General features: G+C 64.5%; 181 protein-coding genes, 2 tRNA genes, 1 rRNA gene, 2 pseudogenes and 1 riboswitch (2 of these 187 only partly in view). Of the genes and pseudogenes, 88 read left to right on the top strand and 98 right to left on the bottom strand.

Going from position 1 to position 230,686, the window contains the following annotated elements; genetic code table 11:
- The 7 genes from J1M87_RS06420 to J1M87_RS06390 form a co-directional block, all read left to right on the top strand.
- Nucleotides 1–184: the 3' portion of an acetylornithine transaminase gene (locus tag J1M87_RS06420; RefSeq protein ID WP_206488661.1), read on the top strand. Its footprint begins 1,022 nt before the window's first position; 184 of the gene's 1,206 nt are visible here — the last part of the coding sequence; the start codon falls outside the window, past its left edge; it ends in the stop codon at nt 182–184.
- Nucleotides 181–1,116, top strand: coding sequence for an ornithine carbamoyltransferase (gene argF / locus J1M87_RS06415; RefSeq protein WP_206488660.1), 936 nt, complete (start codon nt 181–183; stop codon nt 1,114–1,116). The genes J1M87_RS06420 and argF overlap by 4 nt, the downstream gene beginning before the upstream one ends.
- Nucleotides 1,113–1,628, top strand: coding sequence for an arginine repressor (locus tag J1M87_RS06410; protein ID WP_374222356.1), 516 nt, complete (start codon nt 1,113–1,115; stop codon nt 1,626–1,628). The genes argF and J1M87_RS06410 overlap by 4 nt, the downstream gene beginning before the upstream one ends.
- A gap of 50 nt (nt 1,629–1,678) precedes the next feature.
- Nucleotides 1,679–2,878 carry an argininosuccinate synthase gene (locus J1M87_RS06405; RefSeq protein WP_206488659.1) on the top strand — a complete coding sequence of 400 codons (1,200 nt, stop codon included), beginning with the start codon at nt 1,679–1,681 and terminating at the stop codon, nt 2,876–2,878.
- Nucleotides 2,875–4,323, top strand: a complete 1,449-nt coding sequence (gene argH, locus J1M87_RS06400) for an argininosuccinate lyase (protein WP_206488658.1) — start codon at nt 2,875–2,877, stop codon at nt 4,321–4,323. Before J1M87_RS06405 ends, argH begins: the two co-directional genes overlap by 4 nt.
- 111 nt (nt 4,324–4,434) lie before the next feature.
- Nucleotides 4,435–7,452: an AMP-binding protein gene (locus tag J1M87_RS06395; protein WP_206488657.1), complete on the top strand. Its 3,018-nt coding sequence runs from the start codon at nt 4,435–4,437 to the stop codon at nt 7,450–7,452.
- 87 nt (nt 7,453–7,539) lie between these two features.
- Entirely contained in the window at nt 7,540–7,746 is a 207-nt protein-coding gene (locus J1M87_RS06390) for a Trm112 family protein (protein WP_206488656.1), read from the top strand.
- Between the two features lie 38 nt (nt 7,747–7,784).
- Here J1M87_RS06390 and J1M87_RS06385 read toward each other — a convergent pair whose 3' ends face one another.
- From J1M87_RS06385 to J1M87_RS06375, 3 genes are all read right to left on the bottom strand, one after another.
- The gene (locus J1M87_RS06385; RefSeq protein ID WP_241256342.1) at nt 7,785–8,411 is read right to left on the bottom strand and encodes a TetR family transcriptional regulator; all 627 of its coding nucleotides are present in this window, start codon (nt 8,409–8,411) and stop codon (nt 7,785–7,787) included.
- Nucleotides 8,412–8,485: 74 nt separating this feature from the next.
- A complete protein-coding gene (locus J1M87_RS06380; RefSeq protein WP_206488655.1) occupies nt 8,486–9,241 on the bottom strand; it encodes an ABC transporter permease in 756 nt (251 codons plus the stop codon).
- Complete coding sequence (locus J1M87_RS06375) at nt 9,241–9,978, bottom strand: ABC transporter ATP-binding protein (RefSeq protein WP_206488654.1); 738 nt, start codon at nt 9,976–9,978, stop codon at nt 9,241–9,243. The genes J1M87_RS06380 and J1M87_RS06375 overlap by 1 nt, the downstream gene beginning before the upstream one ends.
- 59 nt (nt 9,979–10,037) lie before the next feature.
- Between J1M87_RS06375 and J1M87_RS06370 the strand changes: the two genes are divergently transcribed.
- The 23 genes and pseudogenes from J1M87_RS06370 to J1M87_RS29240 all read left to right on the top strand — a co-directional run bounded on the left by J1M87_RS06370 (nt 10,038) and on the right by J1M87_RS29240 (nt 31,762).
- Nucleotides 10,038–10,706 (top strand): DNA-3-methyladenine glycosylase, encoded by a 669-nt coding sequence (locus tag J1M87_RS06370; RefSeq protein WP_206488653.1) that lies wholly within the window; start codon nt 10,038–10,040, stop codon nt 10,704–10,706.
- Nucleotides 10,707–10,735: 29 nt separating this feature from the next.
- The gene (gene tyrS / locus J1M87_RS06365; RefSeq protein WP_206488652.1) at nt 10,736–12,010 is read left to right on the top strand and encodes a tyrosine--tRNA ligase; all 1,275 of its coding nucleotides are present in this window, start codon (nt 10,736–10,738) and stop codon (nt 12,008–12,010) included.
- Nucleotides 12,011–12,594: 584 nt separating this feature from the next.
- Nucleotides 12,595–12,711 (top strand): 5S ribosomal RNA (gene rrf / locus J1M87_RS06360).
- Between the two features lie 72 nt (nt 12,712–12,783).
- The gene (locus tag J1M87_RS06355; protein WP_206488651.1) at nt 12,784–13,665 is read left to right on the top strand and encodes a M48 family metallopeptidase; all 882 of its coding nucleotides are present in this window, start codon (nt 12,784–12,786) and stop codon (nt 13,663–13,665) included.
- Nucleotides 13,662–14,651, top strand: coding sequence for an HAD-IIA family hydrolase (locus tag J1M87_RS06350; RefSeq protein ID WP_206488650.1), 990 nt, complete (start codon nt 13,662–13,664; stop codon nt 14,649–14,651). Before J1M87_RS06355 ends, J1M87_RS06350 begins: the two co-directional genes overlap by 4 nt.
- Nucleotides 14,652–14,715: 64 nt before the next feature.
- Nucleotides 14,716–14,958, top strand: coding sequence for a hypothetical protein (locus J1M87_RS06345; RefSeq protein ID WP_206488649.1), 243 nt, complete (start codon nt 14,716–14,718; stop codon nt 14,956–14,958).
- A 1-nt stretch (nt 14,959) separates the two neighbouring features.
- Complete coding sequence (locus J1M87_RS06340; protein ID WP_206488648.1) at nt 14,960–15,781, top strand: TlyA family RNA methyltransferase; 822 nt, start codon at nt 14,960–14,962, stop codon at nt 15,779–15,781.
- Nucleotides 15,778–16,743: an NAD kinase gene (locus tag J1M87_RS06335; protein ID WP_206488647.1), complete on the top strand. Its 966-nt coding sequence runs from the start codon at nt 15,778–15,780 to the stop codon at nt 16,741–16,743. Before J1M87_RS06340 ends, J1M87_RS06335 begins: the two co-directional genes overlap by 4 nt.
- A gap of 2 nt (nt 16,744–16,745) precedes the next feature.
- Nucleotides 16,746–18,515: a DNA repair protein RecN gene (gene recN / locus J1M87_RS06330; RefSeq protein WP_206488646.1), complete on the top strand. Its 1,770-nt coding sequence runs from the start codon at nt 16,746–16,748 to the stop codon at nt 18,513–18,515.
- Nucleotides 18,516–18,599: 84 nt separating this feature from the next.
- Nucleotides 18,600–19,784: a putative cytokinetic ring protein SteA gene (gene steA / locus J1M87_RS06325; protein WP_206488645.1), complete on the top strand. Its 1,185-nt coding sequence runs from the start codon at nt 18,600–18,602 to the stop codon at nt 19,782–19,784.
- A complete protein-coding gene (locus J1M87_RS06320; RefSeq protein ID WP_206488644.1) occupies nt 19,781–20,728 on the top strand; it encodes a copper transporter in 948 nt (315 codons plus the stop codon). Before steA ends, J1M87_RS06320 begins: the two co-directional genes overlap by 4 nt.
- Before the next feature lie 150 nt (nt 20,729–20,878).
- On the top strand, nt 20,879–22,612 hold the full coding sequence (locus J1M87_RS06315; protein ID WP_206488643.1) for a CTP synthase: 1,734 nt from the start codon (nt 20,879–20,881) through the stop codon (nt 22,610–22,612).
- Entirely contained in the window at nt 22,609–23,241 is a 633-nt protein-coding gene (locus tag J1M87_RS06310; RefSeq protein WP_206488642.1) for an NUDIX hydrolase, read from the top strand. The genes J1M87_RS06315 and J1M87_RS06310 overlap by 4 nt, the downstream gene beginning before the upstream one ends.
- Before the next feature lie 5 nt (nt 23,242–23,246).
- Nucleotides 23,247–24,161 carry a site-specific tyrosine recombinase XerD gene (gene xerD / locus J1M87_RS06305; RefSeq protein WP_206488641.1) on the top strand — a complete coding sequence of 305 codons (915 nt, stop codon included), beginning with the start codon at nt 23,247–23,249 and terminating at the stop codon, nt 24,159–24,161.
- A 110-nt stretch (nt 24,162–24,271) separates the two neighbouring features.
- Nucleotides 24,272–25,234, top strand: a complete 963-nt coding sequence (locus J1M87_RS06300; RefSeq protein ID WP_206488640.1) for a ParA family protein — start codon at nt 24,272–24,274, stop codon at nt 25,232–25,234.
- A 26-nt stretch (nt 25,235–25,260) separates the two neighbouring features.
- Complete coding sequence (locus J1M87_RS06295; protein ID WP_307830747.1) at nt 25,261–26,067, top strand: segregation/condensation protein A; 807 nt, start codon at nt 25,261–25,263, stop codon at nt 26,065–26,067.
- Entirely contained in the window at nt 26,064–26,762 is a 699-nt protein-coding gene (gene scpB / locus J1M87_RS06290) for an SMC-Scp complex subunit ScpB (RefSeq protein WP_241256340.1), read from the top strand. The genes J1M87_RS06295 and scpB overlap by 4 nt, the downstream gene beginning before the upstream one ends.
- Nucleotides 26,763–26,774: 12 nt before the next feature.
- Entirely contained in the window at nt 26,775–27,956 is a 1,182-nt protein-coding gene (locus J1M87_RS06285; RefSeq protein ID WP_206488638.1) for a pseudouridine synthase, read from the top strand.
- Nucleotides 27,956–28,639: a (d)CMP kinase gene (cmk, locus tag J1M87_RS06280; RefSeq protein ID WP_206488637.1), complete on the top strand. Its 684-nt coding sequence runs from the start codon at nt 27,956–27,958 to the stop codon at nt 28,637–28,639. Before J1M87_RS06285 ends, cmk begins: the two co-directional genes overlap by 1 nt.
- Nucleotides 28,636–30,084: a ribosome biogenesis GTPase Der gene (gene der, locus J1M87_RS06275; RefSeq protein ID WP_206488636.1), complete on the top strand. Its 1,449-nt coding sequence runs from the start codon at nt 28,636–28,638 to the stop codon at nt 30,082–30,084. Before cmk ends, der begins: the two co-directional genes overlap by 4 nt.
- A gap of 85 nt (nt 30,085–30,169) precedes the next feature.
- A tRNA-Pro gene (locus J1M87_RS06270) sits at nt 30,170–30,243 on the top strand.
- Nucleotides 30,244–30,463: 220 nt separating this feature from the next.
- Nucleotides 30,464–30,574: pseudogene (locus J1M87_RS29390) on the top strand (DUF2510 domain-containing protein); the annotation flags it as partial.
- 81 nt (nt 30,575–30,655) lie between these two features.
- On the top strand, nt 30,656–31,762 hold the full coding sequence (locus J1M87_RS29240; protein WP_307830738.1) for an LppP/LprE family lipoprotein: 1,107 nt from the start codon (nt 30,656–30,658) through the stop codon (nt 31,760–31,762).
- A gap of 1,889 nt (nt 31,763–33,651) precedes the next feature.
- Here J1M87_RS29240 and J1M87_RS06260 read toward each other — a convergent pair.
- Both J1M87_RS06260 and J1M87_RS06255 read right to left on the bottom strand, forming a co-directional pair.
- Nucleotides 33,652–34,116: a hypothetical protein gene (locus tag J1M87_RS06260; protein WP_206488634.1), complete on the bottom strand. Its 465-nt coding sequence runs from the start codon at nt 34,114–34,116 to the stop codon at nt 33,652–33,654.
- A 267-nt stretch (nt 34,117–34,383) separates the two neighbouring features.
- A complete protein-coding gene (locus J1M87_RS06255) occupies nt 34,384–34,767 on the bottom strand; it encodes a hypothetical protein (protein ID WP_206488633.1) in 384 nt (127 codons plus the stop codon).
- A 412-nt stretch (nt 34,768–35,179) separates the two neighbouring features.
- On the opposite strand from J1M87_RS06255, the pseudogene J1M87_RS06250 reads away from it, so the two are divergent.
- A pseudogene (locus J1M87_RS06250) lies at nt 35,180–36,357 on the top strand (IS3 family transposase).
- 510 nt (nt 36,358–36,867) lie between these two features.
- Nucleotides 36,868–37,140: a hypothetical protein gene (locus J1M87_RS28520; protein WP_241256526.1), complete on the top strand. Its 273-nt coding sequence runs from the start codon at nt 36,868–36,870 to the stop codon at nt 37,138–37,140.
- Nucleotides 37,141–37,342: 202 nt separating this feature from the next.
- Here J1M87_RS28520 and J1M87_RS06240 read toward each other — a convergent pair whose 3' ends face one another.
- Nucleotides 37,343–37,594, bottom strand: coding sequence for a hypothetical protein (locus J1M87_RS06240; RefSeq protein WP_206488631.1), 252 nt, complete (start codon nt 37,592–37,594; stop codon nt 37,343–37,345).
- Between the two features lie 154 nt (nt 37,595–37,748).
- Here J1M87_RS06240 and J1M87_RS06235 point away from each other — a divergent pair, with 154 nt between their 5' ends.
- Both J1M87_RS06235 and J1M87_RS06230 read left to right on the top strand, forming a co-directional pair.
- On the top strand, nt 37,749–39,344 hold the full coding sequence (locus J1M87_RS06235; RefSeq protein WP_206488630.1) for a TPM domain-containing protein: 1,596 nt from the start codon (nt 37,749–37,751) through the stop codon (nt 39,342–39,344).
- A gap of 66 nt (nt 39,345–39,410) precedes the next feature.
- Nucleotides 39,411–40,427, top strand: a complete 1,017-nt coding sequence (locus tag J1M87_RS06230) for a mechanosensitive ion channel family protein (RefSeq protein ID WP_206488629.1) — start codon at nt 39,411–39,413, stop codon at nt 40,425–40,427.
- Between the two features lie 59 nt (nt 40,428–40,486).
- On the opposite strand, the gene J1M87_RS06225 is transcribed toward J1M87_RS06230, so the two are convergent.
- Complete coding sequence (locus tag J1M87_RS06225) at nt 40,487–42,124, bottom strand: cation:proton antiporter family protein (RefSeq protein ID WP_241256339.1); 1,638 nt, start codon at nt 42,122–42,124, stop codon at nt 40,487–40,489.
- Nucleotides 42,125–42,263: 139 nt separating this feature from the next.
- Nucleotides 42,264–42,596, bottom strand: coding sequence for a hypothetical protein (locus J1M87_RS06220; RefSeq protein ID WP_206488628.1), 333 nt, complete (start codon nt 42,594–42,596; stop codon nt 42,264–42,266).
- 196 nt (nt 42,597–42,792) lie between these two features.
- Here J1M87_RS06220 and J1M87_RS06215 point away from each other — a divergent pair, with 196 nt between their 5' ends.
- From J1M87_RS06215 to pabB, 3 genes are all read left to right on the top strand, one after another.
- A complete protein-coding gene (locus tag J1M87_RS06215) occupies nt 42,793–43,131 on the top strand; it encodes an RNA polymerase-binding protein RbpA (protein ID WP_027497120.1) in 339 nt (112 codons plus the stop codon).
- Nucleotides 43,132–43,407: 276 nt separating this feature from the next.
- Entirely contained in the window at nt 43,408–43,803 is a 396-nt protein-coding gene (locus J1M87_RS06210; RefSeq protein ID WP_206488627.1) for a chorismate mutase family protein, read from the top strand.
- A 10-nt stretch (nt 43,804–43,813) separates the two neighbouring features.
- Nucleotides 43,814–45,886, top strand: a complete 2,073-nt coding sequence (pabB, locus tag J1M87_RS06205; protein ID WP_206488626.1) for an aminodeoxychorismate synthase component I — start codon at nt 43,814–43,816, stop codon at nt 45,884–45,886.
- Nucleotides 45,887–45,960: 74 nt separating this feature from the next.
- Here pabB and J1M87_RS06200 read toward each other — a convergent pair whose 3' ends face one another.
- The 7 genes from J1M87_RS06200 to J1M87_RS06170 all read right to left on the bottom strand — a co-directional run bounded on the left by J1M87_RS06200 (nt 45,961) and on the right by J1M87_RS06170 (nt 79,739).
- Entirely contained in the window at nt 45,961–46,557 is a 597-nt protein-coding gene (locus tag J1M87_RS06200; RefSeq protein WP_206488625.1) for a hypothetical protein, read from the bottom strand.
- Between the two features lie 100 nt (nt 46,558–46,657).
- Complete coding sequence (locus J1M87_RS06195) at nt 46,658–73,420, bottom strand: non-ribosomal peptide synthase/polyketide synthase (RefSeq protein WP_206488624.1); 26,763 nt, start codon at nt 73,418–73,420, stop codon at nt 46,658–46,660.
- Between the two features lie 672 nt (nt 73,421–74,092).
- Nucleotides 74,093–75,682 (bottom strand): apolipoprotein N-acyltransferase, encoded by a 1,590-nt coding sequence (gene lnt, locus J1M87_RS06190; protein ID WP_206488623.1) that lies wholly within the window; start codon nt 75,680–75,682, stop codon nt 74,093–74,095.
- The gene (locus J1M87_RS06185) at nt 75,672–77,267 is read right to left on the bottom strand and encodes an amidohydrolase (protein ID WP_206488622.1); all 1,596 of its coding nucleotides are present in this window, start codon (nt 77,265–77,267) and stop codon (nt 75,672–75,674) included. The genes lnt and J1M87_RS06185 overlap by 11 nt, the downstream gene beginning before the upstream one ends.
- 17 nt (nt 77,268–77,284) lie before the next feature.
- Nucleotides 77,285–77,821: an FxsA family protein gene (locus J1M87_RS06180; protein WP_206488621.1), complete on the bottom strand. Its 537-nt coding sequence runs from the start codon at nt 77,819–77,821 to the stop codon at nt 77,285–77,287.
- Between the two features lie 81 nt (nt 77,822–77,902).
- Nucleotides 77,903–78,559 carry a response regulator transcription factor gene (locus tag J1M87_RS06175; protein WP_206488620.1) on the bottom strand — a complete coding sequence of 219 codons (657 nt, stop codon included), beginning with the start codon at nt 78,557–78,559 and terminating at the stop codon, nt 77,903–77,905.
- Between the two features lie 16 nt (nt 78,560–78,575).
- Nucleotides 78,576–79,739, bottom strand: a complete 1,164-nt coding sequence (locus J1M87_RS06170) for a sensor histidine kinase (RefSeq protein ID WP_206488619.1) — start codon at nt 79,737–79,739, stop codon at nt 78,576–78,578.
- A gap of 17 nt (nt 79,740–79,756) precedes the next feature.
- On the opposite strand from J1M87_RS06170, the gene J1M87_RS06165 reads away from it, so the two are divergent.
- From J1M87_RS06165 to J1M87_RS06155, 3 genes are read left to right on the top strand one after another with little or no spacing between them, the layout of a single operon-like run.
- A complete protein-coding gene (locus J1M87_RS06165) occupies nt 79,757–80,524 on the top strand; it encodes a TSUP family transporter (RefSeq protein ID WP_206488618.1) in 768 nt (255 codons plus the stop codon).
- Nucleotides 80,525–80,534: 10 nt separating this feature from the next.
- Nucleotides 80,535–82,061, top strand: coding sequence for a TldD/PmbA family protein (locus J1M87_RS06160; RefSeq protein WP_206488617.1), 1,527 nt, complete (start codon nt 80,535–80,537; stop codon nt 82,059–82,061).
- Nucleotides 82,058–83,425 carry a metallopeptidase TldD-related protein gene (locus tag J1M87_RS06155; RefSeq protein ID WP_206488616.1) on the top strand — a complete coding sequence of 456 codons (1,368 nt, stop codon included), beginning with the start codon at nt 82,058–82,060 and terminating at the stop codon, nt 83,423–83,425. The genes J1M87_RS06160 and J1M87_RS06155 overlap by 4 nt, the downstream gene beginning before the upstream one ends.
- A gap of 14 nt (nt 83,426–83,439) precedes the next feature.
- Here the strand turns inward: J1M87_RS06155 and J1M87_RS06150 are convergent, their stop codons facing one another.
- From J1M87_RS06150 to cobN, 3 genes are all read right to left on the bottom strand, one after another.
- Nucleotides 83,440–83,865 (bottom strand): VOC family protein, encoded by a 426-nt coding sequence (locus J1M87_RS06150; RefSeq protein ID WP_374222355.1) that lies wholly within the window; start codon nt 83,863–83,865, stop codon nt 83,440–83,442.
- Between the two features lie 76 nt (nt 83,866–83,941).
- Nucleotides 83,942–84,331, bottom strand: coding sequence for a PPOX class F420-dependent oxidoreductase (locus tag J1M87_RS06145; protein ID WP_206488614.1), 390 nt, complete (start codon nt 84,329–84,331; stop codon nt 83,942–83,944).
- Between the two features lie 18 nt (nt 84,332–84,349).
- A complete protein-coding gene (gene cobN, locus J1M87_RS06140; RefSeq protein ID WP_206488613.1) occupies nt 84,350–87,955 on the bottom strand; it encodes a cobaltochelatase subunit CobN in 3,606 nt (1,201 codons plus the stop codon).
- 73 nt (nt 87,956–88,028) lie between these two features.
- Nucleotides 88,029–88,105: riboswitch (cobalamin riboswitch) on the bottom strand.
- Between the two features lie 80 nt (nt 88,106–88,185).
- Between cobN and cobG the strand changes: the two genes are divergently transcribed.
- The 3 genes from cobG to J1M87_RS06125 are packed head-to-tail and all read left to right on the top strand — an operon-like array spanning nt 88,186 to nt 91,487.
- Nucleotides 88,186–89,316 (top strand): precorrin-3B synthase, encoded by a 1,131-nt coding sequence (cobG, locus tag J1M87_RS06135; RefSeq protein WP_206488612.1) that lies wholly within the window; start codon nt 88,186–88,188, stop codon nt 89,314–89,316.
- Nucleotides 89,317–89,370: 54 nt separating this feature from the next.
- Nucleotides 89,371–89,997: a precorrin-8X methylmutase gene (locus J1M87_RS06130; protein WP_206488611.1), complete on the top strand. Its 627-nt coding sequence runs from the start codon at nt 89,371–89,373 to the stop codon at nt 89,995–89,997.
- The gene (locus J1M87_RS06125; RefSeq protein ID WP_206488610.1) at nt 89,994–91,487 is read left to right on the top strand and encodes a precorrin-2 C(20)-methyltransferase; all 1,494 of its coding nucleotides are present in this window, start codon (nt 89,994–89,996) and stop codon (nt 91,485–91,487) included. Before J1M87_RS06130 ends, J1M87_RS06125 begins: the two co-directional genes overlap by 4 nt.
- Here J1M87_RS06125 and J1M87_RS28515 read toward each other — a convergent pair.
- From J1M87_RS28515 to J1M87_RS06115, 3 genes are read right to left on the bottom strand one after another with little or no spacing between them, the layout of a single operon-like run.
- A complete protein-coding gene (locus tag J1M87_RS28515; protein ID WP_307830737.1) occupies nt 91,470–92,216 on the bottom strand; it encodes a cobalt-precorrin-6A reductase in 747 nt (248 codons plus the stop codon). The two genes, J1M87_RS06125 and J1M87_RS28515, sit on opposite strands and share 18 nt — an antisense overlap.
- Nucleotides 92,213–93,469 (bottom strand): precorrin-6y C5,15-methyltransferase (decarboxylating) subunit CbiE, encoded by a 1,257-nt coding sequence (gene cbiE, locus J1M87_RS28510; RefSeq protein WP_241256338.1) that lies wholly within the window; start codon nt 93,467–93,469, stop codon nt 92,213–92,215. The genes J1M87_RS28515 and cbiE overlap by 4 nt, the downstream gene beginning before the upstream one ends.
- Nucleotides 93,442–94,233 carry an SDR family NAD(P)-dependent oxidoreductase gene (locus tag J1M87_RS06115; RefSeq protein WP_206488608.1) on the bottom strand — a complete coding sequence of 264 codons (792 nt, stop codon included), beginning with the start codon at nt 94,231–94,233 and terminating at the stop codon, nt 93,442–93,444. The genes cbiE and J1M87_RS06115 overlap by 28 nt, the downstream gene beginning before the upstream one ends.
- Nucleotides 94,234–94,245: 12 nt before the next feature.
- On the opposite strand from J1M87_RS06115, the gene J1M87_RS06110 reads away from it, so the two are divergent.
- Nucleotides 94,246–94,662 carry a PPOX class F420-dependent oxidoreductase gene (locus J1M87_RS06110; protein ID WP_206488607.1) on the top strand — a complete coding sequence of 139 codons (417 nt, stop codon included), beginning with the start codon at nt 94,246–94,248 and terminating at the stop codon, nt 94,660–94,662.
- On the opposite strand, the gene J1M87_RS06105 is transcribed toward J1M87_RS06110, so the two are convergent.
- Nucleotides 94,604–95,251 carry a nucleotidyltransferase family protein gene (locus tag J1M87_RS06105; RefSeq protein ID WP_206488606.1) on the bottom strand — a complete coding sequence of 216 codons (648 nt, stop codon included), beginning with the start codon at nt 95,249–95,251 and terminating at the stop codon, nt 94,604–94,606. The two genes, J1M87_RS06110 and J1M87_RS06105, sit on opposite strands and share 59 nt — an antisense overlap.
- Nucleotides 95,248–96,390 (bottom strand): Xaa-Pro peptidase family protein, encoded by a 1,143-nt coding sequence (locus tag J1M87_RS06100; RefSeq protein ID WP_206488605.1) that lies wholly within the window; start codon nt 96,388–96,390, stop codon nt 95,248–95,250. The genes J1M87_RS06105 and J1M87_RS06100 overlap by 4 nt, the downstream gene beginning before the upstream one ends.
- Nucleotides 96,391–96,417: 27 nt before the next feature.
- On the opposite strand from J1M87_RS06100, the gene J1M87_RS06095 reads away from it, so the two are divergent.
- On the top strand, nt 96,418–97,395 hold the full coding sequence (locus tag J1M87_RS06095; RefSeq protein WP_206488604.1) for a 5'-3' exonuclease: 978 nt from the start codon (nt 96,418–96,420) through the stop codon (nt 97,393–97,395).
- A gap of 17 nt (nt 97,396–97,412) precedes the next feature.
- Here J1M87_RS06095 and J1M87_RS06090 read toward each other — a convergent pair whose 3' ends face one another.
- From J1M87_RS06090 to pafA, 7 genes are all read right to left on the bottom strand, one after another.
- Nucleotides 97,413–98,381 carry a DUF4333 domain-containing protein gene (locus J1M87_RS06090; RefSeq protein WP_206488603.1) on the bottom strand — a complete coding sequence of 323 codons (969 nt, stop codon included), beginning with the start codon at nt 98,379–98,381 and terminating at the stop codon, nt 97,413–97,415.
- Nucleotides 98,382–98,522: 141 nt separating this feature from the next.
- Nucleotides 98,523–101,297: an RNA helicase gene (locus J1M87_RS06085; protein WP_206488602.1), complete on the bottom strand. Its 2,775-nt coding sequence runs from the start codon at nt 101,295–101,297 to the stop codon at nt 98,523–98,525.
- Nucleotides 101,298–101,324: 27 nt separating this feature from the next.
- Nucleotides 101,325–102,296, bottom strand: a complete 972-nt coding sequence (gene tatC, locus J1M87_RS06080) for a twin-arginine translocase subunit TatC (RefSeq protein ID WP_206488601.1) — start codon at nt 102,294–102,296, stop codon at nt 101,325–101,327.
- A gap of 110 nt (nt 102,297–102,406) precedes the next feature.
- The gene (tatA, locus tag J1M87_RS06075; RefSeq protein ID WP_206488600.1) at nt 102,407–102,676 is read right to left on the bottom strand and encodes a Sec-independent protein translocase subunit TatA; all 270 of its coding nucleotides are present in this window, start codon (nt 102,674–102,676) and stop codon (nt 102,407–102,409) included.
- A gap of 85 nt (nt 102,677–102,761) precedes the next feature.
- Nucleotides 102,762–103,757, bottom strand: a complete 996-nt coding sequence (locus tag J1M87_RS06070; RefSeq protein ID WP_206488599.1) for a YafY family protein — start codon at nt 103,755–103,757, stop codon at nt 102,762–102,764.
- Nucleotides 103,754–104,746, bottom strand: coding sequence for a YafY family protein (locus J1M87_RS06065; protein ID WP_206488598.1), 993 nt, complete (start codon nt 104,744–104,746; stop codon nt 103,754–103,756). Before J1M87_RS06065 ends, J1M87_RS06070 begins: the two co-directional genes overlap by 4 nt.
- A gap of 58 nt (nt 104,747–104,804) precedes the next feature.
- Nucleotides 104,805–106,163 carry a Pup--protein ligase gene (gene pafA / locus J1M87_RS06060; RefSeq protein WP_206488597.1) on the bottom strand — a complete coding sequence of 453 codons (1,359 nt, stop codon included), beginning with the start codon at nt 106,161–106,163 and terminating at the stop codon, nt 104,805–104,807.
- Between the two features lie 76 nt (nt 106,164–106,239).
- Between pafA and J1M87_RS06055 the strand changes: the two genes are divergently transcribed.
- Nucleotides 106,240–107,709, top strand: coding sequence for a bifunctional phosphatase PAP2/diacylglycerol kinase family protein (locus J1M87_RS06055; protein ID WP_241256337.1), 1,470 nt, complete (start codon nt 106,240–106,242; stop codon nt 107,707–107,709).
- A 30-nt stretch (nt 107,710–107,739) separates the two neighbouring features.
- Here the strand turns inward: J1M87_RS06055 and prcA are convergent, their stop codons facing one another.
- From prcA to J1M87_RS06025, 6 genes are all read right to left on the bottom strand, one after another.
- Nucleotides 107,740–108,537, bottom strand: a complete 798-nt coding sequence (gene prcA, locus J1M87_RS06050) for a proteasome subunit alpha (RefSeq protein WP_241256336.1) — start codon at nt 108,535–108,537, stop codon at nt 107,740–107,742.
- Nucleotides 108,534–109,475: a proteasome subunit beta gene (prcB, locus tag J1M87_RS06045; RefSeq protein WP_206488595.1), complete on the bottom strand. Its 942-nt coding sequence runs from the start codon at nt 109,473–109,475 to the stop codon at nt 108,534–108,536. The genes prcA and prcB overlap by 4 nt, the downstream gene beginning before the upstream one ends.
- Entirely contained in the window at nt 109,472–109,666 is a 195-nt protein-coding gene (locus J1M87_RS06040) for a ubiquitin-like protein Pup (protein ID WP_206488594.1), read from the bottom strand. Before J1M87_RS06040 ends, prcB begins: the two co-directional genes overlap by 4 nt.
- A gap of 188 nt (nt 109,667–109,854) precedes the next feature.
- The gene (gene dop / locus J1M87_RS06035) at nt 109,855–111,354 is read right to left on the bottom strand and encodes a depupylase/deamidase Dop (protein ID WP_206488593.1); all 1,500 of its coding nucleotides are present in this window, start codon (nt 111,352–111,354) and stop codon (nt 109,855–109,857) included.
- Between the two features lie 81 nt (nt 111,355–111,435).
- The gene (arc, locus tag J1M87_RS06030) at nt 111,436–113,199 is read right to left on the bottom strand and encodes a proteasome ATPase (protein WP_206488592.1); all 1,764 of its coding nucleotides are present in this window, start codon (nt 113,197–113,199) and stop codon (nt 111,436–111,438) included.
- 286 nt (nt 113,200–113,485) lie between these two features.
- The gene (locus J1M87_RS06025) at nt 113,486–114,337 is read right to left on the bottom strand and encodes a tRNA (adenine-N1)-methyltransferase (RefSeq protein ID WP_206488806.1); all 852 of its coding nucleotides are present in this window, start codon (nt 114,335–114,337) and stop codon (nt 113,486–113,488) included.
- Nucleotides 114,338–114,634: 297 nt separating this feature from the next.
- On the opposite strand from J1M87_RS06025, the gene J1M87_RS06020 reads away from it, so the two are divergent.
- Together J1M87_RS06020 and J1M87_RS06015 are read left to right on the top strand one after the other, a co-directional pair.
- Entirely contained in the window at nt 114,635–115,519 is an 885-nt protein-coding gene (locus tag J1M87_RS06020) for a RecB family exonuclease (RefSeq protein ID WP_374222363.1), read from the top strand.
- Nucleotides 115,477–116,325 (top strand): thioesterase family protein, encoded by an 849-nt coding sequence (locus J1M87_RS06015; protein ID WP_206488591.1) that lies wholly within the window; start codon nt 115,477–115,479, stop codon nt 116,323–116,325. Before J1M87_RS06020 ends, J1M87_RS06015 begins: the two co-directional genes overlap by 43 nt.
- Here J1M87_RS06015 and J1M87_RS06010 read toward each other — a convergent pair.
- The 7 genes from J1M87_RS06010 to metH form a co-directional block, all read right to left on the bottom strand.
- Nucleotides 116,264–116,770 (bottom strand): PaaI family thioesterase, encoded by a 507-nt coding sequence (locus J1M87_RS06010; RefSeq protein WP_206488590.1) that lies wholly within the window; start codon nt 116,768–116,770, stop codon nt 116,264–116,266. The two genes, J1M87_RS06015 and J1M87_RS06010, sit on opposite strands and share 62 nt — an antisense overlap.
- A gap of 93 nt (nt 116,771–116,863) precedes the next feature.
- Nucleotides 116,864–117,520, bottom strand: coding sequence for a hypothetical protein (locus J1M87_RS06005; RefSeq protein ID WP_206488589.1), 657 nt, complete (start codon nt 117,518–117,520; stop codon nt 116,864–116,866).
- Nucleotides 117,517–117,879, bottom strand: a complete 363-nt coding sequence (locus J1M87_RS06000; protein WP_206488588.1) for a PadR family transcriptional regulator — start codon at nt 117,877–117,879, stop codon at nt 117,517–117,519. Before J1M87_RS06000 ends, J1M87_RS06005 begins: the two co-directional genes overlap by 4 nt.
- Before the next feature lie 154 nt (nt 117,880–118,033).
- Nucleotides 118,034–118,885: an ATP phosphoribosyltransferase gene (gene hisG / locus J1M87_RS05995; RefSeq protein WP_206488587.1), complete on the bottom strand. Its 852-nt coding sequence runs from the start codon at nt 118,883–118,885 to the stop codon at nt 118,034–118,036.
- A gap of 47 nt (nt 118,886–118,932) precedes the next feature.
- Nucleotides 118,933–119,196 carry a phosphoribosyl-ATP diphosphatase gene (locus tag J1M87_RS05990; RefSeq protein WP_206488586.1) on the bottom strand — a complete coding sequence of 88 codons (264 nt, stop codon included), beginning with the start codon at nt 119,194–119,196 and terminating at the stop codon, nt 118,933–118,935.
- A 62-nt stretch (nt 119,197–119,258) separates the two neighbouring features.
- Nucleotides 119,259–119,930 (bottom strand): HAD family phosphatase, encoded by a 672-nt coding sequence (locus J1M87_RS05985; RefSeq protein WP_206488585.1) that lies wholly within the window; start codon nt 119,928–119,930, stop codon nt 119,259–119,261.
- Nucleotides 119,923–123,492 carry a methionine synthase gene (metH, locus tag J1M87_RS05980; protein WP_206488584.1) on the bottom strand — a complete coding sequence of 1,190 codons (3,570 nt, stop codon included), beginning with the start codon at nt 123,490–123,492 and terminating at the stop codon, nt 119,923–119,925. The genes J1M87_RS05985 and metH overlap by 8 nt, the downstream gene beginning before the upstream one ends.
- Before the next feature lie 173 nt (nt 123,493–123,665).
- On the opposite strand from metH, the gene J1M87_RS05975 reads away from it, so the two are divergent.
- From J1M87_RS05975 to J1M87_RS05940, 8 genes are all read left to right on the top strand, one after another.
- On the top strand, nt 123,666–124,574 hold the full coding sequence (locus tag J1M87_RS05975) for a PAC2 family protein (protein ID WP_206488804.1): 909 nt from the start codon (nt 123,666–123,668) through the stop codon (nt 124,572–124,574).
- 101 nt (nt 124,575–124,675) lie between these two features.
- A complete protein-coding gene (locus J1M87_RS05970) occupies nt 124,676–125,023 on the top strand; it encodes a molybdopterin oxidoreductase (protein ID WP_206488583.1) in 348 nt (115 codons plus the stop codon).
- On the top strand, nt 125,023–127,512 hold the full coding sequence (nirB, locus tag J1M87_RS05965) for a nitrite reductase large subunit NirB (protein WP_206488582.1): 2,490 nt from the start codon (nt 125,023–125,025) through the stop codon (nt 127,510–127,512). The genes J1M87_RS05970 and nirB overlap by 1 nt, the downstream gene beginning before the upstream one ends.
- Nucleotides 127,509–127,808, top strand: a complete 300-nt coding sequence (locus J1M87_RS05960; protein WP_206488581.1) for a Rieske (2Fe-2S) protein — start codon at nt 127,509–127,511, stop codon at nt 127,806–127,808. Before nirB ends, J1M87_RS05960 begins: the two co-directional genes overlap by 4 nt.
- A 209-nt stretch (nt 127,809–128,017) precedes the next feature.
- Complete coding sequence (locus J1M87_RS05955; RefSeq protein WP_241256486.1) at nt 128,018–129,514, top strand: TIGR02677 family protein; 1,497 nt, start codon at nt 128,018–128,020, stop codon at nt 129,512–129,514.
- A complete protein-coding gene (locus tag J1M87_RS05950; protein ID WP_206488580.1) occupies nt 129,511–130,947 on the top strand; it encodes a DUF2398 family protein in 1,437 nt (478 codons plus the stop codon). Before J1M87_RS05955 ends, J1M87_RS05950 begins: the two co-directional genes overlap by 4 nt.
- The gene (locus tag J1M87_RS05945; RefSeq protein WP_206488579.1) at nt 130,948–135,132 is read left to right on the top strand and encodes a TIGR02680 family protein; all 4,185 of its coding nucleotides are present in this window, start codon (nt 130,948–130,950) and stop codon (nt 135,130–135,132) included.
- On the top strand, nt 135,122–136,360 hold the full coding sequence (locus tag J1M87_RS05940; RefSeq protein ID WP_241256334.1) for a DUF2399 domain-containing protein: 1,239 nt from the start codon (nt 135,122–135,124) through the stop codon (nt 136,358–136,360). Before J1M87_RS05945 ends, J1M87_RS05940 begins: the two co-directional genes overlap by 11 nt.
- Here J1M87_RS05940 and mshC read toward each other — a convergent pair.
- The 5 genes from mshC to J1M87_RS05915 form a co-directional block, all read right to left on the bottom strand.
- Complete coding sequence (gene mshC / locus J1M87_RS05935) at nt 136,357–137,598, bottom strand: cysteine--1-D-myo-inosityl 2-amino-2-deoxy-alpha-D-glucopyranoside ligase (protein WP_206488578.1); 1,242 nt, start codon at nt 137,596–137,598, stop codon at nt 136,357–136,359. The genes J1M87_RS05940 and mshC overlap by 4 nt on opposite strands.
- 24 nt (nt 137,599–137,622) lie before the next feature.
- Nucleotides 137,623–138,396: an SCO1664 family protein gene (locus tag J1M87_RS05930; RefSeq protein ID WP_206488801.1), complete on the bottom strand. Its 774-nt coding sequence runs from the start codon at nt 138,394–138,396 to the stop codon at nt 137,623–137,625.
- A 35-nt stretch (nt 138,397–138,431) separates the two neighbouring features.
- Nucleotides 138,432–139,022, bottom strand: coding sequence for a DUF3090 domain-containing protein (locus J1M87_RS05925; protein WP_206488577.1), 591 nt, complete (start codon nt 139,020–139,022; stop codon nt 138,432–138,434).
- 136 nt (nt 139,023–139,158) lie between these two features.
- Nucleotides 139,159–139,866, bottom strand: a complete 708-nt coding sequence (locus J1M87_RS05920) for a histidine phosphatase family protein (RefSeq protein WP_206488576.1) — start codon at nt 139,864–139,866, stop codon at nt 139,159–139,161.
- A gap of 25 nt (nt 139,867–139,891) precedes the next feature.
- Nucleotides 139,892–140,722, bottom strand: coding sequence for an undecaprenyl-diphosphate phosphatase (locus J1M87_RS05915; protein WP_374222362.1), 831 nt, complete (start codon nt 140,720–140,722; stop codon nt 139,892–139,894).
- A 210-nt stretch (nt 140,723–140,932) separates the two neighbouring features.
- Between J1M87_RS05915 and J1M87_RS05910 the strand changes: the two genes are divergently transcribed.
- On the top strand, nt 140,933–141,865 hold the full coding sequence (locus J1M87_RS05910) for an aldo/keto reductase (RefSeq protein WP_206488574.1): 933 nt from the start codon (nt 140,933–140,935) through the stop codon (nt 141,863–141,865).
- Between the two features lie 27 nt (nt 141,866–141,892).
- Here the strand turns inward: J1M87_RS05910 and J1M87_RS05905 are convergent, their stop codons facing one another.
- Nucleotides 141,893–142,246 (bottom strand): hypothetical protein, encoded by a 354-nt coding sequence (locus J1M87_RS05905; RefSeq protein ID WP_206488573.1) that lies wholly within the window; start codon nt 142,244–142,246, stop codon nt 141,893–141,895.
- Between the two features lie 225 nt (nt 142,247–142,471).
- Between J1M87_RS05905 and J1M87_RS05900 the strand changes: the two genes are divergently transcribed.
- The 3 genes from J1M87_RS05900 (at nt 142,472) to J1M87_RS05890 (ending at nt 144,944) form a co-directional block, all read left to right on the top strand.
- The gene (locus tag J1M87_RS05900; RefSeq protein WP_206488572.1) at nt 142,472–143,497 is read left to right on the top strand and encodes a YncE family protein; all 1,026 of its coding nucleotides are present in this window, start codon (nt 142,472–142,474) and stop codon (nt 143,495–143,497) included.
- Nucleotides 143,498–143,576: 79 nt separating this feature from the next.
- Complete coding sequence (locus J1M87_RS05895) at nt 143,577–143,798, top strand: DUF5703 family protein (RefSeq protein ID WP_206488800.1); 222 nt, start codon at nt 143,577–143,579, stop codon at nt 143,796–143,798.
- 75 nt (nt 143,799–143,873) lie between these two features.
- On the top strand, nt 143,874–144,944 hold the full coding sequence (locus J1M87_RS05890; RefSeq protein WP_206488799.1) for a quinone-dependent dihydroorotate dehydrogenase: 1,071 nt from the start codon (nt 143,874–143,876) through the stop codon (nt 144,942–144,944).
- A 67-nt stretch (nt 144,945–145,011) separates the two neighbouring features.
- On the opposite strand, the gene J1M87_RS05885 is transcribed toward J1M87_RS05890, so the two are convergent.
- Together J1M87_RS05885 and J1M87_RS05880 are read right to left on the bottom strand one after the other, a co-directional pair.
- Nucleotides 145,012–145,539, bottom strand: a complete 528-nt coding sequence (locus tag J1M87_RS05885; RefSeq protein WP_206488571.1) for a YbhB/YbcL family Raf kinase inhibitor-like protein — start codon at nt 145,537–145,539, stop codon at nt 145,012–145,014.
- A 16-nt stretch (nt 145,540–145,555) separates the two neighbouring features.
- Nucleotides 145,556–146,926 (bottom strand): M20/M25/M40 family metallo-hydrolase, encoded by a 1,371-nt coding sequence (locus tag J1M87_RS05880; RefSeq protein ID WP_374222354.1) that lies wholly within the window; start codon nt 146,924–146,926, stop codon nt 145,556–145,558.
- A gap of 167 nt (nt 146,927–147,093) precedes the next feature.
- On the opposite strand from J1M87_RS05880, the gene J1M87_RS05875 reads away from it, so the two are divergent.
- The 5 genes from J1M87_RS05875 (at nt 147,094) to J1M87_RS05855 (ending at nt 153,039) form a co-directional block, all read left to right on the top strand.
- A tRNA-Leu gene (locus J1M87_RS05875) sits at nt 147,094–147,179 on the top strand.
- A gap of 141 nt (nt 147,180–147,320) precedes the next feature.
- Nucleotides 147,321–148,781, top strand: coding sequence for an SDR family oxidoreductase (locus tag J1M87_RS05870; RefSeq protein ID WP_206488570.1), 1,461 nt, complete (start codon nt 147,321–147,323; stop codon nt 148,779–148,781).
- 131 nt (nt 148,782–148,912) lie between these two features.
- Nucleotides 148,913–150,409 (top strand): glutamate-cysteine ligase family protein, encoded by a 1,497-nt coding sequence (locus J1M87_RS05865; protein ID WP_206488569.1) that lies wholly within the window; start codon nt 148,913–148,915, stop codon nt 150,407–150,409.
- 43 nt (nt 150,410–150,452) lie between these two features.
- Nucleotides 150,453–151,718, top strand: a complete 1,266-nt coding sequence (locus tag J1M87_RS05860) for a trans-acting enoyl reductase family protein (protein ID WP_206488568.1) — start codon at nt 150,453–150,455, stop codon at nt 151,716–151,718.
- A gap of 19 nt (nt 151,719–151,737) precedes the next feature.
- Entirely contained in the window at nt 151,738–153,039 is a 1,302-nt protein-coding gene (locus tag J1M87_RS05855; RefSeq protein WP_206488567.1) for a CoA transferase, read from the top strand.
- Nucleotides 153,040–153,075: 36 nt separating this feature from the next.
- Here the strand turns inward: J1M87_RS05855 and proP are convergent, their stop codons facing one another.
- Complete coding sequence (gene proP / locus J1M87_RS05850; RefSeq protein ID WP_206488566.1) at nt 153,076–154,581, bottom strand: glycine betaine/L-proline transporter ProP; 1,506 nt, start codon at nt 154,579–154,581, stop codon at nt 153,076–153,078.
- 200 nt (nt 154,582–154,781) lie between these two features.
- Between proP and J1M87_RS05845 the strand changes: the two genes are divergently transcribed.
- Nucleotides 154,782–155,252 (top strand): OsmC family protein, encoded by a 471-nt coding sequence (locus J1M87_RS05845; RefSeq protein ID WP_206488565.1) that lies wholly within the window; start codon nt 154,782–154,784, stop codon nt 155,250–155,252.
- Nucleotides 155,249–156,313: a nucleoside hydrolase gene (locus J1M87_RS05840; protein WP_206488564.1), complete on the top strand. Its 1,065-nt coding sequence runs from the start codon at nt 155,249–155,251 to the stop codon at nt 156,311–156,313. The genes J1M87_RS05845 and J1M87_RS05840 overlap by 4 nt, the downstream gene beginning before the upstream one ends.
- Here the strand turns inward: J1M87_RS05840 and meaB are convergent.
- The 3 genes from meaB to J1M87_RS05825 are packed head-to-tail and all read right to left on the bottom strand — an operon-like array spanning nt 156,290 to nt 161,483.
- Nucleotides 156,290–157,324: a methylmalonyl Co-A mutase-associated GTPase MeaB gene (gene meaB / locus J1M87_RS05835; protein ID WP_241256333.1), complete on the bottom strand. Its 1,035-nt coding sequence runs from the start codon at nt 157,322–157,324 to the stop codon at nt 156,290–156,292. The genes J1M87_RS05840 and meaB overlap by 24 nt on opposite strands.
- A 2-nt stretch (nt 157,325–157,326) precedes the next feature.
- Nucleotides 157,327–159,597, bottom strand: coding sequence for a methylmalonyl-CoA mutase (gene scpA, locus J1M87_RS05830; protein ID WP_206488563.1), 2,271 nt, complete (start codon nt 159,595–159,597; stop codon nt 157,327–157,329).
- Nucleotides 159,594–161,483 (bottom strand): methylmalonyl-CoA mutase family protein, encoded by a 1,890-nt coding sequence (locus tag J1M87_RS05825; RefSeq protein WP_206488562.1) that lies wholly within the window; start codon nt 161,481–161,483, stop codon nt 159,594–159,596. Before J1M87_RS05825 ends, scpA begins: the two co-directional genes overlap by 4 nt.
- A gap of 193 nt (nt 161,484–161,676) precedes the next feature.
- Between J1M87_RS05825 and J1M87_RS05820 the strand changes: the two genes are divergently transcribed.
- The 3 genes from J1M87_RS05820 to J1M87_RS05810 are packed head-to-tail and all read left to right on the top strand — an operon-like array spanning nt 161,677 to nt 163,527.
- Nucleotides 161,677–162,393, top strand: coding sequence for a TVP38/TMEM64 family protein (locus J1M87_RS05820; protein WP_206488561.1), 717 nt, complete (start codon nt 161,677–161,679; stop codon nt 162,391–162,393).
- A 31-nt stretch (nt 162,394–162,424) separates the two neighbouring features.
- A complete protein-coding gene (locus tag J1M87_RS05815) occupies nt 162,425–163,024 on the top strand; it encodes a hypothetical protein (protein ID WP_206488560.1) in 600 nt (199 codons plus the stop codon).
- Nucleotides 163,021–163,527 carry a hypothetical protein gene (locus J1M87_RS05810; protein WP_206488559.1) on the top strand — a complete coding sequence of 169 codons (507 nt, stop codon included), beginning with the start codon at nt 163,021–163,023 and terminating at the stop codon, nt 163,525–163,527. Before J1M87_RS05815 ends, J1M87_RS05810 begins: the two co-directional genes overlap by 4 nt.
- 14 nt (nt 163,528–163,541) lie before the next feature.
- On the opposite strand, the gene J1M87_RS05805 is transcribed toward J1M87_RS05810, so the two are convergent.
- The 3 genes from J1M87_RS05805 to J1M87_RS05795 are packed head-to-tail and all read right to left on the bottom strand — an operon-like array spanning nt 163,542 to nt 166,027.
- Entirely contained in the window at nt 163,542–164,726 is a 1,185-nt protein-coding gene (locus J1M87_RS05805; protein WP_206488558.1) for an SPFH domain-containing protein, read from the bottom strand.
- Nucleotides 164,727–164,729: 3 nt separating this feature from the next.
- A complete protein-coding gene (locus J1M87_RS05800) occupies nt 164,730–165,161 on the bottom strand; it encodes an NfeD family protein (protein ID WP_206488557.1) in 432 nt (143 codons plus the stop codon).
- A gap of 47 nt (nt 165,162–165,208) precedes the next feature.
- Entirely contained in the window at nt 165,209–166,027 is an 819-nt protein-coding gene (locus J1M87_RS05795; protein WP_206488796.1) for a DUF3097 domain-containing protein, read from the bottom strand.
- Between the two features lie 75 nt (nt 166,028–166,102).
- Here J1M87_RS05795 and J1M87_RS05790 point away from each other — a divergent pair, with 75 nt between their 5' ends.
- Nucleotides 166,103–166,933 carry a hypothetical protein gene (locus tag J1M87_RS05790; protein ID WP_206488556.1) on the top strand — a complete coding sequence of 277 codons (831 nt, stop codon included), beginning with the start codon at nt 166,103–166,105 and terminating at the stop codon, nt 166,931–166,933.
- Nucleotides 166,934–166,958: 25 nt separating this feature from the next.
- Here J1M87_RS05790 and J1M87_RS05785 read toward each other — a convergent pair whose 3' ends face one another.
- The 8 genes from J1M87_RS05785 to J1M87_RS05750 form a co-directional block, all read right to left on the bottom strand.
- Nucleotides 166,959–168,041, bottom strand: coding sequence for a ferrochelatase (locus J1M87_RS05785; protein WP_206488555.1), 1,083 nt, complete (start codon nt 168,039–168,041; stop codon nt 166,959–166,961).
- A gap of 102 nt (nt 168,042–168,143) precedes the next feature.
- Nucleotides 168,144–168,968 (bottom strand): NADH-dependent enoyl-ACP reductase InhA, encoded by an 825-nt coding sequence (gene inhA / locus J1M87_RS05780; RefSeq protein ID WP_206488554.1) that lies wholly within the window; start codon nt 168,966–168,968, stop codon nt 168,144–168,146.
- Between the two features lie 72 nt (nt 168,969–169,040).
- On the bottom strand, nt 169,041–169,763 hold the full coding sequence (gene fabG1 / locus J1M87_RS05775; protein WP_206488553.1) for a 3-oxoacyl-ACP reductase FabG1: 723 nt from the start codon (nt 169,761–169,763) through the stop codon (nt 169,041–169,043).
- Nucleotides 169,764–169,829: 66 nt separating this feature from the next.
- Entirely contained in the window at nt 169,830–170,822 is a 993-nt protein-coding gene (locus J1M87_RS05770; RefSeq protein ID WP_206488552.1) for a VWA domain-containing protein, read from the bottom strand.
- Entirely contained in the window at nt 170,819–171,817 is a 999-nt protein-coding gene (locus J1M87_RS05765) for a DUF58 domain-containing protein (protein ID WP_206488551.1), read from the bottom strand. The genes J1M87_RS05770 and J1M87_RS05765 overlap by 4 nt, the downstream gene beginning before the upstream one ends.
- Nucleotides 171,814–173,055 (bottom strand): MoxR family ATPase, encoded by a 1,242-nt coding sequence (locus tag J1M87_RS05760; RefSeq protein ID WP_206488795.1) that lies wholly within the window; start codon nt 173,053–173,055, stop codon nt 171,814–171,816. The genes J1M87_RS05765 and J1M87_RS05760 overlap by 4 nt, the downstream gene beginning before the upstream one ends.
- Before the next feature lie 258 nt (nt 173,056–173,313).
- Nucleotides 173,314–174,840 carry an NlpC/P60 family protein gene (locus tag J1M87_RS05755; RefSeq protein ID WP_374222353.1) on the bottom strand — a complete coding sequence of 509 codons (1,527 nt, stop codon included), beginning with the start codon at nt 174,838–174,840 and terminating at the stop codon, nt 173,314–173,316.
- 436 nt (nt 174,841–175,276) lie between these two features.
- Nucleotides 175,277–175,819, bottom strand: a complete 543-nt coding sequence (locus tag J1M87_RS05750; RefSeq protein ID WP_206488550.1) for a DUF6676 family protein — start codon at nt 175,817–175,819, stop codon at nt 175,277–175,279.
- A gap of 346 nt (nt 175,820–176,165) precedes the next feature.
- On the opposite strand from J1M87_RS05750, the gene J1M87_RS05745 reads away from it, so the two are divergent.
- Entirely contained in the window at nt 176,166–178,976 is a 2,811-nt protein-coding gene (locus J1M87_RS05745) for an aconitate hydratase (protein ID WP_206488549.1), read from the top strand.
- 114 nt (nt 178,977–179,090) lie between these two features.
- Complete coding sequence (locus J1M87_RS05740; protein WP_206488548.1) at nt 179,091–179,657, top strand: TetR/AcrR family transcriptional regulator; 567 nt, start codon at nt 179,091–179,093, stop codon at nt 179,655–179,657.
- Nucleotides 179,658–179,675: 18 nt separating this feature from the next.
- Here J1M87_RS05740 and J1M87_RS05735 read toward each other — a convergent pair whose 3' ends face one another.
- Nucleotides 179,676–181,307, bottom strand: coding sequence for an ABC-F family ATP-binding cassette domain-containing protein (locus J1M87_RS05735; RefSeq protein ID WP_206488547.1), 1,632 nt, complete (start codon nt 181,305–181,307; stop codon nt 179,676–179,678).
- Nucleotides 181,308–181,462: 155 nt separating this feature from the next.
- On the opposite strand from J1M87_RS05735, the gene J1M87_RS05730 reads away from it, so the two are divergent.
- From J1M87_RS05730 to J1M87_RS05720, 3 genes are read left to right on the top strand one after another with little or no spacing between them, the layout of a single operon-like run.
- Nucleotides 181,463–182,248 carry an SDR family oxidoreductase gene (locus J1M87_RS05730; RefSeq protein ID WP_206488546.1) on the top strand — a complete coding sequence of 262 codons (786 nt, stop codon included), beginning with the start codon at nt 181,463–181,465 and terminating at the stop codon, nt 182,246–182,248.
- On the top strand, nt 182,245–183,390 hold the full coding sequence (locus J1M87_RS05725) for a lycopene cyclase family protein (protein WP_206488545.1): 1,146 nt from the start codon (nt 182,245–182,247) through the stop codon (nt 183,388–183,390). The genes J1M87_RS05730 and J1M87_RS05725 overlap by 4 nt, the downstream gene beginning before the upstream one ends.
- Before the next feature lie 52 nt (nt 183,391–183,442).
- A complete protein-coding gene (locus tag J1M87_RS05720) occupies nt 183,443–184,405 on the top strand; it encodes a Ku protein (protein WP_206488544.1) in 963 nt (320 codons plus the stop codon).
- Between the two features lie 21 nt (nt 184,406–184,426).
- Here the strand turns inward: J1M87_RS05720 and J1M87_RS05715 are convergent, their stop codons facing one another.
- From J1M87_RS05715 to J1M87_RS05685, 7 genes are read right to left on the bottom strand one after another with little or no spacing between them, the layout of a single operon-like run.
- Complete coding sequence (locus tag J1M87_RS05715; RefSeq protein WP_206488543.1) at nt 184,427–184,789, bottom strand: metal-sulfur cluster assembly factor; 363 nt, start codon at nt 184,787–184,789, stop codon at nt 184,427–184,429.
- A complete protein-coding gene (gene sufU, locus J1M87_RS05710) occupies nt 184,786–185,274 on the bottom strand; it encodes a Fe-S cluster assembly sulfur transfer protein SufU (RefSeq protein WP_206488542.1) in 489 nt (162 codons plus the stop codon). Before sufU ends, J1M87_RS05715 begins: the two co-directional genes overlap by 4 nt.
- Nucleotides 185,275–186,567 carry a cysteine desulfurase gene (locus J1M87_RS05705; RefSeq protein ID WP_206488541.1) on the bottom strand — a complete coding sequence of 431 codons (1,293 nt, stop codon included), beginning with the start codon at nt 186,565–186,567 and terminating at the stop codon, nt 185,275–185,277.
- A 2-nt stretch (nt 186,568–186,569) separates the two neighbouring features.
- Nucleotides 186,570–187,346, bottom strand: coding sequence for a Fe-S cluster assembly ATPase SufC (gene sufC / locus J1M87_RS05700; protein WP_206488540.1), 777 nt, complete (start codon nt 187,344–187,346; stop codon nt 186,570–186,572).
- Between the two features lie 40 nt (nt 187,347–187,386).
- Nucleotides 187,387–188,577 (bottom strand): Fe-S cluster assembly protein SufD, encoded by a 1,191-nt coding sequence (gene sufD, locus J1M87_RS05695; protein WP_206488793.1) that lies wholly within the window; start codon nt 188,575–188,577, stop codon nt 187,387–187,389.
- Between the two features lie 24 nt (nt 188,578–188,601).
- Nucleotides 188,602–190,047 carry a Fe-S cluster assembly protein SufB gene (sufB, locus tag J1M87_RS05690; protein WP_206488539.1) on the bottom strand — a complete coding sequence of 482 codons (1,446 nt, stop codon included), beginning with the start codon at nt 190,045–190,047 and terminating at the stop codon, nt 188,602–188,604.
- Nucleotides 190,044–190,802, bottom strand: a complete 759-nt coding sequence (locus J1M87_RS05685) for a helix-turn-helix transcriptional regulator (protein ID WP_374222361.1) — start codon at nt 190,800–190,802, stop codon at nt 190,044–190,046. The genes sufB and J1M87_RS05685 overlap by 4 nt, the downstream gene beginning before the upstream one ends.
- 328 nt (nt 190,803–191,130) lie before the next feature.
- Between J1M87_RS05685 and mptB the strand changes: the two genes are divergently transcribed.
- From mptB to J1M87_RS05665, 4 genes are read left to right on the top strand one after another with little or no spacing between them, the layout of a single operon-like run.
- Nucleotides 191,131–192,786 carry a polyprenol phosphomannose-dependent alpha 1,6 mannosyltransferase MptB gene (mptB, locus tag J1M87_RS05680; protein ID WP_206488791.1) on the top strand — a complete coding sequence of 552 codons (1,656 nt, stop codon included), beginning with the start codon at nt 191,131–191,133 and terminating at the stop codon, nt 192,784–192,786.
- Nucleotides 192,783–193,727 carry an ABC transporter ATP-binding protein gene (locus tag J1M87_RS05675; protein WP_307830736.1) on the top strand — a complete coding sequence of 315 codons (945 nt, stop codon included), beginning with the start codon at nt 192,783–192,785 and terminating at the stop codon, nt 193,725–193,727. The genes mptB and J1M87_RS05675 overlap by 4 nt, the downstream gene beginning before the upstream one ends.
- Nucleotides 193,724–194,524 carry an ABC transporter permease gene (locus tag J1M87_RS05670; RefSeq protein ID WP_206488537.1) on the top strand — a complete coding sequence of 267 codons (801 nt, stop codon included), beginning with the start codon at nt 193,724–193,726 and terminating at the stop codon, nt 194,522–194,524. The genes J1M87_RS05675 and J1M87_RS05670 overlap by 4 nt, the downstream gene beginning before the upstream one ends.
- Nucleotides 194,525–194,580: 56 nt before the next feature.
- Nucleotides 194,581–195,567: a heme A synthase gene (locus J1M87_RS05665; RefSeq protein ID WP_206488536.1), complete on the top strand. Its 987-nt coding sequence runs from the start codon at nt 194,581–194,583 to the stop codon at nt 195,565–195,567.
- A 161-nt stretch (nt 195,568–195,728) separates the two neighbouring features.
- On the opposite strand, the gene J1M87_RS05660 is transcribed toward J1M87_RS05665, so the two are convergent.
- Complete coding sequence (locus J1M87_RS05660; protein WP_206488535.1) at nt 195,729–196,100, bottom strand: hypothetical protein; 372 nt, start codon at nt 196,098–196,100, stop codon at nt 195,729–195,731.
- Nucleotides 196,101–196,204: 104 nt separating this feature from the next.
- Between J1M87_RS05660 and J1M87_RS05655 the strand changes: the two genes are divergently transcribed.
- Nucleotides 196,205–197,170 carry a quinone oxidoreductase gene (locus J1M87_RS05655; RefSeq protein WP_206488534.1) on the top strand — a complete coding sequence of 322 codons (966 nt, stop codon included), beginning with the start codon at nt 196,205–196,207 and terminating at the stop codon, nt 197,168–197,170.
- 23 nt (nt 197,171–197,193) lie between these two features.
- On the opposite strand, the gene J1M87_RS05650 is transcribed toward J1M87_RS05655, so the two are convergent.
- Nucleotides 197,194–198,204, bottom strand: a complete 1,011-nt coding sequence (locus J1M87_RS05650; protein ID WP_206488533.1) for a heme o synthase — start codon at nt 198,202–198,204, stop codon at nt 197,194–197,196.
- Nucleotides 198,205–198,618: 414 nt separating this feature from the next.
- Here J1M87_RS05650 and tkt point away from each other — a divergent pair, with 414 nt between their 5' ends.
- The 5 genes from tkt to pgl are packed head-to-tail and all read left to right on the top strand — an operon-like array spanning nt 198,619 to nt 205,050.
- On the top strand, nt 198,619–200,718 hold the full coding sequence (gene tkt, locus J1M87_RS05645; protein WP_206488532.1) for a transketolase: 2,100 nt from the start codon (nt 198,619–198,621) through the stop codon (nt 200,716–200,718).
- A 3-nt stretch (nt 200,719–200,721) separates the two neighbouring features.
- On the top strand, nt 200,722–201,846 hold the full coding sequence (gene tal, locus J1M87_RS05640; protein WP_206488531.1) for a transaldolase: 1,125 nt from the start codon (nt 200,722–200,724) through the stop codon (nt 201,844–201,846).
- A gap of 3 nt (nt 201,847–201,849) precedes the next feature.
- Entirely contained in the window at nt 201,850–203,406 is a 1,557-nt protein-coding gene (gene zwf / locus J1M87_RS05635) for a glucose-6-phosphate dehydrogenase (RefSeq protein ID WP_206488530.1), read from the top strand.
- The gene (gene opcA / locus J1M87_RS05630) at nt 203,403–204,311 is read left to right on the top strand and encodes a glucose-6-phosphate dehydrogenase assembly protein OpcA (protein WP_341243377.1); all 909 of its coding nucleotides are present in this window, start codon (nt 203,403–203,405) and stop codon (nt 204,309–204,311) included. Before zwf ends, opcA begins: the two co-directional genes overlap by 4 nt.
- Complete coding sequence (pgl, locus tag J1M87_RS05625) at nt 204,304–205,050, top strand: 6-phosphogluconolactonase (RefSeq protein ID WP_206488528.1); 747 nt, start codon at nt 204,304–204,306, stop codon at nt 205,048–205,050. Before opcA ends, pgl begins: the two co-directional genes overlap by 8 nt.
- 37 nt (nt 205,051–205,087) lie before the next feature.
- On the opposite strand, the gene J1M87_RS05620 is transcribed toward pgl, so the two are convergent.
- The 16 genes from J1M87_RS05620 to rpe all read right to left on the bottom strand — a co-directional run bounded on the left by J1M87_RS05620 (nt 205,088) and on the right by rpe (nt 221,553).
- Nucleotides 205,088–205,285, bottom strand: a complete 198-nt coding sequence (locus J1M87_RS05620; RefSeq protein WP_206488527.1) for a hypothetical protein — start codon at nt 205,283–205,285, stop codon at nt 205,088–205,090.
- Nucleotides 205,286–205,358: 73 nt separating this feature from the next.
- Nucleotides 205,359–208,190: a phosphoenolpyruvate carboxylase gene (gene ppc, locus J1M87_RS05615; RefSeq protein ID WP_206488526.1), complete on the bottom strand. Its 2,832-nt coding sequence runs from the start codon at nt 208,188–208,190 to the stop codon at nt 205,359–205,361.
- Between the two features lie 50 nt (nt 208,191–208,240).
- A complete protein-coding gene (gene secG / locus J1M87_RS05610; RefSeq protein WP_206488525.1) occupies nt 208,241–208,474 on the bottom strand; it encodes a preprotein translocase subunit SecG in 234 nt (77 codons plus the stop codon).
- Nucleotides 208,475–208,649: 175 nt separating this feature from the next.
- Nucleotides 208,650–209,435 (bottom strand): triose-phosphate isomerase, encoded by a 786-nt coding sequence (tpiA, locus tag J1M87_RS05605; RefSeq protein ID WP_206488524.1) that lies wholly within the window; start codon nt 209,433–209,435, stop codon nt 208,650–208,652.
- Between the two features lie 3 nt (nt 209,436–209,438).
- Nucleotides 209,439–210,650: a phosphoglycerate kinase gene (pgk, locus tag J1M87_RS05600; RefSeq protein ID WP_206488523.1), complete on the bottom strand. Its 1,212-nt coding sequence runs from the start codon at nt 210,648–210,650 to the stop codon at nt 209,439–209,441.
- 3 nt (nt 210,651–210,653) lie between these two features.
- On the bottom strand, nt 210,654–211,673 hold the full coding sequence (gene gap / locus J1M87_RS05595; protein WP_206488522.1) for a type I glyceraldehyde-3-phosphate dehydrogenase: 1,020 nt from the start codon (nt 211,671–211,673) through the stop codon (nt 210,654–210,656).
- Between the two features lie 121 nt (nt 211,674–211,794).
- Nucleotides 211,795–212,778: a DNA-binding protein WhiA gene (gene whiA / locus J1M87_RS05590; protein ID WP_008716540.1), complete on the bottom strand. Its 984-nt coding sequence runs from the start codon at nt 212,776–212,778 to the stop codon at nt 211,795–211,797.
- A complete protein-coding gene (yvcK, locus tag J1M87_RS05585; protein WP_206488521.1) occupies nt 212,769–213,794 on the bottom strand; it encodes a uridine diphosphate-N-acetylglucosamine-binding protein YvcK in 1,026 nt (341 codons plus the stop codon). Before yvcK ends, whiA begins: the two co-directional genes overlap by 10 nt.
- Nucleotides 213,791–214,690 (bottom strand): RNase adapter RapZ, encoded by a 900-nt coding sequence (gene rapZ, locus J1M87_RS05580; protein ID WP_206488790.1) that lies wholly within the window; start codon nt 214,688–214,690, stop codon nt 213,791–213,793. The genes yvcK and rapZ overlap by 4 nt, the downstream gene beginning before the upstream one ends.
- A gap of 50 nt (nt 214,691–214,740) precedes the next feature.
- Nucleotides 214,741–216,831: an excinuclease ABC subunit UvrC gene (gene uvrC / locus J1M87_RS05575; RefSeq protein ID WP_206488520.1), complete on the bottom strand. Its 2,091-nt coding sequence runs from the start codon at nt 216,829–216,831 to the stop codon at nt 214,741–214,743.
- A gap of 72 nt (nt 216,832–216,903) precedes the next feature.
- Nucleotides 216,904–217,374, bottom strand: a complete 471-nt coding sequence (locus J1M87_RS05570; protein ID WP_206488518.1) for a PH domain-containing protein — start codon at nt 217,372–217,374, stop codon at nt 216,904–216,906.
- The gene (ribH, locus tag J1M87_RS05565; protein WP_206488516.1) at nt 217,371–217,868 is read right to left on the bottom strand and encodes a 6,7-dimethyl-8-ribityllumazine synthase; all 498 of its coding nucleotides are present in this window, start codon (nt 217,866–217,868) and stop codon (nt 217,371–217,373) included. Before ribH ends, J1M87_RS05570 begins: the two co-directional genes overlap by 4 nt.
- Nucleotides 217,865–219,154, bottom strand: a complete 1,290-nt coding sequence (locus tag J1M87_RS05560) for a bifunctional 3,4-dihydroxy-2-butanone-4-phosphate synthase/GTP cyclohydrolase II (protein ID WP_206488513.1) — start codon at nt 219,152–219,154, stop codon at nt 217,865–217,867. The genes ribH and J1M87_RS05560 overlap by 4 nt, the downstream gene beginning before the upstream one ends.
- A gap of 84 nt (nt 219,155–219,238) precedes the next feature.
- Nucleotides 219,239–219,850, bottom strand: coding sequence for a riboflavin synthase (locus J1M87_RS05555; RefSeq protein WP_206488511.1), 612 nt, complete (start codon nt 219,848–219,850; stop codon nt 219,239–219,241).
- A complete protein-coding gene (gene ribD / locus J1M87_RS05550; RefSeq protein WP_206488789.1) occupies nt 219,851–220,843 on the bottom strand; it encodes a bifunctional diaminohydroxyphosphoribosylaminopyrimidine deaminase/5-amino-6-(5-phosphoribosylamino)uracil reductase RibD in 993 nt (330 codons plus the stop codon).
- A gap of 35 nt (nt 220,844–220,878) precedes the next feature.
- A complete protein-coding gene (rpe, locus tag J1M87_RS05545) occupies nt 220,879–221,553 on the bottom strand; it encodes a ribulose-phosphate 3-epimerase (RefSeq protein ID WP_206488509.1) in 675 nt (224 codons plus the stop codon).
- A gap of 36 nt (nt 221,554–221,589) precedes the next feature.
- Here rpe and J1M87_RS05540 point away from each other — a divergent pair, with 36 nt between their 5' ends.
- Nucleotides 221,590–221,979, top strand: a complete 390-nt coding sequence (locus tag J1M87_RS05540) for an MmcQ/YjbR family DNA-binding protein (protein ID WP_206488507.1) — start codon at nt 221,590–221,592, stop codon at nt 221,977–221,979.
- On the opposite strand, the gene J1M87_RS05535 is transcribed toward J1M87_RS05540, so the two are convergent.
- From J1M87_RS05535 to J1M87_RS05525, 3 genes are all read right to left on the bottom strand, one after another.
- Complete coding sequence (locus tag J1M87_RS05535) at nt 221,980–223,449, bottom strand: RsmB/NOP family class I SAM-dependent RNA methyltransferase (RefSeq protein ID WP_206488505.1); 1,470 nt, start codon at nt 223,447–223,449, stop codon at nt 221,980–221,982. It lies immediately after the preceding gene.
- Nucleotides 223,446–224,369, bottom strand: coding sequence for a methionyl-tRNA formyltransferase (fmt, locus tag J1M87_RS05530; protein WP_206488503.1), 924 nt, complete (start codon nt 224,367–224,369; stop codon nt 223,446–223,448). Before fmt ends, J1M87_RS05535 begins: the two co-directional genes overlap by 4 nt.
- 88 nt (nt 224,370–224,457) lie before the next feature.
- Entirely contained in the window at nt 224,458–225,174 is a 717-nt protein-coding gene (locus J1M87_RS05525) for a PadR family transcriptional regulator (RefSeq protein ID WP_206488788.1), read from the bottom strand.
- Between the two features lie 329 nt (nt 225,175–225,503).
- Between J1M87_RS05525 and J1M87_RS05520 the strand changes: the two genes are divergently transcribed.
- Nucleotides 225,504–227,213 carry a diguanylate cyclase domain-containing protein gene (locus tag J1M87_RS05520; RefSeq protein ID WP_206488501.1) on the top strand — a complete coding sequence of 570 codons (1,710 nt, stop codon included), beginning with the start codon at nt 225,504–225,506 and terminating at the stop codon, nt 227,211–227,213.
- Here J1M87_RS05520 and J1M87_RS05515 read toward each other — a convergent pair.
- From J1M87_RS05515 to metK, 3 genes are all read right to left on the bottom strand, one after another.
- Nucleotides 227,129–227,980, bottom strand: a complete 852-nt coding sequence (locus J1M87_RS05515; protein WP_206488499.1) for a cyclase family protein — start codon at nt 227,978–227,980, stop codon at nt 227,129–227,131. The genes J1M87_RS05520 and J1M87_RS05515 overlap by 85 nt on opposite strands.
- A gap of 80 nt (nt 227,981–228,060) precedes the next feature.
- The gene (locus J1M87_RS05510) at nt 228,061–230,028 is read right to left on the bottom strand and encodes a primosomal protein N' (RefSeq protein WP_206488787.1); all 1,968 of its coding nucleotides are present in this window, start codon (nt 230,026–230,028) and stop codon (nt 228,061–228,063) included.
- Between the two features lie 150 nt (nt 230,029–230,178).
- Nucleotides 230,179–230,686: the 3' portion of a methionine adenosyltransferase gene (gene metK, locus J1M87_RS05505; protein WP_206488497.1), read on the bottom strand. 707 nt of this gene lie beyond the right edge of the window; the window shows 508 of its 1,215 coding nt (coding positions 708–1,215); the start codon falls outside the window, past its right edge; its stop codon occupies nt 230,179–230,181.

Genomic DNA, 230,686 nt, shown 5'->3' with positions numbered 1-230,686 from the left:
CACCGCTGCGGTGGCACCGGCAGTCGAGGCGGCCGCACGCGAGGCGGGCTTCCTGCTCAACGCGGCACAGTCCGACGTACTTCGGCTCGCACCGCCGTTGATCATCACCGAAGAACAAGCCGCGTCGTTCGTGGCGGCGTTACCGGCAATTCTCGACGCAGCACAGGAGGCTCATCAGCCATGACGGTTCAGCACTTCCTTCGGGATGACGACATCACACCACAGCAGCAGGGTGAAATCCTCGCTCTGGCCGCCGAACTCAAGCGGGCACCGTTCTCGAAGCGTCCTCTCGAAGGACCGAAGGGAATCGGAGTCATCTTCGAGAAGAACTCGACACGTACGCGCTTCTCCTTCGAGATGGGTATCGCGCAGTTGGGCGGTCACGCCGTGGTCGTCACTGGCCGCGACACACAGCTCGGACGTGAGGAAACGCTTCAGGACACCGGGCGGGTGCTCTCGCGCTACGTCGAGGCAGTCGTATGGCGCACGTTCGGGCAGAAGCGGCTCGAGCAGATGGTCACCGGCGCAACGATTCCCATCGTCAACGCTCTGTCCAACGAGTTCCATCCCTGCCAGGTACTGGCCGATCTGCAGACCCTGATCGAGCACAAGGGAAATCTGCAGGGCCGCACTCTCGCCTATTTCGGTGACGGAGCCAACAACATGGCGCATTCACTTCTTCTCGGCGGGGTCACGGCAGGGCTCAATGTCAGCATCGCCGCCCCGAAGGAGTTCGCCCCGCTCGGATACGTCCTCGACGCTGCGCACGCGCGTGCCGAGGAGACCGGTGCCACCATCACCGTCACCGAGGATCCGGTCGAGGCCGCCACCGGTGCCGACGCGCTCGTCACCGACACCTGGACGTCGATGGGGCAGGAGAACGACGGTCTCGATCGCGTCGCTCCGTTCCGTCCGTATCGCATCGACTCCGATCTGCTGTCGAAGGCCCAGTCGGATGCGGTCGTCCTGCACTGTCTTCCCGCACATCGCGGTGAAGAGATCACCGACGAGGTACTCGACGGCCCGCAGAGCGTCGTCTGGGACGAGGCCGAGAACCGCCTGCACGCACAGAAGGCTCTGCTGGTGTGGCTCCTCGAACAGGCCCGGCGACCGTGAGAGAGGACGCCACTGCGGTGCCGCTGACCGCGTCGACCCGGGCGGGCAGGCAGGCACGGATCATCGCGCTGCTGGCCACGCACGAGGTGCGTAGTCAACCGCAATTGGCGTCGCTGCTCGCAGCCGAGGGAATCGACACCACTCAGGCGACGCTGTCTCGGGACCTCGAAGAACTCGGTGCGGTGAAGCTGCGCGCCCCCGACGGCGGTGTCGGGGTGTACGTGGTGCCCGAGGACGGCAGCCCGGTTCGCGGAGTCTCCGGTGGAACCGACCGCCTGCTGAGGTTGTTGGGGGAGTTGCTGGTCTCGACCGATCACAGCGGAAACCAGGCTGTGCTGCGAACACCACCAGGCGCGGCGCACTACCTGGCCAGCGCACTCGATCGGGCTGCGTTGCCCGAGATCGTCGGCACCATCGCCGGCGACGACACGATCTTGCTCATCGCTCGCGAACCGCACACCGGAAGCGAACTCGCGGACAAGATCGAGAAGCTTGCTCGACGCGGGAACTGAGAACCGGTTACCCACATGTGCAACAAGAACAACGAAGGAGCTTGAACACCATGGCCGAACGCGTCATCCTCGCCTACTCCGGCGGACTCGACACCTCCGTCGCCATCAGTTGGATCGGCAGGGAGACCGGTAAGGAGGTCGTCGCCGTCGCGATCGACCTGGGTCAGGGCGGTGAGGACATGGAGGTCGTGCGGCAGCGCGCTCTCGATTGCGGCGCAGTCGAATCCGTCGTCGTCGACGCCAGGAACGAGTTCGCCGACGAGTACTGCCTGCCGACGGTGCAGGCCAACGCGTTGTACATGGATCGATACCCGCTGGTGTCTGCCATCAGCCGTCCGCTCATCGTCAAGCACCTGGTCGAGAACGCACGTGCGCACGGCGGAACCGTCGTCGCGCACGGATGCACGGGCAAGGGCAACGACCAAGTCAGGTTCGAGGTCGGGTTCAACACTCTCGCGCCCGAACTCGACGTGCTTGCACCGGTACGTGACTACGCGTGGACACGTGAGAAGGCCATCGCGTTCGCCGAGGAGAACGACATCCCGATCAACGTCACCACCAAATCGCCGTTCTCGATCGACCAGAACGTCTGGGGTCGCGCGGTCGAGACCGGCTTCCTCGAGGACCTGTGGAATGCGCCGACCAAGGACGTCTACGACTACACCGAGGATCCGACGGTCAACTTCGGCGCACCCGACGAGCTCGTTCTCTCCTTCGACAAGGGGCGCCCTGTTTCGATCGACGGCCGCCCGGTATCGGTACTCGAAGCAATTCAAGAGCTCAACACTCGTGCCGGCGCACAGGGGGTCGGACGGTTGGACGTCGTCGAAGATCGCCTCGTCGGCATCAAGAGTCGCGAGATCTACGAGGCTCCCGGTGCCATGGTGCTCATTCGGGCGCACGAGGAACTCGAGCACGTCACCCTCGAACGCGAACTGGGCCGCTACAAGCGGCACACCGATCAGAAGTGGGCAGAATTGGTGTACGACGGTCTGTGGTACTCGCCGCTCAAGGGCGCTCTCGACGCGTTCACCGCCCACACTCAGGAGCATGTCTCGGGCGATATCCGCCTGGTGCTGCACGCGGGGAGCATCATCGTCAACGGCCGTCGTAGTGGGGAATCGCTGTACGACTTCAATCTGGCCACCTACGACGAGGGCGACACGTTCGATCAGTCGGCGGCCAAGGGCTTCGTGCAGCTGCACGGGCTGTCGTCGAAGATCGCAGCGAAGCGGGACCTGGGCCTGTGAGCACTACGGAGAACTCACACGGAACCAACGAGGGTTCGCTCTGGGGTGGCAGATTCGCGTCCGGTCCTGCCGCCGCGATGGCTGCACTGAGCAAGTCGACACATTTCGACTGGGTTCTCGCGCCCTACGACATCCGTGCATCGATGGCGCACGCTCGCGTCCTCAACGGTGCAGGCCTGCTCACTCCGGACGACCTCGAGACGATGCTCGACGGTTTGCAGCGGCTCGCCGACGACGTCGCCTCGGGTGAGTTCGCGGCAGCGGAGTCGGACGAAGACGTGCACGGCGCTCTCGAACGCGGCCTCATCGATCGTGTCGGGCCGGAGGTCGGTGGGCGGCTGCGCGCAGGCCGATCGCGAAACGACCAGGTGGCGACGCTGTTCCGAATGTGGCTACGCGATGCGGTGCGTCGAGTGTCGGTCGGTGTTCTTGATGTGGTCGACGCCCTGGCGACACAGGCTGCGGCGCATCCGACCGCGGTGATGCCGGGCAAGACTCATTCGCAAGCGGCGCAGCCGGTGCTGCTTGCGCACCATCTGCTCGCGCACACGCATCCGTTGCTACGCGATGTGCAGAGGTTCGCCGATTTCGACAAGCGAGCAGCGGTGTCGCCCTACGGTTCCGGTGCACTCGCTGGTTCTTCTCTGGGGCTGAGCCCGGAGAAGATCGCGGCCGAGCTCGGGTTCGACGGGTCTGCCGAGAACTCGATCGATGCCACCTCCTCGCGAGATTTCGCGGCCGAGGCTGCATTCGTACTGGCGATGACCGCAGTCGATCTGTCTCGGTTCGCCGAGGAGGTCATCTCGTGGAGCACTCCGGAATACGGTTATGTCACTCTCGCGGACGCGTGGTCGACCGGTAGCTCGATCATGCCGCAGAAGAAGAATCCGGATGTTGCCGAGCTGACCCGGGGCAAGACGGGACGGTTGATCGGCAATCTGACGGGCTTGCTGGCCACGCTGAAGGCGCAACCGTTGGCCTACAACCGTGACCTGCAGGAGGACAAGGAACCGGTGTTCGATTCGGTGGCGCAGCTCGAGCTGCTGCTTCCGGCAATCACCGGGTTGACCGCCACACTCGAGTTCGACACCGAGCGGATGGCCGAGCTGGCGCCTGCGGGGTTCACACTTGCCACCGATATCGCCGAGTGGATGGTGCGGCAGGGGATTGCGTTCCGGGTTGCCCACGAGGCGGCGGGAGCCTGCGTCCGGGCGGCAGAGGCACGCGGCGTCGGGCTGGTGGAGTTGACCGACGAGGAGCTCGCCGGCATCGATCCGGCACTGACTCCCGAGGTTCGCGAGGTGCTCACGGTGGAGGGTTCCATCTCGTCCCGAAATGCGCGTGGCGGTACCGCTGCGGTGCAGGTGGCAAGTCAGCTCGGCGGGGTGCGGGCGGCTGCGTCGGCCTTGCGTGCGTGGGCCGAGGCACCGGTGTTGCAGCACTGAGGTAGCAATCGATATCCACGCCGGTTTCCTCGCGTGTGGGATGTGAGAAGCTGTCGTCACGCGAAGATCGATGCCGGTCGTTCCGTCGGGCCGAACGCAGGAGTTGAGTTTGTGGGACTGAATGCAGACGCCGTACGTGGTCCACTCCGCCGTGCCATCGCCACGGCCCAGAACGGTCTGGAGGTCATCCGATTGGGTGGTCTCGAAACCGAGGTGGATCCGTCTCCGTTTCGGGTGATGGACCGAGAGCCGATGTATCGGTTGCGGCGCTACTTCCCCGACGATGTTGCTGCGGACAGTCCTCCGATAGTGCTCATTCCGCCGATGATGGTCTCGGCGGATGTCTACGACGTCACCACCGACCAGGGTGCCGCCGGAATCCTGCACGGGATGGGGCTCGATCCATGGGTGGTCGATTTCGGTTCGCCCGACACCGAGGAGGGCGGCTGGAGCCGGACCCTCGCCGATCACGTCGTTGCCATCAGCGAGGTCGTCGACAAGGTGCACGAACACACCGGGCGTGATGTCCATCTGGGTGGCTACTCGCAGGGCGGAATGTTCTGCTATCAGGCCGCTGCATACCGAGGTGGACGAAATCTCGCCAGCCTCATCACATTCGGTGCTCCGGTGGACACTTTGGCCGGTTTGCCCCTGGGGATCCCGGCGGGGGTGGCCACGCGGGGCGCGGAATTCCTGGCCGATCACGTGTTCACCCGCCTGGCCGTATCGGGGTGGATGGCCAGGACGGGTTTTCAATTGCTCGATCCGGCGAAGACCGTGCGGTCGAGACTGGACTTCCTGCGTCAGCTGCACGATCGCGAGGCACTGTTGCCGCGTGAGCCGCAGCGTCGCTTTCTGGCGATGGACGGCTGGGTGGCCTGGTCCGGGCCGGCTGTGGCGGAGCTGTTGAAGCAGTTCGTCGTACACAATCGCATGATGACCGGTGGGTTCGTCATCAAGGACCGGTTGTTGACGCTTGCCGAACTGACGCTTCCGGTGCTGGCTTTCGTCGGCGAGGTCGACGATATCGGTCAACCGTTGGCAGTGCGCGGGATTCAGCGAGCTGCGCCGCGTGCGCCCGTGTTCGAAACCACATTGCGTGCAGGGCATTTCGGCTTGGTGGTCGGAAGCACGGCCGCAGCCCAGACGTGGCCGACAACGGGGAACTGGATTCGGTGGCGTGAGAACCTCGGACCGAAGCCGGAGGCGGTCCGAGCCATGCAACCCGAGGAACACAGCGATACCGAGAGCGGAGTGTCGATCACCAACCGACTGATCCATACGGCTGCCTCCATCGCCGAGGTCGGGGTAGGTGTCGGCCGCGGTCTGGCGTCGGCGGCCACCGGCGCGGTTCGCGGCACCCGAGAGATCTCGACCGAGGCCGTGCGTACGTTGCCACGGCTCGCTCGGCTGGGACAGATGCAACCGCACAGTCGAGTCTCGTTGGGCCGCTTGATCGCCGAACAGGGCCGCAAGTCTCCCAACGGCGAATGCTTCCTGTTCGACGACCGAGTGCACACGTACGACGCTGTGAACGTTCGCATCGACAACGTGGTGCGAGGTCTGATCAGTGTCGGGGTGCGGCCCTCCTCGCGCATCGGAGTGCTCATGGAGACCCGTCCGAGTGCGCTGGCGGCGATCGCCGCGCTCTCGCGCATCGGGGCAGTGCCGGTTCTGCTGCAGCCGGGCAGCGACCTGACGGCTGCCCTGCGGACCGTCGATGTCGATACCGTCGTCGCGGATCCAGAGAATGCGGCAGCGGCGCTCCCGGTGACACCGAATGTGTTGGTTCTCGGCGGCGGTGACGCTCGTCGACTGGACATTCCAGCGGGCTACGAGGTGACCGACCTCGAGGCCATCGATCCCGACTCGGTTCGTCTGCCGCAGTGGTACGACCCCGATCCCGGTCTTGCCCGCGAGCTCGCGATGATCTTGTTCACCGCCACCGATCGTGGCCCCGAACCTCGGTTCATCACCAATCATCGCTGGGCATTGTCGGCCTTCGGGACCGCCACCACCGCCGCTCTCGGCCCTGGCGATACCGTGTATTGCCTTGCTCCGCTGCATCACTCGGCGGGTGTTCTGGTCACCATCGGCGGTGCGCTCGCGGGTGGATCGCGCATCGCGCTTTCCCGCGGTCTCGATCCCGAGCGGTTCAGCGAGGAGGTCTACCGCTACGGCGTCACCGTGGTGAGTTACACCTGGACGATGATGCGGCAGATCCTCGACGACGACCGTTTTCCGGTCGATTCCGGCCATCCGGTGCGACTGTTCATAGGCTCCGGTATGCCGGTGGGATTGTGGCGGCGCACGCTGGCACGGTTCAGTCCCGCCCGCGTACTCGAGTTCTACGCATCGACCGAGAACGACGTGATTCTGGCCAACGTGGCGGGGTCGAAGATCGGCTCGAAGGGTCGTCCGCTGCCCGGCAGCGCCCGGGTTGCCTTGGCCGCATACGACCCGATCACCGGCCGGCTCGAAGAGGACAACGACGGCTTCGTCCGGCAGTGCCGCGACGACGAGATCGGTCTGCTCCTGGGTAGACCGAGCGGAGAGAGCGAAGCTACCAGCCACGTGATGCGTGGGGTTTTCGAGCCCTCGGATGCGTGGATCCCCACCGAGAACTTGTTTCGCCGCGATTCCGACGGGGACTACTGGCTCGTCGACCGCAAGGACACCGTGGTGCGCTCGGCTTGTGGCCCGGTGTACACCCAGCCCATCGTCGACGCGGTGGGAGATCTCGACCAGGTCGATTCGGCTGTGGTCTACGGAGTGCGTGTCACTGTCGATCGGCCGCGATCGGTTCGCGTCGAGGGCAGCGGGACCGAGGTGGCGGTCTGCGCCATTTCGCTGCGTCCGGAAGCGGTGATAACCGCCCGTGCCTTGACGGACGCTCTCGGCGCGCTACTTCCAGCGGAACGTCCAGGGATTGTGCACGTGGTGCCGGAAATTCCGGTGGGGCGCGCGTACCGGCCGAACGCAACGGAACTGAAGGAAGCCGGCATCCCGACGCCGAGCGCTCGTTCGTGGTTCTACGACGCGGAGTCCAATACCTATCGACGACTGACCAAAGCCGTTGTTGCGGAAAGATTCGTCGACAGGGCCGACGGTGCGGAAGTGTCGTCGTAGCTGCAGCTCGTCAGCCCGCCGACGGTGTTGGGTACGGTATGCCAGTACATGACTCCGGCTGAGCCCGGAAGAGAACAAAGGACACTCGTGGCGATCGATCAGACACTGCTCTCCATCCTTGCCTGCCCCGTGGACAAGGGGCCGCTGCTGTTGGTCGAGGGCGAGTTGCTCTACAACCCCCGTCTTCGGCGCGCGTATCCCATCGAGAACGGCATTCCCGTTCTGCTTGCCGACGACGCCCGCGACGTGGACGACGCCGAGCACGACGCGATTGTCGCGCGCGCCCAGTCCTGAGCCTCGGGATTTCGGGTCGCTGCTGTTCACGAGTTGGATCAGCGGCTCGACCTCGTCGGGAGCGGCCCGGTGAGGTACCGCTGCAAGGTCGGGGCCACCCAATCGACAACTCGTTCGGCGGGCATCGAGGCGAGTGGTTCCAACTTCAGGATGTGACGGCTGAGCAGCAGTCCGGACATCTGAGTGGCCACCAGGTTGACGCGCTCGAGCGCCGATCCCGCTGGTTCGTCGACGCGGGCAGCAATGTCTCGAAGTACCACCTGCATGAGGAACGTCCTGAGCAGACCGGTGTCTCCGGTGGCGATCATGGTGCGAAACGCGGCGATGACTGCGTCACTGTTGTCGGATTCCCACACTCCGAGTACGCCGGTGACGAGCGCTCGACCCAGGTCATCGGTGTCCGCGGACAGCACCCGTTCGAGCGTGTCGCTCGGGTCGATCGGCAGTGCGATCGATGCGACGAACAGTTCCCGCTTGGTGCCGAAGTAGTGGTGGACCAGTGCAGAGTCGACGCCGGCACCAGCGGCAACGGCGCGTACCGATGTCTTGTCGAACCCCTGTCGAGCGAACAGTCCGCGGGCGGACTCCAGAATGGCGTCTCTGGTACCTGATCGCCCCGGCCGACGACCGGTTCGGGTCGCGGACGGATCTGTTTCGTTCACCATTCGATCCACCATTGCGGACGGCCCGTTTCCACTCCCTCGCGGGGTCTTTCCGTGCTCACGGGTGTTGTCGGGTGTCATGGGGTTCTGCGGCGCAGCGTGGCCGCGGCGGCGCACAGTGCCAGGACGGTGCAGCCACCGACCACCGCGAGATCTCTGCCCATTTCCGCGGTCACGCCGGGGTTGAGTGAGATTTGTTGGAGAGCGTCGACGGCGTAGGTGAGGGGGAGCACGTTGCTGATGGCGTGTAGCCAGTCCGGCATCTGATCGCGTGCCACCAGGAGCCCGCAGAGAAACAGCTGGGGGATCACCACGACCGGCATGAACTGCACCGCCTGAAACTCGGTTCGGGCGAACGCACTGCACAGCAGTCCGATGGCGACGCCCAGCATGGCATCGAGCACAGCGATGACCACCACCCAGCCGACGGGACCCGCGGTCGTCAAACCGAGTAGCCCGAATGCGACCCCGCAGGCGAGAGCGGCCTGCACAACGGCGGTGAGCGAGAACGCGGATCCGTAGCTCGCGAGGAGGTCGAGTTTGGACATCGGAGTGGTCAGCAGTCTTTCCAGTGTCCCCGACGTCCGTTCGCGTTGCATCGCGATGGACGTGATGAGGAACATGACCACGAACGGCAGGATCCCGAGCATCGTGATCGCGATTCGGTCGAACAGCGGCTGCTGTCCTGGCATGGTCGGCACGTTCTTGTACAGGAAGTACAGCAGCACCATCAGGAGGGTGGGCACCAACAGGATCATCGCGATCGTGCGGTGGTCGGCTCGCAGTTGGCGCAGGATTCGGCCTGTGCCGGCGGCGTAGATCTGCTTGTTCATCACTGGGCTCCGGTGATCTGAGTCGACTCGATCAGTGTCAGAAACGCATGCTCGAGGTTGGTCTCGTTGGTCCGGGTGAGCAATTCGTCCGGACTGAGCTGAGCCAGTACGGATCCCTCGCGCATGAGAATGAGCGAACTGCAGTGCTCGGCTTCTTCCATGACGTGGCTGGACACCACGATCGTCGTCCCGCCGGCGGCGATATCGGCGAATCGCGACCATAGTTCGGCGCGCAGGACGGGATCGAGGCCCACGGTCGGTTCGTCGAGCACGAGCAACTCAGGCTCCGCGACCAGTGCGCTCGCCAATGAGACGCGCCCGAGCTGGCCGCCAGAGAGTTGCCCTGCGCGCGAGGACGCCCAGTTCGTCAGTCCGACCGAATCGATGGCCGCGTTCACCGCAGGTGCACGACGGCCGTACATGGCCCCGAAGTACTGGACGTTCTCACGAACGGTCAGGTCCAGGTAGACGCTCGGACTCTGGGTGACGTACCCGACCTTGCTCCGTAGGGCTGTGGAACCCGCCGGAGCTCCGAGGACAGTGACAGTTCCACTCCGGACGACCTGGGTACCGACGATGGCGCGGATCAGGGTCGTTTTTCCGCAGCCCGAAGGCCCGAGAAGTCCGGTGATCGCTCCCCGCGGAATCGTCAGATCCACCTCGTGCAGCACCTCGCGTCCTCCGCGGTGGATCGTCAACTGTTCGATGTCGACGGCGTACTCGTGTGCCTGAGGCATTGCGACCTCCTAAATTCATCAACCGATGAAATAATCGGGTGATGAATTTATAGGCCTGGATGTGCCGACCAGTCAAGCGGCGGCATCATGTGGGGGTGGATGTGCGAGATCTCGAGCGCGGCGGTCCCGCAGACGCCGCTGTGCGGTTGCTGGGCGGCATCGTGACGGCAGGTGAGGTGGCAGTTCGGATAGCGGAGGTCGAGGCCTATGGCGGACCGATCGACAGTTCTTGGCCGGACGCGGCGTCCCATTCGTTCCGGGGAGCCACTGCTCGAAATTCCGTCATGTTCGGGCCGGCCGGACGTCTGTACGTGTACCTCAGTTACGGCATGCACCTGTGCATGAACGTCACCTGCGGCCGAGCAGGCACAGCAGGTGCGGTATTGCTGCGTGCCGGCGAGGTGCTGTCCGGTGCTGGGGTCGTCGAGACCAGGCGCGGAGCCGCGAGACGGTGGGCCAGAGGCGCGGCAAGCGGTCCGGGCAATCTGGGACGAGCGCTCGGTGTCGGGTTGCAGGACAACGGAACCGACATGTTCGACGCTTCGGCACCGGTCACACTCGAACTCCTCAGTCGGCCGCTGACAGGTAGTGTCGTCGGATGTGGTCCGCGGGTCGGGGTGAGTCAGACGGCCGATCGCCGGTGGCGTTTCTGGATGCAGGGATCGCCGGCGGTGTCGGCCTACCGACGAAGCCCGCGTGCGCCCTCGAGCGGTGAGCCCGAGAGCTGACCCACGTGGTCGTGCGGGAGGATGTACCCGTGAGTGACAACATCATCGACGAAATGACCTGGCGCGGACTGATCGCGCAGTCCACCGATGTGGACGCTCTGCGCAAGGCAGCGGCCGAGGGACCGATCACGCTGTACTCCGGTTTCGATCCGACCGGACCCTCGCTGCACGCCGGCCACTTGGTGCCTTTGCTTGCGCTCAAGCGGTTCCAACGTGCCGGGCACCGGCCGATCATTCTGGCCGGCGGTGCTACAGGGCTCATCGGTGATCCACGCGACGTGGGGGAGCGGACCATGAACTCGCCCGCGGTGGTGACCGAGTGGGCTTCGCGCATACGCGGTCAGCTTCAGCGATTCGTCGATCTGGACGACAGCCCCACAGGTGCAGTGGTCGTCGACAACTTGTCGTGGACGGGTGAGCTGTCAGCCATCGATTTTCTCCGGGACATCGGCAAACACTTCTCGGTCAACGTGATGTTGGCTCGCGACACGGTCAAGACCAGGCTCGAGGGCGATGGGATGTCGTACACCGAGTTCAGTTACATGCTGCTGCAGGCCAATGACTACGTGCAGTTGCGCCGCGAGTACGGCTGCACTCTGCAAATCGGCGGCTCGGATCAGTGGGGCAACATCATCGCCGGGGTGGAGCTGAACCGTAGGCAGGATGCCGAGCCGGTCCATGCATTGACGGTTCCCTTGGTCACCTCGGCCGATGGCAAGAAGTTCGGCAAGTCCACCGGTGGTGGAAGTTTGTGGCTCGACCCGGAGATGACGAGTCCGTACGCCTGGTACCAGTACTTCGTGAATACCGGCGATGCGGACGTCGTGAAATACCTGCGCTGGTTCACGTTCCTGTCCCAGGATGAGCTGGCAGAGCTCGAGGTGGCGACCGCGGAACGTCCACATGCCCGCGAAGCGCAGAAACGCTTGGCAGCCGAGATGACGACGCTCGTGCACGGGGAAGCGGCAACTCGATCGGTCGAACTCGCCAGCCGGGCTCTGTTCGGGCGAGCGGAACTCACGGACCTCGACGAAGCGACTCTTGCAGCTGCCCTTCATGAGGCCTCCGTCGCAGAGGTCTCGGTCGATTCACCCAGGACCATCGTCGATCTGCTTGTCGCTACCGGTCTGAGCGAAAGCAAGGGTGCGGCCCGACGGGCTGTCAAAGAAGGCGGCGCGTCGATCAACAACGTCAAGATCTCCGACGAAGAGTGGACGCCGACTGCGGAGGACCTACTCCACGGCCAGTGGTTGGTGGTTCGCCGCGGCAAGCGGAACTTTGCGGGCGCGCGGCTCGCGCGCTAGAGCATAGGCTTGTCTTCAGTGGCCGGAGTCACATCCGTGTAATTTGGTTTCCGAGCCCGGCAGACGGGTAACCAGGCGGCCGTGGCCAGGCTGTTCACGCCTTTCGCGTGAAAATGACCTGGGGATTTGACGCGCTGTTATCCGGGGCGTAACTTTGTCCAAGTCAGAGCGACACGGACGCCAGCCCAGACCGCAAGGCCTGAGCGAAGCGAGTTCGCCTGCGCAAATCCAAGAATCACGAACCCGATGGGGTTCAGACGCTTGGTGGGTGTGACGCCGGCTTGACCGCGCACGATCATCTGATCTAGGCTGGAACAGTTGCCCTTGAGGCCTGCGGATTGTGTTCGTGGGGTTTGGGTGTGTGCGTGTTCTTTGAGAACTCAACAGTGTGTCGATGAATGTCAGTGCCGAATTTTTGTTTGGTGGTATGCATTCGATGTATCAGCTGCCCGCTTGTGGTGGTTGTTGTCGGGTGTTGTTTTGAAATGCTAGTTGAGTTTTTTTGCTAGTGATTTGACTCTTTCATGTTTATGACTGATTCACGGTTTTCGGATCGTTGTTTCGAGAGTCTTTTACCACAGAGTTACGGCGGCCATAGCGGAGGGGAAACGCCCGGACCCATTCCGAACCCGGAAGCTAAGCCCTCCAGCGCCGATGGTACTGCACTCGACAGGGTGTGGGAGAGTAGGACACCGCCGAACACCCGTTGTAAGAAGGGGACCCACTTGGTGGGTCCCCTTTTTGCGTTTTACCCGATAGTCGAAAGGACGCCCGTGTCGGAAGACAACAACGATCGTCGCTCCGTCCGTGGGGACCGCGGCAACCGCCCGAGCGAATCGCGCGATCGCAACCCGCGCTCTCAGGATCGTCGCGGCGACGCTCGTCGTTCGGATGGCCCACCCCGCCGTCGTGGCGGAGAAGGCGGCTTCTCCGGGGACCGTCGTGGAAACAGCACTTCCTCGGACCGTCGACCACCCCGTCCCGATGAGCCCGATCTTCCCGACGAGGTCGAGGCGGGCGAGCTGGAGCCGGCAGTTCGTCGAGATCTGCTGAGCCTGGACAAGAACAACGCAACCGCCGTTGCTCGGCACCTCGTGATGACCAGCCGGCTGCTCGACGATGATCCTCAGCTGGCGCTGCTGCACGCACGCGCAGCTCGTCAGCGCGCAGGCCGTATTGCCGTCGTGCGCGAGACCGCGGGCATCGCGGCCTACCACGCAGGGGAATGGGCAGAAGCTCTGTCCGAGCTACGTGCCGCCCGCCGAATGGCTGGTGGCCCAGGATTGATTGCGGTGATGGCCGACTGCGAACGTGGGCTCGGTCGTCCCGAGCGAGCCATCGAGCTCGGTCGTAGCGACGAGGCGCGCGAATTGACCGGTGAGCAAGCGTCGGAGCTGCGCATCGTTGTCGCGGGAGCGCGGATGGACCTCGACCAATACGACCAAGCCGTCGTGACGCTGCAGACCCCCGATCTCGACGCGTCACGCTCGGGAACCGCAGCAGCTCGGCTCTTCTACGTCTACGCCGATGCGCTGGTAGCGGCCGGTCGCGTCGACGAGGGCGTGAAGTGGTTCCTCAATGCCGCAGCAGCCGATGTCGATGGTGAGACCGACGCCGAAGAGCGAGTCGAGGAGCTGTCCGGAGGCAGCCAGTGACGTTGCTGCGCGACGCACACGATGTGCTGCTGCTGGATCTCGACGGCACCGTCTACGCCGGTAAGGACCCCATTCCAGGAGCCGTCGAGGCGCTGTCGGGTGGTTCCGAAAAGCAGTACTTCGTGACCAACAACGCGAGCCGGGCTCCCGAGGACGTTGCCGAACATCTTCGCGGTCTCGGCTTCGATACCTCTGCAGAGTTCGTGGTCACCAGCTCCGAGGCAGCCGCTCGGGTGCTTGCGGACCGGTTGGATTCGGGTGCTCCCGTACTCGTCGTCGGCACCGATGCACTGGCCGACGAGATCGCCAAGGTCGGTCTGGAGCCCGTCAGATCAGCTGACGACAATCCCGTCGCCGTGGTTCAGGGGCATTCGGTCGAGACCGGGTGGGCGATACTTGCCGAGGCCGTGCTCGCCATCCGTGCGGGTGCGCTGTGGGTGGCGACCAACATCGATGCCACCCTGCCCACAGAGCGTGGACTTGTTCTGGGCAACGGTTCGATGGTCGCAGCGGTTCGCAATGCCACCGACATCGAGCCGGTCGTGGCAGGAAAGCCGGCTGCACCGATCATGCAGGATGCCATCGAACGCAGCGGCGCGCGCTCGGCCTTGGTCGTCGGGGACCGCCTCGACACCGATATCGCAGGCGCGAACGAGACACAGCTACCCTCGCTGCTGGTGTTGACCGGCGTCAGTACGGCGGCCGAGTTGTTGCGCGCTCCTGAGCACCTGCGACCCACCCACATCGGCTACGACCTGGATGTGTTGAACCGGCCCGAGGACGCCTCCCGCGTCGGCGTCAAAGACAGGTGGACGGTGGCGATCGACGACGCGGTGTTGTCGGTGCGATTCGACGGTGATTCGGAACCCGATGCGCTCGACGGTGCTCTCGCCGTGCTGCACGTTGCCTGGTCGGGCTCTGATTTCTCCGAGGTTCGCTTCGAGGGCGATCGGCTCGGGGATCTACGCTCGCTGCTCGGTTGCTGACGCCGCGTCCGGACGGCGGCGGCGATCGGGCGTTCGTCGTACCCATCCGATAGCGTGAGGGGCGATGAGCGCGTCGATTCCACTACCAGGGCAGCACCGGCCGAGCAGTGCCGGCGATGAGTCGTCGGCAGATCCTGACAGTATCCGAGCCGAGGTCACTGCACTGCTGAATCAGCTCACGATCGGCAAGGCAAGCGAAACCGAGGTCGAGGCAGTGGATTCGGACGCCTTGTCGCGGGACGCCAGTCTGCTGGACCGGGCGCACGAGGTTCTCGTTCGTGCCCTGACCACCGTCGACAAGACCTGACGTGGCACGTCGCGCTCGGGTCGATGCCGAGCTTGTTCGTCGTGGACTGGCGAGATCTCGGGAGCACGCCTCGGAGCTGATCGAGGCAGGTCGGGTGAAAATTGCCGGAGCGGTGGCGTCCAAGCCTGCCACGGCGGTGGAGCCGGGGACGCCGCTGTTGGTGGCCGAAGAGGACAACGAGATCAGCTGGGCGTCCCGCGGTGCCCACAAACTACTCGGTGCGCTCGATGCTTTCGAGCCGCTCGGACTCACCGTCGAACATGCTCGTTGCCTCGATGCGGGAGCGTCCACCGGTGGATTCACCGACGTCCTTCTCAGTCGAGGCGTACGGGAAGTGGTGGCCGTCGATGTCGGATACGGGCAGCTGGTGTGGCGGCTGCAGTCCGACGATCGGGTGCACGTCGTCGACCGCACCAACGTCAGGTCCATCGACGCGAACATGATCGGGGGGCCGGTAGAGGTGATCGTCGCCGACCTGTCGTTCATCTCCTTGAAGCTCGTTCTTCCCGCCTTCGTCGCGTGCTCGAAGCCGGGCACCAACATGGTGTTGATGGTCAAACCTCAGTTCGAGGTCGGCAAGGATCGGGTGGGCTCCGGTGGAGTGGTGCGAGATCCTGCACTGCGGGCCGAGGCGGTCGAAGATGTCGCGAACGCGGCCGTCGCGTTGAACCTCGTGGTTCGGGCGGTCGCAGCAAGCCCACTGCCGGGACCTTCGGGCAACGTCGAGTACTTTTTGTGGCTGAGTGCAGGTGCGGACGACGCTTCACCGCGCCCCGACATCCCGGAACTTGTCCGGCTCGCGATCGAGGAAGGACCACAGTGACTCCGTCCCACGCATCACCGGAACTGGAGTCGATTCGAGAAATACTTCTCGTCGCTCATCCCGGCAGGCCGGATATCGCCGAGACCGCACGGCGAGTGGGCAAGGTGTTCGACGAAGCAGGGATCTGCCTCCGTGTGCTCGTGGACGAGGTGGAGCCCTCCAAGATCGAGGCCTCGGATTCGCAGGAGCACGATCACGTGTTCGTTGCCGACATGAAGCTCAACGTCGTGGAATTCGGTCCCGACGCGGCGGTGGGCTGCGAGATGGTTCTGGTTCTCGGTGGTGACGGAACATTCCTGCGGGCAGCCGAGCTCGCGCAGGCGGCGGCGATCCCAGTTCTCGGTATCAACCTCGGACACGTCGGATTTCTCGCCGAGGCAGAGGCCGATCATCTCGAGGACGCTCTGGCGCGGGTAATTGCAGGCGATTACCGCATCGAGCGTCGGATGACCTTGGACATCGCGATTCGTGTCGGCGATCAGGTGGTCGAACGCGGTTGGGCTCTCAACGAGGCGAGCATCGAGAACGGGTCTCGGCTCGGAGTGCTCGAGGTGGTACTCGAAGTGGACGGACGGCCGGTCTCGGCGTTCGGCTGCGACGGTGTGCTGATCTCGACCCCGACGGGGTCGACGGCGTACGCCTTCTCGGCCGGAGGGCCGGTGGTGTGGCCGGAACTCGAAGCCATCCTGGTTATTCCGAGTAATGCGCATGCGCTGTTCGCCCGACCGCTGGTGACGAGCCCGGAATCGATAGTCGCAGTCGAGATCGATGCCGGTGGACATGCGGGATTCGTATTCTGCGACGGCAGGCGAACACTGAGTCTGCCTGCCGGTGCTCGGGTGGAGGTGGTGCGGGGCGCATCGCCGATCAAATGGGTACGGCTCGACTCGGCACCGTTCGCCGATCGCATGGTCAAGAAATTCGAACTGCCCGTCACCGGGTGGCGGGGGAGAGCGAGGTAGGCATGCTCGAAGAGATTCGGATCGACAGCCTCGGAGTCATCTCCGGCGCCAGCGCACAGTTTCACGAGGGCTTGACCGTTCTCACCGGCGAAACCGGCGCAGGCAAGACCATGGTGGTCACCAGCTTGCACCTGCTCTCGGGTGCGCGCGCCGACGCGGGCCGGGTTCGGCTCGGCGCGCAACGCGCCGTGGTCGAGGGGCGATTCAGCACCGATACCGCTTCGGAGCAGGTGATCGAGGACGTCGACAAGGTACTCGAATCCTCGGGTGGGCAACGCGATGAGGACAATTCGATCATTGCCGTACGAACGGTCAACTCGGACGGTCGTTCTCGGGCTCATCTCGGTGGACGAAGCGTGCCCGCGTCCGTGCTGTCGAACTTCACCGACACCTTGCTGACTGTGCATGGTCAAAACGACCAACTGCGTTTGCTCCGTCCGGACCAGCAACTCGGGGCGCTCGACCGGTTCGCCGGAGATTCGGTGGCAGAACTGCTCGCCAAGTACCGTACTGCTCGCAAGACGTGGCTCGATGCACGCAACGAGCTGATCGACCGCACCGAACGAAGTCGCGAATTGGCCCAGGAAGCCGATCGTCTCCAGTTCGGCCTGCAGGAGATCGACGCACTGGCTCCGGAGCCGGGTGAGGACCGATCCGTCGCCGAGGATGTGCGTCGGCTGGGGGACCTCGACTCGTTGCGCGAGACCGCAGAAGGCGCAGCGGCCGCATTGGTCGGAAGTACCGAGGAGGCGTCGGACACGATGTCCGCGCTGTATCTGTTGGGTGAGGCACGCTCTCGCCTCGAACACGCCGACGATGCGGCCCTCACCGAACTGCTGCCACGACTGAACGACGCGATGGCGATCGTGGGCGATGTCGGGGCCGACCTGACCTCGTATCTGACGGATCTGCCGTCCGACCCGGGTGCTCTCGACACGATCCTGAACCGGCAGGCCGAGTTGAAGTCGTTGACGCGCAAGTACGCGGCCGATGTCGACGGTGTGATCGCATGGGCCGAGGATGCGCGCGAGCGACTCTCCCGCATCGATACCTCGGCCGACGCGCTCGCCCAGTTGAGTGCCGAAGTCGAGGCGGCCGCAGTCGATGTCGCCGGGGCGGCGACGAAGCTCAGTGCAGCCAGGGCGAAGGCGTCGGCGAAACTCGCGAAGGCAGTCAGCGTCGAGCTGGCTGGTTTGGCGATGGGGAAGGCCAAGCTGCAGATCGACGTGCGTGCGCTGCCGGCAGGCCCGTCCGATTCGGCTCCGATCGTGGTCGACGGAGTCGAGCTGCACGCGGGCAGCAACGGGGTCGACGAGGTCGAGTTCCGTCTCTCTGCCCACGAGGGTGCCCAGGCTCTGCCGATCAGCAAGAGTGCGTCCGGCGGCGAGCTGTCGCGGGTGATGCTGGCCCTCGAGGTGGTGTTGGCGGGCTCGGAAAAGGGCGCGACCATGGTGTTCGACGAGGTCGACGCGGGCGTGGGTGGCCGCGCTGCCGTCGAGGTCGGTCGACGGCTGGGACGGTTGGCTCGCACTCATCAGGTCATCGTGGTCACGCACTTGCCGCAGGTAGCGGCGTTTGCCGATACGCACCTGGTCGTCGACAAGACAGACGCGAAGAAGGGTGCGGCGAACAGCGGTGTCCGAACATTGTCGTCGTCGGAACGCGTCGTGGAGCTCGCACGAATGCTGGCCGGTCTGGACGACACTGAGACCGGTCGGGCGCACGCAGAAGAGCTGTTGGCCACCGCACATGCGGACCGAGCCGCCCTGTAACTTTTGGTGCTGATGTGATCAGTGTGGTAGTTGTTTCGGCGCGCCTCCATCGTCGTGCGTGTCCATCGGGTCATCATGGTCGACATGAAGATGCCGGCTCTGCTGTCACGTAGCCAGGATTCGCTGCCCGGAATCACCGGGATCGCGCGAGTCGATCGCAACACGGCCAAGCTGCTCAAACGGGTCGGACCGGGTGACATCGTCGTACTCGACGAGCTCGACCTGGACCGACTGACCGCGGACGCACTCGTCGAGGCAGGGGTCCTCGCGGTGGTCAATGCGTCGCCGTCGATTTCCGGGCGATATCCCAACCTCGGTCCCGAGGTCATCGTGGCCAACGGGATCACCTTGATCGACTCGGCCGGCACCGAGATCTTCAAGAAGATCAAGGACGGCTCCAAGGTTCGGCTCAACGACGGTGGCGTCTACACCGGTGATCGGCGCCTCGCCAAAGGCGAAGAGCAGAGCGAAGCCGAGATCTCGGACAAGATGATCGAGGCCAAGACCGGACTCGTCGATCACCTGGAAGCATTCTCGGGCAACACGATCGAGTTCATCAGGACCGAGAGCCCATTGCTGATCGACGGCGTCGGAGTGCCGGACATCGACATCGATCTCGAGGGTCGGCACGTCGTCATCGTCGCCGACGGACCCGGCCACGCCGAGGACTTGAAGAACCTCAAGCCCTTCATCAAGGAGTATTCGCCCGTCATCATCGGGGTTGGGGCAGGTGCCGATACCGCGATGAAGGCCGGTCATCGACCCGATCTTATCGTCGGCGATCCCGAGGACATCACTGCACAGACGCTCAAATGTGGTGCAGAGGTGGTACTTCCGGCCGATTCGGACGGTCATGCCCAAGGTCTAGAGCGCATCCAGGATCTCGGTATCGGTGCCATGACGTTCCCGGCCACCGGCGCTGCCGCCGATCTTGCCCTGCTGTTGGCGGATCATCACGGGGCCTCACTGATCGTGTCGGTCGGTAGCCCGGCCAGCCTCGACGAGTTCTTCGATCGTGGTCGACGCAACACCAATCCCGCCGCGTTCATGACGCGTCTGAAGGTAGGTGCCAAACTGGTCGACGCCAAGGCAGTGGCAACGCTGTACCGAAGCCGGGTTTCCGGCGGTGCGATCGCTCTGCTGATCCTGGCCGCACTGGTCGCCGTCATCGTGGCGTTGGCTGTGTCCAACATCGGTGGTGAAGGGTTGGATTGGGCGATCGACCTGTGGAATCGGTTCGCGCTGTGGTTCCAGGGGTTGCTTCCGTGATTTCGCTTCGCCAACATGCCATTTCGCTGGCAGCAGTTTTCGTTGCGCTGGCCATCGGCATCGTGCTCGGATCGGGTCTGCTGTCGAGCGGACTGGTATCGGGGCTACGTGACGACAAGTCCGGTCTCGAAACGCAGGTCGATGATCTTCAGGCGACGAACAATCGACTCGGTGAGCAACTCAACTCGGCCGACGGGTTCGATGCCGCGGTGTCGGGCCGGGTATTACGAGATACGTTGGTCGATCGCAGCGTGGTGGTCATCACCACCCCGGATGCCGATCCCAGTGATGTGGACGGGGTTACGCGCTCCATCGACGCGTCGGGGGCCAGCGTAACCGGCCGTGTCTCACTGACCGACTCGTTCGTCTCTGCCGCGAACGGTGACGATCTGCGTACTCGCCTCACCAACGTCATTCCCGCTGGTGTGCAGTTACGCACCGGTGCCGTCGATCAAGGCAGTCTGGCAGGCGACCTGCTGGGTTCGGTGCTGCTGCTCAACGCAGAGACCGCACAACCGCAGTCCACTCCCGAGGAGCTGTCATTGGCTTTGGAGACACTGCGCAGTGGCGGGTTCATCGCCTACGACAACGGCGCTGTCTCCCCGGCTCAGCTGGCGGTGGTCATCACCGGTTCCGGTGCCTCGGACGTCGAGGACGGCAATCGCGGTGCCATCGTGGCGCGCTTCGCCGGTGCTCTCGATGCACGGGGAGCCGGGGCAGTGCTGGCGGGCAGGTCCGGAGCCGCCGAGGGCAACGGACCGATCGCCGTCGTGCGAGCCGACTCCGCTCTGTCGTCCTCGCTCAGCACGGTCGACAACGTCGATCGTGAAGCCGGACGGATCACCACGGTTCTCGCTCTCGCCGAGCAACTGGACGGGACGTCGGGCCGATACGGCACCGGAGCCAACGCGAACGCGGTGACCGTGGGAGCGCCTGCGAGCTGACCGGCGCAAGAACGAGCGTGTCGTTGGCGGTGAGGTACGTACTGGTGTTACCGTGAAGTCCCGTGGGTAGCAGGCCCAATTTCCACGCTTCACCTCTCTTATCAGCCCCCTGGTAGGAGCAAGCCCTGCAGACTCGTCACGGGAGCCTCATTGTCACGCCTTCAGTCGCGTTCCGACACCAAGCACATCTTCGTCAGCGGAGGCGTCGCGTCTTCGCTCGGAAAAGGTCTGACGGCGTCCAGCCTCGGCCAGCTACTGACCGCACGCGGACTTCGCGTGACCATGCAGAAGCTCGATCCTTACCTCAATGTAGATCCCGGCACGATGAATCCGTTCCAACACGGTGAAGTGTTCGTCACCGAGGACGGCTCCGAAACCGATCTCGATGTCGGTCATTACGAGCGGTTTCTCGACCGCGATCTGTCGGGATTCGCGAACGTCACCACCGGGCAGGTGTACTCGACCGTCATCGCCAAGGAGCGTCGCGGCGAGTACCTGGGCGATACCGTCCAGGTCATCCCACACATCACCGACGAGATCAAGCGTCGCATTCTCGCGATGAACGGGCCTGATCTGCAGGGGCATCAGCCGGATGTGGTGATCACCGAGATCGGCGGCACCGTAGGCGATATCGAGTCGCAGCCGTTCCTCGAGGCTGCGCGCCAGGTACGCCACGACGTAGGCCGCAACAACGTCTTCTTCCTGCACGTCTCGCTCGTTCCCTTCCTTGCGCCCTCCGGCGAGCTCAAGACCAAGCCCACCCAGCACTCCGTCGCAGCTCTGCGCAGCATCGGCATTCAGCCCGACGCCCTGATTCTTCGGTGCGATCGCGACGTGTCGCCCGGGCTCAAGAACAAGATCGCGCTCATGTGCGATGTCGACGTCGACGGTTGTATCTCCACCCCCGACGCGCCGTCGATCTACGACATTCCCAAGGTGCTGCACAAAGAGGGCCTGGACGCCTATGTCGTCCGCCAGCTCGGACTGCCGTTCCGCGACGTCGACTGGACCGTCTGGGGCGGACTGCTCGAGCGCGTCCACCAGCCTCGGGAAACCGTGCGGGTCGGTCTGGTCGGCAAATACGTGGACCTGCCCGATGCTTATCTGTCGGTCACCGAGGCGCTGCGGGCCGGTGGGTTCGCTCATCGCGCCAAGGTCGAGATCAAGTGGGTTCCATCGGACGAGTGCGCGACGCAGGCCGGCGCACAGGCCGCCCTCGGCGATGTCGATGCCGTGCTCATTCCCGGTGGCTTCGGTATCCGTGGTATCGAAGGCAAGCTCGGGGCCATCGAGTTCGTCCGTACGCGCAAGATTCCGCTGTTGGGGTTGTGCCTCGGACTGCAGTGTGTCGTCATCGAGGCGGCTCGTTCGGTCGGTCTGAGCGATGCAAATTCCGCCGAGTTCGATCCGGACACCAAGGATCCGGTGATCTCCACGATGGCCGATCAGGAAGATGCCGTCGCCGGTGACGCCGATCTCGGCGGAACCATGCGACTCGGCGCTTATCCGGCGACGCTGCAGAAAGGTTCGGTTGTCGCGGCGTCGTACGGCACCGAGAACGTCTCCGAGCGGCACCGTCATCGCTATGAGGTCAACAATGACTACCGCGATCGAATTGCCAAGAGCGGCTTGGTCTTCAGCGGAACCTCACCCGACGGACACTTGGTCGAATTCGTCGAACTGCCCACATCGATGCACCCGTTCTTCGTCGCCACCCAGGCACACCCGGAGCTCAAGAGTCGGCCCACTCGGCCGCATCCGTTGTTCGCCTCGTTGATCAACGCGGCGTTGAAGTACAAGGCTGCCGAGCGTCTACCGGTCGATGTGCACGGAGACGCTGCACTGGTCGAGGAGTCGGACGCCGGCGCCGACAGCGTCGGATGAGCGAGGATCGGCACGACTTCACCACCCTCGATTCGACGGTGGTGTACTCCGGTGCCATTCTCGCGCTGCGGCTCGATCGAGTGGCGATGCCGAACGGTCGACGGGCCGAGCGTGAGGTGATCGAGCATCACGGCGCGGTCGGCATTCTGGCCGTCGACGATCAGGATCGGGTCGCGATGATCGAGCAGTACCGCCATCCTGTCGGTCGCCGACTGTGGGAGTTGCCCGCCGGTCTGTTGGACGAGCCGGGGGAGGAGCCGGTGCTGGCCGCTCAGCGCGAACTGGCCGAGGAGACCGGTCTTGCCGCCGGCACCTGGTCTGTGTTGGTGGACGTGATGGCTTCGCCGGGGTTCACCGACGAGGCGGTGCGAATTTTCCTCGCACAAGACCTGACCCGAGTCGATCGACCGGAGGCACACGACGAGGAAGCCGATATTCGCCTCTCGTTCGTGCCGATGGACGAGGCCGTGCGGCGTGCGCTCGCAGGGGAGATCGTCAACGCGTCCGCCGTATCGGGCATTCTCGCACTCGCGGCGGCCCGAGCTGCCGGTACCGAGCTGCGCCCGGCCGACGCTCCGTGGACCGATGTGCCCACTGCATTCGAGAAGCGGAAGAGTTCACGAAAGTAGCCGCCGTGATCGGCCAGCAGATTTCGACGTATCTCGACCATCTGGTGGTCGAGCGTGGGTCTGCGCCGAACACGGTGTCCTCGTACCGTCGTGATCTTGCGCGGTACGAGCGATTTCTGAGCGGCTACGGCATCACCGACCTGGCGAAGGTCACCGAGAACGACATCACCGAGTTCGTGCTGTATCTCCGCCGTGGGGACGACGAATTCGCGGCTCTCGCAGCGAGCTCGGCTGCTCGAACATTGATCGCCGTGCGAGGGCTTCATCGATTCGCGCTCGCGGAGGGCATGGTCGAGCGCAACGTCGCCAGTGAGGTCAAGCCGCCACAACCCGCCAAACGGCTGCCCAAGTCACTGCCCGTCGATCAGGTCGTGGAACTGCTCGAATCGGCGTCGATCGCCGGGCCCGACGCGCCGCGCGGACTGCGTGATCGGGCGCTGCTGGAATTGCTGTACTCCACCGGAGCTCGAATCTCCGAGGCGGTGGGACTCGATGTGGACGATATCGACACCGAGGCGCGGTCGGTGCTGTTGCGCGGTAAAGGTGGCAAGCATCGAATCGTCCCGGTCGGACGGCCTGCGATCGAGGCGATCGACGGATACCTCGTGCGCGGGCGACCGGGATTGGTGGCCAGATCGAACCCGGCATTGTTTCTCAACGTGCGGGGCGGCAGGCTTTCTCGACAGAGCGCGTGGCAGGTGCTGCAGGATTCGGCCGAGCGGGCCGGAATTACCTCCGGTGTCTCACCACATGTTCTTCGGCACTCGTTCGCCACCCATCTACTCGACGGCGGTGCCGACGTTCGCGTCGTGCAGGAGCTGTTGGGTCACGCGTCGGTGACGACGACCCAGATCTACACCCTCGTCACCGTGACTACGATGCGTGAGGTGTGGGCGGGCGCGCATCCGCGGGCCCAGTAGCACGAGGTCCACAGCCACGTGTCAGCGTGTCCGATGACAGTGCCGGGCCCGCAGGCGGTAGCGTTTGGGTGAACTACTCGAAGACGAACGGGACAGGGGAGCGCTGGAACGTGTCGACACCGCAGCCGCCAGCGGCGGAGTCAGCCTCCGTTCACGCGCATCTCGAGGGCGCGCTCTTTCACACGCGTCAACCGGAATCGAGCCGAGAGTCCCGCGACATCATTCCCGCAGCGAACGAAGTGGGACCGACCGGGCGCAGAACCCGCATGGTTCCAGAGCCACAGCCCTTGGCCAGTCACGGTCCGGCGAAGATCATCGCCATGTGCAACCAGAAGGGTGGCGTCGGCAAGACGACGTCGACCATCAATCTCGGTGCCTCGTTGGCCGGCTACGGCCGTCGCGTTCTTCTCGTCGATCTCGACCCGCAGGGAGCACTGTCTGCGGGATTGGGAGTGGCACATCACGAACTCGACCTCACCGTGTACAACCTCCTGGTCGAAGCCAAGGTGTCCGCCGACGACGTGTTGATGCGCACCCGAGTCGAGAACCTCGATCTGCTGCCCAGCAACATCGATCTGTCCGCCGCAGAAATTCAACTGGTGACCGAGGTGGGGCGCGAGCAGACACTAGGGCGAGTGCTGCACCCGATTCTCGATCGCTACGACTATGTCCTCGTCGATTGCCAACCGTCTCTCGGTCTGCTGACCGTCAACGCGCTCACGTGCGCCGACGAGGTACTGATTCCGATGGAGTGCGAGTACTTCAGCCTCCGCGGACTGGCGCTGCTCAACGACACCGTCGAGAAGGTGCGTGATCGCCTCAATCCCCGGCTGAAGCTCGCCGGCATCGTGGTGACGATGTTCGATGCGCGCACGCTGCACTCGCGAGAGGTGATGACGCGAGTGGTCGAGGTGTTCGGCGATGTCGTCTACGACACCGTGATCACCCGTACCGTCCGGTTCCCCGAAACCAGTGTCGCTGGTGAACCGATCACCACCTGGGCACCGAAATCCGGCGGCGCGCAGGCGTATCGCGCTCTCGCGCGCGAGGTGATCTACCGGTCGGGGCCGTGACGGTCGACGCAGCCGACGAGGCTCCGATCGAGGTTGCGGCCGACGCGGATCCGTCGAAATTCCGGGTGCGGTTGCTCAACTTCGAAGGCCCGTTCGATCTGCTGCTCTCGCTGATCAGTCAGCACCGCATGGATGTCACCGAGGTGGCGTTGCACACCGTCACCGACGACTTCATCTCGTTCACCAAATCTCTCGGAGCCGATGTCGGTCTCGATCAAACCACCGAATTCTTGGTGGTCGCGGCGACGTTGCTGGATCTGAAGGCGGCTCGGTTGCTGCCGGCGGGCGATGTCGAGGACGCCGAGGACCTGGCGCTGCTCGAAGTGCGAGATCTGCTCTTCGCGCGGTTGCTGCAGTACCGCGCCTACAAGCAGGTCGCCCAGCTCTTCGGTGAGCTCGAAGCTGCTGCGCTGCGTCGATACCCGCGGTCGGTATCGGTGGAGGACAGGTACGTCGATCTCATTCCGGAGGTGTTGCTCGGCGTCGACCCGGCCCGGTTCGCCGACATCGCCGCAGCGGCCTTCCGGCCCAAGCCGATTCCGCAGGTGGGGCTCGATCACATTCATCAGCACGCGGTCTCGATTCCGGAGCAGGCGGAGTGGCTGCTCGAGAATCTGCAGGGCCGCGGACTCAACGAGTGGGCTTCGTTCTCGGAGTTGGTGCAGGACTGCGAGGTACAGGTCGAAATAATCGCGCGATTCCTGGCGTTGCTGGAACTGTTCCGGCAGCAAGTGATCGCATTCGAGCAACCGGAGCCGCTCGGCGACCTGCGAGTGAGCTGGACCGGTAAGGACGAAGGGCCCATCGTGGTCAACGAAGAGGACTACGCATGAGCACCGACTCGGAACCGAGCGATCCAGAACTCGAGCTCGAGGATGTCGACGGGTCCGAGGAGCTGGACGACGCCAGTCTCGCATCGGCACTCGAGGCGGTTCTGTTGATCGTCGACACCCCTGCCTCGGACGAGCAACTCGCCTCGGCCGTGGGGTCCTCGGTAGCGCGCGTGCGCTCGGCGCTGAACGAGATGGCCGCTGGACTCACCGAACGGATGAGCGGAATCGACTTGCGCTACGCCGGTGACGGGTGGCGCTTCTACACCCGAACCGCGTATGCGCCGTACGTCGAACGTCTGCTGCTCGACGGTGCTCGGTCCAAGCTCACACGCGCGGCATTGGAAACCCTGGCCGTCATCGCATATCGTCAACCGTTGACCCGCGCACGAGTCAGCGCCGTGCGTGGAGTCAATGTCGATGGAGTGATGCGTACGTTGCTCGCCCGTGGACTGATCTCCGAAGCAGGAACCGACCCGGAGACGACCGGCACGATGTACTGCACCACCGAGTTGTTTCTCGAACGGCTCGGACTCGCATCGCTCGGTGATCTACCCGAACTGGCACCGCTGTTGCCGGATGTGGACCTGATCGACGAGATCAGTGACAGCATGGACACCGACCCGAGAATGACCCGCTCCACCAAGAACCGCGGATCGACACCCGATCCGGCAGCCGAGCTCGACTCGGACGACTGATAGGTAAGACAAGTGAACAAGCCCGCTCGCCGTGATGGCACACCGGACCGTAACAACAGACAAGACCCACGCAGGAAGCCGACTGCAGGAAGGTCGGACACGCCGCGTGACGCACGCCGCGGAGATCGCACCCGCGACGCCGCGCCGCGTGACGCCGCGCCGCGTGACGGCGCGCCCCGCGCTGGAGCTCCCCGAGCCGGGGGACCTCGCGCAGGCGCTCCTCGCACCGGCGGCCGACCGGCCCCCCGCAGGGGCGTCGAGAAGCCGGAATCGTTCGAGCACAAGCCTGCCGACAACGGCATCAACGACCGTAGCAACGACGCAGTGCCCCGCAAGAAGCCTTCGCGTCCCAAGCCGCCGAAGCCGCAGAAGAAACAGGCTCCCTCGACCACGATCAGCAACGCCAAGCCGGCGAAACACCAGTACACCGACTCCTCGCCCCGCAAGCACGTACCTGCGGGCGAAGGTGTTCGTCTGCAGAAGGTGCTCGCGCAGGCCGGAGTCGCCTCGCGTCGCGCTGCCGAGGAACTGATCGCCGACGGACGTGTCGAGGTCGACGGACGCATCGTCACCGAACAGGGCATTCGCATCGACCCCAACCTCGCGGTGGTCCGGGTCGACGGCACCCGCGTCGTCGTCAAGGAAGAGCTTGTTCATCTTGCGATGAACAAGCCGCGTGGATGGCAGTGCACCATGTCCGACGATCTCGGGCGCCCATGTGTCGGCGACATCGTCTCCGAACGTGTACAGGCGGGGCAGCGACTGTTTCACGTGGGCCGCCTCGATGCCGACACCGAAGGGCTGTTGCTGTTCACCAACGACGGTGACCTTGCGCACCGGCTGATGCATCCATCGTTCGAGGTCTCCAAGACCTATCTCGCGACGCTGTCCGGCACCATTCCCCGCATGCTGGGCAGGCAGCTGCGTGAGGGCGTCACGCTCGATGACGGCCCGGTGAAGGTCGACGGCTTTGCGCTACTCGATATCTCGGACGGCAAGTCGCTGGTCAAGGTGACCCTGCACGAGGGACGCAAGCACATCGTGCGTCGGTTGTTCGACAAGGTCGGCTTCCCGGTGGGACGCCTCGTGCGTACCGATGTCGGCAACATCGTCCTCGGCGATCAGCGTCCAGGAACACTGCGTGTGCTCGGTCGCGGCGAGATCGGCAAACTCTACGAATCCGTAGGCCTGTGATGGGTGCGCTCGTGGTGGCCATGGACGGTCCGTCCGGTACCGGCAAGTCCTCGGTCTCGCGGCGTCTCGCCAGTGCGCTCGATGCCAGCTATCTCGACACCGGTGCGATGTATCGCGTCGCGACGGTGTGGGTGCTGCGTTCGGGTGTCGAGCCCACCGACGCTGAAGGGGTCGCGAAAGCTGTTGCCGCACTTCCCCTCGAGATCGGGAAGGACCCACTGTCCGAAACCGTCCTGCTCGACGGTGAAGACGTCAGTGGCGAGATTCGCGGCGAGGCCGTCACCAAAGCAGTGTCCGCGGTATCAGCTGTGCCCGAGGTGCGGACGCTGTTGGTGGACCTGCAGCGCCGGCTGGTGAGCGAGTCACCACGAATTGTGGTGGAGGGCCGCGATATTGGCACCGTTGTGCTACCCGACGCGGAGGTGAAGGTGTTCCTCACCGCCTCCCCTGAAGCGAGGGCGCAGCGTCGCAACAAACAGAACATCGAACAGGGTCGCGCTGACGACTACGAGTCTGTGCTCGCGGACGTGCAGCGCCGCGATCATGCAGATTCGACGAGAGCAGTCTCTCCGCTTCGTCCCGCCGAGGATTCGGTGATCGTCGATACCAGCGAGCTGGATCTCGACGGTGTGATGGAGCGCCTACTGCTCGTGGTGAACGACAGAACTGGAGCAGTGCAGTGAGTGAAGAATTCTTCTCCGGCGCAGCGGAAACCGCGGGCGACGGAATATGGAGCGACGAGGGCGAGTGGGAGTACGTCGACCTGAACGAGGGCGAGGACGGCGAAGCTGCCGTTGCCGTACCGACTCTTGCCGTGGTAGGGCGTCCGAACGTCGGTAAGTCGACGCTCGTCAACCGCATCATCGGACGCCGCGAGGCCGTGGTGGAGGACGTCCCCGGCGTCACCCGCGACCGAGTGTCGTACGAGGCGAACTGGAGTGGTAGACGCTTCCTGGTGCAGGACACCGGCGGGTGGGAGCCCGATGCCAAAGGGCTGCAGCAATCCGTTGCGCGCCAGGCCGAATTGGCGATGAACACCGCCGACGCGATTCTGCTGGTCGTCGACGCCCGAGTCGGTTCGACGACGACGGACGAAGCAGTGGCGCGAGTGTTGCGCCGGTCCAAGACTCCGGTTCTGTTGGTGGCCAACAAGGTCGACGACGGCCGCACCGAGTCCGAGGTTGCCGCTCTGTGGTCGCTCGGGCTGGGGGAGCCGCTCCCGGTTTCCGCAACCCACGGCCGCGGTACCGGTGACCTGTTGGACCGAGTGCTCGAGGCATTGCCCGAGACCCCACGCGAAGGCATCCCCGGTGGGGGACCCAGGCGCGTTGCTCTGGTCGGCAAGCCGAACGTGGGCAAGTCCTCGCTGATCAACAAGCTCTCGGGTGACGAACGCTCGGTGGTGCACGATGTTGCCGGAACCACCGTCGACCCGGTCGACTCGTTGGTCGAATTAGGCGGCAAGACATGGCGATTTGTCGACACCGCCGGGCTGCGTAAGCGCGTCAGCCATGCCAGTGGAGCCGAGTTCTACGCCTCGTTGCGCACCAAGTCTGCGATCGAGGCCGCGGAGGTGGCAATTCTGCTGCTCGACGCCTCCGAGGTGATCTCGGAGCAGGACATGCGCGTGCTGAGCATGGTCGCCGATGCCGGGCGTGCGCTGGTATTGGCGTTCAACAAGTGGGACCTGGTGGACGACGATCGTCGTCAGCAGCTCGAGAAGGAGATCGATCGCGATCTCGCTCGGGTGCCGTGGGCGCAGCGAGTGAACATCTCGGCGCAGACGGGCCGCGCGGTGCAGAAGCTCGTGCCTGCGTTGGAAACGGCTTTGGAGTCGTGGGACAAGCGTGTGCCCACAGGCAGGTTGAACACCTGGCTCAAGGAGGTCGTGGCGGCCACTCCGCCGCCGATGCGCGGCGGACGTCTGCCACGCATCATGTTCGCGACGCAGGCCAGCACCCGTCCGCCGACGTTCGTGCTGTTCACCACCGGCTTCCTCGAGGCCGGGTACCGCCGATTCATCGAGCGGCGTCTGCGTGAGGAGTTCAACTTCGACGGCAGCCCCGTGCGCGTCTCGGTTCGTATTCGCGAGAAGCGGGAACGACCGGGCAAGGGCAACAACCGCTGATGTAGTCCGACCCCGCCCCTGAGCAGGCGATTTCCTCTCAGGGGTAGGGCTGGGGTAATCTCAGCAAGCGCCTTTCGAGGCGCGGCGGGCTGTGGCGCAGCTTGGTAGCGCACTTGACTGGGGGTCAAGTGGTCGCAGGTTCAAATCCTGTCAGCCCGACATAGATAGTTGCAGGTCAGAGGCGGTTTCGGAGAAAATTCGAAGCCGCCTTTTTGGTCTGCGTGCCGCAAGCGTGTCACTACTTGGTACTTACATGGTCGAATTCGGCGCTGAGGCGGTGTCCAGATGAATCCGCTGGTGTCCGGCGATCCCGTTTTGCTTTTGGGTTCTTTTGTACCCATCTGCCGGTGGATGGGCACTGTCCCAGTTACTTTGAACTATGAGCGATTCGGTCGATCGACCTGACTTAGACCCCGGCTGGTACGAATACCAACTCGGTGGTCTGCTCCGTTACTGGGACGGTCACCGCTGGACCGATTCGACGCGACCGCTCCCTTCTTCGCGATCACCGAAGTCGCGTTCACGACGCACCAAGTGGATCGCTGGGGCGGCAGTGGTATCACTTGCGGTAGTGGCGGCATCGTCGTTCGTCGCCCTCACGCAGTCACGGGAAGACGACGATCGTTGGTCCCAGTTTCCGAAGACATTGGCGTGCGCGCAGGATCAAGGATTGGACGTCCCGGGTGATGTGGTGAACACGGCAGCGACCACAGTGGAGCGGGTGTCTCTCTCGCATCTGGGCGCACAGCGGCTCGGAGTCGACATCGACTTTCTCGACTTGGTTCCCCCGAACCCAAACTTGGTGACCTCCCCGTACAGCGGCGAACCTGTGTTCGCACCGGGAACTCTCGACTACAAAATAATCGTCGACACGGGCATTGGTTCGGTTATGACCGTCCACACTATCGATGGTTGGGGCGCAACCAGAGCAGACCTTTTGATCAACCGAATACTCGACGAACCAGTGCCGGACCAACCGTCCGAGCGGATATTGACGTCGTTCAGCAGTTCCGGTCAAACGGTCCATCTGGAATACGACCTAGAGGGTCAGCCCGAGTTCTTCGGCGACGGTCCTTTCGCCCCTGACCTACGGGTCAATGCAGAGCGCGTTACTGCCATCACCCCCGATTCGCCCGAGGGCAAACGGGTCTACTACGCCAGCCAGCTCTGCAGCGGGGATATGCCGGCGCAGTCGACCGATTCAGGCGCAGTTGTGCCGCAAACGACGCGGCCGCAGCCCTCGACTGTTCCTGTGTCTACAACTGTTAGCACATCTGGATCCTGTGCCGTCACTGAGTTACAAGCACTCAGTGCTGGGCTGGGACAGTTGCCGGCTGAACCGATCACCGGACGTCAGTGGTCGACGACACCGGTTGCTAGCAATTTCGACTCATGCGCTGACCTGTCTTCGATACTGGTAACCGTCGAAGGCGCGACCGGCAGTTCGCCGGTGCAAGCAATGATGTTTCACCGCGGCGAGTATCTCGGGACCGGTACTTCGGCGGCGTACGGCTTCACCGATCTCGATACCGGGTCGTCGACCGAGGACACGGTCGTCTTGACGTATAAGACCGGCCAGACATGTAACGCCTGCAACGACGGTGTGGTTACACCGGTGCGCTACCAGTGGGACGGGCAGCAAGTGCAGATGCTCGACGCGCTCCCCGCGCAGAAATAAGTGACGCAAATCATCATGAAACCGAGTCGGGCACTCGCTCGTCGACGACAGCGAACGCTTGTACGAACCTGCGACCCGCGACTGAATTTTGCGACGCGCCCCGCTTCGCTCAATTCTGAACGTAAGCGTTGCATTCCGGACACTATTCAAGTATGGCGAGACCGATGAAGTCGTTGGCCCCTGTTCGTGTTACCCGCCGGACTGTTATGCAATTTGATGCTTTTGGTACAGGACGGAGAATCAGTTGAGTAAATTGGTGGATTCCACCGTGTCTAGGTCGCTGCTGGTCGCTGCCGTGGCCCTTTTCGTCGGTCTAGTAGTCGGGTGGTCGCTTGGAAGTTGGTCGGCCTGCGGCAGTGGTTGCGGTTTCGATGTGAGTCTCTTCGCGGCCCTGGGCACTTGGGTGGGCGGCGTAGCTATTGCACTTGCGTCCCTTGTGATCAGTATCAGCAAAGTTCGAGGAGAACGGCGTCGACGCCGAGAAGATGCAATCGGACGGGCGATGGTTTGTGTCCTCCGCGTGCAACCGGTGGTCAATTCAAAGTCCATCAGCCGAGTCGAGTTTCGTTTCGAAAATAAGACGCCATTTCCGGTCCAACGGGTATCTGCACATCTTGAGGGAGGAAAGTCGCTTCGGGCGGACGCAGTTGTCGAATCGGGTCGTACATGGGGATTTAAAGCTCAGCCTGAACAGCTTGGCATTTCTTATGAGGTGGAGTCTGAGGATGAAGCGCGGAAACTCGTGAAGAAAGATATATTGCCCAATTTGGTCTTCGATTTTACTATCGAAGGGCATCGATTCGTACGAAGGAATCGGCAAACGTACGTGTTCGACAGTGCGCCGGCCTGGCGGTTACCTGACGCGTCACATGCTGGGCAACGCTACTAGGAGCCGTTCTGGACGTGTGCACGCCTACGTATTGCCGACCATCGAGTGAAGTGCAGCGAGCGACACGCCCGCCGCAGTCAGTCCCGCCAAGACCGCCATCGCCACGTTGCTTGCCCCATTCGCGTAGGAGGTCAGCAACCCCGACGCTTAGCCCTATCAGGACGGCGATGAGGAGCAGGACAATGGTGCGCAAGCTAAGGGTTGACCAAGACGATGGTGATCGCGGAGATAAGCGGATTCCCGGTCGAGGCTTCTCATCCAGCCCAGGCCAGTGCGCCGCATCTGTCGTTCTCCGGTCTGGGTCGTCAACGAAGGTGAATGAAGCGCACGAGCTGCATCCCGGGATCGGGGACGGGGACCGCAGCTAACACTCGTTCGGTCTGCTCACGCGGGTGGAGAACATGGCGTATACCGTCGACACTGACCTGGCGAAAGCCGAGCGCCCACTCGATCGAGACGAGCAACGCCTCGACGACCGCGAGCTGATCGAGCTGTCCGACTTCCGGAAAGCGGAACAGCTCAAAGACCGCTCGAACGAAGTAGCCCGGCTACGGCGCGAGTTTAAGGAGGCCGAAACCAGCCCCGAGGCCCTCGCCCGGGACGCAGCCCGCGCTGAACGCGCGGCAGCGAAGGGACGGCAACCGGGGTGGTGGCTGATGCTCAACCCACCCCCCGGCGTACGTCGAACAACTCGGCATGGGGGCGCCGACAACGTGCGAGCGATGATGCGCCGTGCCGAGGTCGAAGCCTTGCAGCGCAGTTCATCGTCAAGTATTGACGCGGTGGACCCGGACAGGCCTCGCCGCGGGCTGTCCGCACAGCCTGACCGTCGACCGCCGGCTACGGAACCATCCGAAGTCGATCCGCGACGCCCCCCTCGGAGCCGAACGGGCCCACAGGCGACATCGGACCCGTGCTGGAATAGGTCGAGCGTGGGGTCCCCCTTTCGCGATAGGGAACCCCACGATCGATACGGGCGTTGTGGGGCGGGTGAGGTAAATCAGGAGGGCTTCGACTCCACGGCGGCCTTGCCTTCTACTGCTTTCTTCACTGCAGCAGCGATATCATCGACGGTCTTGAGAGCTGACTTCCCAAGCTCGACAACGACTTTGAGTGCGTCGTCGAGCACATCAGGTGCATCATTGGCTTTGACCTCGACCTGTCCGTCGGCCCCAATGACAATCATCAACTTGGAGTCGAGACCACGATCTTTCCATGCCTTCGGTGGGTCCTCTCTCAGATCCACGTATTGACCCCCGGCAAGCTTTCTCATCAGAATTCCGATGCCGACCACGAGTCCGGTGAGAATGAGGACTGCCCCGAAGTCTGCGGTTCCGATTTTGTCCGGGTGTTCTGGTGATGGTTTTTCGGCTGTGATGCCTTGCTCGTCGGCCACCCGATACAGGGTGGCTATTTCTTCTTCGGTGAGGTTTTCCAAAGCTAAGGTAATCTTTACAGATTCCATAGTTCCTCCACTGGCGGGTAGTCGGATCGATCCGGATGTCGATTGTCGCGCTATCGACGCTGCTTCGTGGCCCTTTCGGCGGCTCTCCGTCGTCCTATCTGCCCAGCTCATGGGCAACAGGACTCTAGAATGAATTGGCCCATTCGCTGGGGACACGCCAGTCTCGAAGTCGAACGTGTTCGTGCCCGTGAATGAGCATCGTTGCGCCTCTGGACTGTGGCCGTGGACGGTCTGCCCGCTCCACCAGTCCATACCCTTACCGCGCCGTCACTGGTGACCGTGGGCGATGGTGACGACGGTGTCACCGACCGCGACGGTCATGTAGCCCAGCTCGGGGTCTGGGGTGTTGACGGTGACGTGACCGAACGCGACGGGGTTGAGCTTGTGGCCGCGGCGTACCGAGTGGGCGGCCTTGGTGGCCCAGCCGTCGCCGGGGTTGGTGTTCTGGGAGCGTTGCGCTTGGTCGTGGCTGCTATTGACGATCGAGACAATCAGCTCGTCGGTCAGGTCGACGTAGCCGCGAATCGCCTCGTAAAGCAGTACCCCGAACAGGTCGACCTGCTTGGTGATGGTCAGGTCGACGCGCATCATGTTCCGGCTCGACTGCGATTGGTTGTCCTCGATGCAGTTGACGGGGATTGGTAGATGCACGTTTCGGTTGGAGCGGCGTTCACCGCGTTTGCGCGCGCATCGCGTTCCAGCAACAGCTCGAAGACAGCGGTGAGCAGAGTTCTGCACAGCTCATCCAGCGTCAAGCCGCTAACGTTGTTCCGAAGTTCCTCGTACTCTTTGGCGTCCATGAGGCGATGGATCCGGTTTACCTCCAGCCGAGACGTGAGACCCACTCCGGCGCTGCTGTTTTCGCGGTCAGCTTTCCGCGTTTGTGGTTCGGTCATAATGAGCTTTCTTGTTGCCGTAGAGAGCATTCAACTGTGTGGTCACTGGTCAGTTACCAGTGACGAGGACGAGGTCACGGGCGGGCCTTGAGGGGCGAGGGACTGCCCCAGGTTTGGTTGACATCTGATCTGTGAGGATCGCTCCTCACGGTGGAAGGATGTTCCCCATGCCGAAAGCGTTCCCTGAGGAGTTCCGCCGCGACGTCATCGCTGTTGCACGCAAGGGCGAGGCCCCATTGCGTCAGATCGCAAAGGACTTCGGAATATCCGAGGGCTGTCTGCATCGGTGGCTGAAGATCGCCGACCGCGACGCCGGCATCGAACGAGGCACGACGCCGGCCGGCTTGGACGAGTCCGCCGAGCTACGGGAGGCCCGCAAACGGATCAAGCTCCTCGAGCAAGAAGCAGAGGTCATGCGCCGTGCGGTCGCCTACCTGTCCCGGGATGTCAACCCAAAATGATCTTCCCCCGCAAGCGGGAGGTGCCCCCACCGCTGGTCCTCGACCTTGCTGCCGACGGGGTACCCGTCACAGTGACCTGCCGGGTGCTCGGATTCTCCACCCAAGCGTTCTACAAATGGAAGAAAAAACCAGTCACACAACGTGATTGGGACGATGCGCATCTGATCAACATCGCTCGTGAAATCCACGCCGACGACCCCGCATTCGGCTACCGCTTCATCGCCGACGAACTACCGGACCGCGGCATCACCGCCAGCGAGAACAGAGTCGCACGACTGTGCTCACAGGAACGGCTGTGGTCTGTGTTCTCCAAGAAGCGCGGCCTGAACAAGAAAGCCGGCCCGCCCGTCCACGACGATCTCGTCGACCGCCAATTCACCGCACAGGAACGCAACCAGATCTGGCTGACCGACATCACCGAGCACCGTACCGACGAGGGCAAGCTCTACCTCTGCGCCATCAAAGACCTGCACTCGAACAAGATCGTCGGATACTCGATCGACAGCCGTATGAAAGCCTCACCGGCAGTATCTGCACTGCGAAACGCCGTCGATCAACGAGACCCGGACGGCACCATCGTCCACTCCGATCGAGGTAGCCAATTCCGTTCACGAAAATTCGTATATGAGCTGTCCCGCAACGGTTTACAGGGATCCATGGGGCGGGTTGGGGCGTGCGGAGACAATGCTGCGATGGAGTCATTCTTCGCGCTTCTGCAGAAGAACGTGCTCGATCGACAACGTTGGTCCACGCGAGAGCAGTTACGGCTGGCGATCGTCACCTGGATCGAACGGACCTACCATCGCAAGCGTCGCCAACGCCGGCTCGGCAAACTCACCCCAACCGAGTTTGAGACAATCAATCAGTCCGCACACGCGGCCTGATTCACTCAACCCAACGAGTCAACCGAACTCGGGGCAGTCCCCGATGACCCGACCATGACCTCTGTGGGCTATGTAGTCGGCGTCGAGGCAGTCTTGACGAACTTGGCAAGCGCGGCGAGGCGTTTGGTTGGGCCCCCGATAGCAGTCCAGCGTCTATGCGATAGCTAATTGGTTTTCTTGCGTCCAGGTTTCCCAGTAGCGCTGCGGCGTCATGCCGTCCAGGGATCCGTGGGGCCGTTCATGATTGTAGATGCCGGACTTTGGCGATGACCTGCTCGGGGGTGTGTCTGCGTGCCATGATTCGTGAATTTCCTCCTGTGTCCATTCTCGGACACGAAACTCACACAGACACTGGACTTCTACCTGGGGACCCAACCACACGGTCCCGAACAGCCGCCCGCAGTTCTCGTTCCACTCGTAGACGGGGTTGGTCGCGTACTCCAAGAACAGTCGGACGTCGGACTGATAAGCCCGAATCGTGGCGTGAGAGAGATTGCGTACCCCACGCAGATGAGCGAAGAACTCGTCGGCATCGTGCGGGGACCATTGCCACGGTGGGGATCCCACGAAGTCGACCATGCGATGGATCAGTTTGATTCGGCGGTCGGCGGTACTTGCACGGAAATTCTGGGTGATCTGCGCGCGTCGCCAGCCGACGAGGACATCGTCGAGGAAGGCTTCGGAGGATGCGGAACTATCGGCCGGAAGGTAGATCAATCGACCACCAACTTCACGTCGGTCCACGTCAGCACCCTTTCGTCTGTCTGCATATTCTGCACTTGAAGAGCGCAAACTGCAACGATAGCTGCCATAACGCCTGCTCAGACCGGGCTGCTTGTCGTGACACTGTCTCATCGGAGCGGCGCCTAGATGTGGACCTGGGATGTGCATGCCGATGGTATCGATGCAGCTCAGGCGAGTATCGGCGAAGCACGGGGGCAGTTACACGAAGCAGAGATATTCGCGCCAAGTGCTGATAACCAATCTACCAATTGACATAATGTTGATTATCGGCAAACTTTACGGCCTGCGGATTCTCGGACATCCGGCAGCTTCTCGCGGCGACGCCGTTCGGCCACGGCGCATTGTCGTTCAGCTTTCGACTCGGCGTGACGCAGTTCGGCGGTGCGACGTGATGCGGTTTCGGGTGGTGATCTGATGCGTGCGGCGGATGCGCCGTCCAGTACGCGAGAAATCCGTCATGACCAACACCGGCCTTACTTGATGGAATCGGCATACTTCACCCCTTTCCGTGCGCCCTCTCTTGCCTGCCAACTCATCGCTGTTTTGTCACTGTGACGTAATATCCGGGAGTGTATTGTCTCGAAATTCAACGCTGTATCGGTCGAATGCGCTGGCTCCCGCACACGTACTCTGGCTAGCCTTCGTGGATGGACGTCATTTCTGCAGCACCCCGTCGTCGGATCTCGAACCACCGAGCCGCAGCTGTACTGATTGCCCTCTGTGCCGCGTTCTACCTCGTCGGATGCTCCGATGCGTCGACCAGCGACGATGCTGCTTTCGAGGGTCTGACGCCGGGCCAGCGTGTATACGACCGAACGGACAACTCGCTGAATTCGTTGCAGGCAGCGGACATCGAACGTCTGTTGGACAACTTGAAATCCGAAACCGGCGCTGACGTGATCGCCTACGTGCGCGAACTCGACGCGGATTCCGATGACACGCTGGACCAAGTCGAGGAGCTGCAACAGAGGTGGGTATCCGCCACAGGCGTCGACCAGGACATTGCGGGCGCGATCCTGATCAACCGGGAGCCGGGAAAGTTGGACGAAGCTCGTGCGGGCATCTTCCTCGGCACCACCTACGACGACGGCAACGTCCCTCGTGATGAACAAGAGGCCATCGTCGAGCAGGCGTTGATTCCGCCGCTGCGAGACGGTGACGTCGCGGGCAGTCTGACTGCAGGGATAGACCGCTTGGGGTCCGATATCCGCAATGGTCCGCCCGTCACCGCACTCGACCGGTTCGCTGAAGGCTCCGGCTCGACCTGGCTGCCGTGGGCCGGATCGGGGATCGCCCTTCTCGGGCTTCTCGTGGTGGCATCGGTGTTTCGAGGACGAGCGAAACCCACTGTCTCCCAACAATCGCCGACCACGGTCCGGCCGGACCAGGCAACCGATGCAGCGTACGCCACTGCCCTGGTGCACCGCAGCGCGCAGCCCAGCGGCGTACCAGGGACGGTACTGGCGCTGGCCGCCGCCGAGGCACTCACGTTCGAGCAGGACAAGAAGCCGGGAAGGTTCGACAAGGGCACAGTCAGCATCAGGCTTCTCGATCGGACCCGCGCCCGCGGCGAGGTGCAACAGATGGTCTGGTCGATGCTCGCCGCACGTGCCGTGGGTGATGTCGTACCCGGCGAAGAGTTGAAGAAGATCTCGCGGGGCCCCGGCGCGACGAAAGAACTCGTGGAGGCCCGACTACGGTCGAGCGGATTCGTCGCCGACGGCACTGCCCGGCGGCGGGCAGTGCTTGCAGGTCTGGGTGTGCTCGGTGCCGCCGCCGCCATCGGCGGAATCGCGGTCGCCACCTCAGGTGCCCCGACTCTGTGGTTCGCGGTGGTCCTGTCAGCAGTTCTCTTCGTTGCTGGATTGTCGACGGCGATCGCGTACTCACGGTTCTCGGTCGCAGGCTTGGACGCCGCTCGGCCCTGGGAGGCGTACCGCGACGGTTTGAAGCAGGCGGCCAAGGATGCAGACGAGTCGGTGGACCTCAATGCCGCCCTGCCGGACATCATCGCCCTCGGCTTGGCCCCGTCTTTCCGGAAACAACTCGACGCCGCAACCGATCCGGCGAGTGACTCGCCGCTGGAAGTGTTCACCTCACCCGCGGGTGCCAACTACGCCGCAGGCGGCCCGGTAGTACTCCCCTGGGCTGCGTTCTCCGGTGTGTTCGTCTCCAGCAGTAGTGGATCTGTTGCGTCAGGTGGCGGTGCCGGAGGAGGAGGCGGCGCGGCAGGCAGCACCTGAACCTACGTGGACGGCCGCTCGGACTCGGCGGCAGCCCATCGATCGAATCTGTGATTGAGTCGACAGGTGACCTCTAAGCGCGCCATCGGATTCGACTCGGTCAAGGTGTTCGGTGAACTGATTTCGCTGAACGAGATCGTGGTTTCCATCGGCGTCCTGATCGCTACGGTGCTCCTTGCTCTGCTGTCGCGTCGGGGCCTGCTCAAATATGCCGAACGTGAGAGCAACGCGCACCGAAGCACCTGGTACACCGTGTCGAGGATCCTTGCTTACACGATCGTCGGGATCGGCCTCCTGCTTGCGGTCTCGGCGCTCGGCGTGCCCCTGAGCCGGTTCGCCTGGCTGGCCGGCGCTCTGGGTGTCGGGCTCGGTTTCGGATTGCAGACGATCTTCAGCAACTTCATTTCCGGACTCATCCTGCTGTTCGACAGAACGATCGAGGTCGGTGACTTCGTCGAACTCGAATCGGGCGTCACCGGAGAAGTACGGGACATCAGAATCCGGGCAACCCGAATCGTCACGAACGACAACATCGACATCATCGTGCCCAACTCCGAATTCGTCACCGGCCAGGTGGTGAACTGGACGCACCGTGACGTCTCACGACGCCTGCGGGTGGCGTTCGGCGTTGCCTACGGCACCGACAAGAACATCGTGAAGCTCGCAGCGCTGGAAGCGGCGGCCGAGCTGCCGTTCACACTGACACTCGACGGCCCACATCGGCCGCAGGTCTGGTTGACCGAGTTCGGGGAAAGCTCGCTCAACTACGAGTTGGTGGTGTGGCTGAACGGGGAAGCCACGGTGCGCCCAGCCGCCGTCACCGCTGCATACAACTGGGCCCTGCACTCCGCGCTACAACGGCACGAGATCGAGATACCGTTTCCACAGCAAGATGTGCATGTCCGCAGCCTTTTCGGTATGACCGGACAGGACGCTCGAGACGCGCTCGGTCTCGAGGATGGAGGTATCGCAGACGACTCCGAAACGAACGCGCCGGAGTCCGACGCCGACAACGACGCCGTCGACGACGTCAAGGGTGCCGGCCGCGACATGCCCGGAGCGGCCGAGGATCTTGCGGAATAACCGAATCCTTCGGTGACCGAAGAACTCCGTAGTCTGCACACGTGCAGCTGCCTCCCGGCTCATGGCTCGATCTCGGGTCGGCGGGGCTCGTGGGCCTCGGGTTCCAGTGTCCCACCGGCGTGCCCCGAGGCCGTGTTCCCCACCTGGTCTGCCAGCTCCAATCCGGCGCCCGCGTAGACATTGAATGCGATGTCCACTCCGTGTTCCTTGGACCACTGAACCTCGTCGTCGTAGCGAGCTACGGCCGCCACGGTGCCGCTGAAACCGGATTCTCGAAGGCACGCGAGCGCCGTGACGTTGGCACCGTGGCGCGGCATCGCGAGGACGGCGATGCGCACAGATTCGGAGTGGCGGAGCCGATGCCAGAAATCCAGGTCCGTGGCATCGCCTTCGATGACGCGGTAACCACGGTCGGCGAGCCGCTCGATCCGCGGGCCGTCGTAGTCCACGCCGACAACGCGGAGCCGATAGTGATCGGTGAGGCGCTCGTAGGCCGCGAAGCCCACCCGGCCCATGCCGATCACCACCACCTCGGCATCACTTGCATCACCCGGGCGTTCCTCCGGGTGCAGCTCGGTTTCGTCCTGCGCGGGCAGCCGCGCCGCGATCTTCTCCACCATCAGATGGCCGCGACCGTTGACCAACGCCGACACCACGAAGCTCAGCGCGACGGCAATCGACATCTCCACCAACCAGGCCGGCGCGAGCAGGTCGGAGGCCACCCCGACCGAGACGACGATCAAACCGAACTCGGAATAGTTCATCAGACTCAGCCCGGCCAGGACGGACGTGCGATATCGCAGTTTCATCATCGTGAACAGGCCAAGGTACAAAGCGCTCTTGATCGGCAACAGCAACACCATCAACAGGGCGATGCCGATACTGGGCAGATCCGGCAGACCGGAGAGGCCGATGGAGACGAAGAACCCCACCAGCAGCAATTCTTTGATGTGGAAGAGCGACCTGGACAACTCGGACGAGGCCGGGTGAGACGCCAAGAGAATGCCGATGACCAATGCTCCGAGATCGCCCTTGAGCCCGAGTGAGGAGAACAGCACGTATCCGGGCACCAACGCCATGACGATGCCGAACAGGGACTGCATCTCCCCGTGGCCCAGTCCGCTCCAGATTCTGCGAAGGACTCGGGTGAGCGGCCAGAGCAACACCAATCCCAGCGCCCAGATCGACGGCAGCTTGCCGCTGGTGACGGTGAGAAACACGACGGCAATGATGTCCTGCATCACCAGAACGCCGATTGCCACGCGCCCGTACAGAGCGTGCGACTCCCCCCGTTCCTCCAACACCTTGACCACGAAGACGGTGCTCGAGAACGACATCGCGAAGGCAAGCAAAGCGATTGTCTTCGCAGACTGGCCCGACAGCATCGACATTCCCGCGACCGCGGCCAACCACAGCACACCCGTCCCCACTGCCACGCTGACCACCATGTGTGCCGAGGTGGTCAACCACACCTCACGTCGCAGAAGGATTCGCACATCGAGCTTGAGACCGATCGCGAAGAGCAGCAATGTGACGCCCAGGTCCGCCATCAGCTCGAGCTGGGGCACCTCACCGACGTCGAGGGCATTGATGACGAAGCCGGCAGCCAGAAATCCGACCAATGGGGGCAGTCGAACGACCATGGCGAGTCCGCCCAGTCCGAAGGCAATGACGAGGTAGATCGCGGCAACTGTCATGCATGGGCCCTTTGCTGGTGAGTCGACAGCGGATCTCCAACGCATCGACCACGTCGGCACATGGTCGGAGTGAACCAAGGTATCCCGGCATTCCGAATATTTCTCAGCGGAGGGCGTGCCCACAGGCCCACCGCTCGGGTCAGCGGAGCCGTTCCGCGTCGCGCGCCTTGTCCAACAGCTCGACACACAAGCGATGCAGTTCCGCGGTGTCGGCACCTTCCGTCACCGCCGTGCTGACGTCCTCGGCGGCGCACCGGACCTCGAACGCTCGGTCTGCCGCCGCCGACGCTTCCTCGGCGGTCAGGACGATCGCGTCTTCGGGAACCGATGTTCCTTTCATCGCGCTGCGCTGTTCGTACGCGCGCTGACGACACGATTGCCGACAGTAACGCCGCTTGCGTCCGGTCCCCGTGTCGGCGACCGGTCTGCCGCACCATGTGCAGGTCTGGTCGCGGCGGGTTCTGACGGACATGGTCGTTCAGCCTACTGGTGCCTGGGAGGTAAGATGCCTTCATCAGCTACACAGATGGCACCGCGTCGGGTCGCAATGTCGGCCCGGGAACGAACCGGCGTGTGGCGACGTTGTAGATCAGTGGGTAGACGGTGTAGCTCGGTGTCGACGGATGGCATCGACGTGCGTACCTACTATCGATGGAGAGGACTTCACCATGGCAGATCGTGTACTTCGAGGTAGCCGACTGGGAGCAGTGAGCTACGAGACCGATCGTGATCACGACCTGGCACCTCGTCGCGTTGCTCGCTATCGCTGCGACAACGGCGAGGAGTTCGACGTTCCGTTCGCGGACGACGCCGAGATCCCGGGAACGTGGGCCTGCCGTAACGGCCTCGAGGGCTCGCTGATCGAGGGCACGGCACCGGAAGCCAAGAAGGTCAAGCCTCCGCGCACGCACTGGGACATGTTGCTCGAACGGCGTTCGGTCGACGAGCTCGAAGAACTCCTCAAAGAACGCTTGGACTTGCTGAAGGTCAAGCGCCGCGGCGCCTGACATTGGCGCCACTGCACCGTCGAATTGGAAACAGTCCGGCGGTGCAGTTTTTTATTGCAATTCGAACTCTGCGTATGTTCCAGTCGGCGTCGGTGTGTTTATCATCGCGGTTTCGTCGGTTCCAATACGGTTGAGTAGCGTCAAAACCGTACGAGGTGTCATCATCGAGTATCCGTCGTCACTCAGGTGGACAAGAGGACACTATCGCCGTAACAATTCTCGGCGAATTCCGATGAAACTCACCACTGGAGTCGAAAAATCAGGGGGCAGTATCACGTGAGCCAGCATTCTCATCAGCTCTCCGACGGCACCCTCCGTACGGCTGTCTCCGAGGCGGAATCCGAAGATCGGCGAGCAGTCGGCGAGCAGAAGCTTGCCGAGTTACGGACCGAGTTGGACGGGATTGACGAGGTGCTACGCACTGCAATCCGCGATCGGATAGATGTATGTGTACGGGTTGCACACATAAAACGCGAATACGATATTCCGATGATGCAGCCAGGCCGCGTCGGCTTGGTTACCGCGCGTGCCCGAGAATTCGCGTCGGCAAACGGCCTGTCCCCCGACTTTCTCGAAGCGCTTTACCGATCGCTGATCGCGGAGGCCTGTCGCGTCGAGGACTTGATCATCGATTCTCCGACGGCTCGACCTGGCCTCGAAAGTGAACGGTAGAGGCAACTCGATGACGATCAACACGCTCTTGGTGGACAATTACGATTCCTTCACCTACAACCTTTTCAGCCTGCTGGCCGAAGTGAACGGCCGACCGCCGACGGTGGTCAAGAACGACGTCGCGTGGAGTTCGCTGGATTTCGACGAATACGACAACGTCGTCATCTCCCCTGGTCCCGGACGCCCCGACCTGGAGCAGGACTTCGGCATCAGCAGTCGAGTGATCATGGAGTCCGCGCTGCCGATTCTCGGCGTGTGTCTGGGGCATCAAGGCTTGTGCCATCTGTTCGGTGGAAGCGTCGACCTCGCGCCGACGCCGATGCACGGCAGGATCACCGACATCTCGCACACCGGCGTCGATCTGTTCGATGGGATTCCTTCGCCGTACTCGGTGGTGCGGTACCACTCACTGGTCGTCACACAGACGCCCGCCGACTTCGAGGAAATCGCGTGGACACCCGACGGCCTGGTTATGGCAGTTCGGCACCGCAGCAAGCCGATGTGGGGAGTGCAGTTCCATCCTGAATCCATCAGCACCGAATACGGACGCGAACTTCTCACCAACTTTCGCGATCTGACACTCGCTCAGTCGAGCGCGTCCAGCGGCGCAGGCACGCAGGACTCGATGTTCACCATCGAAACGCGCACTCTCGATGAGGCATTCGATTCCGAGCAGGTCTTCGAGACGCTCTTCGCCGACGGAACAAAGAGTTTTTGGCTGGACGGCAGCGCCGCACTCGAGCCGGAATGCAGGTTCACCGTCATGGGCGACTGCTCCGGCCCGCACGCCGAATACGTGACCTACTCTGTCGCGGAGACCACGGTGACCGTACAAAGCGCCGACGGTGCAACACAGCACATCCACTCCACATTCTTCGACTACATCGACGCCCAGCTGCGGGAGCGGGCCACTCCCCCGCGGCACGATCTACCGTTCGCCTTCGGCCTCGGCTACGTCGGGTATCTGGGCTACGAGCTCAAGGCGGACACCGGCGGACAACTGGTGCACACCGCTGCCACTCCTGATGCCTCCATGGTGTTCGCCGACCGGGCGCTCGTCTTCGACCATCAGGCAGGCACCCTGTACCTGATGGGGCTGGCGACCACCCCGGGCGATCCGGTGTTGGCGCAGTGGTTCGACTCCGTCACCGATACCCTGCGGGCACTGTCCGCGCAGTCCCCGCCAGCAACCCGGTCCGCTGCAGATGGGTCCGGTGCTCCCCTGCTCGGCGCCGATCGATCACTCGAACCTCGACTACGACACGACCGCGCCCACTACCTCGATCTGATCTCGCAGTGCCTTGCCGAAATTCGCTCCGGTGAAACCTACGAGGTCTGCTTGACCAACACCGCGACGGTGTCCGGTTCGATCGATGCTGCGGCCACGTACTCGTACATGCGCGAGATCAATCCCACTCCGTACAGTGCTCTGCTCAACTTTCCCGAAGTTTCCGTGCTGAGCGCGTCTCCTGAACGTTTCTTGCGCATCGACGCCGACCGCATAGTCGAATCCAAGCCGATCAAGGGAACGCGTCCGCGAGGTGCCACTGCAGAAGAGGACAACGCGCTCAAGGCCGATCTCGTCGCCAACGAGAAGGACAAGGCCGAGAATTTGATGATCGTGGACTTGGTCCGCAACGACCTGGCCCAGGTGTGCATCCCGGGTTCGGTGCACGTGCCCAAGTTGTTCGATGTCGAGACCTACGCGCCCGTGCATCAGTTGGTGTCGACGGTGCGCGGACGCCTACGCGACGACGCGTCGGCGGCGGACTGCATTCGCGCCGCATTCCCGGGCGGGTCCATGACCGGCGCTCCGAAGATTCGGACCATGGCGATCATCGACAAGCTCGAAGACGGTCCACGCGGGGTCTACTCGGGTGCTATCGGCTACTTCTCGATCACGGGCACTGCGGACTTCTCGATCGTCATCCGCACGATCGTGGCGACCGCACACGAAGTGACCTACGGGGTCGGCGGCGCGATCGTCGCACTCTCGGACCCGGGCGAGGAATTCGAAGAGACGATGGTCAAGGCGGTCTCCATGCGCCGGGCGCTCAACGGACGAACGAGAAACAGCGGATAGAGCGTACGAGAACGGCGGGTAGGGCACGTGCCCTACCCGCCGTTCTCGTACGCCGGTCCGACGCCGATGTGCTGTTATGCAGTGGTGAAGTACTCGAAGACCGCAGGCTGAGCTTCCGGGTTTCCGTTCGCGGTGCCGATGACAGCGCCGGCGACGGTACCGATCACAGTTCCGATGATGCAGCCGGAAATGAAGTTCGGGAAGATCGACACGCAGCCGATGGCGAACCCGAGGCCGGCTCCGATCGCCGTGCCGACTCCGCCGCCGTTGTTCCAGCCGATGGCCAGCTGGTTGACCATGTTGTCGAATGCCTGCTGCTTCGTGCGCGGGCCTGCAACGTCAGCCACGGGAACCGTCTGCGGCGTCAGCGTCAGTTCGCGACCCTCGGCCCCGATCAGGGGAGCAATCGAGTAGACGGTGCCGTTGATGGAGTATTCGAGTGGGACCGAGGCAATGGTGGTGCCGGCCTGATCGATGACAGACACCGTCTCGCTGGTGGCATCGACGCGGAACAGTCCGGCGTCGAGGAGGGTGGTGACGGTTCCATCCGGGTTGACCGCCGTCTGGTAGTTGACCGAATCCGCTGACGGATCTGCTACTGCGTGGCCCGCTCCGGTGGCTACCGCAGCGGTCAACGCCACCGCGACCGTTGCTGTTCTGATCAGTTTCACTTCTGTCCCCTGGTAGTAGTAATTCGCATTCGATCGCTTTGGTACCGAACGCCGATGGTATTCGCAAGAGTGCTCTTCGAAGTGACGAACACGCCAAACGTTATTCAGGTGTATTACCCAGATGGAAATTGACGACCGGCCCGATCACATCGGCCGCATCGGCATTTGTCATCTCGTTGTGGAAAACCTCGACGTCGTGGATGACGATATCCCCTGTCACGTACGGTCGCCATTCCTGTGGAGATCTGACAATTCCGTCGCTCGCGCCCTTCGTTGCAGAAAAGAACAAGACGTCGCCGTCGAAGACATCCGGAACGAACTCGGCCATGATCCGGGTCGAGTTCTCGAATCCCGCATTGATCCTTCGCAGGTGATCGGCAGTGACGCCGGTCGTCTGACCCAACGACTCGTCGAGCAGTTCGACGCCCCGCTCGTACGTCAGCGGCTCGGCCGGCGACTGAGAAGTCAGGTCCAGCCCCAAACCTGCGAGTAGGTTCTCGACGCTCAACGCACCCTCGGGTGTGTCGTCGTGGCCGTCGACGTAGCTGTCCAGTAGAGCCAGGGTACGAACCTCGCTGCCGGTGCTACGCAATTCCACGGCGATCGCATGGGCCAGCGAGCCGCCGAGCGACCATCCGAGGAGATGGTACGGACCCACCGGTTGGACGGCGCGAATTTCATCGGCGTACCGATGTGCGAGGTCGCGTATCGAGCCGAAGGTCGACCCTTCGACGATGCTCGGCAGCTGAAGGCCGTAAACCGGGCGATCGTCGGTCAATTTCGAGACGATACCGGCGTATCCCCACGAGAGTCCGATCCCGGGGTGGACACAGAAGATCGGTGCCTTCGACCCTGTACTGCGTAGTGGAATCACCACGCCGAACACCGAATCGAGGTCTGCACCGGAAGCGCCGGCGTCGGACGCGACCCTCGCGGCCAACCCCGCCGGTGTCGGGTCGACGAACAACGCTTGCAGTGGCACTCGAACTCCGATGGCATCTTCGATGGCGGGCACGATCTTGGTCGCAACCAAGGACGTGCCGCCGAGCTCGAAGAAGTTGTCGTCCATACCGACTCGGTCGACCCCGAGAACGTGGGCGAACGCATCGGCGATTGCGGCCTCCACGTCGGTGCTCGGTGCCCGGTACGGAGTTGTCGACACCGTCAGCTCCGGTACCGGAAGTGCCCGACGGTCGAGCTTGCCCACAGGAGTCAGCGGAATATCGTCGAGTTCGACGATCGACGACGGAACCATATGGCGTGGAAGCATTTTCGCAACTCGGTCGCGTAGTGCCTCGGGGTCGATCGTCTCGCCGTCTGCCGCGAGGACATACGAGACGAGCACAGTGTCGCCGGACGCCGCAGTGTGTCCGATCGTCGCGGCGAATCCCACCTGATCCTGCTCGGTCAGGGCCGAATCGATCTCACCGAGTTCGATTCGGAAACCGCGTACCTTCACCTGGAAGTCGCTGCGTCCGACGAACTCGACGTCACCGCCACGGCCCCACCGCACGACATCGCCCGTCCGGTACATCCGATCCCCCGGTGTACCGAAGGGATCGGCGACGAAACGTTCGGAGGTCAGAGCGAACCGATCGAGATAGCCGCGCGCGGTACCGGGACCGGCAATGTAGAGCTCGCCCGGTACCCCCGGTGCAACCGGCCGGAGCCGCGAATCGAGAACCATGTATCGGAATCCGATTGCAGGGCGGCCGACGTCGACCGTGCCACCCGGTACGAGCGGTCCACCGACGCTGGCCTGGATCGTGGTCTCCGTCGGGCCGTAGCCGTTGAACATCTTGCGTCCCGGTGCCCACCTGGCCACCAGCTCCGGAGTGCACGCTTCACCACCGACGGCCAATACGCGGACGGTACCGAGCCGCGTCTCGTCGATCGAAGACAGCGCCGCAGGCGTCAGGAACGCGTGCGTGACATGTTCGGCTTCGAGGAGATCGGCCAGCTCGCCTCCGCCGAAGACACCGGGCGGCACGATCACGACCGTGGCACCGACTCCGAACGCCATGGTCAGTTCGTAGATCGACGCGTCGAAACTCGGTGACGCGATGTGTGAAACTCGTGAATCCCTGGTGGGACGGAACCGCTCGATGACCTCGGCCTGGAGGTTGGCCAGGCCGCGATGACGCACCGCGACACCCTTCGGCCGCCCGGTCGAACCCGAGGTGTAGATCAGGTACGCCGGATGGTCGATGTGGAGGGTGGCCGTGCGCTCCGCGTCGGTCACGGCCGCGGCCGGATACCGAGCCAACTCGGCAGAAATTTCCGGATCGTCCAGAACCAGCCACGGAACCGTGTCAGGTAGCGCATCCTTGCTGTCGATATCGGTCAGCCCCATGGCGGCGTGGGAATCTTCGAGCATGTGCGCGATGCGATCCGCCGGGTAGTTCGGATCGACCGGCAGATACGCGGCACCGGTCTTGGCCACCGCCCATACCGACAACACCGACTCGATCGAACGAGGTAGGGCCAACGCAACGAAAGTCTCGGGCCCGACGCCGTAGTCGATGAGCATCCGAGCGATGCGGTTGGACCAGCTGTCGAGATCGGCGTAGGACAAACTCACGCCGCGGTAGGTGACGGCGACCGCGAACGGGTCGAGACCGACCGACTCTGCCAGGAGCTCCGGCCACGTACGAACCGCGACATCTGGGGTCCCGCGCGCCGGTGACAACGCCCGCCGCTCATCGCTGTCCAGGATGTCGATGTCGCCGACCACCGCGCGGCGGTCGCGACCCACGGCGGCCAGGACGCGGATCAGTCTCGACGCGATCGCCTCGACACTGGCTGCATCGAACAGAGACGTGGCGTAATCGAATGCCGCTTCCAAGCCGCTCGGACGACCGCCGTCGTCGAACTTTTCGGACAGCAGCAGTTGAAGGTCCTGCTTGGCGACGGGAACGTCGAAATCGAAGCCTTCCACGCGTAGGCCCGGTAGCTCGACCGAGGCCTTCTCGTTGTTCTGGAACGACAGCGCCACCTGAGACAGCGGGGCGTAAGCCGTCGAGCGAGTCGGGTTGAGGACCTCGACGATTCTCTCGAACGGCATCTCGGTGTGGTCGAACGCTTCGAGATCGTGGGCCTTGACCTGGGACAGTAGATCCTCGAACGTCGCGAACTCGTCGACTCGGCTCCGCAGCACGAGCGTGTTGACGAACATTCCGACGAGGTCGTCCAAAGCAGCGTCCCCGCGTCCGGCGACCGGAGTGGTGATCGCGATGTCGTCGGTACCGCTCAACCGAGCCAGCACCACCGCGAACGCCGCGTGCAGAACCATGAACATACTGACGTTCTGTTCACGCGTGATCTCGACGAGGTTCCGATGGATCTCGGCATCGACATCGAAGCGAACACGGCCACCGCGGAAATCCTGGGTGGTCGGTCGCGGTCGGTCGGTCGGCAGCGGCAATACGTCGGGCAGACCGGCGAGAGCTGTGGACCAATGCTCGAGCTGCGCCGCCGCCACACTCGACGAGTCCTGTTCGTCTCCGAGCAATTCACGCTGCCAGATCGTGTAATCGGCGTACTGAACCGGCAGCGGCGCCCAATCCGGAGCGTGGCCTGCGCTACGAGCGGAGTATGCGAGAACGACATCGCGCGCCAGCGGCGCCATCGAGGCACCGTCGGCCGCGATGTGGTGCACCACCATGGCGAGCACGAAGACCGGCTCGTCCGCCGAGTCGTCGCCGGTGCCGAGCACCTGGAACAGCTCGACATGTACCGGGATCTCGGCGGTCACGTCGAACCCACGCCCGGCCAGCAGTGCCACGCGGTCGGTGAGCACCCCGGAGTCGATCTGTTCGGGTTCGACCGCTGGGGCGACATCTGCCGCCGGATGGACACGTTGCTCCGGGAACTCGGGTCCGTCGGGGAACGTCGTGCGCAGCGACTCGTGGCGTTCGAGAACATCGACCACTGCAGCGGCCAATGCCGCCGTGTCCAGCTTCCCGGTCAGTTTGACGACCAATGGCACGTTGTACGCGGCCGAAGAGGTATCGAACTGGTTGATGAACCACATACGTTGCTGAGCGAGCGAGAGCGGAATGTGGTCCGGACGCACAGCGGCGACCAACGCCGGACGTCGCGTTCGAGTGTCCGCGCTGCCGACCACAGTCGCCAGTCCCGACACCGTGGGCGTCTCGAAGATCGTGCGAACACCGATGGCGGTGTCGAATTCTGCGTTGACCCGAGCGATCACCCGGGTTGCGCTGAGCGAGTCGCCGCCGAGCTCGAAGAAGCTGTCGTCGGCCCCGACTCGATCGACCTCCAGGATTTCCGCGAACACGGCAGCGACGGTGAGTTCGGCCGGGCTACTCGGTTCGCGTGAGGAGGTGGCCGACCCGAACTCGGGTACCGGCAGTGCGGCCCGATCGAGCTTGCCCACGGGAGTCAACGGAATCGACTCGAGTACCACGATGGCGCTGGGCACCATGTGGGACGGCAATGCTGCAGCGAGATGATCGCGCAGAACCGCGGTGTCGAAGGTGTCTGCCGGATTGTCCCCGGTGAGGCGGATGTACGACACGAGAACCGTCGCCCCGGTCGGGCCAGGAGTGCCGAAGGTCGCCGCGAAGTCGACCACTGGATGCGCCGAGAGGGCTGCGTCGATCTCGCCGAGTTCGATGCGGAATCCGCGCACCTTGACCTGGGAGTCACTCCGACCGACGTATTCGATGGTCAGGTCCGGCGTCCACCGGACGACATCCCCGGTTCGGTACATCCGCGCGCCGGGCGTACCGAACGGATCTGCGACGAATCGCTCGGCCGTCAGGCCCATCCGATCGTGGTAACCGCGCGCCAGTCCGACGCCCGCGAGATACAGCTCTCCTGCCACTCCGACAGGAACGGGCTGCAATCGCGAATCCAGAACCACCTCGTACACGCCGCGCACCGGTCCGCCGATGGACACCGGCTCGCCGGCAACCATCGGTGCACTGATGTTGGACATGATCGTCGCTTCGGTCGGCCCGTAACCGTTGAACAGGTTGCGGCCGGGTGCCCACCTGCCGACCAACTCGGTGGGAACGGCCTCGCCGCCGACGACGACATCGGCGAACGTCTCGAGACCGTTCGGGTCGACCGACGCCAGTGCAGACGGGGTGATGAATCCGTGCGTGACGGCTTCCGATGCCAGCAGCGATGCGAGTTCCTCGCCGCCGTAGATCGATGGCGGCACGATCACCATCGTGGCACCGACACCGAACGCCAGCAGGTACTCGAGCACCGACGCATCGAAGCTCGGCGACGACACGTGCAGCGTCCGGGAATCCTTCGTGACCCCGTAGCGCTCGCGCTGTTCGGTCGCGAAGTTGTCGAGGCCGGAATGAGTGACCACGACCCCCTTCGGAACTCCGGTCGAACCGGAGGTGTAGATCGTGTACGCGGCACTGCCTTCGGTGACGCGACCGTGGCGTTCGCCTGCGGAGATCGGACCGTCGTCGACGGCGTTGGCACCGTCCGTGGCGAGATCGTCCAGAACGATCCACGGCACGGTGGACGGCAGTTCGTCGAGGTGGGCTCGGGTGGTGACACCGAAACCAGCGCCCGAGTCCGCCAGCATGTGCTCGATGCGATCGGCCGGGTAGTTCGGATCGACCGGGACGAAGGCGGCACCGGACTTCGCGACCGCCCACACCGTCAGTACCGACTCGATGGACCGGGCGATACCGAGCGCAACGAAGGTCTCGGTGCGCACGCCGTGGCTCAGCAGAATCCTGGCGAGCCGGTTCGACCGTCGATCCAGCTCCCGATAGGTCAGTTCACCGTCGACACTGCGCAACGCGATGGCGTCCGGGTCGATGGCCGCGGCATCGGAGAATATCTCCGGAAGCAGCCGCGTCGATCTGCCTTCGATGCCCCGTACCGGTGCCAGAGCTGCAAGTTCGGCGTCTGCGAGCAGTCCGACTCGAGCCAAGGGCCGTTGTTCGTCCGCCAGCAATGCCGTCAGTACTCGCTCGACTCGGTCCACGATGGCGTCGACTTCCTCGATCCCGAACAGTTCGGGCAGGTACTTGGCCTTGAGGTTGAGGCGCTCGTCGACGGACGAGACCAGGGTGAACGGGTAGTGCGCGGCATCCGTTCCGAGAATGTCCGTCACCTGCATGCCCGCGAAATCAGTGGCAGCCGAGGCTCCGGCGCGATCGACCGGATACGACTCGAAGACGGTCAATGTGTCGAATGCAACGCCGGCACCGGCCGCACGCTGGATGTCGGTCAGGCCGAGGTAGTGGTGATCGAGCAGTGCGGCCTGCTCCCCCTGCACACGGTCGACGAGAGCGCCCAAGGTCTCGTTCGGATCGAGAGTGATCCGAACAGGCAACGTGTTGATGAACAGGCCGATCATCGCCTCGATGCCGGGGACCTCCGGCGGACGGCCGGACACGGTGGCACCGAACACGACATCGTCTCTGCCGGTGAGTGTCGCGAGTACGACGCCCCATGCGGTCTGAACGAGCGTGTTCAGAGTCGACCCGCGACGAGACGCGAAATCACGCAAGGCTGCAGTGGTTTCGATCGACAGCGAGCGCTCGGTTTCGAGTGAGACCGTGGACAACTGTCGACCCCGGTCACCGGTGACCAGCAGCGTCGGCTCCTCGACACCGGCCATCGCGCTGACCCACTGCGAGGTGGAGATCGCGACGTCGCGTTGCCGCATCCAGGTCAGGTAATCCCGGTAGGCGGGAACCCGCGGCAGCATCGAGTCGTCGGCCTCGGTCACGTACAGCGTGATGAGTTCCTTCACCACCAGCGGCGTCGACCATCCGTCCAACAGGATGTGGTGGTTGGTCAGCAGCAGCCGCCAATGATCGTCGGCGAGGGTGATCAGCGTGAACCGCAGCAGCGGGGCGCAGTCCATGTCGAACCGCACGCTGCGATCGGCCTCGAGGACACCCTGCAATGCCGACTCGACATCGGCCTCGCCGCGTAGATCTACCTCGGCCCACGGCACGGTGACCGAGCCCTGCACGATCTGCAGAGATTCTCCGGTGCTGTTGTGTACGAAGGCCGCTCGCAGATTCGGGTGACGCGCGACGAGCTTGTCGACGGCGGCGTGCATGCGTGCCGGATCGACGACGCCGCGCAGCTCGAGGCCCAGTTGAACCATGTAGGCGTCGATTCCCGCGCTGTCGCTGCCGACTTCACCCGCGAGGCGCGCGTGGAACAACAAGCCTGCCTGCAGCGGCGACATCGACCACACGTCGTCGAGATCCGGGAATCGCTTCTCGAGCACCTCGATGGAGCGCTGATCGATGTCGACCAGATCCAGATCGGACGGGGTGAATCCACCCGCGTCCTCGGACGAGGAGTGCTCGGTTATCGAGGTCAAGGCCCGGGTCCACAGTTCGATCAACCGATCGACGTCCTCGGCCGTGAGAACGCCCGAGGGGAACGCGAACGTGGCGTCCAACTGCGGTCCGTCCGGTGTCGACGTCGTGACGGCATTGATGTCCAACGCAGCAGGTACGGGCATGTCCGGGTTCTGTGCGTCGCCCAGTTCTGCGTCCGCTACAGGAATCCAGCCGACATCGGCCATGCCTTCGGTCGATCCGGTCGAGAAGCGTCCGAGATAGTTGAAGCTCACCTGTGGTGCGGCGTAACCGGACAGAGCCTCGCTGCCCGCGGAGTCGAGGTACCGCAGCATGCCGTATCCGATTCCGTGATCCGGGATTTCGAGCATCTGCTCCTTGACGGCCTTGATCAGTGCGCCGGCGGAATCGCCACCAGCCAACGCGTCGGCGATGTCCACTGAGCCGAGATCGAGGCGCACCGGGAAGATCGTGGTGAACCAGCCGACGGTCCTGCCCAGATCCGCTCCTGGCACCACTGCGTCCTCACGCCCATGGCCTTCCAACGTGATCAACGCTGTACGCACCTCGTCGCCGCGTTCGCGACGCCACGCGGTCAGAGCCAGAGCCAGTCCGGCCAGCAGTCCGTCGTTGACGCTGCCACGGAACACCTCGGGGACAGTGGTGAGTAGACGCTCGGTCACCTCGACCGGGAGCGACACCTTGATGCGTTGCACCGTTGCGTCGACGTCGACGTGCTTGTCCAGTGGACGCGATCCGATGGTCGGATCCACACCGTCGAGAATCCGCTGCCACAGCCCCAGTTCCGCCGAGCGGCGCGCGGTGACGTCGGTCAATCCGGTCGACCACCGCCGCATCGATGTACCGATCGGTGCCAGCGCAGGCGTGTCGCCTGCAACAATCTGGCTCCATGCCGTCGCCAGATCCGGAACGATGATTCGCCAGGACACACCGTCGATGACGAGGTGATGCGCGACGACGAGTAGTCGGCCGGACCCGTTCGGGCCTTGGAACCACACCATCTGGATCATGACGCCGTCGGCGGGAACCAGTCGGTCTGCAGCGGCGTCGAGTTCTGTTGCCGCGCACGACGAGAACTCGGGACCGTCGACCGTCTCCACCGGTACCGCATGGATGACGGATGCAGCGGACACGGTGCCGGCCGGAGATACTTCCTCGTGCCAGATTCCGTCTGCGTCGACGAACAGTGACGACCGAAGCATGTCGTGGCGATCGAGTACGGCCTGAACGGTGCGCTCGAGCGTGTCTCGATCGATATCGACGGGAAGCTGAAGCAATGCCGTCTGGGTGTAGCGACCGAAGTTCTTGCTGCGGTCCAACATCCAATGAACGACCGGAGTCAGCGGGAGCGGTCCTACTCCCCCGCCCTCGAGCTCCTCGAGCACCACCGCGTCGCCACCGAGAACAGCGACTTCGGCCAACGCCGCCACGGTCTTGCGCTCGAAGATGTCGCGCGGCGCCAGCACGAGGCCTGCTGCCTTGGCTCGCGAGACCAGCTGGATTGACATGATGCTGTCGCCGCCGAGAGCGAAGAACGAGTCGTCGACGCCGACCGTGTCGAGGCCGAGGACATCTGCGAACAGTCCAGCGAGTATGGATTCGACTTCGGTTGCCGGCAAACGACTTTCGGTCACGTTGGCGGAGAAGTCCGGAGCGGGCAATGCGCGCCTGTCGAGCTTTCCGTTGGCGGTGAGCGGCAACTCGTCCAGCACGATCAGGGCTGCGGGCACCATGTAGGAGGTCAGTGTGGTGCCGACGAAGTCGAGAACGGCGGAGTGATCGATAGTCCGTCCGGCTTCGGCAACGACGTAGCCGACCAGTCGATCGCCGAAGCCGTCGTCACGCACCGAGACCACGGCGGCCGCGACGCCGTCGAAGGCAAGCAGGGCGCTTTCGATCTCGCCGAGTTCGATGCGGAATCCGTGCAACTGGACCTGCATATCGCTGCGACCCAGGTACTCGAGTGCGCCGTCCCGGTTCCATCGGGCGGTGTCTCCGGTGCGGTACATCCGTGCACCAGGCGCACCGGACGGATCTGCCACGAAACGGGTGGCAGACAGCCCTGCGCGGCCGAGGTAGCCCCGAGACAGCTGTGCCCCGGAGACGTACATTTCACCCGTGACACCCGGCGGCACAGGATTGAGACGGGTGTCGAGGACAGCGACGCTCAACGCCGGGATGGCCTGACCGATGACGCTGGCCGACGCCGAGGCCGCGAACGCTTCCGTCAGAGCCAAATGGCTCACGTGGACCGTCGTCTCGGTGATGCCGTACATGTTGACCAGGGTGGGCGCGGATTCGTCGTGCCGGGAGTACCAACGTCCCAACTGCCCGAGATCGAGCGCCTCGCCGCCGAAGATCACGTAGCGCAGCGATAGTTCTGTGGCGTCGTCCGAGGATCCGGCGGCCGCGGTCGCGGCCCTGTCGGCCTCCGCGAACTGGTAGAAGGCCGTCGGCGTCTGGTTGAGTACCGTGACCTTTTCACGAATGACCAACTCGCGGAACAGCTCCGGAGAACGTGCGGTGTAGTAGTCGACGACGACGAGAGTGCCGCCGTGCAGCAGTGGGCCCCACAACTCCCAGACTGAGAAGTCGAAGGCGTAGGAGTGGAACATCGTCCAGACGTCACGATCGTCGAAATCGAACAGACCGGCAGTGTTGGCGAACAGGGTGGCCACATTGCGGTGCGCGATCTGCACGCCCTTGGGGCGGCCGGTACTACCCGAGGTGTAGATGACGTACGCGATCGAATCCGCGCTGGTTCGCCCGACCCGATCGGCATCGGTCACTGGTGCGCCGGAGACGCGGCCGAGTTCGTCGATCAACTCCGGCGAATCGACCAACAGCAGGTCGACGTCAGTGGCAGGCACCGCTGAGCTGTCGGCGACGGTGGAGATCACGCAGACAGGTGCGGCGTCCTCGAGCATGAACGCCAGCCGGTCGGCTGGGTACGAGACGTCGACCGGCAGATAACCGCCACCGGACTTGATCACCGCGAGCAGAGCGACGATCAGCTCTTCGTTGCGCGGCATTGCTACCGCCACGAGCGATTCCGACGTCACCCCTCGGCCCACCAGGACCCGTGCGAGTCGGCTCGACCGTTCGTCCAATTCGGAATAGGTCATCGAGCGATCGCCGAAGACGACTGCACGCGATTGCGGGAATTGTGCTGCAGCGGAGGCGAACCTGTCTGCCAGAGTGGCGTCGGTCGCCGCACGGCCTGCATGGTTCCACTCGTGCGCCATTGCGTCGAGTTCACCGTCGAGCAGCAGGTCGATGTCTCCGACGGCACGGTTGGGATCGGCCGCCACCGAGGCCAACACCGAGCTGAAGCGCGCGGAGAACTCCTGCACCGAGGATTCCTCGAACAAATCCACCGCGTACGTGATCGCGGCCGTCATGCCGGACGGCGTTCCGGACTCGTCGAACTGTTCCGCAACGGTCAGCTGCAGATCGAACTTGGCCACGTGCGCGTCGATATCGACGGCTTCGACGGTCAGGTCGGGCAGTTCGAGCGTCGCGGCCGTGTTGTTCTGGAATTCGAGCAAGACCTGGAACAGCGGTGAATGGTCGGTCGAGCGGGCCGGGTCGAGAACGTCGACCAGCCGCTCGAACGGAACGTCGGTGTTGTCGAACGCGGCAAGATCGGCTGCGCGCGTCGACCGAAGCAACTCGACGAACGAGAGCTTCGGTGCCACTTCGGTGCGCAGCACCAGCGTTCCGACGAACATGCCGACGAGGTCGTCGAGCGCCGCCTCGCCTCGTCCGGCGATCGGCGTGCCGATCGCGATGTCCTCGGTGCCACTGAGACGGGCCATCAAGATCGACCACGCCGCGTGCACCGCCATGAAGACAGTGGCTTCGTTGGTGCGGGCGATGTCGATCAGCGCTGCATGTACCGTGCGATCGATCTCGAACCGCACACTGTTGCCCCGCAGTGACTGACGAGCCGGACGTGCATGGTCCAGCGGCAGCGGGAGTACCTCGGGCAGGTCTGCAAGCGTGGTTTTCCAGAAGTTCAACTGCTGCGCAGCCAGCGAGGCCGGATCGGACTCGTCGCCCAGCACCTGCCGTTGCCACACCGCGAAGTCGGCGTACTGAATCTCCAGTGGCGACCACACCGGCTCGGTAGCAGCCGCGCGGGAACCGTAGGCCACCATCACATCTCGCGCCAGCGGTGCCATGGAGGCTCCGTCGGCGGCGATGTGGTGCACCACGATCGAGAGCACGAACTCGTCCGGTGCCAGCCGGTACAGGACCGCACGGAACGGTAGCTCGGTCGAGACGTCGAAGCCCGTTGCAGCAGCAGCCGAGATGGCCGAGACGACGTCGGCAGGATCCAGGTCGACCACGGCGAGATCGGAGTTCGCCTGCTCGAAGTCGAGGATCTGCTGTTCGGGCTTGTCGTCGCGGGTGGGGAAGATCGTGCGCAACGACTCGTGTCGCCTCGAGACGTCGCCGACAGCCGCACTCATCGCGGCGATATCGAGGCGTCCCGTCAGGCGGATCGCGAGCGGAATGTTGTAAGCCGCAGACGCCACATCGAATTGGTTGATGAACCACATTCGTTGCTGCGCCAGCGACAACGGAATCGAGTCCGGTCGCGCCTGTGCGATCAAAGCGGGACGGCGACCGGCACCGACTGTGGCGCTGTGGATGCGAATGGCAAGCGACTCGACGGTCGGCGCCTCGAACAGAGCACGCACGCTGATCGTGGTGTCGAGTGCCGAGTTGACTCGGGCGGTGAGTCTGGTGGCGCTGAGAGAGTCGCCGCCGAGGTCGAAGAAGCTCGTATCGATCCCGACTCCGTCGATTCCGAGGACCTCACCGAAGATGTCGGCGATGGTCTGCTCGGTCTCGTTGCGCGGCGCACGCGAATCGCTTCCGAGATGGAGATCGGGCGCAGGCAGCGCGGTACGGTCCAACTTGCCTGCCGGCGTCAGCGGAATCGACTCCAGCGCGACGAATGTAGTCGGGATCATGTGGGTGGGAAGAGAATTCGAGACATGCGTACGCAAAGCCGCGGTATCGATCCGACGACCGGGCCGCGGTAGAACGTAGGCGACCAGAATCGTGTTGCCCGTGGGGCCGTCGACACCGATCGTGGTGGCGAACTCGACCGAGGGATCGTCGGTGAGGACCGAATCGATCTCGCCCAGTTCGATACGGAAGCCACGCACCTTGACCTGGAAATCGCTGCGGCCGACGTACTCGAGCGTGCCCGCTTCGGTCCACCGCACCACATCTCCGGTGCGGTACATCCGTGCACCCGGCTCGCCGAAAGGATCTGCGAGGAATCGCTCTGCCGTGAGACCGAATCGGCGATGGTATCCACGCGCCAGAGCAGGCCCGGCGAGATACAGCTCGCCTGCAACTCCGGTCGGGACCGGATGAAGCCGTGCATCGAGGACCACTTCGCTGAAACCGATTGTCGGCGAACCGATATCGATCGGCGAGTCGACGTTCAGCTGATCGCTGATGGACGAGAAGATGGTCGCTTCGGTGGGACCGTAGGCATTGAACATGCTACGGCCCGGCGCCCAGCGGGCCACCAGCTCGGGCGGACACACGTCGCCACCGGTGGCGACGACGCGCAGCTCGGTCAGGCCTTCCGGATCGACCGAAGCCAGCGCGGCGGGTGTGACGAATGCATGAGTCACGTGTTGTTCGGAGAGCAACGCAGACAGTTCGGTGCCACCGTAGACCGAGGTCGGTGCGATGACCATCGTCGCAGCGCCGGAGAACACCATGATCAGTTCCAGGATGGACGCATCGAAGCTCGGCGATGCGAACGCGAGTACTTGTGCATCCTCGGTCACCGAGAAACGGGTGCGCTCCTCCTCGGCAAGGTTTGCCAGCCCGCGATGGGTGACGCTGACACCCTTGGGTACCCCGGTCGAACCCGAGGTGTAGATCAGGTACGCGACCTGATCGAGGTGCACCGGACGGATGCGGTCCTCGTTGTGGACCGCTGCGGTCGAGTACGCGGCAAGCTCTGTGTTCGTCTCGTCGTCGTCGAGGACGGTCCATCGGGCGGAGCCGAGATCCTCGACAGCGGCCAGGTGTTCGGACACTGTCAGGCCGATGTGCGCGTGCGAGTCGACGAGCATGTGCTCGACGCGATCGCGCGGGTAACTCGGATCGATCGGCAGGAACGCCGCTCCGGTCTTGGCGACCGCCCAGATACCGAGTACGGATTCGATCGAGCGCGGCAGGGCCAGCGCAACGACTGTTTCTGGGCCGGCACCACGAGTGATCAGGGCGCGCGCAAGAGCGGACGACCGTGCATCGAGCTCGGCGTAATCGACGCTGCCGACCTCGCTCCACAGTGCAGTTCCACCGATGTTCGACGCTGCTGCGTCGGTGAAGATATCGGGCAGCAGCCGAGCATGCGGTGCGGCCGGGCCGCGAACCGGGGCCAATCGACCCAATTCGTCCTCGGACAGGAGCGAGAGCGATCCGACACGTCGATCCGTGTCGGTGGCGATTGCGTCGAGTACACGGACGATTCTGTCGACCGTCGCTCGAACGACCGTGTGCTCGAACAGTTCCGGAAGATACTTCGCCTCGATGTGCAGCCGGTCGTCGACCATGGCGACAAGAGTCAGCGGATACTGTGCGGTATCGCTGCCATCGCGCACGTCGTGCACCCGCATGCCTGCGAGGTCCGTCTCGGCCGACAATCCCGCGCGGTCCATCGGGTACGACTCGAACACGGTCAGAGTGTCGAACGCCACGGCGGGCCCCACCGCGCGCTGGATGTCGGTGAGACCGAGGTAATGGTGATCGAGCAGCGCGGCTTGCTCGGACTGCACGCGGTCGAGGTATTCGCCGATTGTCTCGACCGGGTCGAGCACGATCCGGACGGGAAGGGTGTTGATGAACAGCCCGACCATCGACTCGATGTCGGAGACCTCGGGCGGTCGTCCGGACACGGTGGCACCGAACACGACGTCGGAGCGGCCGGTCAGGGTGCCGAGGACCAACGCCCACGCAGCCTGCACCATCGAGTTGATCGTCACTCCGCGGGCACGAGCGACGGCCCGCAGACGGTCCGTTCGAGAGGCGTCCAAGGACACCAGAGCGCGGCCGGCCAGCGTCGACTCCTGCCGCCGACTTTCCACCGGGGTCAGCAGGGTCGGCTCGGTGAGTCCGCTCAGGGCGTTCACCCACGCCTCGCGTGCCGACGAGCGATCGCGCTTGGCCAACCAGGCCAGGTAGTCGCGGTAGGCGGGGACACGAGGGAGCAGGGTTTCGTCGCCGTCCACCACGTAGAGGGTCAGCAGGTCCTTGAGGAGCAGTGGCGTCGACCAACCGTCGAGCAGGATGTGGTGGTTGGTCATCACCAAACGCCACTGACCCGGAGCCGCCGCTATCAGCATGAAGCGCAGCAGAGGTGCCTGAGCCATGTTGAACCCGGTGGCCCGGTCCTCGTGTTCGATGCGCTCGAGTTCTGCGGCCCGAGCGTCGTCGTCGAGGTTCGACAGGTCGATCGAGGACCACGGAACGTCGACGTCGTGGTGGACGATCTGGATGGACTCGCCGTCGCTGTTGTGTACGAACGCGGTGCGTAGGTTGGCGTGTCGGCGCAACAACGCCTGTGCGGAGCGCCGGAATCTCGCTTCGTCCACCTCGCCGCGCAGTTCCAAGACCAACTGAACGATGTAGGCGTCGACAGACTGATCGGACAACTCCGCGTGGAAGAGCAGACCGGCCTGCAGGGGTGTCATCGACCAGATGTCGTCCAGCCCCGGGTATACCCGTTCCAGATCGTCGATCGAACTCTGATCGAGGCGCACCAGGTCCAGGTCGGAGGGGGTGAAGCCACCCGCCTCCGGTCGTTGCGCCAGTCGGGTCAGAGCGGTGAGAGCCTGACGCCACAGCTCGGCGAGCTCACTGACCTCGTCCGCCTCGAGCACGCCGCTGGGGAATGCAAAGGTCGCCTCCAACCGGGGGCCCGTCGGCGTCGCAGTCGTGACGGCGTTGATGTCGAGTGCGGCAGCGACCGGCAGATCCTCGTCCTGCGAATCGCCGACACCGGAATCGTCCACCGGCAGCCAGCCGTGTCCGCGAAGCTCGTCCGGAATGTCGGTGCTGTAGCGCCCGAGGTAGTTGAAACTGATCTGGGGAGCCGGGAAACCCCGAAGAGCGGCGGCGCCGTCCTCGTCCAGGTAGCGCAGCATGCCGTAGCCGATGCCGTGATCGGGAACTGCCAACAGCTGCTCTTTGACCGATTTGATCAGCCGTGCTGCATCGTCGCCGCCTGCAAGAGCGTCGTCCAGGTCGATGCCGTCGAGTGTCAGCCTGAGTGGGTAGATCGTGGTGAACCACCCGATGGTGCGGCTGAGATCGGCACCAGGAACGACGTGGTCCTCTCGGCCGTGGCCCTCGAGGGAGATCAGAGCATCACCGACGACGACCCCGCGATCGCGCCGCCACACCGCGGTGGCCAGGGCGAGAGCGGCGAGCAGGCCGTCGTTGACACTGCCGTGGAATGCGTCGGGCAGGGCCGTGAGCAGTCCTTCGGTGACGTCGGTCGGCAGCGCAAGCTCGACCTTGTCCACCGTCCGATAGACGTCGATATCGCGGTCGAGTGCCCGAGATCCGATGAGCGGATCGGGTTTCGACACCACGTCACGCCAGAACGGCAGTTCGTCACCGCGGGTTGTGGTGACCTCACGCAGCCCGTGAGACCAACGGCGCATGGAGGTACCGACGGGGGCCAGTTCCGGAGTGCTTCCGTTGCTGATCTGGGCCCAGGCCGACGCGAGGTCCGGTACCAGAATTCGCCAGGAGACACCGTCGATCACCAGGTGGTGGGCTACCACCAGTAGTCGGCTTCCCTCGGAGCCCGCGTCGAACCACACCATCTGGATCATCACGCCGGAATCGGGTGCCAAACGGCTCACTGCGGCCTGAGCCTCGGCTCGGGCCTGCTCCGAGAACTGCTCTCCCCGAACGGTTGTCGACGAAACGCGGCGTACGACCGAGTGTGCCGTCACCGAACCGACGGGAAGAACCTCCATGCTGGGAAGCTCGCCACGGTGAAGTACCCCGCGCAGCATGTCGTGGTGATCGAGGACGGTCTGGACCGTAGCTTCGAGGACCTCGAGCTCGATATCGACGGGGAGGGTCAACACAGCGGTTTGTGTGTGCTGATCGAGCACATCCGTGCGATCGAGCATCCATGCCACGATCGGCGTGAGCGGGACATCACCGACACCGCCACCTGGCAGCTCTTCGAGAACGAGCGCAGCGGTGCTCTCTCCTGCTGCAACCACTTCTGCGAGCGCGGCAACAGTCTTGTGCTCGAACACATCTCGTGGCGACAGCGCCAAACCGGCAGCTTTCGCGCGGGAGACGAGCTGAATGGACATGATGCTGTCGCCGCCCAGCGCGAAGAACGAATCGTCGACGCCGACGCGGTCGAGCCGGAGGACCTCGGCGAACAGCCCGGCCAGCGTCTTCTCGATTGCATTGTCTGCGTCGCGGCTGGAACTGACCTGTGCGGACCAATCAGGTTCGGGTAGTGCGCGTCGGTCGAGTTTGCCTGCAGGAGTCAACGGAATCGACTCGAGCATCACCACTGCCGAGGGCACCATGTGCGCCGGCAACACCGAACCGGCATGCTCACGCAACGCCGCCGCATCCACACTGCTACCAGCAACCGGCAACACATACGAGACCAACACCGTCGAACCGGCCTGATTGTCACGACCGACAGTGACCACGAAATCGACACCCGACACACCGGCCAACACCGAATCGATCTCACCCAACTCGATCCGGAAACCACGCACCTTCACCTGGAAGTCGCTACGCCCCACATACTCCAACGCACCCGAGGAATTCCACCGCACCACATCACCGGTGCGATACATCCGCGAACCCGCACCACCGAACGGATTGGCCACGAACCGCTCCGCCGTCAAACCCAACCGCGCATGATAACCACGCGCCAACGCCGGACCCGCCAGATACAACTCACCCACCACACCCACAGGCACCGGATTCAACCGCGCATCCAACACCACCTCAGCGAAACCGATCGTCGGCGAACCGATATCGACCGACTCCCCCACCACCAACGCCGACGAAATCGACGAGAAAATCGTCGCCTCCGTCGGACCGTACGCATTGAACATCCGACGACCAGGAGCCCACCTCGCCACCAACTCCGGCGCACACACATCACCACCGGTAGCAACAACCTCCACCGACTCCAAACCCACCGGATCCACCGACGCCAACGCCGCAGGAGTCACGAACGCATGCGTCACCCGCTCAGCAGCAAGCAACGACGCCAACTCCACCCCACCGAACACCAACGGCGGAGCAATCACCATCGTCGACCCACCCGAGAACGCCAACACGAACTCGAGAATCGACGCATCGAAACTCGGCGACGCAAACGCCAACACCCGAGACGACGGACCCACACCGAACCGCACCCGCTCCTCAGCAGCCAAGTTCCCCACACCACGATGAGTGACCACCACACCCTTGGGCACACCGGTCGACCCCGACGTATAAATCAGATACGCCGCATCATCGAGACGCAACACCCCCGAACGCTCCGCATCCAACACCGGAGCAGAAGACCGAAAAGCCAAATCCGCCACAACATCCGGATCATCGAGCACCACCCACGACACCCCACCGACACCCGACACCGCATCCGAATGCGCACCCAACGTCACACCCACCACAGCACCCGAATCGACCAACATGTGCTCGATCCGATCCACCGGATAACTCGGATCCACCGGCAAGAACGCACCACCGGCCTTCGCCACCGCCCACACCGCAACCACAGACTCCACCGACCGCGGCAACGCCAACGCCACAAACGACCCCGGACCCACACCACCCGACATCAACATCCGCGCCAACCGCGACGACGCCGCATCCAACTCACCATACGAAAGCACCCGAGAACCAGAAACCACCGCAACACCACCAGCACCGGCAACACCCACCGCACCAGCCAACAACTCCGGCAACACCACACCCGCAACAGACCGCGGACCACGAACCGGAGCAAGCGAGTCGTACTCGTCGGCCGACAGGATGTCGATGTCGCCGACCTCGACGGACGGATCTGCCGTCACGGTGTCGAGAATCCGTACGAGACGTTCTGCGAATACGCCGACGGTGTCGGCATCGAAGAGTTCTGTGGCGTAACGGAAACCGGCGGTGATACCGAGCGGTGCACCGGATGCGTCGAATTCTTCGGCGACCGTCAACTGCAGATCGAAATTGGAGATGTCGTTGGGCAGTTCGATGCCCTCGATGGACAGGCCGGGCAACGTCACCGTCGGCCGCTCGGTCTGCTGGAATTCGAGCATCACCTGGAACAGCGGCGCGTGGGCTGTCGACCGTGCAGGATCGACTGCGTCCACGACCCGCTCGAACGGAACGTCAGCGTGTGTGAACGCGGCCAGGTCCGTCGAACGAACCTCCGACAGCAGGTCCGCGAAACGAGTCGAACCTGACACCTGGGTGCGCAGGACGAGCGTGTTGACGAACATGCCGACGAGTTCGTCCAGTGCTGCGTCTCCGCGGCCCGAGATCGGCGTACCGACAGAGATGTCCTCGGTACCCGAGAGCCGAGCCAGAAGGATGGCCAGTGCGGCGTGGACGATCATGAACGAGCTCGAATTGTGCTCGGCAGCAACGGCGGCGAGCCGTGCATGGACACCGGCGTCGATCTCGAACGGGACGGTGTCGCCGCGCAGAGACGCCACCGCGGGCCGGGGGCGATCGGTCGGCAAGGGCAACACTTCGGGGCTACCGGACAGTGTGTCGACCCAGTAGGCCGATTGCCGAGCCATCACCGACTCTGGATCGGATTCGGCACCGAGATACCGACGTTGCCACAGCGCGTAATCGGCGTACTGGACCGGCAACGGTTCCTGACTCGGCGCATGCCCGGCAGCGCGGGCGCTGTACGCGACCATCAGATCGCGGGCCAGTGGAGCGCTGGAGAAGCCGTCGGAGGAGATGTGATGTACCACCATGACGAGAACGTGCTCGTTCTCGCGCTCCCTGATCAGTCGCACTCGCAACGGAACACCCGTGACCACGTCGAAGCCCGAACCCGCGACGTCGGCGATCAATTGCTCGACGTGTCGATCTCCGTCTGCGTCGATCGGAGTGAGATCCGGCGTTGCCGATGCCACATCGAGTATCGATTGGACCGGTCCGCCGTCGGAGAGGGGGAACATAGTGCGCAGCGACTCGTGCCGGGTCAACACGTCGCCGATGGCCGAGTGCATTGCGTCGACGTCGAGGGCACCGCTCAAACGCATGGCGAAGGCGACGTTGTACGCGGCCGACGCGGTGTCGTACTGGTTGATGAACCACATCCGCTGCTGAGCCAACGACAGCGGTACCACCGCGGGCCGCTCCTGCGGAACCAGCCGGGGTGCTGCCTGGTCGTCGTGTTCGCCCAGCTCGATGCCGGCCGACAGGGCGCGAACGGTAGGCGCGTCGAACAGATCCCTGATGCCGATGTCGGTTCCGAGTGCTGCGTTGAGTCGCGCGACCAAGCGCATCGCGATCAACGAGTTGCCGCCGATCTCGAAGAAGCTCGACGTGACGCTCACCTGGGACATACCGAGTAGGTCTCCGAAGACCCCGGCCACGATCTCTTCGACCGGATTCTCGGGGCCGACGAATTCGGAAGCAGCGACGGTGAATTCGGGTGAGGGCAGTGCTTTTCGGTCGAGTTTGCCACTGGCGTTGACCGGCAGTGAGTCGAGTACGACCACGTGCGAGGGCACCATGTAGGCCGGAAGGCGCCGTGCGGCCTCGGCCGTCAGCTCGGTGGCGTCGACGGCAGTGCCGTGCGTGCCCACCACGTAGGCCACCAGCGTTTCACCGGTGTTCGGGTCTTTGTGGACCAAGGCGATCGCCTGGGCGACCGATTCCGACCGCAGTAGAACTGCTTCGATCTCGGGCAACTCGATGCGTAGACCGCGCAGTTTGACCTGGAAGTCGGTGCGGCCGATGTACTCCAGTTCACCGTCGGCGCGCCAGCGCACCAGATCGCCTGTGCGGTAGAGCCGCTCGCCTGGTTCGCCGAACGGATCGGCGACGAAGCGGTCGGCGGTGAGGTCACCACGGCCGACGTAGCCGCGAGCGAGCTGGACGCCTGCGAGGTACAGCTCGCCAGGAGCGCCGATCGGTGCGAGTCGCAGCGAGGCGTCGAGTACGTACAACCGGGTGTTCCACACCGGTGCACCGATGGGGATCGTCACCGGGTCGCGTCCGGTCACGTGGTAGTAGCTGACATCGACGGCCGCCTCGGTGGGACCGTAGAGATTATGCAGTTCGGCCAGCGAGAACTGTGCGAACTGAGCTGCCGTAGCCGGGGGAAGCGCCTCGCCACTGCAGAACACGAGCCGAAGCGAGCCACATTCTGCTGCGCGTGCTCCTGCCGCGAACACTGCGAGCATCGACGGCACGAAGTGAGCCGTGGTGATGTGCTCTTCCGCGATGATCCGCGAGAGATATGTGGGATCGCGATGTCCCTCGGGTTCGGCGACCACGAGCTTGGCACCGACTTGGAGGGGCCAGAAGAACTCCCACACCGATACGTCGAAGGTAGCCGGTGTCTTCTGCAGAACGGTGTCGGCTGGTTCCAGGCGGTACTCGTGCTGCATCCACAGCAGACGATTGACGATGGCCGAATGGGTGACGGCAACACCCTTGGGTCGACCTGTCGAACCGGACGTGTAGATCACGTAGGCGGTGTTCGACTCTCGCAGGGTTCCCAGCCGGTCGGAGTCGGTGACCGAGGAGTGGTCGCGATCGGAGACGTCGAGAAGATCCACCGCAAGGACCGGAGTTGCGACCGGAATGTTGATCCAGTCACGGCTGGTGGTCAGAATGCATACCGGTTGAGCGCTGGACAGCACGTAGGACGAACGTTCGACCGGATGGTCCGGGTCGATCGGTACATACGCGCCACCGGCCTTGACGATGGCGTACATACCGACGAGCAGATCGATCGATCGTCGGATTGCCAGGCCGACGTGGGACTCCGGTGCCACGCCGAGGGAGATGAGGTGACGAGCGAGCTGATTGGCGCGTTCGTCCAGTTCGAGATAGGTGACGTGTTCGTCCTCGAACACCAAGGCGGTGGAGTACGGACTGCGCAGCACCTGCCGGTCGAACAGACCGGCGAGCGTCATGTCGATGTCCCCGGCAGGGATCTGCTGGTGCACAGGGGGTTCGATCAAGCGTGCAGTGTCGTTCCACTCGAACAGCATCAGTTCGCGTTCTGCGGCCGAGAGGATGTCGATATCGCCCGTGCGAATGTCCGTCGATGTGCCGATGGTGTCGACGATGCGGAGGAAACGGTCGACGAAACGGTCGATGGTGTCGGGATCGAACAGATCGGTGGCGTAGGTGAAAGACGCCGACAGTGCTCCGGACTCGTCGACGGGTTCCTGGTCGACGCGGAGCTGCAAGTCGAACTTTGCAGTGCCGGTGCTGATCTCTTCGAATTCGACCGTGAGATCGGGCAGTTCCAGTGTGGCCGCAGCATTGTTCTGGAACTCGAGCAAGACCTGGAACAGCGGAGAATGATCGGTCGACCGCACCGGATCGAGAACGTCGACGAGTCGCTCGAAGGGAATATCGGTGTTGTCGAAGGCCGCGAGATCGGAGCTGCGGGTGCCGGCCAACAGCTCACCGAAGGTCGACTGCGACTCGACCTGCGTACGCAGCACGAGCGTGCCGACGAACATACCGACGAGATCGTCGAGTGCCGCATCGCCGCGACCCGCAGTCGGGGTGCCGATAGCGATGTCCTGGGTACCGCTCAATCGCGCGAGCAGCAATGCCAGCGCGGAGTGGACGACCATGAACAGCGTCGATTCATGTTGGGCGGCAACCGAAGACAGTCGTGTAGCGACGTCGCCGGGGATCGTGAACGGTGTAACACCGCCACGCATCGACTGACGCGTGGGCCGCGGCCGATCCAGTGGCAGCGGCAACACGTCGGGCAGGTCTGCCAATGCCGACTGCCAGAACTCGATCTGTCGTGATGCCACAGACGTGGAGTCGTTCTCGTCGCCGAGAACGGCGTGCTGCCACAGCGCGAAGTCCGCGTACTGCACCGCCAACGGTTCCCATACCGGAGCCGAGCCCTGTGCCCGTGCACCGTAGGCGACCATCACGTCGCGGGCGAGAGGGGCCATCGACGCGCCGTCGGCGGCAATGTGGTGCACGACGATGGACAACACGAAGTTCTCCGGACCGCAGCGGTAGAGGACCGCGCGGAAGGGAAGATCCGACGTGACATCGAATCCTGTTGTTGCAGAGGTACGGACGAGCGCCTCCACCGCGCCGGCGTCGACATCGACCACCTCGAGCGGGAGCATCGAACCGGTGACGTCTTCCGCCGGGGCGATGACCTGGTTCGGCAGGTCGCCGACCGTCGGAAACACCGTGCGAAGAGATTCGTGCCGAGACAGTACGTCGCCGATCGCCTCGGACATCGCAGTGATGTCGAGGTTGCCTGTCAGCCGCACCGTGAGCGGAATGTTGTACGCGGGCGAGGACACGTCGAACTGGTTGATGAACCACATCCGCTGCTGCGCGAGAGACAGCGGTATCGACTCGGGCCGATCGACGGGAACGAGTGCAGGTCGGCGATGCAGTGACGCACCCTTGGCCTCCGCGCGTTCGGCAAGACTGCGAACCGTCGACGCCTCGAACAGGTCGAGGACCTTCAGATCCGTCCCGAGCGCAGAATTGACCCGCGCTACCAAACGTGTTGCCACGAGGGAGTTTCCGCCGAGATCGAAGAAGCTGTCGGTGACGCCGACTCGTTCGACGTCGAGAACGTCGCAGAAGACTGCCGCGACCGCGTACTCGTACTCCGTCTGGGCAGCCTCGAACGTACTCTGTGAGCCGAGCTCAGGTTCGGGTAGTGCGCGTCGGTCGAGTTTGCCTGCAGGAGTCAACGGAATCGACTCGAGCATCACCACTGCCGAGGGCACCATGTGCGCCGGCAACACCGAACCGGCATGCTCACGCAACGCCGCCGCATCCACACTGCTACCAGCAACCGGCAACACATACGAGACCAACACCGTCGAACCGGCCTGATTGTCACGACCGACAGTGACCACGAAATCGACACCCGACACACCGGCCAACACCGAATCGATCTCACCCAACTCGATCCGGAAACCACGCACCTTCACCTGGAAGTCGCTACGCCCCACATACTCCAACGCACCCGAGGAATTCCACCGCACCACATCACCGGTGCGATACATCCGCGAACCCGCACCACCGAACGGATTGGCCACGAACCGCTCCGCCGTCAAACCCAACCGCGCATGATAACCACGCGCCAACGCCGGACCCGCCAGATACAACTCACCCACCACACCCACAGGCACCGGATTCAACCGCGCATCCAACACCACCTCAGCGAAACCGATCGTCGGCGAACCGATATCGACCGACTCCCCCACCACCAACGCCGACGAAATCGACGAGAAAATCGTCGCCTCCGTCGGACCGTACGCATTGAACATCCGACGACCAGGAGCCCACCTCGCCACCAACTCCGGCGCACACACATCACCACCGGTAGCAACAACCTCCACCGACTCCAAACCCACCGGATCCACCGACGCCAACGCCGCAGGAGTCACGAACGCATGCGTCACCCGCTCAGCAGCAAGCAACGACGCCAACTCCACCCCACCGAACACCAACGGCGGAGCAATCACCATCGTCGACCCACCCGAGAACGCCAACACGAACTCGAGAATCGACGCATCGAAACTCGGCGACGCAAACGCCAACACCCGAGACGACGGACCCACACCGAACCGCACCCGCTCCTCAGCAGCCAAGTTCCCCACACCACGATGAGTGACCACCACACCCTTGGGCACACCGGTCGACCCCGACGTATAAATCAGATACGCCGCATCATCGAGACGCAACACCCCCGAACGCTCCGCATCCAACACCGGAGCAGAAGACCGAAAAGCCAAATCCGCCACAACATCCGGATCATCGAGCACCACCCACGACACCCCACCGACACCCGACACCGCATCCGAATGCGCACCCAACGTCACACCCACCACAGCACCCGAATCGACCAACATGTGCTCGATCCGATCCACCGGATAACTCGGATCCACCGGCAAGAACGCACCACCGGCCTTCGCCACCGCCCACACCGCAACCACAGACTCCACCGACCGCGGCAACGCCAACGCCACAAACGACCCCGGACCCACACCACCCGACATCAACATCCGCGCCAACCGCGACGACGCCGCATCCAACTCACCATACGAAAGCACCCGAGAACCAGAAACCACCGCAACACCACCAGCACCGGCAACACCCACCGCACCAGCCAACAACTCCGGCAACACCACACCCGCAACAGACCGCGGACCACGAACCGGAGCAAGTCGCGCACGTTCTGCGGTGGACAGCAGGTCCACGTCGCCGATCAGCAGACCCGGCTCGTCGAGGAATGCATCGAGAACTCGCACGATGCGGCGGCCGAACTGAGCGATGCCGGAGGCGTCGAACAGTTCCGTGGCGTAATCGAAAGCGACAGAGATCGTGTCGGATTCGTCGACGGTGACGACGAGGTCCATTTCGACTCCGTCACGCGGCAATTCGGCAGCACCGAATCGGAGCGCAACCTGAGCCAGCGGACTGTGGGACTCGGACCGGGCCAGGCCGAGCGCTGTGACAACTTCTTCGAACGTCACGTCACTGTGTGCCAGGGATGCGTCGAACTCCGCGGTCGACACATCGATGAAGTCGGAGAACGACTGCTGCGGGTTGGGGTTGGTCCGCAGGACGACGGTGCCTCCGGTGCCGGTAGGCACAGCGATGGACACATCATCGGTGGTCGCCAGTCGCGAAAGTAGTACGGCCAGAACGGATTCGAACACCACGAACCGAGTGGTGGCCCTGTCGGTCGCCAGCCGCTCCAGGGCAGCCCAGGAGGCGGATTCGACGGTGATCTCGTGCGATGCACGAACGTGACCGATACGTGCGGGCCGCGGCCGGTCGGTGGGAAGATCGAGTAGGTCCGGAGAGTCGGCCAGGCGATCGGTCCAGTAGGCGAGCTGAGCGGCAGCGCGGCGACGTCGCTCACCTTCGCGCGCGCTGTCCGGGTGCACGTCGCCGACTACGACGTCCGTCCCGGCTGCGATGAAGGCTTCGGCCATGTCGACGAAATTGGCGTGATGGGCCGTGAGATCGTCGTCGTCGTAGCGATTCGGGTTTGCTCGGAAGTCTACGAAAGTCCTTGCCGGAGAACCACTCTGGTAGACGTTGACCAGCAAGTCCTCGACCGGTCCCGAGGTCACGATGTTGAATTCACCGACGATCGAGCCCAGTGTGATCTGCTGGTGGAACAGCATCATGTTGACCATTGGGCCGGCGAGTTGCTTGTCGCTCCCCGAGGCCGACAGCTCGCGCCTGATGTCCTCGATACTGAAGCGCTGGTGCCGAAGTGCACCCATCAGCTCGAGCTGTACCTGCTGCACCAGCTGGCCTACGGTGGCGTCCTCGGACACATGAATCGGAATCGGTGCGACGTTGACGAGCATCCCGCCGGACCGCCTGAGCAGCGCAGTGGTGCGAGCGGATACCGGAATGTTGACCAGTACGTCTTCTCGCCCGGTCATGCGGGACAGATAGCAGCCGAATGCGGCGATGAAAACGGCGGCGGCAGTGCCACCCTTGGTCGCGTCCGAACTTTCGAGTGCGGTGACCACGTCCGTGGGGAGAGCAATACTGCGCAACTTGCTGGCGGCGATCGTGCGACCGTCCGTGTTCGACAGAGATGCCCCATCTTCGATGTCCGAGGCGCGGTCGACCCAGTACTTCTTGTCCGCCTCGAACCGCGTCGACGCACGATATTCCTGATCGAGCTCGTACAGTCGGCGCAGTTCGGCTGCCTTGTTGGGCGCGGGTTCGGTGTGCTCGATGGCGGCCGTGTAGAGCTCCGCCGTCCGGTTGACGAGTGTCATGGCACCGTAGCCGTCGAGCGCGACGTGGTGGATCTTGCTGTACCAGAGGTTCCGCTCGTCCTCGACCTGAATGATCCAGCTCTCGGTCAGCGTGTCGTTTTCCATGTCGACCGGCTGCACGTAGTTGTGGTCGATCCACTGCAGTGCCGCGGTCATCGGATCGTCTTCGCCGCGCAGGTCCAGGTAGTGCACGGACTGGTCGATGGAGTGATCGACCAGCTGAATCGCTTCGCCGTCGATTTCGGCCAGTCGCAGGTAAGCGGATTGGAACTCGTGGCCGGCCTGTGCCGACGCTTGCTGCAGGAGCGCTATGTCTAGGCTGCCGCGCAGATCCACGTACTGGGCGATGCAGACCGCCACATCAGGGGCGAGTTGCTGCGCGAACCACATACCGCGTTGCGCGGATGACAGGGGGAAGCCGTCTTCGAAGCCAGTGCCGGACGGGGGCGTCTGAGAACCGCCGGTGATTGCTGCGCGCATTCACTTACCCTTCGACGGCACGGTCATGCCTACGAAGGTCGACGTCGCGTCGATCGACTCGGAACTCACGGTCCCGTTCGGGGTGTCGAGCCGCGGCTGCTTGTGCGCGCGATTGAGCAATTCTGGCTTCCGTTCTGATCTACGTTCGTGTCGATTCACACGCTCGAGGGCTTGACAGGGCTCGTATTCATTCGTCGCGCGCTGTCGACCGGATTGAAACCGGTACGCGCCCTGGTTTTACCGCCTGTATCGAACTTTCGGTTCGTGGAACAACAGGGTGTCGGTGTGCGATTTTACCGTCGTCTGCGACACGAGCTTTCCTCCCCGGCCAGGTAAGCGGCCCGAACACGAATGTCGGGCCGATACGTCGATCCCACAACCACGTGCAGGCGCTGCTCTGCGCCCGCCACCCACTGAAACCACACCCGAATTCCGAGATCCGACACGTCCAGCGGCTTACAAAGATACAACATTGGGTCGAGTCTTTTGTGCAGTAGTCATAAGAAGCATCGGACTCCAGCTCCAGCCTGTTACAGCAGTGACCGTGTGCGCCAGTCGAGCATGCGCTATTCGATCGAATGAACGACAACCGAATTTCGAATGATCGTCCCGCCATCGACAATTACCGACTGGAAGATCGGAATACTGCGTCGATTCCGACGTCGCGATTGTTCAGCCGGCCTCCCGGTGCCTCCTCGCGAGCAGCGACGAGCCGAGCCCGACGATCGCTGCGAGGCACAGTGCGAGCTCGGATCCGAATCCGAGCCGAGTGGCCACCGTCTGCGTTCGACGCAGCTCTACACTCGATACCAGGACATCAGGGGTGAACAGAGGCGTCTGCTGCAGGACCGTACCGTCGGGACCGACGATGGCGCTCACGCCACTCGTTGCGGCCACCACGACAGTCCTCCCGTGTTCCACAGCCCGTACCCTGGACATCGCAAGTTGCTGGTAGGTCATGTCGGTGTCGCCGAAAGTCGCGTTATTGGTGGGGATGGCAATCAACTCTGCTCCCGAGGTCACCGATTCTTCGAGGGCCCGATCGAAAGCCACCTCGTAACACGTCGCTATACCCGTGGCTATTCCGGCGGCATGCACCACACCGTTTCCACTGCCGGGCACGAAATGTCCGGCACGGTCGGCGTACTCGGAGAACAACCGAAAGAAACTTCGGTACGGCAAGTATTCGCCGAACGGTTGAATAATTTTCTTGTCGTGCCGCTCGCCGGGGCCGTCCGTGCCGTTCCACGCAATCACGGAATTCGAGTTGGTGCCGTCCTTATTGACCAAAACCGTTCCGACCAGGATCGGCGCGCCGACAGCGACCGAGGCCTGTGTGATCAAAGTCGCAGCGTCAGCGTTCCTCAAAGGGTCGATATCCGACGCGTTCTCAGGCCACACGACGAGATCCGGAGCAGGTTGCCTGCCGGCATCGACGTCGGCGGCCAGCGCCAGTGTCTCCCGCACGTGATTGTCCAGAACTGCTCTGCGCTGTGCATTGAAATCCAGGCCGAGCCGAGGAACGCTTCCCTGCACCGCAGCAACCGTCACCATTCGTTCGCCGTCCGCCGCGTCGTTGGTGGGCAGAGTCGGCAGTACAGCCAACGCCACGATCGACGCCGCGGCCGCCGCGGCGACAGGACCGAGGAATGCTCGTAGGCCGCCCCGCCGCATACTCGCCAGAGCCAGCGCGGCGAGCCCTGTTCCGGTCAGCGCCACCCCGAAGCTGAGCAGGGGTGCACCGCCGATACTCGCCAGCGGCAGCAGCCACCCTTCGGGTTGGCCGAAGGCCAATCGCCCCCAGGGAAAGCCCCCGAAAGGGACACTCGACCTCAACCACTCGGTCAGGCTCCACACCAGCGCCATCGACAGCGGCCACCATGAACTACGCGCCGTGAGCACCCCGAGGACCCCGAACAGCCCGACGAACACGGACTCGGCGGCGGCCAGGGCCAACCAGGGCATCGGCCCCACGTACACACCGATCCACGGGAGCAGTGGAACGAAGAAGCCGAGCCCGGCGGCATATCCGTAGCCGAACCCTGCCTTCAGCGACACCGATCTCCTGCCGCCGAAGCCGGTCAACACCGCCGCGAGCACAGCAATACCGAGCGGTGCCAGAAACCACAGCGTTCGAGGAGGGAAACTGGCAAAAATCAGCGCACCGGCCAGCACGGACGCAAGAGTCGACACTGCTGCCCCGCGCAGCCGCCCGCCCCGCGTGCGGGACTTCTCCGGTGCCGAAACGACATCACTGCTCATGAATGACCTGCCCGCGATGCACGGTCAACGAGCACCGCGGGCTCTCGGACGACTCGTCGAGGCTGGGCAGCGGTGATACTCGCGCCCGCGGATCCGTCGACCATCGTTGAACGCTGTCCTTCGGAGCTCGTACGACGAGTTCGTCGACATCCCACACCGCGAACGAGGCCGGAGCGCCCGGCACCAGAGTGCCGGCCAGTCCGTCTCGGACTCCGCCTGCGCGCCACGCTCCACGAGTCGCGGCCGCGAAGGCGGCCCGAGGCGAGACCGCGCTGCCGGGCGTCTTGTGGTTCACGGCCGCTCTCGTCGTCGCCCACGGGTCGAGACGAGTGACCGGCGCGTCCGAACCGAAGGCGAGTGAAACCCCCGCGGACGCCAATCGGGCGAGCGGATGCAGGGCGGCTGCGCGTTCGCCGCCCAGACGCTCTGCGTACAGTCCGTCCGAACCGCCCCAGACCGCATCGAACATCGGCTGCACACTGGCGATCACGCCCCACGAGGACAACAGGTCGGCCTGCTCCGGTGTGACCATCGACAGATGTTCGAGCCGGTGCCCGCAGGCAGCAACGGCGGGCGTTCCCCATTCGGCGACCACACGCGAGAAAGCCGTGACGGCGGCCGTGACGGCGGCGTCGCCGATGACGTGGAATCCGGCTTGAACGCCGACTGCGGTACAAGCCGAGATGTGCGCTGTCAGTGCATCGACGTCCTCGTAGGACACTCCAGATCCGGGGCTGTCCGCGTATGGCGAGGACAACCATGCAGTCCGTGATCCGAACGATCCGTCCACGAAGATGTCGCCGGCCAAACCGTGGGCACCGGTATCGGCGAGCAGCTGCCGCGCCCGCTCGGCCGTGTCGACCACTTCGCCCCAGTAACCGCGTACTTCGACTCCGTGATCGGACTCCATCACCGCGCGGAAGTCGTCGAGTCCCGACACGATCGGGCCCGCGCACTCGTGCACGGCAACGATTCCATGCGCCGCCGCATGGTCCAGCGCTGCAGATCGGGCGCGTCGCCGGGTGTCGGCGGTGATCATCGACCGGGCGGTCAGCCGTGCAACGTGGTGAGCTGCAGCGGTGAGAGGCGATTGGGCCGAGAATCCAGTGCTGGTTTCGATAGCCGGCGCGACCGCCCGAAGTGGAGTCGACACGGCTGCCGAATGCGAATCGACCCGAGCCAGGTACACCGGCCGTCCCGGCGCGGCTGCGTCCAGATCGGCCGTCGACGGTGCGCGGTGTTCGGGCCAAGCCGCATCATCCCAGCCGTGCCCCCACACGAGCGCGTCCGAAGAGGACAGCGCGTGCTGGGTGAGCTCGCGCATGCACTCGCCGAGAGATCGGCAATGCGACAGATCCAATCCGATCAGCGACAGCCCCAGATCGGTGAGGTGCACGTGTGTGTCGACGAAGGCCGGTGCGACGAAGGAACCGCCCAGGTCCGTCACCGTCACCCCCGGATGAAGTGCGCGGCCCGTGCGATCCTCGCCGATCCAACTGACGACTCCGTCGGTCACGGCCATGGCGGTGGCATCGGAGGCCGTCGGGCTGTAGATCCGTCCGCCGCAGAACAATTCGGTGGTCACGAAGAACCAGTGTGCCCCTACCGGTGCGGCTTCCGGAAATCCCCTTCCGTGCGATCGAACCGGTCGGCTTCGATCACTTGTCCTTCGAGAACCAGTGCCGAATCGGCAGTACTCGACGCGCGATGGCCCACATCCTGGTGGTCGTCGAGGACCTCACCGTCGATGACGGTGGGGCGCATGCGGCGTGTCGCGGTCGAAACCTGAGGCAACCAGCGTGCCGCAGCCCACATGACCGCGGGTCGCAACAGCCACCTGGTCGGCGGGATCAACAGCAGCAAGCCGATCGCGGTGGTCACCAGCCCCGGCACGAACATGGCGACCGAGCCCGCCGCGAACAGTGCTCCGTCCGCCACCGCGCCGCCGGTCGGCCGCTCCCCCCGTGATGCACTACGCAGACCGTCCAGTACGCGCCTGCCTTGCGAGCGCACCAGCAAGGATCCGATCAGCGACCCGCCGATCAGCAGCAGTACCGTCCACAACACCCCCACAGCGCTACCGACGGCGACGAGTGCGGCGACCTCGATGACGACATAGACAACGAACAGTGCGAGCATGGCGGTCCTTTCTTCGCTTGACCCGTACAACGCTCGGGCCGTCGAAATCGCTCCCGCAATGCCCCGTTTGCCGGGAAATTCTCAGGAACCCGGGCGTACGAGGCCGGTCTCGTACGCCAACACGACGGCCTGTACTCGGTCGCGTACGTTCAGTTTCGTCAGAATCCGTCCGACGTGTGTCTTCACCGTCGCCTCGGACAGGTGTAGCGCCGACGCGATCTCGACGTTGGACATGCCGGTCGCCAAATGCACCAGCACCTCCCGCTCACGTCCGGTGAGTGCGTCGAAAACCGAAACATCGGTGGTCGGTACGGACTGGGCGACGAACCGCGAGAGCAACCGCTTGGTGACCTTCGGCGACACGACGGCATCGCCCGCAGCCACGCTTCGGATGGCCGAGACCAAATCATCCGGTGGCGTGTCTTTGAGCAGAAAGCCACTGGCACCCGCGCGCAGTGCTCCGAGCACGTGCTCGTCGAGGTCGAAGGTGGTCATCACCAGAACCCGCGCGGTGGAGCCGGATTCGGTGATCGCACGGGTCGCCGAAACGCCGTCCATCCCGGGCATGCGGACGTCCATCAGCACCACCTCCGGTGCCAGACCGGCCACAGCCTCGATGGCACCGGCACCATCGGATGCCTCCCCCACCACCTCGATGTCGTCCTGGGCTTCGAGCACCATGTTCAGCCCCATGCGCATCAGTTCCTGGTCGTCCACGACGACAACGGTGATCGGCACCGACCCAACTTAGCCCTCACTCGATCGGCAGAGTTGCCCGGACGAGCCAATTGCCGTGTGACGTTCGACCGGCGTACAGCGTTCCCTGCAGTACGGCCACTCGCTCCCGCATCCCGAGCAGGCCGTGTCCCCCGCCGTCTGCGGACGTCCCTGCTCGCGCGCCGGTCCCGTTGTCGCTGATCTCCACGGTGACGGCCTGTTCTTCGCGGACCACTTTGACGACGGCTCGTGGAGCGTGACCGGCATGCCGTAGGACGTTGGTCAGCGATTCCTGGACCAACCGGTGCACACCGAGGCTGATCGCTGGGCTGATGTCGTCGAGGTTCCCGGTTTGCTCGAGTTCGACGTTCAATCCGGCGCGGCCCATTATTTCGACGACGCGCGCGAGTCCTGCCGTGCCGTACAGGGGCATGTCGTCCGAGTCGGGAGACGTGCGCAGCAACGCCACAGTCCGGCGCAATTCGGCGAGAGCCAGCCGACCTGTCGCGGAGATGTTGGCGACAGCTTGTTCCGCGCGTTCGGGATTGCGTCTGATGTTGTACGAGGCCCCGTCGGCCTGGACCACCATGACGCTGACACCGTGCGCTATGACGTCGTGCAGTTCACGCGCGATACGGGTGCGTTCGGCGATCACGGCTTCTTCGGCGCGGCGGTCCCGGTCGTACTCGGCAACGATCAGCCTCGCCTCGGTCGCTTCGTCATAGGCCCGTCTGGCCCCGAGGAATTCCGCCGCCAGCCATGACAGCGCGTAGAAGAGGGCGCTGAAGGTCAGCGTGGTGAAGATCGGCTGGTCCAGCAACAGCGTCGACGCAACGGTGTACGCGGTGAGTGCCGCTGCGAACACGGCACCCTGAACTCGGCCCACGTACGCGACCAGTGTGTACAACATGATCGGAAGAGCGAGCGTTGCCGGGTGACCGTTGGACGTCTCACCTGCCATCGAGCCGGCTACGTCACACACACTCGTGGCCACCAGACTGATCGCCGCTATCGACCGAGGAAATCGGCGCCGCCACGCAATGGGAACCGACAGCACCAGAGCGAACGCCAGAAACAGCGGTCCGTTCACATCGTCGACCGAGCTGACGAACACCAGCATCTCGACGACGAACAGTCCCGCTGCCAGAAGTGCATCGGCGACGAAGGGCTGCCCTCGGAGCCACAGGCTGAAACGGCGCATGTGATTGAGTTTGCCGTATGACCGCTGCCGACTGGGGACTGCTGATGGTGGCCGCGACAGCGGCCGGTTGGGTGGACGCCGTCGTCGGTGGCGGCGGCCTCATCCTGCTCCCGGTGATCCTGCTCGTGGCACCCCAACTGACCCCACAAGCTGCGTTGGCGACGAACAAGGCCACTGCGATCTTCGGTACCGTCGCCGCCGTCGTGACGTTCGCACGAAAGGTGTCGCTGAACTGGACCGTGTTGGTTCCTGCCGGAGTCCTTGCCGCCGTGACCTCAGCTGCTGGAGCCGCTGCAGTGTCGTTGATCGACCGCGACCTGTTCATCCCGGTCATCATGGTCGTGCTCGCCGGAGTGGCACTGTTGGTGACCCTACGGCCGACCATCGGTCTGAGCGCGGCACCGTCGCCGCCGACGCATCTGAAGGTGCTGATCGTGACGGGACTCGCCGCCGCAGCAATCGGTTTCTACGACGGCATCCTCGGGCCCGGCACCGGCACGTTTCTCATCATCGTGTTTGCAACGATGCTCGGTACGGAGTTCGTACGCAGCGCCGCGATGGCCAAGGTGATCAACGTCGGATCCAACGTAGGAGCCCTCACGTTCTTCGCCGTCACCGGCAGCGTCTACTGGCAACTCGGAGCTGCCATGGCGGTGTGCAACGTCATCGGTGCCGTCTTGGGCTCGAGAACAGCTGTCGCCAGAGGTGCCGGGTTCGTCAGAATAGTGCTGCTCGTCGTCGTGCTGGGGATGGTCGTCCGCCTGGGCTGGCAGCAATTCGGCTAGCGTCTGCGATGTGACGAGACAATCGGACAGGTCGGTGGACGCCGACTTCCTGAACCTCCCCTTGCGTGCCCTCGCGGACGCGGCACTGACTGCCGCACGAACGGCGGGAGCATCCCATGCCGATGTGCGCGTACAGCGCTTGACGACCCAGTCGATCTCGCTGCGCGACGGTTCGGTGCAATCCGCCGTCGATGCCGGCGAGATCGGGCTCGCCGTGCGTGTGGTGGTCGACGGCACCTGGGGGTTCGCGTCGCACGCGGAACTCGGCACGGACGCGGCTGCGTCGACGGCCAGGAAAGCCGTCGAGGTGGCGACATTCCTGCGGGCCCTCAACCGCGAACGCGTCGAACTCGCTCCTGAACCGGTGTACTCCGACGCGACGTGGGTGTCGGACTACGACGTCGATCCATTCGACGTATCTACCGCAGACAAGGTGGGGCTGCTGGCGGAATATTCGTCTCGGTTGGCCGCCTCGGACGGGGTCGATCACGTCACGGCCACCGTGATGCAGGTCAAGGAGCAATCGTTCTACGCCGATCTGGCAGGCAGCAGCATCACGCAGCAACGGGTGCGACTACATCCCCAGTTCGAGGCGACCACCGTCGACCGATCCGCCGGTGCGTTCGAAACGATGCGAACTCTCGCACCGCCGGTCGGACGAGGCTGGGAATATCTCGGCGAGAACAGCAGCTGGGACTGGGCCGAGGAACTGGCCCGAATTCCCGAATGGTTGGCAGAGAAGGTGAAGGCCCCTTCCGTGGTCGCAGGACCGACCGACCTCGTCATCGACCCGACGAATCTGTGGCTCACCATCCACGAATCCATCGGTCATGCAACGGAATACGATCGCGCAATCGGCTACGAGGCCGCGTACGCAGGCACCTCGTTCGCGACCCCCGATCAGCTGGGAACGTTGCGATACGGGTCGCCCATCATGCACGTCAGCGCCGACCGGACCGAAATCAACGGGTTGGCCAGCATCGGCTACGACGACGAGGGCGTGGCTGCACAGAAGTGGGACCTGATCCGCGACGGAGTGCTGGTCGGTTACCAACTCGATCGGGTCTTCGCCCCCCGGCTCGGGTTGGAGCGATCCAACGGATGCTCGTACGCAGATTCGCCCCATCACGTGCCGATCCAGCGGATGGCCAATGTATCCCTGCACCCCGATCACGACACCGACCGAAGCACGGCCGACGTCATCGGGGCGGTCGAGAACGGCATCTACGTCGTCGGCGACAAGTCCTGGTCGATCGACATGCAGCGCTACAACTTTCAGTTCACCGGTCAACGCTTCTACCGTATTCGCAACGGCGTGCTCGACGGCCAGGTGCGCGACGTCGCATACCAGGCGACGACCACCGAATTCTGGGGCTCGATGGAACTACTCGGCGGACCGTCCACGTGGCGACTCGGCGGTGCCTTCAACTGCGGCAAAGCGCAGCCCGGGCAGGTCGCGGCCGTCAGCCACGGCTGCCCGGTAGCGCTGTTCCGCGGCGTCAACGTCCTCAACACCCGATCGGAGGCCGGTCGATGATCGCCGCACAGCTGTTGGTCGAACGCGCTCTTGCCTGCTCGAACGTCGACGACGCGATCGTGATCGTCACCGACTCCAGCGATGCGACTCTGCGTTGGGCCGGTAATTCGATGACCACCAATGGAATTGCCATCTCCCGACGCTGGGAGGTGGTCTCGATCGTGCGTGGTGCGGATACGGCAAGAGTGGGCACCGTGTCCTCGACGAGCGTCGACCCGGCGGATATCGAGGCCGTCGTGCGCGCCAGCGAATCGGCGGCGCGGTCGGCCGAGCCCGCCGATGACGCGATGCCCTTGCTGCCGCCGTCGGACTCGGTCGGTTCGGAGAACTGGGATCGCGCCGCGCAACATACCTCGATCGACGTGTTCGGTTCGCTGGCAGCGGATTTGAACGTCGGGTTCGATGGCCGCGACGCCTTGTACGGGTTCGCTCAGCATCGGGTCGACAACGTCTGGCTCGGTACCTCGACCGGTCTGCGCAGAACATTCACACAGCCGACCGGATCGGTCGAGATCAACGGCAAACGAGCGGGCGCGAGCGCATGGGTAGGCGCTGGAACCACCGACTTCGAGGACGTCTCGACTCCGAGTCTGCTGGCCGAGCTGTCGACTCGGCTCGGCTGGGCACAGCACACCGTCGAGTTGCCGGCCGGCCACTACGAGACCGTGCTGCCTCCGTCGGCCGTGGCCGATCTGATGATCTATCTGATGTGGACCATGGAAGGTCGCGGAGCGCAGGAAGGTCGCACCGCTCTCTCGCGTGCAGGCGGAACCCGAGTGGGCGAGCAGCTGACCGAGCTACCGCTCACGTTGTACTCCGATCCACACGCAGCCGGTCTCGAGTACGCCCCGTTCGTGGTTGCGGGTTCGTCGAGTGATGCGCTCTCGGTGTTCGACAACGGCATGGACATCGACCGGGTCGACTGGGTGCGCGAGGGATCGATTGCAGCGCTGTCCTATCCACGCGCAGCAGCGGAGAGGTTCGGAGCCTCCGTCGCGGTGCCGGGCGAGAATCTCGTCATGACGGGCGGCTCGGACACTCGTCTGGACAAGATGGTGGCCGACACCGAACGCGGCCTGCTGCTGACGACGCTCTGGTACATCCGTGAGGTCGATCCGACCTCACTGTTGCTCACCGGATTGACCAGAGACGGCGTCTACGCCATCGAGAACGGCAAGATCAGCGGTGCAGTGAACAATTTTCGCTTCAACGAAAGTCCGCTGGATTTACTGCGCCGCGTGACCGAGGCAGGGGCAACCGAGGCGACACTGCCGCGCGAGTGGAAGGACTGGTTCACTCGCACAGCGATGCCGCCGCTACGCATACCCGATTTCCACATGTCCTCGGTCAGCGCTGCTCGCTAGCGTCGGCCCCGCATTTACTTGTCGGGCCCGGAGAGCTCGAGGGCTATGTTGTCCGGATCACGGAACTCGACGATGGACAGACCAGGACCGGCGTCCTTGATGCCCTCGTGCGCAATGCCCAACTCGTCCAGTGTCTTCACTGCATCTTCGAGCGCGGACCGAGTGGCCACGGTGAAGCTGAGGTGATCGAGCCCGCACCGATCTTCACCGAAGGTGTCGTCGCTCGGTGCTACCGGACGCAAGCCGAGCAGTCCTCCACCGAACTTGTAGATGACGCCACCGAACAGAAACCACAGTGCCTTCTTGGTCTCCTCGTCGGCATCGGGGTCCCAGGCGTAGGCGACTTCGAACCCGAATACCGCGTCGTAGAACGATCGGGATCGGTCGATATCGCTGACGGTGAGGCGAACATGGTTGTAGTCGGTGACTGCGATAGGCACGTGATGCTCCATTCCGGCAGCAGGGAAGCTACCTCAGGAGTCATTCGGAACCAGGCCGACGATCGATGGTGCCGATCTACTCGGCTCGGGCCGCGGTGATTGCCAGCCCGACCGAGCCGCTCTTGCCGCGTCGCAGCACGCTGCCCGTGACGACGAGCCACCCCAGGATGCCGTACTTCGATACGACAGCCGAGCGGGCCTTCTCGGTTTCGGCCGCACCGAGGATCTCGGCGACGGCGTCGACCGCATCACCCTGCGGATTGCCGCGCACGTCGCACGGTGCGATAGTGACCTTCGGGTTGCGGCGTATTCGTTTGACCTTCCACGAATCGGCAACGGTCCACATGAGCAGTCGGTTGCCTTCGACAGCGCCCCACAACGGAGTGGGCACCGCGGTGCCATCCTTCTTGAAGGTGGTCAGCAGTATGTACTTGCCCTGTGCAATGTCTTCGAAGGTGGCGACCATACCCGTCAGAATACGTCGCTACTCCCCCTCGAGCGCGCCCTCGGTCTCCAGGTAGACCTGACGCAGCCCCGCGAGAACCTGCTCGTTCGGCTCGGCCCACATCTGTCGTTCGGTAGCTTCGAGCAGCCGTTCGGCGATGCCGTGCAGCGCCCACGGATTGGACTGCCGCATGAACTTCTGGTTCTGCTCGTCCAGGACGTAGGTCTCGGCGAGCTTCTCGTACATCCAGTCGTGCACGACGCCCGTGGTGGCGTCGTAGCCGAACAGGTAGTCGACCGTGGCAGCCATCTCGAACGCGCCCTTGTATCCGTGTCTGCGCATAGCCTCCAGCCACCGGGGATTGACCACCCTGGCCCGGAACACACGCGCGGTTTCTTCCGAGAGAGTGCGCGTGCGAACCGATTCCGGTCGCGTGCTGTCGCCGATGTACGCCTCCGGCGACTTCCCGGTCAACGCTCGCACGGTTGCGACCATGCCGCCGTGGTACTGGAAGTAGTCGTCGGAATCTGCGATGTCGTGCTCACGGGTGTCGGTGTTCTTGGCGGCAACGGCAATGCGCTTGTAGGCGGTGCGCATGTCGTCCGAGGCAGGCACACCGTCGAGGCCGCGTCCGTACGCGAAGCCGCCCCAGGTGGTGTAGACCTGCGCCAGGTCCTCGTCGCTGCGCCAGGTCTTGCTGTCGATCAGCTGCAGCAGTCCGGCACCGTAGGTACCCGGCTTCGAACCGAAAATGCGTGTTGTGGAACGCCTCTCGTCACCGTGTTCGGCGAGATCTGCCTGGGCATGCGCTCGGACGTAGTTCTGATCGGGTTCCTCGTCCAGCGCGGCCACCATGCGCACCGCGTCGTCGAGCAGCGCCAGGACATGGGGGAACGCGTCGCGGAAGAACCCACTGATTCGGACCGTCACGTCGATACGAGGGCGGCCGAGCTCGACGAGATCGACGACCTCGAGCCGGGTGACCCGGCGCGATGCCTCGTCCCACACCGGCGAGACCCCCAACAGCGCGAACACCTCCGCGATGTCGTCACCGGAGGTTCGCATCGCCGAGGTCCCCCACACCGACAACCCAACGGACTTCGGCCACTCACCGTGATCCTCGCGATAGCGAGCAAGGAGAGACTCGGCCATCGCCTGGCCCGTCTCCCATGCCAGTCTCGACGGCACGGCCTTGGGATCCACCGAGTAGAAATTGCGTCCGGTGGGCAAGACGTTGATCAATCCGCGCAACGGTGAGCCGCTCGGTCCCGCCGCGATGAACCCGCCGTCGAGGGCGTGCAGCACCTGCTCGATCTCGCGCGAGGTGCCCCGCAGTCTCGGCACCACCTCGGCGGCTGCGAACTCGAGAATCTGCGCCACTGTCTCGCCGTGCTCACCGGCGACGCGAGCGGCCTGGCTCGGATCCCACTGGGTGGCCTGCATGTTCGCGACCAAACCGTGGGCGATCGACTCGATACCGTCGACGCGGGTGCGTTCTTCCTCGCCGTCCTCGCTGAGGCCGAGGGCTTCGCGCAGACCGGGAACTGTCTGTTCGCCGCCCCACATCTGCCGAGCTCGCAGCATCGCCAGCACGATGTCGACCTCGGCATCTCCGACGGGCTCCTGGCCGAGAACGTGCAGTCCGTCTCGGATCTGGACGTCCTTGATCTCGCACAACCACCCGTCGACGTGCAGGAGCATGTCGTCGAAGACATCCTCCTCGGGCCGCTCCTCCAGCCCCAGATCCTTGTGCATCTGCGCCGCCGTCATCAGCGTCCAGATCTGCTGCCGAATCGCGGGCAGCTTGGCTGGATCGAGCGCCGAAATGTTCGAGTGCTCGTCGAGCAGTTGCTCGAGCCGAGAGATGTCTCCGTAACTCTCCGCCCGTGCCATGGGGGGAATGAGATGGTCGACGAGGGTCGCGTGCGCTCGACGCTTGGCTTGCGTGCCCTCCCCCGGATCGTTGACGAGGAACGGATAGATCAGCGGCAGATCACCCAGCGCCGCATCGGTTCCACAGGACGCAGACATGCCGAGTGTCTTACCCGGCAACCACTCCAGGTTGCCGTGCTTGCCCAGGTGGACCATCGCATCCGCGCCGAAACCGCCGTCTTCCCGAGTGGCCGAAATCCACCGGTACGCAGCAAGATAGTGGTGGCTCGGCGGTAGATCGGGATCGTGATAAATCGCAACGGGCTTCTCGCCGAATCCGCGCGGCGGCTGCACCATGACGACGACGTTGCCGAAGCACATTGCGGCGATGACGATCTCACCGTTCGGATCGGCAGATCGGTCGACGTAGAGATCGCCTGGTGCCGGGCCCCAATGCTCGACCACTGCCGCTCGCAGGTCTGCGGGTAACTGCTCGAACCACTGCCCGTACTGCGCCGCGGAGATGCGAATGGGATTGCCCTCGAGCTGGGCGTCGGTGAGCCAGTTCGGATCCTGGCCGCCACGGGCGATCAGGGCATGGATGAGCGCGTCACCGTCGCGTGCGGCGAGTCCGGGCACCGAATCTGGTCCGTCGATCGGACCGAGGTCGTAGCCGGCGGCGCGCATGCTCGACATCAACGCGATGGCGCTGGCCGGAGTATCGAGGCCGACGGCGTTGCCGATCCTCGCGTGCTTGGTGGGGTAGGCCGAGAACATCAGGGCGATACGGCGATCGGCCGACGGGATGTGCCGCAGCCGGGCGTGCCGCACCGCGATACCTGCCACGCGTGCCGCGCGCTCGTGGTCCGGAACGTACGTCGTCAAGCCGTCGTCGTCGATTTCCTTGAACGAGAACGGAACCGTGATGAGACGTCCGTCGAACTCGGGCACGGCGACCTGGGTCGCGACGTCCAGCGGCGAGAGGCCGTCATCGTTCGCGGCCCATGTCGCGCGCGAGCTCGTCAGGCACAGGCCCTGCAGGATCGGAACATCGAGTGCAGCGAGTTCGGCCACGTCCCAGGCTTCGTCGTCACCGCCTGCCGACGCTCCGGCAGGTTTGGTACCACCTGCGGCGAGGACGGTCACGATCAACGCGTCCGCCGACTTCAGGGTTTCGAGCAGATCGGCTTCGGCGGTGCGCAGCGATGCGCAGTAGATGGGCAGCGCAGTGGCACCTGCGTTCTCCACCGCGGTGGCGAGCGCGTCGATGTACGCGGTGTTTCCGGCAAGGTGCTGGGCGCGATAGTACAAAATCGCGACCGTCGGCACCCCCGCGTGCGGTGCGGAGCTTCGCTCGAGATGCCCCCACGTCGGGAGGTGTTGCGGTGCGTCGAAACCGTGCCCGGTCAGCAGAACGGTGTCGGAAAGAAAGTTGTACAGCTGGCGCAGGTTGTCCGACCCGCCCTCGGCGAGATAGTTGTGCGCCTGCGCGGCAACGTTCGCCGGCACGGTCGAGATCTCCATCAGGTCCGCGTCCGGTGCCTGTTCACCGCCGAGAACCACAACGGGCAGTCCGGTGGCGAGCACCGCAGCGATGCCCGACTCCCACGACCGCCGCGACCCCAGGATTCGCACGATGATCAATTCGGCCGATTCGGCCATCGTCGGGATGTCCTCGGCGAGCAGACGGGAGGGGTTGCCCCAGGTGTAGTCGGCTCCACTGGCGCGAGCGCTGAGCAGATCGGTGTCCGATGTGGACAGCAACAAGAACACGGGTAACGCCCTCCTCGGGGGTTTTCGCGCCCCTGAAATCGGTGAATCTTCTCTGCAGCTGATCGGAGAGAGGGTCTGACTTCCGCGCTGCGCAGGTGAAACGCAGGGCGGTCACAGTGGCGCGACCGTACCGGATTTTCGCCGGTTTCCTCTCGGCCGTAGCCGTGACACCGAATGCTACCGGTGCGTGCACGAGATCTGTTCACCCAGCGCACTTGTAGCCTTGAAACATGACATCGCCTGAGAGGCCGCTGCCCGACGGTTGCCCCGGAGCGCTCACCACACATCCGGCCGCGGACGGTCCGCTCGCGCGCATCAGGCTGCCGGGTGGCGTCCTGCTGCCCCGCCAGATACAGATGCTGGCGCAGGCCGCGGCAGAGCTGGGCGACGGCACCCTGGAGCTCACCTCTCGGGGAAACATTCAGGTGCGCGCGGTCTCGGATCCGGACGCGCTGGCGAGCAGAGTGGCCGAATCCGGGTTGCTGCCGTCCGAGTCTCACGAGCGGGTGCGCAACATCCTCGCCTCACCGCTCTCGGGGCGAGTCGACGGCATCACCGACGTGCGGGCACTGGTCGGAGAACTGGACGAGGGCATCTGCGCGGCCGACGAGCTGGCCGAGCTGCCTGGGCGGGTGTTGTTCGCCATCGACGACGGCCGGGGAGATATGTGCGGCCTGGAACCGGACTTCGGCGTCTACGCCCAGGCCGACGGGTCCTACGCCCTGTTGTTGGCGGGACTGGACAGCGGTGTTCGAATCGGTCGCGGTGCCGTGGTGTCGACTCTGCTGGACTGCGCCGCGGCCTTCGTCGAACTGCGCCGATCCGAGTGGCGACTGGCCGAACTCGATGGTGGGGCAGATCGTGTCATCGAACGTCTGGGGCTCGACGCCGGCCCGGTCCTGACCTTGCCTGCGCCTGTGGAGGTGCCGCCGATCGGGTGGCTCGACCAGGTCGACGGCCGAGTGGCGTTGGCCGCGGGATTGGCGAACGGCATTCTCGATGCTCGGCTCGCCGAGTTCCTCGCCGCCATCGATCGGCCGCTGATCGTGACCCCGTGGCGGTCTCTGATCGTGTGTGATCTGGACGAGGAACCGGCCGAGCAGGTGGTGCGCGTGCTCGCTCCGATGGGGCTGATCTTCGACGAGGCATCGCCCTGGATTCGGGTGAGTTCATGTACTGGATCGCCGGGCTGCGCGAAGTCACAGGCCGATGTTCGGGCCGACCTCGCAGCCGCGGTGGATGCCCGCATGACTCCGCGAGACGAGCGGCAGCACTGGTCCGGCTGCGAGCGTCGATGTGGGCGCCCCAAAGGTGAGGTCACCGACGTGGTTGCGACAGGAATCGGCTATCGCGTGTCCTGAACCGACCGAGACCGATTTCCTGCTGAGGGGTCCCTCTCCCCTATCGTGACACGCATGCACGACTACGTCCGCGACGGCGGCGAGATCTACCGACAATCGTTCGCGACCATCCGAGCCGAGGCAGATCTGTCGCGGTTCGCACCGGATGTCGCCCAGGTCGTGGTGCGCATGATCCATGCGGTGGGAGAAATCGATCTGACCGAGACGATCGGATTCACCCCGAACGTCGTGGTGTCCGCGCGCGCTGCGCTACGGGCGGGAGCTCCGGTGCTGTGTGACGCCAACATGGTGGCCGCGGGGGTGACGCGTCGTCGACTACCCGCCGACAACGAAGTGCTGTGCACCCTTTCGGACCCGAGGGTACCTGCGTTGGCTCAGCGCATGGGGACGACGAGAACCGCAGCGGCACTGGAGTTGTGGGGTGACAAGCTCGACGGTGCCGTCGTCGCGATCGGCAACGCACCCACTGCACTGTTCCATTTGATGGAATTGCTCGCAGCGGGAGCACCGAAGCCTGCCGCCATCGTCGGTGGCCCGGTCGGCTTCATCGGCGCGGCCGAGTCGAAAGAGGACCTCATTGCCGCCGACACCGGTGTCGAGTATCTGGTCGTGCGCGGCAGGCGCGGCGGTAGTGCCATCACCGCTGCTGCTGTCAATGCCATTGCGAGCGAGCAGGAATGAGTACACAGGGCAAATTGTGGGGCGTCGGAGTCGGTCCCGGCGATCCGGAGTTGTTGACCGTGAAGGCCGCCCGCGTGATCGGCGCGGCGGATGTGGTCGCGTTTCACAGCGCACAGCACGGTCGGAGCATTTCCCGAGGGCTGGCGGCCGGCTATATGCGTGCTGGGCAGATCGAAGAGCACCTCGTCTATCCGGTCACCACAGAGGCCACGGCGCATCCGGGCGGATACCAGGGCGCGATCGACGAGTTCTACGAATCCGCTGCCGCTCGCCTCGCAGCGCACCTCGACGCCGGACGTTCGGTAGTGCTTCTGGCCGAAGGCGACCCACTGTTCTACAGCTCGTACATGCACATGCACAAGAGGCTGGCGGACCGGTTCGAGGTCGAGATCGTGCCGGGCGTGACCTCGGTCAGCGCCGCATCTGCCGCAGTGGCTGCTCCGCTGGTGGAACGGGACGAGGTATTGACAGTACTTCCCGGCACCTTGTCCGCGGACGAGCTGACCCGACGACTTCGGGGAACCGACGCCGCGGTCATCATGAAGCTCGGCCGGACCTACCCCACGGTGCTCGACGCTTTGGAGCGATCGGGCAGGTTGGACGAGGCGCTCTACGTCGAGCGCGCCAGCACGTCAGAGCAGCGTGTGCTGGGCGCCGCCGACGCCGACAATGTGCCGTACTTTTCGATGATCGTGGTACCTAGCCCCGCCAATCGAACCGAAACCAACACTGCTGCCGGTGAAGTGGTGGTGGTGGGCCTCGGACCGGGGGACGACGCATGGACCACCGACGAGGTCCGGGCCGAACTGGCCGCCGCCACCGATCTGGTCGGCTACGTGACCTACATCGACCGCGTACCGCAGCGTCCGGGTCAGGGGAGGCATTCGAGCGAGAACAAGGTCGAGTCCGAACGGGCAGCCTTCGCGCTGGATCTCGCCAAACAGGGGCGCCGCGTCGCCGTGGTGTCCTCTGGTGATCCAGGTGTGTTCGCCATGGCGACGGCGGTCATCGAGGTTGCGGCCGAACAGCAATGGAGTTCGGTGCCGGTTCGGGTGGTCCCGGGCATGACGGCGGCCAATGCCGTGGCCAGTCGGGTCGGGGCTCCGCTCGGCCACGATTACGCCGTCGTGTCGCTCTCCGATCGACTCAAGCCGTGGGATGTGGTGGCGAAACGACTCGACGCGGTGGCCGGAGCCGACATGGCACTGGCAATCTACAACCCGGCGTCGGCGTCGCGTACCTGGCAGGTAGCAGCGATGAAAGAGATTCTCCTCGAGCACCGTTCACCGCACACGCCGGTCGTCGTCGGCCGGGCAGTGGGCAGCGCGGAGGAATCGGTTCGCACCGTGACCCTCGCCGAACTCGATCCCGAGTCGATCGATATGCGGTGCCTGCTCATCATCGGTTCCTCGATGACCACCGTGGTGGACACCGGAAGTGGACCGAAGGTGTTCACCTCCCGGCGCTATCGGTCAGATTGCAGCGAGTAGCCGATTTCTCAACCAGTCCACGGCGGCATCGACGGTGTCCACGGTCGATGCCGCTGTCGGTCGTGCGGGACGGTCGACCATCAGCACCGGTACCGATGTCGCCCGCGCTGCATCGAGCTTCGCTCTGGTCATGTCGCCGCCGCTGTTCTTGGTGATCACCAGGTCGATTCGGTGCTCGGCGAGCAGCGTCGCCTCGTGGCGTTCGTCGAACGGTCCCCGATCGAGCACGAGCGTCATGTGCGGCGGCACCGGGCCGTCGGGACGGTCGATCGCTCTGACCAGAAACCACGAGTGCTCGACGTGGGCAAAATGGTGAACTCCCTGTCGGCCGATCGTGAGGAAGACTCTGCTGCCCGGCGTGACCGACGCCGCGGCCTCGGGCATGGAGGCCACCGAGGTCCATCGATCACCCTCCCCCGCCTTCCACGGCGGTCGGGTCAGTACCAGCAGTGCGGTTCCTGTCAGGCGGGTGGCGAGTTCGGCGTGAGTGCCGATGGTCGCCGCGAACGGGTGGGTCGCATCGACCACGACGTCGATGGAGTTCTGCAGCAGCCACTGCGCGAGTGCGCTCGGCCCTCCGAAGCCGCCGATTCTCGTCTGCCCGACGGGGAGCACCGGGTCTGCCAAACGTCCGGCCAGCGACGTGACCGCCTCGATCCCCGGTTCCTCGTTCACTGCGGCGGCAAGGTTCCGCGATTCCGAGGTACCGCCCAGAATCAGGATTTTCACTCTTTCCTCGCACACCACTGGGTGACCGGCAGCTGCGGTCTCCACGTCGTGAACGCGCCGAGTGGTTCGCCGCGGTAGATCTGAAATTTGCGCAACCGACCTCCGTATCGTTCCGCTGCCGAAAGCAACAGCGAATCGGATTGGGCGGTAACCGAGTTGGCGACCAATCGGCCGCCATCGCGCAGAGCGCGCCAGCAGTGCCCGAGCATATCGGGCGAGGTCAACCCACCACCGACGAACACCGCGTCGGGTCCGGCATCCTCGGCTGCCGCGTCGGTGAAACTCCCGGGGGCAGCACCGAGTACGCGCAAGCGGGGCACTCCCAGACGCAGTGCATTGTTCTCGATCTGATCGCGCCGAGCCGGAGAGGACTCGAACGTCACGGCACGACAGGAAGTGTCGGTCCGCATCCACTCGATGGCTATGGTTCCCGATCCACCCCCGATATCCCAGAGCAGCTCCCCCGGCGCAGGCGCCAACGCGCTCAGCGTCAACGCTCGCACTTCCTGCTTGGTCATCTGACCATCCCCGCCGAACGCGGAGTCGGCCAAGCCAGGAATTCTGGTGTGCCTGATCGAACCGGGGTCTCGAACACATTCGAGCGCAACGACATTGAGTGCGTCGATACCGTCGAACATCGAGTCTCTGGCGATCGCGCCGGTCACTCGCTCGGCCGATCCGCCGAGTTGTTCGAGTACCGTCACCTCGCTTGCACCGAAGCCGTTGGCGCACAGCACTGCCGCGATCTCGTCGGGAGTGCTGCCGTCACGGCTCAACACGAGAATCCGGCGACCGTCGGTCAGTTCCGGCAACAGCATCTCGACCGGGCTGTTGACCAACGACACCGTCGTGACGTGCTGAAGTGCCCATCCCAATCGCGCACATGCAAGCGAGACCGATGACGGTGCTGGATGAACGCGCAGCCGCTCGGCACCGAACTCTCGCGCCAGGCTCACCCCGATTCCGTGGAACATCGGATCCCCGCTGGCCAGGACGCACACTGTACGGCCCTCGTACGCGTCGATCATGGGCCTCAAATTCGGCAGCAACGGGCTCGGCCACGTCCTGGTCTCGGTGCAATGCGCACGGACGCTGTCGATTTGACGGACGGAACCGAACACCACATCCGCCTGCTCGACGGCCGTGCGGGAGGCTCTTGACAGGCCGTCCCAGCCGTCCGCGCCGATTCCCACGACGACGATCGGGCTCGGAATCACCTGCGGCATCAGCGCGGCATCCTGCGCCAGAGCCATTGCGGCAGTAGTCGCATGGCGAAGAACACCGGTCTGAGAGTGCCCGGAATCCACACTTTGGTCCGGCGTCTGCGCAACGCGGCGACCACGACGTCGGCGACCTGATCGGGGGTACTCGACATCGGTGCGGGCGTCATGCCCTCGGTCATGGAGCCGATGACGAAGCCAGGACGGGCGAGCAGCAGATGTACTCCACTGCCGTGCAGCGCATCACCGAGTCCACTGGCGAACCCGTCGAGACCGGCCTTGGCGGATCCGTAGACGTAATTGGCGCGTCGCACCCGCACCCCCGCAACCGAGGAGAACACCACCAGGTCCCCACTCCCCTGTTCCCTGAGGAGCTTCGAGGCGTGAGTGAGTACCGAGACCTGCGCCAGGAAATCCGTGGTGATGACGTCGAGAGCGTGCTGAGCATCGTTCTCGGCGCGGGCTTGGTCTCCGAGTATGCCGAACGCGAGAACCACGATCCCGATGGGGCCGTGCTGCTCGGAGACCTCACGCAGAAGTTCGGCATGGGTATCCATCGCGTCTGCGTCGAACTCGATGGTTCGCACGGCTTCTGCACCGGCCTGCTGCACCCGTCGTATCTGCGCCGCCAGATCTGCACTGCGCCGAGCCGCCAATACGACGGTTCGCCCTGGGGCGAGTCGGGTGGCGACTTCCAGCCCGATCTCGCTGCGGCCGCCCAGCAGCAACAGCGTTCCGACTGCGGGTTCTGCTCGTCTGCTCACGCCGACCAGTCTGGCCGATCGGGCACCGTTCATTACAGTCGGGTTATGGCTGCCACCCCCGCTGACGCGACTGCCCTGACCGACGACGCACTCGGGTTCCTCACCGAACGGCACCTCGCCACTCTGACGACGCTCCGGCCGGATGGAACACCGCACGTCGTGGCCGTCGGGTTCACCTACGACGCCGAGGCGCTGGTCGTCCGGGTCATCACCAACGACGTGTCACAGAAGGCGATCAACGCACGCCGCGGTGGCTATGCAGCCGTAACTCAGGTCGACGGTGCCCGCTGGCTGACGTTGGAGGGGCCCGCGTCGGTGCGAGAAGACCGTGAATCCGTCGTCGACGCCGAGAATCGCTACGCCCAGCGTTACCGCGTGCCGAGGGAGAACCCCACCAGGGTTGTCATCGAGGTCCGGGTCCAGCGGGTTCTGGGTAGCCGTTCGCTGCTGAGCCGCCAGTGAGGGTCTGTTCCGACGGCCACGGCAGAACGGTCAGGTTCGGCCACTCCGTGGTCCACCGTGCGGCTTTCGCCTCGTAGACGTGCCGCATCGGCACCCTCGGATTCGGTCTCACGATTCCGGCGAACAGGTCCTCGAACCCGTGCGGTGCGTAGACGATGTCCTCGCCGTCTCTGCCTCCGGTGATCCCGAAGCAACACGTGGTCGAGACGAAGTGATCGATTGCATCCTCGGTGCTGCGGAACGGAGCGATCCGACTGCCGAAATGCTGCTCGTACCACAGGTGCACACGCGCTTCGTTGCGTACTTCGACGTCGACGCCGAGGTCGGCGAACATCGAGGCTGCGGCCTCGATCGCGTCGTTCTCCGCGTCGTAGGACAGGTCGAAATCGTCGAAGTAGAAGAAGTCGTAATCCCGGATGCCCACCTGCGGTTCCCGATCGGCCAGGTGGTTCCACACCGTCTGGAACAGGCCCCCGGCAGTGAGATACCAACCGGGGAGCCCGAGCTTCGGTGCACGTCGAAGTATCTCGTCGACAACGGAATTGGCGCGGACGATCGAGACGAACTCGGCCTCGCGTTCTGTGCTCATACAGGCAGGACGGCCAGACCGTGGGGCCGCAGGTTGACCGATTCGCAGCCGTCCGCGGTGACGACGACGATATCCTCGATGCGCGCACCCCACTGCTCCCGGAAGTAGATCCCCGGTTCGATGCTGAAAGCCATGCCTTCGGTCAGCGGGATGTCGTTTCCGGCAACGATGTAGGGCTCTTCGTGCACCGACAGGCCGATACCGTGTCCGGTGCGGTGCAGAAATGCCTCGCCCAGCCCGGCGTCGACCAAGATGTCGCGGGCGGCCGCATCTATGGACTGTGCGGTCGCTCCCGGCACCACCGCATCGACGGCCGCTTGCTGCGCCCGCTCGAGCACTGCGTATCGTGCTGCGATCTCCGCTGCCGGTTCACCGAGACTGTAGGTGCGAGTCGAGTCGGAGTTGTATCCCGGTGCGACGGGACCTCCGATGTCGATGACGACGATGTCGCCTGCCTCGATGACACGATCGGATACCTCGTGGTGTGGATCTGCGCCATGCGGTCCGGACCCGACGATGATGAATTCCGGTGCGGTGTGGCCCTCTTCGACGATCGCGACCGCGATGTCAGCGGCGACCTGAGCTTCGGTGCGGCCCACTCGAAGCCACTCGCCCATCCGGGCGTGGACTCGGTCGATGGCGGACCCGGCCCGACGCAGCGCAGCGATCTCGGCGTGGTCCTTGACCATGCGAAGTTCGCGGAGCACGTCCGTAGCCAGTACCGGCACCGTACCGAAGACCTCAGCAAGCGGTACGAAGTGCAGCGCGGGCATCGCATCGGCAACCGCAGTCTTGGACCCGGCCGGTACCGCGGAAGCGACCAGCGCGTACGGATCGACACCGTCGACCCAGTCGACGAGCGTCAGAGACAGATCCTGGGCCGCGGAATCACCCAGTGCAGCAAGCTCGAGCCGCGGAACCACGATGCTGGGTGTACTTCCGTCGGCAGGTACGACCAGAGCGATGAGACGCTCGAACGAACTGGCCTTCGAACCGATCAAGTACTGCAGATCCGGCCCCGGAGTGATCAGCAGTGCATCCAGCCCCGCATCCGATGTCAGGCGCGCGGCCCGCGCGAGCCGGGATGCGTATACGTCGCTCGAGAAACGTGAGGAACTGGCCGAAGAATCGATACTCATCCCTCCAGGCTAGTGCCGTTTGGCAAGATGGGCCCCATGACCGCACCCGGAAAGTCGCCGTTGCTGCTCCTCGATGGTGCGAGCCTGTGGTTCAGGGCCTACTACGCACTGCCCGAGTCGATTACGGCACCGGATGGCCGGCCGGTCAACGCCGTGCGTGGGTTCCTCGACATGATCTCGGCGTTGATCGGGCGCACCGAACCCACACGATTGGCAGTCTGCCTGGATCTGGACTGGCGGCCGCAGTTCCGAGTGGACCTGGTGCCGACCTACAAGGCGCACCGGGTGGCCGAGGCACCACCGGAGGTTGCCGAGAGCGAAGAGGTTCCGGAGACCCTTACTCCGCAGGTGGACATGATCATGGACGTTCTCGCCGCACTGGGGATCGCCACCGCAGGCGCGGACGGACTGGAGGCCGACGACGTGCTCGGCACGTTGGCTGCGCGCGAGCGCCGGAACCCAGTGGTAGTGGTCAGCGGGGACAGAGACCTGTTGCAGGTCGCCGCCGACGAGCCGAACGAGGTTCGGGTTCTGTACGTGGGGCGTGGATTGGCCAAGGCCGAATTGTTCGGTCCGGCATTGGTTTCCGAACGATACGGCGTTCCTCTGCACCGCGCGGGCGCGGCATACGCCGAACTCGCACTTCTCAGAGGCGACGCCTCCGACGGCCTGCCCGGAGTGAAGGGCATCGGTGAGAAGACGGCATCGACCCTGATGCTCCAGTACGAGTCGGTCGCAGCACTGCGCGACGCGGCGCTCGATCCGTCCTCGGACATGGCCACGGGCATCCGCGCGAAGCTGGCCAACGCCAGCGACTACCTCGACGCTGCCCTTCCCGTCGTGCGGGTGGTCACCGATGCGGATGTCGTGCTGTCGAAGTCCGATGAGATTCCGGCCGAGCCTGCCGACAGAAACGCGCTCGACGCTCTGGCCGAGAACCTCGGGGTGGAAAACGCCGTGGCACGCCTCGTCGCTGCGATGGCGGCCACGGCAGAGCGGACATGACCGAACAACCGAGGGCGCTATTTCGGTAGCGAGACCTCGTAGTTGGCGTCGTCGTCCAGGAAGGTCAACGTCACCTTCTTGAACGCTCCGTCGACCGTCAGCGTGCAGTCGACGCTCGCACCCTTCTCGACCCTGATGTTCTGCGGGCAGGACACCCCGGACACCTCGGAAGCACCGTAGGACTCGGTGACGACCTTGCGGACACCCTCCTGTGCGGCCGCAGTATCCAGAACGGTCGACCGACCGAAGGCAAAGAACGAGACCAGAGCGATCACCGCGACCACAGCGACGACGGCACCGACGATGATCAGAGGTTTCTTCGACTGCGACCCGGCGGTACCTGGCCCCTGCTGACCTGGACCCTGCTGATTCGGGTACTGCTGATTCGGATACTGCTGGTTGGGGTTCCACGGCTGCTGAGGCTGCTGACCGTACTGACCGGGACCGTACTGACCACCGCCGTATTGCTGTGGGGCGTACGGATTCTGATAGGCCGGATCCCCGGGCCCCTGGGCACCGGCCCCGGGATACGGCGTGCCGTACTGCTGGCCGGCCGGGTATTGCTGTGCGGGATTCTGCGGTGCGGGATTCTGCGTGGTCGGGTACTGGCCCTGGGGGTAGCCGCCTTGCGGGTACTGGCCTTGCGGGTACTGCCCCTGTGGGTAACCGCCTTGCGGGTACTGGCCCTGTGGATAGCCTGCAGAGGGATACTGCCCCTGCGGGTACGGGTTGCCGGGTGGTTGCGGACTCTGCCCGTAACCACCCGGCGCGGATTCACCGTAGGGCGTGTTCGGCGCTGCGGGCGGCTGTGCGTACGGCCCCCACGCGGACGGTGCCGGGGTCTGCGAACCCTGCTCAGGAGTGGAGCCGGTATGCGAAGGCGGAGCCGCGGGTGATTCCGGAGTGTCTTTCGCGGTACCGTCCTGCTGGTCGGGATTGCGCGACCAACTGTTGTCGGAATCGGTCGGACCGTTTGGGCCGCTCATCTCGCCTCCACTGAAAATTCGGTTTCGTCGGGGGTACCGTATCCCGATCCTGCCACCTCCCGCTGGACCGACCCGGCAGTCCGCTTCACGGCGGGAGCGTGAGCCGGACGTTGTGCTCCGGTCTCGATGACGACGCGCTCGTCAGGCGGCATCGACCGCGACCACGCCCCGGCGTAGGGCTGCGATGGCGCGGGCTGCAGTGCGCGAGAGTTCCGGCTCCGGGGCAGCGAGCCGTACCTGATCGAGCAGATCGATGACCTGCCGACACCATCGGACGAAGTCTCCACCCGAGAGCGCTCTACCGTTGTCGCCCGCCGTGACCAGAGCGTCGACCAACGAGTGATCGGATGCCCACTTGTAGATCGCCTTCACGAAGCCCATGTCGGGTTCCCTCGTGGGCGGGAGCTTGTGGCGAACTTCGTCGGAACGTAGTTCGTGCCACACCCGTACCGTCTCGGTCAACGCGTGCCGAATCGGCCCCGTCGGACCGTGCGGGGTGATGTCTCCTTCCGATCGTGACTCGTAGACCACTGCCGAGACCACCGCTGCCAATTCTGCGGGCGAGAGCCCCTGCCACAGGCCGGTCCGCAAACATTCCGCGACGAGGAGATCGGATTCGGAGTAGATCCGGCTCAATCGGGCACCGTCGTCGGTCACCTTCGGATCTTTGCCCTCGGTCACGTAGCCGCGATCCGCAAGCAACGCAAGGATGCGGTCGAAGGTTCTGGCCAGGGAGTTCGTCGTGGCCGAGACCTTCTGACGCATCGTTTCCGTCTCGCGGGCCAGCCGGTTGTAGCGCTCGCCGATACGTCCGAGCTCGTCACGGTCGGGCCGGTTGTGGACCGGGTGCGATCGAATGGCGCGGCGCAGAGTTGCCAGCTCTTTGTCGTCCGCTGCTGTCGACTTCCGCCGAATCCGGTCCGACGGCTGCGAAATTCCACGCGTCACGAGGGCCGCTGCGATATCACGTCGAGTCTTCGCGGTGCGATGATCGACGAATCGCGGCAGTCGCATCGTGCCGAGAGAGGTTGCAGGCGACGGGAAGTCCGCTGCCGACAGCCGGCCCGCCCATTTGTCCTCGGTCAAGACGAGCGGGCGCGGATCGGCCTGGTCGTCGTCGGGCTCGAGCACCACGGCAAGACCGCTGCGCCGCCCAGTCGGCACGGAGATGACGTCGCCGCGACGCAAGGCCCGGAGTGAATCGACGGCCTTGTCTCGTCGATCCGATCTGTTCTGACGCGCGAGGGTCTTCTCGCGATCTTTCAGCCGCTCCCGCAGCCGCGCGTATTCGAAGTACTCGCCCTCGGGACCTCCGAGTCGCGCACCGAGTGTGTCCAGAGTCTGAACGTTCTTTTCGATTCCCCGGACCATGCCGACCACGGAGCGATCGGCCTGGAACTGAGCAAAGGACCGTTCGAGCAGCAGTCGAGAGTCTGCCGCGCCGAACTGTTCGATCAGATTGATCGACATGTTGTACGCCGGTGCGAACGAACTGCGCAGCGGGAAGGTTCTGGTCGACGCGAGCCCGGCGACCTCGGTCGGCTCGGTGCCCGGCTGCCACAGCACCACGGCGTGCCCTTCGACATCGATGCCGCGTCGTCCGGCGCGGCCGGTCAGCTGGGTGTACTCCCCCGGCGTCAACTCGGCGTGCGTTTCGCCGTTGAACTTGACGAGCTTCTCGAGCACCACGGTTCGGGCGGGCATGTTGATGCCCAAGGCCAGGGTCTCGGTGGCGAACACCGCTCTGACCAGACCCTTGACGAACAACTCCTCCACGGTATGCCGGAAGACCGGCAACATACCGGCGTGATGGGCCGCGAACCCCCGTTCGAGTGCATCACGCCACTCCCAGAAGCCGAGCACCTCCAGGTCCTCCCGCGGGAGCTCGGAGGTGTGCTTTTCCACGATGTACCGAATCTCTTCGGCCTGCTCCGGCGTGGTCAACACCAGGCGCGACCGCATGCATTGGCTCAGGGCTCCGTCGCACCCGGCCCGGCTGAAGATGAAGGTGATCGCGGGGAGCAGACCTTCCTCGTCGAGCTTTGCGATCACGTCGGGCCGGGCCAGCGGGCGGTTGTTGGCCCCGCTGCCGTGACCACCACCACGACCTCCGCCGCCTGCTCGACCACCTCGACCTCGGCTGTGTGGCGCGTGCCAACGGTCCATCGAGTCGAGAGACTGGCGTTGTTTGACATGGCGGACGAGCTCGCGATCGACGACGACCTTCTGGTCACCGTCGCGTGACTGCGCTCTCGTATCGAACAGATCGAACAACCGTCGGCCCACCATGATGTGCTGAGACAGGGGCACCGGACGGTTCTCGTCCACCACGACAGAGGTGTCACCGCGAACGGTGCTCATCCAGGCCCCGAATTCCTCGGCGTTGCTCACGGTGGCCGAGAGACTGACCAGACGAACATCGTCGGACAGATGCAGGATGACCTCTTCCCACACCGCGCCGCGGAAGCGGTCGGCCAGATAGTGCACCTCGTCCATGACGACGTGGGACAGCCCACGCAAGGCGTCGGAGGATGCGTACAGCATGTTGCGCAGCACTTCCGTCGTCATGATGACGATGGGGGCGTCGGGGTTGACGGACGAATCTCCGGTGAGCAAACCGACGGTGTCTCGGCCGTACCGGGCGGTCAGCTCCGCGAACTTCTGGTTGCTCAGCGCTTTGATCGGAGTGGTGTAGAAACACTTGCGTCCCGCAGCGAGGGCCAAGTGCACGGCAAACTCGCCGATCACCGTCTTGCCCGCGCCGGTGGGGGCACAGACCAGAACGCCGTGGCCGTTCTCGAGTGCCGTACACGCATCGACCTGAAATCTGTCGAGGGGGAATCCGAGCTCGGCAGAAAATTTCTGCAACTCGGAGGGGCTCGTGCTCGGTTGCACGTCCACGGTCGTCTCTGTCATACGCCGGCTCCAGCGCTTCGGCAGAGGTCAGATCGTGTCGTCGTACTCTGCGTGGGTGCGGGTAGCCGAACCGAACCCGGTGCGCGGCGGTGTCGGATCGACAGCGTGTGGGGACTCGATCGAACCTGCGCCTTCGAGTGGCGTTGCTTCGTCATCTGACACATCACCCCATTCATCTCTTCTCTTGCGCAACTTACGCTTGTCGTGAATCCGCGCAATCTGCACTGCCATTTCGAAGAGGACCGTCAACGCCAACGCCAACGCCAACATCGAGAACGGGTCCTGTCCCGGAGTCGCGATGGCAGCGAAGACGAACAGACCGAAGATGAGCCCGCGGCGCCACGCCCTCAGTCGTTCGTACGTGAGCACGCCGACGACGTTCAGAGCCACCACGAGAAGCGGAATCTCGAAGCTGACACCGAAGATGATGAGGAGGTTGATCAAGAATCCGAAATACTGATCGCCGCTCAGGGCGGTGATCTGAACGTTGTCGCCGATCGACAGCAGGAAATGCAGTCCCTTGGCCACCACGAAGTAGGCCAGGACCGCACCGGTGACGAACAGCGCTGCGGCAGCGGTGACGAACGAGACGGCGTAGCGACGTTCGTTGGCGTACAGACCCGGGGTGATGAACGCCCAGATCTGATACAGCCAGATGGGGCAGGCCAACACGACGCCGGCGGTGAACGCAACCTTGAATCGGAGCAGGAATTGATCGAACGGACCGGTCGCCAGCAGCCGACACTGATCGTCGTTGCTCAAGTCGGCGCGGAGGCTGGGATCGAGCGTGCAGTAAGGGCCTCGAAGAAGGTCGCCGAGACTTTCGACACCGAAGATCGTGTGCGAGTACCAGAAGAACCCGAACGCGGTGGTGACAGCGACAGCCACGAGGGACCACAGGAGCCGAGTTCGTAGCTCGTACAAATGGTCGACCAACGACATCGTGCCGTCGGGATTGACTCGGCGCCTACTACGCCGCGGATCGAACGGAATTCGCATGGTGTTCTACGGTCAGCCTTCTCAGGTCGGACAACTGCGCGTTGCCGTCACCGACAGCAGTGAACCTTCGGTGCCCAACTGGCACCGAAGGTGTGCTGAGCGGACTGCGCTCAGGCAGACTTCGCGTCGTGCTGCTGCGCGTCGACGTTGGTCGGCGCAACGGGAGCAGGCGACGGCAGCTGAGCGGGGGCTGCGGGGTGCTGTGCCGCCGTGGTGTCGGTGTCGGATTTGCCGTCGTTCTGCATCTCTTTCACCTCACTCTTGAAGATACGAAGCGAGCGGCCGAGCCCACGAGCAGCGTCGGGCAGCTTCTTGGAACCGAACAAAATGATGACGACCACTGCAACGATCGCCCAGTGCCAGGGACTGGTGAATCCCATGTGAACCTCCTGAGATCAGATGAATCGAGCGTACCCGACAACGAGTGACGGCCAGGGACGAGGCGCACACCGGTTTGCCTGTAGTTCATCTCGACACGGTGCGGTCTGTGCTGGTGGCGTCGAGCTCGGCGTACGCAACGAGCGCCGAACGGGCACGCTCGCGCACGGAGTTCACCAAGGATTCAGGTGACAGTACCGCTACGCCGCCCCCGAAACCCAGCGTCAGACGGGTCATCCACTGCAGGGTCGCGAACCTCATCGTCACTTCTATCGACCCGTCGGCGTCGGCGGCGACCTGCGTCATCGGGTAGTAGTCGAGAATCCAGGTGAACGAGGGCGACACCTTCAGGCGTGCCTGCGACAACGAAGGATCGTCGTTGAAGATCTCGAAGGCATCCTCGTCCTGGACCGATTCCGGCGCCGCAGCGGGCTCGTCGAGTTCTGCCGCCGAGTCGATGCGGTCGAACCGAAACAGTCGAACGCCCTCGGCTCCACGGCACCATGCCTGCAGATAACTGTGGTCGTCGACGACCACGGTCCTGATCGGATCGACGGTCCTCTCGGTGACGACGTCCCGCGAGGCCGAATAATACGTCAGCTCCAGTGCATGCCGGTTGCGCAGAGCAGAGCGCACAGTGCTCGAGACCGGCCCCTCCTCGGTGCCCGAGCTCTCGTGATCGGACGAGAGCGGGACATTGGCCGCTGCCGATCCTGCCGCGGTCTCGATCTTCGCAATCGCGCGCTGGGTGGCGGACGGATCGACCATTCCGGGCATCGATGTCAGTGATCGCAGCGCAACCAGCAAGGCCGTGGCCTCGGTCGAGGTCAGGCGCAGTGGACGGTCGATACCGGCCGAGAACGTCACATCGATACTTTCCTCCGAGAAGGAGAGATCGATGAGGTCACCGGGTCCGTAGCCGGGCAACCCACACATCCACAGTTGGTTCAGATCGGCCATCAGAGTCTCGGTCGACACACCCAGTTCGTGTGCGGCCTCTTCGGCACTCAGCCCCGGATTGGCCATGAAGAACGGCACCATGTTCAGCAGCCGTGCCAGCCGAGTCGACAATCGCGCGCTCATCGCTGCCTCCCCGAGTCCGCGGCAGTCCGCAACGTCGAGATCACGTCGGCCCGCAATTCTGCGGGTTCGAGCACCACCGCATCCGCGCCGTGACCAGCGATCAGACGTGAGATCCAATCCCAGGAGCGCACGGGCACCTCCACGACTGTTCCGGTGCGATCGCCCACGTTCTTCGTGCCCACGACCGTTCCCATCCTCCGCAACTCGAGCGCTCTGCCGTCGTGCAGCCACACTCGTGCCGTACCGGAGACCGAGGACGTCCCCGCTACCCGGCGAACGATGTCTTGCAGATCGACACCGTCGGGTTTGCGGACGCTCTGGGGTGCACCGAAGGACTTGACGTCGTCGCCGATGCGGGAGAGGCGAAAGGTTCGGGTGTCGTCGCGATCGACATCGTGTCCCACCAGGTACCAGCGTCCGCGAAATGTCACGACGCCCCACGGCTGGACGGTTCTGGTGGTGTACGGCTCCGTCAACGACGGTCGATGCTCGAACCGCACCGACTTTCCTGCATCGATGGCAGCGAGCAGAGCGCCCAGTGCGGGCTCGGAGCCCCGGGTCCTGGCCGGAACCGCGGTGACCGCCGCTGCGGACTCGTTCTGGTCGACCTGGATACCGGCCGCCCGCAGTTTGAGCAATGCACTCTGCGCCGCTGACGTGAGCTCGGGCGACTCCCACAGTTTCACAGCCACAGCAACCGCTGCCGATTCTTCGCTGGTGAGGTCGATATCGGGAAGCTCGTACGCGTCGCGATTGATGCGATAGCCCTCGACGCCACCGAATCTGGTGGCCGCACCGGTTTCCAACGGGACACCGAGATCGCGCAGTTCGTTCTTGTCCCGCTCGAACATCCTGCTGAACGCTTCGTGGCTGGTGGAGTCGTCGTACCCGGCAACGCTCTCCCTGATCCATTCCGCGGTCAGGAACTGACGCGTCGAGAGCAGACAGATGACCAGGTTCATCAGGCGTTCGACTTTGGTGGTGGCCACGACCGTCGAGCCTAGTAGCTCATCGACGGCCGGAGCGGTAGCGACCCGAACATACGAGCTACATCGACGCGATCAGTCTTTCCACTCGCTCGTCGACCGAGCGGAAGGGATCCTTGCACAGCACGGTGCGCTGCGCTTGGTCGTTGAGCTTGAGGTGCACCCAGTCCACGGTGAAGTCGCGACCGGCTTCTTGCGCAGCCGTGATGAACTCGCCTCGAAGTTTCGCTCGGGTGGTCTGCGGCGGTAGATCGACTGCTTCGTCGATCTGGTCGTCCTCGGTGACGCGCTTGGCCAATCCCTTGCGTTGCAGCAGATCGAACACGCCACGACCACGCTTGATGTCGTGATACGCCAGGTCCAGCTGGGCAATCTTGGGATCGGACAGCTCCATCGAGTACCGATCCTGGTATCGCTGGAACAGCTTGCGTTTGATGACCCAATCGATCTCGGTGTCCACCTTCGCGAAATCCTGCGCCTCGATCGCATCGAGCGTACGACCCCAGAGGTCGACCACCTGTTCCACCTGGGTGTTCGGCTCGCGCGTTCTGAGGTGCTCGACGGCCCGGGCGTGGTACTCGCGTTGGATATCGAGGGCGCTGGCCTGACGGCCCCCGGCCAGTCGCACCGGGCGTCGACCGGTCAGATCGTGACTGACCTCACGGATAGCCCGAATCGGATTGTCCAGCGCGAAATCTCGGAACGAGACGCCGGCCTCGATCATCTCCAGAACGAGCGCGGCCGTGCCGACCTTGAGCATCGTCGACGTCTCGGCCATGTTCGAATCGCCCACGATGACGTGCAATCTGCGGTACTTCTCGGCATCGGCATGCGGTTCGTCGCGAGTGTTGATGATGGGTCGCGACCGCGTGGTGGCCGAGGAGACGCCCTCCCAGATGTGCTCGGCGCGCTGAGACAGGCAGAACGTCGCTGCCTTCGGGGTCTGAAGCACCTTCCCCGCCCCGCAGATCAGCTGCCGTGTGACCAGGAACGGCAGCAGAACGTCCGAGATTCTGGAGAACTCCCCCGCTCGCTGTACCAGGAAATTCTCGTGGCAGCCGTAGGAGTTGCCTGCCGAGTCCGTGTTGTTCTTGAACAGGTAGATATCGCCGCCGATACCCTCTTCGGCGAGCCGTTGCTCGGCGTCGATCAACAGGTCTTCCAGGACTCGTTCGCCTGCCCTGTCATGGGTGACCAACTGCAGCAGACTGTCACACTCGGCGGTCGCGTACTCGGGATGCGAACCCACATCGAGGTACAAGCGAGCCCCGTTGCGAAGGAACACATTCGAGCTGCGTCCCCACGAAACCACCCGGCGGAACAGATAGCGCGCCACTTCGTCCGGACTGAGCCGTCGGTGTCCGTGGAAAGTACACGTGACACCGAACTCTGTCTCGATGCCCATAATTCGTCGCTGCACACTTCGACACTACAACGCAACCTCGGAATCGATGTGTCGGAGCGCGCGGATGTCGTCCGTGCCTAGGGTGGTTGTCATGACGCCCGCGCACACCACCGTTTCGGCTGCCGTTCGAGCGTGGGACCTGTCCCTGGTGACCAGGAGTGCGGAGCTGCGGTCCAGCCGGGCGGACGCCGGGCTGCGTGCGCTGAGCACTGCGGCCGATCACGGTCGATTGTGGCTCGGTGCTGCAGCTCTGTTGGTCGCCGCAGGCGGTTCTGCCCGTCGCGGCGGCGTGCGAGGACTGGTTGCGCTGGCCGGGGCGAGCGCGACAGCAAACGGTCTGCTCAAGCCACTGTTCCCACGATCTCGCCCCGACACCGAGCTGGTTCCGGTACTTCGCCGCCTGCTGGCACCGCCGGTGTCCTCGTCTTTTCCATCCGGACATTCGGCATCGGCGGCGGCGTTCGTCACCGCGGTGGCAATCGAGTCACCGATTGCCGCGACCCTGCTGGCCCCGGTCGCGGCGGCGGTCTGCTACTCACGCGTCCATGTCGGAGTGCACTGGCCCACCGACGTCATCGCCGGCGCAGCTCTCGGTTCGGCAATCGCCGTGTCGACTCGGCGATGGTGGGCTGTGCGCTCGGAGGTGCCCGCAGATCTCGGATCGCCGCTCGAGGTGGAGCCTCTCGAGCGAGGGCGAGGTCTGCTCGTGCTCGTCAACCCGGGATCGGGCGACGACTCCGACGCGGTGCCGGAGGCGATTCGGGAAGCGCTACCGGACGCCGAACTGTTCGTCCCGGACCCGGAACACGATTTCGTGGAGCAACTCGATCGGAGAATCCTCACCACGTCCCCGCGAGCCCTCGGCGTATGCGGCGGCGACGGAACGGTGGTTGGCGTCGCTGCGTCGGCGGTGCGCAACGGTCTACCGCTCGCCGCGTTCCCCGGTGGCACCCTCAATCACTTCGCCCGCGACACCGGACTGACCGCCGTCGCAGACACCGCTGCAGCCGTCGAACAGGGCACTGCCGAACTGGTCGACATCGCCGCAGTGTCCGTCGATGGCGCCAGGGTGTCTTTCGTCAACACCGCAACGTTCGGTGGATATCCCGATTCGGTGAGGTTGCGCCAGAAACTCGAGCACCGCATCGGAAAGTGGCCCGCCGCAGCCATCGCGATGGCGAGGGTGTTGGCGGCCGCGGAACCACTGAACATCAGGCTCGATGGTGCCGGGCACTCGGTCTGGATGCTGTTCGTCGGCAATGGAAAGTATGCGCCGGCCGATCAGGTTCCGATGTCGCGCAGCAGTATTCACACCGGCACCCTCGACGTCAGGTTCCTCCCCTCGGAACCGAAGGCGTCGAGAACCAGACTGCTGTGGGCAACCGTCACCGGCACGCTCGGCTCATCGCCGGCGTATGTCCGGCGAGTGGTGCAGGAGCTGACGGTGGCCGTCGAGGGCGCTCCGGTTGCACTGGCGGCAGACGGCGAAGTAGTAGGCGAGGGAAATCGATTCGAGTTCACCAGCGACAAGAACGGCCTCGCACTGTACCGGAAGCGGTAGAGCGCGAGGCCATCTCACAAGTCGGGGAACCTACTGAGCCGTTCGGGGTTCGGACGCGCCGTCTGCGGGGTTGCCGTCCGACGGACCGGGCCCTGGCTCCACCGCCGGAGCAGGCAACATCTCCTCCAAGGCCGATCCGGCAATACGTCGGAACGCACGGCGGGGCCGACCCTGATCCAACACGGCCACTTCGAGCGCCGATACTTCGAGAACCTTCTTCTCCGGCTCGCCGCCCGCGGCAGGTGGTGTTGCCGGACCTGCAGAGAGGGCATCGACCGCCACGCGTACAGCGTCGGCCAGATCCAGCCCGGGCCGGTAGGTGTCTTTCAACGCGGCCACGATCGGCTCGGTCGTTCCACCCATGACGACGAAATCCTGCTCGTCGACGATCGACCCGTCGTAGGTGATGCGGTAGAGCTGAGTCGCGATCGGCTCGTCCTGATGCGAGACCTCCGCGACACAGATTTCGACCTCGTACGGCTTGAGCTGCTCGGTGAAGATAGTGCCGAGAGCCTGCGCGTACGTCTTCGCGAGCGAACGACCGGTCACGTCACGCCGGTCGTAGGTGTACCCCTTGATGTCTGCGTGCTGAATGCCCGCCTTCCGCAGATTCTCGAACTCGTTGTACTTGCCCACGGCTGCGAAACCGATCCGGTCGTAGAGTTCGCTCACCTTGTGCAACGCCGTGGAGCGGTTCTCGGCCACGAACAGCACACCATCTGCGTACGTCAATACGATGACGCTTCGGCCGCGACCGATTCCCTTGCGCGCCAACTCCGAACGATCCCGCATGATCTGTTCGGCAGATGCGTAGTACGGCATCGTCATGGTGCGCTATCCCCTTCGTTCACGTCCTGGCCGGAGCGGGTCCGATGCTCGGCACCTCCCGCGTCTGCGGAACTTTCCGCCCGCTCCGCGAGAACGGTCCGTGCTGCTGACGACACGCGGTCGTGCGCGACGTCGTGCGCACCGATGCTGGTGATCGTGACCGCCGTCGGGTAAATGCCTCTGGTGACGTCCGGTCCGCCGGTGGCCGAGTCGTCGTCCGCGGCGTCATAGAGCGATTCGACTGCTGCGCGAATCGCCTCTTCCTCGGTCATCGCGGGCCGGTAGAGCTTCTTGAGAGCAGACTTGGCGAACAGTGATCCCGACCCCACGGCGTGGTAACCCGACCGCTCCTCGTATCGCCCGCCGACCACGTCGTAGGACACGATGCGACCGGCACGATCCGGGTCCGAGATGTCGATGTCGAATCCGACGAGCAGAGGGACAGCGGCGAGACCCTGCATTGCGGCACCGAGATTGCTCCGCACCATCGACGACAGCTTGTTGGCCTTGCCGTTGAACGTGAGGGGAACACCCTCGATCTTCTCGTAGTGCTCCAGTTCGACAGCGAACAGTCGTACCAGCTCGATTGCGATCCCTGCGGTTCCGGCAATGCCTGCCGCCGAGTACTCGTCGGTGACGTAGACCTTCTGCATGTCGCGGTTGGCGATCAGATTGCCCTGTGTGGCCCGGCGATCACCCGCGATCAGGACCCCGCCCGCGTAGGTCAGGGCGACGATCGTCGTGCCGTGCGGAGCGATACCGGACTTGTCGGAGTTGCCGCTCGCAGTGTGCGACGCCAGATCGGCGGCCAGACCGCTCTCGGGTAACAGATGGGGGGCGTGCTGCCGAAGGTAGTCCGAGAACGACGAACTGCTCGATCCGAGCGGGATCGCCACCGCGTCGCCGGCCGACCTGGGGTCCGAACGATCCACCGTCACTGGCCGCCCTTCTGAACGTAGGCGCGAACGAAGTCCTCTGCATTCTCCTCGAGGACGTCGTCGATCTCGTCCAGAAGATCGTCGGTCTCCTCGGCCAGCTTCTCGCGGCGTTCCTGACCACCGGATCCGGTGTCGCCTGGGACCTCATCGTCGTCGCCGCCGCCAGAGCGCCGTGTCTGCTCCTGTGCCATAGTCGCCGACCTCCTCCGTGTTTCGAGAAAACAGTTCTACTGCACGCTCATCGATCCATCCGAGATGCACCATCGTGGATGTGCAACCGAACGTTCCGCCGAAAGTGCACGGACCTTTACCCTACCGACAGACCGGGTCGCCCGGACGTCGAGACACCACCGAATACTCGGGCGATCGCCCGGACTGGTCAGTTGGTGAGCTGATCGACGAGCTCGGCGGCACTGTCGACCGATTCGAGCAGTGCACCGACGTGCGCCTTGGTGCCGCGCAGCGGCTCGAGCGTCGGGATGCGGACCAGTGAATCGCCGCCGAGGTCGAAGATGACCGAATCCCAGCTGGCCGCAGCGATGTCAGCACCGAATTTGCGCAGGCACTCACCTCGAAAATACGCCCTGGTATCCGGCGGTGGAGTGCCGACGGCATCGAGTACCTGCTGTTCGGTGACCAACCGATCCATCGACCCGCGTGCGACGAGTCTGTTGTAGAGGCCCTTGTCCAGCCGAACATCCGAGTACTGCAGATCCACCAGATGTAGACGCGGAGCCGACCAGCCCAGCCCTTCGCGTTGGCGGAATCCCTCGAGCAGACGTAGTTTGGCCGGCCAGTCGAGCAGGTGGGCACATTCCATCGGGTCACGCTCGAGGAGATCGAGCACCATGGCCCACTTGTCGAGAATGTCGAGGGCACGAGCATCGTCGCTCCCCTCGGCCGCGACGAATTTGGCTGCACGCTGGTGGTAGATGCGCTGCAGCGCAAGGCCGGTCAGCTCGCGTCCGTCCGCGAGAGCTACGGCTTTGCGCAGGGTGGGATCGTGGCTGATCTGGTGCACCGCCGTCACCGGCCTGGCCAATTGCAGATCGGACAGATCGACGCCCGCTTCGATGAGGTCCAGGACGAGTGCGGTGGTACCGACCTTGAGGTAGGTCGACATCTCGGCGAGGTTCGCATCACCGATGATGCAGTGCAATCGTCGGTACTTGTCCGCATCCGCATGCGGCTCGTCTCTGGTGTTGATGATGCCGCGCTTGAGTGTGGTCTCGAGCCCGACCTCCACCTCGATGTAGTCCGCGCGCTGAGACAGCTGGAATCCGGCATCGTCGCCGGACTGGCCGATTCCGACGCGACCCGACCCGGTGATGACCTGCCTCGACACGAAGAACGGGGACAGACCCGCGACGACCGACGAGAACGGAGTCTCGCGCGACATCAGGTAGTTCTCGTGCGTACCGTACGACGCGCCTTTTCCATCGACATTGTTTTTGTACAGCTGCAAACGCGGAGCACCGGGCACGCTCGACGCGTGGCGGGCGGCGGCCTCCATCACGCGTTCGCCTGCCTTGTCCCAGATCACCGCGTCCAGCGGATCGCGAACCTCGGGAGCGGAGTATTCGGGGTGTGCATGATCGACGTACAGGCGAGCTCCGTTTGTCAGAATCATGTTGGCCGCGCCGATCTCGTCGGCATCGATGACCGGTGCCGGGCCGCTGAATCGTCCGAGGTCGAAGCCACGGGCGTCGCGCAGGGGCGACTCGACCTCGTAGTCCCAGCGCGTGCGCTTGGCGCGAGGTACTCCTGCTGCGGCTGCGTAGGCCAGCACGGCCTGGGTCGACGTCAGGATCGGGTTGGCGGTTGGTTCGGTAGGCGAAGAGATGCCGTACTCGACTTCGATACCGATGATGCGCTGCATGCGTTCGAGCCTAGACGGAGGGCACCGACAGATCAGGGCGCGCCCTGTACGGACGCGCCCCGAGACTGGTCTGTGCTGGACCTACAGGTACTGACCGGTGTTGGCCTCGGTGTCGATGGCCCGGCTCGCGCTCGCGTTCTTGCCGGTGACCAGCGTGCGGATGTACACGATCCGCTCGCCCTTCTTGCCGGAGATTCGAGCCCAGTCGTCCGGATTGGTCGTGTTCGGTAGATCTTCGTTCTCGGCGAACTCGTCGACGATGGAGTCGAACAGGTGCTGGATTCGCAGACCTGAGTTGCCGGTCTCGAGCACCGACTTGATGGCGTACTTCTTCGCGCGGTCCACGATGTTCTGGATCATGGCACCGGAATTGAAGTCCTTGAAGTACAGAACTTCTTTGTCACCGTTGGCGTAGGTGACCTCGAGGAAGCGGTTGTCGTCGCTTTCGGCATACATCCGCTCGACCACGCGGTCGATCATCGCGTGGATGCATGCTGCGCGGTCGCCACCGAACTCGGCGACATCGTCTGCGTTGACCGGAAGCGAATCGGTGAGGTACTTCGAGAAGATGTCCTGCGCCGACTCGGCGTCGGGACGTTCGATCTTGATCTTGACGTCCAAGCGTCCGGGTCGCAGGATCGCGGGATCGATCATGTCTTCACGATTGGACGCACCGATGACGATGACGTTCTCCAGCCCTTCGACACCATCGATCTCGGCCAGCAACTGCGGAACGACAGTCGTCTCGACGTCGGAGGAGACACCCGACCCGCGAGTACGGAAGATCGAGTCCATCTCGTCGAAGAACACGATCACCGGGGTGCCCTCGGACGCCTTCTCCCTGGCGCGCTGGAAAATCATGCGGATGTGACGTTCGGTCTCTCCGACGAACTTGTTCAGCAGTTCGGGACCCTTGATGTTGAGGAAGAAGGACTTCGCCTCCTTGGCATCCTGACCACGAGCCTCTGCGATCTTCTTGGCCAACGAGTTGGCCACGGCCTTCGCGATCAAGGTCTTACCGCAGCCGGGAGGCCCGTAGAGCAGAACTCCCTTGGGCGGACGCAGCGAGTATTCGCGGAACAGGTCCTTGTGCAGGAACGGAAGCTCGACGGCGTCGCGAATCTGCTCGATCTGGCGACCGAGACCGCCGATGTCCTCGTAGCCGACGTCCGGGACCTCTTCGAGAACGAGATCTTCCACCTCGGCCTTCGGCACGCGCTCGAAGGCGTAGCCGGCTTTGGTGTCGACCAGCAGGGAGTCGCCGGGACGAAGTTTGCGCGAGGGCTCTTCCGGGTCGACCGGCCCGTCGTCGTTGACCATGTCGATCAGCGGCTTGGCCAGCCACACCACGCGTTCTTCGTCGGCATGTCCGACGACGAGAGCTCGCGACCCGTCACCGAGCAGCTCACGCAAAGTGCTGATCTCACCCACCTGATCGAAAGTGCAGGCTTCGACGATGGTCAGCGCCTCGTTCAAGCGCACGGTCTGCCCCGGTGCCAGCGAGTCGGCCTCGATGTTCGGCGAGCACGTCAGCCGCATCTTGCGACCGGAGGTGAACACGTCGACGGTTCCGTCATCGAACACACTGAGCAGAACGCCGTAACCGCTCGGTGGTTGGCCGAGTCGATCGACTTCCTCGCGAAGTGCGATGAGTTGCTGCCGTGCCTCTTTGAGAGTGTCCATCAACTTGCTGTTGCGCAGCGAGAGCGAATCGACACGGCCTTCGAGCTCGCGTACTTGTTCTGGGGACTCCCCCAGCTGCCGGCGTAGTGCAGCGGCCTCGGCTCGCACGGCGTCCAGTTCGGCTCGGGCCGCGGCCACATCCGGATTGTCTGTTGAGCTCATGAGCGACTCCTCCCAGTGACGATCTATCAACGCTACCGGCACCGGCCCGAATGTGCGGACCGACACCACGATCGGGAACGTTCAGGCTGTGGTGCGGGCGCGGCGTGGCACGGGTGGCCGATCCGGCCACCGGCCCTCGACCGCGTCACCGATACTGCCCGATCGGCCGCCTCACCAGTGACGATGCGAGTTCGAGGCTGAGATGAGCCGCGCGATGGTGCGAGGCGCACACAGACGTGGTGATCGAGAGATGACACCGATCACGACGGTCACAATTCGAGATCGATCAGCCTTTGCCGGAACGCCGCTGGGGCTTGGGTGTGACGGTGCCCTCGGCAAGTCGACGAACGCTGACGAGGAACGCGGTGTGTCCCTGCATGCGATGCTCGGGCCGAACCGCCAGTCCGACGACGTGCCAACCCCGCACCATCGACTCCCACGAGCGCGGTTCGGTCCAACATTCCTGCGCGCGCAGGGCTTCGACGACTTTGGACAGCTGTGTCACCGTCGCGACGTAGACCAGCAATACTCCGCCGGGTACCAGGGCTTTCGCCACCGCAGGCAGTGCGTCCCACGGAGCCAGCATGTCCAGGACGACCCGATCCACCTGCTCCCCCGGCCGATCGTCGGCGAACCGATCGACGTCCGCCACCGTCAGGTGCCAGTTGGCCGGTCGCTCGCCGAAGAACGTCTCGACGTTCTTGACCGCGTAATCGGCATGGTCCTGTCGAATCTCGTACGAGATGACCGTTCCGGTGGTCCCCACTGCGCGGAGCAGCGAGCAGGTCAATGCACCCGACCCGGCACCGGCCTCGAGCACCCGCGCTCCGGGAAACATGTCGCCCTCGTGCACTATCTGCGCCGCGTCCTTGGGATAGATCACTTGGGCGCCGCGCGGCATCGACAGGACGTAATCGGTCAGCAACGGCCGAAGCGCGAGATACGGAGTTCCGTTGACGGACGTGACCACACTGCCCTCGTCGGCACCGAGCAGTTTGTCGTGGGTGATGCCGCCGCGATGGGTGTGGAATTCCTTGCCCGCCTCGAGCACCACCGTGTAGTGGCGCCCCTTTCCGTCGGTGAGCTGCACCCGATCGCCGACACGGAAGGGTCCACTGCGGGCAGGCCCGGCAGGCACCGGAGCAACCGAGCTCGGGTCCGGCGTCCGGCTCTGATCGAGTTCGATCTCGTCGACCGTGGCGGTGACGACGTCATCCACACTCGGAACCGGGGCATCGACGAGTGCGTCGACCTCTGAGGCCTCGGTCGACGCGGACTCGGAATCACCGGTGGACACAGCGGAACCTGCTTTCGTTGCTCGGTTCGACGAACTGGCCCGAGTGGGCCGGCGTCGAGGAGGACTCGACGTGCCAGACTACGGCCCTACCCCAAGATGTCGGACCGGCGGCATAGTCTCGCTGTCGTGAGTATTTCCGTGTCGACGCCCATCGACTTGCCACTACTCGATCTCGGCGACACTGCGGGGCAGTCGAGCTCTCGCAGCTCGCCTGCCTTGTCCCCCTCCCGCGCAGGCGATTTCAAACAGTGCCCGCTTCTCTATCGCTTCCGTGCGGTCGACCGCATTCCCGAGGTCTCCACCGAAGCTCAGGTCAAGGGCACCGTGGTGCACGCAGCCCTGGAGGCGCTCTACGCATTGCCGGCGCAGGATCGAGTACCGACCACCGCGCGCGAGTTGGTGGATCCGGCGTGGGAGCGCGTGTCGGCCCAGTCGCCGCAGATCGCGTCACTGATACCGGAGGACTCGCGAGCGGCCTTCCTGGATCGGGCTCGTGCATTGGTCGAGGGGTACTACGAACTGGAGGACCCGACCCATTTCGACCCGGAGTCCTGTGAACAGCGGGTCGAGGTCGATCTGGAGGACGGGACGCCGCTGCGCGGGTTCATCGATCGGATCGATGTCGCTCCCAACGGGATGATTCGCGTCGTGGATTACAAGACCGGTCGGGCGCCGCGCGAATTCACCGAATCCAAGGCCCTGTTCCAGATGAAGTTCTACGCGCTGATGATCATGCGCATGCGCGGAGTCGTTCCGGCGCAACTGAAGCTGATGTATCTGGCCGACAGGCAAGAACTGACCTACGCCCCCGACGAGGGTGAACTACGCAGGTTCGAGCGCATGCTGTCCGCCATCTGGAAAGCGATTCTGGCGGCAGGCGAGACCGGCGACTTCCGAGCAAAGCGGGGTGCACTGTGCAAGTGGTGTGACCACCAATCTCTGTGTCCCGAGTTCGGTGGTACTCCCCCGCCCTACCCCGGATGGCCCGAGTCAGCACCGCAAGAGCTGGAGCCCGAGCTGTGACGATCCCGGATGCCTTCTTCGTTCCCGCCGGTGTCAGCAAGGACGGCTTCGAGAAAGTCACGGCCACCGAGCACACCGTCAGCCTGTGGGCACCGACGATGCAGCACGGCGCTCCGCCGTCTGCTCTGCTCGTCCGCGCACTCGAGCGCGTCGATGCTCGACAGGACACCCGCATCAGCCGAGTCGCTGTCGACATTCTCGGCCCGGTTCCGGTCGCGGACATCGAGGTTCGGGCATGGACGGAACGGCCGGGAGGCAACGTCGAACTCGTCGTGGCGGAGTTGTGGGCAGAAAGTTCCTCGGGCACTGCCAGGGCGGTGGCTCGTGGCAGCGCGTGGCGGATGCGCACCACACCGACAGGCGATGTCGAACACGTCGGCGACTCGGTGATGCGGCCGGTCGAGGCCGGAGCAGACTACGCCTTCGGTGGCACCTGGTCCTCTGGCTACCTCGATGCGGTCGAGTTCAAGATCCTCACCCATATCGGAGCCGAGGGGCCGGGCGAGGTCTGGGCACGCCCCAAGCCTGTTCTGGTGCAAGGCGAATCGATGTCTCCGTTGGAACGATTGTTCTCGATTGCCGATATCGCCAACGGAATCGGCGCAAAGCTTCCGATCGACGAGTGGACATTCCTGAACACCGATATCACGGTGCACGTGTTCCGTGTGCCACAGGGAGAATGGGTTGGGGTCGCGGCGGAAACCTCCACCGGACCCGACGGTATCGCCATGTGCGCCGGAACCCTCAGCGACGAACTGGGCCCAGTCGGCCGCATCGCTCAGACCGTGCTGGTTCGGCGACGCTGAGTCCAGCTCCGGGCTGCGTGGGCGGGTGAGCCTTGACCACCGTCCCCTGCGCTACGGCTACGATCCGTTCGGTCTCGTCGTGGACCGAGTAGACAGTGCAATGGCAGATGGCCTGATTTCGAGTCGTGGACACGGCCTGCGCGCGGGCCACCAGGTATGCACCCGTCGCCGGTCTGGAGAAATTCAGGGTGCAGTGCGCTGTCACCGCGTCGCCGCCGAGCTCTATTCCGCCGGCAAAGGTCACCGCGTTGTCGGCCAGGTAGCTGATTACGCCACCGTGCACCAAACCGTGTTGCTGCTGGAGTTCTGGTCGGTTGCGTCGATGGACCTCGACATTGCCTGCGTCCGTGGAGGTGAGCTCGGCACCGAGCAATCGAGTGAACGGCTGGGCGTCGAATATTCTCCGCGCCAGCCGATCCGGATTGTTGTCTTGATTTTCCGCCATGGGTCGCCTCTCCATCGGATCGACGCGGACGGTCCTGGGCGGGACCAGCGCAGTGTGGGAATTATCGGTGGCTGCCGTGTCGACCGATCGAGGCTAGCGCGCGTGGGACAGCACAACCACCGCACGATAACGAGCGAGGTAGACCGTGGTCGCGAGCACGACCAGGACCAACACGACAACTACCGAGAAGACGGTCTTGCTGGTTTCGAAGTTCATCGCCCACGCAACAGCGACGCCGGCTCCGATGCTGAGCACTGCACCCCCGGGGAGCAGCATTGCCAGCCAACGAACGGTCCTGGACGCACGCGGATCGTGACGCAGCGCGAATCGAACGAATACAAGCGCACAGAGGTATCCGAGGAGGCCCGCAGATGCGTACAACGGCAGAACGAACGGGCCCGGATCGATCGTCGGTCGATCTGTGAATCCCGCGATGACCGCACCGAGTACTACGGACAGCCCGCTCAGTATTCCGACAAGGGCCGCAGGAAGTACGACACCCAGACGCATGGCCCGTCCGGCTAACTCTCGTTCATCGGCCCAACGGGCGAGGGTGTGTGAACGGTCATCCCCGAGCACGGTAGTAACGCTGTGACCGTCCAGACGTGCACCGCTGACCTCGGCTTCCAGCTCCGCAAGCAAGTCGTGTCGGTCCCTGCTTCGGACACCGGCGCGACGCCATAGGCGGTTCGCTTCTCGCCGGATATCTCGCAGTTCGCTGCTGTGGCCGCCTGACATCGTGGTGTTCATTGCTGCTCCGATCCGTTGCTGATGGACAGATCCGACGATGCGAGGAGCGCTGTGACACTGGTAGACACATCCAGCCACTCCTGTGTTCCGCTGCGCAGCGCTTCGGCGCCGGACTTACTGAGCGAGTAATACTTTCGGGGAGGTCCGGATGCCGATGACTGCCTGGTGGACATCACGAAACCGGACTTCTCCAGGCGGGCAAGTAGTGGATACGCAGACCCCTCCGACACGAGTAGGTCTTGTTCGGCCAAACGCTCCGTCAGCTCGTAGCCGTACACCGGGCGCTCTCGAAGCAATGCCAGCAGGCATAGGTCCAAGACCCCGCGAAGCACCAGGCTCCGTCTCTCGACAACACTCATGCTGAACAAGGTAGCGGTTGCTAGCTTGCTGAGCAAGAGAGCGTCTCACAGTCTGCGGTGGCCCGGAAGTGCGGCAGCCCGTCCCGTCGGCGGATCAGGAAAATCGGGCCGCCTTGGCGTCCTCGCGAACGTGAGGCTCGATCGACCGAGCGCGCTAGAAGGCGCGGCAGGACCTGATGTCCGAAGCCAGAATGGCCTTGGCCCCCAGCTCGGCGAGCTGATCCATGACATTGTTGTGGACCTTGCGAGAAACCATGGCACGCACGGCAACCCAATTGTCGTCGACCATCGGTGCCAGCGTCGGTGACTCGATTCCCGGGGTGATCTTGACGGCCTCGTCGAGGATCGACTTGGGGCAGTCGTAATCGAGCATCAGATACTGCTGGGCGAAGACGACGCCCTGGACGCGGGCGATGAGTTGCTTGCGGGCAGAGTCCGCGCCGGGCGTGCCCGCACGCTCGATCAGAACGCCCTCCGAGTCGCACAGAGACTCACCGAACGCCACGAGATTGTTCTGGCGAAGGGAGCGGCCCGACTCGACGACGTCGGCAATCGCGTCGGCGACGCCGAGCTGAATGGAGATCTCGACGGCACCGTCGAGACGAATGACAGTGGCTTCCAGACCGCGCTCGGCCAGGTCCTTGCGTACCAGGTTGGGATAGGACGTTGCGATGCGCAGGCCGGCCAGATCCTCGGTCGACCACTGCTTGCCTGCCGGGGCCGCATAACGGAATGTCGAGCGGCCGAATCCCAGCGCCAGGCGCTCCTCGACCGCGGCGCCCGAATCGAGTGCAAGATCGCGGCCGGTTATACCGAGATCCAACTGGCCGGACCCGACGTAGATCGCGATGTCCTTGGGACGGAGGAAGAAGAACTCGACACCGTTCGCCGGATCGAGAACAGTGAGATCTTTCGAGTCACTCCGACGCCGGTAGCCGGCCTCGCTGAGAATTTCGGCGGCAGACTCGGACAGAGCGCCCTTGTTGGGTACGGCTACACGTAGCACGGAGGTTTCCTTCTTCGGTGAGTTCATGGGAGAGGTACGGGCAGAACTCACAGATGTCGGTAGACGTCCTCGAGCTCGATGCCCCGGCCCACCATCATCACCTGGACCCAATACAGCAGCTGTGAGATCTCCTCGGAAAGTGCCTCGTCGCTCTCGTGCTCAGCCGCGATCCAGACCTCGCCGGCTTCTTCGAGAACCTTCTTGCCCTGAAAATGAACGCCGGCGTCCAACGCCGCGACAGTGCCCGAACCCTCCGGGCGAGTCTTCGCCCGATCGGTGAGTTCGGCGAACAGGGAATCGAAAGTCTTCACGGCTGGACATTCTTTCACGTCATCACTCGGGAGCACGCATTCGGTCGGGCTGGGGATCCGATTCAGCCCGCCCACGCCTGCCGAACGTCGTCCGCAGTCAGTCCGACGAGACCGTCACGAATCGTGTATCCGGGGGCGGCCGGTACCTCGACCTCGGAGGGGACGACCAGCACCGGACATCCGGCAGAGTGCGCCGACAGCGAGCCGGTCGGCGAATCCTCGACTGCGAGGCACGAGGCGACGTCCACCGAGAGCAGGGCGGCTCCGCGCAGATACGGCGCAGGATTCGGCTTGCCTGCCTCCACCTCGTCACCGGTGACCGTGATGTCGAAGTACTCACGGCCCAATGTGTCCAGCGCACGCTCGACGAGTTCGCGCTCGGTGTTGGTGACCAGGCCCGTCGACAGTCCCATCTCGCGGACCAGGGCGAGAGCATCCTTGGCCCCCGGGCGCCAGGGAATGCCCTCGGCGAACAAGTCACCGACGCGCGCTGTCAACCATTCGCGCCCCTGGCTCAAGCTGTCGTCGGTGATGTCGACCGATGCGTTGGCCAGTACCTTGCGCAGGGCGTCGTACATCGAGTTTCCGAGAGTGCTCTCGCGCACCTGCGAGCTGAGTTCCGTTCCCAGGCTCCGGGAGTATTCACCGATCGCCACGTCCCAGATCTTCTCGGAATCGAGCAGTGTTCCGTCCATGTCCCACAGGACGGCTTGCAGGTGAAGTGCACTAGACATTGAAGTACTTGGCCTCCGGGTGATGAAGTACGAATGCATCGGTCGACTGCTCGGGATGCAGCTGAAGCTCCTCGGACAGCTTGACCCCGATTCTCTCGGGTTCGAGAAGCGCTGCCAGCTTGATCCGATCCTCGAGATCGGGGCACGCTCCGTAGCCGAACGAGTAACGCGCACCGCGGTATTCGAGCTTGAAGAAGCCCTCGGCCTCGGTGGGATCCTCGGATGCGACCGAATTTCCGTCGGACAGTTTCAGTTCCTCGCGTACCCGGCGATGCCAGTACTCGGCCAAGGCCTCGGTGAGCTGAACTCCGATTCCGTGGACCTCGAGGTAGTCGCGGTAGGCGTCGGCAGCGAAGAGCTCGTTGGCGAAGTCCGCAATGGGCTGGCCCATCGTCACCAGATTCATCGGCAGGACATCGACCTTGCCAGATTCGCGCGCGGCCGAACGCGACCGAACGAAGTCTGCGATACACAGGAACCGGTCGCGGTGCTGCCGGGGGAAGGTGAAGCGGAACCGTTCGGGGGCATCGGGTTCGGGTTCGGTGAGCACGATCACCTCGTCACCCTCGGACACCGCCGGGAAGTACCCGTACACCAACGCCGCATGCGCGAGGATGCCGTCGGTGCTCAATCGATCCAGCCAATACCGCAGGCGTGGTTTGCCTTCCGACTCCACCAGCTCTTCGTACGTTGCGCCCTCGCCCTTACGGACACCGCGCAGGCCCCACTGCCCCAGGAACAGTGCACGCTCGTCCAGCAACCCGGAGTACTCGGACAGCGACACCCCCTTGACGATCCGGGTGCCCCAGAACGGCGGTACCGGAATGTCGATGTCGGCAGCGACATCGGATCGCTCGGGAACGACGACAGGCGCTTCGGCGGCCTTGCGCTTCTCGGCGATCCGCTTCGAGCGCTCGTGTCGCTCCTTGCGCTCGGCGGCCTTGGCCTTCGCTTCCAGCGCCTCGGGACTGTCGGGGGCCGGCCCACCGCCACGCTTGGTGGTCATGATGGTGTCCATCAGTCTCAGACCCTCGAACGCGTCCCGCGCATAGTGCACGTCACCTTCGTAGACGTCCTGCAGATCGTTCTCGACATACGACCGCGTCAGCGCCGCACCGCCCAACAGAACCGGGAACTGCTCCGCGACTCCCTTGGAGTTGAGTTCGATGAGGTTGTCCTTCATCACCACGGTCGACTTCACCAGCAGACCGGACATGCCGATGACATCGGCACGCTTGTCCAACGCGGCTTCGAGAATGGTCGAAATCGGTTGTTTGATACCGAGATTGACGACCTCGTATCCGTTGTTGCTGAGAATGATGTCGACGAGATTCTTACCGATGTCGTGCACATCGCCCTTGACGGTGCCGAGCACTATGCGGCCCTTGCCGTCGTCGTCGGTGGCTTCCATGTGCGGCTCGAGATACGCCACAGCAGCCTTCATGACCTCCGCGGACGCGAGGACGAACGGAAGCTGCATCTGGCCGGATCCGAACAGCTCACCGACGGTCTTCATGCCCGAGAGCAACGTCTCGTTGATGATTTCCAGTGGTGGCTTCTCGGCCATCGCGGAGTCCAGATCGGCGTCGAGGCCGTTGCGTTCACCGTCGACGATGCGCCGCTCGAGCCGCTCGAACAGCGGCAGCCGGGCCAATTCCTCGGCTCGCGACTCCCGCGCCGACGCCGCAGAAACACCCTCGAACAGCTGCATGAGCTTCTGAAGGGGGTCGTAGCCCTCGGCACGACGGTCGTACACCAGATCGAGTGCCGCTTCCCGCTGCTCGTCGGGAATCTTGTTCATCGGCAGAATCTTCGAGGCATGCACGATGGCGGTATCGAGGCCCGCCTGGGTGCACTCGTGGAGGAAGACCGAGTTCAGCACCTGGCGTGCAGCAGGATTGAGACCGAACGAGATGTTCGACAAGCCGAGAGTGGTGTGCACCTTCGGGTACATCTGCTTGAGTTGACGGATCGCTTCGATGGTCTCGATGCCGTCGCGACGAACCTCCTCCTGACCAGTCGAGATCGGGAAGGTGAGGGTGTCGACGATGATGTCCTCGTGGCGCAGGCCCCAGTTCTCGGTGATGTCGGTGATCAAGCGATCGGCGACACGCACCTTCCACTCGGCAGTTCGGGCCTGTCCCTCCTCGTCGATGGTCAGCGCGACCACAGCGGCACCGTGCTCCTTGACCAACCGCATGATCTTCTGGAACCGCGAATCGGGCCCGTCGCCGTCCTCGTAGTTGACCGAGTTGACCGCACTGCGTCCACCGAGGTGCTCGAGACCGGCTTGGAGAACAGCCGGTTCGGTGGAATCGAGCATGATCGGCAGGGTCGACGCCGTCGCCAACCGACTGGCCAGCGCCGACATGTCTGCGGCCCCGTCGCGGCCGACGTAGTCGACGTTGAGATCGAGCATGTGTGCGCCGTCGCGCGTCTGATCCTTCGCGATGTCGAGGCACTTCTCGTAGTCCTCGGCAAGCATCGCATCGCGAAACGCCTTGGATCCGTTGGAGTTGGTGCGTTCGCCGATCATGAGGATGCTGGCATCCTGCTCGAACGGAACGGCGGTGTAGAGCGAGGAGACACCCGGCTCCGGGGCAGGCGTACGTTCGAGTTTGGTTGCCCCGTGGACCATGTCGGCAACCTGGCGGATGTGCTCGGGCGTGGTGCCGCAGCAGCCGCCGACCATAGACAGACCGTACTCGCCGACGAAACCGCTCAGGGCAGCGGCGAGTTCTGGTGCGGTCAACGGGTACTCGGCCCCGTTGGCACCCAAGGTCGGTAGACCGGCGTTGGGCATCACCGATACCGGAAGACGCGAATGCTTGGACAGATGGCGCAGGTGCTCGCTCATCTCGGCCGGTCCGGTGGCGCAGTTGAGGCCGATCATGTCGATGCCGAGCGGTTCGAGTGCGGTCAGTGCCGCACCGATCTCGCTGCCGACGAGCATCGCGCCGGTCGTCTCGACCGTCACATGAGTGATGATCGGGATGCGGACGCCGAGCTTGTCCATCGCGTGCTGGCTGCCGATGATCGCGGCTTTGACCTGAAGCAGGTCCTGGCAGGTCTCGACCAGAATCGCATCGGCCCCGCCGTCGATCATGCCGAGGGCGGCTTCGGTGTACGCATCCCGCAGCCGGGCGAACGGCGCATGCCCGAGAGTAGGCAGTTTCGTACCCGGCCCCATCGAGCCGAGGACGTAGCGATCCATCCCGTCGCGGCCGGGGCCCATCTCGTCCGCGGTCTCACGAGCGAGCCGAGTGCCCTTTTCCGCGAGTTCGCGGATTCGGTCCTCGATTTCGTAGTCGGCCAGGTTGGGCAGATTGCAACCGAACGTGTTGGTTTCCACGGCATCCGCTCCGGCCGCGAAATACTCGCGGTGGATCTCGCGCAGCACGTCGGGGCGGGTGTCGTTGAGGATCTCGTTGCACCCTTCGAGACCGATGAAGTCGTCGAGAGTGAGGTTCGCGTCCTGGAGCATCGTGCCCATCGCTCCGTCGCCGATGACAACGCGACGTGAAATCGCATCGAGCAGACTGGGCTTGTGTTGATCGGGCATCACTACAGAGTAGTGGGCACCGGAGCGAGCTCGGGTCGTAGGCTGTCGTGGTGAGTCCCCGAAACCTCGATGGCCAGTCCCGTGACGACGACGGTACCGAAAATACCGACATTTCAGGTGCCGGCCCGGATGCGCCTCTCGACGCTGCATTGATCGAGGCCGTGCAGGACGCTGTGGCCAACGCCACAGATTTTCCCGAATCGGACGTCGACGACGTGGAAGGCGTCGTTCCGGAATTGCGCTCGCCGATCCTGGTGGCTGCCTTCGAGGGCTGGAACGACGCAGGTGATGCGGCGAGCGGGGCCATCGAGCACCTCGAGTTGATCTGGGATGCCAGTCCACTGGCCGAACTCGATTCCGAGGACTACTACGACTACCAGGTCAATCGTCCGACCGTGCGCCAGGTCGACGGTGTCACCCGCGAGATCGAGTGGCCGTCCACCCGGCTCTCGGTGTGTTCACCCCCCGGAAGCGAACGCGACGTGGTGCTGTTGCGCGGCATCGAGCCGAACATGCGGTGGCGCAGTTTCTGCGACGACCTGCTCGAATTCGTCGAACAGCTCGGCGTCGAGACCGTCGTGATTCTGGGGGCATTGCTGGCCGACACCCCGCACACCAGGCCGGTCCCGGTCACCGGCACCGCCTACAGCACCGAATCGGCGGAGCAGTTCAACCTGGAGCAGACACGCTACGAGGGTCCGACCGGAATCACCGGCGTTCTCCAGGACGAGTGTGTCAAGGCAGGAGTGCCCGCGGTGTCCTTCTGGGCTGCCGTTCCCCACTACGTCTCGCAGCCGCCCAACCCCAAGGCCACTGTCGCCCTCCTCCAGCGGGTGGAGGACGTGCTGGACATCGAAGTGCCGCTCGGCGAGCTGCCCACCCAGGCCGAGGAGTGGGAAGAGGCGGTGACGGAGATGACGAAAGAGGACGAGGAGATCAGCGAATACGTCCGCAGTCTCGAAGAGCGTGGCGATGCCGAGGTAGACATGTCCGATGCGATCGCCAAGATCGACGGTGACGCCATTGCGGCCGAGTTCGAGAAGTACCTCAGGCGACGCGGACCAGGAAACTTCGGACTGTGACGCGAACGCACCGGGGCAGGCAGAGCCCGGTGAGATCTTCCTGATGCCGACGTAACGTCACGGCAGCGGTGACGTCACCCCGACACCGGAACCTCGTCGGTATGGCCAGCACACCGCATTTTCTGCAGGGCGTCTTCTCCTTCACCGGCAACGGCCTGGACAAGCCCGAATCGATCGACCCCAGCGCGATCTTCGTCGTCCCCGAGGGTGCCACGGCGCAGCCGTTGTACTTTCGCGGCGGAAATTCGAGCGGTGAGCTGGTGGTGGTGACCCTGCTGCGCGACGGTAGCCCGATGCGCATCTTCCCCATCGGAGCCAAGAGCGGAGTCAACATTCCGTTGCGGGTGGTCGAGGACGTGGATCCGGATACCGTTCTCGAACTCGTCGTCGCTGCCCCGTGCGGCACCAGCGGAGACGTCGTCATCGATTTCGGTCTGGTGCTGATCTGATGACCGCAGGTAAGCAGCGACTGCTGGTCATCGGCAACGGGATGGCAGGTGCCCGCACTGTCGAGCAGATCCTCGACCGCGGCGGCAGCACCCTGTTCGACATCACGATGATCGGTGACGAGCCGTACGGCAACTACAACCGGATCATGCTCTCGCACGTGCTGTCCGGTGAGGCCGCCGTCGACGACGAGGATCTGATCCTCAATCCTATGAGTTGGTACACCGAGAACGGCATCACCCTGCACGTGGGTGACCGCGCGATCTCGCTCGACCGGTTCGCCAAGACCGTCGCGTGCGAGAGCGGCAGGTCCGTCGACTACGACGTCCTGATCATCGCAACCGGTAGCAACACGTTCTTTCCCAACATGGACGGCCTCCGCGAGCCCGACGGCAAGCTCGCCCGCGGCGTGTTCGGGTTCCGCACCATCGCAGATACCAACGGAATGCTCCAGATGGCGCAGTCACGTGACGACGTCACCGCTGTCGTCATCGGCGGCGGCCTGCTCGGACTCGAAGCCGCCTACGGCCTGCGCACCCAAGGTCTCGAGGTCAGCGTGGTGCACTCCCCCGGCCACCTGATGAATCAGCAACTCGACGAGCGTGGTGGACGCGTACTGCGAAACAAGATCGAGTCACTCGGAGTGGGAGTGCACACCTCCAAGAGGACCACCTCGGTGCTGCGCTCCGCAGACGGTGCCGTCACCGGTGTGGGGTTCAACGACGGCACCTCCCTCGCCGCAGACATGATCGTGGTCACCGCGGGCATTCGTCCCAATGTCGACTTCGCTCGCGGCGGCGGACTGGTGATAGAGCGAGGAATCGTCGTCGACGATCAATTACGTTGCGAGGACGAGGGTTCGATCTATGCCGTCGGTGAATGCTGCCAGCATCGCGGTGAGGTCTACGGGCTCGTTGCACCGTTGTGGGAGCAGGCCACGGTGCTGGCAGATGTTCTCACCGGAACGAATCCGGCTGCGGCGTATCACGGTTCACGCCTGACCACCAAGCTCAAGGTGGCCGGTGTCGACGTCGCCTCGATGGGAATCACCGCACCCGAGCGTGACGACGACGAGTTCGTCCAGTTCTACGAACCGCGCAGTGGCACATACAAGTCGGTGATCGTGCGAGGCAACAAGCTCGTCGGGGCCACACTGCTCGGCGACATCTCCAAGGCCAACTTTCTGAGCCAGGCGTTCGACGAGAAAGTACCCCTGCCCGACGAACGCATCAGCATGCTCTTCGACATGGGAACACCCTCTGCAGCAACAGGAGCCGCCGAACTGGCAGACGACGCACAGGTCTGCAACTGCAACGGCATCACCAAAGCTGCGATCGTGGCCTGCGTCCACGCGGGCGCGAAGAACCTCGGCGACGTGACCGCGAGAACTCGGGCGGGCAAAGGATGCGGATCGTGCAAGGGCCTGGTCGAGGACATCATGGCCTGCACAGCAGGCGGTGCCGTCGAGGCCGATCCCACTGCGGACTGGTACGTGCCGTGCATCCCGATGACCAAACAGGAACTGATCGGCGCGATTCGAGCGCAGAATCTCAGGGCGGTGTCCGCCGTATTCGCGGCACTGGCACCCGGCGGAGCGGAGGATGCCGCCGCCAAGATGCCGTTGGCGTCGTTGTTGCGGACGGTGTGGGGCCCGAAATGGGTGGACGAGCGCGGCGCACTGTTCATCAACGACCGAGTCCACGCCAACATTCAACGCGACGGCACGTTCTCGGTGGTGCCGCAGATGAAGGGCGGCGTGACCACCCCCGATCAGCTACGCAAGATCGCCGACGTCGCGGACAGATACCACGTACCGCTGGTCAAGGTCACCGGCGGCCAACGCATCGACCTTCTCGGCATTCAGAAGGAGGACCTGCCGAAGGTCTGGGGAGATCTGGACATGCCCTCGGGCTTCGCCTACGGCAAGAGCATGCGCACGGTGAAGACCTGCGTGGGTAGCGACTTCTGTCGCTTCGGCCTCGGCGACTCGACGGCCCTTGGCATCGCCCTCGAAGAGCGTTTTCAAGGCTTGGAAAGTCCGGCGAAGTTGAAACTTGCGGTCGCCGGCTGCCCACGCAACTGCTCGGAGGCACTGTGCAAAGACCTCGGCGTCGTCTCGGTGGGCGACGGCAGATGGGAAATCTACGTCGGCGGTGCGGCCGGAGCACACATCCGCAAGGGCGATCTACTGGCGACCGTGACAGGGGTCGAGGAGGTCCTGATCTTGGCGGGCCGGTTCATTCAGCACTACCGAGAGAACGCCCAATGGTTGGAGCGCACGTACGCCTGGGTCCCCCGCATCGGTCTGGAAGAACTGCAGAGCGTCCTTGTCGAGGACCGCGACGGCATCGTGTCAGGACTCGACGAGCGGATGCAGACCGCAGTGGAGGGATACGTGGATCCGTGGCAGGACCGCGCGGCGCCGAAGTCACCCGCCCAGTTCAGCCCGTCGCTACCGCTGCTTCCGCTCCCTCAGGTTCCGGTCCGATGAGCGTGCAGGTCGGGACGGTCGATGACCTCACACCCGGCGAAGGACGGGCATACGTGGTGGACGGCAAACAGATCGCCGTATTTCTGCTCAGCGATGGTTCGGTACGCGCGATGGACGCCGTCTGTCCACACAAGGGCGGGCCCCTTGCCGACGGTCAGATCGACGGGGCCATCGTGGTCTGCCCGCTGCACCAGTACACCTTCTCGCTCGACGACGGCAGCTGCCCCAGCGGCATCGCCCCGGTGCGCACATACCCCGCGAACCTGGTGGACGGGAAAGTGACCGTGGAGTTGTAGACGGGGACCAGCGACCGACGCAGCCGAGGCCGTGTCGCCGGGTCGTTCCGCAAGCTCCTCTCCTGTTCCCCCGGGTCGTTCCGCAGGCTCCTCTCCTGTTCCCCCGGGTCGTTCCGCAGGCTCCTCTGCTGTTCCCTTGGGTCGTTCCGCAGGCTCCTCTCCTGACCCCCTACCCTGTTCCAGTGAGCGATTCAGGTGAGGACACGCGGCTGGGAGTCGCGAACGCCTTCGTGGAGGAAGATCGGCTCGGTCTCTTCTCCTTCGCCGTCGCCGAGAAGCGATCCGAATACCTTTCGGTTCTGCGTGCTTTCGACACTGCTCGCGCCAACTACGTGGTCCTGCTGCATTCGGGCGACGTGGCCGAACTCCTCGCCCGCGGCCCCGTTCGGCACGAGGGTATGACGGCACTCGACATCGCCCCTCTGCTCGACCAGCTACACGCCTGGGGCCTGCTCGAACGCAGCTACGACGGCACCCGAGCCGCGACTCTCGCCGAGTACCGCAATCGCCACTTCGTGTACCAATTCGGGCAAGCCGGATACAAGGCGTATCGCGCCGTCGAGGATGTGCTCGGCGCACGCCTGGACGACGCCTCGCTGTCGCGGCTGGTGCTGCCCGAGCTGCTCGCCGACATGCACGAGCTCGCCGAGGCCAACCGTCAGGGCGACGGCGATCGCATCTATCGAAAGCTCAGTCGGCTCGACTCGACGTTGTCCGAGATGGCGAGCCGCGCGGCACACTTCTACCTGGTGCTCGGCGATCTGGTGCGCACCACCGAGATCACACCCGAGTCCTTCCTGGTCCACAAGGATGCGCTGCTCTCACACATGCGCGAGTTCAGCTCCGACCTCACACGCTATGCACCGAAACTCGCCGACGCGATCGCACTCGTCGAGGCCACCGGCATCGAGGATCTGATCGAGCGCGCCGCCGTCAGCGACGAACGAGTGTTTCTCACCGTGGCCGAACGTCGCGCCGACTGGACCGACCGCTGGGCGGGGCTCTCGCACTGGTTCGTCTCGGCCGAGTCCGAACTCAGTGAGTCCGACCGCCTCCGCGAAGGCACGATGAGCGCAATCGCCGCCGTGCTGTCGCTGCTGCGTCGGGTCACCGAAACCCGCAAGGGCGGTGTCAGTCGCGAAAGCCAACTACGCCACCTCGCCGGATGGTTCGCTGCTGCACCCACCGAAGATAGTGCCCACGCCCTGTTCCACGCCGTGTTCGGCCTCGGTAAACCACGACATCTGTCCATGGTCCACCCCGACGCGGACATCATCTCGACATCGCGATCGTGGTGGGAGGCAGCTCCGGTCGAGATATCGCGGACCTTGGCCGAGACCGGCCGCACTCCGACTCCCGGTGTACCGGGCCGAGTACAGCGCAACGACGGTGGCATCAGACGACTGCGAGAACAGCAGCTGGAGGCGCAGCGTTCACGCAGTGCCGCGGCGCAGTCGCTGGCCTCGGCCGGAATCCACGACCGAGTGCTCGACGAGCAGGAAACCGAGGTGCTCTTGAGCCTGTTGAACGCCGCACTGACCGCGCGGGTCCGGGTGAGCGGACGCACCTCCGACTCGTCCGGATCGGACAGTGGCGTGCGACTGACCCTCAGCGACAGCGACCGCTCGACCATCGTGCAGACCACCCGAGGGCGACTGCATCTCGATCGCCTCTCGCTCGACGTCAGCGAGGTAGCTCGCCGATGAGAGCTCGCGAAATCTCGTCGCTCGCCTTGGATTCCTACCAGCGCGCTGCGCGGGTGGCCCTGTCGAATCACCTGGTCACCGCGACATACCCCGATCGAATCGCTCTGCCACTGCTGCGCAGATGGGCCACCGAGCTGCGCGAGGATCTGCTCGAGTTGTTCGGGTATCGACTCGAGGTCACCGAGACCACTGCACGACTGTTCCCGGTGATCGACCGACTCGACGACAGCCAACCCGCACGGACGTCCACCGAGCGAATCTTCGACCGTCGTCGATACGCGTACCTGTCGCTGGCACTGGCGGCCCTCGGTCGAGCCGGCAACCAGATCACCCTCTCCGAACTCGCCGATCACGTTGCGGTAGAAGCAAGCCAGGTCGACGGAGTCGAGCTCACCACCGATCGTGCGAGCGACCGCGACGCCTTCGTCGATGCGATCGGCTGGCTGGCGACCCGCGGCGCGATCGCGTTGGCAGACGGTGATGCGACCGGCTGGGCCCACAATCCGTCCGCTGGCGAAGCGCTCTACGACATCGACCGCCCCGTCATCGTGGCGATGTTCCGGCCGCCCCGCGCCGTACAACATCTACGGTCCGTTCGAGGGTTGCTGGCAGGCCCGGATGCCCCGATCGACTCCGACGAAGCCGATCCGGAGCGTCCCGATCCCGAGCGACCCGTCGACCCGAAGGAAACGCTGCGCGCGGTACGACGAGCATTGGTGGAACAGCCGGTGGTCTATCTGGACGACCTGGATTCGGACGGAAAAGCAGCACTTGCCGCCTCTCGCACGGTCGGCGAAGTCGAACTTCTCACCGGCCTGACCGCCGAGCGTCGCTCCGAGGGGGTGGCGCTCATCGACAGCTCGGGGCGGCTGTCCGACTACCGATTCCCCAGTACGGGCACCATTGCTCAGGTCGCGCTACTGATCGCGGGTGAAATCTCGGACCGCGTGATCGATCCGGATGCACCGAAGCTGCCAACCTATCCGCTTCCGGACGCAGACGCCCTGATCGAACAGCTGGACACAGCAATCCCGGACGGCGGGATCTTCGGCGATCTCGCCGAATTCGGATTGTCTTCCGAACCGAGGACAGTCGACCGAAACCCGGCAAGGCAACAGTATCCACTGATCGAGGACAGCTGGCTGGCGTCGGTCGTCGATGATCTCGTCGAGCGATTCGGCCGAACCTTCGCAGCACAGTGGCAGACCGACAAGAATGGTCTCCGGTTGCGGGCACTTGCTCTGCTTCATCGACTTCGCCTCGTACACAGCGTGTCCGGCGGCGTGCTGGTGCTTCCGGTTATCGCGCGCTACCGAGACGTGATGGTCAGCGTGCGTGATCGAACCCCGCAGGATTCGTTGTTCGGCACCGAGCAACCCGCCAGCACCGAACAGACCGCCAGTACCGAATTCCCCGAAGCAGAGGCTCAGTAGATGACCGCACACTCGACTCGCTTTCGGCCGATGCGAGCAGGAATCGTCAACCTCTGGGACTACCGCGATCAGGAGTTCTCGTTCGCCGACGGTCGCCTGGTGCTGCGTGGCCCGAATGGCTCGGGCAAGACCAAAGCACTCGAAGTGCTGTTTCCATTCGTTCTCGACGGCCGCATCGAACCGCGCCGACTCAATCCCTTTGCCGGAGAAGAGCGAACGATGAAATCCAACCTGCTCTACCGAGGGCAGGAAAGCGCGCACTCGTATGTGTGGATGGAGTTCGGACGGGGTTCGCGCGAAGATCCCGAATCGGTCACCGTCGGAATCGGCATGCGGGCCAGTCGGCACAACGACAAGGTGACCCGCTGGTACTTCGTCGCCGACGGCCGCGTGGGCGTGGACTTTTCGCTGTTGGGTTCCGACGACCGGCCGCTGACGAAGAAGCAACTCGGCGAACAGTTGGGCACCGATGCGTTGACGGATCGACCGGTGGACTACCGCGCCGCGATCGACGCGCGCATGTTCGGGCTCGGTGCACAACGCTACGACCAGCTCATCAACTTGATTCTGACCCTTCGCCGTCCGCAGTTGGCCAAGAATCTGGACCCCAAAGGACTCTCGCAGGCGTTGACCGACGGTCTACGCCCCCTCGACGAACAGTTGGTGCTCGAGGCCGCACGTTCCTTCAGCGACATGGAAGAAGTGGGCCGCGCGTTGGAAGGCCTTGCCCAAGCCGACCATGCAGCCAAGAGCTTCGTTTCCGTGTATTCCAAATACCTTCGCGTGCAGGCTCGTTCCGATGTCGAGCAGGTCTCACGTCGACTCGAATCAGTGACCCATGCGACCACCGCGCACTTCGCGGCTGCGGCCCTCGAGCACCGTCGTCTACTGGAACGAGCCGCTGCGGAGACTCGATTCGACGAGGCAGAACGCGCTCTCGACCAGGCGGTCGCCGACCGCGAGACCCTGCAGCGTTCGAGCGCATACGAGGGCAAGCAGCAACTGGACGACCTGGCCGAATCGGCCGCCAAGCTCGAGACCTCGACAGCCCAGCAAGCCGAGCGCGCACGCAAGGCCCAGGCAGATCTCGAGCAGCGCACTGCCGAGGCCACCCGAGCCGAAGCTGCCCTACGTGATTCCGTCGCCGCGGTGACCCGCGCCGAAGAAGAGTTGCAGACCGCCGCAGAAGATGCAGGAATCGTCTGGACTCCGCTGCCGGGATCGGCTCGAAGCGATCAACTCAGCACCGCACTGCGCGGCCACGCCGAGGAACGCGACGGTGACGTACGCGCGGTCCGCGAGGCGCTGGGAACCGTCGAGAAGGCCTCGACCGAACGCGCACGTGCCGAGAAGGCCGCATCGAAAGGGCGGGAGCTGCTCGAGACGGCTACCGCAGCGGTCACCGAGGCGGAGGCAGCCGTCGACGTCGAGAAGGCGAACTTCGCCACCGGCCTCCGCGCGTGGTGGTCGACCAACTCGGCACTGTATTCCTCCGCCGGGATCACCTCCGCTGTCTTCGATGCTCTCGACGCGGCGCTGGCAGAGATCGGCGACGACGACGCCGTGAGTCTGGAATCCGTCCTCGCCGAGCACACCGCCGACGGAATAGATTCGATCCGGGCCCGGCAGGCGCAGGCCCGCGTCGACGTGAGCGCACGTGCGACCGAATTGAACACGCTGCGTGAGGAATTGGCGCTGGTGCAGGCCGAACGCGACGACGCGCCACCGCCGTTCGCGGCACGAAGCGACTCTCGCGACGGCCTGTCGGGTGCACCACTGTGGAAGTTGGTGCGGTTCGCCGACACCGTCTCCGCCGCCGACGCTGCCGGCATCGAGTCGGCATTGCAGGCGGCCAATGTGCTCGACGGATGGATCCACCCGACCGCAGACTTCCCCGACGAGTCGAGCTCCGAGCAGTATCTGTCGCCGCTGCCTCGAGCCGCCCGACCGACCGGGGCGACCTTGGCCTCCGTGCTCGAACCGGAGGCAGGCACTTCCGTACCGGAAGCACGAATCCTCGAGCTGCTCGAATCGGTTGCACTGCAGCAAGATCAGGACGAGCCATCGGGCAGCGCTGTCTCGGTGGGCGTCGAAGGCCGATATTTCCAGGGTGTGCAGCAGGGACGCCACACTAAATCCGATGCCGAGTACATCGGTGCCACGGCGCGGGCACGTCGACGTCAGCAACGTGTCGCCGAACTCGATGCAGCCATCGACGCCGCCGCCGCAGCCCTGGACACCGCAACCGCGGCGGAACAGGGCGCGCGTGAACTCCTGCAGTCGCTCGGAGCTGCCGCCAAGCAGCTTCCGCGTACTACTGCGATCACGAAGGCGCTGCGGGTGGTCACCGCCGCCGCCGGCGCGCTGCGCACCTCCACAGACAGCTCTGCGGCCGCCGACCGCGAATTCGACCAGGCGATCGCAGACCTGTCAGCGAAGGAAAAACAGCTGCGCACCGCGGCCGTGGCACACCGCACCCCACACATCGGCCGAGACATCGATGCCCTCGCGGCGGCGATTCGGCATTTCGAGAACCAGGGGTCGGCCGTGATTCGCAAACGTGCCGACCACACCCGCGAGGCCGAACGCGCCCGCGAGGCGACCAACCGACTCGAAGAAGCATCCGGCCTGGCGGAGGAACTGGCCGAGGAAGCGGCGATCGCAGACGAAAGCTACCGGCAACAGGTCCAACGCCTGGAGCTACTGAGCGAGAAGCTCGGCGCGACCGCCGAACAGATCGATACCGATCTCGAGAACGCCCGGGTGCGCATCGAGAAATGCCGCGCCGAGCAGCGGGCCGCACGCAAGGCGGACAAGGAAGCCGGCGAAGCGATCGGTAAGGCCGAGGGTGCGCGCAACACGGCGATGGAGAGCCTACGTGCGGCCGTCACCGAAACGCTCGGTGATGCGGGGCGGCTCGCTCCGTACGCCCGCAAGGACCTGCTCGCAATCCTCGGCGTGCACGATGGATACGCGTGGCCAGCCAGCGAGTCGGCCTGGCTGACCGTCGAGCAGATTCTGTATCGAGTACAGCAGGCCGACGGTCCCGACGACGAGGTGCCTGTGCTTCCGCCGGTGGTGCGCGCGCTGCATGCTGCGCTGGACACGGCGACGGCCTCGGTGAAAGTCAGTGATTCGAGCCGAAAGTCGACCCGGACCGCTCTGACGAGTGCGTTGCAGGAATTCGACTCGCAGCTCGCCGCCTCGGGACAGGACTACCGCCTGCAATGGGACGCACCGGACGGTCTGACCGTTGTTCGAGTACAAGACGAGCAGGGGTACTCCTCGGTCGGCGAGTTCGCCGAGCGAATCGGCGCCGCGAGATCGGATCAGGAGCTGTTGCTGACCGAGCAGGAACGGCGCATTCTCGAGGATGCTTTGCTGACCGGTCTTGCGCAGCAGATTCACGAACGCACGGTCGACGCGCGGGAATTGATCGCGCAGATGTCCGCCGAGATGAAGCAACGCCGGATGTCCTCGGGTAACACGATCGGTGTGCACTGGGTGCTGGCCGACAATCTCGACGACGGCGCTCGAGCGGTGTCCAAGCTGCTCGATCGTGATGCATCGGCGTTGAGCCAGGACGATCTCGCTGCCATGCGAGCTCATTTCGCCTCGGAGATCAGGATCGCTCGCGCGGCGCATCCGGAGCGGTCGTACCCCGAGATCCTGTCGGCCACGTTGGACTATCGGCGCTGGCGCGTGTTCGCCTTCACACTGATCAGCGGTGACGGGAACGAGGATCGACTCACCGTCGCACGACACAGCGCCCTCTCGGGCGGCGAGCAGTCGGTGTCGCTGCATCTCCCACTGTTCGCCGCAGCGCACGTGATGCTCTCGTCCGCAGATCCGCACTCACCCCGTCTGCTTGCGCTCGACGAGGCGTTCGCCGGTGTCGACGACAACGGTCGAAGCGAATTGCTCGGTCTCAGTGTGCAGTTCGATCTGGATCTGTTCATGACCGGGTACGACCTGTGGATCACCTACGCGGATGTTCCAGGCTGTGCGCACTACGATCTGGCCCACTCGACCGCCGAGAACACCGTGAGCGCAGCACTTCTGGTGTGGGAGAACGGCGAACTGTTCGCCGAGCACGACGGAACCGACCTTGCCGCCGCACTCGGTTCGCCGTTGACGCGGCGTGTCCCGACCCGAACCGAAGGTGGGCTGGAGTTTGACCGGTAACAGCGACTGGCGAGGCAGCCCCGAACTGGGGGCCTTGCTGGACGCTGCGCGAAAGAAGTTGGAGTCCAACTGGCTTCGTGTAGGGGGCAACATCACGGTGGATCTGAGCGATGCCCCGGAACTGTGGCGCCTGTGCAGTGCTATCTCGCGGTCCAACTCCAGCCTGCATTCGCGGGCACGAAGTACCAGGCTCGACCTGGAACGGTTCGACGCGTGGCTGCGACATCCGCTCAACGGTGGCCTCGGACTGATCGACACTCTCACTCGGCAGGCGCCGTTGCAGGACAAGAAACGGATCGCTGCCGACAAGGCGCAGGTGCGTGCCGATGCCCTCGATCGGACCAGGGCGGTTCTCGGCGGCGGCACCGACCGCGAATGGATCGAGCACTGGATCGCCTCGCTGCTCAACCAGGACGGCACCCTCGGCGGCCGCGTCGCCGTCGACGCGTTGGCGATCGCCACGCAGGTCCTCGCCCAGCTCCCGGTGGACGGAATGTCTTTGACCGAGCTCGCGGAACTGGCCTGCGGAGACACCAAGGCGCTCTCCGGCGGCGGTGCCCCGAAACTCGTCCTCGACGCATTGTCTCTGCGCGAGAACGTTCCTCGCCCCGCCGATCCGGTGGGCATCCGAGCGCTGTGGGAAACCGCGGGCGTGTCGGTCGATGCGTTGTCCAGCCGCGTGCTGGTGCTCGGCTACCGCGTCGAGGAAACCCACACAGTGGCACGGTGGCTGAACGAGGCAGCCGACGAGGGCGTTCCCTTTCCGGTCACGGTGGACATGCTCATGCGCGGTTCGCTCACCAACAGCTCGTCCACGGTGTTCGTCTGCGAGAACGTGGCGGTTCTCGCCGCCGCAGCCCGCACCCTCGGGTCGAACTGCGCGAGCCTGATCTGCACCGATGGTCAGCCCTCCGCCGCGGTACACCGACTGCTCGCTTTCCGCGCGCCGGGAACCACCGTCCGCTGGCGTGCCGATTTCGACTGGGCCGGAGTGCACATGGTGACCCGAGCGGTCTCCCGATACGACGCGGTGCCGTGGCGGATGGACGTCGACGCCTATCGCCACGCGCTCGACGCACGCTACTCCGAACCGTTGAAGGGACATCCGACGGAAAGCCGATGGGCCCCGGAATTGGCTGCTGCCCTGCGTGATTCAGGTAGAGCAGTCATGGAGGAGCGACTGATAGCCGACCTGCTGGCGGATCTACGCCTCGGCCCCGAGGCCTAGCGCAAACGGACTCCGAGCAGAGCATCCACGGCATCGGCGAAGCCTCCGGGTGCGCTCGCGTCCGACCCGCCGCGTTCTACCGCGAAACTCGCCCACGCATCGAGCGCGTCGAGTGCCTTCGGAGTGTCCAGGTCATCGGCAAGATGTTGCCGCAACCGGTTGATCACGTCCTCGGCCGATGCCGCGCTCTCGAGTGCCGCCGCCCGACGCCACAGTGCCAGGCGGGTGTGGGCGCGTTCGAGGACCTCGTCGGACCACGGCCGATCCTGCCGATAGTGGCCGGCGAGCAGACCGAGTCGCACAGCGGCCGGGTCGACGTTCTCCGCGCGTAGTTTCGAGACGAACACCAGGTTGCCGCGACTCTTGGACATCTTCTCGCCGTCGAGTCCGATCATTCCGGTGTGCACGTAGTGCCGGGCGAAGCGGGCATCACCGGTAGCAGCCTCGGCGTGCGCGGCCGAGAATTCGTGGTGCGGGAAGATCAGATCGCTTCCACCGCCCTGAATATCGAACCCGGACCCGATCCGGTTGAGCGCGATCGCCGCGCACTCGATGTGCCAGCCAGGCCGACCTGGACCCCACGGCGACGGCCACGACGGCTCACCCGGTCGCACCGAACGCCAGAGCAGCGCATCGAGGGAATCACGCTTACCCGCCCGATCCGGATCGCCGCCGCGTTCGGCGAAGAACCTGTCCATCGTGGGCCGGTCGTAACCGGACTCGTAGCCGAACTGCTCGGTCGCGGCGGCGCTGAAGTACACGTCCGGGTATTCAGCATCGTCGACGACATAGGCGGCACCGGCCGCAACCAGTTTCTCCACCAGTTCGACGACCTCGTTCACGGACTCGACGGCACCGATGTAGTCGCGCGGTGCGATCACCCGCAGCGCTTCCATATCGGCGCGGAAGAGTTCGATCTCACGGGCGCCGAGATCACGCCAGTCCTCACCGTCGCGATCGGCGCGCTCGAACAGTGGATCGTCGACATCGGTGACGTTCTGTACGTAGTGCACGTCCGTGCCCGCGTCCCGCCACAACCGGTTGATCAGGTCGAACGTGAGATACGTGGCGGCATGGCCGAGGTGGGTGGCGTCGTACGGGGTGATGCCGCACACGTACATCGAAGCAGTCGAACCCGGGGTGACGGGACGAACCCGACGGTCTGCGGTGTCGAACAATCGAAGCGCTGGACCCTGTCCGGGGATTGTCGGGATCTCAGGGCTCGACCAAGAATGCATGCAGTCGAGCCTATCCGAGTCGAATCAGAAGGCGGGCCACGGTATCGGTCTGCTCGAGCGCGGCTCGGGCATGACCGGTCGTGCGATCAATTCCTGTGCCCGGTCGAGAACTGCCACCGTTTCGGCGAGAGTGATCTTGTCCACCAGGCGCGGAGCGGTGACCGCATCGAAAGTGTCGACGAACCGAACGACATCGGTCATCAAGGCGTCGTCCACCGCTTGGCCGGCCCAGCCCCACAGCACCGTGCGCAACTTGTTCTCGGAGTGCAGACAGATGCCGTGATCGACTCCGTAGACGTATCCGTCGAGACCTTCGAGCGCATGGCCACCCTTCCGATCGGCATTGTTGAGGATCACGTCGAGCACCGCCATCCGCTGCAGACGCGGATCGTCGGCGTGGATCAACGCAATTTCCTCTCCGTCGCCGTCGTACGCCTGCAACACCGGAATCCACCCCCGTGGAACGAGATCCGGACGACAGATGTCCACGAGATCGACGCGTCCCTCGGCGTGATCATCGGGCGTGTCGATCCACTTCTGCACCATGCCGGGGCCGAACGGCCCGTCCCGCAGAATTGTCGGGGGAATCACGCCCCAGCCCAGCGCCTCGGAAATCTCGTACGACGCCACCTCCCGTCCAGCGAGAGTGCCGTCGGGAAAGTCCCAGAGCGGTACTTCACCGCGGACCGGTTTGTAGACGCACCGGACCGACGCCTCCCCCTCGCCTGCCTCGCAGACCAGTGTGGCGTTGCTGGCCGAAACCACTCGTCCGACGACGGTGAGATCGCCGGTCTCCATCGTTTCGCGGCCCTCGAACGGCGGAAGTTCGACGGTCAAGACTCGTCTACTTCGGTCACCGGACCGAACGTCGCACCGCGGCGGTAGCCATTGGTTCTGATACAGACGTGCCCTTCGGGGGCCAGGGGCTGGCCACACAACGGACACGGCGCGCGGCCCGCAGCGATCACCCGTTCGGACCGGACTGCGAACTCACGAGCCTGAACCGGAGTGAGAAAGACCCGAACAGCGTCGGGGCCTTCGTCTGTGTCATCGAGAACGACGGATTCGTCCACTTCCGCCTCGCTGACGGCCAACAACTCCACCACGACTGCGTTGGCGTCGGCGTCCCAGCCCAGGCCCATCGTGCCGACGCGGAACTCGGTGTCGATCGGAGTCAGCAGCGGACTGGTGTCGACGGTGTCGGTCTCCTCCGCAGGCACGTCGGCTCCGAACCGGCGGTGCACTTCTTCGAGCAGCAGACCCATCCGATCGGCCAGCACCTGCACCTGCTGCTTCTCCAGAGCGACCGATACCACTCGGGCGTCGTGCACCGCCTGCAGGAAGAACGTTCGGTCGCCCGGTTCACCTACGGTGCCGGCAACGAAACGATCAGGGGTGCGAAAAACGTGTATTGCGCGCGGCATTGCACCTCCTCACAACTCGAACAACTCCACGAAGCACATCGTCGAATCTTCATTATCGACCACAGATCGATCGCGGACTGTATTGCTTGCTCTCCAGCCTGCCATCGATCGGAATTTCGGCAGCGAAACTGCCGATCTAGCTACCTGCCCCGCCACCGACGACCGCGTCGGAAGAGTCCGCGGCCTCGGTTTCGGGAGGATTCGGATCCTCGGCTTTCGGGACGAATCCGGTCAGATCCGTCCCGGTGTCGTTGGTCCGCAGTACGAACGGCCGCGTCGAGGTGTACCGAACGACACTGATCGACGCGGGGTCGGCAACGATGCGCTGAAAGGAATCGAGGTGGGCACCCATCGCATCCGAGATCACCGATTTGATGACATCGCCATGTGAGCAGGCCACCCACAACACATCGCGGCCATGGTGGGCGGCAAGCCTGGCGTCGTGTTCCCGCACCGCCTGAACCGCCCGTTGCTGCACCGTAGCCAGACCCTCGCCGCCGGGGAACACCGCCGCCGACGGATGCTGCTGCACCACTTTCCACAGCGGCTCGGTCGACAGTTCCTTGATGGTCCGGCCCGTCCACTGCCCGTAGTCGACCTCGACCAGACGCTCCTCGACGATCGGCGCCAGCCCGAGCTGGGCTGCCAGCGGCTCCACGGTCTGCTCGCATCGCAGCAGCGGCGACCGCACGATCTCGGCAATCGGAAGGTCGCCGAGCCGATCCGCGACGGCCTGCGCCTGTTCACGTCCGCGCTCGTCGAGCGCGATCCCTTCACCGCGCCCCGCCAGAGTGCCTGCGGTGTTCGATGTCGAACGACCGTGACGAAGCAGAATGACTGTCATTGCTCCGAGCCTAACCAGACCTGCGTCAGGTGGCGGATACGACCCCGCCGGCCAGCAATCCGAGCACCACGACGCCCAGAGCAATGCGGTAACCGACGAACCAGTACAGCGAGTGATTCGTGACGAACTTCAACAGCCAGGCGATCGAGGCATAACCCAAGCCGAAGGCAATGACGGTGGCCACCAGCAATTGCGCCCCGGACGCCGCGAGGCCTGAGCCGACCGGCTCGAAGGCGTCGGGAAGCGAGAACAGACCGGATGCGGTGACTGCCGGGATGGCCAGCAGGAACGAAAAACGCACCGCTGCTTCACGCTCGAGCCCGAGGAACAGCCCGGCGCTGGTCGTCGCGCCCGAGCGGGACACCCCGGGAACCAAGGCCAAGCACTGCGCCAGACCCATGACGATGCCGTCGCGGGTGGTCAGCTTCTCGATCGGCCGTGCTTTGCGGCCGACCTTCTCCGCGATCGCGATGACGATCGCAAAGGCGATCAGCATGAACGCGATGAGATACAGATTGCGCGCACCCGTCCGGATCTGATCCTTGAACAGCAGACCGAGGACACCGATGGGAATGGTGGCGATGATCACATACCACCCCATTCGGTAGTCGAGACCGCGCTCGTCCTTCCTCGTCAGGCCGATGAACCAGGCCTTGACGATTCTGACGATGTCGCGCCAGAAGAACAGCAGCACAGCAGCTTCGGTACCGAGCTGGGTCACCGCGGTGAACGAGGCACCGGCATCTTCGTTCCAGAACACCCCGGAGACGATGCGCAGATGGCCGGACGAGGAAATGGGCAGAAACTCGGTCAATCCCTGCACGGCACCGAGCACGATCGCCTGCAGCCAGGTCATGTCGATCATGCGGCACTCCGGCCGGACATCGCGAGGGCTGGACTGTTCACGACTGATGCACGGGCGACGGCCCGCACTCTGCATTGGCGATTCACGGCATGACCGTACCCGGCGCGGCAGGTTCACACACGACGACGTAGCGCACTACTGTGCACTGGCGGCAGTGCAGTTCGACACCGACGACCAAGCGTAAAAGGACATTCGGCATATATGAAGCAGAGATCGGTCGGCACCAGCGGGCTTCGAGTCTCCAGACTCGGCCTGGGCACCCTCGGATGGGGTAGCGGAACCGACGGTGACGACGCCGCCGCACAGTTGTCCGCGTTCGCCGAGGCAGGCGGAACCCTCGTCGACACCTCACCCGCGTACGGGGACGGGCGCGCGCAACGGGTTCTCGCGGAGTTGCTCGACGACGTGGTCCCCCGCCACGAGCTGGTGATCAGCAGCGCAGCGGGTCTGAGCGCGCACTACGGCCGGTATCAGGTCGACTGTTCCCGACGGGGACTACTCGGTCAGCTGGACGCGACCCTGCGTGAACTCGGCACCGACTATCTCGATCTGTGGCAGGTCGCTGCCTGGGATCCGATGACGCCCGTCGACGAGATCGCAGCCACTCTCGACTATGCGGTGACCAGTGGACGGGTCCGATACACGGGTGCTCGTGGCTACCTCGGCTGGCAGCTGGCGACGGCCGCAGGCGCTGCAGGCACCGGGCACATCGTCGCCACGCAGGCGGAGTATTCGCTGCTGGCACGCGGGATCGAAGACGAACTGATCCCTGCTGCGCATCACCACGGCATAGGTGTACTCGCCGCAGTGCCCCTCGCCGGCGGGGTGTTGACGGGTAAGTATCGCAACGGAATACCCGCCGACTCCCGCGGTGCCGACGAGCTGCACGCCGAGTCCGTGCTCGCCTATCTGACCGATTCCGCCGTCAGCATCGTCGACGCCGCCGTGACCGCTGCCGATGGGCTCGCCACCTCACCGTTGGTGGTTGCTCTCGCGTGGGCTCGGGATCGGCCGGGCGTGAGCAGCGCAATCGTGGGAGCTCGCGACCTCGCTCAGCTGATGGGCGCATTGATGGCCGAGGAACTCGAGTTACCGTCGGCCATCACATCGGCCCTCGACGACGTCAGCGCCTAGATCGGTCGAGGAGCTCTTTCGTCGGTGTCAGAATCCCTCCAGGACGGAGTTGACCCGATTGAAGAAGGCACGCACTGCGGTGGTGTCCCGTTGTGATGCATCGGACAACTGCTGGGCATGAGCGACCGCATCACGCACGAGGCCGATGATGCTGCGTTCGTCCGTCAGATCGACTTCGGTGACCGATTGCTCGGCCACCGCCTCGATCTCCGATCGATCCGGTACCGGCGATCTCACGTCGGCCCGGTAGATCTCCACGTACAGGGTGCGCCCGTGCACTCGAAAAGCGAACGCCCGGCCGTCATCGGTCCGGCCGAAGCCATTCGGATGCGTTCCTGCGTTCACTTCCTCGACGACGAATTGCGTTTCCTCGGATTCCACGTCCACTCCCCGTTCGTGCGGCCGTAGCCAGCAGTTGCTCCACCCTCTCGCGCCCGATCCACGTCGAAAAAACACGCTACCGCTTCTCTCGGCGCGAGAGGACCTCGGTCGATTCGGACCGGCCGATTTCGCCGAGACCACGCACGCTGGTACAGATGTGGCAGCTAGAGAACAGGACAACGCCGTCACCGGGCAGCGTCACCAGAGGGAAGTAGGTTCGGTCCCATGCGAACATCGTCGGCTCGTACGGCCCGAGCGGCAGTTGCGTCCGCGCTCGCCGTCGTCATCGTATTGTCGGTGAGCGGGTGCTCGAGCGACGACGCACCCCAGGACGAAATATCCGTCGAGCCCTTGCCTGCTGCCCAGTCCCCGGTCACGTCCGTGACACCTGCAGGAACCGTCACCGAATTCGCGCCCGTGAACGCACTGACCTTCGATCCTGTCACCCGCACGCTGGTGGCACTGACCGACGGGTCGACAACGGTGAGCCTGCTCCGTGACGGCGACCCGGCCGATACGCGGGTGATCGACCTCGGCGCCACTGCGGCGTCTCTGGTCGCCGGGCGAGATTCGACCGTACTGATCCCCATGGACGGATCCGTCGCGAGACTCGACGTGGCCGATGGAAACCGCACCGATCTCGACGTCGATTCCAACGCCCTCTCGGCTGCCGATCTACCCGACGGCACCACCGCTGTCGGTGACGACAGCGGCAAGGTCCGCGTCTTCGGCGCGGACGGGCAGGTCGTCACCACGGTCTCTGGAGGTAGCGTCACCTCGGCAGATGCCCTGGCCAGCACACCGGACGGCGTCTCGGTTCTCGATCGTCGACAGACATCGGTCACCGATCTCGATCTCGATAACGGCACGCTCGGCGTCGCCCTCCGTGCAGGTGAAGGCGCAGCCGAGATGACCAGCGACGAATACGGTCGCCTGCTGGTCACCGATTCGACCGGGACCGAGCTACTCGTCTTCACCTCCCACGATCTGCTGATGCGGCAACGTTTTCCGGTCGGGTCACAACCCTGGGCAGTGGCCTACGATGAACAGTCCGGCGTCGTGTGGGTAACTCTGCCCGCCGTCAACGAGGTGGCCGGATACACACTCGACACCGGAATTCCGGTCGAGGTCGATCGGTTCGCTACTGTGCGGCAGCCGGATTCGGTGACCGTCGACGCCGACACCGGCGACCTGTACGTGGGATCGGCGACCGGAGACGGGCTACAACGGATCCCCGCTGCAGCCCGTTGACCATGGAGCGCAGACCGGGGAGCGCAGACCGAGGAGGCACGTGAGCGCGCAGGAGAATTCGAAGCCGGGGCGAGCGAAGATGCCCGTCGGCTGGGAGGTGTCGCCCGCTGACGACTGGGAGTACGTTCCGCTGCGGCTTCCGCCTGACGTCACTCGGGTGACGGCATCGATGAGGCTCGCGATTCAAGCAGAATTCGGCGGCTGGGAACTGTCGCGTGTTCGCCTCTACACCGACGGCAGCCGGCGAGTGCTGCTCAAGCGGAAGAAGAGCGCCCATCACATCCCGGAGCCCGGAATCTGACCTGCTCGCAGTACTGTTCGAGCGCAGAATGTTCGACGACCAGGATCGATCGGAAAGAAGACCGTGGGAGACCGTCTGTACCGCGCCCTGTTGCGCTTGATGTTCCTCGTACCACCGGAGCGGATTCATCACCTGGCGTTCGGGGTGCTCCGAGCCGTGGCTGCCGTCCCGCCGTTCCGCCGCCTGGCCGCCGCGATGTTCGTGGCCGACGACCCGCGGCTCCGGTCGACGGTGTTCGGTGTCGATTTTCCGGGTCCGCTCGGCCTTGCCGCCGGCTTCGACAAGAACGCGGACGGCATAGACGCCTGGGAGCCCATCGGGTTCGGATTCGCCGAGATCGGCACCGTGACGGCGCAGAGCCAACCAGGAAATCCCACGCCGCGCCTGTTTCGGTTGCCACTCGATCGCGCGATCGTCAATCGGATGGGCTTCAACAACCATGGTGCCGAGCATGCCGCGGAGCGGTTGCGTGGCAGGCGTACCCGCATACCGATCGGCGCGAATATCGGCAAGACCAAGACAGTCGAGCCTGCCGAGGCAGCTGCGGACTACACTGCCAGCGCCGAACTGCTCGGCCCTCTGGCGGATTTCGTGGTCGTGAATGTCAGCTCGCCCAATACTCCGGGGCTTCGTGACTTGCAGGCCGTCGAATCCTTGCGGCCGATTCTGGTCGCAGTACAGGAGGTGGTTTCGGTTCCGGTACTGGTCAAGATTGCTCCGGACCTGTCCGACGACGATATCGATGCCGTTGCCGATCTGGCCGTCGAACTCGGTCTCGCGGGCATCGTGGCCACCAATACGACGATCTCGCGGGACGGTCTGCGGACCGATGCGCAGTCGGTCGCCGCCCTCGGTGCCGGTGGCCTGTCCGGTGCGCCACTTGCCGACCGTTCGCTCGAGGTGCTGCGTCGTCTGTACCGCCGGGTGGGAACCGAGCTCGCGTTGATCTCGGTCGGGGGAATCGAGACCGAGGCACAGGCGTGGGAACGCATCACGGCAGGGGCGTCCCTGGTGCAGGGGTACACCGGTTTCATCTACGGCGGCCCGCTGTGGATCAGGAACATTCACCGGGGACTGTCGGCGCGGCTCGCCCGGAACGGCTTCGCCACGATCGCCGAGGCCGTGGGTTCGGCGAACAAAGCCTGACCGGCCCCATCTGTCGTGCGCCTTTTGCGTACCCAGAGGTACGCAAAAGGCGCACGACAGGGGTGGGTCAGGCTTCGTAGGTGCCCGTGATCACCGCACGGCCGATGGCATGCGAGAACAGATTGAAGCCGAGGTACGCGGGAGTGGCCGTCTCGTCCACTTCGAGACGTTCGACGTCCACTGCGTGAACCACGATGAAGTACCGGTGCGGTCCATGACCTTCCGGCGGAGCGGCACCGATGTAGCGGAACAGGCCCGCGTCGTTCTTCAGCGTCACCGCGGTACTGGGAACTCCGGTACCGCCGTCGTCACCTGCGCCCGAGACCAGCGAGGTCGTCTCCACCGGGATGTTCGCCACAGCCCAGTGCCAGAACCCCGATGCCGTCGGTGCGTCCGGGTCGTAGACGGTGACAGCGAAGCTCTTGGTGCCCTCGGGAAATCCCGACCAGGACAGCTGCGGAGAGGTGTCGTGACCACCGGCTCCCATGATCCCGCTGGCCTGCGCAGTGGCCAGAGCCTTGCCGTCCTCGACGTCCTCGGACGTCAGCTCGAAGGATGGTAGATCTGGAAGCGAGTCGTATGGGTTGTACGCCACAGTGTTTCCTTTCGTCTCAGCTGTGCATCAAGAAGTGTTCCAGTACCTGTGTACCGAACTCCAACGACTCCACGGGTACTCGTTCGTCGATGCCGTGAAACAACGCCGCGAAATCGAGCTCCGGCGGGAGCTTCAGCGGAGCGAAACCGAAGCAGCGAATACCGATGCGGGCGAACGCTTTCGCATCGGTTCCTCCGGACAGCATGTAGGGAACGGTTCGACCGTTCGGATCGTGCGCCAGGACGGCCTCGTTCATCGCGTCGACGAGATCGCCGTCGAAGGTGGTTTCGTACGGCTCGAGTTTCGTGATCCACTCCCGCTCGACATCGGGGCCGATCAACTCGTCGACCTCCTTCTCGAATGCTGCCTGTCTACCGGGCAGCACCCGGCAATCCACCACCGCAGTGGCCGTCTGCGGGATCACGTTGGCCTTGTAGCCGGCGGAGAGCATCGTGGGGTTCGCTGTGTCTCGTAGGGTCGCTCCGACGATGCGGGCGATGCTTCCGAGCTTGAGCAGAGTGCCGTCGATGTCCGGCGACTCCGGGTCGAAATCGAGACCCGACTCCTCTGATACCGCGTGCAGGAACTGCGAGACGGACTCGGTGAGGACCAACGGAAACGTGTGATTGCCGAGCCTTGCGACGGCCTCGGCCAGGTAGGTCACGGCGTTGTCCTCGTGCAGAAACGACCCATGCCCTGCTCGCGCCTTCGCCGTGAGCCGCATCCAGGCCAGGCTCTTCTCCGCGGTCTCGACCATGTAGAGGCGTTTTTCGGTGCCGTCCGGGCGCGCAACGGTCAGCGAGAATCCGCCCACCTCGCCCACCGCCTCGGTGACCCCTTCGAACAGATCGGGTCGGTTCTCGACCAACCAGTGTGATCCGTACTTACCGCCTGCCTCCTCGTCGGCGAGGAACGCGAACAGAATGTCGCGGGGTGGGACGGTTCCGTTCGACTTGAACTGCCGAGCCAGCGCCAGCGCCATGCCCACCATGTCTTTCATGTCGACCGCGCCGCGGCCCCACACGTATCCGTCCTCGACGGCACCGGAGAACGGATGCACACTCCAGTCGGCGGGTTCGGCGGGGACGACGTCGAGGTGTCCGTGCACAAGCAGAGCGCCTCGGGCGGGGTCGGCACCGCGCAACCAGGCGAAGACATTGCCTCGGCCGGGTGCGCCGGACTCGACGTACTCGGTCTCGTAACCGACCTCCTCGAGTTTTCCGGCCACCCACTCGGCACATTCCTTCTCACCGACCGTGGTGTCGAGTTCTCCGGTGTTGGAGGTGTCGAACCGGATGAGGGAACTGACCAGGTCGACGACTTCGTCGAGAGCGACCGTTGGGTTCGGCTCGGTGCTGTTTCCGGGGTTGCTCACATCGTTGGGCACACCCTTGTTCCTACCATCCGAATCGGCCGCCGGCACTACTCGGCGATGGCCTCGCGCACCAACTGACGTGGGGATTTGGGTTATCGTGAACCCGTCGGATAATCTTACGCAGCGCACAGCGGCCGGCTGTGAGTGCGGGAACAGAACATGCGACAGTAGTTGCACTTGTCCGAGTGGCGGAATGGCAGACGCGCTAGCTTGAGGTGCTAGTGTCCTATTAACGGACGTGGGGGTTCAAGTCCCCCCTCGGACACCGTCTGAAAGTTACTGACAGACAAAGATTTTCACGGATCTGAGTTGAGACAGACGAAACGGACCCTGATTCTTCGGAATCGGGGTCTTTTTCGTTGGTTCGCTTCGACGGCTCGACCGGGCCGATGCTAGGAGACTGACGATGGACTCGATCGACCCCACCGAGCTCGAAACGTGCCTTCGGGTACTGAAGCAGGCCGCGGAACTGGACAAGAATCACCCTGATTCGATCGCCGTTCAGCGCGCCTCCGGTGCCATGTTCAAAGATCTCAAGCGTGCTCGACGCATCGCCGCGCGCAATGCCGTCAACGCCGCCGACCGTGCCGTCGTGGCTGCGACCGCAACGGGTTCACCGGACCGGATCGACGACGAGACGGCGGGGTTGTCGCTGACCTCTCGCGCCGAGGGCGAGATCGCAGGCACACTGATCAAGGCTCGCCCCTGCTACATCTGCAAGCAGCGGTACACCGATGTGGACGCGTTCTATCACCAGCTGTGCCCGCAGTGCGCCGCGCTCAACCGCGGTAAGCGCAATGCTCGCACCGACCTGTCGGGCCGACGCGCCCTGCTGACGGGAGGTCGCGCGAAGATCGGGATGTACATCGCACTTCGACTGCTCCGCGACGGTGCGCACACGACGATCACCACCCGATTCCCCAACGATGCGGTACGGCGATTCGCCGCCATGGACGACAGCGATCAGTGGCTGCATCGACTGCGTGTCGTCGGAATCGATCTGCGGGATCCGGCTCAGGTCGTGGCGCTGGCAGATTCGGTCGCAGCCGAGGGTCCGCTCGACATTCTGATCAACAACGCCGCGCAAACGGTCAAGCGCTCCCCCGGCTCCTACAGTGCACTGGCCGATGCCGAGACCGAACCCCTCCCCGCCGCTCTGACGGAAGGGGCGGGCCCCGAACGCATCACCTTCGGCAAGACCAGCGATGCCCACCCGGCATCCTTGGCGAGCTCCCTACCGACCACTGCCTTGGGCGGGCAACCTGCCGCCGCACTCAGCGCTCAGGACGTGGCCTCGCTCGCCATGGTCGCGGGTTCGGTCACGGCCGAGAGAATCGAGAGCGGCCTCGCGATCGACGCAGGCGGTCTGGTACCCGATCTTGCCGAGACGAACAGCTGGATCCACACCGTCGAGCAGGTCGATCCGGTCGAACTGCTCGAGGTACAACTGTGCAATTCCGTTGCTCCGTTCATCCTCGTCTCGCGTCTTCGCCCGGCGATGGAGGCCTCGAACGCTCGGCGCAAATACGTTGTCAATGTTTCGGCGATGGAAGGCCAGTTCGGCCGCGCGTACAAGGGGCCAGGACATCCACACACCAACATGGCCAAGGCCGCACTGAACATGCTCACACGAACCAGTGCGAAGGAAATGCTGGACAGCGGAATTCTGATGACTGCCGTCGACACCGGCTGGATCACCGACGAACGCCCGCATCCGACCAAGATGCGTCTGGCCGACGAGGGATTCCACGCCCCCCTCGACCTGGTGGACGGGGCGGCTCGGGTCTACGACCCGATCGTGCAAGGAGAACTCGGAACAGATCTGTACGGTGCCTTTCTCAAGGACTATCGACCGTCCCCGTGGTGAACCCGACGCGCGCCGGGAAGAAGATTTCGCCCGTGGGTCGCCCTCGGATGAACGCAGGCTGCGATACTCGGGAAGCCGAAGCCGTCTTGCGTGAGCGGGCGGCCCTTCAGACGCACCGATAGGCGGTCACCATGGGCGAGGACGTCGAGCGTCGCAAATTCACCCGGCAGGACAGGCACGAATTTCGCCAGAAAGTACAGGATTGTCTCGACGCCCTGGCGATGATGTTGGCCGACGAGACCTTTCACGTCGGGGAACCTCAGATCGGCATGGAGATCGAGCTCAATCTCGTCGACGACGACATGGCACCGTCGATGGCCAATGCCGAGGTGCTCGACGCCATTGCCGATCCCGATTATCAGACAGAACTGGGCCAGTTCAACATCGAGATCAATGTCGAACCGCGGCCGTTGCGAGGCGAATCCATCGCCCAGCTCGAGACGGATCTGCGGCGGTCGCTGAATGCGGCCGACGAACGTGCGCGTACCTCGGGCAGCCACCTTGCCATGATCGGAATGCTTCCGACACTGGACGAGGAGCACTTCGAGCATCGATGGCTCTCGGCGAATCCGCGATACGACCTGCTCAATCAACAGATCTTCGCCGCGCGAGGCGAGGACATCGAGCTGAAGATCGGCGGCGTTCGGCTCCCCGGTTCCGGCGACACCGAAGACCTCGACATCGTCACCGACACCATCCTCCCCGAGGCCGCGTGCACGTCGGTGCAGTTGCACCTGCAGGTTGCCCCGGATGAGTTCGCGTCGTATTGGAATGCGGCACAGGCACTCTCGGGTGTGCAGGTGGCACTGGCCGCAAATTCACCGTTTTTCGCCGGACGCGCACTATGGCACGAAACGCGCATTCCACTGTTCGAGCAGGCCACCGATACCCGCCCCCAGGAGCTCAAGAACCAGGGTGTTCGGCCGCGGGTGTGGTTCGGCGAGCGATGGATCACGTCGATCTTCGATCTGTTCGAGGAGAACTCGCGCTACTTCCCTGCCCTGCTTCCCGTCTGCAACGACGAGGACCCCAAGGCCGCTCTCGCCGACGGTAAGACGCCGTCGCTGTCCGAGCTACGCATGCACAACGGAACCGTGTATCGATGGAACCGGCCGATCTACGACCGATCGGGCGACGGCCACCACATCCGGCTCGAGAACCGCGTACTGCCGGCCGGACCATCGGTGGTCGATACGCTCGCCGATGCGGCGTTCTATTACGGGACGGTGCGCGCGTTGGCCGATGCCGACCGACCGCTGTGGTCCCAGATGTCCTTCGACGCTGCCGAGGAGAACGTCCATTCGGCTGCGCGGGGCGGTTTCGATTCGATGCTGTACTGGCCCGAGGTCGGCTGGGTGAGCCCGCAGGAGCTGGTGTTGCGTCGGCTGCTACCGATGGCCGACGCCGGGTTGACCGCTTACGGCGTGGATGCGAATGTCCGCGCCCGGTATCTCGGCGTGATCGAAGCCCGGTGCCTGGCCAAACAGTCCGGCTCGGTCTGGCAGAGAAATGCAGTGGTCGCCCGGGAACGCGCAGGCGAGAAGCGTGATCGGGCTCTGGCCGGGATGTTGGGCGATTACGTCACGCTGATGAACTCCGGAGAGCCGGTGCACAGCTGGAGCAACTGAGGGCACGTCGACTCACCTCGGCAACCGCGTTAGTGTCGCTGTTATGAATTCGCCTGCTTCGGACTCGACCACCGGCCCCGATCGCACCTACGACATCGTCGTCTACGGTGTCACCGGCTTCGTCGGACGACTGACTGCGAAGTACCTCGCCGAGCACGCTCCGGCCGAGACACGCATCGCGCTGGCCGGACGCTCGACCGCTCGGGTACAGGCCACGCAGAAAGAACTCGGCCCGAAGGCCGCACAGTGGTCCGTGATCGAGGCCGACGCCACCGACATCGCGTCCGTCGAAGCCATGGCCCGCTCGACGCGTGTGGTCATCACGACGGTCGGCCCGTACGCGAAGTACGGGTTGGCGCTGGCCACCGCCTGCGCCGAGGCTGGGACGGACTACGTCGATCTGACCGGCGAGGTCCTGTTCGCGCGCGCGAGCATCGACGCCAACCACGAGATCGCGCAACGCACCGGTGCCCGCATCGTCCACTCGTGTGGATTCGATTCCGTCCCGTCCGACATCGGCGTACATGCGCTGTACGAGGCTGTCACCGCAGACAACGCGGGCGAACTGACCGACACGACTCTGGTGGTCACCTCGATGTCCGGCGGGGTCAGCGGCGGCACCATCGACTCCCTGCGCGGGCAGATCGAAGCGATGAAGAAGAACAAACAGGCCCGGCGCATCGCCGCTCGGCCGTACTCGCTCAGCCCGGATCGTGGACTAGAGCCACAGCTCGGTCGTCAACTCGACACCGTGCTGATCGACGGTAAGAAAATCGACCCGAGTGTGCGCGGCTGGAAAGCGCCCTTCGTGATGGCCTCGTACAACACACGCGTGGTGCGGCGCAGCAACGCCCTTCGCGATTGGGCCTACGGGAAGCAGTTTCGCTACAGCGAAGTGATGAGCGTCGGATCGTCTTTCGCCAGTCTCCTTTTCGCCGGTGCGTTGTCGGTCGGACTGTTCGTCGGCGTGTCCGCCATGACCATTCTGCCGGGAAAGATACTGGACCGCGTTCTCCCCAAGCCAGGTACCGGACCCAGCGAAAAAGTCCGTGAGAAAGGGCATTTCACCGTCGACCTGTACACCCTCACCACCTCTGGTGCCCGCTACCGAGCCCGCGTCAAGGCCTCGGGCGATCCGGGGTACAAGGCGACGGCCGTCATGCTCGCGGAGTCGGCATTGGCGCTGGTGTTCGGAGGCGATGCCCTACCGAAAGCGAGCGGTGTTCTCACGCCTGCCACCGCGATCGGAGACGTGCTCATCGATCGCCTGAATGCAGCCGGGATGGAGATCTGGGCCAAGCGCAACTGACCCGCAGTCAGTAGTGGTCATGAAGCATCGACCGGGCGCTGATCTTCTCGCCGCGACACTGCCGGTGGGCCGTGTCGCGGCGGAGTCGGTCGGAGCCCTCGCGGCCGAAATTGGCAGAATGCGCACTGCTCTCGGTCGTCGTCCGGCCGGCGGAACGGACACGCGCGCAGCTGCACCGAGTGCGTCACCCGATCGGATAGCCACCTCGTTCATGGGCGACTCGGTGCTGCGGATCGGCGGTGCACCGGTGCAGCCGTTCGCCGATCTGTCCGGTTTCTTCCCGGTGTCCGATGGCTGGGTCCGAACACACGCGAACTATCCCCATCACCGAACGGCGCTGCTCGATGCTGTCGGACTCGACACCGACTGCGGCGCAGATCGATTCGCTGACCGAGTGGCGGGAATGACCGGTGCCGAACTCGAACGGGCAGGTGCTCGGCACGGCGCCCTTGCGGTGCAGGTTCGAACGGAGGAGCAGTGGCGCGCGCACCCGGCCGGTGCAGCGGCACGCCTTGGACCGTTGATCTCGCGCACAGACGCCACCGACACCGCCGGCTACCGCATGCCCGAGTTCCGGGGCTGCACTGCTGCCGCTCCGCTGGCAGGAGTCCGCGTACTCGATCTCACGCGGGTGATCGCCGGCCCGGTGGCCACCCGTGCGCTGGCACTGTTCGGTGCCGAGGTGCTGCGCATCGATTCGCCGCACCGTCCCGAAATCGAGTGGCAGCACCTGGAGAACGGGCAGGGCAAACGTTCGGCCTCGGTGGATCTGGATACCCGCGACGGAAGTGCGCGCGTCCAGCGATTGCTCGACTCCGCAGACGTTCTGGTGACCGGGTACCGACCGGGCGCTCTCGAACGTTTCGGCCTCGAGCACCGAGCGGACGTCGTGCACGGGCGGGTGAGCGCCTGGGGTACTCACGGGCCGTGGTCCGGGCGGCGGGGTTTCGACAGCCTCGTTCAAGCCGCTTCCGGCATCGCGGTGCTCGAAGGCAGCGGCGGAGAACTCGGGCGACTCCCGGCTCAGGCGCTCGACCATGCGAGCGGGTACCTCCTTGCCGCCGGAATCGTCGGCGAACTGGCCGACCGTGCGAGCGGGACAGGGTCGAGCGCCTCGATCGAGGTGTCGTTGGCCCGAACAGCAGCATGGCTACTCCAACTACCCGGGCGAGAACGACATCACGGTCCGCGTCGAACGCCGCCGCCGGACTGCGTCGTGACCAACGGACGTATCACTGCGGCGAGGCCGGTGTTCGACGAGTATCCCGACTACCCGTTTCCGGCACGCCCTTGGGGAGCCGACGAGGCAACCTGGTTGTGAGGTGAAGCAGCCTCGGTGCGGGGTGGTCCCGGCGAATCACGGGCGGGCGGTGACCGCCGATACCTCGCTGTAGAGCTCGGCTGCTTCCGTGGCCGAATCCACTTGGGGTGGCGACCCGTCGAGAGGTTGGGTGGCGGACTCACGCAGGAATCCGAGTGCGATGAGACCGACGACGCCGCTGACGATGAGATAGTACGCGGGAACCATCGCGCTCCCGGTTGCGCTGACCAGAGCAGAGGTCACCAGCGGAGTCGTTCCACCGAAGATCGAGACCGACAGATTGAATCCGATCGAGAGCGCTGCGTAGCGAATCCGGGTGGGGAACAACGCCGGCAGCGTGGACGCGCTCGGGGCGGCAAAGCACGCCAGGACGATGCCGAGCACCAGGCAGGCAACCAGTGGGCCGACCCACCCACTTCCACGTAACAGCAGGAAGCAGGGCACGGCCAGAACTATCTGGCCGACGGCCCCGAACACGAACACCGGCTTGCGGCCTATTCTGTCGGTGAGCCTGCCCACGAAGACGATGATGGACACCACCACGATCATCGCCGAGAGCACCAGCAGGTCGGCACTGAGTTGACTGCGTCCGATCACCTCGGTGAAGTACGTCGGCAGGTACGAGGTCACCATGTAGTTGGTCACGTTGTACAACAACACGATTCCCATGCAGATCAGCAGAGCCCGCCAGTGATCGGTGAAGATCTTCCCGATCGATTTCCGGCCACTCTCCTGCGCCTTGACCTTGCTGTCGTGCTCGTCGAGTTGCTTGCGGAACGCAGGGGTGTCCTCGAGTTTCAGCCGCAGGTACAGGCCGACGATGCCCATCGGCCCGGCAACGAAGAACGGTATGCGCCAGCCCCATTCGACCATCGTGGAGTCCCCCAGGACGGCGTTGAGTATCGTCACCAAGCCGGATCCCATGGCGTATCCGACGAAGGTCCCGAAATCGAGCCAGCTACCGAGAAATCCACGCCGCTTGTCCGGTGAATACTCAGCGATGAATGTCGTTGCGCCGCCGTACTCGCCGCCGGTGGAGAACCCTTGAACCAACCGTGCGACGAGGAGCAGGATCGGTGCCCAGATCCCGATGCTGGCGTAGCTGGGGATGAGCCCGACGGCAAGGGTGCCGATCGACATCATGATCATCGTGGCGGCGAGAACCTTCTGTCGACCGATCCGGTCCCCCAACGGTCCGAAGAACAGTCCGCCGAGCGGCCGCACCACGAATGCCGCGGCGAACGTTGCGAACGTCGAAATCAGCTGGACCGCAGGGGTGGCATCGGGATAGAACACCTTGCCCAGAGTTGCTGCCAAATAGCCGTAGACGCCGAAGTCGAACCACTCCATCGTGTTGCCGAGGGCGGCGGCCGACACAGCACGCTTGAGCATCGGCTGATCTACGACGGTGATGCTCTCCTCTGACAGTGCAGGCTTGTGCCGCATGCGCTCGGAGAACGCATTGCGCCGAAGATGCTGGACGTGTCGCCGTCCCCACCGCTTCCGGGGTGGGGCTGTGTCAGGTCCTTGCGCTACCGTCATTCATCAACGTTAGCCAGTAAAACGACACGATCACAATGCCCGCCGGCAAGTCCGCGACACTCGGGCAGCATCGGCCCAGGTGAGTTACCGATCGACGAATATGCCACAGCACGTTGATAATTGGGGCAATTGAGTCAATGCGGACATAGACGGCTGGGCCGCAGCGGACCCGTTCAGCTCGGAGCTGGCAGTATGGGCCTGTGCCGAACCACAACTACGGGCTGACTGTGCACTGGACGGGCAACCGCGGCGAAGGAACGTCCGGCCTCACGACCTACGACCGCGATCACCTCGTGACTGCTCCAGGCAAACCGGATCTCCACGCGAGTTCCGATCCGAGCTTTCGCGGCGATCCGCAACGGTGGAATCCGGAAGAGCTGCTCGTGGCGTCACTGTCGAGCTGTCACATGCTGTGGTACCTCGGACTTGCCGCGGCCTCCGGCGTGACCGTCACCGACTACGTCGACTCCCCCACCGGTGTGATGACCGAGCAATCCGACGGATCCGGGCAGTTCGTCGAGGTCACGCTCGCCCCGACCGTCACGATCGCCGATCCGTCGATGACCCACCGCGCCGAGGAACTGCACGCCGCCGCGTCGGCCAAGTGCTTCATCGCACGATCGGTCAATTTTCCGGTCCGGCACGTCCCGACCACCGAAGTAGCGTCGTGAACACCCCCTTGATCGTCGACGTCGACACCGGCATCGACGACTCGCTCGCGCTGCTCTACCTGCTCGCGACCGAAGACGCGGAGATACTCGGAATCGCCTCCACCGCCGGAAACGTGCCGGTCGATCAGGTTGCCGCGAACAACCTGGCCTGGCTGGATCTGTGCCGAGCGGACGACATCGAAGTCGCACTCGGCGCACAAGTTCCGTTGGTGGCACCACTGATGACCACCGAAGACACCCACGGACCGCAGGGCATCGGCTACGCCGAACTGCCGGTCTCACAGCGCTCACTGTCCTCGCGAGACGCCACGAGGATGTGGATCGAACTGGTGCGTTCACGACCGGGCGAGATCACCGGCCTCGTCACCGGGCCGCTGACCAATCTCGCACTGGCGATTCGCCGTGATCCCGAACTGCCTCGACTGCTGAATCGGTTGGTGCTGATGGGCGGGGCGTTCCAGCACCAGGGCAACACCACGCCGACGAGCGAATGGAACATTGCGGTCGACCCCGAGGCTGCCGCCGAGGTGTTCGCCGCCTTTTCCGGACTGCCGCCGGAACGACGACCGATCGTGTGTGCGCTCGACATCACCGAAACCATCGAGATGACGCCCGAACACATCCGACGACTTGCCGTACGCGCCGGAAGCCCGGTGCCGGAGGTCATCTCGCCGGCCGACGCGCCGCACATTCGATCGACCGCGCCGAATCCGATCGTGCGGCACTTCTCCGATGCAGTGCGGTTCTACATGGAATTCCATCGCGATCACGATCAGGGATTCTTGGCGCACATGCACGATCCGTTTGCGGCCGCAGTTGCCGTGGAACCCGGCATCGCCACCTATCGACATGCCACCGTCGATGTCGAACTCACCGGAACCCTCACGCGCGGAACGACAGTCGCGGACTGGCGCGGAATGTGGGGTAAGGAGCCCAATGCCGCGATCGCAACCCACACCGATCCGCAGGCATTCTTCGACGAGCTGATCGAACGGGTCGGAGCGCTCGCAGCACGGCTGTATCCCGCAGCACGAGACTCAGGAATCGAACGCGTCGAGTAACTGCTGGGCCGCAAGCGCGGCGGTCAAGGAACCGTCGCGCACACGGGATTCGACGTCGCCGCGAATTGCCTCGACCGATGGATTCCGGGCCAGCCGACGCAGCAGTTGATCATTGACCATCGTCCACGTCCAATCGACCTGCTGCCTGCGACGCTTCTCCGCGAATTCCCCTGCGTCGGTGAGCACTTGCCGGTGCCGCAGCACAGTATCCCAGTACTCGTCGAGTCCGGTGCCCTCGATGGCACTCATCGTCAATACGGGCGGCTTCCAGACCGCGTCGTGTGGATAGATCAGTCGCAGAGCACCCGCCAACTCCCGCGCAGCGTTCTTCGCATCGGTCGCGTGTTTGCCGTCTGCCTTGTTGACCGCTACCAGATCCGCGAGTTCCAGAACGCCTTTCTTGATGCCCTGCAATTGATCTCCGGTGCGTGCAAGGGTGAGGAACGTGAAGCAGTCCACCATGTTGGCCACGGTGACCTCGGACTGACCGACGCCAACCGTCTCGACGAGAATGACGTCGAAACCGGCGGCTTCGAGCAGGACGATCGTCTCTCGGGTCGCCCGCGCCACTCCGCCCAGAGTGCCGGAGGTAGGAGACGGCCGAATGTAGGCGTTCTCCTGCACTGCCAGGCGTGACATCCTGGTCTTGTCACCCAGAATCGAGCCGCCGGTTCGCGTCGACGACGGGTCGACTGCCAGCACCGCGACGCGGTGCCCGTTCTCGATCAAGCGCATACCGAGCGCATCGATGAACGTCGACTTGCCGACCCCCGGCACTCCCGTGATCCCGACCCGGTGGGAGCCGCCCGCATCCGGCAGTACGCGCAGCAGCAATTGCTGCGCCAGGTCCCGATGGTCCGATCGTGTCGATTCGACCAGCGTGATGGCTCTGGCCAGACCGGATCGCTCGTTCGCTCGGACCGATTCGGCAACCGCGTCGATGTCGATGCTGCGGCCACGGTTGGACCCCGCACCGTCGGGAGAACCCAGGCCTTTGTTCGGAGCACCCATGTTCAGGCGTTGGCCTCGCGTGGCGCGTGGCCGAGCGACACGGAGAGTTTCTCCACCAGCCCGATCGCCGCATCGGCGATGACCGTGCCCGGAGGGAAGATCGCGGCGGCGCCCGCAGCGTAGAGCTCGTCGAAATCGCCGGGCGGAATGACGCCGCCCACGACGATCATGATGTCCTCACGGCCCACATCGGCCAACGCCTGACGCAGCGCAGGGACCAGCGTCAGGTGACCTGCCGCCAGTGACGACACACCGACCACGTGGACGTCGTTGTCGGCGGCCTGACGGGCCACCTCCTCCGGCGTCTGGAACAGCGGACCGACGTCCACGTCGAAGCCGATATCGGCGAATGCGGTGGCAATGACCTTCTGGCCGCGGTCGTGCCCGTCCTGACCCATCTTGCACACCAGCACACGGGGCCGGCGGCCCTCGTCCTCGGCGAACTGTTCGACCAGCGCGGTCGCACGGGTGATGTTCTCGGATTTGCCTGCCTCGTCGCGGTACACACCACTGATTGTCCGGATTTCCGCCTGATGGCGCCCGTAGACCTTCTCGAGCGCCTCGGAGATCTCGCCCACGGTGGCCATCTTGCGTGCCGCATCGATGGCCAGGGCCAGCAGGTTGTTCTCCATGCCCGGCTGATCCGACGCGGCAGCTCTGGTCAGATTCGCCAGTGCCGCCTCGACCTCGGCGGTGTCGCGCTCGGCACGAAGTCGCTCGAGCTTCTCGATCTGCTCGCGGCGCACCTTCGAGTTCTCCACCTTGAGTACTTCGATGGTGTCGGGCTCGTCGGGCACGTACTTGTTGACGCCCACCAGCGGCTGGCGGCCGGAGTCGATGCGGGCCTGCGTGCGGGCAGCTGCTTCCTCGATGCGCAGCTTCGGAATTCCCTCACTGATGGCCTGCGCCATCCCTCCCGCTTCCTCGACCTCGGCAATGTGTGCCCGCGCTCGGTTCGCGAGCTCGTGGGTGAGCCACTCGACGTAGTGGGAGCCACCCCACGGATCGATCGGACGGACGGTGTTGGACTCCTGTGCGATGAGCAACTGCGTGTTGCGGGCGATGCGAGCCGAGAAATCGGTCGGCAGAGCGAGGGCCTCGTCGAGTGCGTTGGTGTGCAGCGACTGGGTGTGGCCCTGGGTGGCCGCCATGGCTTCCACGCACGTGCGCGCGACGTTGTTGAACACATCCTGTGCCGTCAACGACCAACCCGAGGTTTGCGAGTGGGTCCGCAGCGAACGCGATTTGGCGCTGGTGGGTTCGAATTGCTGGACGAGCTCGGCCCAGAGCAGTCGACCGGCACGCAGCTTGGCGACCTCCATGAAGAAGTTCATTCCGATGGCCCAGAAGAACGACAGTCGCGGTGCGAACGTATCGATGTCCATGCCCGCGTCGAGACCGGCCCGGATGTATTCGACACCGTCCGCGAGGGTGTAGGCGAGTTCGAGATCGGCTGTGGCACCGGCCTCTTGGATGTGGTAGCCCGAAATGGAGATCGAATTGTATTTCGGCATCTTCGCGCTCGTGAACGCGAAGATGTCCGAGATGATGCGCATCGACGGCTTCGGCGGATAGATGTAGGTGTTGCGGACCATGAACTCTTTGAGGATGTCGTTCTGGATGGTGCCGGCGAGTTTCTCCGGGCCGACGCCCTGCTCCTCCGCCGCTGCGACGTACAGCGCAAGGATCGGTAGCACGGCACCGTTCATCGTCATCGACACCGAGACACTGCCGAGGTCGATTCCGTCGAACAGCTGACGCATGTCGTAGATGGAATCGATGGCCACTCCGGCCATTCCGACGTCACCCTGTACTCGCGGGTGATCGGAGTCGTAACCTCGATGGGTGGCCAGGTCGAACGCCACCGACAATCCCTTCTGGCCGGCCGCGAGGTTGCGGCGGTAGAACGCATTGGACTCGGCAGCGGTGGAGAATCCGGCGTACTGGCGAATGGTCCACGGCTGGTTGACGTACATCGTGGGATACGGCCCACGGAGAAACGGCGGGGCACCGGGATAGCTGTGCAACGGGTAGCCCTCGGCCTCGGCGGCCTCACGATCGGCCTCGGTGAACACCGGCTTGACGTCGATGCCCTCCGGCGTCGTCCACACGACCTGCTCGGGAGTGTAGAAATTGGCCTTCGCGCCCTGCTCCACGTGGGCAGCGACGTCCTCCGACGACGGCGGCGGAGGCGTCGGCTCGTCGGGATCGACAAGGGGCACATCGGCGAAGCTGCCGATGGTGTGCGAAATTCGGTTCTCGTCGGTACTCACTTCTTCGCTCCCAGCGTGTCGAGAAGTTCGGTCAGCACGGCGACGGCATCGACCTTCGCGGTCAGGAAGCCATCGGGGCGTGACGCGCCTTCGATGCCGGCGAAGATCTTCTCCGGTCCGGCAAGCAGTACCTGTGAAACACCCGCCGCGCGCAGTGCATCCACGGCTGTGGCGGCCTCCTCGGTGTATCTGCTGTCGGTGCCGCACACCACGGCGACGGAGGCTCCGGAGGCCTCGACCGATCCGGCGATGGCGTCCACGGTCAACGGCCCGGGGTTCACGGCCTCGATTCCGCCGGACGCCAACAGGTTCGACGCGAACGTGGTTCGAACGTTGTGTTCGGCGACGCTCCCCAGCGGTATCAGTAGCACTGTGGGGCGGCAATCGTGCTCGGCGAGAAAGGCATCGGAACGATCGCGGAGAGCTTCGAATGCTCGGCCGTAGCGGTAGACCGTGCGCGAGCCCTGCGGGGCGCTCTGCTGCGGAGTCAGTGGTGCCTCGGCCAGATTCGGAAATTCGTTGACGCCGGTCAACGGGGTCACTCGGTGGGCGACATCGGAATCACGTTCGGCGCGGGTCTTCTCGAGCGCCGCTACGAGTGAACCGTTTTCGACGGCGGCGCTGAATCCGCCCGTCGCCTCGACGCTCTGGAAGAACTCCCATGCCTTCGCGGCCACCGAGGCAGTGAGATCCTCGATGTACCAGGACCCCGCACCCGGATCCAGAACCCGGCCGAGGTGGGCCTCCTCGAGGAGCAACAACTGAGTGTTTCTGGCGATGCGCGCGGCGAATGTCTTCGATACTCCTGCTGCCCCACCGCCCAGGGCCGCATCGAACGGCAGGACCGTCACCGAATCCGCGCCGCCGACGCCTGCTCCGAACGCCGCCAGCGTGGTCCGCAGCATGTTCACCCATGGATCACGCTGCGACATCATCGCTTCCGAGGTCACCGCATGCTGTGGGGCATCACCGGCATCCGGTGCTCCGCAGACCTGTGCGATGCGCGCCCACAGAATGCGTGCAGCCCTGAATTTCGCGATGGTCAGGAACTGGTCGTCGCTGGCAGCGAATCTAAATTCGACCTGCCGCAGCGCCTCCGTGATGCTCACTCCGGCGGCCGTCATGGACCGGAGGTATTCCAGGCCCGCGGCGATCGACGCGCCGAGCTCCTGGGCGTCAGCGGATCCGAGATTGTGAAATACGGTGCCGTCGACGGTGATCGCGCGAACCGACTCGTCTCGGGCGACACAGGCGCGGATCAGATCGAGTGCGTCGGCCATCTCGATCGACCGGGTTTCGCCCACGCGAGCGGTGAGAGTGTCCACTCCGAGCCGGATGTCCACAGCGGCGCGATCGTCGATGTCGGCCGCGTCCAGTACTGCGAACAACGCTGCTGCTGCGGCCTTCACCTCGCCCTGCGCGTCGATCGTCAGCGGCGCGAGCTCGAGGAATACTCCCTGCAGAACCTCCGGCAATGCCGTCGGATCGACACCACCGGCTCCGACCGTCAACCACAGGGCACTGGTGCCGTTGGCGAGCGAATCGAGTATCTGGGAGTTGAGCGTCGTGGCGTCGTCGGCGCCGTCTCCGCGGACCGAGCCGTGGCGGGTGCACACCTTCCAACCCGCGTTGACGTCCCGATACCGGTCACGGCCCCGCAGGAATGGAAACTGCCCGGGCAGAGGACCTTCCGGGCGCTCGTCGAGCGCGGTGTACAGCGGGGACACCGTGATGGCGTCGTAGGTCGTCGAATCGAGTAGGTGTTCGGGATCGGCGGGCAGCTCGGACGTGTCGACCCGGCGCGATTTGGCCAACACACCGGCCACTGCTCGTTGCCAGGCCGCATGGGCGCTGCGTGCGGCATCTTCGTGCGACGCGATGGACACGTGTGCTGCTCCCTCGGTTCGGCGGGTGGTACTGCGCCCGACTTGAAGTGATGCTAACCCCACTTCGTTGCAGGCTATCGTGAGGTTCACCTCACGTTCGGTGCTGCCGGCGCAGCGTTCGAGGTCCGCGGTGGCACGGTTCGGCTGTCCAGAAGAAACCGAGTGTCACTTCACGCCGGTACGCTGACCTCTCGTGACCCGGCACCTGCGCGACCTCCGACTGCTCGCGTTGGTGGTGATGATCATCGTCTTCGCCCTCGTGGCCGTGTTGGTACCTCATCCGAGTATCGATCAGATTCGCCAATGGGGCATATCCGTCGGTCCTGCGTTCCCGCTCGTGTTCTGCGCGGTCCATGCGCTCGTCACCATCGCGCCGGTGCCGAGAACCTTGTTCACGCTCAGCGCCGGAGTCCTGTTCGGACCGCTGACCGGTTTGGCAGTCACCATCGGGGCGTCGACGGTCAGCGCGATCGTGGCTCTGCTTCTGGTCCGTGCGATCGGTCGGGAAGCAGTGGCAGCACGGATGTCGCACTCGGCCCTGGACTCGATCGACGACAGCCTGCGCCGACGTGGGTGGCTCGCTGTGGGCTCACTGCGGCTGATCGCTCCGGTGCCCTTCTCGTTGGTGAACTATGCCTGCGGTGTGTCGGCGGTGCGTGTTGTGCCGTTCGCGGCGGCAACGGCGGCAGGCATGCTGCCGGGCACTCTCGGGATAGTCCTGATCGGCGGAGCCATCGGAGGCAATTCGCATCCAGCACTGTTGGTGGTGTCCGCGGTGTGCATCGCGATCGGCCTCACCGGCCTGTTCGTCGACTGGCGACTGTCGCGCAAGTCGGGCCTCGAGTCCGAATCCGAGGGAGGTGGTCAAGTCCAGAAGCTTGACTCTCAGCAATCAAGTCTGGAAGCTTGACCAACTGGTATCAACGATCTAACCTTGTCACATGTTCGTGCTGACCGTGGACCAACGTCGCAGTAGACGCGATATCGACCGGGTGCCCGAACTCCTCGACCGATATCGCGAACACCAGCTGATTCGGCCCTTCGATCGCACCGCAGGCGACGAAGTACAGGCGGTATCCGACAACGCAGACACCGTCGTGACCATCGCCCTCGAACTGATATCCACACGGCACTGGACCGTGGGAATCGGCATCGGGCCCGTCGAGCTTCCACTCCCGGAAACCACGCGCGCGGGCCGCGGGCCGGCCTTCGAGGCAGCTCGTGAAGCCGTGAACAGAGCAAAGAACGCACCCGTGGCGCTTGCCGTCAGCGGACCCGACCCCGCCGCAGCAGAGGACGCGGAGACGGCATCGACCCTGGTGGCCCTGCTCATCGATCGACGCACGGATCCCGGCCGGGAAGCGGTCGCGCTCATGGCTCGCGGACTGTCGCAAACCGACGCAGCAGAACAGTTGAAAATCAGCAAGCAAGCAATGTCACAACGGCTCTCGGTCGCCGGCTGGCACATCGAAACCGCAGGCCGTACCCTCGCCGCTCGACTGCTCGACGCCGCGAACACCACAGGAAGTCACCGGCCATGATCATCATCGCCCTCGTTCTTCTCGCACTGGCCGCACTCGCCGCGGTCGTCCCCAGCACCGGCGCTCGCCGGTGGCTACCCACGACGATCGCAACGACACTCCTGGCCGTCGCGGCGATCCTGGCGATCGTGGCCGGGCCTGCCTACGGTCTCGGCCACGCCGTCGGGATAGTCCTCAGCGTGCTCGCCGCCGCGATGGGCGGCACCGCGGCCGTACCGACGGTATTTCGGGTCGCCCGACGACAGAACGACTCGACCGGAGAAGATCCGGTCGAGCCGCTCCGTGGAGGACTGATCATCGGCGTCCTCGAACGCGTGGCCGTGGCAGTGTCGATCCTCGCCGGTTGGCCGGAGGGCATCGCCATCGTGCTGGCCGTCAAGGGACTCGCGCGCTACCCCGAACTCCGCGAGTCCCACGCTTCCGAACAATTCATCATCGGCACCTTCGCCAGTGTGCTGTGGGCACTGGCAGCAGGCGGCGTGGGCACCGCTCTGATCAACTGACCGAAAGCCGTGCCTCAGCGCTGTTCCGGCTCCGCCTTCGGCGACGCCGACAGAGCACCGATGTCCAATCCCTTCGACAGCTCAGGGGCCGCCGCCAACGAGGTGTCGACCGGCTTGCGCGCCACCGCCTCTGCCGCCTTGACCGCCTCGGCCACCGCCGGATCGGTCTTGGTCTCGAACCATTCGGCGACCTCGTCCGAGTCGTCCTCGGGCTTGGGCTCGTTGCCGTCCGATTCGTTGGGCTCGTACCGGAACACCCCGTCCTCTCCGGGCGCACCGAGAGTCTTGGCGAATCCCTTGAGTGCATCGCCGAAATCGCTCGGGATCATCCACACCTTGTTCGCATCACCCTGCGCCATCTGCGGCAGCGTCTGCATGTACTGATACGCGAGCAGTTCTGGCGTCGGCTTGCCTGCCTTGATGGCACCGAACACCTTCTCGATAGCCTTGGCCTGGCCCTGCGCTTCGAGGTACTTCGCGGCCCGGTCACCCTGCGCCCGCAGTATCCGAGACTGCCGCTCACCCTCCGCGGTGAGGATGGCTGCCTGCTTGCCACCCTCGGCCGCGAGAATTCGACTCTGCTTGTCGCCCTCGGCCGTCTTGATCGCCGACTCACGATGTCCCTCGGCGGTGAGGATGGTCGCTCGCTTCTCACGATCGGCCTTCATCTGCTTCTCCATCGACTCCTGGATCGACGGTGGCGGATCGATGCTCTTGAGCTCGACTCGAGCCACACGCAGACCCCAACGGCCGGTCGCCTCGTCCAGCACGACGCGCAGTTGGCCGTTGATCGAATCACGCGAGGTGAGGGTTTCCTCCAGCGTCATGCCGCCGACGACGTTACGCAGAGTGGTGGTGGTCAACTGCTCGACACCGACGATGTAGTTGTTGATCTCGTACACGGCCGACTGCGGGTTGGTCACCTGGAAATAGACGACGGTGTCGATCGACACCGTCAGGTTGTCCTTGGTGATCACCGGCTGAGGGGGAAACGACACGACCCGCTCGCGTAGATCGACCTTGGCGCGAATGCGGTCGACGAACGGCACGAGGAACGTCAGCTGGCCGGACACGGTGCGCGTGTAACGGCCGAGCCGTTCGATGACGGCGGCGTCGGCCTGCGGAACGATCGAGATGGACTTGGCCATCAGCACCGCGACGAACGCGACGATGACAGCCAGTGCGATGAGTGCTTCCACTGGCTACGGTCCCTTCCATACGACGGCGGTAGCGCCGTCAATTTCCATCACGGTCACGGTGGTACCAGGGGCGTAGACCTCGGTCTCGTCGAGAGGACGAGCGGACCACACCTCACCACCGAGCTTGATCTGACCTTCGTGGGCAGTGATCTGTTCGAGAACGACCGCACTCTTTCCGGTGAGCGCGGCCACGCCCATCGGAGTATCGGGCGGATGTGCGAAGCGCCGCAACAGAATCGGCCTCAACCCGAGCACCAATGCCAGTGAAAGCACACCGAAGACGATCGCATCGACCCACACCGGGAAATCGGTCAGAGCCGAGACGCCCGCAGTGCCCAGGGCACCACCGGCGATCATCAGAAGAAAGAAGTCGCCTGTCATTGCTTCGGCACCGGCCAGTACCACTGCCGCTATGAGCCAAATGATCGCTGCCACAGCCTCCATCCTGACACGAAACGGACATCCGGCGGTGGATCAGCTGCTCAGGAGGGCTGTTCGGTGACGAAGTCGACCAGTTGTTCGACAGCCCCGATCAACGGTGCCTCGAGATCCCGAAAGCTCGACACCGACGAGTACACCCGCCGCCAGCCCTCTCGCGGACTTCCCCAGCCCAGCTCCCGACAGATCCCCGTCTTCCAGTCCTCGCCGCGTGGAATCCTCGGCCACGCAGCGATACCCACGGCGGACGGCTTGACCGCCTGCCAGACATCGATGAACGGATGACCGGTGACGAGCACATGTTCGCCGAGCGACCTCGTCAACGCCGATTCCTTCGAGCCGGTCACCAGGTGATCCACCAGAACTCCGACGCGACGCCCCGGCCCCGGACCGAACTCGGCCAACCGCTCCCCCAGATTGTCGAGACCCTCCAGATGCTCGACGACCACGCCCTCCACCCGAAGATCGTGCCCCCACACACTTTCCACGAGGGCCGCGTCGTGCACACCCTCGACCCAGATCCGACTCGCACGTGCCGTCCGAGCCCGCAGGCCCTCGACCTTGGTCGAACCGGAGGCCGAGCGCGTCTGCTGTCGCGCCGCAGCGGCAGGCTTCGGACGGATCAGAGTCACTCGACGTCCGTCGATCAGGAATGCCGCCTCGCGCAGGGCGAACAGACGAGTCGTGCGGGCACCGTCCTCGAGTCGAACGAAGTCGCCGTCGTAGGTGCGCTCGAACCCGACCACCGCCCCGCAATAACCTGAACCGGCATCCTCGACCACCAGTCCACGCTCGGCCGACACCTCCGGTGCCGGGACCTTGCGCATCCGACTGTGCCCTTTGAGAATGTCTCCGCCGTACATGTCGTTCACGGCGAACAACGCTAGCGATACCGGTGCCCGAGCACAGTTCGCCACGCCGACCTATGCTCGTGAGTCGTGTGTTCTTCCAGTGCAAGCCTCGCCCTGTGGACCAGTTCCTGGCTGGCCGGTGCCAGCTCACCGGACGACGTCATCGACGCCATGTTCGAGTGGGCTCCGATGCATCTCGTCGGTGCGGGCGATGCGACCGCGGCCGAGGCCTTCGGGTTGCCGCACCCCGGTTACGCCGAATCCATCGCCGGACTGCTGCAGGCGATCAGGGCAACCGCAGGTACGGTGCCACAACCGGCCGTCGGCGAGGAAACGGTCCGGCTCGTCTTGCCTGCTCCCGGTGCGGTGACCGGATTGCCCGCGAACACCGACTTCTCACGCGCGGCGCTGAACTCGGGCCAAGCGGTGACCGTCGGAACTTCCGGCTGCCCGGGAATCGGACTGGTGCCAGTAGTCGAGGGCCCCGATGTGCTGCGCTGGACGGTGTATTCGATTGTCGTTCCCGAGCACGGTCACCGCGAACAGGGCTTGGGTGAGGCCGAATACGAGATGCGCGAGGCCGTACGCGGCGCGGCGGATGCGCTGGCGCAGATGCAGGCACTGCCCACCCGAACGCTCGACGGCGATCCCCGCACCCGCATCGCCGCGCTGATGGCCGAAGCGGCCCGCCACCGCTACCCAGCCGAGATGTCCGACAGGGCATTTCGGGTCCTGGAAACGGCCGATCGGGTAGCGGCCATTCTGACCGTAGCGTCCGGGTCCGCCCCCTCGGAGGCCCCCACCGCGACGGGTGCGGCCGCGCGCGAGGAACTCCTTCGACCGTTGTGGGCGGCAGTGCGCACCGCTCGCACCATCGCTGTCGCGACGAGCATCGACGCGGCACTGCACTCCGCGTGATGCCCCTCGACGGTTGGAGCGGCCGCTAGCGGGTGGCCGCCGCCGCAGGACGAGCCGGTCTGGTCGGTTGTTCGCAGCAGCCGACGGCGCAGCGGACGCCGTCGAGAGTGGAGCCGTAGCCGGGCACGCGGCCCAGGCGGCGGCACTGTCCGCCGACGCGATATTCCTCGACGAGTTCACGGATCATCATCGGAAAGCGCGCATCCGATCCGGGAGTGCCGGCGCGGACCAACTCCATTCCGAGTTCACGGGCCTTCTCCTCGGCCTCGGTATCGAGATCCCACACCACCTCGAGATGATCGGAGACGAATCCGATCGGACACACGATCACCGCCTCGACCGACCGTGCCGAGAGCGCTTCGAGGTGATCACAGATATCGGGGTCGAGCCACGGAACCTGCGGTGGTCCGGAACGGGACTGCCACACCAGGTCGTAGTCCTCGACGCCGGACGCGGCCGCGACCAGTCGCGATGCCTCGGCCACCTGGCGACTGTAGAGGTGGCCGCCATCCTCGGGAGGACCGGCGTTGGCGTCGGCGGCAGAGGGAATCGAGTGCGCGGTGAAGACCAGCCGAGCACCGGCGCGGCACTGATCGGGCAGCGAAGCACGCGCGGCCGCAACGGCGTCGGTGAAGGCGTCGACCATCAACGGATGGTCGTAGTACTGCCGGATCTTGAGCAGGTGTGGTGCGTCCTCGCCGACTGCGGCGCGAGCGCGAGCGATGTCCTCGTGGTACTGCCTGCACCCGGAGTAGCCGCCCCACGCCGAGGTCGGAAACACCAGCGCCGATCGGACCCCGTCCGCTGTCATGGCCGCAACGGTGTCCTCGATCATCGGGTGCCAGTTGCGATTTCCGAAGTAGATCGGCAGATCGATTCCCGCCGAATCGAATTCGGCGCGAAGGGCCGCGATGATCTCACGATTGAGCTCGTTGATCGGAGACACTCCACCGAAGTGCATGTAGTGCTCGACGACGGAGTCCAGACGCTCCGGCGGCACACCGCGTCCGCGAGTGACGTTCTCCAGGAACGGACGAACGTCGCTCGGCTGTTCCGGGCCGCCGAACGAGAGCACCAACAGCGCGTCGAATTCTCCAGGGGTGGTCATCAATCCATTGTGCCCCTGTCGCAGACCGGCCTCGACACAGGTCCGACCTGCGAACGAAACCAACGGTGAGCGAGACAACGTACGGTTCCGCCCACCGCGGCGTCACATGTTGTCGGGCAGATACGTGTTGTGGCTGGCTCCGCCGTCGACGTAGACGATGGACCCGGTGGTGCCGGGCAGCCAATCCGAGAGCAACGCGACGATGGACTTGGCCACGACGGTCGGGTCGTTGACGTCCCAGCCGATGGGGGCAGCGCCGTCCCAGTAGACGTTCAGTTGGTTCATCTTCGCGGCATCGTCGGTTGCCGTACCGGCGATCGCCTTGGCGGCGAGGGTCTTGATGGGCCCGGCAGCGACGAGGTTGGATCGAATACGCTTGGCAGCGCCCACTTCCCGGGCGACGTAGCGATTGACCGATTCGAGTGCGGCCTTGGCCACGCCCATCCAGTTGTAGTACGGCATCGACGTGCGGGGGTCGAAATCCATACCGACGATGGAGCCGCCCTCGTTCATGACCGGCAGCACCGCACGCGCCAGCGACGCGTAGCTCCACGCCGAGATCTCGAAGGCCTTCGCGGCATCGGGGCCGGGACCGTCGAGGAACGGCTTGGCATCCGGGCCCATCAGGGTGCGGGGCGCGAACGCGATCGAATGCAGAACCCCGTCGATGCCCTCGGGTGCCACCTCGCGGACGCGATCGGCCAACGCAGCGAGGTGCTCCTCGTTGGTGGCGTCGAGCTCGATCGCCGGGGGCACCTCCTTGGGCAGACGTTGCGCGATGCGGTCGATGAGCCGGAGCCGATCGAAACCGGTGATGATCACCTTCGCGCCCTGGTCCTGCGCCATGGCAGCAGCGTGGAATGCGATGGAGGCATCGGTGATGATGCCGGTGATCAGAATCGTCTTGCCTTCGAGCAATCCGCCCATAGTGCTGTGTTCCTTACCTCGACGATGAGAATCTATGATGTTCAGCCGAAAAGTTTTGTGCTTGAAGAACTCTCAGTGGCCCATGCCCATACCGCCGTCGACGGGAATAACGGCACCGGACACGTAACCCGAGTCCGGGCCCGCGAGGAAGCTCACCACTGCGGCGACGTCCTCGGGCTGGCCGAGTCGTTGAAGGGGAATGAACTCTTTCGCCTTGTCGCGGAGATCGTCGGACAGCTCCGCGGTCATGTCCGTTTCGATGAATCCCGGAGACACGACGTTCGCCGTGATCGACCGCGAACCGAGTTCGCGCGTGATCGACCGAGCCATGCCGATGACACCGGCTTTGGACGCTGCGTAATTGATCTGACCCGGCCCACCGCCGAGGGCGACGACCGAACTGAGGAAGACCATCCGGCCCCAACGCGCACGCAGCATGGCGCGGTTGGCGCGCTTGGCAACACGGAAGGCACCTGTCAAGTTCGCATCGATCACACGTTGGAACTGGTCCTCGGTCATCCGCATCAACAGGGTGTCGTCGGTGATGCCGGCATTGGCCACGAGAACCTCGACGGGCCCGTGCTTTTCCTCGACCTCCTTGAAGGCGGCGTCGACGGAGGCGGAGTCGGTGACGTCGCAGACGACCCCGAGCAATCCGTCGGGAGCCCCGGAGCCGCGGTGGGTGACGGCCACCTTGTGTCCGTCGGCACTGAGTCGTTGGGCGATGGCCAGACCGATACCCCGGTTACCTCCGGTGACGAGTACCGATCGCGCGATGAAGTCAGGTGTGGACATGCCTAGCAACCTATCTGTTCGTCCTGGAATGACAAAGCGAAACTTACTGGTGAGTAATAACAGCGATCACGGCAATCTCTGCCGCATCACCAATGCCGAACCCAACCCCGACGAGATGAACAGCACCCCGAGAATCAGCCACGGACGAGAAGCGTCCCCGCGGGTGATCTCGAAACCGATCTGCTCCTCCAAGGTGTCGTACACCTGACGCAAGTCCTCGATCGACGAGGCAGTGAAGAAGCTACCGCCCGAGAGCTCTGCGATCTCTCGCAAGGACGGGTCGTCGACCGGTACCGGAACCCGTTCGGGGCCGCCGTCGCCGTCGATTTCGACGGAGCCGTAGCTGGTACCGAACGAGATCGTGGAGATCGGCACGCCCTTGTCCTTGGCGGCACGTGCAGCGGTGTAGCCGCCCCGGGGGTCGTCGAGATTCTGCGGCACCGTCTGCTTGCCGTCGGAGAGCAGCACGATACGAGCGGGTGGCGCCGCGTCACCGCCGCCGAGTATCGCCCCGAGAGTGTCGATCGACTGGAGTGAGGTGAAGATCGCCTCACCGGTCGCCGTTCGCTCACTGAGCTGCAATTTGTCGATCGCGGACTTGGTGGCTTCGCGATTGGCTGTCGGAGAAACCAAGACGGACGCAGTGCCTGCGAACGCGACCAACCCGAGATTGATGCCGGGAGTCAGACCATCGGCGAAGGACTTCGCCGCATCCTGCGCAGCGGCCAGGCGGCTCGGCTCGACATCGGTGGCCTCCATCGACAGTGACACGTCGATCACGAGCATGACGGTCGCGCGGTTGCGTGGGACGCGCTCGTCCGCGGTCGGACCTGCCAGCGCGACGGTGAGGAACATCAGACCGACCAGCACCAGCGCGGTGGGTAGATGTCGCAACCGGTTCTGCCGCACAGGCGCGACGGACTCGAGCAGTTCCATGTTGGAAAAACGCAGAACGTGCTTCTGCTTGCGTCGTTGGACCCAGATGTAGCCTGCGGTCAGCGCGATGACGACGAGGAGAAACCCGAGCCACCACGGCGACGCGAAATCGGTCAGGCTCATCGCGAACCCGCCCGAGCGGTATTGGTGAAACCGGCACCGATGGTGTGCCTGCGTGCGGTGACGAACCTGACGACATCGGCGATCCAGTCACCGTCGGTACGCAGCGTCAGTCGAGGTGCACCGCACCGCCGGAGCGCCTTCTCCACCTCGTCGCGGTGCGCTGCCGCTGCGCGCGCGAAATCTGCACGCAGCCGTGGGGTCGTGCTGAATTCGCGGGTACGGCCCGATTCCGGATCGTGCAACACCACATCACCGACGTCGGGCAACTCCAGGTCGCGCGGATCAAGTACCTCCACGGCCAACACATCGTGTCGGGCCGAGATGGCGCGCAGCGACCGCTCCCAGTCGATGGGACCGAGGAAGTCACTGATCACCACGGCCATCCCACGCCGACGTTCGGGTCTACGCAGAGCCTCGACCGCCGCTCGCAGGTCGCCGCGCACACCGTCGGTTGCGGACGGCGTCGTGGCGATGGCTCTGAGCATCGACTGGGTATGTGTCCGGCCACCGCGAGCCGGGATGCGCGTCGTGGTGGCGCCGGTGGCCACCACCGCTCCGATTCGATTTCCGCCGCCGCCGGTCAGATGAGTGATCGCCGCCGAGGCCGCGACCGCAAGGTCTCGCTTCTCGCACCCTGCCGTACCGAAATCCAGGCTGGCCGACAAATCCACCACGAGCCACGTCTCGAGCTCGCGGTCGGCGATGGACTGACGCACGTGCGGGTGGGTGGTGCGCGCGGTCACCGACCAATCCATCTGCCGAACGTCGTCACCGGGTTGATATTCCCGGGCGTCACCGGGTTCGGAACCGGGGCCGGGAATCAGCCCGAAGTGATCGCCGTGCAGAACGCCGTCCAGCCGACGGCGCACCGTCAGCTCCAACGTTCGCAATGCCGCTGCCAGTTTCGGGTCCCGCAACTCACCGGATCGGAACGAGGGCGGCCGTGAACCGACGGCACGGCCCTCGGTCACTGGAGCGGTGTCGGATCCGCTCACTGACCCTGCGTACCGATCGAGGATCCGTCACCGGACGGCTTCTGCATCGCCGGTGCCGGTTGCCCGAACTGACCACCCTGTGGGTGCTGCTGGGCCCCGGGGACCTGTCCATGTCCGGGGAACTGACCCGGAGCAGGGAACTGGCCGGGGGCGGGCAAGGGCCCTTGGGCCGGGTACTGCCCCTGAGGTCCGCCTTGGCGTCCGTCGAAGTGCGGAGCGTCCGAACCGGCCCCGTTGCCGTGCTGGACGGGCACTGCCTGTGGAGACACCTGAGGCAGGCCGACGGTCTGCAGCACACGAGAGATGACCGTCTCGGGCGTCACCTCGTCCGCGAGAGCGTCGTAGGACAGCACCAGGCGATGCCGGAGTACGTCGGGAATGACTTCGAGCACGTCTTGTGGAACCACGTAATCGCGGCCGCGCAGCAGTGCGAGTGCTCTCGATGCCGCGATGATGCCCAGCGTCGCACGGGGAGAGGCACCGTAGGCGATCCAGTTGGCCACGTCGTCCAGACCGAACTGCTCGGGGGTACGGGTGGCGGAGATGACCCGCACGACGTAGTCGACGAGCGCATGGTGGACGAACACCGAGCCGGCCAGATTCTGCAGCCGAATCAGTTCGCTCGGGTCGAGGATCTGCTTCGGCTCCGGTGCCTTGATGCCCATCCGATAGACGATCTCGCGTTCTTCTTCGACCGTCGGGTAGTCGACGACGATCTTGAACAGGAATCTGTCGCGCTGAGCTTCCGGAAGGGGATAGACCCCCTCGTTCTCGATGGGGTTCTGAGTCGCCATCACCAGGAACGGGTCTGGCATCGGGAACGTCTTGCCGCCGATCGTCACGTGTCGCTCGGCCATGACCTCGAGCAATGCCGACTGGACCTTCGCAGGTGCGCGGTTGATCTCGTCGGCCAGGACGAAGTTCGCCACGACAGGTCCGAGTTCGGTGTCGAACTCCTCCCGGCCCTGGCGGTAGATGCGAGTGCCGACGAGATCGGTCGGCACCAGGTCCGGGGTGAACTGGACTCGCGAGAACGAACCGCCCACGACCCTCGCGAACGTCTCGACGGCCAAGGTCTTGGCGACGCCGGGAACACCCTCGAGGAGGACGTGCCCGCGGGCGAGGAGTCCCACCAGGATTCGCTCGACCAGGCGGTCCTGGCCGACGATCACCCGCTTGACCTCGTACACGGCCTTCTCGAGGAGCTGAACGTCCTCGGCCAAGCCTGGGCTGTCCACCCGCTTCGGCTCCCCACCCTGTGGATTCGGTGTCGAGGGCTCGGCTCGCGTCGAGTCCTCGTCGTTCGAAATCCGGCCGTCACGTGATGTCACCAAGAATTCACCGCTTTCAGTCGATCATCGTCGGGCGCGTTTCGACACCGCCGCGATCAACTATTCCAGGTCATCGTCGAGCGCGCCGAAAGGCACCCCCAAGCGGAGCCGGCGCAACGACCCCGGGCACGTGTGGTGCGAAGAGATGCCGCAGATGTGGCTCGCTCAGGAGACCATTCGCACTGCATAGGGGGTCATGCCGCTGTAACGCACATCGGACACCTTGACCACCGAGCCCGATTGCGGAGCCTCGAGCATCTTGCCGTTTCCGAGGTAGAGCGCGACGTGCTGGCTGGCGTTGGGGCCGTAGAAGATCATGTCGCCGCGTTTCATCTCCGAGGACGGAACTTGCTTACCGGCCGTGTACTGGTAGCCGGTGTAGTGCGGCAACGAGATGCCGAGTCCGGCGAAGGCGTAGATCATCAGGCCCGAGCAATCGAAGCCGACCTTGTTGTAGTCGCCGTAGCTGTCGGCGACTCCGCCGTCCCTGATGCCTTTCGTCGGGCCGTTCTCGTCGCCGCCACCCCAGGAATAGGGAACTCCGAGTTGGCTCATACCGCGGTCGATGGCCAGCTCGACTGCAGCACTTCCCGTCACAGAGGGGGTCGTGGGCTTTTTCGGCTTGGTAGGTGTCGGCGTGGTCGCAGTAGTGCCGCTCGAATTGTTCGTCGACGAACTCGAATCCTCGTCGACGTCGACATGTGATCGCTGGCCCTCGGCGATGGCTGCCGCGCGCTGCTGAGCCGCGAGATTTGCCGACACCCGGGCAGCTGCCTGCGCCGCGGCTTCACGTGCGGCGGCTGCTGCAGCAGCCGCTGCAGCGTCCTCGGCCGCTTTCTGCGCTTCCCAGGCACCGTACGCGGCCCGCTGATCCTGCAGCCCAGCCACATTGGATCGCGCGAGATCGAGCTCCGACTGCGCTGCGTCACGCTGCGATTCGATCGCCGCTTTACGGTCGGCCTCGGTCTGCAGTGCCGCCTGCGCCTCGGCGATGGCCTGCTCGGCCTCGGCCTTCTTGGTCTCGGCTTCCGATGCTGCTGCGTCGGCCTGTTGCTTGGATTCACGTGCGGCCGACTCGCGGTTGGCCTGCTCGGTACGTGCCCGCTGCAAACCGTCGAGCACGGCGTTCTGACTGCTCGAGAGCACCCTGAGCACCTGGGCGCGGTCGAGGATGTCCTCGGGTCCGCTGGAACCGAGGAACGAGGCCATCGACGCGACGCCGGACCCCTGGGTGTAACTGGACTTCGCGAATTCGTCGAACTTGCGTTGCGCTGCCTGGATCTGGGTTCCGGCATCTGCCAGCGCCTGCTGGGCTGCGCTCACCACCGCCGCTGCGACATCGGCTGCGTCGCGTGCATTCTGCAGATCGACCAGAGCTTTGTTGACGCCCTCGCGCTTCGAGGCGACTTCGTCGTCGAGTTGCGCGAGCTGCTGATTGGCGGACGCGATCGCGTCGATCAACTGGCCCACCTGACCCAGTCGCGAGTCGACGGCGCTGCCTGCAGCGGCGAGGTCGCTGTCCGAGGGATTGGGCGGTGGCGGTGGTACTGCGGCGGCAACGCCCGGCAGGGTGGCCATCAATGCGAGCACGAGGCCTGCGCCCACCAGCACGAATCGGGTACGGATCACCGCTCTGCGGTGAGTGCCGCGGATGTGACGTCGGATCACGAATGTCTCCCTCGGGTCCGGCATTCACTCGGGTTCGCGTCGAACCGTCGTGCCGTCGAGGTGCTCCCCGTCCTCCACCCCGATCGCAGTGGGCGGTGAGCGTTTCGTCGGGCAGGAAAGAAACACGCAGCGATACGACAGGTGTGTACCACGTCAGTCACACCCGAAGCAGTGGCCTCCCGAGTTCCCCACGGATGACAACCGCCTTCTGCGACACTCCTTCCCCAGCAGTGCCAATGGCACCGTACGACACTTTGCACCCTAAAGAAACTCCAGTCACAAATGACACATTTGTGATTCGACCAGGCACGACGCCGTGAACTCGGCGTTTACCGAAAACAATTTTTTCGACTTTTTCGCGTGGCCCTCGGGCCGGGATCGAGACCGACTCGGGCGAGGTGTGCGTCGGTCAGTCGAACGACACGACGGCGCGTGGGTTCAGCGCTTGTTCACATCTCGTTCAGCGCTCGGCGGAGTCTCGCTCCGCGGCTTCGGTCGAGGCTGCGGCAGAGCGATATCTGCGTGCCTTGACCACGGCCGTCAGGGTCGCCACGGCGGCAACGACAACCACGAGACCACCGGTGAGCAAGCCCCACGGGGTCTGGTCGTCGACGAGCGTGTCGACGAAGTTGTCGGCAGCGACGACATGATTGCCGGTGTAGGTGCGGTCCTGTCCGGCTTCGAGGGTGACCCGACTGATGGAGTCACTGAAGGTGCCCACCTGTCCCGGACTGAGCACCAGGACGGTCCCGCCTTCGCGCGCACCGACCGCAGTGGCGAGATCGCGCAGTTGCGAGTCGTGACGCGGGTCGTTCGGCACTATCACGATGGACAGGTCGATTCCGTGATCCTCGGCGCGTGCCACCGCGGCAGACAACCCTGCTTCCTCGTCGGCAGGCGCGCTCACGCGGGATTCGCGGACGGTGGCGACGATGCTGTCGACGTCCAGACCTGCCGGGATATCGGTGGCAAGTGGGGAAACAGCGTGAATCGGATCAGACATCTCTCGTCCAGTCGGTAGGAACAATCGAGTCGAACCCTACGTGACGGTCTCGGCCCGGCCGGGTAGGCCTGCGGCATCGACATCGAAACTGAGGACGCCCTTCATTGCGCGGCGCGGACCACTGCGTGAGGATCGTCATGCGGGTTCGTCTCTCGACACACCCGGAGACTCGGACCGCAGGTCTTCACAGGACAAGCGTACTGTTAGACTTCCAACGAGACATCGATCGAGCGTCCGCCCCGAACTCTCAGCCCGAGAATCGAGGCCGAGACCCTCGGACAATGCCTCGCTTCAACCGTCGACACAGCCCCGTCGGCGGTGTGCCGCATAGACGAGTGGAGCTGAAGTGACCGCAAGTAATGATTCATTCGGTGCAAAGGGCACCCTCGAAGTCGGCGAGAACTCGTACGAGATCTTCCGACTGTCGGCCTTGCCCGGTGCCGAGAAGCTGCCCTACGCACTGAAGGTCCTCGCGGAGAACCTCCTTCGCACCGAGGACGGTGCCAACATCACCGCCGACCACATTCGCTCGATCGCATCGTGGGACCCATCCGCCGATCCGAGCATCGAAATCCAGTTCACCCCCGCGCGCGTCATCATGCAGGACTTCACGGGTGTGCCGTGCATCGTCGACCTTGCGACGATGCGTGAAGCCGTCACCACCTTGGGCGGCGACCCCAACAAGGTCAACCCCCTCTCCCCCGCCGACATGGTCATCGACCACTCGGTCATCCTCGACGTCTTCGGCCGAGCGGATGCACTGGAGCGCAATGTCGACCTCGAGTACGAGCGCAACGGCGAGCGATACCAGTTCCTGCGTTGGGGCCAGGGCGCCTTCGACGACTTCAAGGTCGTCCCGCCCGGCATGGGAATCGTGCACCAGGTCAACATCGAATACCTGGCACCGACCGTGATGACCCGCAAGGGCCAGGCCTACCCGGACACCTGCGTCGGCACCGACTCGCACACGACGATGGTCAACGGCCTCGGCGTGCTCGGCTGGGGCGTCGGCGGCATCGAAGCCGAGGCCGCCATGCTCGGCCAGCCGGTCTCGATGCTCATCCCCCGCGTCGTCGGTTTCAAGCTCTCCGGTGAGATCCAGCCCGGCGTCACGGCCACCGACGTGGTGCTGACCGCCACCGAGATGCTGCGCAAGCACGGCGTCGTCGGCAAGTTCGTCGAATTCTACGGCGAGGGCGTGGCCGAGGTTCCGCTCGCGAACCGCGCCACCCTGGGCAACATGAGCCCCGAGTTCGGTTCCACCGCAGCGATCTTCCCGATCGACGAGGAGACCATCAACTACCTGCGCCTCACCGGCCGCAGCGACGAGCAGCTCGCTCTCGTCGAGGCGTACGCCAAGGAACAGGGCATGTGGCACGACCCGAAGAACGAGGCCGTGTACTCCGAGTACATCGAGCTCGACCTGAACACGGTCGTCCCGTCCATCGCAGGCCCGAAGCGCCCGCAGGACCGAATCCTGTTGTCCGATTCCAAGGTTGCGTTCCGCAAGGACATCCACAACTACGTCGAGGAGAACCACCCGGCGCACGAGGGTGAGACCAAGCTCGACGAGGCACTCGACGAGTCGTTCCCGGCCAGTGATTCCGCATCGCTGAGCTTCGCCGAAGAGGACTCGGTCGACGTTCGCTCTGCCGCCTACGGTTCCGAAGGCCGCCCGAGCAAGCCGATCCGGGTCACCACCGACGAGGCCGGGGAATTCGTTCTCGATCACGGTGCCGTCGTGGTTGCAGGCATCACCTCCTGCACCAACACCTCGAACCCGTCGGTCATGCTCGGCGCGGCACTGCTCGCTCGCAACGCCGTGGAGAAGGGCCTGTCCACCAAGCCCTGGGTCAAGACCAACATGGCACCCGGTTCGCAGGTCGTCACCGACTACTACGAGAAGGCCGGCCTGTGGCCGTACCTCGAGAAGCTCGGCTACTACCTCGGCGGATACGGCTGCACCACGTGTATCGGCAACACCGGTCCACTGCTCGAGCCGATCTCGAAGGCGATCAACGACAACGACCTCTCGGTCACCGCAGTGCTGTCGGGCAACCGCAACTTCGAAGGCCGCATCTCCCCCGACGTGAAGATGAACTACCTGGCTTCGCCGCCGCTGGTCATCGCGTACGGCCTGGCGGGCACGATGGACTTCGACTTCGAGACCGACGCACTGGGCGAGGACCACGAGGGCAATCCCGTGTTCCTGAAGGACATCTGGCCGTCCGCACAGGAGATCGAGGAGACCATCCAGTCCTCGATCGACCGGGACATGTTCAGCAAGTCCTACGAGACCATCTTCGCAGGCGACAGCCGGTGGCAGAACCTGTCGACTCCCGAGGGCGATACGTTCGAGTGGGACCCCGAGTCCACGTACGTGCGTAAGCCTCCGTACTTCGACGGCATGACGATGGACCCGGCCCCGGTCGAGGACATCACCGGTGCCCGCGTGTTGGCACTGCTCGGCGACTCGGTCACCACCGACCACATCAGCCCGGCCGGTCCCATCAAGTCGGGTACGCCCGCGGCGCAGTACCTTGATTCGCACGGTGTCGAGCGCAAGGACTACAACTCGCTCGGCTCGCGGCGCGGTAACCACGAGGTCATGATTCGCGGAACCTTCGCGAACATTCGCCTCAGGAACCAGCTCCTCGACGACGTCTCGGGTGGCTACACCCGTGACTTCACGCAGGACGGTGGACCGCAGTCCTTCATCTACGACGCGTCGCAGAACTACCAGAAGGCCGGCATCCCGCTGGTCGTCCTGGGCGGCAAGGAGTACGGCAGCGGATCCTCCCGTGACTGGGCGGCCAAGGGCACCTCGCTCCTGGGCGTCAAGGCCGTCATCACCGAGTCGTTCGAGCGCATTCACCGCTCCAACCTCATCGGCATGGGCGTCGTTCCCCTGCAGTTCCCGGCCGGTGAGAGCGCGTCGTCGCTCAAGCTCGACGGCACCGAGACCTTCGACATCGTCGGCGTCGCGAAGCTGAACGAGGGCACGACGCCGAAGACCATGGCCGTCACCGCCACCAAGAGCGATGGCACCAAGGTCGAGTTCGACGCCGTCGTTCGTATCGACACCCCGGGTGAAGCCGATTACTACCGCAACGGCGGCATCCTGCAGTACGTGCTGCGCAACATGATCAGAGGCTGAGTACACGTCGTCTGACGTACGCCTCGCACAGCGATGGGCCCGGAACCGTGATCGTGTTTCCGGGCCCATCGCCGTATCGGTCGGGGCCTGTCCATCGAAAGTAGGAATCGACACGTGCCCAAGGTCAGCGAAGACCATCTGGCCGCTCGCCGGAGCGAAATTCTCGACGGCGCGCGCAAGTGCTTCGGCGAATTCGGCTACGAGGGTGCCACGGTACGGCGTCTCGAAGAGGCGACCGGCTTGTCGCGTGGAGCAATTTTTCACCACTTCAAAGACAAGGACGGCCTCTTTCTGGCGTTGGCGCAGGAAGACGCCCGGCGCATGGCCGAGGTTGCCGCTACTCAGGGTCTGGTCCAGGTGATGCGAGACATGCTCGATCGCCCCGAGCAATTCGAGTGGCTGGGGACGCGGCTCGAGATCACCCGTAGATTGCGCACCGACGCCGATTTTCGGACCAGCTGGGCCGAGCGATCGGCAGAACTGACCGACGCCACACTCGGACGACTGGAGCGTCAGAAAACGGCCGGAAGGCTACGTGACGACGTACCCAACGACGTCCTGGCCGATTATCTCGATCTCGTCCTCGACGGCTTGGTGGCCCGCATCGCGTCCGGGCAAGGCGGAACGAACCTGGCGGCAATCCTCGATCTGGTCGAGGAGTCGGTCCGCCGACGAGACTGAGCAGGACCGATGCCGGGCTCAGGCCAGCTGAATCAGTTCCAGGTAGTCCTGCGACCAGTGGTCCTCGGTACCGTCGGGAAGCAGAATCACCCGCTCCGGTGAGAGTGCCTCGGCAGCACCGGGATCGTGGGTGACGAGAACGACGGCACCCTTGTAACTGCGCAGCGCGTCGAGCACCTGTTCGCGTGAGATCGGATCGAGGTTGTTGGTCGGCTCGTCGAGCAGCAACACGTTCGCGGCCGAGGAGACCAACCCGGCCAATGCGAGACGCGTCTTCTCACCGCCGGACAAGGTTCCGGCCGGCTGCTCGAGCTGGGGGCCGGTGAACATGAACGCGCCGAGCAGCGAGCGCAGTTCCTGCTCCCCGGTATCGGGTGCCGCGTGTCGGATGTTCTCCCATACCGAAGCGTGGTCGTCGAGCGTGTCGTGCTCCTGCGCGAAGTACCCGACGCGCATACCGTGGCCGGGTTCGATCTCTCCGGTGTCGGCTTTTTCGGTACCGGCCAGAATCCGCAGCAGGGTCGTCTTGCCCGCACCGTTGAGTCCGAGCACCACCACTCGACTGCCACGGTCGATCGCCAGATCGACTCCGGCGAAGATCTCGAGAGACCCGTACATCTTGGTCAGGTTCTTCGCCATCAACGGCGTCTTGCCACACGGTGCGGGCTCGGGGAAACGAATGTGCGCGACCTTGTCCGACACGCGCTCGGCATCGAGATTGGCGAGCAGCTTGTCTGCCCGCTTCGCCATATTCTGTGCGGCAACGGCCTTCGTCGCCTTGGCCCCCATTTTCGCGGCCTGGACGCGCAGCGCACCGGCCTTCTTCTCCGCGTTCGCGCGTTCGCGTCGGCGCCGCTGCTCGTCCGTGGCGCGCGCGTCGAGGTACTTCTTCCAGTTCATGTTGTAGATGTCGGCCTCGCCGCGCACAGCGTCGAGGAACCACACTCGGTTGACGACATCGCCCAGCAGTTCCACATCGTGACTGATGACGATGAGCCCGCCCTCGTGGTTCTGCAGAAAGCCGCGCAGCCAGGTGATCGAATCCGCGTCGAGGTGGTTGGTCGGCTCGTCGAGCAGCAACGTGGTGTTCGAGCGTCCACCGCTCCCGTCGGACGCGGCAAACAGAATTCGAGCCAATTCCACTCGGCGACGCTGACCGCCGGACAACGTCCTGAGAGCCTGTCCGAGAATTCGGTCGGGCAGACCCAGGCTGTTGCAGATTCGTGCCGCTTCGCTCTCGGCCTCGTATCCGCCGAGCGACGCGAACCGCTCCTCCAGCTCACCGTATTTGCGCACGGCCTTGTCGAGCAATGCTTCGTCGGCCACCTCGGCCATCAGTGCCTGCTGCTTTTCCATCCGGTGCAGCAACGTATCGAGGCCGCGGGCAGAGAGCACACGGTCCTTGGCCAGCACGTCGAGATCGCCTTCTTTGGGGTCCTGCGGAAGATAACCGAGGTCCCCGGTGCGCACGACCTCACCGGCATACGGCTCGCCCTCGCCGGCCAGAATTCGCAGCGTGGTCGTCTTACCTGCTCCGTTGCGGCCGACCAACCCGATGCGGTCTCCCGACTGCACGCGGAGCGCGGGCCCCTCGGTGGATAGAAGGGTCCGCACACCGGCACGAACTTCCAGGTCGGTGGCGGTGATCACGCGTGAGCTCCTAGCGATTGCCGTACAGATCCTCGCCCGTCGACCGACGAGCGAACACAGCCGTACCGCCAGGGCGGCACAGCAAACTTCCATTTTAGCTCAGCATCGACATGCCCTACCCCAGGATCCACGGTGACACCGGTAACGTCTGATCGATGACCGACGCTCCCGAAACAGGCACCACATCCAGCACCACCCTCGATCTCACCGGACGCACCGCACTCGTCACCGGAGCCAGCCGCGGCATCGGCAGAGCCATCGCCGCCGAGCTTCTCGCCCGCGGCGCGAACGTGGCGATCACCGCACGCAAACGCGAACCTCTGACGGCGACGGCAGCCGAACTGGGCGACGCCGTTCTCGCGCTCGACGGCAACGCGGGCGACCCGGAGCACCGACGCAGCGCGGTGGCGAAGACCATCGAGACATTCGGTTCGCTGGACATCCTCGTCAACAACACCGGAATCAACCCGGTCTACGGATCGCTGATGGACGCAGACCTCGAGGGTGTGCGCAAAATCTTCGACACCAACGTCGTGGCCACTCTCGGGTTCGTCCAGCAGGCCTTTCACGCCTGGATGGGCGAACACGGCGGCGCAGTCGTCAATATCGCGAGTGTGGCGGGAATCCGCTCCACCGGCGTGATTGCTGCGTACGGAGCATCCAAGGCCGCCCTGATCCGCCTCACCGAGGAACTTGCCTGGCAGCTGGGCCCGAAGATCCGCGTCAATGCCGTCGCACCGGGGGTTGTGAAGACCAAGTTCGCGGAGGCCCTGGTCGCAGGCGGAGAGGACGCAGCATCGGCCGGCTACCCGATGAAGCGCCTCGGGAACCCCGAGGACGTGGCTCAGCTGGTCGCCTTCCTCGCCTCGGACTCTTCCTCGTGGATCACCGGTGAGACCGTGCGTGTGGACGGTGGGTTGCTCGCCACCGGCGGAATGTGAGCAAGCTTTCGGCCGACGTCGCGGTGGTCGGGCTCGGCCCGGCAGGCAGGGCCCTCGCGCATCGTTGCGCCGCCGCGGGCCTGGATGTGGTCGCCCTCGACCCGCACCCGATGCGGACCTGGACGCCGACGTACGCGGCCTGGGCCGACGAGCTGCCGTCGTGGCTACCGGAATCGACGATCGCATCGCGGGCCGCCGAGCCTGCGGTATGGACCGACCGCCGCCGGATCATCGATCGCATGTACTGCGTGTTGGACACCCGTGCGTTGCAGACAGCCCTGACCATCGACCAGGTGCGAGTACTGGCAGGGACGGCCATCGACGTCACAGGATCTCGCGTGACGACGGCCGATGGGACGACCCTCGATGCCGGCCACGTCGTCGACGCCCGCGGAACGCTCGATTCCCGCGACCTCGCGCAGCAGACGGCATACGGCCTCGTCTTCGAGCGACGACGCGGCGAACCGATCCTCGAAGGCTCGGACGCCTGGTTCATGGACTGGCGCAACGACAACGGCGCGCACCCCGACGAAGCACCCAGCTTTCTGTACGCCGTTGCGCTCGACGAGGATCGGATCCTGCTCGAAGAGACCTGTCTGGTGGGGCGGCCCGCTCTCGATCTCGCGGTTCTCCGGACCCGATTGCTCCATCGGCTGACCCACCGCAACCTGCAACCGACCGGCAACGAGGACGTCGAACGAGTGCGTTTCTCGGTCGAACCGCCACCACGGTCACGGCTGCGAGCCGGCCGAGGCGGTCCGGTTCTGTTCGGTTCTCGATCGAATCTGATGCACCCGGCGACGGGATACAGCGTGGCAGCATCGCTCGCCTCAGCGGATCAGCTGGTCGAGCGGTTCCGCGGCGGTGCCCGGTCGCGGCGAAGGTACCCGGTGCGCCTGTGGACGGTTCAGAAGCTCCGTAATCTCGGGCTCCGCACCGCATTGAATCTCCAACCGGAGATGGTGCCGCAGTTCTTCTCCAGCTTCTTCTCGCTTCCGGTCGAACTGCAGCGCTCGTATCTCTCCGGACACGACGACGCTGTCGGCACTATGACCGCGATGCTGAAGATGTTTCCCACACTGTCGCCCTCCGCCAGGATTGCTATCGCGCGCACGGTAGCGCGACCACTGCACAGCCGTTGACTTTTCGTCCCAACGGTCGACACACGGACGCCCCGTCGGCGATCATGGACACATGCGCAGCATTTGGAAGGGCTCGATCGCCTTCGGACTGGTCAACGTCCCGGTCAAGGTCTACTCCGCCACCGAGCAACACGACATCCGGTTCCATCAGGTGCATGCCAAGGACGGCGGCCGCATCAAATACGACCGCATCTGCCAAGAATGCGGCAAGTCCGTCCAGTTCGCCGATATCGACAAGGCCTACGACTCCCCCGACGGCGAACGCGTGATTCTCACCGACGACGACTTCGACAAACTTCCGGCCGCGGAGAAGCACGAGATTCCGGTTCTCGAGTTCGTGCCGACCGAGCAGATCGATCCGATTCTGTACGACAAGAGCTATTTCCTCGAGCCGGACTCCTCGTCCCCGAAGGCATACGTGCTGCTGCGGGAGACGCTGGAGGAAACCGAACGCACCGCGCTGGTGCATTTCACGCTGCGGCAGAAGACCCGACTCGCCGCGCTGCGAGTACGCGATGACGTGTTGGTGATCCAGACTCTGCTGTGGCCCGACGAGGTCAGGGCCGCAGAGTTCCCTTCGCTCGAGGATGCGGCATCGGCGCGGCCGCAGGAAGTGAAGATGGCGACATCGCTGGTGGAGAGCATGTCCTCGGAATTCGACCCAACCGAATACACCGACGACTACCAGATCGAGCTGCGCAAACTCATCGACGAGACGCTCGCCAACGGCGGCGAAAAAGTCATCCACACCGAGACGGACAAAGACGACGACAGCGAGGATGCCGAGGTCGTCGACCTGGTGGCTGCGCTTCAGCGCAGCGTCGAGGCCGCCGGTAAGAACGCGAAACCGGGATCCTCGCAGGCATCGAAGTCGGCTTCGGCCGAGAAGGCACCCGCCAAGAAAGCAGCGGCGAAGAAGACTCCGGCCAAGAAGGCCGCAGCGAAGAATACGACTCGTAGCAAGACCGAGGACAAGAACGCCGACTCGAAAAACGCTGAAGCAAAGGGCGCGTGACCGAGCCGGCCAGTTCTCGAATCAGACGGTGAAGCCGAGTGCCCGCAGCTGTTCGCGGCCGTCGTCGGTGATCTTGTCGGGACCCCACGGCGGCATCCAGACCCAGTTGATCTTCAGGTCCGCGGCCAGTCCGCTGCGCACCAGCGCTCCCCGCGCCTGGTCCTCGATGACATCGGTCAACGGGCACGCCGCCGAGGTGAGCGTCATATCGACGGTGACGATGTCCTCCGCGTCGATCTTGATGTCATACACCAGTCCCAGATCGACGACGTTGATCCCGAGCTCGGGATCGACGACATCGCGCATTGCTTCTTCGAGGTCCTCGAGCACCTTGATTTCCTCGGCGGTCAATTCCGCCGGGGTGGTTTCTGTTGCATCGGTCATGATTGCTGTCCTCCGGAAAGTGCCGACTCACCCGTTGGGGCTGCCGAACCTGCGTCCATTACTTGAACAACCGCGTCCTTGAAAGCCATCCATCCCAGCAACGCGCACTTCACGCGGGCCGGGTACTTGGCCACCCCGGCGAACGCGATCCCGTCACCGATGACGTCCTCGTCACCGTCGACGTTACCTCTGCCACCGACCATCTCGCTGAATGCGTCGACCGTGTTCAGCGCGTCCGGCACCGTCAGGCCGACGACCTGATCGGTGAGAACCGAGGTCGCTGCCTGGCTGATCGAGCAGCCCTGGCCGTCGTACGAAACATCTACGACGGTCCCGTTCTCGATGTGCACGCGAAGCGTGACCTCGTCGCCGCAGGTGGGGTTCACATGGTGAACCTGCGCGCCGAACGGCTCTCTGAGCCCACGGCCGTGCGGGTGTTTGTAGTGATCGAGGATCACTTCCTGATACATCTGTTCCATCCGCATCTACACCTCTCCTCCCCCGCCTGCGTGCGCGGTGCCGAAGAACGACTGCGCACGTCTGATCGCCTGGGCGAGCACCTGCACCTCGTCGATCGTGTTGTACAGCGCGAAAGATGCACGTGCGGTCGCGGCCACGCCGAAACGATGGTGCAGCGGCCACGCGCAGTGATGCCCCACGCGAATGGCGACCCCTTCGTCGTCCAGAATCTGTCCGAGATCGTGGGCATGAATGCCATCGACCACGAACGAAACGGCCGAACCCCGGTCGATGTTCTCCGTCGGGCCGATGACGCGGACCCCGTCGATCTTCGCGAACTCGGCGAGAGTCGCCGCGACCAGAGCCTTCTCGTGCGCGGCGATGACGTCGATCCCGATGTTCTCCAGATACCTCACGGCGGCGCCGAGACCGACGACCTGCGAGGTCATCGGCACTCCTGCCTCGAAGCGTTGCGGAGGCGGTGCGAATGTCGACTTCTCCATGGTGACGGTCTCGATCATCGAGCCGCCGGTGATGAACGGGGGCATCGCGTCCAAGAGAGCAGCCTTGCCGTAGAGCACACCGACTCCGGAGGGTCCGAGCATCTTGTGGCCGGAGAATGCGGCGTAGTCGACGTCCAGCGCGTGGAAGTCGACCTTCATGTGCGGCACCGACTGGCAGGCATCGAGCACCACCAGCGCTCCCACCGCTCTGGCCCGACGCACCAGTTCCTCGACCGGAGCCACGGCACCGGTCACGTTGGACTGATGGGTGAACGCCACCACCTTGACCGCCGAAGACAGTTCGAGCGAATCGAGATCGATTCGACCGTCGTCGGTGACTCCGTACCACCGCAGGGTGGCACCTGTGCGAGCGGCGAGCTCCTGCCAGGGCACGAGATTGGCGTGATGCTCGAGTTCGGTGACGACGATCTCGTCACCGGGACCGAGGTGCCGGTCGAATCTCCGATCCGCCAGCACGTACGTGACGAGGTTCAGTGACTCGGTCGCGTTCTTGGTGAACACGATCTCGTCGACATCGGCCCCGACGAACGACGCGATGGCACCGCGCGCACCCTCGTAGGCGTCGGTCGCTTCTTCCGCCAGTTGGTGCGCACCGCGGTGTACCGCAGCATTGCATGTGGTCGAGAACTCGCGCTCAGCGTCGAGTACCTGGACCGGGCGCTGCGAGGTAGCGCCGGAATCCAAGTACACCAAGGGCTTTCCGTCACGGACGGTGCGCGAAAGGATAGGGAAATCGCGGCGAACTGCGGCGACATCGAACGATGCCGCCACCGCCACAGCTGCCGGTGCAGCCATGGTCATACTCCGGTGGTCGCGGCCTGGGTGTAGCCGGCGTACCCGTTGGCCTCGAGCTCGTCGGCCAGCTCTGCTCCGCCGGACTTCACGATCTCGCCATTGACGAAGACGTGCACGAAATCAGGCTTGATGTAGCGCAGAATTCGGGTGTAGTGCGTGATCAGCAGAACTCCGCCGTCCTCGCGCTCCTTGTACTGGTTGACGCCCTCGGACACCACGCGCAGCGCGTCGACGTCCAGGCCGGAGTCGGTCTCGTCGAGGATGGCGATCTTGGGCTTGAGCAGGCCGAGCTGCAGAATCTCGTGGCGCTTCTTCTCGCCGCCGGAGAAGCCTTCGTTGACGCTGCGATCGAGGAAGCTGGCGTCGATCTCGAGCTCGCTCATCGCCGTCTTGGCTTCCTTGACCCAGTGCCGCAGCTTGGGTGCCTCGCCGCGCACAGCGGTGGCGGCGGTGCGCAGGAAGTTCGACATCGACACGCCCGGCACCTCCACCGGGTACTGCATGGCCAGGAAGAGTCCGGCGCGAGCGCGCTCGTCGACGCTCATCTCGAGCACGTTCTCACCGTCGAGCGTGATGGTGCCCGAGGTGACGGTGTACTTCGGGTGGCCGGCGATGGCGTACGAGAGGGTGGATTTGCCGGAACCGTTGGGTCCCATGATCGCGTGCGTCTCACCGGATTTCACGGTCAGGTCGACACCCTTGAGGATGTTGATGGGCTCCGCGGTCGAGTCGGAGTTGGCGACGCTGACGTGCAGGTCGCGGATTTCGAGTGTGGACATCAAAGTTCCTTTGTGCAGTCGAGAAAGGTTCGGGTGGGACCTACGCGCCGACGATGGCGAGTTCGGTCTCGATGGCAGCGTCCAGGCGCTCGCGGACGGCAGCGACCGGAATCTTGTCGATGATCTCGTGGAAGAAGCCGCGAACCACCAGTCGGCGGGCCACCTCCTCGGAGATACCGCGAGCACGCAGGTAGAACAGCTGCTCGTCGTCGAAGCGACCGGTGGCGCTGGCGTGGCCGGCACCGACGATCTCGCCCGTCTCGATCTCGAGGTTGGGTACCGAATCGGCGCGAGCGCCGTCGGTGAGTACCAGGTTCCGGTTGAGCTCGTAGGTCTCGGTTCCCTCGGCCTCGGCTCGAATGAGAACGTCGCCGATCCACACCGTGTGCGCATCGTGCTTGCCCGGGCCCACTTCGCCCTGCAGTGCACCCTTGTACATCACGTTGGACTTGCAGTGCGGAGCCGAGTGATCGACCAGCAGTCGCTGCTCGAGGTGCTGGCCCGCATCGGCGAAGTACAGGCCGAGCATGTTCGCGTCGCCGCCGGGTGCGCTGTAACGCACAGTGGGGCTGATGCGCACCAGGTCTCCGCCGAGGCTTGCGTTGTAGTGCCGCAACACGGCATCGCGTCCGAGCATCGCATGGTGAGCCGCGACGTGTACGGCGTCGGACTGCCAGTCCTGAATCAGCACCACGTGCAGCTGCGAGCTGTCTCCCAGTACGAACTCGATGTTCTCGGCGTACGTGCCGCTACCGCGCTGATCGATCACGACGGTTGCGCGAGCGAATGTGCCGAGCTCGATCTGAACGTGCCCGTACGCGATCCGGTCGGGGCCGGGCCCGTCGACGGTGATCTCGATGGGATCGGCCACCTCGACCTCGTTGGGCACGGTGACGACAGTTGCGCCGGTGAATGCCGAGAACGCCTGCGCCGCAATGCGATCGGCGGGAACTCCAGCCCTGCCGAGGCGGTCGTCGTCTCGGCCTACCGTCTCGACGGTCACCGAATCCGGTGCGCCGACGGTGACCTGCGCAGCGCCGTCGGCCACCGCGGAACCGTCGTGCAAGCCGCGCAGTCGACGCAGCGGCGTGAAACGCCAGAGCTCATCACGGCCGGACGGAATCTCGAACGCATCGACGTCGTAGGACGTGAACTGAGCGCCCTTGTTCGCGACGAGCTTCGACTTGTCTTCCTTGGCCGACTCTGGATTTTCGGATGCCACGGCACCCATGACTCCGGTGAGGGGGTTGTTCACTTATCCGACCGACCCTTCCATTTGCAGCTCGATGAGCCGGTTGAGCTCGAGCGCGTATTCCATCGGCAATTCGCGAGCGATCGGCTCGACGAAGCCGCGCACGACCATCGCCATCGCCTCGTCCTCGGTCATGCCGCGACTCATCAGGTAGAACAACTGGTCGTCGCTGACCTTCGAGACGGTGGCCTCGTGGCCCATGGACACGTCGTCCTCGCGGATGTCGACATACGGGTAGGTGTCGGACCGACTGATCGTGTCGACGAGCAACGCGTCGCACTTGACCGTCGAGCGTGAACCGTGTGCACCCTTGTTGATCTGGATCAGGCCGCGGTACGACGTCCGTCCACCGCCACGAGCGACGGACTTGCTCACGATGTTCGAGGACGTGTTCGGTGCCAGGTGCAGCATCTTCGAGCCGGTGTCCTGGTGCTGGTCCGGGCCTGCGAACGCCACCGAGAGAACCTCACCCTTGGCGTACTCGCCGGTCATCCACACAGCCGGGTACTTCATGGTGACCTTGGAGCCGATGTTGCCGTCGACCCATTCCATCGTTGCGCCTGCCTCGGCCTTGGCCCGCTTGGTGACCAGGTTGTAGACGTTGTTGGACCAGTTCTGAATGGTGGTGTACCGGCAGCGGCCACCCTTTTTCACGATGATCTCGACCACGGCGGAGTGCAACGAATCCGACTTGTAGATCGGGGCCGTGCAGCCCTCGACGTAGTGCACGTACGCACCTTCGTCGACGATGATCAGCGTGCGCTCGAACTGACCCATGTTCTCGGTGTTGATCCGGAAGTAGGCCTGCAGCGGGATGTCGACGTGGACGCCCGGCGGGATGTAGATGAACGATCCACCGGACCACACCGCGGTGTTCAGGGCGGAGAACTTGTTGTCACCTGCGGGAATGACCGTTCCGAAGTACTCGCGGAACAGCTCGGGCTGCTCCTTGAGCGCGGTGTCGGTATCGAGGAACAACACGCCCTGCGCCTCGAGGTCCTCACGGATCGAGTGGTAGACGACCTCGGACTCGTACTGCGCGGCAACACCGGACACCAGACGCTGCTTCTCGGCCTCGGGGATACCCAGCTTGTCGTAGGTGTTCTTGATGTCCTCCGGCAGGTCTTCCCAGTTGGCAGCCTGCTTCTCGCTGGAACGAACGAAGTACTTGATGTTGTCGAAGTCGATGCCGTCGAGATCGGAGCCCCAGTTCGGCATCGGCTTGCGGTCGAACGTCTTGAGCGCCTTGAGGCGCGCCTCGAGCATCCACTCGGGCTCACTCTTCTTCTCCGAGATGTCTCGGACGACGGCCTCGGAAAGACCGCGCTTGGCGCTTTCACCGGCTACGTCCGAGTCGGCCCAGCCGTATCCGTAGGACCCGAGCGAGGCGATGGTCTCGTCCTGGGTCAGCGGCGCGGCGGGTGTCACCTGGTCTGGTGTGACGGTCATGCGGGCTCCTTCCGGAGGCGTGGACGTTCTCCGACACGGGGCTGTGTGTCGGAAGTCTTCTTGTCGGGACTATCGATATCGGAGTGATCGGTTCGGTCCTCGGCGAACCGCGTCACCGTCAGCGGCACATGCGTGGTGCACGCACAGTTTCCGTTGGCAATCGTGGCCAGCCGTTGCACGTGGGTGCCGAGGATCTCCGCGAACGCGGTCTGTTCGGCCTCGCACAGCTCCGGAAACTCCGAGGCGACATGCGATACCGGGCAGTGGTGTTGGCAAATCTGCACACCGCTGCCCACCTGGCGGGTGGTAGCGGAGAACCCGGCCGCGCTGAAGGCGTCGGCGATGCGCTCTGCTGCGTGTTCGACGGCATCCGCATCGGACCCGGTCGCGGGTTCGACATCGGCCACGATCGTGTTCACCCGTTGGCGAGCAAACGTCTCGATGGCTGCATCTCCACCGATCTTGCGCAGTTGCCGCATCGCAGCACCGGCGAGATCGTCGTAGGTGTGGCCGAGCCGGTTGCGACCGGCCGCCGTGAGCTGGAAGTACTTGGCCGGTCGACCCCGGCCGCGCTGGCGTGCGCCGGCAGGAGTGGTGATACGAGCTTCGCTCGCGTCGATGAGTGCGTCGAGGTGGCGGCGCACGCCTGCCGCACTCAACCCCAGCCGACTGCCGATGTCGGAGGCCGTGATGGGACCCTCTTCGAGCAACAGTGTGACCACTGCGGCTCTGGTCTGACCTTCGGGCAGCGGCACCTGCCGAACCGACGGCGTGCGTGCGCCGGCGGCCGAGGAATCGACACTTCCCGGACGCGCGAACGAGCTCTCGGTTGTTTTCACAACACCAGTGTGACGGAATTGAGGTGGATGGTCCACCAAGGGTGCCCTATGCCGGTCACGCTGCGCACGCCGGCCCGGTCAGGAGGACGGTGCACAGCACCCGCAGCGACACGACTACGCTCCCACTGTGCCATCGACCGACAGTGAGCAGAGTTCCGAGAGCTCACCTCTCACGGGCAGCGCAGGTTCTGCTGCCGTCTCCGACGGCTCGAGAAGAACTCCTGCGCACCTGTTCGGTCGATACCTGGTAGCCCCGGCACGCCGCGTCATCGGCCTCGACGCCACCGCACCGGGTGGCGGTGTCGCCACTCTGCACGGCGACGAGCGCGAAGCGCCGGGGCTCGATTCCGCCGAGACGGTTCAGCTCCGCAACATCCGCCGATTCGGCGCTGCGGGCACGGTGTTGATGGCGATCGGAGCCCTCGGTGCGGGCGCGCAGCCGGTACTGCAGAACCCGATCGCAGGCGTTCGATTCCTCAGCCTGCCCTCACGCATGGCCACCTCCGCCCTCACCGTGACGATGACCGGCACCGTGCTCGTCGTGCTGGCGTGGCTGCTGCTCGGCAGGTTCGCCCTCGGGCGCACTCGATCCGGAAACGTGCCGCGGCGCCTGACGCGTTCGCAGATGGACCGCACGCTGATGCTGTGGATTCTGCCCCTGTGTGTGGCACCACCGATGTTCTCGCGCGACGTGTACTCGTACCTCGCACAGAGCGAGATCACGGCCCGCGGACTCGACCCCTACGAAGTGGGACCTCAGACCGCGCTCGGTGCCGACAACGTACTGACCCGCACCGTTCCCAACATCTGGCGTGAGACGCCCGCCCCCTACGGCCCGCTGTTTCTGTGGGTTGGTCGCGGCATCACCTATCTGACCGGCGAGAACATCGTCGCAGGCATCTTTCTGCATCGCCTCCTCGCCCTCGTGGGCGTCGCCCTGATCGTCTGGGCGCTGCCGCGTCTGGCCCGACGATGCGGCGTCGCCTCGGTCACAGCCCTGTGGCTCGGTGCTGCGAACCCACTGGTGCTGTTCCACCTCGTGGCCGGAATCCACAACGAGGCGCTGATGATCGGGCTGATGCTCGCCGGCACCGAGCTCGCGCTGCGAGCCATCGAACACACCGGCACGATGCGCAAGGCCGACATCGCATTCCTCGTCGGTGGAGCCGGCCTGATCGCCCTGTCCTCGACCGTCAAGATCCCGTCGCTCATCGCGCTCGGCTTCGTGGGGATGGCGCTGTCGAGGCGATGGGGCGGCACCCTCAAGTCCGTCGTCTGTGCCGCATTGCTGCTCGGCTCTATCGCAGTCATCGTGCAAGTGGCCGTGAGCTTGGGCAGTGGGCTCGGTTTCGGCTGGATTCATACCCTCGGGACGGCCGGGGTGGTACGCAGCTGGATGTCGATCCCGACGATCCTCGGCCTCGGCACCGGTTTCGTCGGAGTTCTGCTCGGCCTGGGTGATCACACCACCGCTGTGCTCAGTCTCACCCGGCCGATCGCCGCCGTCGTCGCAGGCGTCATCGTCGTCCGGATGCTGATAGCCGTTCTGCGAGGTCGACTGCATCCGGTCGGTGCGCTCGGCGTTGCGCTCGGTGCCGTTGTCCTGCTCTTTCCCGTGGTCCAGCCGTGGTACCTGCTGTGGGCGGTCATTCCGCTCGCGGCCTGGGCCACCACGCCGTCTTTTCGTCGGCCCGCCATCGCGTTCTCCTCCCTGGTCAGCGTCATCCTGATGCCGAACGGCAGCGAGTACCTACCGTTCCAGATAGTGCAGGCCGCAGTGATGACGATCGTGGCCATCGCCGTGTTGTACCTGCTGACGCGGAAGCGAATGCCGTGGCCCACCCGCACCGGACCACCGGCACGTGACCGCGGTGCCGAGGAATACGCTGAGTCCTCGTGATCCACGAGACGTCGAATGCGACGAACTCCGTCGTACAGCTGACCGACGTACGCAAGTCGTACGACGGCACCACTGCCGTCGACGGCCTGAGCCTGAGCATCGGCCCCGGCGAGGTCCTCGCGCTGCTCGGTCCGAACGGTGCCGGGAAGACGACCACCGTCGAGATGTGCGAAGGATTCGTCGTGCCCGACAGCGGGTCGGTGCGCATCCTCGGCCTGGACCCCATCGAACAATCTGCGCAACTACGACCGCGGATCGGGGTCATGCTCCAGGGCGGCGGTGCCTATCCGGGTTCCAAGGCCGGCGAAATGCTGCAGCTCGTGGCGTCGTACTCGGCCGACCCACTCGATCCGGCATGGTTGCTCGAGTGCCTCGGCCTGACGTCGGTCGTCCGCACCCCGTACCGACGCCTCTCCGGCGGCCAACAACAGCGACTCGCGCTGGCTTGCGCCATCGTCGGGCGGCCCGAGCTCGTGTTTCTCGACGAGCCGACCGCCGGGCTCGACGCTCAAGCTCGACTGTTGGTGTGGGAGTTGATCGACGCACTCCGGCGGGACGGGGTGAGCGTTCTGCTCACCACGCATCTGATGGACGAGGCCGAGCAGTTGGCAGACCGGCTGACGATCATCGACAACGGCCGCGTGGTGGCCTCGGGTTCGCCGTCGGAACTGACCAAACAGGGTGCCGAAGGGCAATTGCGTTTCACCGCTCCCCCCGGCCTGGAACTGTCCATGCTCGACGCGGCACTCCCACCCGGCTATGTACCGTCGGAAACGACGCCGGGTTCGTACGTGGTGTCAGGTGTGATCGAGCCGCAGATCCTGGTGATCGTCACATCCTGGTGCGCGCAGCAGGATGTGTTGGCCACCGAGCTGCAGGTCGATCAGCGCCGACTCGAGGACGTGTTTCTCGAGCTGACCGGTAGAGAGTTGAGGAAATGACGGTGCGCAAAGACGCCCGACTCGCCGACAATCGATTCGAGACAGGTCTGTTCGCGCCGCGACCGCAACCGTCCTCGGCCTCGCGCATGTTGTTGGCGCAGACCCGCCTCGAACTGAAGTTGCTGCTGCGCAACGGTGAGCAGCTGCTGCTGACGATGTTCATTCCGATCACGTTGCTCGTCGGGCTGACCCTGCTGCCGTTCGGTGCACTCGGCGAGGACCGAGTTGCGCAGGTCGTCCCTGCGGTGATGATGGTGGCCATCATGTCGACGGCGTTCACCGGCCAGGCCATCGCGGTCGGATTCGACCGGCGCTACGGCGCATTGAAGCGGCTCGGTGCCACCCCGCTACCGCGATGGGGCATCATCGGCGGCAAATCGGCTGCCGTGGTGATCGTGGTGATCCTGCAGTCTGCTCTGCTCGGGTCGATCGGCGTCGCACTCGGTTGGCGTCCGACCTCGACCGGTCTGTTGCTCGGTGCCGTGATCATCGCACTGGGGACCGTCACGTTCGCCTCGATGGGTCTGCTGCTCGGCGGCACGCTGCGCGCAGAGATCGTCCTGGCATTGGCGAACATCGCCTGGTTCGTGATGCTCGGAATCGGCAGCGCGGTGTTCGTCGACGATCAAATTCCCCAGGGGCTGCAGAACGTCGCACGCATCGTTCCGTCGGGGGCGCTCGGTGAAGCCCTGAGCCGAGGCGTTGCCTCGTCCTTCGATGTGTTCGGAGTGGTCGTCCTGCTGGTGTGGGCAGCAGTGTGCAGCACGCTTGCAGTCCGCACGTTCAAGTTCACCTGAACAAGGTCGGACAACCCAACGACGCTGTGTAGTTGACCGGCGTTTACCATCGTGGGGTGCTGTACAGAGCGTTCTTGCGCGTCGTCGATCTCCTCCCTTTGCCGTCCCTTCGAGTGCAGCGAGTGCTCGCGTTCATCGCGATCCTGACGCAGGGCGGCATCGCCGTCACCGGTGCTGTCGTGCGAGTGACCGGTTCCGGTCTCGGCTGCCCCACGTGGCCGCAGTGTTTTCCCGGGAGCTTCACGCCCGTCGGGGTGTCCGAGGTACCGGTGCTGCATCAGGCGGTGGAGTTCGGTAATCGGCTCCTCGCATTTGTCGTCGTCATTTCCGCTGCCGCAGTGGTTCTCGCAGTCGTTCGTGCGCGTCGCCGCCAGGAGGTCCTGCTCTTCGCATGGCTGATGCCCCTCGGCACCGTCGTCCAGGCGGTGATCGGCGGCTTCACCGTGTTGACCGGACTGCTGTGGTGGACGGTAGCGGTACACCTCGTCGTCTCGATGGGCATGGTCTGGCTTGCCACTCTGCTGTATGCCAAGATCGGCGAAAGCGATACCGCACCGGAGTCGACGCCGACCGTCCCGGCTGCGCTTCGTGCGCTCACCGGACTATCGGCACTAGCACTGACCGGTGTGCTGGTCGCGGGCACGATGGTGACCGGAGCCGGTCCGCACGCAGGCGACAAGAGTATCGAAGAACCCGTACCCCGCCTCGGCATCGAAATCGTGACGCTCGTGCACGCACATTCGCAATTTCTGATCGGCTACCTGGCGCTGCTGATCGGACTGGGTTTCGCGCTGTACGCGGTTGGTGCGCCGCAGGTGGTCAAGCGTCGCCTCCACGTTCTGATCGCACTGGTGCTCGCGCAGTCTCTGATCGGGTTGGTGCAGTACTTCACCGGAGTGCCAGCCGTATTGGTGGCCTTTCACGTAGCCGGAGCCGGTGCATGCACTGCCGCGACCGCAGCCGTGTGGGCTGCCTGCCGTACCCGAGGACCGGCAGCGGCGGCACCGACCCAGAACACCGAAGGCGCAGCACTCGGATCCTGAGATCCTGGCATTCGGCCGAGACGACGGGCCCGAACTCGAACACGGGTGGAGGGGCAGCCGACCTCCCCCTCAGATGACCGACTGCCCCTCCACTGACTTCGACGCAGCCGATACCACGTTGGTTCCCGCCGGATCCAACAATTTTCGCAACTTTCTTCGGCTCAGACGATCGCCTGGTTGCGGGCCTTCGGAAACGTCTTCTGACGCGCGACCCACCCGGCCATTTTCTCGTAGTGCCCGCGTGCCGGATTGACGGAGCTGACCAGCTCACGGTCCCATTCCGCCTCGGTCAGCTGATCGACGCTGTCGACGATTGCGCGCGCCACAGCGCTCGACGCAACCACCTGATCTCCGAGCACGCCGTCGGCACCGACCATGGTCAGCCGCGTTCCGGCTCGACCTATCGGCTGGATCACCACGCTCGCCGAATTGCCATGATCGGCCAGGAAGCTGTTCACCGCAGCCAGAGTTGCCTTGGGTATGGAGTTCGACTCGGTCTTCTCGGTGCCCGCGCTGTCGATTTCGGTTGCCATGCCGACACGATACCGAGGTCGTTCACGGTCTCCACACCGACCCATCGGCTCGTTACCGAGCGGTAACTAGGGCACGTGTGAACCGCCGGTGTACAACGGTCTTCATGCGTGCCATTCGAATAGACAACACCGGCGGCCCCGAGGTCATGAATGTCGTCGAGATTCCCACACCGACCCCCGGGCCGGGTCAGCTTCTGGTGCGAGTCGACGCCGTGGGAGTCAACTACATAGACACCTACTTTCGTAGCGGTCTGTACCCACGTGCGCTCCCCTATGTGCCCGGTGACGAAGGTTCAGGAGTGATCGAGCAGCTCGGATCCGAGGTCACCGACTTCACGGCGGGTGATCGCGTGGCCTGGGCCGCGGCACCGGGTAGCTACGCCGAGTACGTACTGGTGGACGCTGCGGCGGCCATCACCGTTCCCGACGGAATTCCTGCAGATCAGGCCGCTTCGGCCCTCCTGCAGGGGATGACCGCGCACTACCTCGTCGAATCGACCTACTGCGCTCGGCAAGGCGAGACCGTTCTGGTGCACGCGGGCGCAGGCGGCGTCGGACTGATGCTGACGCAGCTGGCAGTGGCCAAAGGTGTGAACGTGATCACCACGGTCTCCACGGATGCGAAGGCCGAACGCTCGAGGCAAGCCGGTGCCGCCCACGTGCTGCGGTACGACGACGACATCGCCGCACGGGTGCGCGAACTCACCGGCGGCGAGGGTGCACACGCGGTGTACGACGGCGTCGGTGCAGACACCTTCGAGGCCAGCATGGCCTCGCTTCGAGTCAGAGGCACGCTGGCACTGTTCGGTGCGGCCAGCGGCCCCGTGCCGCCGTTGGATCCGCAACGGCTCAACCGCGGTGGGTCGCTGTTTCTCACCCGGCCCACGCTCGCGCACTACATCCGAAACAGGGCAGAACTCGAATGGCGGGCCGATGAAGTGTTCGCAGCGATCGCACGAGGCGTTCTCAGGGTCGAGATCGGCGCACGGTATGCACTGGAGGATGCGGCCCAGGCCCACACCGATCTGGAATCACGGATGACAACCGGGTCGATCGTGTTGGTGCCCTGATCCGGCCGAAGGCGGATGCTCGCTCAGGAGAAGATCTGAGCGAGCGTCTGCCAACCGAGTACCGAGTCCACTGCCAGGCCACAGAACACCAGGGCCAGGTACTCGTTGGACAGGATGAACAGTTTGAGGGGTTTGACGGGAGTGCCCGCGCGAACCCCTGCATACAGCCGGTGAGCCACGACGAGGAACCACGCCCCCGAGGCAACGGCGACCACTGCGTAGACGATTCCCGAGCCCGGTGCCAACGCGAGAGTGGCGGCGACGGTGGCCCAGGCGTAGAGCACGATGTGCTTGGTGACCTGGGTTTCCGAGGCGACGGCGGGCAGCATCGGAACGTTGGCCGCCTGGTAGTCCTCCTTGTAGCGCAGCATCAGCGCCCAGGTGTGCGGCGGCGTCCACAAGAAGATCACCAGGAACATCACCAGCGCCTGCCAACCGATCGTTCCGGTCACGGCAGACCACCCGATCATCACCGGCATGCATCCGGCTGCGCCACCCCACACGACGTTCTGTGAGGTTCGGCGTTTCAAAACGAGGGTGTAGACGAAAATGTAGAAGCAGATCGTCACGACGGCGAGCACGCCGCTGAGCAAGTTCGTCGTGGCCCACAGCCAGAAGAACGAGAACACGCCCAACACGAGCCCGAAGATCAGTGCATGCGAGACGGGCATCGCACCGCGGGCGAGCGGCCGCTTCTCGGTGCGCTTCATCACCTTGTCGATATCGGCGTCGACCACCATGTTCAGCGTGTTCGCGCTGGCAGCAGCCAACATGCCACCGAACAGCGTGGTCAGGATCAACCACGGATTCACGTGCCCACGGTCGGCCAGCAACATCGCGGGAATGGTTGTCACCAGAAGAAGTTCGATGACCCGGGGCTTCGTCAACGCGACGTACGCAAGAAAAAGCGCGAACGCTCTGCGGGGTGCGGACGCCGCCGGTGTTGTCGCCTCTACGGCGTGACCCTGGTCGTCTGCTCCGAATCCGGGGCCGCCGGCGAAACCGTGTCCGCCCGGCTGCTGCCCAATTCGCACTGCGTCTCCTCGCACGACTGTCGTTCTCTGGCGCTCGGCCACTTGCTTGCGCGCCACCGGCACACGCTGTCATTGTCTCCGGAGCCCGTGACACCGGAGCGCACGCGTCCTCGACCCGACCGAGAAAACTGTCATCGGCAATCGACGAACATGCGCCTACTACAACCGATGGTAGACGGCGGGGTTTGCTCCTCCAATTCGCAGGGCACCCAAAGCGAGAAAACCGTGCCTTCCGAACGACCCTCACGCAATCGCCGGGGGAAGGCACGACAGTAGGGTCGGACAGAACTAGGCTGGTGGAGGACATCCTTCGGCATCGACGATGTGCGCGCTCACGCAGGCACAGTGCAATCGAGGCCGAACGACGATTCCTCGTCAGGCACAACTCGAACGAATGTCAGGAGATTTCTGCTCGTGTCGATCACAGACGATATTGACGTCCTCACCACGGCGCACCACCCCAGTGACTGGACGGACCTGGACACCCGAGCGGTCGACACCGTTCGAGTTCTGGCGGCGGACGCAGTGCAGAAGGTCGGCAACGGCCACCCCGGAACCGCGATGAGCCTGGCTCCACTCGCCTACACCCTGTTTCAGCGGACCATGCGACACGATCCCGCCGACACCCATTGGATCGGCCGAGACCGATTCGTGCTCTCGTGCGGCCATTCCAGCCTGACGCTCTACCTGCAGCTCTACTTGGGCGGCTTCGGGCTCGAGCTGTCCGACATCGAGGCACTGCGCACGTACAAGTCCAAGACCCCCGGGCACCCCGAATTCCGCCACACCGCAGGCGTCGAGATCACCACCGGCCCGCTCGGTCAGGGATTGGCCTCCGCCGTCGGCATGGCGATGGCAGCGCGACGTGAACGCGGATTGTTCGATCCCGAACCGGCCCTCGGCGAGAGCCCGTTCGATCACTACATCTACGTCATCGCATCCGATGGCGACATCGAGGAGGGCGTCACCTCCGAGGCGTCATCGCTCGCGGGCACGCAGGAACTGGGCAACCTGATCCTGTTCTACGACGACAACAAGATCTCGATCGAGCACTCCACCGACATCGCCCTGTCCGAGGACACGGCCGCCCGTTACGAGGCCTACGGATGGCACGTCCAGGTGGTCGAGGGCGGCGAGAACGTCACCGCAATCGAAGAGGCGATCGAAGCCGCAAAGGCCGTCACCGACAAGCCGTCGATCATCGTCCTGCGCACCATCATCGGTTTCCCGGCTCCGACCATGATGAACACCGGGGCCGTCCACGGCGCCGCACTCGGCGAGGAAGAGGTCGCGAAGGTCAAGCAGGCCCTCGACTTCGACCCGGCGAAGACCTTCGAGGTGTCCGATGAGGTCATCGGACACACCCGTGAACTGCAGGAACGCGGCCGCAAGGCACATGCCGAGTGGAACACCGCGTTCGAGGCCTGGGCCGCGCGTGAACCCGAGCGCAAGAAGTTGCTCGATCGCCTCACCGAAGGCAACCTGCCCGAGAACTGGACCGACGCGCTTCCCACATGGGAGCCCGGCAGCAAAGCCCTCGCCACGCGTGCAGCGTCGGGAGAGGTGCTCAACGCCATCGGGCCGGTACTACCGGAACTGTGGGGCGGCTCGGCCGACCTCGCGGGCAGCAACAACACCACCATCAAGGGTGCCAAGTCCTTCGGCCCCACGTCGATCTCCACCGACGACTGGGACGCCGAGCCGTACGGCCGGACGCTGCACTTCGGCATCCGTGAGCACGCGATGGGTGCCATTCTGTCCGGCATCGTCATGCACGGCCCGACCCGCGCATACGGTGGCACTTTCATGCAGTTCAGCGACTACATGCGGCCTGCCGTTCGGCTCGCATCGCTGATGGACATCGACCCCATCTACGTATGGACCCACGATTCCATCGGCCTCGGTGAGGACGGACCGACCCATCAGCCGGTCGAGCACCTCGCGGCCCTGCGGGCGATCCCCAACCTCTCGGTCGTGCGTCCCGGTGACGCCAACGAGACCGCATTCGCGTGGCAGGCAGTGCTCGCCAAGTCCAGCAGCAGCGGCCCCGTGGGCCTCGCGCTCACGCGTCAGGGCATCCCCGTTCTCGCGGGCACCAGCTTCGAGGGTGTCTCCAAGGGTGGATACATCCTGGTCGAGTCGTCCAAGGCCACGCCGGATGTCGTACTGATCGGAACCGGCTCGGAACTGCAGTACGCCGTCGAATCGGCGAAGCAGCTCGAGGCGCAGGGCATCGCGGCCCGTGTCGTCTCGATGCCGTGTGTCGAATGGTTCGAGAGCCAGGATCAGAACTACCGCGACCAGGTCATCCCACCGACGGTCAAGGCGCGCGTGTCGATCGAAGCGGGCATCGCGATGCCGTGGTGGAAGATCGTCGGCGGTTTCGGCGAGATCATCTCGCTCGAGCATTACGGCGAGTCTGCCGACGCTGCCACCTTGTTCCGCGAATTCGGCTTCACGGCCGAGGCCGTGACCGCAGCCGCACAACGCTCCATCACCAACGTGAAGGGATAATCCATGACCCAGAACAAGAATCTCGCAGAGCTTTCGGCCGCTGGAATTTCGGTGTGGCTGGACGATCTGTCCCGAGACCGCATTCGCTCGGGCAACCTGCAGGACCTCATCGACACCAAGAGCGTCGTCGGCGTGACCACCAACCCGTCGATCTTCCAGGCCGCGCTGAGCAAGGGCGATGCCTACGACGAGCAGGTGACCAAGCTCGCCGGTGAGGGTGCCGATGTCGAGACCACGATCCGCACCGTCACCACGGACGACGTCCGCGAGGCCTGCGACATCCTGATGCCTGTGTACGAGGCCAGTGCAGGCGTCGACGGCCGCGTGTCCATCGAGGTCGATCCTCGCCTGGCACACGAGACGGACAAGACCTACGAACAGGCCGTCGAACTGTGGAAGATCGTCGACCGCCCCAACCTGCTGATCAAGATTCCGGCGACCGAAGAGGGCATCCCCGCCATTGCCAAAGCGATCGGCGAGGGCATCAGTGTCAACGTCACGCTCATCTTCTCGGTGGAGCGGTACGAGTTGGTGATGAATGCCTATCTCGACGGTCTCGAGACCGCCCGAGCAGCAGGCCACGATCTCGACAAGATTCACTCGGTCGCGTCGTTCTTCGTCTCCCGCGTGGACAGCGAGATCGATTCCAGGCTCGACGCCATCGGAACCCCCGAGGCGGAGGCATTGAAGGGCAAGGCCGCTCTGGCCAACACCCGTCTGGCGTACGTCGCCTACCAGCAGGTCTTCGAGGTCGCTCCTCGCTTCCACGAGCTCGCGGGCAGCGGCGGACGACCGCAGCGGCCGCTGTGGGCGTCGACGGGTGTCAAGTCCGACGCCTACCCCGACACCATGTACGTCACCGAACTGGTGTCTCCGAACACGGTGAACACCATGCCCGAGAAGACCATGGACGCCGTGGCCGACCACGGTGAGATCACCGGCGACACCGTCACCGGGAAGGGGCCGGAGTCGCAGGAGATCTTCGACAAGATCTCCGCCCTCGGAATCGACCTCACCGACGTCTTCCTGACCTTGGAGAACGAAGGTGTCCAGAAGTTCGAGTCCGCATGGAACGAGCTGCTCGACGCAACCGGCGAGCAACTCGCCCGCGCAGGTCAGAAGAGCTGACCTGTGCCCGCCGCAGACACGGAAAATCTGAACTCCGCGCAGTGGCTCAATCCACTTCGCGACACGCGAGACAAGCGGCTCCCCCGTATCGCGGGTCCGTGCAGCATGGTCATCTTCGGGGTGACCGGCGACCTCGCACGTAAGAAGCTCATGCCTGCGGTGTACGACCTGGCGAACCGGGGGCTACTACCCCCCGGTTTCGCCCTGGTCGGCTTCGCTCGACGGGAATGGCAGAACCCGGACTTCGCCGAGATCGTGCACGATGCCGTGCGCGACCACGCGAGAACACCGTTCAGCGAAGAGGTGTGGAACACCCTTGCCGAGGGCTTCCGATTCGTCCAGGGCTCCTTCGACGACGACGACGCATTCGACGAGCTGTCGCGGACGTTGACCGAACTCGACGAAACCCGCGGGACCGGCGGCAACCACGCGTTCTACCTGTCCATTCCCCCCAGTGCATTTCCCGTTGTGCTCGAGCAGCTCTCACGCTCCGGGCTGGCGCAGGGCCAGGACGGTAACTGGCGACGCGTGGTGATCGAGAAGCCGTTCGGCCACGATCTGCAGAGCGCGAAAGAGCTCAACGCGATCGTGAATCGAGTGTTCCCCGAGGACACCGTGTTTCGTATCGATCACTATCTCGGCAAGGAGACGGTGCAGAACATCCTCGCACTGCGCTTCGCGAACCAATTGTTCGATCCGATCTGGAACGCGCACTATGTGGACCACGTACAGATCACGATGGCCGAGGACATCGGATTGGGTGGGCGCGCAGGCTATTACGACGGCATCGGTGCCGCCAGGGACGTCATCCAGAACCATCTGCTTCAGCTGCTCGCCATCACCGCGATGGAGGAGCCGGTCAGCTTCAACCCCACCGAACTGCAATCGGAGAAGATCAAGGTGCTCTCGGCGACCAAACTCGCCGAACCCCTCGATCGCACCAGCGCTCGCGGACAGTACTCGGCGGGCTGGCAGGGCAGCCAGAAAGTCAAGGGGCTCAAAGAAGAAGAAGGATTCGACTCCGAGTCGAACACCGAGACCTACGCCGCCATCACCCTCGAGGTGGACACCAGGCGCTGGGGCGGAGTGCCGTTCTATCTCCGCACCGGCAAAGCGCTCGGCCGCCGAGTGACCGAGATCGCCATGGTGTTCAAGCGCGCCCCACATCTGCCTTTCGACGCCACGATGACCGAGGAACTCGGCCAGAACGCACTGGTGATCCGGGTGCAGCCGGACGAGGGCGTGACGATGCGGTTCGGCTCCAAGGTGCCGGGTTCGAGCATGCAGGTGCGCGACGTCAGCATGGACTTCAGCTACGGCGAGGCGTTCACCGAATCCTCGCCGGAGGCCTACGAGCGGCTGATTCTCGATGTGTTGCTCGGTGAGCCCTCACTGTTTCCGGTCAACGCCGAAGTCGAACTGTCCTGGAAGATTCTCGACCCGATCCTCGACTTCTGGGCCTCGGGCGGAACAGCGGAACCGTACGAAGCCGGTACCTGGGGTCCTTCCTCGGGTGATGAGATGATGCAGCGCACCGGACGCGAATGGAGAAGGCCGTGATCGTCGATATTCCCGCCACTACGACGGCCGAGGTCGGCAAGAAGCTGGTGGAAGTGCGCGAGGCGGGCGGCGCGGTGACCATCGGCCGTGTGCTGACGTTGATCGTTGCCAGTCGCGATCCGGCCAAGGCCGAGCGCGCGATCGACGCGGCGAACGAGGCGAGCCGTGAGCATCCGTGCCGTGTCATCGTGCTCATGCACGGCGAACGATCGGACGAGACGAGTCTGGACGCACAGATCCGTGTCGGCGGTGACGCCGGTGCGTCGGAGGTCGTCGTGTTGCGCCTGAACGGCGAACTCATCGATCACGAACACAGTGTCGTCATTCCGTTCCTCCTACCCGACACCCCGATCGTGGCCTGGTGGCCGGACGAAGCACCCAAGGTTCCGGCGAAAGACCCGCTGGGACGCTTGGCGATTCGGCGGATCACCGATGCCACGAACTCCCCCGACACCACGGCGGCGATCAAGGGTCGGCTGAGCAGCTACACCGAGGGCGACACCGATCTGTCGTGGAGCCGGATCACCTACTGGCGCGGACTGCTGGCGACGGCTCTCGACCAGGCACCGTTCGAGGCAGTGGTCTCGGCTACCGTCTCCGGACTGGCCGAGGAACCTGCACTGGACATCCTGGCGGGTTGGCTCGCCGCCAAGCTCGACGTTCCGGTCCATCGCCGTGCAGGTGAGCTGAAGGTGGAATTGATCAGGGAGAACAGCAGCATCGAGCTGATGCGTCCACAGACCGGCAAGACCGCGACGCTACGCCGTACCGGCCAGCCCGATGCGCAAGTCGCGCTGGCTCGGCGGACAACCCGCGACTGCCTCGCCGAGGAGCTGCGCAGGCTCGACACGGACGAGATCTACGAACTCGCCCTCCACGGACTTTCGAAAGTGAGCTATGGGTAAGACATCGGTTCTCCAATACCTCGACGCGCAGGCACTGATCGACGCCGCGCTTTCCCGATTCGTCGAGGTAGTCACCACAGCGCAGGCCGAACGGGGCTCGGCGTCGGTGGTACTCACCGGCGGTGGGACCGGAATCGCGCTCCTGGAGGCGCTGCGCCGCGATTCCGGCTCGATCGACTGGGGCAAGGTCGACATCTACTTCGGCGACGAGCGTTTTCTCCCCTCGGGCGATCCCGAACGAAACGAAGTGCAGGCCCAAGAGGCGTTGCTCGACCACGTCGATGTTCATCCGGATCGGGTCTTTCGGATGGCTGCATCCGACGGACCACACGGAAGCGATCCCGAGGTCGCCGCCGCGGCCTACGCACAGATCCTTCATTCTCGATCCGAGAGCGATCCGACACCCGAATTCGACATCCATCTGCTGGGAATGGGCGGCGAAGGCCATATCAACTCGCTGTTCCCCCACTCCGATGCCGTGCGCGAACAGCATCGCTCCGTCGTCGCCGTCGAAGACTCCCCCAAGCCGCCCCCGGTCCGCATCACCCTGACGCTGCCCGCGGTTCGCCGGGCACAGCACGTGTGGTTGCTCGTATCGGGAGCGAACAAGGCCGACGCCGTTGCGGCGGCGGTGGGTGGGGCCGATGCGGATGACGTTCCCTCGGCCGGTGCCATCGGCTCGACCTCGACGGTATGGTTCCTCGACGCCGGCGCGGCATCGAAACTGGACAGCGTCTGATCTCGCACTCGTTGATCGGGCTCCCCTAGTTACCTGGCTAGTTGGGCTCGGCAGCGTCGGGATCGCGTTCCTTGCCCTCGGCCTCGGCGTCGGCCGCAGTGTCGCTCTTGCGAGCGGTCTGCCCGAGTTTCGAGGTGCCGATCCGCCTGGCGCTGACGCGGTAGGCGGATCCGTCGCGCCAGGCGTCGTTCGTGTGTTTGCACTGCCTCATACCCTGTTGGACGCGATCGACCACGGACCGGTTCCTCGCGTCGTGCGCCTTTTGCGTACCTCTGGGTACGCAAAAGGCGCACGACGGGAGAGTGCTTCTAGCCGCTGTTGCGCAACGCCGTTGCGAGACCGTTCATCGTCAGCAGGATTCCGCGCTTGACGCGTTCGTCCTCGTCACCGCTGCGGTAGCGGCGCAGCATCTCGACCTGCATCTGGTTCAGGGGCTCGAGATACGGGAACCGGTTGTGCACCGAACGCTCGAGCGAGGGATTGTCCTCGAGCAGTCGGCTGTGGCCCGTGATCTTCAGATACATCTGCACCGTTCTGGCGTGTTCGACCTCGATCATGCCGAAGATGTGGGCACGCAGTTCGGCGTCGGGCACCAGCTCGGCGTACCGCGCCGCGATGCCCAGATCCGACTTGGCCATCACCTGCGCGAGGTTCGACAGAACGGTCTGGAAGAACGGCCACTTTCGATACAGATCGGTCAGCACCTCGAGTTTGGCGTCGTCGCCGTCGACCCACTCCTCGAACGCCGAGCCGGTGCCGTACCACCCAGGCAGCATGACGCGGCACTGACTCCACGACATCACCCACGGAATGGCGCGCAGGTCGTACACCGAGTTCGTGGGCTTGCGCGATGCAGGACGCGAACCGATGTTCAGCTCGCCGACCTCGGCGACCGGGGTCGACGTGCGGAAGTACTCGACGAATCCTGGCTCCTCGTGCACCAGGCGACCGTATGCGGCACGTGCCTTGGCAGCCAGGTCGTCCAGAACCTCGTAGGCCGCCTCGGCACCGTCACCGAGACCCTCGACATCGAGCAGCGTCGACTCCAGGGTGCCCGCGACCAAGGACTCGAGGTTCCGACGCGCCAGGGACGGCTCGGCATACTTCGCAGCGATGATCTCGCCCTGCTCGGTGAGCCGCAGAGATCCCTGCACCACTCCTGGCGGTTGCGCCAGGATGGCGTCGTAGCTCGGGCCGCCACCGCGGCCGACCGTCCCTCCCCTGCCGTGGAACAGCCGCAACCGAATTCCCGTCTTGCGCGATGCCTCGAGCAGATCCAGCTCGGCCCGGTACAACGCCCAATTCGCCGCAAGGTACCCGCCGTCCTTGTTCGAGTCCGAGTATCCGAGCATCACCTCCTGGTTCATCCCGCGTCCGGCGACCAGGGCCCGGTAGATGGGAACGTCGAGCGTGGCGAGCAGAGTCGCTGCACCGTGCTGCAGATCCTCGATCGTCTCGAACAGCGGAACCACGCCGACGGTCGATGTGGGCGACGAGCCGTCCGCACCGGGGTCGAAGATGCCGGCTTCCTTGAGCAACAGCGCCGCTTCGAGCATGTCACTGACCGACTGGCACATGCTGATGATGTAGTTCTGGATCGTGTCGGGCCCCAGGTGGTCGATGGCTTCCTTGGCCGCCTTGACTATGCCGAGTTCCTTGGTCGCGAGCTCACTGAGTTCTGCGTGCGGGCCGATCAGGGGGCGACGCGTGGTGAGCTCCTGCGACAGCACGCGGACCCGCTCGTCTTCGTCGAGCGAGCGATAGTCGGGGTGTACGCCGGCCCAGGACAGCAGTTCGGCCACCACCTCCTCGTGCGTTTCGGAGTTCTGCCGCATGTCCAGAGCCTGCAGATGGAATCCGAACGTCTCGACCGACTGCCGCAGCCGCAGCAACCGATCGTCGGCGATCACGGCGTCCCCATCGGCGCGCAGAGCACGATCGATGACGTCGAGATCGTCGAGAACGTCCTGCGGACCGTCGTACTTCCGCGCACCGAGGTCGATCCCGGAAACCGGCACAGCGTCGAGTACCGACCGGGCCGTGGCCGTCAACCGAGCTCGAATGCCCACGACCGCGACCCGATAGGGCTCGTCCGATCGCCGATCGTCCGGCTCTGCCGATGCATCGGCCAGCGCCTTCAGGTCCTCGGTGACGTCCACCAGGCGCGCGGACATCGACAATTCCTTCTCCAGCGCTACCAGTTCGTCCAGATAGCGCTCGAACGCGACATACCCGGCCTGATGCGTCGCCGTGTGTACCACCTCGGCCGTGACGTTCGGGTTGCCGTCTCGGTCTCCGCCGATCCAGGATCCGGGGCGCAGGATGGGACGAGGCAGTAGGTCCCCTTCGGGCCACCGCGCCCGCAGCGCGGCACGCACATCTGCATTGAGGGCGGGCATGACCTCGAAGAGGGAGGACTCGAAGTAGCGCAGACCCACTTCGATCTCGTCCTGGATCCGCAACCGCGACAAGCGAATCAGCGCCGTCTCCCACAGAGTCAGCACCTGCCTGCGGATCTGCAGGTCGATGGCGGCCAGTTCTTTGGTCGCGCTGGCGGCTTTGCCCTCCTGCGCAGCCGATGCCACCTCACGCCGTCTCATCAGCTCGGTGATCTTCGATTGCACGTCGAACACAGTTCGCCGTCGCGTCTCGGTGGGGTGTGCGGTGATCACCGGGGCCACCAGGGCGTCGGTCAGTGCGCTCCCAACCTGTTCGCGTGAGGGAGCCAGGGTATCGATCTTGAGCCAGGTTGCGTCGAGACTGCTGTCCTGCGGCGGGTCCTCGCGGTCGAGATGAATTGCACGACGGCGTTCGCGGTGCAGATCCTCGGCGAGGTTGGCCAGCAACGAGAAGTGACTGAAGGCTCGAATCAGTGGAACTGCCTGTGCCACCTCGACATCGGTGTACCGACCGACCGAGTTCTCGCGTTCGATCTCCGACCTGCGCACGGCGAAGGACTCGAGCCGGGCAGATTCGATGAGATCGAAGACTGCCTCGCCCTCGTGCTCACGAATGATCTCACCCAGGATGCCGCCGAGATACCGGATGTCCTCGCGGAGCGGCTCGGTCAACTCCCGGCCCTGAGCGGTCGGTGTGACGAATGCTGGGGAACCGACTGAATCGTAAGAGGATTCGCTCATCCATCCAGTATCGCCGCTTCACCGAGAACTCGCATTCGGAGGAACGCCGATCAGGTGTACTTGATCTCCAGGCCGATTCCGAGGATCGCAATGAGCCAGACCAACCCGGTGAAGATCGTCAGACGGTCCAGGTTCTTCTCGACGACAGTGGAACCGGACAGGCTGGACTGCACTCCGCCACCGAACAGACTGGACAATCCGCCGCCCTTGCCGCGATGCAGCAGGATCAGCAAGATCAGCGCCAGGCTGGTGACGACCAGCAGAATATCCAGAAACAGATCCATGTCCACCTCAAACTCGATTCGATGCCTCCAGCAGCCTACCTGCCCCCACGAACTGCTTCGGACACCCCGCCGTCCGCGGGATGTCCGAAGCAGTTCTGTGCAGCATCACCAATGAGCCGACACAGCGATCGGCGCGATTATCAGTGCATGTCCACGATCAGGGCAGTGGCCACGATCAGGGCAGTGGTCCGCCTGCTGCGATGGCAGACAGTGTGGCGAACTCGTCGGCCTTCAGCGAGGCTCCACCGACCAGTGCACCGTCGACATCGGGCTGGCCGACGATCTCGCCGACGTTCTTGGCGTTGACCGAGCCTCCGTAGAGCACCCGAACGCCCGCCGCCACCGAGTCCGAGGACAGCGACTTCAGTTCCTCACGGATGGCACCGCACACTTCCTGCGCGTCCGAGGCCGAGGCCACCCGGCCGGTGCCGATTGCCCACACCGGCTCGTACGCGATGACGACCTTGGAGATGTCCTCGGCCGACAGTCCGTCGAGCGATCCCCGAAGCTGGGCCACGTTGTAGGCCACGTGCTCGCCCGCCTCACGGATGTTGAGGCCCTCGCCGATGCAGACGATCGGAGTCAGGCCGTTCTTCAGGGCCGCCTTCGTCTTGGCCAGTACGACGGCGTCGTCCTCGCTGTGCAACGTCCGACGTTCGGAATGACCGACGACGACGAAGGTGCATCCCAGCTTGGCGAGCATCGAACCGCTGATCTCGCCGGTGAAGGCACCCTTGTCCTCCGCCGAGACGTCCTGTGCGCCGTAGGTCAGCAGGAGCTTGTCGCCCTCGACGAGAGTCTGCACACTACGAATGTCGGTGAACGGCGGAATCACCGTCACGTCGACCTTGTCGAAGTACTTCTCGGGCAGTGAGAACGCGATCTTCTGCACCAGCGAGATGGCCTCGAGGTGGTTGAGGTTCATCTTCCAGTTGCCCGCGATGAGCGGCTTGCGTGCCATGCGTTACGCCTCCAGGACGGATAGACCGGGCAGCTGCTTGCCCTCGAGGTATTCGAGGGAAGCACCGCCGCCGGTGGAGATGTGCGAGAAACCGTCGTCGGGCAGTCCGAGGGTGCGGACCGCTGCCGCGGAGTCACCGCCGCCGACCACACTGAATGCACCCTTCTCGGTGGCTCCGATGATCGCCTCCGCGATGCCCTTGGTACCGGCCGAGAACTTGTCGAACTCGAACACCCCTGCCGGGCCGTTCCAGAAGACGGTCTTGGCGTTCGAGAGCACGACGGCGAAACGACTGACCGAGTCCGGGCCGATGTCCAGTCCCATCCAGCCGTCCGGAATCTCGGAGGCCTTCACGGTCTTCGCCTCGGCATCGGCAGCGAACTTGTCCCCGACGACGATGTCGACCGGAAGGTGGATGACGTCACCAAAGCGCTCGAGCAGGTCCTTGCAGACGCTGATCTGATCTTCCTGCAACAGCGAGCTTCCTACCGAATAGCCCTGTGCTGCAAGGAAAGTGAATGCCATACCGCCGCCGATGACGAGGGTGTCGACCTTGGGGGCCAACGCCTCGATGACACCGAGCTTGTCCGAGACCTTGGAGCCGCCGAGCACCACCGCATACGGACGCGTCGCATCCTCGGTCAGCTTGGCCAGGACCTCCACCTCGGCCGCGACGAGCGTGCCTGCGTAGTGCGGCAGCAACGTGGCCACGTCGTAGACCGACGCCTGCTTGCGGTGCACGACGCCGAATCCGTCGGAGACGAAGGCCGCGTCGTCCCCGGCCAACGCGACGAGTTCGCGAGCCAACGCCGCGCGCTCCGACTCGTCCTTGCTGGTTTCGCGCGGATCGAAGCGGATGTTCTCCAGCAGCAGCACGTCACCGTCGGTCAGCCCTTCGGCCCGCGCCTCTGCGTCCTGACCCACCACGTCGCCCGCGAGTTGCACGTGGCGTCCGAGTAGCTCACCGAGCTTGGCCGCGACCGGAGCCAGACTGTACTTCGCATCGGGCTTGCCCTCGGGCCTTCCCAGGTGCGCAGTGACGATGACCTTGGCACCGGCCTCGACCAACGCCTGCAGCGTCGGAATCGAAGCCTGAATGCGGCCGGGATCGGTGATCGTGCCGTCCTCGAGCGGGACGTTGAAGTCCGATCGCACGAGGACGCCACGTCCTTCGACACCGGTATCGAGCAGATCTTGCAGTGTCTTGACAGCCATCGGTCAGAGGGACTTGCCGACGAGACCGATGAGGTCGGCGAGGCGGTTGGAGTAGCCCCACTCGTTGTCGTACCAGGAGACGATCTTGACCTGGTCGTCGATGACCTTCGTCAGCGGCGCGTCGAAGATCGACGAGTGCGGGTCGGTGACGATGTCCGAGGACACGATCGGGTCCGTGCTGTACTTCAGGATTCCCTTCAGCGGGCCCTCGGCAGCAGCCTTCATCGCCGCGTTGATCTCCTCCACCGAGGCGCTCTTGGCCAGGTTCGCGGTGAGGTCGGTGACCGAACCCGTGGGGATCGGGACACGCAGGGCGTAGCCGTCGAGCTTGCCGAGCAGCTGCGGGAGCACCAGGCCGATGGCCTTGGCTGCGCCGGTGCCGGTGGGCACCACGTTGAGCGCGGCGGCACGCGCGCGGCGCATGTCCGAGTGCGGGCCGTCCTGCAGGTTCTGATCCTGCGTGTACGCGTGGACCGTGGTCATCAGGCCTTTGACGATGCCGAATTCGTCGTCGAGGACCTTGGCGATGGGACCGAGGCAGTTGGTGGTGCACGACGCGTTGGAGATGATGTTCTGGCTGCCGTCGTACTTGTCGTCGTTGACGCCCATCACGATGGTGATGTCCTCGCCCTTGGCGGGCGCGGAGATGATGACCTTCTTGGCACCGGCGTCGAGGTGGCCCTTGGCCTTCGCAGCGTCGGTGAAGATGCCGGTGGACTCGACGACGACGTCGACGCCCAGGTCACCCCACGGAAGTGCGGACGGGCCCTCGCGCAGCGACAGTGCCTTGATCTTCTGGCCACCGACGACGATGGTGTCCTCGCCCTCGAGCGATACATCGTGCGGCAAGCGACCCAGGATCGAGTCGTACTTGAGCAGGTGTGCGAGCGATGCGTTGTCGGTCAGGTCGTTGACAGCAACGATTTCGATGTCGGTGGTACCGAGCGCCTTCTGCGCGTCGACAGCCCTGAAGAAGTTACGCCCGATGCGGCCGAAGCCGTTGACGCCTACCCGGATCGTCACTGTTCGCTCCTAAAAGTTGTGTAAACAGATGTCTGTTCGTGCCTGCGTGCGGGGTTGCCACACGCGATTACCACCCTAGTGTGCGCGTTGGCCGAGCGCGCGCGTCACTCGTGCGTGGCGATCACGCCTCGTCGAGCAGCTCGGCCGTGACCGCGGACTCGGTGTCCGGAATTCCGGTTTCCTTGGCCTTGCGATCGGCCATGGACAGCAGCCGTCGGATTCTGCCTGCCACCGCGTCCTTGGTCATCGGCGGATCGGCCAACTGGCCGAGTTCCTCGAGTGAGGCCTGACGATGCTGCACGCGGAGCGAGCCGGCCGCGGCCAGATGATCGGGCACGTCGTCGCCGAGGATGTGCAGTGCCCGCTCGACGCGCGCCGCGGCGGCAACGGCGGCGCGAGCCGACCGGCGCAGGTTGGCGTCGTCGAAATTGGCCAGTCGGTTCGCCGTGGCTCTGACCTCGCGCCGCATCCGTCGCTCTTCCCAGACGAGCCGGGTGTCCTGTGCCCCCATCCGAGTGAGCAGCGCGCCGATCGCCTCGCCGTCCCGGACGACCACCCGATCGGTTCCGCGAACCTCACGAGCCTTTGCGGCCACGCCGAGCCGCCGGGCGGCTCCGACGAGGGCGAGCGCAGCTTCCGGCCCTGGGCAGCTGATCTCGAGCGCCGAGGATCGGCCGGGCTCGGTGAGGGAGCCGTGCGCCAGGAACGCACCGCGCCAGGCCGCCTCGGAGTCTCCGACGGTGCCGCCGACGACCTGAGCGGGCAACCCGCGAACCGGACGGCCACGCAGGTCCAGCAGGCCGGTCTGGCGGGCCAGCGCCTCCCCGTCCTTCGCGACACGGACCACGTATCGCGAGGTCTTGCGCAGTCCGCCCGCGCCGAGCATGTGCACGTCCGAGGAGTAGCCGTACAGCTCGAAGATTTCTCGGCGTAGGCGTCGTGCGATGGACCCGAGATCGACCTCGGCCTCGACTACCACTCGGCCGGCGACGATGTGGAGTCCACCGGCAAATCGCAGAAGCGCGGACACCTCGGCCTTGCGACAACTGACCTGACTGACGGTGAGCCTGCTCAGCTCGTCCTTGACCTCCGCTGTCATGGCCACGAAGTGATCCCCTCTCTGCGTGCGGCAGCCGACCCGGTGTCGCCGGTGGACGACACGATGGAGCCGAGAGCCGCAGCAAGCTTGCCGTAATGATGTGCGTGAGTGCCGTTTTCGGCAACGTCGACATAGACGACCTCGGCACCGAGCCGAGCCGCAGCCCGCGCTACATGTTCGCGGTTGTTGCCTTCCGGGACCGAGGCGGAATCGACCACGATGTAGTCGATTCCCAAATCAGGTGCGTGTTGGGAGAGTACGTGGACATGGCGCTCTGCGGAGAATCCGGTGGTCTCCCCCAGTTCGGGTGCCAGGTTCAACACGAGCACTTTCGGAGCGGACGTGCGAGCCAGCGCAGCCCGTTGATCCGGCACGAGCACGTGCGGAATCACGCTCGAGAACCACGAGCCCGGCCCGAGTACCACGAGGTCGGCCGCCTCGATTGCGGCGAGCGCCTCCGGGCAGGCAGGCGGGTCCGGTGGCAGCAGTCGCACTCGTCGAACCTTGCCGGGAGTCGTGGCCACGGCAACCTGTCCCCTGATGACGCGGCTGACGCGGGGATCGTCCTCGAGTCCCGAGACGTCCGCTTCGATGTCGAGCGCGATCGGCGACATCGGAAGCACACGTCCCTCGATTCCGAGGGTGCGCGCCATCTCGTCGAGGGCGGCGATGGGGTCGCCCAGCACCTCGGTGAGCCCGGCCAGAATGAGGTTACCGACGGAATGTCCGGCCAACGCGCCGGTACCACCGAACCGATGCTGCAGGACATCGGTCCACAATCGCGTCCGCTCGTCGGGGCTGGACAGCGCAGCCAGCGCCATGCGCAGGTCCCCGGGGGGAATGACCCCGAGTTCAGCCCGTAGCCGTCCCGAGGACCCGCCGTCGTCCGCGACCGTGACGATGGCCGTGACGTCGTGTCCGAGAAGCCGGGCCGCCGACAGGGTGGCATACAGACCATGTCCACCGCCGAGGGCGACGACGTTCGGACCCGATCCGAGCACCTCGGTACCGAATTCGCTCATTCGCGACCCAAATCGCGATGCAGCACTCGGACCGACACGTCACCCTGTTCGGCGAGAATGCCGGCCAAGGCCTCGGTCATGGCGACACTTCGATGCTTGCCTCCGGTGCAACCGACGGCGACCGTCATGTATCTCTTGCCTTCCCGCACGTATCCTTCGATCGTCAGATTCAACAGGTGGGTGTACGTCTGCAGATAGTCCCGGGCACCGTCCTGCCCCAGGACGTAGTCACGGACGTCCGCGTCCTGGCCGGTGTGTTCTCGGAGCTCGGGTACCCAGTGCGGATTGGGCAGAAATCTGACGTCGCAGACCAGATCGGCGTCCATCGGTAGGCCGTATTTGAACCCGAACGACTGCACGGTGACACCGACACCGGTAACGCCGCCGTCACCGAAGACGGTCTCGATCTTGCGACGCAACTGATGGACCGACAGCGACGTGGTGTCCACCGTGAGATCCGCCGCCGCCTTGACCGCAGAGAGCCGCAACCGTTCGGCGGTGATGCCCTCGGTCAGCGTGGCGTCCTGACCGTCGTTCTGCAGTGGGTGGCTGCGCCGGTTGGATTCGAACCTGCGGATGAGGACGGCATCGGATGCGTCGAGGAACAGCACTCGGTTGCGCACGCCCTTGGAATCGAGCTCGCGCACCACCCAGCCCAGATCCCCGGTGAACAGTCTGCTTCGGACGTCCATCACCAGGGCGAGTCTTTCGATTCGCGGTTTGGATTCCAGTCCGAGATCGACCATCTTGGAGATGAGCTCGGGGGGTAGGTTGTCGGCGACGTACCACCCGAGGTCTTCGAGAATCTTCGCTGCGGTGCGCAGCCCGGCACCGGAGACTCCGGTGACCAGTGCCACCTCTATCCCGTCGTGCCGCGACCGATCCTGCGCGAGCAGCTCGACGCGCTCCTCGGACGGTGGATGTCTCTGTGTCTGGTGTTCGCTCACTACGAAGCCTGTCCCGCCGATTCCACACGCGGTGCAATCGCATGTTCCGTCGTGTTCTCGCCCGATGTCGTTGACGTTGCGCTGTCATCATCGCCTACATCGGCGTCGTCCGTGTCGGAACCGAGCGCGGCCAGCACCGACTTGGCCGTGGTCTCGCCGATTCCCGGTACCTCGACGATCTCCGCGACCGTCGCACGTTTGAGATTGGCGACCGAGCCGAAATGTGCGACCAGGGCCGTTCGACGCGACTCACCGAGTCCGCGAACCGAATCCAGTGCCGATGCCGTCATCCGCCGCGAGCGCTTACTGCGATGGAACGTGATCGCGAACCGGTGTGCTTCGTCGCGGACACGCTGCAGCAGATACAGCGACTCGCTCGTGCGCGGCAGAATAACCGGATCCTCCTCCCCCGGTACCCACACCTCTTCGAGCCGTTTTGCAAGACCGACCACCGCCACGTCGGTCACTCCGAGTTCGTCGAGCACCGCGGCAGCGGCGGCGACCTGAGGTGCACCGCCGTCCACGACGAACAGGTTGGGTGGGTAGGCGAATTTTCGCGGTCGGCCGGTCTGCGGATCCAGCGCGGCCTCCGGTGCGAGGTCGCCACCGCTTCCTCCGGCCGATCCGTCGGCCGAGTGTCGTAGGAACCGGCGACGAGTCACCTCGGCGATGCTGGCGACGTCGTCCGAATGTCCGTCGCCGGCCGCCTCCTTGATCGCGTAGTGCCGGTAGTCGCTCTTGCGAGGCAATCCGTCCTCGAAGACGACCAGCGACGCGACCACGTCGGTTCCCTGCACGTGTGAGATGTCGATGCACTCGATGCGCAGCGGTGCCGAATCCAGATCGAGAGCTTCCTGAATGCCCTGCAGCGCGGCAGATCTCGACGTGAAATCGCCTGCCCGCTTGAGCTTGTGCTGCTGCAGGGCCTCCTTGGCATTGCGCTCGACGGTTTCCGCCAACGCCTTCTTGTCGCCGCGCTGGGGAACGCGCACCGTGACGTTCGACCCCCGAAGTTCACTGAGCCACTGCTGGACCTCGTCGGCATTGTCCGGTAGCACCGGCACCAGTACCTCGCGCGGAACGGCATTGGATCCACCGTCATCACCGCTCGGTGCCTGTGCCGTCAGCGCGGCCTGCTCGCCGTAGAACTGAGTGAGGAACTGTTCGACGAGGGCCGGCAGATCGGCCTCGTCCTGCCGCTCGATCACCTCACCTGCCTTTTCCACCACCCAGCCGCGTTGACCTCGCACGCGGCCTCCGCGGACGTGGAAGACCTGCACAGCGGCTTCGAGGGCATCGGTGGCGAAGGCGACGAGATCGGCATCGGTGCCGTCCCCCAACACCACCGCCTGCTTCTCCAACGCTCGGCGTAGTGCTCCGACGTCGTCGCGCAGTCGGGCGGCGGTCTCGAAATCCAGATCCTCGGACGCCGCTTGCATCTTCTTCTCGAGCTGCCGGACGAGCTTGTCGGTCTTGCCTGCCAAGAAATCACAGAAGTCCTCGACGGTGGCGCGGTGCTCCTCGGGGCTGACCCGACCGACGCACGGAGCCGAACACTTGTCGATGTAGCCCAGCAGGCAGGGACGACCGATCTGATTGTGTCGCTTGAACACTCCGGTCGAACAGGTCCGCGCAGGAAACACCCGGAGCAACAGATCCAGCGTCTCGCGAATCGCCCAGGCATGTGCGTACGGACCGAAGTACCGCACACCCTTGCGCCGGGGCCCTCGGTAGACGAACAGCCGCGGGAACTCCTCGTTCATCGTCACCGCGAGCATCGGGTAGCTCTTGTCGTCGCGATACCGAACATTGAACCGAGGATCGAACTCCTTGATCCAGTTGTATTCGAGCTGCAGTGCTTCGACCTCGGTGGTGACCACCGTCCATTCGACGGACGCCGCGGTGGTCACCATCTGGCGTGTGCGGGGATGTAACGAGGCGACGTCGGCGAAGTAGGAATTGAGCCGACTGCGCAGGCTTTTGGCCTTTCCTACGTAGACGACGCGACCGTGCTGATCACGAAATTTGTACACCCCCGGCTCCACCGGGATGGTTCCGGTGGCCGGGCGGTAGGTAGCGGGGTCGGACACGGGTTCCACGTTAGCCGTCGGGTCCGACGTTCTCCGCATCCGCAGCTCAGCTGCCGTGCCGACCCGAGGACGTCAGTCCTGATCGACCTCGACGGGCGCATACTTGCGTTCGAGGGTGCGGAACCTGCGAACCGCCGCGACAGCATGCTCGCGATCGTTGGACTGGATCGCCATCACATTGATGAACTCGTCGTCGGGAATGTCCACTCGGGCCCACATCGCACCGTCCGGGAACGACAATCCGCGCACGAGGTCCCACTCGATCAAGCGTTCCGAGAACACGTTACGCACCGCGACACCCGCAGGACCGACGCGAATACGGGGCCGAGTGAGCAGCAGGGCAAGGCCGCCCAGCAGGATCCCGATCCCTGCCATCGCGAGTTGGTCGGCAGTGCGGAAGTACACGCCCGTCGGCGAGACTCGAAGCAGGACGGCGACGGTCGAATGAGCCACGACCAGCAGCACCGCGGCGGCGATGGCGAACCGCGCCGACTTGCGCGACTTCACTTCCATGTCCCAGCCCGGCGGCGTACCGGTACTCATGTGAACTCCTGGTTGGTCCAGGGCTGGCGTAGATGCTTGAGCGTCAGGGCGGTGTCGATCGCGGCAGCGGTGGCCTGGGCACCCTTGTCCTCGAACGAACCGGGCAGGCCGGCACGATCACGGGCTTGCTGCTCGTCGTTGGTGGTGAGCACGCCATTGGTCACCGGGGTGCCCTCGTCCAGCGACACTCGCGTCAGGCCTGCGGTGACGGCGTCGCACACGTACTCGAAATGTGGAGTGCCCCCGCGGATCACGACACCGAGCGCCACAACGGCATCGTGGTTGCGGGCCAGCGCCTGTGCAACGACAGGCAGCTCGATGGCCCCGGCGACGCGGATGACCGTGACGTCCTTGACCCCCGCGGACTCGGCTTTGCGTAGTGCGCCGTCGAGCAACGCCTGAGAAATCTCTCGATGCCACTGGCCTGCGACGATGGCCAGTTCGAGGTCGCTCGCGCCCGCGAGCTGCAGGGTCGGCTCGCCTTCACCACTCATGGGTTGACTCCGTTCTCTTGGGCGGGAGTGGAGCCTGCGGAATGACCGTTTTCGTACTCGTCGAGGCCGGTCAGATCGTGTCCCATCCGGTCGCGCTTGGTGCGTAGATAGGTGAGGTTCTCGGCGTTGGCGCGCAGCGGCATCGGCACCCGCTCGGTGACCTGTAGTCCGTACCCGTCCAGTCCGACTCGCTTGGCCGGATTGTTCGTCAACAGCCGCATCGAGGAGACGCCGAGATCGACGAGAATCTGTGCGCCGATGCCGTAGTCGCGGGAATCGGCAGGCAAACCGAGTTGAAGATTCGCGTCGACGGTATCGGAGCCGGCGTCCTGGAGCTGATAGGCCTGGAGCTTGTGCAACAGGCCGATTCCGCGGCCCTCGTGCCCGCGCATGTACAGCACGATGCCGCGATCCTCGGCGGCCACCATTTCCAGGGCGGCGTCCAATTGCGGTCCGCAATCACAGCGCAGCGAGCCGAAGACATCGCCGGTGAGGCATTCGGAGTGCACTCGAACCAGGACGTCGCTGCCGTCACCGTCGGGCCCGGCGATGTCACCGCGCACCAACGCAACGTGCTCGACCTCGTCGTAGATGCTCTGGTAGCCGACGGCGCGGAACGTGCCGTGTTCGGTGGGGATCCGGGCATCGGCAACTCGGACGACATGCTTTTCGTGCTTGCGACGCCATGCGATGAGATCGGCGATGGAGATCAGCGCGAGATCGTGCTCGTCGGCGAAGACGCGCAGTTCGTCGGTCTGGGCCATCGAGCCCTCGTCCTTCTGGCTGACGATTTCGCAGATCACGCCCGCAGGCCGCAGATCGGCCATCCGGGCGAGATCGACGGCTGCCTCGGTATGGCCCGGGCGACGCAGTACGCCGCCGTCCTTGGCCCGCAGTGGCACCACATGGCCGGGGCGGGTGAAGTCGCCCGCGCCGGTGTCGGGATCGGCCAGCAGTCGCATCGTGGCCGCGCGATCGGAGGCCGAGATTCCGGTGCCGATGCCTTCGCGTGCGTCGACGGTGACGGTGTACGCGGTGCCGTGCTTGTCCTGGTTGGTGGCGACCATCGGTGGGAGACCGAGGCGGTCGCAATCCTCACCCGACAGTGGCACACAGAGGTAGCCCGAGGTGTAGCGAACCATGAAGGCGACCAGTTCCGGAGTGGCCTTCTCGGCGGCGAAGATCAAGTCGCCCTCGTTCTCGCGGTCCTCGTCGTCCACGACCACCACTGCTTTGCCCGCAGCGATGTCCGCAACTGCGCGCTCGATACTGTCGAACCTGGTCACGAAAGTGCGCTCCATACGTCTCGGGCCTGGCTCAGCGCCCTGGAATTCTCCGTGCATCGCTCACGGCGTGCACCTCAACAGTACTTACTGTGCGTCGATCGTCTGCAGCCGCTCCACGTACTTGGCGATCACGTCGACTTCGAGGTTGACCGGCGAACCGACCTCCGCCCTGCCGAGGGTGGTCAGGTCCAAGGTGGTGGGAATCAGGGAGATCTCGAACCAGTGCGAGCCGTCGTCGACGCCCAATCCGGACACGGTGAGCGAGACGCCGTCCACCGTGATCGAGCCCTTCTCCACCACGTAGCGCGCGACCGAGGTGGGCATGCCGACACGCACCACGGTCCAGTTCTCGGACGGCGAGCGGCCGAGGATGGTTCCGGTGCCATCGACGTGGCCCTGCACGAGGTGCCCGCCGAGTCTGCTGCCCAGTGCGGCTGCACGTTCGAGGTTGACGCGGCTGCCCACGCTCAGGGCTCCGAGCGACGATCGGTCGAGGGTCTCCTGCATCACGTCGGCGGTGAAACCGCCGTCGGCGAGCACCTCGACGACGGTGAGGCAGACTCCGTTGACCGCGATGGAGTCGCCGTGGCCCGCGTCCGAGGTCACCACCGGGCCGCGGACGGTGAAGCGAGCAGCGTCGGACAAGTCGTCCTTCGCGAGGATCTCGCCGAGTTCTTCGACAATTCCGGTGAACATCTACTTCGCTCCTTCGGGCACGACGCCGATCAGGATGTCGTTGCCGATCATGGTCACTGTTTCCGTGCGAAACCGAATTGCGTCGGCAATTGTTCCGATGCCCGCATTCTCCACCGCTGCAGATCCGCTGCCCAACACGGCCGGGGCGAGGTAGGCCACGACGCGATCCACCACCCCGGCAGCGAGGAACGCGCCGGCCAAGGTGGGACCACCTTCGATCTGGATGTCGGTGTACTCGTCCAGCGCATCGATCACCGCCAGCGGATCGTGCGTGTCGAGGAACATCGTGCGCGCATCGGCATTACGAATTCTCGCCGTCGAGGGCGTCGGTCTCGAGCCCACGACGACTCGCACGGGCTGATGCGGAGCAAGGGTGCCGTCGGGCTGGCGTGCGGTCAGCCGCGGGTCGTCCGCCAGGACTGTTCCGGTGCCGACGACTATCGCGTCGAGCTTGGCCCGCTCGGTGTGCACGTGCTCTCGCGCCTGTGGTCCGGTGATCCACTGGCTGGTTCCATCTGCTGCGGCGCTGCGCCCGTCGAGGGTTGCGGCGTACTTCCACGTCACGTGCGGCCTCCCGGTGCGCTGCTTGTGCAACCAGGCTCGCAGCGGACCCTGGCGCACCTCACGTTCACCGATTCCCTGTTCGACGCGAACGCCCGCGGCGCGCAGGGTCTCTGCGCCGCCGGACGCGAGTGGATTCGGATCGGCGACGGCGTGCACGACCGCGACGATGCCTGCGTCGATCAGGGCCTTCGAGCACGGTCCGGTGCGGCCGGTGTGGTTGCACGGCTCCAGCGTCACCACCGCCGTACCGCCCCGGGCCCGATCCCCGGCCTCGGCCAGGGCGACCACCTCGGCGTGAGGCCCGCCGGGCGGCCGCGTCGACCCGATGCCGACGACGGTGCCGTCGATGTCGAGAATCACCGCACCGACGGCGGGATTGGGGCTGCTGATTCCCCGGGCCGTCTCGGATGCGTCGACGGCGAGGGCCATGGCCTCCGCGATCGAGACGGCGCCCGGAGCAACCACTACGACAGGTGGTGCGAGGCGCGGGCGGCTCGGGCACGCAGACCGCGCACGGCAGCGGCCGGGTCGTCGGTGTTGTAGACGGCCGATCCTGCGACGAAGCAATCGATGCCTGCCTCCGCGGCTTGCTCGATCGTGTCGGAGTTGATGCCCCCGTCTATTTCGATCACCAATCGCAGATCACCGGAGTCGACCAATTTCCGAACCGCCGCGGCTTTCGAGAGCACCTCGGGCATGAACGACTGCCCGCCGAATCCCGGTTCCACACTCATCACCAGCAGTGTGTCGAAGTCGCGCAGGATCTCGAGGTACGGCTCGATGGGGGTTCCGGGCTTGACGGACAGGCCCGCTTTGCCACCGGCGGCCCGGATGTCGCGCGCCACCGCGGAGGGGTCGTCGCTCGCCTCGGCGTGGAAGGTGACGTTGTACGCGCCCGCCTCGGCGTAGGGCGGAGCCCAACGCGCCGGATCCTCGATCATCAGGTGACAATCGAGCGGAATGCTCGTCGCCTTCAACAGACTTTCCACGATCGGAAGCCCGAGGGTGAGGTTGGGTACGAAATGCGCGTCCATGACGTCGACATGTAGCCAATCGGCCCCGGATACGGCCTCGGCTTCGGCGGCGAGCCGGGCGAAATCGGCGGACAGGATGGAGGGGGCAATCATCGGGGAAACCACGATTGACGAGCCTAGCCCAGCCGGTATCGTTCGCCCATGGCCACCATCGACTCCGCGACGGCGATGATCGCCGCACTGCCCGAGGTCACCGAAGGAGTCCGGTACGGGCATCCGACCTGGGCCGTGGGCAAGAGCGTGTTCACGTGGATTCGTCCGTTCAGCAAAGCCGATCTGAAGCGATTCGGCGACGCCACTGCGCCCAGCGGGCCGATTCTTGCCGTGCGCACCGCCGACCTGCACGAAAAAGAGGCCATTCTCGCTGCACACCCTCGCGCATGCTTCAGCATCTCGCACTTCGACGGGTTCGCGGCTGTGCTGGTCGACCTCGAGAACACCGAGGACTACGAACTGCGCGAACTGATCATCGACGGGTGGCTGGTCTATGCCCCGAAGAAGCTGGCCGAGACGTTCCTGGCCGGCAACTGATCACAGTGGCTTACGCAGCGCCGCCATGAACATCGCATCGGTGCCGTGTCGATGCGGCCACAGCTGCACCGACGTGCCGTCACCGAGCTGCGGCACCCCGGGAACCAGCTCGCGGGTATCGAGCTGGTCGACTCCGTATCGTCGAACCGCGTCTGCGACGACGGCGGCGGTTTCGGACAGGTGCGGCGAGCACGTCGAATACAGCACCACACCGCCGGGTCGGACCAGTTCGATGGCGGCCGCCAACAGTTCTCTCTGCAGCGTCACCAGGGCCGCCACATCCGACGGTTGCCGACGCCACCGCGCCTCGGGGCGACGACGCAGGGCCCCGAGGCCGGTGCACGGGGCATCGACGAGAACACGGTCGTAGCCGCCGCCGAGTCCGGATGCTCGTCCGTCGACCGTGTGCACCGTCACTGGAAGGTCCTTGGTCGTCTTCGAGACCAGATCGGCTCGATGCGGCGTCGGTTCGACAGCGTCGACCCTGGCACCGTCGATGCCGGCGATTGCTCCCAACAGGGCAGCCTTGCCGCCGGGGCCGGCACAGAGATCGAGCCATCGACCGCCGTCCTCACCGACGAGCGGCGCAAGGGTCAGTGCCCGGGCGACGAGCTGACTGCCCTCGTCCTGGACTCCGGCCAGGCCGTCTCGGACGGCGTCGAGCTTGCCTGGATCGCCTCCGTCGAGGTGCACCGCGTACGGGGAGTACGGACCTTCTTCTCCCCCGGTGATCAGCGCCAATTCCTCTGCAGATATCTCGCCGGGCCGAGCGACCAGGTGGACCGAGGGGCGAGCGTCGTCGGCTTCGAGCACTGCGGCGAGTTCACCGGCGTCCGCGCCGAGCGCGTCGGCGAACGCCTGCGCGATCCATAGGGGGTGCGCGTACTCGAATGCGAGATGGCCGACCGGATCGACAGCCGCGGCTGGAGCGAGCTCGTCGACCCACTGGGCGGCCGTGCGTTCGGACACGCGCCGCAGAACAGCATTGACGAAACCTGCTTTGCCGGTGCCGAATTCGGACCGAGCGAGATCCACGGAGGTGGCGACGGCGGCGTGCGGTGCCACCCGCGTACGCAGGAGCTGATAGGTACCGAGCCGAAGAATATCGAGCAGTGGCCCATCGATCTCTCCGGCCGGACGGCCGGCCGAGTGAGCGATCACCGCGTCGAGCACACCCCGAGCGCGGGACGCACCGTAGGCGAGTTCGGTTGCCAGTGCGGCATCGCGCGAGTCCAGCTTTCGCTCTCTCAGCAGGCCTGGTAGCACCAGGTTGGCGTAGGCATCGCGCTCGCGGACCGCTTTCAGCACATCACGTGCGGCGCGACGCGCCGGATCGATGGCATCGATGGCACGTGGGCCCGCTCCCTGCGGCGGCCGGTTCCCCTTCGGGCCCCTGACCCCGGGCGAGTTCTTGGAGACCTTTCGGGGCCTTCCCGACTGGCGCTTGCGAGGTCTGTCGGGATCTGTCATCGCGCTACCGCCGTCTCGTCCAGCCGGGCGCCGCGCGCCCAGTCGAGTGCCTTCATCAGTTTCTTGCCCTGCGGTTGGATATCGCCCAGGACGATTGCGCTTGTGCCTGTTCCGATGTGCACGCCCGATTTCCGAACCTCGATCACGCCCGGTTCGAGCGTGTCCGACGAACATTGCACCGGGGCGACCTTGACGCGGAGTTCACCGATCGTCGTCCAGGCACCGGGCGCAGGGGTGACCGACCTGATGTGCCTGTCGATGAACGCTGCGGAGCGGTTCCAGTCGATACGCGCGGCATCGACGGTCACCTTGCTCGCGTACGAGACACCGTCCTCGGGCTGCGGCTGCGCGCCTGCGGTGCCGTCCTCGATCGCGTCGAGCGTGGCGGCCAACAACTCGGCTCCGCTCGACGCCAATCGGGTGAGCAACTCCCCCGTGGTGTCGGTTGCCCGCACCCGCTCGGTGACGACGCCGAGTACCGGGCCGGTGTCCATGCCCGCGTCGAGCAGGAACGTGGAGGCACCGGTGATGTCGTCGCCCGCTGCGATGGCCGCGTGCACCGGGGCAGCGCCGCGCCAGGCGGGCAGCAACGAGAAGTGCAGGTTGATCCATCCGAAGCGGGGAATGTCGAGCACGGGCTGCGGTAGCAACGCTCCGTAGGCCACGACCGGGCACACATCCGGTGCCAGGTCGACCAGCTGCGACACGAAATCCGGTTCCGAGGGCTTCGCGGGCGTGTACACCGGAATCCCATGCTCGTCGGCCAGCTGTCCGATGGGCGAGCGAACGGTCTTACGTCCGCGACCGGACGCGGAATCGGGCCTGGTCACCACCGCGATCACCTCGTGGCGCTCGGACTCCAACAGCCGCCGAAGGGACGGGACTGCGGGTTCCGGTGTTCCGGCAAAGACAACGCGCACTGAAGGCAACTCCCTGGGACGAACGAATTCACATCAGTGGTTCATCCTAGGGAGTCGGGACTGCAACCGGCGATTCCACACCTGGCGATCACGTTGCGTCGGGATCGGACACAGCGTCCGTCGATCCTCGATCCGGGGTGTCGTCCTCCGCAAGAACGCGGTACAGCGACCGACGGGCATCGGTCAGGATCTCCGCGGCCCGCTCCACTTGCCGGGCGGTCCCGACGCTTGCGACCTGCCCTGCCGCTCCCATCAACTGGCCGATGAGTCCACGCAGGTCTCGGGCGTCCACTCCGATGGAATCTGCAACGTCGTCCCATGGACTGCCCAGGTCGCCGCGATTGGCGTCGACGAACTCGCGCCCCTCGCCGGTCAGTGCCGCGGTTTTGCGTCCGGCAACCTTGTCGATGGACACCAGACCCTCGTCCTCGAGTTGGGCCAGTGCCGGATAGATCGAACCCGGACTGGGCTTCCACGTGCCATCGCTCTTCTCGGCGATCTGCTGGATCAGTTCGTACCCGTGCATCGGACGGTCCTCGAGCAGTAGCAGAATCGCCGCGCGCACATCACCACGTCGACCTCGCCCGCCGCGACCTCGACCCCGGCCGAAATCTGCATGTGGCCCGAAACCACCGGGTCCGAAACCACCGGCCCCGAAACCACCAGGTCCGAAACCACCCTGTATGCGACCTCGCCCCATCGGACCACCGGCACCACGCCTACCTCGTTCACCCCTCTTCCCTCGGCCGCGATCTCGATGGCCGTCGTCCGGATTTCCGTGCTCGTCGGTCTGCGCCGCCCACATCTGAAACGGCGCACCATGTGGACGAGCGCGACCGCCTGCATCGGGTGCGAAGCCCCGCATGTGGGGTCCTCCCCGACGGCCGAATTCGTGTGCGAATCCTTCGAATGCGTAATTCATGTCGTTCTCCTTCTGATCGTTCGACAAGTCGACGATATATCGGCAATAGAACTTTGACAAGGTATCGAGACGAACAGTCCGCACCCGCATCCGCGGAATCCCTCGCCCACCGCCGCCTCTCGTTAGGATGGCGCGATCTGTAACTGCCGATATCGGGCGAACCGAATTCAGCGGCCGGATTGCCGGTGTCCGCAGACGAAGGAGGAGGGCCGATGGCCGGACCACCGATTCGACGCGTCGCCGTCGTACTCGGCTGCGTGCTGTCGGTCGTCCTGGTGGCCGGGACCGGCGTCCTCGGCCACCGCACTTCGGTTCTGATCGATGACATCGCGCAACTGGCGGGCGGTGTCACCGCCACTGTCGTGTGCTGGCGGACAGCGTCCCGAAGAACGGGTTCCGAACGGCACTGGCGAGTATCGATGGCCGCAGGAATGGCCTGCTGGAGCGCGGGGATGGCGGTATGGGCGTTCTACCGATCCGCACTGAACACACCCCTACCCACCACATCCGTCGCAGACGTCGGCTTCTTTCTGTTTCCCGTGTTCGCCGTTCCCGCCTTGCTTGCGTTCACAGGCCTCTCGCCCCGGCGAGCCGCGGCCGGTACCCGACACCTCTGGTCGATGTCGCTGCTCGACGGTGCCATCATCGTCGGTTCCCTGTTCGTGCTGTCATGGGCGACCGCACTCGGAGCCACCGTGCGATCGACGCGATCGCACTCACTCGAGTTCCTCGTGGCGATCATGTACCCCATCACCGATCTGGTTCTGGTGGCCATGATCGTGCTGCTCGCGACGATCTCCAGGACCTCCGCGCGGTACCGGACGCAGCTCGCCCTGCTCGGCTCCGGCATCTCGATGATGGCGGTCTCCGACAGCATCTATGCCTATCTCGTCGCCGTCGGGGCAGACATGATGCCCGTATTGACCGACAGTGGATTCATCGCGGGCACTGCACTCATCGCACTCGCGGCGGCCACCCCCAGCACGATCGATGCCGACCGCTCGACCACCGGCACGACATCCACTGCGCAGCTACCACCAAAGTCCGCTGCCGTCGAACGAACGCAACTGCTGCTGCCGTACGCACTCATGGGCGGGATCGGAGTGGTCCTGGCGATCGTCTGGGTGCACACCGGCGAACTGGACTCCCCCGTCATCGTCGTCGGCTCGGCAGTGGTGCTCCTCGCGCTCGTTCGCCAGATGATCACATTGATCCAGCACGACAATCTGCTCCGCAGCCTGTCTCGGGCGCAGGCGGAACTCTCGCACCGAGCACACCATGACGGGCTCACCGGCCTGCTCAACCGGTCGTCCTTCGACGAACACCTTCGATCGACAGTGGCCGACGTCCGAGCCGGACGAGGGCAGGCCGTTCTGCTGCTGATCGACCTCGACGACTTCAAGAGCGTCAACGACCGATTCGGCCACGCCGGCGGCGACCAGCTGTTGATCGAGCTCGCGCGCCGCCTCGAACGATGTGTCGTCGACGGGATCGTGGCCCGCTACGGAGGGGACGAATTCACCGTCCTGGTTCGCGTGGACCTCGAGACCGGGCACGCGACGGCTGTACGGATTGCGTCGGCGTTGCGTTCCCCACACGTCATCGACGGCCGGCCCGTGGCGGTCGGCGCGTGCGTGGGCGTGGTGCAGATCGGCCGGTGCGAGACGAACGACGACAGCACCCCCTACTCGAAACCCCATCGCATCGCCGACGTCGAGGAGGACGAGCTGATGCGATTGGCCGATCGCGCGATGTACCGGGCCAAACACGGGGGCAAAGCCGGCATCTACGCCTACGACTCCTCGGGCATTCTCAGCGAGGTACCGAACCTCCTCGATCAGGGTATGCGGGGTACCAGTCCGAAAATCGTTGCAGGGGAACCGGACCCGTCCCGGTTGATCGTTCCGCCGACCAGAACGTAGGCGCCGGTGGTCGGAATGGACTCGAGATTCGTCAGATTCTCGAGGCTGATTCGACGCCGATCGTAGAGCTTGACCGATACCGGATACGTCTCGTCGTTTCCCAGATCCGGACCGAAGGTATCGGTGCCGAGCGCACCTCGCTCGCCGAGTTTGCCGGTGTCTATCAGCCATTGCGCGGCCTCGGCAGAGAAACCGGGCTGGTGGGTCACGCCGTCCGAATCCGCGTTGGCGTAGGCGTCGGTACCCCAGCGCGACGCCCACCCGGTCCACGCGATGACGGCAGAGCCAGGCGGAATCGGCCCGTTGCTCTTCTCCCAATTCTGCAGATCCGCCACCGTGATGGCGTAATCGGGATCGGTCGCCGCTCGATCACGAATATCGATCTTCACCGCCGGCAGAAACAGATCCTCGGGATCGAGTTGGTCGGCGGTCAGTCCACCCTCCCGAAAGTGCGCGGGTGCTCCCCAATGCGTACCGGTGTGCTCCCCCTCTTTGACATATTGAAGGTAGAAGCCGTCCTCGGCCACGGTGAATGCGGTCTCGAGCGAGAACTCGGGATCGCCGGGAAAGATCGGGGTGAACTCTGGATCGTTGATATGTGACAGCGACACGATCTGCACCAAGCGGTCGAGTGGAACCGTAGGCCTCGCGGGTTGTGCCGAACCCGTACCCGGCAATGCTCCGGCGGTCTCCGGTGCTACCAGCCGTGCCCCGATCAATACAGCCAAACCTGTTGTCGCACGCCGAAAGAGCTGCCTTCTCTTCATCTCGCAGATCCCACCTCTCGTCGGCGCCGTGTGCGCCACCCCGACGAAACCCTAGGCCACGTGGAGCCGCGACCGCAGCATCATCCGATGCGAATCGGATCGATCTGCACCCGCACTCCGCCACCGAGCTTCTTCGCGCTTCGCGATGCCTGCGCGGTGGCGAGCGCTCGCGCGAGGGCAGCCCCAGTGCTGCGCGGTACGCGAATCAGCAATCTCTGTACATCACCGGGAAGCGTGTCCTCGCCGCCGCCTGCCGGTGCCCGCTGCCCGTCCGGTAGATCCACGGGTCCGAGAATCTCCACTGCCTCCGGAAGTTCGGCAGTGTCCACCAGTGCAGTGATCGCCTCGGTGGTGCCATCGATCGCGGCGACGTGAACGGCCGGCGGAAAGCGCACCTCTACGCGCTCGTCCAATTGACTTCGCGCATGCCACAGCGGGTCCCAGCGGACCAGAGCCTGCACTGTCGGTATCTCCGACTCCGCAACGACCACCACCCGGCCACCGATGGCTCCAGGTCTCACCATCGCTGCTGCCGTCATCCACCGACGCAAGGCCTCCTCGGCAGCGCGTAGGTCGGCACGACCGAGCAAGGCCCAGCCGTCGAGCAGTAACGCAGCCCCGTAACCACCCTCGACGGTCGGCTCGGCACCGACCGTCGAGACCACCAACGCAGGACCGGACTTCACGGAGTCCAGCACGGCCGCGCCGCCCGAATTGTGCACCGGCACGCCGGGAAACGCCCGTCCCAGTTCCTCGGCCGTTCGGCCTGCCCCGATCACCACTGCACGGAGATTGCGGGATCCGCACACCGTGCATCGATGGGCCGCGTCTGCGATTCCGCACCATGAACACGTCGGGCTCCCCGCCCCGTCGCCGTCGGCGGCCGACGGCAGAGCCAGCGGACCGTTGCAGCGCCGACACCGTGCCGGATTACGACACTTGGCGCACGCCAGCGACGGCACGTAGCCGGCGCGGGGAACCTGAACCAGTACGGGGGCATCCGCTTTCAACGCCGCTCGCGCCGCCTCGAAGGCGATTGCCGGCAGTCTCGCAACGCGTGCGGCCGGATCCCGTGCGAGGGCGTGATCCGAATCGGCAAGAGCCACCACGTGTGGTTGACGTTGTCGAATCAGCTCACGTGGAGCGACGAGATCGTGGGCCCAACCGGAATCGACGAGTGCTTCGGCCTCCGCAGTGCGTGAATGCCCTCCGATCACCATTGCCGCCCCGGACACGTGCGCTCGGAGGAGAGCCACCTCGCGTGCATGCGGATACGGAGAGCGTGGCTCGGCAAAACTGTCGTCGCCGTCGTCCCAGATCGCGATCATGCCGATCGAGGACACCGGAGCGAATACCGCACTGCGGGTTCCCACCACGACCACCGGTACCGACCGAAGGCATCGCAACCATTGCCGGTAACGCTTCGCCGGGCCCAGTCCGGCAGACAGGGCCACTACCCGCTCGCTGCCGAGCAATGCCGTGCATGCCGTCTCCAGGCGGTCCAGATCGCGCTGATCGGGAACCAACAGCACCGCAGAGCGACCGCTCGCCACCGTGACGGCCGCCATTTCGGCCAACCGAACCGACCACTGCTCCCCGGGCAGTGCCTGCCATACAGCGCGCGGAACGCGACCGGATGCCAGGGCATCGAGGAAATTCGAGCCGTGGATGTATGCGGACCACGCAGCACGGTCGACGGCAGCGTCGTTCGGGGTCTCGACAACGGGTGTGACCTCCGCTTCGACCCGGGCATGGCGGGCCGGGACCGCCAGGCGCAGCACGTCCGCGCGCGTTCCGGCGTAGCGATCGGCCACCGCTCCGGCGAGCTCGGCGATCTCCGGAGTCAGCACCCGCTCCGGGGACACCACACGATCGAGCCATCCGAGCTTGCCGGAATGTTCGGTTTCGGCGAGCCGGGACAGCAAGAAGCCGTCGACCAGCCGGCCCGCGAACCGCACACGAACCCGGACACCGGGCTGCGCGTCACCACTGAACTCTTCCGGCACGAGGTAGTCGAACTCGCGGTCGAGATGTGGCAGGGGCAACATCGGGAGAATGCGGGCGATCGGTAGATCCGACGCCGCCACCCGTCCTGCGACCGCCACCACACCTCCTCCTCGACTCGCCCCGACGGGACTCGGCACGCGAGCACACTGCGCCGTGCGTGCAGAGTACGTGCAGGACGGTCGTCGACGTGCTTACAGGCCCGCAGCGTCCCGAAGCTTGTCCGCGCGATCGGTGGACTCCCACGGCAGATCGATGTCGGTGCGGCCGAAGTGACCGTACGCGGCTGTAGGAGCGTAGATCGGACGCAGCAGATCCAGATCACGAATGATCGCACCGGGACGCAAGTCGAACACCTCGCTGATCGCAGCTCGGATCCGGACCGGATCGGTCTTCTCGGTGCCGAAGGTCTCGACGAACAGCCCGACCGGTGCCGCCTTCCCGATCGCGTACGCGACCTGGACCTCGATTCGATCGGCCAACCCGGCAGCAACGGCGTTCTTGGCAACCCACCGCATCGCGTACGCCGCGCTGCGATCGACCTTGGACGGGTCCTTACCGGAGAATGCGCCACCGCCGTGCCGCGCCATGCCGCCGTAGGTGTCGACGATGATCTTGCGGCCGGTCAGTCCGGCATCACCCATAGGCCCACCGAGGACGAACTTTCCGGTGGGATTGACCAGCAACCGCACATCCGAGGTA

The sequence above is a fragment of the Rhodococcus sp. KRD162 genome, from assembly GCF_017168335.1.
In the GTDB taxonomy this organism is placed as follows: domain Bacteria; phylum Actinomycetota; class Actinomycetes; order Mycobacteriales; family Mycobacteriaceae; genus Rhodococcoides.
The sequence above is the reverse complement of the archived record's forward strand: the minus strand, read 5'-3'. Positions and strand labels throughout refer to the sequence as shown.

What these genes read in the sequence shown, in the direction of transcription:
- argF (WP_206488660.1), top strand. Translation starts at nt 181, where the DNA reads ATGACGGTTCAGCACTTCCTTCGGGATGACGACATCACACCACAGCAG.
- J1M87_RS06405 (WP_206488659.1), top strand. Translation starts at nt 1,679, where the DNA reads ATGGCCGAACGCGTCATCCTCGCCTACTCCGGCGGACTCGACACCTCC.
- J1M87_RS06385 (WP_241256342.1), bottom strand. Translation starts at nt 8,411, where the DNA reads ATGGTGAACGAAACAGATCCGTCCGCGACCCGAACCGGTCGTCGGCCG.
- J1M87_RS06380 (WP_206488655.1), bottom strand. Translation starts at nt 9,241, where the DNA reads ATGAACAAGCAGATCTACGCCGCCGGCACAGGCCGAATCCTGCGCCAA.
- J1M87_RS06375 (WP_206488654.1), bottom strand. Translation starts at nt 9,978, where the DNA reads ATGCCTCAGGCACACGAGTACGCCGTCGACATCGAACAGTTGACGATC.
- J1M87_RS06370 (WP_206488653.1), top strand. Translation starts at nt 10,038, where the DNA reads ATGTGCCGACCAGTCAAGCGGCGGCATCATGTGGGGGTGGATGTGCGA.
- J1M87_RS06345 (WP_206488649.1), top strand. Translation starts at nt 14,716, where the DNA reads ATGAGCGCGTCGATTCCACTACCAGGGCAGCACCGGCCGAGCAGTGCC.
- recN (WP_206488646.1), top strand. Translation starts at nt 16,746, where the DNA reads ATGCTCGAAGAGATTCGGATCGACAGCCTCGGAGTCATCTCCGGCGCC.
- steA (WP_206488645.1), top strand. Translation starts at nt 18,600, where the DNA reads ATGAAGATGCCGGCTCTGCTGTCACGTAGCCAGGATTCGCTGCCCGGA.
- J1M87_RS06310 (WP_206488642.1), top strand. Translation starts at nt 22,609, where the DNA reads ATGAGCGAGGATCGGCACGACTTCACCACCCTCGATTCGACGGTGGTG.
- scpB (WP_241256340.1), top strand. Translation starts at nt 26,064, where the DNA reads ATGAGCACCGACTCGGAACCGAGCGATCCAGAACTCGAGCTCGAGGAT.
- cmk (WP_206488637.1), top strand. Translation starts at nt 27,956, where the DNA reads ATGGGTGCGCTCGTGGTGGCCATGGACGGTCCGTCCGGTACCGGCAAG.
- J1M87_RS06260 (WP_206488634.1), bottom strand. Translation starts at nt 34,116, where the DNA reads ATGGAATCTGTAAAGATTACCTTAGCTTTGGAAAACCTCACCGAAGAA.
- J1M87_RS28520 (WP_241256526.1), top strand. Translation starts at nt 36,868, where the DNA reads ATGAGCGAAGAACTCGTCGGCATCGTGCGGGGACCATTGCCACGGTGG.
- J1M87_RS06240 (WP_206488631.1), bottom strand. Translation starts at nt 37,594, where the DNA reads ATGCCGATTCCATCAAGTAAGGCCGGTGTTGGTCATGACGGATTTCTC.
- J1M87_RS06235 (WP_206488630.1), top strand. Translation starts at nt 37,749, where the DNA reads ATGGACGTCATTTCTGCAGCACCCCGTCGTCGGATCTCGAACCACCGA.
- J1M87_RS06225 (WP_241256339.1), bottom strand. Translation starts at nt 42,124, where the DNA reads ATGACAGTTGCCGCGATCTACCTCGTCATTGCCTTCGGACTGGGCGGA.
- J1M87_RS06220 (WP_206488628.1), bottom strand. Translation starts at nt 42,596, where the DNA reads ATGTCCGTCAGAACCCGCCGCGACCAGACCTGCACATGGTGCGGCAGA.
- J1M87_RS06215 (WP_027497120.1), top strand. Translation starts at nt 42,793, where the DNA reads ATGGCAGATCGTGTACTTCGAGGTAGCCGACTGGGAGCAGTGAGCTAC.
- pabB (WP_206488626.1), top strand. Translation starts at nt 43,814, where the DNA reads ATGACGATCAACACGCTCTTGGTGGACAATTACGATTCCTTCACCTAC.
- J1M87_RS06195 (WP_206488624.1), bottom strand. Translation starts at nt 73,420, where the DNA reads ATGCGCGCAGCAATCACCGGCGGTTCTCAGACGCCCCCGTCCGGCACT.
- lnt (WP_206488623.1), bottom strand. Translation starts at nt 75,682, where the DNA reads ATGAGCAGTGATGTCGTTTCGGCACCGGAGAAGTCCCGCACGCGGGGC.
- J1M87_RS06180 (WP_206488621.1), bottom strand. Translation starts at nt 77,821, where the DNA reads ATGCTCGCACTGTTCGTTGTCTATGTCGTCATCGAGGTCGCCGCACTC.
- J1M87_RS06170 (WP_206488619.1), bottom strand. Translation starts at nt 79,739, where the DNA reads ATGCGCCGTTTCAGCCTGTGGCTCCGAGGGCAGCCCTTCGTCGCCGAT.
- J1M87_RS06165 (WP_206488618.1), top strand. Translation starts at nt 79,757, where the DNA reads ATGACCGCTGCCGACTGGGGACTGCTGATGGTGGCCGCGACAGCGGCC.
- J1M87_RS06155 (WP_206488616.1), top strand. Translation starts at nt 82,058, where the DNA reads ATGATCGCCGCACAGCTGTTGGTCGAACGCGCTCTTGCCTGCTCGAAC.
- J1M87_RS06145 (WP_206488614.1), bottom strand. Translation starts at nt 84,331, where the DNA reads ATGGTCGCCACCTTCGAAGACATTGCACAGGGCAAGTACATACTGCTG.
- cobG (WP_206488612.1), top strand. Translation starts at nt 88,186, where the DNA reads ATGACATCGCCTGAGAGGCCGCTGCCCGACGGTTGCCCCGGAGCGCTC.
- J1M87_RS06130 (WP_206488611.1), top strand. Translation starts at nt 89,371, where the DNA reads ATGCACGACTACGTCCGCGACGGCGGCGAGATCTACCGACAATCGTTC.
- J1M87_RS06125 (WP_206488610.1), top strand. Translation starts at nt 89,994, where the DNA reads ATGAGTACACAGGGCAAATTGTGGGGCGTCGGAGTCGGTCCCGGCGAT.
- cbiE (WP_241256338.1), bottom strand. Translation starts at nt 93,469, where the DNA reads ATGGCTCTGGCGCAGGATGCCGCGCTGATGCCGCAGGTGATTCCGAGC.
- J1M87_RS06115 (WP_206488608.1), bottom strand. Translation starts at nt 94,233, where the DNA reads ATGAACGGTGCCCGATCGGCCAGACTGGTCGGCGTGAGCAGACGAGCA.
- J1M87_RS06110 (WP_206488607.1), top strand. Translation starts at nt 94,246, where the DNA reads ATGGCTGCCACCCCCGCTGACGCGACTGCCCTGACCGACGACGCACTC.
- J1M87_RS06105 (WP_206488606.1), bottom strand. Translation starts at nt 95,251, where the DNA reads ATGAGCACAGAACGCGAGGCCGAGTTCGTCTCGATCGTCCGCGCCAAT.
- J1M87_RS06100 (WP_206488605.1), bottom strand. Translation starts at nt 96,390, where the DNA reads ATGAGTATCGATTCTTCGGCCAGTTCCTCACGTTTCTCGAGCGACGTA.
- J1M87_RS06095 (WP_206488604.1), top strand. Translation starts at nt 96,418, where the DNA reads ATGGGCCCCATGACCGCACCCGGAAAGTCGCCGTTGCTGCTCCTCGAT.
- J1M87_RS06090 (WP_206488603.1), bottom strand. Translation starts at nt 98,381, where the DNA reads ATGAGCGGCCCAAACGGTCCGACCGATTCCGACAACAGTTGGTCGCGC.
- J1M87_RS06085 (WP_206488602.1), bottom strand. Translation starts at nt 101,297, where the DNA reads ATGACAGAGACGACCGTGGACGTGCAACCGAGCACGAGCCCCTCCGAG.
- tatC (WP_206488601.1), bottom strand. Translation starts at nt 102,296, where the DNA reads ATGCGAATTCCGTTCGATCCGCGGCGTAGTAGGCGCCGAGTCAATCCC.
- tatA (WP_206488600.1), bottom strand. Translation starts at nt 102,676, where the DNA reads ATGGGATTCACCAGTCCCTGGCACTGGGCGATCGTTGCAGTGGTCGTC.
- J1M87_RS06070 (WP_206488599.1), bottom strand. Translation starts at nt 103,757, where the DNA reads ATGAGCGCGCGATTGTCGACTCGGCTGGCACGGCTGCTGAACATGGTG.
- J1M87_RS06055 (WP_241256337.1), top strand. Translation starts at nt 106,240, where the DNA reads ATGACGCCCGCGCACACCACCGTTTCGGCTGCCGTTCGAGCGTGGGAC.
- prcA (WP_241256336.1), bottom strand. Translation starts at nt 108,537, where the DNA reads ATGACGATGCCGTACTACGCATCTGCCGAACAGATCATGCGGGATCGT.
- J1M87_RS06040 (WP_206488594.1), bottom strand. Translation starts at nt 109,666, where the DNA reads ATGGCACAGGAGCAGACACGGCGCTCTGGCGGCGGCGACGACGATGAG.
- dop (WP_206488593.1), bottom strand. Translation starts at nt 111,354, where the DNA reads ATGCAGCGCATCATCGGTATCGAAGTCGAGTACGGCATCTCTTCGCCT.
- arc (WP_206488592.1), bottom strand. Translation starts at nt 113,199, where the DNA reads ATGAGCTCAACAGACAATCCGGATGTGGCCGCGGCCCGAGCCGAACTG.
- J1M87_RS06015 (WP_206488591.1), top strand. Translation starts at nt 115,477, where the DNA reads ATGGCCCGAGTCAGCACCGCAAGAGCTGGAGCCCGAGCTGTGACGATC.
- J1M87_RS06010 (WP_206488590.1), bottom strand. Translation starts at nt 116,770, where the DNA reads ATGGCGGAAAATCAAGACAACAATCCGGATCGGCTGGCGCGGAGAATA.
- J1M87_RS06005 (WP_206488589.1), bottom strand. Translation starts at nt 117,520, where the DNA reads ATGAACACCACGATGTCAGGCGGCCACAGCAGCGAACTGCGAGATATC.
- J1M87_RS06000 (WP_206488588.1), bottom strand. Translation starts at nt 117,879, where the DNA reads ATGAGTGTTGTCGAGAGACGGAGCCTGGTGCTTCGCGGGGTCTTGGAC.
- J1M87_RS05985 (WP_206488585.1), bottom strand. Translation starts at nt 119,930, where the DNA reads ATGTCTAGTGCACTTCACCTGCAAGCCGTCCTGTGGGACATGGACGGA.
- metH (WP_206488584.1), bottom strand. Translation starts at nt 123,492, where the DNA reads ATGCCCGATCAACACAAGCCCAGTCTGCTCGATGCGATTTCACGTCGC.
- J1M87_RS05970 (WP_206488583.1), top strand. Translation starts at nt 124,676, where the DNA reads ATGGCCAGCACACCGCATTTTCTGCAGGGCGTCTTCTCCTTCACCGGC.
- nirB (WP_206488582.1), top strand. Translation starts at nt 125,023, where the DNA reads ATGACCGCAGGTAAGCAGCGACTGCTGGTCATCGGCAACGGGATGGCA.
- J1M87_RS05960 (WP_206488581.1), top strand. Translation starts at nt 127,509, where the DNA reads ATGAGCGTGCAGGTCGGGACGGTCGATGACCTCACACCCGGCGAAGGA.
- J1M87_RS05950 (WP_206488580.1), top strand. Translation starts at nt 129,511, where the DNA reads ATGAGAGCTCGCGAAATCTCGTCGCTCGCCTTGGATTCCTACCAGCGC.
- J1M87_RS05945 (WP_206488579.1), top strand. Translation starts at nt 130,948, where the DNA reads ATGACCGCACACTCGACTCGCTTTCGGCCGATGCGAGCAGGAATCGTC.
- mshC (WP_206488578.1), bottom strand. Translation starts at nt 137,598, where the DNA reads ATGCATTCTTGGTCGAGCCCTGAGATCCCGACAATCCCCGGACAGGGT.
- J1M87_RS05930 (WP_206488801.1), bottom strand. Translation starts at nt 138,396, where the DNA reads ATGGAGACCGGCGATCTCACCGTCGTCGGACGAGTGGTTTCGGCCAGC.
- J1M87_RS05925 (WP_206488577.1), bottom strand. Translation starts at nt 139,022, where the DNA reads ATGCCGCGCGCAATACACGTTTTTCGCACCCCTGATCGTTTCGTTGCC.
- J1M87_RS05920 (WP_206488576.1), bottom strand. Translation starts at nt 139,866, where the DNA reads ATGACAGTCATTCTGCTTCGTCACGGTCGTTCGACATCGAACACCGCA.
- J1M87_RS05915 (WP_374222362.1), bottom strand. Translation starts at nt 140,722, where the DNA reads ATGACCTGGCTGCAGGCGATCGTGCTCGGTGCCGTGCAGGGATTGACC.
- J1M87_RS05910 (WP_206488574.1), top strand. Translation starts at nt 140,933, where the DNA reads ATGAAGCAGAGATCGGTCGGCACCAGCGGGCTTCGAGTCTCCAGACTC.
- J1M87_RS05900 (WP_206488572.1), top strand. Translation starts at nt 142,472, where the DNA reads ATGCGAACATCGTCGGCTCGTACGGCCCGAGCGGCAGTTGCGTCCGCG.
- J1M87_RS05895 (WP_206488800.1), top strand. Translation starts at nt 143,577, where the DNA reads ATGCCCGTCGGCTGGGAGGTGTCGCCCGCTGACGACTGGGAGTACGTT.
- J1M87_RS05870 (WP_206488570.1), top strand. Translation starts at nt 147,321, where the DNA reads ATGGACTCGATCGACCCCACCGAGCTCGAAACGTGCCTTCGGGTACTG.
- J1M87_RS05865 (WP_206488569.1), top strand. Translation starts at nt 148,913, where the DNA reads ATGGGCGAGGACGTCGAGCGTCGCAAATTCACCCGGCAGGACAGGCAC.
- J1M87_RS05860 (WP_206488568.1), top strand. Translation starts at nt 150,453, where the DNA reads ATGAATTCGCCTGCTTCGGACTCGACCACCGGCCCCGATCGCACCTAC.
- J1M87_RS05855 (WP_206488567.1), top strand. Translation starts at nt 151,738, where the DNA reads ATGAAGCATCGACCGGGCGCTGATCTTCTCGCCGCGACACTGCCGGTG.
- proP (WP_206488566.1), bottom strand. Translation starts at nt 154,581, where the DNA reads ATGACGGTAGCGCAAGGACCTGACACAGCCCCACCCCGGAAGCGGTGG.
- meaB (WP_241256333.1), bottom strand. Translation starts at nt 157,324, where the DNA reads ATGGGTGCTCCGAACAAAGGCCTGGGTTCTCCCGACGGTGCGGGGTCC.
- J1M87_RS05815 (WP_206488560.1), top strand. Translation starts at nt 162,425, where the DNA reads ATGTTCGTGCTGACCGTGGACCAACGTCGCAGTAGACGCGATATCGAC.
- J1M87_RS05810 (WP_206488559.1), top strand. Translation starts at nt 163,021, where the DNA reads ATGATCATCATCGCCCTCGTTCTTCTCGCACTGGCCGCACTCGCCGCG.
- J1M87_RS05795 (WP_206488796.1), bottom strand. Translation starts at nt 166,027, where the DNA reads ATGTACGGCGGAGACATTCTCAAAGGGCACAGTCGGATGCGCAAGGTC.
- J1M87_RS05785 (WP_206488555.1), bottom strand. Translation starts at nt 168,041, where the DNA reads ATGACCACCCCTGGAGAATTCGACGCGCTGTTGGTGCTCTCGTTCGGC.
- inhA (WP_206488554.1), bottom strand. Translation starts at nt 168,968, where the DNA reads ATGGGCGGATTGCTCGAAGGCAAGACGATTCTGATCACCGGCATCATC.
- fabG1 (WP_206488553.1), bottom strand. Translation starts at nt 169,763, where the DNA reads ATGTCCACACCTGACTTCATCGCGCGATCGGTACTCGTCACCGGAGGT.
- J1M87_RS05770 (WP_206488552.1), bottom strand. Translation starts at nt 170,822, where the DNA reads ATGAGCCTGACCGATTTCGCGTCGCCGTGGTGGCTCGGGTTTCTCCTC.
- J1M87_RS05755 (WP_374222353.1), bottom strand. Translation starts at nt 174,840, where the DNA reads ATGCCGGACCCGAGGGAGACATTCGTGATCCGACGTCACATCCGCGGC.
- J1M87_RS05750 (WP_206488550.1), bottom strand. Translation starts at nt 175,819, where the DNA reads ATGTCTGATCCGATTCACGCTGTTTCCCCACTTGCCACCGATATCCCG.
- J1M87_RS05730 (WP_206488546.1), top strand. Translation starts at nt 181,463, where the DNA reads ATGACCGACGCTCCCGAAACAGGCACCACATCCAGCACCACCCTCGAT.
- J1M87_RS05720 (WP_206488544.1), top strand. Translation starts at nt 183,443, where the DNA reads ATGCGCAGCATTTGGAAGGGCTCGATCGCCTTCGGACTGGTCAACGTC.
- J1M87_RS05715 (WP_206488543.1), bottom strand. Translation starts at nt 184,789, where the DNA reads ATGACCGATGCAACAGAAACCACCCCGGCGGAATTGACCGCCGAGGAA.
- sufU (WP_206488542.1), bottom strand. Translation starts at nt 185,274, where the DNA reads ATGCGGATGGAACAGATGTATCAGGAAGTGATCCTCGATCACTACAAA.
- J1M87_RS05705 (WP_206488541.1), bottom strand. Translation starts at nt 186,567, where the DNA reads ATGGCTGCACCGGCAGCTGTGGCGGTGGCGGCATCGTTCGATGTCGCC.
- sufC (WP_206488540.1), bottom strand. Translation starts at nt 187,346, where the DNA reads ATGTCCACACTCGAAATCCGCGACCTGCACGTCAGCGTCGCCAACTCC.
- sufD (WP_206488793.1), bottom strand. Translation starts at nt 188,577, where the DNA reads ATGGGTGCCGTGGCATCCGAAAATCCAGAGTCGGCCAAGGAAGACAAG.
- sufB (WP_206488539.1), bottom strand. Translation starts at nt 190,047, where the DNA reads ATGACCGTCACACCAGACCAGGTGACACCCGCCGCGCCGCTGACCCAG.
- J1M87_RS05670 (WP_206488537.1), top strand. Translation starts at nt 193,724, where the DNA reads ATGACGGTGCGCAAAGACGCCCGACTCGCCGACAATCGATTCGAGACA.
- J1M87_RS05660 (WP_206488535.1), bottom strand. Translation starts at nt 196,100, where the DNA reads ATGGCAACCGAAATCGACAGCGCGGGCACCGAGAAGACCGAGTCGAAC.
- J1M87_RS05655 (WP_206488534.1), top strand. Translation starts at nt 196,205, where the DNA reads ATGCGTGCCATTCGAATAGACAACACCGGCGGCCCCGAGGTCATGAAT.
- tal (WP_206488531.1), top strand. Translation starts at nt 200,722, where the DNA reads ATGACCCAGAACAAGAATCTCGCAGAGCTTTCGGCCGCTGGAATTTCG.
- pgl (WP_206488528.1), top strand. Translation starts at nt 204,304, where the DNA reads ATGGGTAAGACATCGGTTCTCCAATACCTCGACGCGCAGGCACTGATC.
- ppc (WP_206488526.1), bottom strand. Translation starts at nt 208,190, where the DNA reads ATGAGCGAATCCTCTTACGATTCAGTCGGTTCCCCAGCATTCGTCACA.
- secG (WP_206488525.1), bottom strand. Translation starts at nt 208,474, where the DNA reads ATGGATCTGTTTCTGGATATTCTGCTGGTCGTCACCAGCCTGGCGCTG.
- tpiA (WP_206488524.1), bottom strand. Translation starts at nt 209,435, where the DNA reads ATGGCACGCAAGCCGCTCATCGCGGGCAACTGGAAGATGAACCTCAAC.
- pgk (WP_206488523.1), bottom strand. Translation starts at nt 210,650, where the DNA reads ATGGCTGTCAAGACACTGCAAGATCTGCTCGATACCGGTGTCGAAGGA.
- yvcK (WP_206488521.1), bottom strand. Translation starts at nt 213,794, where the DNA reads ATGAGCGAATTCGGTACCGAGGTGCTCGGATCGGGTCCGAACGTCGTC.
- J1M87_RS05570 (WP_206488518.1), bottom strand. Translation starts at nt 217,374, where the DNA reads ATGAGTACCGGTACGCCGCCGGGCTGGGACATGGAAGTGAAGTCGCGC.
- ribH (WP_206488516.1), bottom strand. Translation starts at nt 217,868, where the DNA reads ATGAGTGGTGAAGGCGAGCCGACCCTGCAGCTCGCGGGCGCGAGCGAC.
- J1M87_RS05555 (WP_206488511.1), bottom strand. Translation starts at nt 219,850, where the DNA reads ATGTTCACCGGAATTGTCGAAGAACTCGGCGAGATCCTCGCGAAGGAC.
- ribD (WP_206488789.1), bottom strand. Translation starts at nt 220,843, where the DNA reads ATGGCCCTCGCCGTCGACGCATCCGAGACGGCCCGGGGAATCAGCAGC.
- J1M87_RS05540 (WP_206488507.1), top strand. Translation starts at nt 221,590, where the DNA reads ATGGCCACCATCGACTCCGCGACGGCGATGATCGCCGCACTGCCCGAG.
- J1M87_RS05535 (WP_206488505.1), bottom strand. Translation starts at nt 223,449, where the DNA reads ATGACAGATCCCGACAGACCTCGCAAGCGCCAGTCGGGAAGGCCCCGA.
- J1M87_RS05525 (WP_206488788.1), bottom strand. Translation starts at nt 225,174, where the DNA reads ATGTGGGCGGCGCAGACCGACGAGCACGGAAATCCGGACGACGGCCAT.
- J1M87_RS05520 (WP_206488501.1), top strand. Translation starts at nt 225,504, where the DNA reads ATGGCCGGACCACCGATTCGACGCGTCGCCGTCGTACTCGGCTGCGTG.
- J1M87_RS05515 (WP_206488499.1), bottom strand. Translation starts at nt 227,980, where the DNA reads ATGAAGAGAAGGCAGCTCTTTCGGCGTGCGACAACAGGTTTGGCTGTA.
- J1M87_RS05510 (WP_206488787.1), bottom strand. Translation starts at nt 230,028, where the DNA reads ATGTTGCCCCTGCCACATCTCGACCGCGAGTTCGACTACCTCGTGCCG.